Below are 225,691 nucleotides of genomic sequence, written 5' to 3'. Positions count from 1 at the left end.
GCCGCGACGGCCCGGTTCCACGCCGCCGTCGAGTGGCTGCTGGAGCGCTGGCGCACCGTCGCTGCCGAGCGCGGCGAACGCTGAGCCGCGTCCGGACACGGTCACGGGTGCAGCCCCTGACCGACCAGTGACATCCGCCACACGTACTCGGAGTGGTCCGGACGGCGCCAGCGGACGATCACGACGCCGGTGTCCTGCGGATCCGCGCCGAACACGGCGACGGACAGACGTCGACCCGGTTCGAGCCGGTGCACCGCCAGCGGCGGGCTGTAGCCGTTGCCGAGGTGGGTGAGGGTCAGGCCGTCGACCGGTTCGTCCCCGGTGTTGACGAGGTCGTACCGGCGCGGGGCCTGCGAGCGGTCGATGGTGAACGGGACGGCGTACGCGGGTGCTGGGTGGTGCATGGGGGGAACGCTAGGGGGAGGGTCCGACGGTGGGCTCCCGGCGCAGCCCCAGGGAGCCCGTCGCTGTGGAGGGGGCACCGTGGCGCCGTGGTTGTGGAGGGGGAGTACCCGACCGGTCAGACGCCGTAGTCGGCGGAGTACTGCGCCAGCGCTTCCTCGATGGTGCCGTCGAGCTGCAGCCGGCCCTTGTCGAGGTACAGACCGCGGTCGCAGAAGCGGCGCAGGTCCTTGTCGCTGTGGGACACGAAGAAGAGCGTCCGACCGCCGGCCAGGAGCTCCTCGATCCGCTTGTAGCACTTCTCGCGGAAGGCCTTGTCGCCGACGGCGAGGACCTCGTCCACCAGGATGACGGGCTCGTCGAGCCGCGAGATCACCGCGAACGCGATGCGGACCTTCATGCCGCTCGACAGGTGCTTGTACGGGGTGTCGACGAAGTCCGCGATCTCGGCGAAGTCGATGATCTCGTCGAAGGCGGCACGGATCTCGGCGCGCGACATGCCGTGCAGGCCCGCGGTGAGGTAGACGTTGTCGCGGACGGACAGGTCGCCGACGAACCCGCCGGTGATCTCGATGAGCGGCGCGACACCGGCCCCGACGTCGATCCGGCCCTCGTCCGGCAGCATCACCTGCGCCACGAGCTTCAGGAGCGTGGACTTGCCCTGACCGTTGCGACCGACGACGCCGATCGCCTCGCCCGGACGGACGTCGAACGACACGTTGCGGAGCGCCCAGAACTCGTCGGCACGCTTGCGGCGGCCGCGTCCGGCGAAGAGGTCCTTGAAGTTGCGGCTCGCCCGCCGGTTGCGCTTGAAGCAGATGCCGGCGTCGCGCACGGAGATCACCGGTGCGACGGTCTCGGTGCGTCGGGTCTGGTCGGTGGCGGTCATCACAGCTCCTTCAGCACGCGGTGCTCGCTGCGTCGGAACACCGCGAAGCCGATCGCCAGGACGATGCCCGTGATGACCACCGAGGCCCCGACCTCGAACCAGTCGAGTTGGCTCGGGAAGAACGCGGCGCGGTACATCCCGAAGATGCCGGTGAGCGGGTTGACCGCGGCGATCGGGCGCAGGGCGTCGGGCAGCGCGTGCGTGCCGTAGATGATCGGCGATGCGTAGAACAGGAAGCGCAGGACGAGCTTGGTCGCACGCTCGAGGTCGCGGAAGAAGACGACGAGCGGCGCCACGATCAGGCCGAGGCCGTACACCAGCGCGCACTGCAGCACGATCGCCAGCGGGAAGAAGACGACCTGCCAGTGCAGGTGCGCACCCGTCGCGATCGCGAAGGCCGCCAGCACCGGCAGGCTCAGCAGGAACTCGATGCCCTTCGACGCGTCGATCCGCGCGACCCAGATGGTGCGGGGGATCGTCGTCGAGCGGATGAGCTTCGACTCCTTGATGAACGCCCGGGTGGAGTCCGAGACGCCTCCGGTGAACCACATCCACGGCAGCAGCGCGGAGAGCAGGAAGACGATGTACGGGTCTTCACCGACCGAGCCGCGGTGGAACACCTGGGTGAAGACGAACCAGTAGATCGCCGACATCACGAGCGGGTCGAGGATCGACCAGACGTACCCGAGCGCCGACGTTGAGTACCGGACCCGGAGGTCGCGGACGGTCAGCAGCCAGAGGGCATGACGATAGCGCCGACCGGCGCTCCGGGTCGCCGCTGGTGCGGCAGCCGCGGGCACGGTCGGCGCGCTCGCTGTGGTCACGGTTTCCCTTCGGGCGGAACCGCCGAAGGGGTCCTGACGGAGGTTCAGGCGAACAGGTTGTTCGCGCGCTCGAGGTCCTCGGCGAAGTCGATCTCGACCGCGTACAGGTCGGAGATGTCGATCGGGGACCAGCGTAGCCCGTCCTCGGCGATGGCAGCCTCGATGCCGCCCTCGAAGTACTCCTGGTCGTCGACGCGACCGAGCTGGCGGATGAGGGCCTGCTTGTCGTTCGCCGACACGTAGTTGATGCCGACGGCTTCGCCGAGCCCGCCGACGACCTGCTTCGAGAGCTTGTGGATGAAGCCCTCGGCGTCGACGGTGTACTTGACCTCTTCGTCGGAGACCTTGTCGGTGTTGACGCTGACGAACGAGTGGTCCTCGTCGATCATGTCGGCCGCACGGACGAGCGCCATCGGGTCGAAGACCACGTCGCCGTTCATCCAGAGGACACCGCTCTTGCCGGTCGCCTTGAGGGCGCGCAGCAGGCTCTTCGAGGTGTTGGTGGAGTCGTAGGACTCGTTGTAGACGAAGGACGCGTCGGGGAAGGCCTCGACGATGTGCTCCGACTTGTAGCCGACGACGATCGTCACGCGGGCGCTCGAACCGAACGCGGCGCGGATGTTGTCGAACTGCTGCTGCATGATGGTGCGGCCGTCACTGAGCTCCGTGAGCGGCTTCGGCAGGCTGCGGCCGAGCCGGCTGCCCATCCCCGCTGCGAGGATCACGATCTGCGTGGTCATGCTGGTCCCTTCTGGTGTCCGCCCGCGCGCCCTGGGGCACGGGCGGGCCTCGTCGAGTCTGCTCGCGGAACGTCCGAGTTCGCCGAGAACCGGACGCCGCTGGCCACGGGGGCCGGCTGCTGCGCGGTGTCGGAGAGCCCGCCGGAGCAGGTTTCCAAGTGGTGAACACTCCTTCGTGCCCTGGTGAATGATACGGAAACACCCGCTCAAGGGGTAGGTCTGCCGCGCTTCGTACTCATTTCGTGACACTGGAGCGGGCGGTTCCCCGCTGTCCGGAGACCGTTGGTACGGTTGGGCGATGGCCGCCAGAGCAGAGAACGAGGACGTGTACGCCACGACCGACGCTGCCTGGATGACCGAAGCGAGTGACACCGACGAGCAGGACGCCGACGAGCGTGCCGCCGACCGGGTGGACGCCGCGGCGGGGGACGACGCCGACGACGACGACATGGGGGAACCGGATGCGCGCGACGCCTCCGTTGATGACGAGATGACCGACGACACCACGGCCCCCGACACCACGGCCGCCGACACCGATCCGGTCACCGAGCCGCAGTCGGACGCAGCGCCCGGTACCGCAGCGCCCGGTCCCGCGGCACGTGCCGCGGCAGCGGCCCCGACGACGACCACCGGCGCCCGACCCGCCAAGGCGCGCACCACGAAGCAACGCACCAAGCGACCGGCGAAGGCTGCCGGCACGTCCGGCACCGTGCCTCCCGGCCCCACGGCGAGCGACGCGACGTCCGCGACGGACGCGACCGAGCACACGGCCCAGGGCGCACCGGAGGCGGACGCACCGGAGACCGACACCGCGTCGAGCCCCGCCGCGAAGAAGCGTGCCCCCCGGGCCACGGCACCCAAGGCCCCGCAGAAGCTGCAGCCCGTCGTGCTCGCCGCCGACGGCCTCGTCAAGCGGTACGGGCAGACCCTCGCCGTCGACGAGGTCGACCTCGAGATCCGCCAGGGCTCGATCTTCGGCGTGGTCGGCCCCAACGGCGCCGGCAAGACGACCACCCTGTCGATGATCACCGGTCTGCTGCGTCCCGACGCCGGATCCGTGACGGTCCTCGACCACGACGTCTGGGCCGACCCCACGGCCGCCAAGCGCAGCCTCGGCGTGCTGCCGGACCGCCTGCGGCTGTTCGACCGCCTCACCGGTGCGCAGCTGCTCTACTACTCGGCCACCCTGCGCGGCCTCGACGGTGCCACGGCCCGTGAACGCAGCACCGACCTGGCCGAGGCGTTCGGGCTCGGCGAGGCACTCGGCCGCCAGGTCGCCGACTACTCGGTGGGCATGGCGAAGAAGATCGCCCTGGCCGCCACGCTCATCCACTCGCCGCGGGTCCTCGTGCTCGACGAACCGTTCGAGTCGGTCGACCCCGTGAGCGCTGCGACCATCACCGACATCCTGCGCCGCTACACGCGCGGGGGTGGCACCGTCGTGCTCTCCAGCCACTCCATGGAGCTCGTGCAGCGCACCTGCGACTCCGTCGCCATCATCGTCGGCGGCAAGGTCCTCGCCTCGGGGACCATGGCCCAGGTGCGCGGTCGCAAGAGCCTCGAGGACAAGTTCGTCGAACTCGCGGGCGGCCGCGTCGTGGCAGAGAGCATGGAATGGTTGCACAGCTTCTCCGGCTGAGGGCCGACCTGCTCGCGGGCGAGGTCCGCGGCAGCGCCCGCCGGTCCGTGTTCGTCGTGCTCGGCAGCCTCGTCGGGCTCCTCGCCGCCGTGTTCGTCGCGACGCAGACGGTCGCGCTGCGCTCCGCCGACCCCGACACGGCCCGCGCGGTCACCGTGCCGGTCGGCACGCTCATCGCGTTCGCGTTCACCGTCGTGCCGCTGGTCGTCGGACGGAGTGACCAGCTCGACCCGCGGCGGTTCGCGGTGTTCGGCATCGGCCGTCGCGGGCTCGCGATCGGTCTCGTCGTCGCCGGCCTGATCGGCGTCCCGGTGATCGGGGTCGTCGTCGTTGCCGTCGCCCAGTCGATCGCCTGGGCGCGTGACGCGGGCACCGGTGTGCTCGCGGTCATCGGCGGCTTGCTCGCGATCGCCACCTGCGCCCTCCTGGTCCGCGTGTGCTGCACCGTCGGCTCGCGGCTGATCGGTCCGCACCGGTCCCGCGATGCCGGGTGGCTCGTCGCGCTCGTGATCATCGTGCTCGCGATCCCGGCGGTCTCGCTGCTGCTCCGCGTCGACTGGCTCGACCCCGAAGGCACCGAGATGCAACGCGTCGCGGACGTCGCGGGGTGGACGCCGTGGGGCGCCGCCTGGGCCGTGCCCGCCGAGGTCGCCAGCGGCCACGTCGGCACCGGGTTCCTCAAGCTGCTCGTCGCGATCGCCGTCGTCGCCCTGCTGACCTGGGCGTGGTGGGCACTCGTCGGTCGGGCGCTCGACACCGTCGACGGTCGCACCCGGACCCGGCGCTACCAGGGGCTCGGCTGGTTCGACCGGCTCGGCTCGACGCCGGTCGCCGCCGTCGCCGCCCGCGCCCTGACCTACTGGGTGCGCGACCCGCGGTACCGCACCTCGTACCTGATCATCCTGTTCGTCCCGCTCGTCGTCATCCCGCTCGGGGTCGCCGGGGTGCCGTGGCACTGGACCGCGCTCGTGCCGTTGCCGCTCATGGCGCTGATCGCCGGGTTCCTGCCGCACAACGACGTCTCGTACGACAACACCGCGGTGTGGCTGCACGTCGCCTCCGGGGCTCCCGGGTGGAGCGACCGTCTCGGCCGTGTCGTCCCGGTGCTCGTCGTCGGTGTGCCGGCGATCGTGGCCGGCTCGGCGGTGTCCGCCTGGTTGTTCGACGACTGGACGGTGTTCCCGCTGCTGATCGGCGTGAGCGCCAGTGCCCTGCTGTCCGGACTCGGGCTGTCGAGCATCGTGTCCGTGCTGCTGCCCTACCCGACCGTGCGGCCGGGGGACCACCCGTTCCAGCAGCCGCAGGCCGCGGGTGTGACGGCGACGGTCGCGCAGTCGATGATGGTGATCGGCATCGTGCTCTGCACCGTCCCGGCGGCGTGGCTCGCGGTGCTGGCCTTCGTCCGCGGCGCCGAGCCGTGGTCGATGCTGACGCTCGCGGTGGGCATCGGGGTCGGCGTGGTCGTGCTCGTCATCGGGATCTTCGCGGGCGGGCGGCTGTTCGACCGGCGCGGCCCGGACCTGCTGGCCGCGGCGCAGCGCAACTAGCATTCCGGAACGACGACACCGTGCGCAGACCGTCGTACCCTGGACCCATGAGCATGACGGAACCAGGCGGCGGCCTTGACGTAATGGACCGGGAGCTCGAGAAGCTCCTCGAAGACGAAGCGATCGAACCCGGCGACCACGAGCGGTTCTCGCACTACGTCAAGAAGGACAAGATCCTGCAGTCCGCCCTGTCCGGCAAACCGGTCAAGGCGCTGTGCGGCAAGAAGTGGATCCCGGGCCGCGACCCGGAGAAGTTCCCGGTGTGCCCGGACTGCAAGGCCATCTACGAGAAGATGAAGTCCGAGTAGACGCAGCCCGCGCATCGTGAGCAGAAATGGTCGGGTCGCCTTCGGGGACCCGACCATTTCTGCTCACCAAGCGATGCGCAGCGGCGCGCTAGACCACCAGGGTGGGGATCGCGGGGTCGCCGCGACCGATGCGCGCGGCGTCCGCCGGCAGCTCGGCCTTCGCCCGCTTGTGGTGCGCCCGCGCGGCCTCGACGCCCTGTGCTCCGAGGAACGCCGGATCGACCTCGCCGCCGGTGACCACGGGCACGAGCAGCGGGCGCTCGTCGGGGCCGACCTGTCCGGCGGTGAGCACGACCTCGGCCGTGGCGACACCGTTGCGCAGGCGTCGGCCGGCTTCCTTGCGCCCGCCGATCGAGGCCTTGTCCGCCGACTTCTTGGCGACGGCGACCCAGTCGTCGCCGTCGGCGGACTGGTGCGCCACGAGCTTGAAGACCATGCCGGCCGCGGGGTGTCCGGAGCCGGAGACGACCGAGGTGCCGACGCCGTACGAGTCGACCGGGGCCGCACGGAGGGCCGCGATCGTGTACTCGTCCAGGTCGTTCGTGACCGTGATCTTCGTGTCGGTCGCGCCGAGCCGGTCGAGCTGCGCCCGGACGGCCGCGACGACCGAGGGCAGGTCGCCGCTGTCGATGCGCACACCGCCGAGCTTGCCGTCGGTCAGCCGGACAGCGGTCTCGACGGCCTGCTCGATGTCGTAGGTGTCGACGAGCAGCGTCGTGCCGTTGCCGAGGGCGTCGAGCTGCGACCGGAACGCCGCTTCCTCGGAGTCGTGCAGCAGGGTGAAGGCGTGCGCCGCGGTGCCCATCGTCGGGATGCCCCAGGTGCGGCCGGCCTCGAGGTTGCTCGTCGCGCCGAACCCGGCGATGTACGCGGCCCGTGCTGCGGCGACGGCGTTCCACTCGCCGGTGCGGCGCGAGCCCATCTCGGCGAGCGGACGCCCGTCGGCGGCGGAGACCATGCGGGCGGCGGCCGAGGCGATGGCGGAGTCGGCGTTGAAGACCGACAGTGCGAGCGTCTCGAGCACGACGGCCTCGGCGAACGTGCCCTCGATCTGCAGGATCGGGGAGTTGGGGAAGTAGACCTCGCCCTCGCGGTACGCCCGGACGTCCCCGGTGAACCGGTAGTCGGCGAGGAAGGCCGCGGTGCCCTCGTCGATGACCCCGCGGTCGCGCAGGAACCCGATCTCGTCGTCGCCGAAGCGGAAGTCGCCGAGGGCGGTCAGGAACCGGCCGAGTCCGGCCGCGACGCCGTAGCGACGACCGTCGGGCAGCCGCCGGGCGAACACCTCGAAGACGCAGCGCCGGTGGGCGGTGCCGTCCTTCAGGGCCGCGTCGACCATGGTGAGTTCGTACTGGTCCGTCAGGAGCGCGCTGGTCACCTCCCCGACACTACTGCGAGCGTCGGTACGCTGGTCACCGTGACGGATGCACCGATCGGAGTCTTCGACAGCGGGGTCGGCGGGCTCACGGTGGCCCGCGCGATCATCGACCAACTGCCGCGCGAGAGCATCCGGTACGTCGGCGACACCGTGCACTCGCCGTACGGCCCGAAGCCCATCGCCGACGTCCGCCGCTACGCGCTCGAGGTCATGGACGACCTGGTGGAACTCGGCGTCAAGGCACTCGTCATCGCCTGCAACACCGCGTCGTCGGCCGTGCTCCGCGATGCCCGCGAACGGTACGAGCAGGCGTACGGCATCCCGGTGGTCGAGGTCATCCAGCCCGCCGCCCGCGCCGCCGTGAAGCAGACCAGGACCGGGCGCATCGGCGTCATCGGCACGGTCGGCACCATCACCTCGCGCGCCTACGAGGACGCCTTCGCCGTGGCCTCGGACGTCAGCCTGACCCTGGCGGCGTGCCCGCGCTTCGTCGAGTTCGTCGAGGCGGGGGACACCTCGTCGCCGGAGCTGCGCGAGGTCGCAGCCGGGTACCTCGACCCGATCCGCGCCGCCGACGTCGACACCCTCGTGCTCGGCTGCACCCACTACCCGCTGATGTCCGCCGCCATCCAGTACGTGATGGGCCCGGACGTCACCCTGGTGTCGAGTGCCGAGGAGACCGCCAGCGACGTGTACCGCCGGCTCGTCGAGCACGGCCTCGAACGCACCTCCACCACCGCCCCGACGTACTCGTTCGAGTCGACCGGCGACGACGAGGACGGGTTCCTGCGGCTCGCCCGCCGGTTCCTCGGCCCCGAGATCGTCCGCGTCGGCCACCTCGAGACCGGCGCCATCACGCTGCCCCGTGGGCGGGCCTGAGCGGCGACCAGCCGCCAGCCGCCGCCCGCCCCGATGACCCGCACCGCGCCTCCAGGCCGGACCGAAAGGACACCATGACCACCCGCATCGACGGCCGCCAGGCCGAGGAACACCGTCCCGTCACCATCGAGCGGGGGTGGAGCACGCAGGCCGAGGGCAGCGCGCTCATCTCGTTCGGCAACACCAAGGTGCTCTGCACCGCCTCGTTCACGAACGGCGTGCCCCGTTGGCTCGCCGGCAAGGGCACCGGCTGGGTCACCGCCGAGTACTCGATGCTGCCGCGGTCGACGAACGAGCGCATGCAGCGCGAGTCGATCAAGGGCAAGGTCGGCGGCCGCACCCACGAGATCTCCCGGCTGATCGGGCGTTCGCTCCGCGCCGTGGTCGACACGAAGGCCCTCGGGGAGAACACCCTGGTCATCGACTGCGACGTGCTGCAGGCCGACGGCGGCACCCGCACGGCGTCGATCACCGGCGCCTACGTGGCGATGGTCGACGCGATCGAGTGGGGCCGCGGCAAGGGCTTCATCGGCAAGAAGGCCACCCCGCTCACCGACAGCGTGCAGGCGATCTCGGTCGGCATCGTCAAGGGCGAGCCGATGCTCGACCTGGCGTACACCGAGGACTCCGCCGCCGACACCGACATGAACATCGTCACGACCGGGTCGGGTAAGTTCATCGAGGTGCAGGGGACCGCCGAGCACGCGCCGTTCGACCGCGACGAGCTGAACGTCCTGCTCGACCTGGGCCTGGCCGGCAACCAGTCGCTCGCGGCGATCCAGAAGACCGTGCTGGGGCTGGCGTGACCGGCACCGTCGTCCTGGCCACCCACAACCAGGGCAAGGTCGTGGAACTGCGCGAGATCCTCGGGTCAGCGCTGGGCGAGGGTGTCGAGCTCGTCGGGTACGACGGCCCCGAGCCGGTCGAGGACGGCGACACCTACGCCGCGAACGCCCTGATCAAGGCCCGTGCCGCGGTCGCGCACACCGGGCTGCCGGCGCTCGCCGACGACTCCGGCATCGCGGTCGACGCGCTCGACGGCGCCCCGGGCATCCACTCGGCGCGGTACGCGGGCACACGGTCGGACGCCGACAACATCGCGCTGCTGCTGCAGAACCTCGACGGCGTCGTGGAGCGGACCGCCGCCTTCGTGTGCGCGGCCGCGTTCGTCACGCCCGACGGGTTCGAGCACGTGGTCGAGGCGGTGTGGAACGGCGAGGTGCTGACCGCGCCGGTCGGCGACGGCGGACACGGCTACGACCCGGTGTTCCGGCCGGACGACGCCGATCGCTCGTCGGCCGAGCTCACCCGCGACGAGAAGAACGCGCTGTCGCACCGCAGCAAGGCGTTCCGGGGCATCGCGCCGGTCGTGCGGGAGCACTTCGGGTTCTGAACTGCCCACCTGCGACGACGACAGGCCCACACCGAACGGTGTGGGCCTGTCGTGTTCGGTCCGGCTACAGCTGCGGGTCGACGGCGGTCGACTCGGCCTGGTGCTCGTGCTTCTTCGCCTTGCGGGCGTTCCGGATGTAGGTCAGCGCCATCGGCACGACGGTGACCAGGACTGCGGCGAGCAGGATGATGTCGATGTACTCGCGCACGATGTGGGCGACGAACGGGATGTGCCCGATGAAGTACCCGAGGAACGTCACGCCGACGCCCCAGACGACGGCGCCGATCGCGTTGTAGAGCGAGTACTTCTTGTAGTCCATGCGGCCGACGCCGGCGGCGATCGGCGCGAAGGTGCGGACGACCGGCACGAAGCGCGCCAGGATCACCGCGAGCGGGCCGAAGCGGTGGAAGAACGCGTTGGTCCGCTCGACGTTCGCCTTGGAGAACAGACCGCTCTCCTTGCGCTCGAAGATCGGCGGACCGGCCTTCTTGCCGATGTAGTAGCCGAGCTCCCCACCGAGGAACGCCGCCGCACCAATCATCAGGGCCGCGACCCAGATCGGGATGCCGCCGATCTCGCCGCCGCGGTCGAACGCGAACAGGCCGGTGATGACGAGCAGGCTGTCGCCCGGGAAGATGAAGCCGATCAGCAGACCGGTCTCGGCGAAGACGATCGCACAGACGACGAGCACGGCGACCGCCCCGAAGTGGTCGAGGATGTACTGCGGATCCAGCCATGGGATCAGGGCGAGTGCGACGGAGTGCATGTCTCTTCCGGTCGTGCAGATGCGGTGACGGGAGGGTCACCCGCACGACGAGGGTACCGTCCGCGCGTGACCGGAACGTCCCTCGGTGGTATGAGATGCGCGAGCACGCAACGGTCGGTGCGGAAGGAGGGACTCGAACCCTCACGCCTGGGGCACAGGAACCTAAATCCTGCGTGTCTACCGATTCCACCACTCCCGCGAGCAGCGGCAGTCTACCGAGCGGTGCCTGGTCGGCGGACGTCGGCCGGCGTCGGCGGACGTCGGTGCGTGCGCACGGTGCGCCGGACGTCACGTGGTGCGGGTTTGGCCGCTTCGTGCGCCGCAGCAGGTGCGCACAGAGCGGCCAGCGGCGTTGTGGGTGACCGTGTCGACATGGTGCGGTGTTCGTGGCGGGGGTGCGCCGTGCCTCCCGGGCGGTGGTGGTGCGCACGTGCGCACGGTGCGCCGGACGTCACGTGGTGCGGGTTTGGCCGCTTCGTGCGCCGCAGCAGGTACGCACGGAGCGGGGAACCTCGCACGGAGCGGCGGGACGCGCACCGTGCGCCGCCCGCGCAGCGCGCAGCGCGCAGCGCGCAGCACGCAGCGCGCGCGTCAGCGGAGCTGCCGCGGCAGGTACCGCGGCACGTACCGCAGCAGCACACCGGCACCGATCAGGCCCAGCACGCCCATCACGCCGCTCGCCACCGCGATCGTCGCGACGGCCGTCACCCCGGAGATCACGAGCGGTGCCGCTGCCGACCCGAAGTCGCCGGTGAACCGCCAGGCTCCGAGGAACGGCGCCGGGTCGTCGCGCGGGGCGAGGTCGGCGCCGAGCGTCATGAGGATGCCGGAGCCGACGCCGTTCGCGAGCGACATCCCCATCGCGATCCCGACGAACCAGCCGACCCGCGCGTCGAGGTGCCCGCTCCAGGCGAGCAGGAAGTAGCTGATGCTCAGCCCGAGCATGCAGGGGAGTGCGCTCGCCAACCGCCCCCAGCGGTCCATGATCTGGCCGCTCGTGTAGAACAGCGCGAAGTCGACGGCACCGGCGATGCCGATGATCAACGCAGCCGTCGAGTCGTTCAACCCGACACTGACCGCCCACAGCGGCAGGATCACCTGGCGTCCGGCGCGCATCGCGCCGATGAGCGCGGCGCCGCTGCCGAGTCGCAGCAGCACGGCCCGGTTCGTGCGCAGGGTCCGGAAGAGGCCGTGCGCCTCCTTGCCGACGAAGACCGCTCCGGTGTCGGTGGACGGCTCCGTCACGCCGGTCGCGTCCGACCCCGACCGGGAGGCCCGTGGCGGCATCCGCAGACCGCGTGCGCCCGTCGCCGGGTCGCGCAGCACCAGGAGCACGGCCGCCGCCGCCAGGCAGCACACGACGTGGATCCAGAAGGCGCTGGCGGTGGTGCCGGTCAGGTGGATCACACCGGCGGCGAGGAACGGCCCGACGAAGTACCCGAAGCGGAAGACCCCGCCCAGGCTCGACAGCGCCCGGGCACGGATGCGGACCGGGATCGCCGTGGTCATGTACGCGTGCCGCGCCAGGGCGAACACCGCGGTCGAGACGCCGACCAGGAACACCCCGAGGGCCAGCACCCACGCGTTCGCCGCGGTCGTGCAGACGACGAGGCCGCCGACCGACACCAGGGCGGCGCCGATCATCGCGTTCCGCTCGCCGATCCGCGCGACGACGATGCCCGACGGCACGTCGCCGATGAGTTCGCCGACCAGGATGAGCGACGCGACGAAGCCCGCGAACGCCAGGGTCGCGCCGAGGGAGTCCGCGGCGATCGGGATGATCGGGATGATCGCGCCCTCGCCGATGGCGAACAGCGCCGCGGGCAGGAACCCGGACAACAGGACGGACCGGAAGTCGAATGAGTCGTTCCCCGTCGTGGCCATCGCAGGGACAACGGTACGCCAGCGGTACGGCTTCGTCGGCGGGTTACCCTGGAGGCATGCGTGTTCTGGCGGCGATGAGCGGTGGGGTCGACTCGGCGGTGGCTGCTGCCCGGGCGGTCGACGCCGGGCACGACGTGGTCGGTGTGCACCTGGCGTTGAGCCGGATGCCGGGCACGCTCCGGACCGGCAGCCGCGGGTGCTGCACGATCGAGGACTCGATGGACGCCCAGCGCGCCGCGTCCGCCCTCGGCATCCCCTACTACGTGTGGGACTTCTCGGCCCGGTTCAAGGAGGACGTCGTCGACGACTTCGTCGCCGAGTACCAGGCCGGCCGCACCCCGAACCCCTGCATGCGGTGCAACGAGCGGATCAAGTTCGCGGCGCTGCTCGAGAAGGCGCTGGCGCTGGGCTTCGACGCCGTCGCGACCGGGCACTACGCCTCGATCGTCACCGGCCCGGACGGCTCCCGCGAACTCCACCGGTCGGCCGCGTGGGCGAAGGACCAGTCCTACGTGCTCGGGGTCCTGACCGCCGAGCAGCTGCAGCACGCGATGTTCCCGCTCGGGGCGACCCCGTCGAAGGACGAGGTCCGGGCCGAGGCCGCCGAGCGTGGGCTGACGGTCGCGCAGAAGCCCGACTCCTACGACATCTGCTTCATCCCGGACGGCGACACCCGTGGCTGGCTCGCCGACCGTGTCGGCAGCGAGACCGGTGACGTCGTCGAGCGCGACGGCACCGTCGTCGGTTCCCACGACGGCGCGCACGGCTACACGGTCGGGCAGCGCCGCGGACTGTCGCTCGGGCGCCCCGCCGCCGACGGCAAGCCCCGGTTCGTGCTCGAGATCCGCCCGAAGGACAACACCGTCGTGGTCGGTCCGAAGGAGGCCCTGGCCGTGTCGTCGATGTCGGGCTCCCGCTTCACCTGGGCCGGCACCGCACCGGCCGACCCGCAGACGCCGTTCGCGTGCGACGTGCAGATCCGGGCGCACGCCGACCCGGTGCCGGCGACCGCGCGGGTGCAGGACGACGTGCTCGTGATCGACGTCGACGAGCCGCTCCACGGGGTCGCCCCAGGCCAGACGGCCGTGGTCTACGTCGGCACCCGGGTGCTCGGACAGTGCACGATCGACAACACCGTCAGCGCCGTCCCCATCGACGCCTGAGACCGCCGCTCCCGGGCGGTGGGTCCGCTGCACGCGCCGTCGGTGGCACACGGTAGAACTGATGACATGAGCGAGACCGACGCCACGTTCGAGACCATCGACCCCGACGGGCTCGACGCCGCCCAGGCCGGGCGCGAGGTCGACCGGCTGCGGGCCCGCATCAACGAGCTGCGACAGGCGTACTACCAGGGCGACAACGGATCACCGGAAGCCGATGCCGACTACGACGTGCTGGTCCGCCGGCTCGACGCGATCGAGCAGCGGTTCCCGGAGCTCCTGACCGAGGACAGCCCGACCCAGACCGTCGGCGGCCAGGCGCAGACGACGCAGTTCGCGCCGGTCGAGCACGCCGAGCGGATGCTGTCGCTCGACAACGTGTTCAGCCCGGACGAGCTCACCGAGTGGGCCGTCAAGGTACAGCGCGACGCCGGTGCCGAGCGGGTCCGGTTCCTGACCGAGCTGAAGATCGACGGCCTCGCGATCAACCTGCGCTACGAGCACGGCCGGTTGGTGTCGGCGGCGACCCGTGGTGACGGCGTCGTGGGCGAGGACGTCACCGGCAACGTCCGGACCATGGGCACGATCCCGGACCGGCTGTCGGGCACCGGCCACCCGCCCCTGGTCGAGGTCCGCGGCGAGATCTTCTTCCCGGTCGCCGAGTTCGACGAGCTCAACGCGAACCAGCGCGAGGCGGGGGAGCGGGTCTTCGCCAACCCGCGCAACGCCGCCGCCGGGTCCCTCCGCCAGAAGGAAGAGGGCAAGTCCGAGGCGAAGCGCGCGCTCATGGTCGACCGGCTCCGGCGCTTGCGGATGCTGGTGCACGGCATCGGCGCGTGGCCCGTGCGCGAGCTCGAGCAGGAGACCGACGTCCGCTCGCAGTCCGAGGTGTACGAGCTGCTCGAGACCTGGGGCCTGCCGACGAGCAGCCACTACCGGGTCTTCGACACCATCGACGAGGTGAACGCCTTCGTCCGCTCCACGGGCGACCGCCGTGCGTCGGTCGAGCACCAGATCGACGGCGTCGTCATCAAGGTCGACGACCTCGCCCTGCACGAGGAACTCGGCTCGACGTCTCGTGCGCCCCGGTGGGCGATCGCGTACAAGTACCCGCCGGAAGAAGTCCACACGAAGCTCGTCGACATCGTCGTCAGCGTCGGTCGGACGGGGCGTGCGACCCCGTTCGCGGTGATGGCCCCGGCCGAGGTCGCCGGGTCGGTCGTCCGCCAGGCCACCCTGCACAACCAGCAGGTGGTCAAGGCGAAGGGCGTCCTGATCGGCGACACCGTCGTGCTGCGGAAGGCCGGCGACGTCATCCCCGAGGTCCTGGGGCCGGTCGTCGACCTGCGCGACGGCACGGAGCGCGAGTTCGTGATGCCGACGCACTGCCCGGAGTGCGGCACCGAGCTCGCCCCCGCGAAGGAAGGCGACATCGACCTCCGCTGCCCGAACGCGAAGAGCTGCCCCGCGCAGGTCCGCGGTCGGATCGAGCACATCGCATCGCGCGGCTCCCTCGACATCGAGGGCCTCGGCGAGGTCGCAGCCGCAGCGCTCACGCAGCCGCTGCACCCGGAGACCCCGCCGCTCGTGACCGAGGCTGGGCTGTTCGACCTGACGATGCAGGACATCGTCCCGATCGAGGTGATCGTCCGCGACGCCGAGACCGGCATGGAGAAGGTCGACGACGCCGGTGCCCCGAAGCGCGTGACCCCGTTCAGCCGCGCGCGCAAGAAGACCGACCCGCCGTTCGACCCCGAAGCACGCGGTGCGGACTACACCGGCGAGCCGAGCCGCTTCCCGTCGAAGAACGCGTTCGAGATGCTCGCGAACATCGACGCGGCGAAGACGAAACCACTCTGGCGCATCATGGTGGGGCTGAGCATCCGCCACGTCGGACCGGTCGCGGCGCGGGCACTCGCGAACCACTTCGGGTCGCTCGACCGGATCCGCAGTGCCTCGCGTGAGGAACTCGCGGCGGTCGACGGGGTCGGCGGGATCATCGCCGACGCCCTGCTCGCGTGGTTCGAGGTCGACTGGCACCGCGAGATCATCGACCGCTGGACGACGGCGGGCGTGCAGTTCACCACGCCGGACCACCCCGGCCCCGGGGGCGCGACGGCTTCGGGCGGTGTCCTGAGCGGCGTCACGGTCGTGGCGACCGGATCGCTCGAGGGGTACACACGCGAGGGTGCGCTGGAGGCGATCATCACCGCCGGCGGCAAGGCGGCGTCGAGCGTCAGCAAGAAGACCGACTTCGTCGCCGCGGGTCCCGGGGCCGGGTCGAAGCTCACGAAGGCCGAGCAGCTGGGGCTCCGGATCATCGACGCCGAGCAGTTCCACCTGCTCGTGACCGAGGGGCCGAGCGCGCTCCCCGAGCCGGAGGTCCCCGCGCCCGAGGGCTGAGCCGGGGCGACGAGCACGACCGCGATGCGGCCGCACGCTGCGGCGCGCCGTGCAACGCACCCAGTTCGGGGGACAAGTTGCATCGCGCATGACCGATCCTCGGGCATTCTCCTTACACTCGACAGAGCATCACCCGTCGTCTGCAGGGAGACGGCGGGACGGCCTTCCAGGGGGAGACCCGATTGCTGCTCATCGCCGCGGCTCTGCTCACCGCCTCGATGCACTCGCTCGGAGTGGTCGAGGCCCCCGTCGCGCCTCCGACCCATGCCGCCACGGCCACCGTGACGGTCGCGCTCGTCTCCGAGCGCCACACGGTGCCGCAGCCGGTCATGACCGGGGGACAGATCGACGTCGACACCGTGGCCGACGCGCACGGTCGGGCGTTCCTCGACGACCTCGGGGTCCTCGGCGCGGGTGACCTGCGCCGCGCCGCCGACGACCGCCGTGTCGTGGCGACCGCCCAGGACGACCCGCCCGCGGCGGCCGTCGTCGCGCAGTGGTGGGCGGGACTGGGCGCCGACGAACAGGGCACGCTCCTGGTCCACGCGCCGTCGATCATCGGCAACCTCGAGGGCGTGCCGTACGCCGTCCGCGACCGCGCGAACCGGGCAACCCTGACCACCGGACTCGCCGACCCCGACACCGGCGCCGCGCACGCCGCGATGCTCGGCCAGGTGCGGGACTCGTTGCGGCGCGAACCCGGTGACCCGCAGCGGTTCCTCATCACGCTCGACAGCCGGGCGGCGGGCCGAGCGGCGATCAGCATCGGTGACCTCGACACCGCGGCGGACGTCACCGTCATCGTCCCCGGGATGTTCTTCACCGTGACCGGGCAGATGGCCGACTTCACGAACACCGCCAACGACCTGGCGAGCGAGCAGGCGACCCTCGCGCCGCTGGCCGCCGGTGGCTCCGGCGACGGGACGGGCGTCGCCGTCGTGGCGTGGATGGGTTACCGCACGCCGGACCTGTCGAACATCATGTCGCTCAGCCTCGCCGACTCCGGGGCGCACCGACTCGAGCGCACCGTCGACGGCCTGCGGCAGATCCGCGGCGGCGACCAGCCCCGGCTGAACATCGTGGCGCACTCGTACGGGTCGACGATGGCACTCATGGCGCTCGCCTCCGGACGGATGAGCGCCGACACCCTCACCGTGCTCGGGTCACCGGGCAGTGACGTCCGGTCGGCGGCGGACCTTGACGTCGCCTCGGACGAGGTGTTCGTGGGGGTCGCGCACAGCGACCCGATCGCGGGGTCCGGGTACTACGGCACGGACCCGGGCGGTTCGTCGTTCGGCGCCACCGTGATGAACCTGGCCGGCGGTGCCGACGCACTGGCCGCCGGGGAGCTGTTCCGCCGTCCAGTCGGGCACAACGACTACCTCAAGCCGGGCACCGCATCGCTGCACGACGTCGCCCTGATCGGGATCGGCCGTGGTGACCTCGTCCGTGAGCAGGTCCGACGCGGCAGCACCGGTGACGACGGCGTCGTCGGAGCGTCGGTCGACATGTACCTGGTCCGTCCGCAGGACCTGCAGCCGCGCGACTGACGGGGTGCGGCCCTGGGCGTGACCGGATCGTGACCGGCGGCCGACGTGCCGGGGCCGCACCGGGCCTCCCGGCCGGATCCGCGACCCCGCGCGGATCGCGACCCGCGACAGGTGTTGCCTGAGCGGCAACCTGAGCGACGGCGCAGCCTCAGTCGGTTCCACGGCAGAACCAGTACAGCCCGCCTCCCTACGGTTCGGGGCATGCGTGTGGTGCGATGGCCTGGTGCTCTCCTGATGTTCGTGGTGATGTCCGTGCTCGCCGGCATGCTCGTCGCCGTCGCGGTGACGCCCGCGGTCGCCGTGGCGGGTGAGGGCACCTCGGGTGCGGTCGCGTTCTTCGAGGACCTGCCGAGCTACCTCGACGTGCAGACGCCGCAGCAGGTGTCGTCGGTGTACGCGACGAAGGGCGGCAAGCAGGTCAAGATCGCGTCGTTCTACGCCGAGAACCGGACGAACGTCACGGCGGACCAGATGGCGGACACGCTCAAGGAGGCCGCCATCGACACCGAGGACCCCCGCTACCAGGACGAGGGCGGTATCGACGTCCTCGGCACGCTGCGCGGAGTCGCCGCGACCGTCGTCGGTGGCGACGTCCAGGGCGGATCGAGCATCACGCAGCAGTACGTCAAGAACGTCCTCGTGCAGCAGTGCGAGGAACTCACCGGCAAGGACCAGGCCGCCACGGCGAAGAAGGTGGAGGCCTGCTACGAGGACGCGGCCGGCGTCACCCCGCAGCGGAAGCTGCAGGAGATGCGGTACGCGATCGCCGTGAACAAGAAGTACTCGAAGGACGACATCCTGACCGGGTACCTGAACATCGTCGGGCTCGGCGGTCGGGTGTACGGCGCCGAGGCCGGTGCGGAGTACTACTTCGGGGTGCACGCGAAGGACCTGTCGCTCGTGCAGTCGGCCACGCTCGTGGCGATCCTCAACAACCCCTCGAACCTGCGCATCGACGTGCCCGGTGACAAGGCGAACGGGCAGGCGAACGGCTACGCGCTCACCAAGGAGCGACGCGACTACGTGCTCCGCCGCATGCAGGCGCACGGGTCGATCACGAAGGCCGAGATGACGAAGGCCATCGCGACCCCGGTCACGCCGAAGATCACCGAGACCGCGAACGGCTGCTCGACCGCGGCGACGAACCACGACGCCGGCTACTTCTGCGACTACGTCCGCGACCAGGTGCTGCAGGACCCGGCGTTCGGCAAGACCGCCGCGGCGCGCATCGCGACGCTCGACACCAAGGGCCTGCAGATCCACACCTCGCTCGACCTCGACCTGCAGGACCAGGCGCAGACCGCACTGTCGACCTACGTGCCGGCCACGATGGCGGGCGTCGACGTCGGCGGCTCCAACGTCACCGTCGAGCCCGGCACCGGACGCATCATGTCGATGGTGCAGAACACGTCGTACACACAGGGCGACAACGCCGCAGCGGGGTCGACCGCGGTGGACTACAGCGCGGACTCCGGCTACGGCAACTCCGGCGGGTTCCAGACCGGGTCCACCTACAAGGTGTTCACCCTGGCCGAGTGGCTCGCGACCGGCCACACGCTCTCCGAATCGATCTCGACCACCGAGCACACGTTCCAGAACTCGGAGTTCACGAACTCGTGCCAGAACGTCAGCGGTGGGACGTGGCCGGTCGCGAACGCCGAGTCCGTGCCGGCGTCGATGACCGTGCAGGCCGCCACCGTCGAGTCGATCAACACCGCGTTCGGCGCGATGGGGAAGCAGCTCGACCTCTGCAAGATCGCGCAGCTCGCGCAGTCGATGGGCATCCACCGCGCCGACGGCGGTGCCCTCGGGCAGACCCCCTCGTCGATCCTCGGCGTCAACGAACTGTCGCCGATCGACCTGGCCGAGGCGTACGCCGGCTTCGCGAACGGCGGCGTCGTCTGCACGCCGACCGCGATCGACTCGGTCACCGAGGCGGACGGCACGAAGATCACCCCGACGCCGTCGTCCTGCACGCAGGGGGTCTCGGCGGACGTCGCCGGCACCGTCGACTACGCGCTGCAGGGCGTGCTGTCCGGCTCCGGCACCGCCGCCAGTGCGAACCCCGGCGACAGCGTGCCGAAGTTCGCGAAGACCGGCACCACCGACGGCGACGTGCAGAACTGGCTCGTCGCGTCGTCGACGAAGTACACGAACGCCACCTGGATCGGGAACGTGCAGGGGAGCGTGAGCCTGGCGAACTGGCCGTTCCTGCAGGGCACCACCGGGTACAGCGCGAAGTTCGGGGTCGGGAAGTCGATGATGGCGTACCTGGACCAGACGGTCGGCGGGGACGCCCTGCCCACGCCGAGCCAGGCGATGATCGGGCAGGCGAGCCACTCGTCGCAGTCGTCGCAGTCGCAGTCCTCGGCGTCGTCGGGATCCGGCGCGTCGCAGGCCGACCAGTCGACGCCGACCACGCCGACGCAGACGGCGGCTCCCGCTGCTCCGGATGCACCTGCGGCGCCGGCGGCACCCGCCGCCACGGCGGCTCCGGCAGCGGGCGACCAGAACGGGAAGTGACCGCTCGGGTCCACGCCGCCTGGAGGCCCGTCACCGGTCCGCCGGACCGGTGACGGGCCTCCGTGCGGCCGTGCACAGCCGCGCCTGCGCGATCGACCGCAGCCAATAGACTGTCGGACGTCCACGAACCGATCGACGGAGCACCATGCCTGACATCACGAGCGAGCAGGTCGCGCACCTGGCGAACCTCGCGCGTATCGCACTCACGCCCGACGAGATCGAGAAGCTGACCGGGGAGCTGTCGCACATCGTCGAGAGCGTCGCCAAGGTCGCCGAGGTCGCGACCGACGACGTCCCGCTGACGAGCCACCCCGTGCCGCTCGGCAACGTCACCCGACCCGACGTCGTCGGCCAGACGCTGACGCAGGAGCAGGCGCTCTCCGGAGCGCCGGACTCCGACGGCGAACGGTTCCGAGTGACCGCCATCCTGGGAGAAGAACAGTGACCGACATCACGCGGATGAGCGCCGCGGCGCTCGCCGACGCCCTCGTGGCGCGCGACGTCTCGAGCGTCGAGGCCACGCAGGCCCACCTCGACCGCATCGCCGCCGTCGACGGCGACGTGCACGCCTTCCTGCACGTCAACCAGAACGCCATCGCCGTCGCGAAGTCGATCGACTCGCGTCGCTCGGCCGGCGACGACCTCGGGCCCCTCGCCGGTGTCCCGATCGCGATCAAGGACGTCCTGTGCACGCAGGACATGCCGACCACCTCGGGCTCGAAGATCCTCGAAGGGTGGATGCCGCCGTACGACGCCACCCCGGTCGCGAAGCTCCGCGCCGCCGGCCTCGTGCCGCTCGGCAAGACCAACATGGACGAGTTCGCGATGGGCTCGACCACCGAGTTCTCCGCGTACGGGCCGACCCACAACCCGTGGGACCTCGACCGCATCCCCGGCGGCTCCGGCGGTGGCTCGGCCGCTGCCGTCGCCGCGCACGAGGCACCCATCGCCCTCGGCTCCGACACCGGTGGCTCGATCCGTCAGCCCGGCGCCGTCACCGGCACCGTCGGTGTGAAGCCGACCTACGGCGGGGTCAGCCGCTACGGCGCGATCGCCCTGGCGTCCAGCCTCGACCAGATCGGCCCGGTCGCCCGCACCGTCCTCGACGCCGCGCTCCTGCACGACGTCATCGGCGGGCACGACCCGCGCGACTCCACCTCGATCCCCGACGCCTGGCCCTCGATGGCCGCCGCCGCCCGCGAAGGACTGCAGGCGGACACGCTGCGCGGTCTGCGCGTCGGCGTGGTGAAGGAACTCGCCGGGGGCGACGGCTTCCAGGCCGGCGTCACGCAGCGCTTCCAGGAGACCGTCGCCCTGCTCGAGTCGGCCGGTGCGGTCGTCGTCGAGATCGACGCCCCGTCGTTCGCCTACGCGATCAGCGCCTACTACCTGATCCTGCCGGCCGAGGCCTCGTCGAACCTGGCGAAGTTCGACTCGGTGCGCTTCGGCCTGCGCGTCACGCCGGAGAACGGCGCGACGGTTGAGGACGTCATGGCCGCCACGCGCGAAGCCGGGTTCGGTCCCGAGGTGAAGCGTCGCATCATCCTCGGCACCTACGCCCTGAGCGCCGGGTACTACGACGCCTACTACGGCTCGGCGCAGAAGGTCCGCACGCTCGTGCAGCGCGACTTCCAGGCCGCGTTCGACCAGGTCGACCTGCTCATCAGCCCGTCGGCCCCGACGACCGCGTTCCCGATCGGTGAGCGCATCGACGACCCGCTCGCGATGTACCTCAACGACCTCACCACGATCCCGGCGAACCTGGCGGGCGTGCCCGGCATGAGCATCCCGAACGGCCTCGCACCCGAGGACGGTCTGCCCGTCGGCGTCCAGCTGATGGCCCCGCAGCGCGAGGACGCCCGCCTGTACCGCTACGGTGCGGCGCTCGAGCGTCTGCTCGAACAGCAGTGGGGAGCCCCGCTCATCGACCGGATCCCGGACCTCGACCAGAGTCAGCAGTCGGCTGCGCAGGAAGGTGTGATCTGATGGCGCAGAAGGACGCGCTCATGGACTTCGACGAGGCACTGGAGCGCTACGAGCCGGTGCTCGGCTTCGAGGTGCACGTCGAACTCGCGACGAAGACCAAGATGTTCTCGGACGCGCCGAACTTCTTCGGTGGCGAGCCGAACACGAACGTGACGCCGGTCGACCTCGGGCTGCCCGGGTCGCTGCCCGTCGTCAACGCGCAGGCCGTCCGGTACTCGATCCAGCTCGGGCTCGCGCTCGGCTGCTCGATCGCCGAGTCGTCGCGGTTCGCCCGGAAGAACTACTTCTACCCGGACAACCCCAAGAACTACCAGGTCTCGCAGTTCGACGAGCCCATCGCGTTCGAGGGCGAGGTCGAGGTCGAACTGGCCGACGGCACGATCTTCAACGTCCCGATCGAGCGCGCCCACATGGAAGAGGACGCCGGCAAGCTGACGCACGTCGGTGGTGCCACCGGCCGCATCCAGGGTGCCGAGTACTCGCTCGTCGACTACAACCGCGCCGGTGTGCCGCTCGTCGAGATCGTCACGAAGCCGATCTTCGGTGCCGAGCACCGTGCCCCCGAGCTCGGTGCCGCGTACGTGCAGGTCATCCGCGACCTCGTGCGTGCACTCGGTGTCTCCGAGGCCCGCATGGAGCGCGGCAACCTGCGCTGCGACGCCAACATCTCGCTGCGCCCCCGCGGCCAGGAGAAGCTCGGCACCCGCACCGAGACGAAGAACGTCAACTCGTTCCGTGCAGTCGAGCGTGCGATCCGCTACGAGATCCAGCGCCAGGCCGCGATCCTGGCCGACGGCGGCTCGATCACGCAGGAGACCCGCCACTGGCACGAGGACACCGGCCGCACCTCGGCCGGCCGTCCGAAGTCGGACGCCGACGACTACCGCTACTTCCCCGAGCCCGACCTGCTGCCGGTCGTGCCGGACCCCGCGGTCGTCGAGGAGCTCCGTGCGTCCCTGCCCGAGGCCCCGGTGGCTCGCCGTCGTCGCCTCAAGGGTGACTGGGGCTTCGCCGACCTGGAGTTCCAGGACGTCGTGAACGGTGGGCTGCTCGACCAGGTCGAGGGCACCGTCGCCGCCGGAGCCGCGCCGCAGGCCGCCCGCAAGTGGTGGACCGGCGAGATCAGCCGGGTCGCGAACGCGCAGGACGCCGAGCCCGGCGACCTCGTGTCGCCGCAGCACGTCGCCGAGGTCATCGCCCTCGTCGAGTCCGGTGACCTGACCGACCGCCTGGCCCGCCAGGTGCTCGAGGGCGTCATCGCCGGCGAGGGCTCGCCGGCCCAGGTCGTCGAGGCCCGTGGGCTCAAGGTCGTGTCCGACGACTCGGCGCTGACCGCCGCGGTCGACGAGGCGCTCGCCGGCCAGCCGGACGTGCTGGCGAAGATCAAGGACGGCAAGGTCCAGGCCGCCGGCGCCATCATCGGTGCCGTCATGAAGGCCATGAAGGGCCAGGCGGACGCCGCCCGCGTCCGCGAGCTGGTGCTGGAGCGCGCGCAGCAGGCGTAGACGAGTTCCGGCGACGGACGGGAGGCGCGGTGCCAGCTGGCGCCGCGCCTCCCGTCTGTCCGTGGTCGCGTTCGAGATCGTCGAATCTGGGGACGCGTCAGCGACCCGGTGACAGGATGAGTCGTGTCCGCAACGATCCGCGCCATCGGAACCGCCGTCCCGGAGACGACGCTCGAGCAGGCTGCCGTGCGAGACCTCTTCGCTGCGCAGCCCGAGCTCGGTCGTCTCGGCCGGCGGCTCGTCCCCGCAGCCTTCGACGCCTCGGCGGTCGAGCACCGGCACACCGTGCTGGCCGAACTCGACCGGAGCCGTCCAGCGGGCGCGTTCCGCGACGCGGACGGCGCGCTGCACTCGCCCTCGACGGGCACCCGCAACGACCGCTACCGCGAGCTCGCACCGACGCTCTTCGTCGAGGCTGCTCGTGACGCCCTGAACCGCGCGGCCGTCGACGCGGCGTCCGTCACCCACGTCGTCACGGTGTCGTGCACCGGCTTCACGCAGCCCGGCCCGGACCTGGACATCGTGACCGAGCTCCGCCTGCGCCGTGACGTCTTCCGCCACCACATCGGGTTCATGGGGTGCTGCGCGGCGTTCCCGGCGCTCCGGATCGCGGCCGCGTTCGCCGAGGCCGACCCGGACGCCGTCGTGTTGGTCGTCTGCGCCGAGCTCTGCACCCTGCACGTCCGCGCGAGCGACGACCCCGACCAGATCGTCGCGAACAGCGTCTTCGGGGACGGTGCCGCCGCTGTCGTGGTCACCGCCGACGGCCCCGGCCTGCGCCTCGACGCGTTCGCCACCGCCGTCGTGCCCGAGAGCGCCGGCGAGATGGCCTGGAACATCGGCGACGAGGGCTTCGAGATGGTCCTGAGCACCGCGGTCCCCAAGCTCGTCGGCAGCAGCGTCGCCGAGGCCGTCGCGTCGCTGCTCGACGGACCGGCCGCCGACGTGCCGGTGTGGGCCGTGCACCCCGGGGGGCGTGCGATCCTCGACCGCACGCAGCAGGCGCTCGACCTGCCGGACACGGCGATCGCGGCGAGCCGGACGGTGCTGCGCGACCACGGGAACATGTCGAGCGCGACCGTGCTGTTCGTGCTCCGCGAGGCCCTCGACGCCGGGATCCCGGACGGTGCTGCCGTCGTGGCGCTCGCCTTCGGCCCCGGTCTCACGGTCGAGAGTGCGCGACTGACCACGGTGCGCACGTGAGCCGTCCTGACGGCGGCTCCACGGGCCTCCCGGTCCTCGACCTGCGCACGCGCGCGGTGGACCTGACCGAACTCATGGACGACCCGGACTGTGACCCGCGCGCGCTCGCGCGGACCTTCCGGCGCTTCGCCCTCGTCAACGCCCTGGTGAGCGGCTGGCGATCGGCGTGGCGGACCCACGTCGTTCCGGCCCTGCCGGTGAACGGCCGCGCCCGGGTCCTCGATCTCGGGTGCGGCGGCGGCGACCTGGCCCGGGCCGTCGTGCGGTGGGCGGCGAGCGACGGGTTCGACGTCGAGGTCGTCGGGGTCGACCCGGACCCGCGGGCGATCGACGCGGCGAACCGGCGGGCACCGCGGGGTGTCACCTTCCGGCAGCAGTCGAGCGGTGACCTGGTCACGGCGGGCGAGCGGTTCGACGTCGTGGTGTCGAACCACGTCCTGCACCACCTGGGCGACGACGAGCGGAACGGGTTCCTGGCGGACTCGGCGGCGCTCGCGTCGGGTCGCTGTGTGCACTCGGACATCCGTCGGTCACGCGAGGCCTACCGGGCGTACGCGCTGGCATCGCCGCTGGTGTCCGCGGGGACCTTCGTCCGGGTCGACGGCCTGCGGTCGATCCGCCGGTCCTTCACCCTGGCGGAGCTGCGGGACACGCTGCCGACCGGGTGGCGAGCGGAACGGGCATCGCCGCACCGGGTGCTGGCCGTCCGCGACGCCTGACGGTCAGGGCACTCCGCGAGCCGGGCGGCCACGTCCGCTAGCGTCGCCGGTATGGCTGCGTTCCCACTGCACCGCGTCGCGGTCCTGGTGCTCGACGGCGCGAAACCGCTCGACGTCGGGATCCCCGCGCAGGTGTTCTCGAACCGGCCGAGCATGCCCTACGAGGTGCGGGTGTGCGGCCCCCGGGTCGGTCGGATCACCGGCGGCGACGGGTTGGCCTACGCGGTCGACCACGGGCTGGAGGCACTGGACTGGGCCGAGACCGTCTTCGTGCCCGGCTACCGCCGCCCGTCGGACTCGGCGCCGCCGACCGACGTCGTCGGGGCACTCGCGCGGGCCCACGAGCGCGGCGTCCGCATCGCGGCGATCTCCACGGGGGCGTTCGCGCTCGCGGCAGCCGGGCTGCTCGACGGCCGCCGGGCGACGACGCACTGGCACTACACGCGGGTGCTCCGTGAGCGGTACCCCGAGGTGGACGTCGACGAGGACGTGCTATTCGTCGACGCGGGCTCGGTGCTGACGAGTGCCGGCGCCGCGAGCGGGATCGACCTGTGCCTGCACATCGTCCGACAGGACCACGGTGTGGCGCTGTCGAACCACGTCGCCCGACGGCTCGTCAGCGCCCCGTACCGCAGCGGCGGCCAGGCGCAGTACGTGCCGCGGAGCGTTCCCGAACCGCTCGGCGACGTGTTCGCCGACACCCGGGAGTGGGCGCTCCGGCACCTCGCCGAGCCGCTCACGCTCGAAGCGCTCGCGCGGAACGCCACGGTGTCGACCCGGACGTTCTCACGCCGGTTCGTGGAGGACACCGGGTACACGCCGATGCAGTGGGTGCTGCGGGCGCGCGTCGACCTCGCGCGGGAGCTCCTGGAGCAGTCGGACCTCGGCGTCGACCAGGTGGCCGAGCGAGCGGGCCTCGGCTCCGACGCGAACCTGCGGACGCACTTCCGGCGGATCCTCGGGACCTCGCCCACCGAGTACCGACGGACGTTCCAGGACTGACCGCGCCGTCGCGGCGGTGGTGGCGACATCCTTTCGGACGCTGGCGTCCCTGCCACTGGAGCCGTGCCTCCCGGCCCGTGAGCATGGACCACGGAACGAAAGGAACTCCACATGACCCGCATCGCCATCAACGGCTTCGGCCGCATCGGCCGCAACACGCTCCGCGCCCTGCTCGCACGGGGCGGTGACGACCTCGAGGTCGTCGCCGTGAACGACCTGACCGCCCCCGACACGCTCGCGCACCTGTTCCGCTACGACTCCGCCCTCGGGCCGTTCGACGGCACCGTCGAGGTCGACGGCGACACACTCGTCATCGACGGCCGCCGCGTCCGCGTGCTCGCATCGACCTCGCCGGCGGACCTGCCCTGGGCCGAACTCGGCGTCGAGGTCGTCCTCGAGTCCACCGGACGCTTCACCGCACGCGACGCGGCAGCCGGCCACCTGTCCGCCGGCGCCCGACGGGTCCTGATCAGTGCGCCGGCCACCGGAGCGGACGCCACCATCGCGTACGGCGTGAACTCGGACACGTTCGACCCGGCCGTGCACACGGTGATCTCGAACGCGTCGTGCACGACCAACGCGCTCGCACCCCTGGCATCGGTGCTCGACGACCTGGCGGGGATCGAGCACGGGTTCATGACCACCGTGCACGCGTACACGCAGGAGCAGAACCTGCAGGACGGGCCGCACCGCGACCTGCGTCGGGCCCGCGCTGCCGGTGTGAACATCGTGCCGACGACGACCGGGGCGGCCAAGGCCATCGGGCTGGTGCTGCCCCGCCTGGAGGGCAAGCTGTCCGGTGACGCCATCCGCGTGCCGGTGCCCGTCGGGTCGATCGTCGAGCTGAACACCGTCGTCTCGCGGGACGTGACCGTGGACGAGGTGAACGAGGCCTACCGTGCCGCGGCTTCCGGTCCGCTCGCCGGGGTCCTGGCGTTCACGGCGGACCCGCTCGTGTCGACGGACATCACCGGGCGGCCGGAGTCGAGCATCTTCGACTCGCTGCTCACCCGCGTCGACGGGGGCCGGCACGTGAAGGTCGTCGCCTGGTACGACAACGAGTGGGGCTTCTCGAACCGCGTGGTCGACACGCTCGGGATGCTGGCGCGCGCGTAGGCCGCGGGCCGAGGGCCGCGGGCCGCGAGACTCGGCCTGAGCGACAGTTCTCGCGCTCTGGAGCGCGAACCGTGTCGCTCAGACCGAGTCTCGGGTGACGTCGGCAGCGCGTCAGCGGATCAGCGCGGTCGTGCTCGCGAAGGCACGGAAGCGCACGGCCTCGCGGTACCGCTCGAGTGCGGCGTCGTCGGCACCGACCGACTCCAGCGCCGCGAGCCCTGCGCCGAGCACCGGGGGATCGGTCACCCAGGTCGGCACCGCTCCGGGGACCCGGGCAGCGAGCCCGTCGACGACACCGTCCACGAGCAACGGGTGCCGAGCAGCGAGCACGCCGCCGCCGAGCACGACGGGCACCGGCTCGGCCGCCGAACCACCGAGGCCCAACCGCTCGAGCGCGACCGCGGCGAGCAGGACGATCTCCTCGGCCTGCCGTTCGACGACGCTCGTCGCGACGGCGTCTCCTGCTCCTGCGACCTCGAACAGCACCGGGCAGAGCCGGTTGAACACCCGCTGGTCCAAGCGGCCGAAGTGGATTGCCTCGGTGACCTCGCGGACGCTGCGCAGGCCCACCGCCGCCGGCACCGCGTCGACCAGTGCCGTCTCCGGACCGCGCCCGTCGTCGGCCCGCGCCGCGTGCCAGAGGGCCCGGTTGCCGAGCCATGCGCCGCCACCCCAGTCGCCGGAGACGTCCCCGATGGCCGGGAATCGTGCGGTCGTGCCGTCGGCCCGCACCGCGAGGGCGTTGATCCCGGTGCCGCACACCACGGCCGCGGCGTCGGGGGACAGGGTGCCGGCCCGCAGCAGCGCGAACAGGTCGTTGTCCAGGACGTGCGGTTCGCCGCCGTCCTCGGCCCAGTGCGCGAGGGCCGCGGTCGCCGCGACGAGCTCGTCGTGCAGGTCGAGCCCGGCCAGGTACACGTGCGTCGTCCGGATGCGCCGGTCGCCCAGCTCGCTGACGACCCGCGCGCGGACGTCGTCGAGGATCGGGCCGGCGAGGTCCCATCCCCGCGTCTGCGGGTTCGACCCGGGACCGCGTGCGTGCCCGACGATGGTCCCGTCGAGCGCGATCGCGACGACGTCGGTCTTGCTGCCGCCGCCGTCGACGGCGAGCACGACGTCGGTGGCGTCCGGCGGGACCGGCGCGGGCGGACGGGAGGCTCGGGCCGGGCCCGCCTCGCCGGTCCGGCTCAGCCCGCCCACGTCACCTGCTCCGATCGCGCCCACGGGATGTGTTCCGCGTTCGCGGCCAGGAGCAGGTCGGTGAGCTGCTCCGCCTTGTCCACCTGCCCCACGAGCGGGTGCGCCCACATCGCGCGGAGCACCCGGTCGCGGCCGCCGTGCACCGCGGCGTCGAGCGCGAGCCGCTCGTACCCGGCGACGTGCGACACGAGACCGACCATGTCCGGGTCGAGCGGGGAGACCGGCAACGGCGTGATCGCCTGGCGGGTGACGCGCGACGGCACCTCGATGACGTGGTCGTCCGGCAGGAACGGGAACGTGCCGTCGTTCCGCACGTTCAGGACCTGCACGTCGCCGCGGTCGCCGAGGATCGAGGACAGCACGTCGATCGCCGCCTCGGAGTAGTAGGCGCCGCCGCGCTGCTCGAGTTCGGCGGGCTTCGTCACGACGGACTCGTCGGCGTACTTCGCGAGCAGGGCCCGCTCGGTCTCCATGACGGCCTCGGCACGGGTGGGTTCGTGCAGCTGCTCCTGCAGCACGATGTCGTGCGAGTAGAAGTACCGCAGGTAGTACGAGGGGATCGCGTGCTGCAGGCGGAGGAGATCCGGGTGCATGTGCACGCTCTCCGCCGTCCGGCCGAGGGCACCGTCCGACTCGGCGAGCAGGTCCGCCATCACGTCGCGCTCGACGCCGTCCGCGCCCGTGACGTGCACGCCGCGCTCCCACGTCAGGTGGTTCAGGCCGACGTGGTCGAGCCGGACGTGGTCGGGGGCGACGCCGAACTCCTTCGCGAAGCGGCGCTGGAACCCGATCGCGACGTTGCACAGGCCGACGGCGCGGTGCCCGGCTTCGAGCAGGGCGCGGGTGACGATGCCGACGGGGTTCGTGAAGTCGACGATCCAGGCGTCCGGCTTGGCGTGCTTCCGGACGAGTTCGGCGTACTCCAGGACGACGGGCACGGTGCGGAGCGCCTTCGCGAACCCGCCCGGACCGGTGGTCTCCTGCCCGATGCAGCACGCTTCGTGCGGCCACGTCTCGTCCTGCTGCCGTGCGGCCTGCCCGCCGATGCGGAGCTGGAACATGACGGCATCGGCGTCGGTGACCCCGGCGACGACGTCGTCGGTGACGTGGATCGTGCCGGGGTGGCCAGCGTGCGCGAACATCCGCTTGGCGACGCCGCCGACGAGTTCTCGGCGCACCGGGTCGGGGTCGACGAGCCAGAGCTCGTCGATGGGGAGCTGGTCGCGGAGCCGGGCGAAGCCGTCCACGAGTTCGGGGGTGTAGGTGGATCCGCCACCGACGACTGTGAGTTTCACTGGAGCTGCTATCCCTTCACGCCGGTGAGCGCGATGCCCTCGACGAATGCCTTCTGTGCGAAGAAGAAGATGATGACGACGGGGACCATGACGACGACGGTCATCGCCATCGTCATCGACCAGTCGGTGCCGTGCTGTCCGCGGAACGTGGCGAGCCCGTACGCCACCGGCCAGGCGGCCTGGTTCTCGGACGCGTACAGGAGCGGGCCGTAGTAGTCGTTCCACGAGTGGAAGAACATGAAGATCGCCGCCGACGCGATGCCCGGGCGGGCCATCGGGACGACCACCCGCCAGAGCACGCCCCACTCGCTGCAGCCGTCCATGCGGGCGGCGTCGCCGTACTCCTTCGGGATGGTCATGAAGAACTGGCGGAGCAGGAAGATGCTGAAGGCGTCGCCGAGCAGGTTCGGCAGGATGAGCGGCCACAGGGTGCCGGTCAGGTGCAGGTGCGACCACATCACGTAGACCGGCACCGCGGTGACCTGCGGGGGCAGGAGCATCGCGACGATGATCACCGTGAAGATCAGGTTCGCGCCCTTGAACCTGATCTGGGCGAGCGCGTAGGCCGCCGGCACCGAGCTGATGAGCATGAACGCGGTGGCGAGGACGGCGTACATCGACGAGTTGCCGAACCACTGCGTGAGCGGCAGCTCGGTGAACACCCGCGCGTAGTTCGAGAAGTCGAACGGCCGGGGCACGATCGACGCCGTGAGGGCCTGGTTGCTCGACATCAGCGAGGTCAGGACCACGAACACGATCGGCGCGATGGTCAGGACGCCGAGGGCCACCAGGGCGGCGTGCTCGGCGATCCACACGAGCGTGCGACCGCGCGGCCTGCCGGTGCGGGGAGCGGAACCCCGGGGCGCCCGGGTGAGCGGGGACTGGGACACAGCGGTCATCAGGACTCCTCCGGCCGGAACACACTGATCCGGCGCATCGTGAAGACGAGCACCACGGCGGTGATCACGAACAGGACCACGGCCATGGCGGACGCGTAGCCGAACTGGAAGTTCGCGAACCCGTGCTGGTAGAGCAGCTCGGTGTACGTGAGCAGCGAGGTGCCCGGGTAGCCGAGCTGGGCGGCGGTCCCGCCACCGATCGTCGCCTTGCCGCTCGCGACGCCCGAGGCGACGGCCGCTTCGGTGAAGTACTGCAGCGCGGCGATCACCCCCGTCACGGCGGCGAACCCGATCACCGGGGCGATCGTCGGCAGGGTGATGTGCCGGACCTGCTGGACGCCGTTCGCACCGTCGAGCGACGCGGCTTCGTACAGGTCGCGCGGCACGTCGAGCAGCGACGCCAGGAAGATGATCATGATGTCGCCCATCACCCAGACGCCCAGGATCACGAGCGACGGCTTCGACCACGCCGGGTCGTTGAACCACAGCGGGCCGTCGATGCCGAAGACCCGGAGGATCTGGTTCACCGGCCCGGTGCCCGGGTTGAAGAGGAAGACGAACGCCACGACGCTCGCGACCGGCGGGACGAGGGCGGGCAGGTAGAACAGCGTCCGCCAGAACCCGGTCGCCGTCTTGGCCCGGCTGAGCAGCCCGGCGACCAGGAGTCCGCACACGATCCGGACCGGTACCAGGATGACGACGAACCACAGCGTGTTCACGACCGCCGGCCCGATCTGCGGGTCCTGGGTGAACAGGAACTTGTAGTTCAGCAGCCCGACGAACTCGGGCTCCTGCAGCTGGTTGTAGCGCGTGAACGAGTAGAAGATCGACGCGACGAGCGGGTAGGCGAAGAAGATCACCAGGCCCGCCAGGGCCGGCGCGAGCATCGTCAGGGCGACGAGGCGGCGCCGGGACTCTGCGGAGCGGGGCCGACGTCGCGGAGCCGCCGGGGGCACCGGACCGGACCCCGTCGGGTCCGTGGGCCGGGCGGCGCGGGCGAGCCGCGCCTCCCGGCCGGTCGTCTTGGTGGTGAGGCTCATCACGGACCAGCCAGCTGGTTCGCGTTGTCGATGTCGGAGTCCAGCTTCTCGAGCTTCGCGTCGAGGTCGCCGCCGTTCTGCTGGTAGGCCTGCCAGAACTTCGTGAAGGTGCCGATGTAGGCGGCGCCGTCCGCGGTGCCGGGCGAGGTCATCGTGTCCTTGTTGCCCGCGACGTCGACGAAGGTCTTGTAGTTCTCGTCGACCTCGAGGTCGGGGGACTCCAGCGCCGAGGTGAGCGTCGGGATGTTCTTCAGACCGTTGCCCATCGTGACCTGCGCGTCGGTGTTGGTGGACAGGTACTTCAGGAGCGCCCAGGACAGCTCGGGGTTCTTGGACCCCTTCGCGATGCCTGCGACGTTGCCCGCGATGTACGTCGAGCCGTAGTTGCCGAGGCCGTCCATCACCGGGGTCGGGGACGTGCCGTAGTCCAGGTCCGGCTTCTGGTCCTTGAGGAACGCCGTGCGGTACTCGCCGTCGATCTGCATCGCGACCTGACCGGTCTGGAACGCGTTGTCGGCCGCGAACTCCTGCCCGAGGCCGGAGGTGAAGGCCTTGAGCTTGTCGTAGCCGATCTCGTCGACGAAGCCCTTCTGCCAGGTGATCAGCTTCTTCCACGCGTCGGACGTGCCGATCACGCTGTTGCCGTCCTTGTCGAGCCATGAACCGTCGACCATCGGCGCCCAGTGCTCGGGGGAGTTCTCGTAGAAGTCGATGAGCGGGTTGAAGCCGAGCTGCTTGATGGAGCCGTCGGCGTTGTACGTCGTCAGCTTCAGCGCGTCGGTCTTGAGCTCGTCGAGCGTCTTCGGCGGGGCCGTGATGCCCGCCTTCTCGAGCAGCGGCTTGTTGTACATGAGCGCGCTGACGTCGGCGAGGGCCGGCAGGGTGCAGCGCGTGCCCTTGTACTGCGTGTACGACTGCACGGCCTTCGGGATGTCGGACAGGTCGACCTTGTCGCGCTTGATGTACGGCGACAGGTCGCGGAACGCCCCCGAGGAGCAGAAGCTGCCGACGATGGCGGTCGAGTACGACAGACCCACGTCGATGTTCTGGCCGGACGAGATCGCCTTCTGCAGCTTCTCGTCGTCCTGTCCGGCGTGGATGTCGACGGTGACGTCGGGGTTGGCCTTCTCGAAGCCCTCGACGGCGGTCTTCACGACGCCGGCTTCACGGCCGGTGAAGAAGTGCCACAGGGACACGGTGCCCTTGAGCTCCTTCGGGGCGCTCTTCTCGATCGAGTCGGCGCTGCTGCCGGAGCTGCAGCCGGCGACGACGAGGGCGCCGACGGCGGCGACGGCCGTGGCGGTGGCGATGCGGCGGAACACCCGGCGGCGCGGGACGTTCGGTTCGGGGAGGGACAAGGCGGTACTCGCTCTCTGGTCTCGCTCCGTCGCCGTCCGTTTCCGGGCGCTGCCCGTTTCCGGGCGCGACGAAGAGCCCTGTGACAGGGCTGGGTGATGGTGCCTCGAGTGGTGCGGGTGGAACGTTCAGGGGCGCTCGACGGGGTCCGGCGTCGGGGCATCGTCACTGATGCGCTCGAGCCGGTCCGCGAGCGCGGTGCGGACGACGTCGATGAGGACGTGCCGCGCACCGTGCAGGACGGGGGTGTCGGGGACGCCGGGCGCGACCACGGCGGTGGACCAGCGCGAGCGGGTCCGGAGCCAGGCGGTCACGGCGGCGGCCAGGGCGGGGCCACCGGCGATCCCGGTCGGGCCGTGCAGGACGACCGTCTCGGGATCGGCCACGGCGAGGGCGGGGAGCACGTTGTGCCCGACGCGCTCGCCGAGGGCGACGGTGAAGGGGTGCTGCTCGGGCAGGCCGGGCAGTTGCGGGAGCACCTGGCGCCAGTCGGCTGCGGTGCCGTCCGGTGCCGTGATCCCGTGCTCGGCGGCCAGGGCGATGATCGCGGACTCGGAGATGAGGTCCGCGACGATCGTGGCCGTCGGGTCGATGGAGCGTGCGTCTGCGGGCACGCTGAGGTAGCCGATCTCACCCGCGGCACCGGAGGCACCGGTGTGCAGGTGACCGTGCAGGTCGAGGGCCATGCCGAGGCCCTCGGCCATCCAGAAGAGCGCGAACGACCCGGGAGCCCGCCCGGCGCCCATGTTGCGTTCGGCGATGGCGGCGAGGTTGGCGTCGTTCTCGACGACGACGTGGACGCCGAGCTCGGCGGAGAGGGTCGTGCTGACCTGCTCACGAGGCCAGCCGGGCAGTCCATCGGTGAAGATGAGGGTGTCGGTGGCGTGGTCGACACTCGCCTGCACACCCACGGCGACGGCGGTGACGAGCTCGGGGTCCACGCCGGCCGCGGCGGCTGCACGGGAGATCGCGGCGGCGACGATGTCGGCGCCGGGGGAGCGCACCTCGGCCTCGGACATCCGGTGCGTGGCGACCGGGAACGTGCGACCGGCGGCGTCCACCACGGTCGACCGGACGTCGACGAGCTGGACGTCCACCGCGACACCGAGGTCGCGGTCGGTGATCGCTTCGTACACGACGGCGCTCGGCCCGCGGCGCCCGGCCTGCGTGTCCGTGCCGGCCTGGCGGATGAGCGCAGCCGACTCGAGCCGGCGGATGATCTCGGCAGCGGTGGGCTTGCTGAGCCCGGTCCGCTGCGCGATCTCGTTGCGGGTGAGCGGGCCGTCGTCGAGCAGCAGCTCGAGGGCCGCACGGTCGTTCAGGACGCGCAGCAGACCGGGCTGGCCGGGGGTGCGTCCTCGTGTGGTCATGTCGAGGACTGTAACGGACAACCTTCTTTACTGAAAGGTTTGTTTACCGATTCGAAACACGCGTTCTGCTGCGCGAAACGTGCCGCCCCGACGGAGGCGCGCCGGACGCCGGCCGGGCGCCGGTGAGCGACCGGCGCCTACGGCCGCAGCAGCACCTTGATCGCCCGGCGCTCGTCCATCGCCCGGTACGCCTCGGCGGCCTCGTCGAGCGGCAGCTCCAGGTCGAAGACGCGCCCCGGGTCGATCGCTCCGGACAGCACGTCGGGCAGCAGCTCCGGGATGTACTTCCGTGCCGGCGCCATGCCACCCGCGACGGCGATGTTCGTGTCGAAGAGGTAGCGCGTACCGATCGTCGGCACGCCGTGCGGGACCCCGACGAAGCCGAGGTTGCCGCCCGCGCGCACCGAGTGCAGCGCCTGGTCCATGCTCTCCTCGGTGCCCACGGCCTCCACCGCGCAGTCGGCCAGGTCGCCGCCGAGCAGCTCGCGGATCGCCGCGACGCCCTCTTCGCCACGGGAAGACACGATGTCCGTCGCGCCGAACTCACGTGCCAGCGCCTGGCGATCGGCGTGCCGGCTCATGGCGATGATGCGCTCGGCACCGAGCCGCTTCGAGGCCAGGACGGCGGACAGGCCGACCGCGCCGTCGCCGACCACCACGACCGTCTTGCCCGGACCGACCGCCGCCGACACCGCAGCGTGGTGCCCGGTGGAGAAGACGTCGGACAGGGTCAGCAGCGACGGCACGAGCGCCGGGTCGACGGGGCCGGGCACCGCGACGAGCGTCGCGGACGCGTCCGGGATGCGGACGTACTCCGCCTGGGCGCCGCCGACCGGGTCGCCGTACGCGTCCTTCCCGCCGAAGCCGGACAGGTGGTCGCAGCCGCTGGTCATCCCGTGGCGGCAGGCCTGGCAGGTGCCGTCGTTCATGGTGAAGGGGGAGATGACGAAGTCGCCCTCGTGCAGGTCGGTGACCGCGTCGCCGACGGCGACGACCTCGCCGACGAGTTCGTGCCCGATCGGCCGGGGCTCCTTCGTCTTCGTGACGCCGCGGTACGGCCACAGGTCCGAGCCGCACACGCAGGCGGCGACGACCTTGACGACGACGTCCGTCGGGGTGAGGACCGAGGGGCGGTCGCGCTCCTCGACGCGGATGTCGTTCGGGGCGTGGATGATGGCTGCGCGCACGGGAGGCCTTCCGTCGAGATGGTGGGTGTCGGCGCGGTCGACGTCGTCCGGGCCGACGTCGACAGTACCCTCGTGCGGGTGGACGACGACCGGTACGGCGGGGACGTGCTCTCGGGAGACTGGCGCTCCCGCGGGGTGAAGAAGGTGCGGCAGGTGCCGCTCGAACGAGACATGGTGCTCGAGGACCCGGACTCCGGGTGGGCCGGCGCCGTCGTCGGACTCGAGGCGGGCAACATCGCGCTCGAGGACTGGAAGGGCCGCACCCGTTCCTTCCCCTTCACCGGGCAGTTCCTGCTCGAGGGCGAGCTCGTGACGCTGGGCCGCCCGCAGGCGCCGGTCGGCCGGTCTGCCGCAGCCGCTGCCGGCTCGCCGGGTTCGCTGGGTTCCGTTCACTCGGACTGGAGGCCCGGGGCCGCGCCCGCCGTGCGGCAGACGTCCGACGGTGGTCGCCTCCGCACCGCGTCCGGATCGTTCGCGGTGGAGTCGCAGCGTGCTCGGGTGGCCCTGCCCTCGCGCATCATGGTCGAGGGCAAGCACGACGCCGAACTGGTCGAGAAGGTCTGGGGAACCGACCTTCGCGTCGAGGGCGTCGTCGTCGAGGAGCTCTCCGGCGTCGACAACCTCGCGTCGGTGCTCGATGCGTTCCAGCCCTCGCGAGACCGTCGCGTCGGCGTGCTCGTCGACCACCTGGTGCCCGGGTCGAAGGAATCCCGGTTCGCCGACGCCGTGATGCGTGGCAAGTGGGGAGCGCACGTGCTCGTCGTCGGGCACCCGTTCGTCGATGTCTGGCAGTCCGTGAAGCCCGCACGCGTCGGACTGCAGGCCTGGCCGACGATCCCGCGGTCGATCGAGTGGAAGAAGGGCATCTGCCAGGCGCTCGGGTGGCCGAACGCCGAGCAGGCCGACATCGCCCGGGCGTGGCAGCGGATCCTCGGGCAGGTGCGCACCTTCGCCGACCTCGAGCCGCAGCTGCTCGGCCGCGTCGAGGAGCTCATCGACTTCGTGACGGAACCCAAGGCCTGAGAACCCGGCCGTTCTGGGTCGGCGAGCGGAATGAGCGGGTGATCCGCGCCTCCGCTCCGTATCGTTGGGGCATGGACGGCATCGACGGACGCGTGCGCAGCGCTGTCGACGTCTGGCTGCGCTGGCTGCCACGCTGGCAGATCGGGACCGCGCGCCCGCGCACCCGCATCTGCCGGAAGTGCACCGGGTCCCCGATCGCGAGTGCCGCCGGCTTCGGGCAGGACGTCCCGCACGCCGTCCAGCACGCGCTGATCGGCCGGATCTCGACCATCGTCGAGGACGCCGTCGACGACTACACCGCCAAGAACCTGCCGCTGCTGCAGCGCGAGCTCGAGCGGGCCGCGGCGCGGAAGCGGCACGCCGGGTACCAGCCGGCGGAGGGGTTGTCGCCCGAGTTCCAGGGCCTCGACGTCGATCCGGAGCCCTCGCCGGGTTCGCCGTTCCTCTTCACGCTCGGGGAGCTGGCGGGGACGGGCGCGGGCGAGCAGGCACCGAGGGAGCCGCTGTCCGACGAGGCCAAGGCGGCGCTCCGGCACGAGATCGAGCTGTCCGACGAGTGCGCTCGCTCGACCGGGACGGCGGTGTGCCTGGCGCTCATCGACCACCGGCCCCGCATCGCCGAGGCGGTCGAGCGCCTGGTCGAACCGCAGATCGAGGCACTCGTGTCCGACATGTTCCGCGGGTTCGACGGTCCGGACGAGGGGCCGCGCAGCGGGCTGTTCTAGCCGTGGCGCGCGCGGCGCGGCGCGCGGCGGTGCGGTGCGCGCGGCGCGCGGCGGCGGCGGTGGCGGTGGTGGCGGTGGCGGCGAAGCCCGCACCGTGCGGAGTCCCGCGATCCGTGCGGGGTTGCCCGCTCCGTGCGCCCTTGTGGCACCGCACCGAGCCATCACTGCTGCACAGGCCGGCGAAGCTCGCACCGTGCAGCACTCGGGAACCTCGCACGTGCCCATGAAGCTCACACCGTCCACCCTGGGCCGCACCGTGCACGTCACGCTGAACCTGCACCGGCCGGCGAAGTTCGCACCGAGCGTGGTCCGTCAGTCAGCGGGGAAGCAGCGTGCGGCCGGGGACGACCGTGCCCCGGAGCGAGCGGTGCTCGACAGCACGCGTCGGGTCGTCGATCCGGCCGATGACGAGGTCGATCGCCTCGCGGCCGATGCGTTCGATCGGCTGCTCGAGCGTCGTGAACCCGATCCAGTCGCTCGCGAGGGGGTACACGCCGTCGAACCCGGTGACCGACAGATCGTGCGGGACCCGGACACCGCGGCGAGCGAGCGCCTCGCACACGTCGAGCATGAGCCGGTCCGTCGGGCACATCACCGCGGTCACGTCCGACTCGTGCATCGCGTCGACCAGGTCAGCGGCGAGGTCGTCGGGCGGCCGCACGAAGCTGGCGTCGATGTCGATGACCCGGACACCACGCGCGCGGAGCCGTTCGACCATCGCCGTCGAGCGGGCGTGCTGCGTGATCGCGTTGTCGAGTGGGACGGTGAGTACGGCGACCGTGCCGTGGCCGGCGTCGGCGACGGCGTCGGCGATGGTCGCGCCACCGTCCACCTCGTCGCAGTACACGCTGGACAGTGCCGGGTGGAGTTCGGGCCGACCGGCGACCACGGTGGCGATCCGCGGTGCGAACTCGGCGATGTCGGTCGACGGCATCAGGCCGCTGCAGACCACGAGGCCGTCCACCCGCATCGACACGAGTGCGGCGAGTGCGGACTTCTCGTCCTCGACACGGCCGACACCCGTGGTGGTGACGACGCGGTAGCCCAGCTCGGACGCGCGGCGCTCCATCACGGCGTGCAGTGCGGTGTAGACCATCGACGACGCGTCGCGGACGAGCATGCCGATGGTGTGCGTCCGACCGCTGACGAGCCCGCGTGCCATGGCGTTGGCGACGTACCCGAGCTCGGCTGCGGCGCGCTCGACCCGCTCACGGGTCTCGTCGGAGAACCGTCCGGTGCCGGACAGGACACGGCTCACCGCGGACTTCGAGACGCCTGCTCGTGCGGCGACGTCGAGGATGGTCGGCTGGGACCCGCGGCCACCGTTCACGCGTCGGACACTGCGGCGTCTCGTCCGGACCGCGACGCGGTGAAGCGCAGCACCCCGCGGGCGATCGCGCGCCATCCGAGCAGGAACACCCCGAGCACGATCGTCGCGACGATGACGAAGGAGATCGGCAGCGGGTTGCCGTCGACGTCGCCCTGACCCGTGGCGACGCGGATCGCCATGCCGACGAACACCGTGAGGATCCAGACGACGACGCCGGTCGGCCAGAAGCGCAGTGGGCGCGCCCAGGCTCCGCTCGTCACGTACCCGATCGCCCAGCCCGCCAGGAACGGGTAGGCGGTGGTCCAGATGCCCAGTGCGGTGTTGCCCTCGCCGTGGGAGGAGCGGCCGATGAGCGCGAAGACGACGATGAGGACGACGTCGATGACGGCTGCGAGCCAACCCCAGGTGCGTGTGTTCACCCGGACAGTCTCGCAGCCTCCGGTGGTGGGACTCATTCCTCCACACGGCATGCGGGCGGTGATCCGTCCACAGGGCTCGTGTCCGGCGCTGCATTCGTCCACCGGGTTCCCGACCATCGGGGCATGTCGATGAACCTCAAGCTCGCACCAGTCCCCGAAGTCCTCACCTACCGAACATCAGCGCAGCGGCCGGACGAGTCCGACGTCATCAGACGACGGGCGGCGGCAGGAGAGCTCATCCGGGTCGCACGCGGTCTGTACGCGGAGGCCGCTGGATGGGCAGCACTCCGAACCACCGAGCAGCACCACGTCCGCGTGCGCTCGTTCGCCGACCGCATCCGGCCAGGAGACCTGGTGTCCCACGTGTCCGCGGCGGTGGTCTTCGGCGTGCCGCTCCTGACCCCGCCACCGACGCGGATCCACGTGACCTCGAGCGGCGGCGACCGGCGGACCACCAACGCGACCTTCATCGTGCACGCGGACCTCGACCCCGAGCGGAACCGACGAGCAGTGACGACACCGGATGGGCTGGTGCTGTGCGGGCTGGAGCGGCTGGCGACGGATCTGGCGCTCACGCTGCCCTTCACCGATGCGATCGTCGCCCTTGACTCGCTCCTCCGCCGTGCGGTGGAGCGAGACCTGGTCCGGTCGGCCATCGAGCGGCGGGGACAGAAGGGCCGGTGGCGAGCACTGCGGGCCGTCGACTTCGCCGACGCCGCGTCGGACTCACCCGGGGAGTCCTACGCACGCGCCCGGTTCGACCAGTTCGGTACGCCGACCCCCGTCCTCCAACACCGGTTCCGGACGGCGGGCGAGCCGGACATCGTCGTGGACTTCTGGTTCCCGGAGTCCGGGGTGGTGGTGGAGTTCGACGGTGCCGTGAAGTACCAGCGCAGTGAGTACCTGCGCGGGCGTACCCCTGAGGAAGCGCTACTCGACGAGAAGATCCGAGAGGACCGTCTCCGCGCGTTCCCCGAGGTCCGAATCGTGCTCCGGCTGACCTGGTCCGACCTGCGGAACGAGTGGACCCTGCGGGCGAAGCTCCGTCAGGCTGGCGTGCGGATGTCGCGCTGAGACCGCTCGACCGCTCACCGTGCGACTTTGTTCCGGCCCTCAAGGCGGCGCACGGTGCGAAGTCGCGCGGTCAGCGGCAGGAAGTCAGCTCGGTGCGAGGTCATCGGTGGGTCCGACCGACTTCGCACCGTGCGACATTCGCCGCTCGGGGATGAGCTGCCCGCTCGGTGCGAAGTTGTAGGCGGGCACGGAGCGGTCAACCTCGCACCTGGTGGCGAGGCCGGCACGGTGCGGGCGCGCCGTCGCCGACCCCGCGCCACCGACCCCGACTCCGACCCGCCCCCGCGCCGCCGCCGCCCGCGCGGCCCCCGGAGTTCACTCGGCGGCGACGCCCGCGGCACCCGGCGTTCACCCGGTAGCGCCACACTCGACCTCGGCGCGGGAACGTTCCCACACGGCCCGCCCGCACAGCCCCGCACACCCCACCCCGCACGACCCCACCGCACCACCACGGAACAGGGAGAACCCACGTGAAGACCCGAGTCCTCGCCGGCCTCGCCATCGCGGCGGCCGCGATCGTCGCACTGTCCGGCTGCGTCCAGAGCGCCAACGTCTCGAACGCCGCGGACACGAGCGGCGGCACCACGAACCTCACCGTGTTCATCAGCGGCGACACGAACGTCCAGGACCTCTGGGACAAGTCGCTCATCCCCGCCTTCGAGAAGGCGAACCCGAAGATCCACGTCAGCACGAGCATCGACCTGCACGGCGAGCACGACGCGCAGACCCAGGCGAACCTGTCCACGGCGGTCAAGGCCGGCAAGTCCGTCGCGTACGACCTCGTCGACGCCGGCTTCGTCTCCACCGCCGGCAAGGCCGGCCTGATGGCGAAGGTCAGCGACAGCACGATCCCGAACCTGAAGGACGTCCCCGAGGCCACGAAGCAGCAGGGCGGCGACAGCGCGATCCCGTACCGCGCCTCGAGCGTCCTGCTCGCGTACGACTCGAGCAAGGTGACGGACCCGCCGGAGACCCTCGACGACCTCCTCGCCTGGATCAAGGCCAACCCCGGTCAGTTCGCGTACAACTCCCCGTCGTCCGGCGGCTCCGGCGGCTCGTTCGTCGCCACGGTGCTCGCGAAGTACCTGACCGCGGATGAGCAGGCGACGATGCAGACGACGTACGACAAGTCGCTCGAGTCGAAGTGGGACAAGGGCTTCGCAGCGCTCGAGGACCTCGGCCCCTCGACGTACCAGAAGGGGGTCTACCCGAACGGCAACGACCAGGTCGTGCAGCTGCTCGGCAGCGGCCAGATCGCGATGGCCCCGGTCTGGAGCGACCAGTTCATCACCTCGCAGAAGACCGGCATCATCCCGAAGACCGTCAAGGCCGTGCAGATCGACGATCCGTCGTTCACCGGCAGCGCGAGCTTCCTCGGCATCCCCAAGACCGAGCCGAAGGCCAAGAAGGCGGCAGCCGAGAAGCTCGCCGACTTCGTCCTCAGTTCGAAGGGGCAGCAGCTCGTCGCGAGCGCCGTCTCCGGCTACCCGGTCATCCCGCTCGACAGCCTGCCGGCGTCGGTCGCGGAGCAGTTCGCCGACGCGAACCCCTCGCAGCTGCGCCTCGGGTTCCAGAGCGACTTCGCCGCCGACATGAACGCGGCGTGGGACGCGAAGGTCCCGCAGTGACCCAGACCGTCCAGGACGGCCCGGCGACCGACCGGGAGGCCCGTGGCGACTCCGCCAAGGGCCTCCCGCCCGTCCCGTCGCCCGCCCACGGCACCGCGGACACCGCAGGTCGGCTGTCCGTCCAGGAACGGCTCGACCGCCGTCGGCGGTGGCAGGGCCTCGCCCTCGTCGCGGCGCCCGTCCTCGTCGTGGTCCTGTTCGTCGGCGTCCCCGTCGTGAACGCCGCCCTGTTCAGCCTCGGGTTCACCGGCGGCCTGAACCAGGCACTCGCGGACATCGGCGGCGACACCGTTCGTGGGTTCTCGTTCGCGGTGTACGGCACCCTGCTCGGCAACGCCACGTTCCTGCGCGACCTCGTCGCGACGCTCGGGGTCACCGCGCTGTCGACCGGCCTGACCGTGGCGCTCGCCGTGGCGGTGGCGGTGATCCTCCGGCTCCGCGGTGGTCTCCTCGGCAAGAGCCTCAGCGTCCTGGCAGTCGTCCCACTCTTCGTGCCGGTGGTCATCGCGAGCTGGTCGGTCCTGACGTTCACCGACGCGCAGGGCTTCCTCCGCAGCCTCGGTGCCCAGTTCGGCCTCGACGTCCCGGTGTGGGGCTACACCCTCGTCGCCGTGGTGTTCGGCAGCGTCTGGACGAGCCTGCCGTTCGCCGTGCTGATGATCGCCGGCGCGCTGCAGGGCACCCCGGACGCCCTGGTCGAGGCCGCGAAGGACGCCGGCGCGAGCACGTGGCGGGTGGTCTGGCAGGTGCTCCTGCCGATGGCGGCGACCCCGCTCGTCATCGCGACGACGTTCACCGTCATCGGGGTCCTCGGGTCGTTCACGGTGCCGTACTTCACCGGTCCGAACGCCCCGACGATGCTCGGCGTCGACATCTCGAAGTACTTCCAGGCCTACAACCGCCCGCAGCAGTCGACGGCGATGGCGTTCATCGTGTTCGCCTTCGCAGCGGCCGCGAGCGTGTTCTACCTCCGCTCGACGGTCCGGGCGAACGCCGGCGAGCTGCGGAAGCAGCAGCAGAAGCAGGAGCAGCCGTGATCAAGCGACTCACCGGGAACACCCTCGTCTGGGCCACCGCCGTCGTGCTGGCCGTCTTCGTGCTCGGCCCGCTCCTCTGGCTGGCGGCTCGTGCCTTCGCCACGACGTGGACCTACCCGAACCTGTTGCCCGACGGCTGGACGCTGCAGTGGTGGGGCACCGTGTTCGAGGACCGGAGCCTGGCGGTCGCCGTCCAGAACTCGCTCGTCCTCGCCCCGCTGACGGTCCTCATCGCCGCGGTGGTCTGCCTGCCGGCCGCGTGGGCGATCAGCCGCATCGAGTTCCCCGGGCGCCGGCTCGTCCTGGTCGGGCTGTTCGCCACGAACGCGTTCCCGAAGATGGGCCTCTTCGTCACGATGTCGGCCATGTTCACCGCGCTGAACCTCATGAACACGGTCACCGGCATCCTCATCGTGCACGTCCTCGGGTGCGTGGTGTTCATGACCTGGCTGCCCGCCGCCGCGTTCTCGGCCGTCCCGCGGTCCCTCGAGGAAGCAGCACGCGACGCCGGAGCGAGCCGCTGGCGGACCTTCTGGCGGGTGACGTTCCCGATCGCGTGGCCGGGGATCCTCGTCGCGATGGTGATGTCGTTCCTCGCGTCGTTCGACGAGGCGCAGGGCACGTACCTGGTCGGCGCGCCGACCTACATGACGATGCCGACGGCGATGTACTCGCTCGTCCTCAACTCCCCACGCCAGGTCTCCGCGGTGTTCGCGATCGCGCTCAGCATCCCGTCCGTGGTCCTGCTGCTGCTCGCCCGGAAGCACATCATGGGCGGCCGCCTGGCGGACGGCTTCCAGATCCGATGAAGCGACAGACACCGATGACCACCACCAGCACGAAAGGCGACCAGATGACGGACACGACCCTCGTCGCGGAACGCACCACGGGCCTCCCGGCCGACGGCAGCACGACCGACCGGGCCCGCACCGGCGGACTCACCATCCGCGGACTGCGCAAGACGCTCGGCGGACGCGACGTGGTCGCGGGCATCGACCTCGACGTCGCGAAGGGCGAGCTCGTCTCGCTGCTCGGCCCGTCCGGGTGCGGCAAGACGACCACGCTCCGGATGGTGGCGGGGTTCCTTCCCGCCGACGGCGGCGTCGTGACGATGGGGGACCGTGACGTCACGTCGATCGGTCCGGAGCGTCGGCCGAGCGCGATGGTGTTCCAGAACTACGCGCTGTGGCCGCACATGACGGTGACGCAGAACGTGGCGTTCCCGCTGCGGACCCGACGCGTGCCGAAGCAGCGGGTGGCGGAGCGGGTGCGCGAGGCGCTCGAACTCGTCGGGCTGAGCCACCACGCCGGGTCGAAGCCGACGGCGATCTCGGGCGGCGAGCAGCAGCGGGTCGCCCTGGCGCGGGCGATCGTGCAGGAGCCCGACGTGCTGCTCCTCGACGAGCCGCTGTCGAACCTCGACGCGAAGCTCCGGGTGAGCGTCCGCGACGAGATCCGGCGCATCCAGCAGCGCCTCGGCATCACGACCGTCATCGTGACGCACGACCAGGACGAAGCGCTCAGCATCTCGGACCGGATCGCCGTCATGCACGACGGCCGCATCGAGCAGATCGCGACGCCCACCGAGCTGTACGCCCGCCCCGCCACCGGGTTCGTCGCGTCGTTCATCGGGTCGACGAGCCCCGTCGCCGGTCGGTTCCTGGCCGGCACGTCGGTCAGCCCCACCGTCGCGGACACGGTCCTGATCCGACCCGAGCAGGTCGTGCTCACCGACGACTCGCCGATCCGTGCGACCGTCGCCCGCGTGCTGATGCGCGGGCACTTCGCCGAGGTGGTGCTGGCCGCCGACGGCGCCGAGCTCCGCGCGTTCGTCACCGGAGCACCCCCGGCGGTCGGCACCGAGACCGGGGTCCGCCTCGGTGAGGTGCTCGTGTACCGCGACGGCGCGCTGCTCGAGGGCACCCGATGAGCGCCCCGGTGTCGGCGCCCGCCGACCAGGTGGTCGCCACCAGCCCGACCGGGAGGCCCGGCGTGCGTCCGCCACGGCTCGTCGCCCACCGCGGTGCGCCGCGCGTCCGGCGCGAGAACACCCTGCCCGCCATCGCGGTCGCCGAGGCGCTCGGCGCCGAGGTCATCGAGGTCGACGTCCGTCGCACGGCCGACGACGTCGCCGTCCTGCTGCACGACGAGACCCTCGGCCGGATGTGGGGTGACGCCCGACGGGTGTCCGACGTCGCCTGGTGCGACGTCGCCCGGCTCGGCAACGGCCTCGACCGGATCCCGCGGCTCGACGCCGCCCTCGAACGGCTCGACGGCTGCCACTCGGTGCTGCTCGTCGACCTGACGGACGCGGCCGACGGACTCGTCGCTGCCCGGACCGTCGCGGGGTCCACCGCGTCCACCACCGTGGCGTGGTGCGGAGCGCCGGCGGCGATGGCGGCGGTCCGCTCGGTGCTGCCCGACGCCGACGTCTGGCTCGCGTGGGAGTCGCTCGACCCGCCCGCTCCGGCAGACCTCGAGGCGTTGACCCCGTCCACCTTGAACCTCGACATCGCGTTCCTCACCCCGCGCACGATCGAGGCTGCGCACGCCCTGGGGCTGCGGGTCGCCGTCTGGACCGTGGACGAGGCCGAACCGGCGCTCTGGGCGGCACGGCTCGGCGTCGACTCGATCACCACGAACGACGTCGGCGCGATCGGCGCCGCACTGTCGTCCGCAGAGCGGGACGGTTGGCCGGAACGGGACCGCGAGCCGACCGAGACCGAGGTCGCCTCGCGCGCCCAGGCCCTGGCACACCGCATCGCGCACGAGGTCATCGCCTTCACCCGCGAGCACCCCGTCAGCGAGGTGCGGACCAAGGCGAACCCCGCAGACCTCGTCACCGACGTGGACCGACTGGTCGAACAGCACGTTCGGTCCCGCGTCCGGATGGCGTTCCCGACCCACGGCTTCACCGGCGAGGAGTACGGCGACGCCCCCGGCGACCGGCACCGCTGGTACCTGGACCCCGTCGACGGCACCACGAACCTGGCGAACGGGGTGCCCTGGACGTCGATGTCGCTCTGCCTGACCCGCGGTGGCCGCCCGCTCGTCGGGGTCGTCGCCGACCCGTGGCGGGGCGAGGTCCTCGAGGCGCGGCGCGGACGCGGTGCCACCCTGCGCGACCGTGCGCTCCAGCTGGACGACACCCCGCGACCGCTCGCCGGTGCGGTCGTCGGCACCGAGCTCGACGGGCACCGGCCGTGGCCCGGGTTCGGTGCGTTCCTCGACGCCCTGGCCGACCGGTCGTGCACGCTGCGGGTGCAGGGCTCCGGCACCCTGACCATCGCGCAGGTCGCGGCCGGCCGGGGGATCGGCGGGTGCGTGTCGGCGTTCAACCCGGTCGACCACGGGGCCGCCGTGCTGCTCGTGCACGAGGCCGGCGGGATCGTGCTGACCCGCTCCGGTCCGGTCGAGGGCTTCCCGCCCGTGGGCGAACCGTTCCTGGTGGCGCACCCCGGGGCGGCCGACGAGCTGCACGCGGTGTGGACTGCCGCGCTCGCCGCGGGCGTGGCCGCGGGCGCGGCGGCGGGCTGAGTCGGCGCGTGCGCGCGGCAGGTGTGGCCGGCGCACGGTGCGGAGCCTGCGTTCTGGTGCGGGGTTGGCCGCTGAGTGCGGTGCTGTAGGCGCGCACGGTGCTGCCAACCCGGCACGGGTCGTGCAGGTGCGCACGGTGCGGACTGGAGGCGCGGGGCGGGTCGGGTACGGGCCTCCCGTCGGGTGGGGGGTGCGCACGGTGCGGTGCCTGCGTTCTGGTGCGGGGTTGGCCGCTGAGTGCGGTGCTGTAGGCGCGCACGGTGCTGCCAACCCGGCACGGGTCGTGCAGGTGCGCACGGTGCGCCTGCGGGCGCGGCGGCGCACGGCTGACTCTGAGCGGGCGCTCAGTCAGCGGCCGACCGCGCTCCATAGGGTGGCAGGCCACGGGCGGTCCGACCGGATCACCCGTGCACCCGAAGGAGCATCGACCATGGGATTCCTCGACCGCCTGCTCGGACGTCCGGACCGCGACCGCACCGGTGACGCGCAGCAGTACGACGCGCAGCAGAACCAGTGGGGGCAGCCGCAGCAACCGCAGCAGCAGGGCTACCGGTACGGCCAGCAGTCGTACCACCAGCCCGCGCCGACGGGGGTGCCGGCCGGGCAGCAGCAGGGCGGCCAGTACGGCGTGCCGCAGTGGGGCGGTGCACCCGCGCAGCAGCAGGGCGCGACGACCGACGACGAGCGCGCGGTGGAGCGGTACCGCTACCTGCTCCGCACGGCGCCGCCCGAGCGCATCGAAGAGGTGCACGCCGAGGCGTTCGCGAAGCTGACCGACGAGCAGCGCCGCATGGTCTACGACGAGTTCACCCGAACGGCGCCTCCCGGCGAGGCCCCTCGCGGCGACGACCCCCGCTCGCTCGCGCAGTCGGCGACGCGGTCCGAGATCCGCCAACCGGGCTTCATGGAGCGCTCGCTCGGTGGCGTCGGCGGCGGTGGCCGCTTCGGCGGGCAGCGCGGCGGACCGTCGTTCGGCAGCATGATCGGTGCCTCAATCCTCGGCACCGTGGCCGGCTACGTCATCGGTTCGGCGATCATGAGCGCCTTCCTGCCGGACCCCGGATCGTTCGATGGCGGTACTGACGCTGCGGGTGACGGTGGTTCGGAGGACACTGGAGCCGACTCCGGTGACGGCGGTGCGTCCGACGGTGGCGCGTCCGACGGCGGCGGGTTCGAGAGTGCGGGCTGGGGCGACAGCGGATCCGACTTCGGCGGTGGCTCCAGTGACTTCGGTGGTGACTTCGGCATCTGAGTGACCGGTCACGAGTTCCCACCGACCCACTGATATTCTACGTGGTCGACAAGGGAGCGACATGGCCATCATCGAAGCCTCCGGGCTGACCAAGACCTACCGGTCGAAGTCCGGGCCGGTGCACGCACTGGCCGGACTCGACCTGTCCGTGCCGCAGGGCACCGTGAAGGCGTTGCTCGGGCCGAACGGGGCGGGCAAGACCACGACCGTGAAGGTGCTGACCACCCTCATCACCCCGGACTCCGGGACGGCCACGATCGACGGCATCGACGTGATCGCCGACCCGCAGGCCACCCGGCGGTCCATCGGGGTGTCCGGGCAGTACGCCGCGGTCGACGAGAACCTGACCGGCTTCGAGAACCTCGAGATGATCGGGCGGCTCTACCACCTGGGCCGGAAGACGTCGCGGGAGCGTGCCCGGGAGCTCATCGACGTGTTCGACCTGGCCGAGGCCGGAGACCGCCCGGTGAAGGGCTTCTCCGGTGGCATGCGGCGACGGATCGACCTCGCCGGAGCCCTCGTGATGAACCCGCGCGTGCTGTTCCTCGACGAACCGACCACGGGCCTCGACCCCCGCAGCCGGCTGGCGCTCTGGGGCATCATCGAAGACCTGGTGGCCCAGGGCGCCACGGTCCTGCTCACCACGCAGTACCTCGAAGAAGCCGACCGGCTCGCCGACGACATCGCGGTCATCGACGACGGCCGGGTCATCGCCGAGGGCACCGCCGACCACCTCAAGGCGCAGGTCGGCGGCCACCGGGTCGTCGTGACCCTGGTGGACGAGACCGACGGTGACGCCGTGACGACCGTCCTGCGGCGCTACGGCGTCGGCGACGTCGAGGCCTCTGGTGACGGCCGCACCCACGCCATCGCGGTCGAGGCCGGCCCCACCGCGCTGCAACGGGTGCTCGCCGACCTCGGCGACGCCGGCATCGAGCTGCACGACGCGGGCATGCGCCGACCGACCCTCGACGACGTGTTCCTGCGGCTCACCGGCCACGCCGCGACCGAGGACGAGGCCGACGAAGCCGCCGCCACCAAGCAGAAGGAGACGGCCCGATGACCGCCACCACCATCGCGCCGGGTCGGCAACTGCCCGTCGTCGTCACCTCGCCGGTCGCCATCTGGTTCGAGGACGGCTGGACCGTCACCAAGCGGAACCTCATCAAGATCAAGCGGTCGCCGGACATGCTCGTGTTCGCGGTGCTGCAGCCCATCATGTTCGTCCTGCTCTTCAGCCAGGTCTACGGCGGCGCGATCGCGGTCGAGGGCACCGACTACACGCATTTCCTGATGGCGGGGATCTTCGCGCAGACCGTCGTCTTCGGGGCCACGTTCTCGGGCTCGGCGATGGCGCAGGACCTGAAGGAAGGCCTGATCGACCGGTTCCGCACGCTGCCGATGTCGGCGTCCGCGGTGCTCGTCGGCCGAACCAACTCCGACCTCGTGCTCAACTCGATCTCGATGGCGATCATGATGCTCACCGGGCTGGCCGTCGGGTGGCGGGTGAACTCGTCGCCGCTCGAGTTCCTGGCCGGCATCGCCCTGCTGCTGCTGTTCAGCTACGCGTTCAGCTGGGTGATGGCGCTGCTCGGGATGAGCGTCAAGACGCCGGAGGTCATCAACAACGCCTCGTTCATGATCCTGTTCCCGCTGACGTTCATCTCGAATGCCTTCGTGCCGAGCGACACGCTGCCCCTGGTGCTGCGGGTGTTCGCGGAGTGGAACCCGGTGTCGTCGCTCGTGCAGGCGGCCCGCGAGCTGTTCGGCAACGTCGGGTCGGCGCCGGTGCCGGACATCTGGACGATGCAGCACCCGATCGTGACGGTGCTGATCGGGATCGCCGTGATGCTCGTCGTGTTCGTGCCGTGGGCCGTGAACAAGTACACCAGGATCAGCGCGAAGTGAGACCGTCGGGGCGGTGAACAAGACTGCACCATCCACAGCCAGGATCAGCGCGAAGTGAGACCGTCGGGGCGGTGAACAAGACTGCACCATCCACAGCCAGGATCAGCGCGAAGTGACCGCGTGGGCGCTCAGAGCAGCTTGCGCTGCAGCGCCCACGCCGTCAGCTCGTGCCGGTTCGACAGCTGCAGCTTCCGCAGCACGCTCGACACGTGGGTCTCGACGGTCTTCACCGAGATGAAGAGCTCCGTCGCGACCTCCTTGTAGGCGTACCCGCGCGCGATGAGGCGCATCACCTCCTGCTCGCGCGCCGACAACCGGTCGAGTTCCGCGTCGTGCTGCGCGGTCTCGCCGCTCACCGCGCCGAAGGCGTCGAGCACGAAGCCGGCCAGGCGGGGCGAGAACACCGCGTCGCCCTCCGCCACCCGTCGGACGGCCTCGGCCACCTCGGCGCTCGAAGAGCTCTTCGTGATGTACCCGCGGGCCCCGGCCCGGATCACCCGCACGACGTCGTCGGCCGCGTCGGACACGCTCAGCGCGAGGAACAGCGTGCCCGGGTGCTCGGCAGCGGACCGTGTGATCACCTCGGCGCCGCCACCGCCGGCTCCGCCGGGCAGGTGGACGTCGAGCAGGACGACGCGGGGTGCGGTGGTCGCCACGAGCGTCACGGCTTCGTCGACGGTGGCAGCCTCACCCACGACCTGGAGGCCCGGTGGCAGTCCGGCGCGCACGCCGGCTCGGAAGATGGAGTGGTCGTCGACGACGGCGACGGTGAGCAGGTCGGGCTCGGTCATGCGTCCTCCTCGGGGTGGGGGTCGGTGGGTGCGAGCGGCAGCCGGAGCCGGACCTCGGTCCCGGTGCGACCGGGCCCCGGGGCGATGGTCGCCCGGCCGCCGAGTCGGTGCAGCCGCCCGGTGATCGACTCGCGCACGCCGTACCGTCCCTCGGGCACGGCGTCGGGGTCGAAGCCCGGCCCACGGTCGCGGATGCTGACCTCGACGACGTCCTGCGCGGTCTCGGCGTACACGCTGATCGTGCCGCCGGCGTGCCGGGCCGCGTTGAGCATCGCCTCGCGGGCAGCGGCGACGACACCGTCCGGCAGGTCGGTGCGCGATGGGCCGACCGCGATGACGTCGATGCGGACCGGGTACTCGGCCTCGATGTCGGCGGCCGCGTCGCGCAGTTCGGCGCCGAGGTCACGGGCCGGCTCGGTCTGCTCGGCGAACAACCACGACCGCAGTTCGCGTTCCTGCGCCCGGGCGAGCCGTGCGGCGTCGGATCCGGGCTCGGCCTTCTGCTGGATGAGCGCGAGCGTCTGCAGCACCGAGTCGTGCAGGTGCGCGGCGAGTTCGGCGCGCTCGAGGTCGCGGACCCGTGCCGCGCGCTCGTCGGCGAGGTCCCGGACGAGCCGCACGACCCAGGGGGTGACGACCACGGCGACGCCGAGCAGCACGGCGACCGCTGCGCTGAGCACCGTCCACACGTTCGGCCGGTCGCTCGTGGTGAAGAACAACAGGATGCCGAGCACGACGAGCACCAGTGCACCGAGGGCCCGGACGACCAGGGTCGACGACGCCGCGGCCCGGACGGTGCGGAGGGCGTCGAACTGCCGCCAGGCCAGTGCAGCACCGGTGACGACCACGACGCCGGGCACGACGACCTCGAGCGGGACCTGGGCGCCGAGCCGTACGGCGACGATCGCGCCCCCGGCGGCGAGCAGCGCGAGTCCGAGCAGGATCTCCACGACGGGCGCGCGACGGCTCACGGTCACGGTCGCGTCCGCGTCGCCGTCCGGACGGGGCGCCGTGAGCACGGCCTTGAGCGGTGACGTCGCGGCCGCCGTCGCGCTCGGGGTGGTGGCCCACAACCACGCGTAGAGCAGGACACCGGCCCCGCCGCACACGGCGAGGACCGCCGTCGCCGCGCGGACTGCCCCCAGGGGCAGACCGGTGTGCGTCGCGAACCCGCTGCAGACACCGCCGAGGACCCTGGGGGTCGGGCGGGTCATCCGAGCGGTGGCCATGGGCCAATCCTGGCACTCGGGCGCCCGCACCAGCAGGGGTCGGGGCAGGGATCAGGGACCGGTCAGGGGGAACCCCGATGGTGTCGGCCACCGCGGGCCGCGATGCTGGTGGCCATGACCGATCACCAGCACGACACGGCTCCCGGCCCGGCTGCCGGGACCGCCGACTCGACGGCCCGGTTCTTCGACTGGATCCGCGGACTCGACGTCCCCCGCACCGACGACCGCTGGCTCGCCGGCGTCTGCGGTGCCGTGGCCCGACGCACCGGACTCGACCCGCTCGTCGTCCGCGGCGTCGCGATCGTCGTCGCCCTGCTCGGCGGCCCGGTCTTCCTGGCGTACGCCGTCGGGTGGGCGCTGCTGCCGGACACCACGGGTCGGATCCACGTCGAGCGGATGATCCGCGGCGTGCTCGACCCGGCGCTCATCGGGATCGGCGTCTTCGTGGTGCTGACCTTCGTGCCCGCGGTCCAGGGGATCTGGTGGCAGGGCGTGCCGTCGGCGTGGGGGATGCCCGGCTGGCTCGAGGCGACCCTGCGCACGGCGTGGAGCATCGCGCTCGTCGGTGGGATCGTCTGGCTGGCTGTGGTGGTCGCGCGTCGTCGCACCGACGGGCCGGCGCCCGACGCGGACGGTGCCACGGGCACGGGCACGGGCGCGAGCGCGAGCGCACGGCGCGACTTCTGGACGAGCCCCGACGACCCGCGCCCGGCCGGTGGAGCCACGTGGACGGCGGACGCAGGGGAGACGTCGGACGCGGGCCGGGCCTCCTGGCAGTGGAACGCCCCCGGCACCCCGCAGGACCGACAGCGGCGACACGACGAGCGGATGCGCTCCGAACGGGAGCGGGCGGCCGCGTGGCGCGCGACCCGTGCCGAGCGACGGTCGAGCGCGGCGTACGTCGCCGTGTCGCTCGGGCTGGCGCTCGTCGCCGGTGCCGGCGTCGCGGTCTGGGCGCAGGCGCAGGCCTGGCCGGTGGCCGTGCTCGGCATCGCCGCGGCCGTCGCCGTGCTGGCGATCGCGACCATCGTCGCCGGGATCCGGGGACGCGACGACGGCGCCCTCGGACTGTTCTCGACGATCGGGGTCGTCGCCCTGGTCGTCACCGGGGTACTCCCCGCCGGCACGCAGGTCTCGCTGATCGGCGGGACCACCTGGCGGGTCGACAGCGTCGCCGCCGGATCGGAACGGAACTACGCGATGCTCGTCGGCGGACCGACCCTCGACCTGCGCGGCCTCGACGAGACCGACGCCGGCGGGGACGTGAACCTGTGGCTCGGCGCCGGCGGGGCCGAGGTGCTGCTGCCGACCGACGTGCCGGTCCGGGTCGAGGTGAGCGGCGTCGGGTACGGCGTCGACACCGACGGCGACGATGGCGACGACGGCAGCGGTGGGCTGTTCAGCACGACCACCGTCGAGAACCGGGCGGCACGGTCCGCCGGTGCCGACGCGGGCGGGACGACGACCGTGCACGTGTGGATCCTCGGGGGCGCCGCCGACGTGCCCCGTGCGCTGACCGTCAACGAGTGAAGGACGAGACGATGACGAACGACGACGAGACGACGCAGACGTTCCCACCTGCGGCGCCGGTACCGGCATCTGCGCGGGCGCGCCGTGGTGCACGCTTCGGCACGATCTTCTGGGGTGTGGTGCTGCTCGTGTTCGCGGTCGCGATGGCCGTGAGTGCGATACCGGTGTTCTCGGTCGACCCGACCACCCTGTTGCTGGCGGCCTGCCTGGCTGCCGGGGCCCTGCTGGTGGTGGCGGGGCTGGTGGCGGTGTTCACCCGGCCCCCGCGGTAGCCGGACCGGGTTGTCCACAGGGGCCGTCCGGGTGCGCGCGTGCGTCACCCGGACGGCTTAGCATCGTCCACGTGACCGCGACAGACGCCGAGCGGGCCGCCCAGCGCGACGCCACGGAGCCACCCCTCGACCGCAGCACCCGACTGCGTCGGTGGATGCTGCAGGGCGCCCACCAAGGGGCATCCCACCAGGGTCCGCACCAGGTCGAGGTCGAGAAGACCCACCCGTGGTGGCGGGTCATGTGCCTGACCGGCGTCGACTACTTCTCGACCCTCGGGTACCAGCCGGCGATCGCGGCGCTCGCCGCCGGCCTGCTGTCGCCGATCGCCACGATCGTGCTCGTGCTCGTCACGCTGTTCGGCGCGCTGCCGGTGTACCGCCGGGTCGCGAGCGACAGCTTCCGCGGTGCCGGGTCGATCATGATGCTCGAGAAGCTCCTGCCGTGGTGGGCCGGCAAGCTCCTGGTGCTCGTGCTGCTCGGGTTCGCCGTCACCGACTTCATGATCACGATGACGCTGTCGGCGGCGGACGCCACGGCACACATCGCCGAGAACCCGTACACGCCGCACTGGTTCACCGAGATCCCCGTCCCGCTCACCCTCGCGCTGCTGCTGTTGCTCGGCGTGGTGTTCCTCCGCGGCTTCAAGGAGGCGATCGGCATCGCCGTCGGCCTCGTCGCGGTGTTCCTCGCGCTGAACGCCGTCGTCGTGGTGGTCGCGCTCTGGCACGTCTTCGAGCACCCGATGGTCGCCAGCGACTGGTGGTCGGGGCTCACCGCGCAGCACAGCAACCCCCTCGTCATGGTCGGCATCGCGCTCGTCGTGTTCCCGAAGCTCGCGCTCGGCCTGTCCGGGTTCGAGACCGGCGTGGCGGTGATGCCGCAGGTGCGCGGTGACGCGTCGGACGACACGAGTGCTCGGCCCGAGGGTCGGATCCGCGGCACCAAGCGGCTCCTGACCGTCGCGGCCGTGATCATGAGCTCGTTCCTGATCACCTCGTCGATCGCGACGACGTTCCTCATCCCGCAGCACGAGTTCCAGCCGGGCGGCGGTGCGAACGGGCGGGCCCTGGCCTTCCTGGCACACCAGTACCTCGGCGGGGTGTTCGGATCGATCTACGACTTCTCGACCGTCGCGATCCTGTGGTTCGCCGGCGCGAGCGCGATGGCCGGCCTGCTCAACCTGGTGCCGCGGTTCCTGCCCCGCTACGGCATGGCTCCGCAGTGGGCGCGGGCGACCCGGCCGCTCGTCATCATCTTCACGCTCATCGCCTTCCTGATCACGATCGTGTTCCGCGCGAACGTCGACGCCCAGGGCGGGGCCTACGCCACCGGTGTGCTCGTCCTGATCACGAGCGCCGCGGTCGCGGTCACCCTGTCGGCCCGTCGCAAGCAGCAGAAGAAGCGCACCATCGCGTTCGGCGTCATCTCGGTCGTGTTCGTCTACACCACCGTCGCGAACGTCATCGAGCGGCCCGACGGCGTCCGGATCGCGGCGATCTTCATCATCGCCATCGTCGTGGTGTCGCTCGTCTCGCGTGTTCGCCGGTCGTTCGAGCTCCGCGCGTCCTCGATCGAGCTGGACGCAACGGCCCGGCAGTTCGTCGAGGCCGACGCCGACCAGTTCAGCGCGGTCTGCATCATCGCGAACGAGCCGGGTGCCGGCACCGCCGAGGCGTACCGGGCGAAGGGGCGCGAGGAACGGCGCGACTCCGGCATCCCCGCGCGCGTCCCGACGATGTTCCTCGAGGTGCTGCCCGCCGACTCGTCCGACTTCGAAGAGGACCTGCTGGTCGAGGGGCACGTCGTGCACGGACACCGTGTGCTCCGGGTGCGGTCCGGCAACGTGCCGAACACCATCGCCTCGACCCTGCTCGCGATCCGCGACACCGCCGGGGTCGTCCCGAGCATCTACTTCGAGTGGAACGAGGGCAGCCCGATCCGGAACGCCCTGCGGTTCGTGTTCACCGGTGCCGGTGACGTCGCGCCCGTCACGCGCGAGGTCCTGCGCGAAGCCGAACCGGACGTCCACCGCCGGCCGTCCATCCACGTCTCGTGACCGGTCCCGCCAGCGCGCGCCGGGTCCCGACGCCCGCTGGTGGGCTCGCGGCGGTGGTCGTCGCCGCCGCGGTCTGGGGGACCACCGGCACCGCGACGCACTTCGCCCCGGGCGTCCCCGCCTTCGTCTTCGGCGCCGTCACGTTCGGGATCGGTGGACTCGTGCTCGCCGCCGTCGCCGGACGCGGCACGCTCCGCGCCGTCGCCGAGCGTCGCACGCGGGGGTGGGCGCTGCTCGGCGCGGGGGCGCTGGTCGTCTACGCGGTCGCCTTCTACGCAGCCCTCGCCGACGCGGGCGTCGCCCTCGGCACCACCATCGCCATCGGGTCGTCACCCGTGTTCGCGGGGCTCGTGGAGTGGGTGTCGGACAGGAGGCCCGTCACCGGCAGGTGGATCATCGCCACCCTGGTGAGCGTGGCCGGCATGGTCGTCGTGACCCTGGCGCGGTCGGAACACGACGGCGGTGGTGGTGCGCTCGCGCTCGGGATCGCCAGTGCCCTGCTCGCCGGACTCACCTACGCGCTGTACTCGTGGGCGGTGGCGCGGGGGCTGCACGCGGCGGCCGGGGCGGTGTCGGTGCCCGGCGGGCCCGGGGTCGAAGCCGTCGCGGCGGGGCTGCCGAACGGCCGGGGGCTCGTCGGCGCCGTGTTCGGCATCGCTGCCGTGCCGCTCGTCGTGCTCGTGGTCGTCGCCGGCGCACCGTCCCTCGGCGAGGGCGGCAACTGGCCGGTGTTCCTGTACCTGGCCCTGGTGCCGACGGTCCTCGGGCACTCGCTGTACGCCGTGGGGTTGCGGTCCGTCGGTGCCTCGGTCGCGACCCTGGTGTCGTTGCTCGAGCCCGTGGTCGCGGCGGTGCTCGCCGTGCTCGTCGTCGGGGAGCACCTCGGCACGACGGGGTGGGTCGGCATCGCGCTCGTGGTGGCCGGGCTCGCCGTGCTCGCGGGGCCGGGGCGACGCCTGCGCTGACGCGCGTCGTCGGCCGCCGCGGGCGCTGACGCGCGTCAGTCGTCGGCGAGGATCTGGTCCCGCACCTTCCGCCGCAGCACCTTGCCGATCATCGAGCGCGGCAGGTCCTCGACCACGACGACCCGACGCGGCACCTTGTACGCCGCCAGCTGGTCACGCGCCCACGCCCGCAGCGCCGCGGCGTCGAACGAGGACGGGTCCTTCGGCACGACGGCGGCGACGACCTGCTCGTTGCCGCCCTGCGTGATGCCGACGACCGCGACCTCCTTGACGCTCGGGTGCTTGAGCAGGGCGTCCTCGACCTCGGACGGCGACACGTTGAAGCCGCCCGTGATGATGAGCTCCTTCAGGCGGTCGACGATCCGGACGTAGCCGTCGGCGCCGATGGCCACGATGTCGCCGGTGCGGAACCAGCCGTCGGGGGTGAAGACCTCGTCCGTGGCCTCGGCCTTGCCCCAGTAGCCGCGGAACACCTGCGGCCCGCGGACCTGCAGCTCACCGGGCTCGTCGACGCCGAGCACCTTCGTGCTGTCGTCGGGGTCGACCACGCGGGCTTCGGTGGAGGACAACGGCAGACCGATGGAGCCGAGGCGACGTGCCGGGGACACCGGGTTCGCCATCAGCACGGGGGAGCACTCGGACAGCCCGTAGCCCTCGACCAGGTACCCGCCGGTCCGGGCTTCCCACGGCTCGACGATGTCCTGCGACAGCGGCATGGCGCCCGAGATGCCGATCTCGATGCCCTCGAGCGAGACCTTCGCCGAGTCGGCGGCGTGCTGCAGTCGGGCGTAGATCGGCGGGACGGCGGGCAGGAACGTCGGCGGGTGCTTCTTGATCGCGGTGAGCACGAGCGCCGGGTCGAACGTCGGGAACAGCACGAGCCGCGAAGCCATGCTCATCGCGAAGGTCAGGCACAGCGTGAGGCCGTAGGCGTGGAACATCGGCAGCACCGCGTACACGACGTTGTCGCCCCGACGGATCTGCGGCACCCAGGCGCGGGCCTGTGCGGCGTTGGCCAGCAGGTTCCGGTGCGTGAGGACCGCGCCCTTCGGCGTGCCGGTGGTGCCCGAGGTGTACTGGATCAGGGCGATGTCGTCCGTCGACGGCCGCGGGTGGCGCTTCGACAGCTTGCGGGTGTGGACCAGGTCGTCCCACTTCGTCGTGCCGCGCACCGAGGTGGTGAGCTTCGCGCGGGACTCGCGGGCCTTCGCCACCGGCAGGGCCAGGGCGAGCCGGGTGCTGCGGGGCATCGCTCGGGTCAGGTCGACCGACACGATCGCGTCGAGCTTCACGTCGGCGGGGAAGTCCTGCAGCGTCGCGACGGACTTGTCCCAGGCGATCGCGACCTTGGCGCCGTGGTCCTCGAACTGGTGGCGGAGCTCGCGCGGCGTGTACAGCGGGTTGTGCTCGACCACGATCGCGCCGAGGCGCAGGACCGCGTAGAACGCCACGATGTGCTGCGGGCAGTTCGGCAGCACGATCGCCACCCGGTCGCCGGCACCGACGCCGAGCTTGCGGAGGCCGTTCGCCGCGCGGAGGATCTGCTCCTGCAGGTCGGCGTAGCTGGTCGTCCGCTTGAAGAACTCGAGCGCGACCCTGCCCGGGAACCGTCGCGCCGATTCCTCGACCAGGTCGATCAGGGAACCGTGCTGTTCCTCGATGTCGTGCGGGACCCCCGGGGCGTACGAGGCAAGCCAGGGACGAGGCGTGTCGATGCTCACGCGTCCCAACCTAGCGGGCCACCCCCGCGCCCGCTGGGAGGCATCGGGGTGCACGAAGCCGAGCGCGCTCCCAGGGGGCGGACGGACGATGACGCCATGCCCTCCGTCTCCGATGCCTTCCGCTCCCGCCTCAACGACACGTTCACCGGTGGGGCGACGAGCAAGCCGGAGTGGATCGACGAACTCGAGGACGGCACCGACGCCGGCTTCTTCGGCCCCGGTTCCGCGACGTGGGCGGTGCACGGCGGCAAGCAGACGATCGTCGCCGGCGTCCGCGCACTCCTCGTGCAGGCCCTGCACCCGGGAGCCCTCGCCGGCGTCGCCGACCACTCCCGCTACCGCGAGGACCCGTTCGGCCGCCTCGCCGGCACCATCCGCTGGATCTACACGGTCTCGCACGGCGACACCGCGACCGCCCGCGGTGCGAGCGAGTGGGTGCTGCGCCTGCACGAGCGGGTTCGCGGCCAGTACGTCGACGGCCACGGCATCGCACGCGACTACGCGGCGAACGACCCCGACCTGGCGCGCTGGGTGCACCTCGCCTTCACCGACGCGTTCCTCCGCGCTGCGCAGCGCTGGGGCGGCCCGATCCCCGGTGGTGCCGACGCCTACGTCCGCGAGTGGGCCACCGCCGGCCGGCTCATGCGCGTCGAGGACGCCCCGGAGTCCGAGGCCGAGCTCCGCGCACAGATGGACGGGTACCTCGACCGCGGCGAACTGGCCGTCACGGCCCGCACCCGCGACGTCGTCAAGTTCATCAAGAACCCGCCGCTCGCGCTGATGCTGCGGCCCGGCTACCAGGCGCTGTTCCAGGGGGCCGTCTCGACCCTCGACCCCCGCCACCGCTCGATGCTCGGCCTGCGGGCCCCCGCGATCGGCCCCGTCGAACTGCCCGTCGGCCGGGCGACCGGACTCGTGCTCGACGGGATCGGTGGGGTGCTCGGCAACCAGACGGGCACCGAGCGCGCTGCGCTCGTGCGCATCGCGCGCCTCGAACGCGAACGCGGCGCCGTCGCCTGAAACGACGGTGCGTGTGCGGTGGAAGACGCAGTCGTCACGTCGAGACGCCGCCGGATCCGGCGGCGTCTCGACGACGGAGCGGCGTCGCGCGGACACGACGGCGTGTGCTGACCCGACGGCGTGTCACGTGCAGGAGACGCGTCCGAACGGCGGCCGGGAGGCGCGGTGCCACCTGGCACCGCGCCTCCCGGCCGCTCGTGGGCGCGTCAGAAACCGGACGGCACCCGGGGCGTGTACGCGGACTCGAGTCGCGTCACCTCGTCGTCGGTCAGCGTGATCGCGGCGGCCGCGACCGCGTCGTCGATGTGGTGCTCCTTCGTCGCACCGACGATCGGCGCGCTCACCGCGGGCTTGCCCGCGACCCACGCGAGGGCGATCTGCGCCATGCTCACGCCGCGGTCGCTCGCGATCGACTCGACGGTTCCCACGATCGCGCGGTTCGCGTCCTCGTCCTGGCGGTAGAGCGTCTTGCCGAACTCGTCGGTGCTCGCGCGCGAACCGGAGCCGTCGGCGTCCCACGGCCGGGTGACCTTGCCGCGGGCGAGGGGGCTCCACGGGATCACACCGACGCCGGTCGCGTGCGCGAAGGGGTGCATCTCGCGTTCTTCCTCGCGTTCGAGCAGGTTGTACTGGTCCTGCATGCTGACGAAGCGGGTCCAACCGTGCAGGTCGGCGACGTGCTGCATCTGCGCGAACTGCCACGTCCACATGCTGCTCGCGCCGAGGTAGCGGGCCTTGCCGGCCTTGACGACGTCGTGCAGGGCCTCCATCGTCTCCTCGATCGGGGTGACCGGGTCGAAGCGGTGGATCTGGTACAGGTCGACGTAGTCGGTGCCGAGACGGGTCAGCGAGGCGTCGATCTCGTGCATGATCGCGGCGCGGGAGAGCCCTGCGCCGTTCCGACCGGGCCGCATCCGGTTGAAGACCTTGGTGAGGACCTGGACGTCCTCGCGCGGGGCGAGCTCCTTGAGGAGCGTGCCGGTGATCTCCTCGCTGGAGCCGTCGGAGTACACGTTCGCCGTGTCGAAGGTGGTGATGCCGGCGTCGAACGCGCGACGGACGAAGGGGCGGGCCTCGTCGATGCCGACGCTCCACGCGTGCGAGCCGCGGTCGGGGGCGCCGTAGGACATCATGCCGAGGATCACGGTGCTGATCTCGAGGCCGGAGGCGCCGAGGCGGGTGGTGGTGACTGCGTTGCTCGGCGCTGCGTTGGTCATGCGCTCACCTTGGCATCGCGGCCTGTGACGGCGAGCAGGCGGACCTGCAGCGGGGCGTCCTCGTCGACGTCGACCGGGGCGGCGTACAAGCCGGTGGCCGCGAGGTCCTCGATCTGCGGCTCGAAGTACTCCCACACCGCTTGCACGAGCTCGTCCGGCAGGGACTCGTCCGTGCCTGTCGCCCGCGCCAGGTCCCACGTGTGGATGGTGATGTCGCTGGTCTGCTCGGTCAGGTACTGGCCAGCCGGCACGACGTCGGTGCTGAGGTGCACGGGAGTGTCCTGCGGGGCGTTCCGCCAGGCATCGGTCGCCGCGGTCGCGAAGCGCTGCCACTCGGACACGAGGTCGTCGCCGATGGACTCGAGGTCGGCCTCGGCCTGGGCGTAGTCGCACCCGGTGAGGAGCTTCGGGATCCAGCGCTGCTCGTCCACCACGTGGGTGACGAGGTCGCGGGTGGTCCACTCGGAGTCGGGGGTGGCGGCGTCCCAGTCCGTCACAGCGGCGACGCGGCGGCCGAACTCGGCTGCCGCGAGGGCCTGCATCGCGATCCAGTCGGTGGCCATGGTGGTGCTCCTGTTCGTCGGGCTGGCGTGCGGTGCTCGGTGCGGGTGGTGCGGGTGGTGCGGGTGGTGCGGTTGGTGCGGGTGGGTCGTGCGTGTGTCGTTGTAACTCGAGGGCGGGTGTGCGGATTCCCGTGCTTCGCGGGCGTGCCCCCGTCCGCTGCCCAACGCTACGCCGAGGAGCCCGGCCGAGCGGGCGAAATGCCGCGGCCGTGAGCGTATCCACCGGACGTTTCCGCCCGTTCACGCCCGCGCGGGGTTCGGTTCGCACTGCACTCGCTGACACCGGAGGGGCGTGCCAGGGCGTGGTCCCTGAGCGAGCGGGCGGAATGCCGGGGTCGAGTACGAGATGAGCCTGGTATTTCGCCCGTTCGCCCGGGTGCGCTCGCGATGGCGCACCCGCTCGGGTTACAGCGGCGGGCAGTGGGCACGCGCGCACCCCCGAAGCCCGGCGGGGACGACGAACGCCCCGGCTCCGTGGGGAGCCGGGGCGAGTGTCTCGGGTTCGGGTGGTGCTGTTCGGTGCCCTTAGTCAGGCAGCGAGACCGAAGGGACTCAGGCCGCCTGGAGGACGAACTGGACGTCGAGGTTGATCGTCACATCGTTGCCGAGGGTGAAGCCACCGGCCTCGAGCGCTGCGTTCCAGTTCACGCCGAACTCGGTGCGGTCGATCTTCGTGGACGCCTCGGCGCCGAACTTGACCTGGCCGTAGCCGTCGGTCGTGAAGCCACCGAGCTCGGCCTTGAGGACGACGGGCTTGGTGACGCCGCGCAGCGTCAGGTCGCCAGCGATGTGCAGGTCGTCGCCCTTGGCCTCGATGCTCGTCGAGCGGAAGGTGAGCTGCGGGTGCTCCTCGGTGAGGAAGAAGTCGCTCGTCTTCAAGTGCTGGTCGCGCTGCTCCTGGCCGGTGTTGATCGACGCGACGTCGATGTTCGCCTCGACGGTCGACTCGAGGGGGTTCTCGGCGGTGACGACGGTTGCGTCGAACGTCTCGAACTTGCCCTTGACCTTGCTGATCGCGAGGTGGCGGACCGAGAAGGTGACCTCGGAGTGGGTGGGGTCGATCTTCCAGGTGCCGGTCTGGTAGCCGGGGATGGTGGTGGCGGTGAGCGTCATGGTGGTCCTTCTTCCGAACGAGAGTCTGTGGTGCGACGCGATCCATGCGCCTGCATCAACCTGATACTACGCCAGTGTGCACCCTTTTGGTTGAAGCGTCAACCATTGTTCACTGAAGCGTCGCGAAGCGGTGGTCGTGCGGTGCGCGGAACCCGGCATGCAGGAGGCGTCTCACACGCTGTACGAACCGATCGACACCTCGGCCCACGTCGTCCGCAGTGGCCCGGACCAACCACCAGTCCACGTCCTTCAAGTGTTCACCGCGGGTGAGGTCCTTCCGGAAGGTGGCGGGGTCGGTGCGGTGGAGATCACTCTCGTACTCGATCGCCACGCGCGCTGCGGGGTAGGCGAGGTCCACGCATGCGATCCACCTGCCGTCCACGATCACGTCGTGGTTCAGGGCGGGTTCCGGGAGTCCACGGCGGACGAGGGCCAGCCGTGCCCTGGTCTCACCTGGGGAGCGTGAGCCCGGTCTGATCTCCGCGAGAGCGTTGCGCAGCTTCACGACGCCCCGGAGCCCGCGCCGCCGGCCGAAGGCCTGGATGAGCTCGTCGAGCGTCGCCCATCCGAGCCACCCGACGAGGGCGTCACCCGCGATGATCAGTTCGTCGAGCGTCAACATCGTGCTCAGGGCGACGAACGTGTCCGCCGGGGCCGTCAGACGCACACCTCGGCTGTTGGTCGCGCTGACCCTGCCGTGGTGGGCGCGGTGTCCGACGGCGCCGCGGACACGGAGCGCCTGATCGACCCCGATCGTCGTGACGTGGAGCCGCGGTGTGCCCTCGAACCGGCGGGGGAGTGGGATGCCGAGGATCGCGGCGGCCGTGACGTGGCTGAACACCTGGTCGGGGCGCAGTCGAGGAGCCAGTGACCGGGCGCGTTCGTCGACGGTTCGTGGCAGAACCGCGGATCGGATGCCGTGGAACGGGCGGACGAGGTCACGTGCCTCGAGGCGGCCACGGGACACCCCTCGATGCAGTGCGTCACGGACGCGGAACGAGGCGTCCCGCAGCGTCAACGGGAGTCGGCGTCTGGCGGTCATCTCCACATCGTGGAGCCGAGCGGGCGCGACGGTGGTGCGTCGTGCCTCCTGTGTGGACGGCCTGCGATTCCGGCGCCTCTGTGGAGGAGTCGGCCAGCGGCCGAGCGGGCGAAACACCGGGGTCCGGCTGCGTGGCGACCGCGGCATTTCGCCCGCTCGCGGGGGCGCCCGCCGGCGCGGACCGCAGCGCTGCCCGCCGCCTTTCAATGCAGCGGTCGGGACCGTGAGGGCGGCGTCAGCTCGTCTGGTTCGGCGAGCCTGCCGCGGTCGCGACCTCGGCGACGACGCGAGCGGGCGTATTGCCCGGGTGCCGCCGTCGGGCACGCCGTCATTTCGCCCGTTCGCGGGACCCCCGCTCGCGGGACTGACGTTCGCGGGACCCCGCTCGCGGCGGCCGACCGCACCGCACGCCCACCCACCCCCACCCGCCACCCGACCCACCCCCACCCGCCACCCCACCCACCGCGCGGCGGGCGGCAGGCACTCGCGGGGCCCCTCACGTGTCGGCGGGCTCCAGTAGCGTCGGGACCATGGAATTCAGGTACCTGGGCAACTCCGGACTCAAGATCTCCGAGATCACCTACGGCAACTGGCTGACGCACGGCTCGCAGGTCGAGAACGACGTCGCCTCCCAGTGCGTTCGGGCAGCGCTCGACGCCGGCATCACCACGTTCGACACCGCGGACACGTACGCCAACACCGCCGCCGAGACCGTCCTCGGCGAAGCACTCAAGGGCGAGCGACGTGCTGGGCTCGAGGTCTTCACGAAGGTCTACTGGCCCACCGGCCCCAAGCAGCACAACGACGTCGGCCTCAGCCGCAAACACATCACGGAGTCGATCAACGGCTCGCTGACCCGCCTGCAGACCGACTACGTCGACCTCTACCAGGCGCACCGCTACGACCACGAGACCCCCCTCGAAGAGACCATGCAGGCCTTCGCGGACGTCGTCCGCCAGGGCAAGGCGCTCTACATCGGCGTCAGCGAGTGGAACGCCGAGCAGATCCGTGCCGGCGCAGCGCTCGCGAAGGAGCTCGGCTTCCAGCTCATCTCGAACCAGCCGCAGTACTCGATGCTGTGGCGGGTCATCGAGGGCGAGGTCGTCCCCGCCTCGAAGCAGCTCGGCCTGTCGCAGATCGTCTGGTCGCCCATCGCGCAGGGCGTGCTGACCGGCAAGTACAAGCCGGGTCAGCCGCTGCCCGAGGGCTCACGTGCCACGGATGAGAAGGGCGGCGCCGACATGATCAAACGGTTCATGCGCGACGAGGTCCTCGAGGCCGTGCAGCGCCTGCAGCCCGTCGCCGACCAGGCCGGCCTCACCCTCGCGCAGCTCGCGATCGCGTGGACCCTGCAGAACGACAACGTCGCCAGCGCCATCGTCGGTGCCTCGCGTCCGGAGCAGGTCACGGACAACGTCAAGGCAGCGGGCGTCACGCTCGACGCCGACGCGCTCGCTGCGATCGACGCGGCCCTGGGTGACCTGCCGGAGCGCGACGCGGCCAAGACCGTGTCGCCGGCGCAGCGTCCCGCCTGAGACGCGACCCACCATCGGACGGGAGGCCCGTGGCGACGCCGCCACGGGCCTCCCGTCCGCTTTGCTGTCCGCCTGCACAGACCGGTCCGGTCTGCACAGACCGGCCGTCCGTACCCCGGATGAACGGCACGTGTCGTGGAACTGGCAGATGCCTGGGTAAGCCCGTACCCCACCCAAACGGCAATCCGGTCACCCCCGAATCGGGGGCATGACCCGAACTGATACCCCCGTTCTGGTGTCACCCGACACCGGTACGGTGCCGACCGTGCGACCCGGCACGGTCTCGCGCCTGCTCGCCACCGCGAGGCAACTCGCGTCGTTCGGCACGATCGGTGCCGTCTGCTTCGTCATCGACCTGGGCATCTACAACCTGCTGCGCGCCACCGTCATGCCCGACGGTCCCATCGCCGCGAAGATCGTGTCGGCCGTCGTGTCGACCGCCGTGGCGTGGATCGGCAACCGCTTCATCACGTTCCGCGCCGAGCGCCAGACCGGCCGCCGCGAGACCGTGCGCGAGGGGCTGCTCTTCGCTGCAACGAACCTGATCGGGCTCGGCATCGCCGCGGCCTGCCTGTTCGTCTCGCACTACGTCCTCGGGTTCACCTCGACCCTCGCCGACAACGTCGCCGGCAACGGCGTCGGCCTCGTGCTCGGAACCGCCTTCCGGTTCGCCGCGTACAAGGCCCTCGTCTTCCGTTCCACCGATGCTCGTCGCACGAAGGGGCTCGCCGCATGACCATCTCCGCCACGCTGCTGACGGCCGCAGGGCCGCTGCTCCAGCCGAACGAGGGGACCGCTCCGTCGAGCGTCCCGAACCGAGGGACCACCGACGTCCCGACCGGAGGATCCGGTGCCGTCCAGCAGGCCGCGTGGTCGCTGGGTGAGTGGATCGGCTACTCCGCCCTCATCGCGATCTCCGTGCTGCTCACGATCGTCGCGCTGACGACCCTCTGGTGGATGCTGCACGCCTGGCGCTCGCGGGACGCGCTGAAGTCGACGAGCTTCAGCCAGACCCCGCGCCCGGCCGCGCACCGCTTCACCCTGCTGGTGCCCGGACGACACGAGCAGGAGGTCATGGGCCAGACGCTCGACATGCTCGCGAAGCAGGACCACCCCGACTTCGAGATCATCGCGATCGTCGGCGAGGACGACCCGGAGACGGACGCCGTCGTGCGCGCCGCCGCAGCCCGCCACCCCGAGCTGATCCGGGTGGTCGTCGACGACACCCTGCCGAAGAACAAGCCGAAGGCGATGAACCTGGCGCTGCAGTACGCGACCGGTGACGTCGTGGGCGTGTTCGACGCCGAGGACGAGGTCTACCCGCACCTGCTCACCCTGGTGGACTCGCGGTTCCAGGAGACCGGCGCCGACGTCGTGCAGGGCGGCGTGCAGCTGATGAACTTCAAGTCCAGCTGGTGGTCGCTCCGGAACGTCCTGGAGTACTACTTCTGGTTCCGCTCGCGCCTGCACTTCCACGCCGGCTCGAAGTTCATCCCGCTCGGCGGCAACACCGTCTTCGTGACGAAGGAGCGCCTCGACTGGTCGAACGGTTGGGATGCGCACTGCCTCGCCGAGGACTGCGAGCTCGGCGTCCGGCTGTCCGCCGACGGCGCGAAGGTCGTCGTCGCCTACAGCCCCGAGGCCGTCACCCGCGAGGAGACCCCGCCGACCTTCGCCTCGCTGCTCAAGCAGCGGACGCGCTGGAACCAGGGCTTCCTGCAGGTGCTCGGCAAGGGGGAGTGGAAGAAGCTGCCGTCGTTCCGTCAGCGCTTCTTCGCCCGGTACATGCTGACCATGCCGTTCATCCAGGCGGCCACCGGTCTGCTCATCCCGCTCAGCGTCCTGATGATCCTGTTCGTCAAGGTGCCGACGGCGATCGCCCTGGTGTCGTTCATCCCGGTGGCACCGACGCTCATGCTGCTGGCCGTCGAGGTCGTCGGCCTCAACGAGTTCGGTCGCATCTACAAGGAGAAGGTCCGGTTCCGCGACTACGTGAAGCTCGTGCTCGGTCTCGTGCCGTACCAGATCTTCCTCGCCGCAGCAGCCGTCCGAGCCGTCGTCCGCCACGCCAAGGGGCAGAACGGCTGGGAGAAGACGGAGCACACGGGCCAGCACCGGAACACCGAGCAGCCCGCCGAGGTCGTCGGCTTCGCGTCGGAGTTGACCGGGTCCGCGGGCGCGACGTCGTCTTCGTCTTCGTCTTCGTCTTCGTCTTCCGAGCGTGAGCTCGCCGGCACGACCACAGGAGGGACCCGATGACCGCCAGCATCACCAACACCACCGGCATCCCGATCCGCGGTGCCGTCGCCGGTGAGCACACCGGCATCGGCGCCTGGTTCCGCCGGCACGCCGCGAGCCTGACGTGGCTGCTGCCGGTCGTCGCCGTCACCGTCATCGTGCAGGCCTGGAACATGTCCGGCACCCCACAGCGGATCGACGACGAGGGCACGTACACGGCGCAGGCCTGGGCGATCATGCACCTCGGCGAGATCACGCACTACACGTACTGGTACGATCACCCGCCACTCGGCTGGATCCAGATCGCCGGCTACACCGGTCTGACCGGGGCGTTCGCGCGCTACCCGTTCGCCGTCGAGGCCGGCCGCGAGGCGATGGTCTTCTTCTCCGCCGTCTCGAGCATCCTGCTGTTCGTCCTGGCCCGCCGCCTCGGTGCCGGCCGGATCACCGCTGCCGCAGCCGGACTCGTCTTCGCGCTGTCGCCGCTCGCCCTGCAGTACCACCGCACGGTCTACATCGACAACGTCGCGACGCCGTGGTTGCTCGCCGCGTTCGTCCTCGTGCTGAGCCGTCGTCAGCAGCTCGCCGGGTTCGCCGGCGCCGCTGCGTGCCTCGGCATCGCGGTGCTCTCCAAGGAGACGTACCTGCTCGCGCTGCCGTTCCTCATCTGGATGGCGATCCGCCGCGCCGACAAGAGCACGCGCCGGTACACGCTGAGCGTCGCCGGCGCCGTCCTCGTCATCATCGGCGGCGGGTACCTGCTGCTCGCCGCGGTCAAGGGCGAGCTGCTGCCGAGCAGCGGTCGGGTCAGCCTGTTCGAGGGCATCACCTACCAGCTCGGCTCGCGCTCGGCATCGGGTTCGCTGTTCGACCCGGGCAGCCTGGCCAACGCCGCCGCGTCGCAGTGGTGGGCGCTCGACCCGGTGTTCATCGTGCTCGGCTCGGCCGCCGCGGTCGTCGGGCTCTTCATGCGCCGGGTCCGTCCGATCGCCGCGATGCTCGTCTTCCTGCTCGCGATGATGTTCCGCCCGAACGGGTACCTGCCGGTGCCGTACGTCATCATGCTCATCCCCTTCGCCGCCCTGCTGGTCGCCTACACGGCCGAGCGTGCCGTCCTGGCGATCGCCGGTCGGGTCCGCACCCGTACCCGCCTCGGCGCCGGGACCCGTCGTGGTCTCGGGATCACCTGGGCCGTCACCACCGCGGTCGCACTCGTCGTGGCGGTGCCGCTCTGGGGAACACAGCTGCGCGGCTTCGTCCTGGGCAACCTCGACCTGCCGATGCAGCAGGCCGAGCAGTGGGTCGGGGACAACGTCTCGAAGTCCTCCCGACTGCTGGTGGACGACGCCATGTGGGTCGACCTCGTCGAGGACGGCTTCGCCCGGAACAACGTGGTCTGGTACTACAAGCTCGACACCGACGGAGCCGTGGAGCGCCAGTCGCCCAACGGGTGGAAGGACTCGGACTACGTCATCACGACGGACTCCATGCGGACCGGCGGCAACTCGTCGTCCGACATCCGCCAGGCGATCGAGAACTCGACGGCCGTCGCGACCTTCGGGTCCGGCGACCAGCAGGTCGAGGTCCGACGCATCCACGCCGAGGGATCGACGGCCGCACAGACCGCGATCACCCGGGCCAGCGACCTCCGGAAGACCATGGGCACCGAGCTGGCGTCGAACCCAGCACTCCGGGCCGACGACGGCACGAAGTCGCAGTTCCGCGCGGGTCAGGTCGACTCGCGAGCGATGATCGCGCTCGGCCAGGTGCTCGCCGACCAGGACGTCCGCGTCGACCGGTTCACCCCGCTCACGGGCGAGACCGGCCAGCCGTTCCGCACCGCCGTCCTGCACACGAGCGACGCTGCCTCGGCGGAGCGCGTGGCCGCCACCTTCGAGGCGATGCCCGATTCGTTCCGGCCGGCGTCGGTCGAGCGTGAGGGCGAACGCCTCACAGTCACCTACACCCCGGCGGACCCGACCACGACCGCGACGAGCGCCTCGTGACCCGCCGCCCTGCCGCCCCGTCCGCCGAGCGGTTCGCCGAGCAGTTCGCCGAGCGGGCGAAATGCCCGGGTGCTCCGGACGGCGACCCCGGTATTTCGCCCGCTCGCGGGGCGGCGCGCGCGGCGACGCTCGCGGGGCGGCTCGCACCACCCGCACACGCGGGATCGCCGAGCGGGCGAAACACCCGGGTGCTCCGGACGGCGACCCCGGCATTTCGCCCGCTCGCGGAGCGACGCGCGGGCCCGCTCGGGGCGGTCCGCGGGAACACCCGCAGCGACGCCCGCGGGAACACCCGCAGCGACGCCCCCGGGAACGCCCGCAGCACCACCGCACAGAACTCGACCAGCACCACGACCCGAAGGAGCACGACCATGACCGCACACACCCAGCGACGCCGCACCGTCGTCGTCGGCGCACTCGCAGCGACCCTCGTCGCCGCGACCGTCGGACTCGCAGCGCCCCAGACCGCCTCCGCCGCGACCGCCGACGAGGGCTGGCTCCGCGTCGGCCACCTCTCGCCCGACACCAAGGGCGTCGACGTCGAGCTGTCGAGCCTGTCCGGCGGCAAGACGATCTTCGAGCTCGACGACGTCACGTACGGCCAGGTCAGCAAGTACCAGGAGCTCCCGGTCGGTACCTACGTGCTGTCGATGCGGGCCTCGGACGCCCCGGACTCGACGCCGGTGATCTCCACCGACGTCAAGGTCGACAAGGGCGACGCGAGCACGGTCGTCGCGTACGGCAAGAACACCGACCTCAAGACGACGGCGTTCACCGACGACCTGCAGCAGCCCGGCGACGGCAAGGCGAAGCTCCGGCTGGTCCAGGCCGCCACCACGGCGAAGCAGGTCGACGTGAGCACCTCCGAGGGCACCGCCATCGCCGAGGGTGCGAAGTTCGGCACCGCCACCAAGTACGCCACCGTCGACTCCGGCAAGTGGACGCTCGACGTCTCCGGCAGCGGCCAGCAGGGCACCGCCAGCGTCGACCTCGCGGGCAACACGGTCTCCACCCTGTTCGTCCTCGACGACAGCAAGGGCGACCTGACGGTCGTGCCGGTCACGGACGCCGCAGCCACCGCCGCGACCCCGACCGGCGGCGTGCAGACGGGTGGCGGCGGCGCAGCCGCCGACCGCCCGATGACGGAGGCCGTCCACGCGGCCGTCGCGGCGCTCCGCTCGCTGTACCGCTGACGCCCTGGCCGGGAGGCACGGATCACGTGCGCCGACACGCTCACGTGATCCGCCCCCCGTCCAGATCCTTCGTCACCATCCACGGAAAGGCAGGCCAGCATGACCCGCAGGACCTGGATACCCGTCACCGCCGCAGCGGCGGTGGTCGTCGCCGTCGGCGTCGCGCTCATCGCGGTTCGCCCGTGGGGGCAGGACACCGAGGCCTCGAGCGGCTCGGTCGCCACCCCGACCTCGACCAGCGCGCCCGACGCGGCACGCTCCCCGAAGGAGCTCCGCACGGAGTTCCTCGACCGGTACGTGCAGGACGGCCGTGTCGTCCGCACCGACCAGGGCGACGACACCGTCAGCGAGGGACAGGCCTACGGGCTGCTCATCGCCTTCGCGAACGGTGACCGCGACCGGTTCGACGACATCTGGAAGTGGACGAAGGCGCACATGCTGACCGACGACGACCTGCTCGCCTGGCGTTGGACGCCCGACGACGGTGTCGCCGACGAGCAGCCGGCGAGCGACGCCGACCTCGACGCCGCGCGGGCCCTGGTGCTCGCCGGCGACGCGTGGGGCGAGGACCGCTACACGGCAGCCGGCAAGCGCATCGCCTCGGCGATCCTGGAACACGAGACCGCGACCACGGAGCTCGGCACGATCCTGCTGCCCGGGCCGTGGGCGGACTCCGAGCCGTACCGGTACAACGCCTCGTACGCGTCGCCGGCAGCCTTCGCGGTGCTGGCGAAGGCCACGGGCGACGACCGCTGGACCGCGCTGAACCGTGGGTCCCGCGCGGCGACCGCGGCGGTGCTCGACGAGTCGCAGCTGCCGAGCGACTGGTCGCAGGTGCACGCCGACGGCACCGTCGACCCGATGCCCGCCACCGGTGGAGACCAGCGCGTGCTGTACGGCTACGACGCGATGCGGACGCCCGTCCGCTACGCCGAGGCCTGCTCCGCCGACGACCGCGCCCTGGCCGGGTCGCTCGCCCCGACCCTGCGTCGGACGACGCAGCTCGCGGCGCAGCTCGACCTGGGCGGCACCGCCGTGACCGGGGACACGAACGCCCTGGCGTACACCGCCCGGGCCGCCGCGGAGTACGCGGCCGGTTCCTCCGGTGCGGCTGCCGACGACCTCGAGCGTGCAGACCGGACGGCCGCCACCACGCCGACCTACTACGGGGACGCCTGGGCGGCACTCGGTTCGACCATGCTCACCTCGGACGTGCTCGGCGGCTGCGCGACGGCGGCCGGAGGCGCATCGTGACCGGCCGACGGTCCGCCGGGCGCGGTTCGGTGTTCGGACGTCGTGGCGTGGTGATCGGGGCCGTGCTGGCCGCGGTCGTCGTGGGCGGCGGCGTCACCGGTGTGGCGCTCGCGTCGACCGTCGGCAGCGACGGGTCGGACGGGCGGGCCGGTTCGGCGCCGTCTGCTTCTGCGTCTGCTTCTGCGTCTGCCGGGTCGGGTTCTGCGGGGTCGGGCATCGAGGGGTTCCAGGACCCGGCGGCACCCGCTGCCCGATCCGTGGCGACCCCCGTCAGCGTCTCGATCCCCGCGATCGGCGTGCAGTCGAACCTCGAGGACCTGCACCGCGGCACGGCCGGCGAACTCGACCCGCCCGTCGACTGGGACAGCGCCGGGTGGTTCAGCGACGGCATCGTCCCCGGTGAGGTCGGCCCGGCCGTCATCGCCGGCCACGTCGACAGCCCGACGAGCGCCGCGGTGTTCTTCCGGCTCGACGAACTGGTCGCCGGCGACGAGATCCACGTCGCGATGTCCGACGGCACCACCCGTACCTTCACCGTCGACCGCTCGGAACGCGCCGCCAAGTCGGCGTTCCCGACGAGCGACGTCTACGGCACCACCCCGACCCCCCAGCTCCGACTGATCACCTGCGACGGCGTGTTCGACACCGCCACCGGGCACTACACGGACAACCTGATCGTGTTCGCAGACCTCTCGTCGGACTGACCCACCACCGACCGATACATTCGATGTGGAGCACGAGGAGCACCATGAGCGAGACCCTGGTCATCATCCCGACCTACGACGAGGCGGAGAACGTCCGTCCCATCGTCGAGCGCACGCTCGCCGCCACGGACGACACCGTGCACGTGCTCGTCGTCGACGACAACTCGCCCGACGGCACCGGTGACATCGCCGACGCCATCGCCCGCGAGACCGACCGCGTGCACGTCATGCACCGGACGGTGAAGGACGGCCTCGGCGGCGCGTACCTGTCCGGGTTCGCGTGGGGCCTCGAGCACGGCTACGCCAAGCTCGTCGAGATGGACGCCGACGGCTCGCACCACCCCGAGTACCTGCCGTGGATGCTCGAGCTCGCGGACACGAACGACCTCGTGCTCGGGTCCCGCTGGATCAAGGGCGGCAAGGTCGAGAATTGGCCTTGGTACCGCGAACTGCTCTCCCGTGGCGGGAACCTCTACACGCGCCTGGCCCTCGGCATCGCCGTCCGCGACGCCACCGGCGGGTTCCGGGTCTTCACCTCGCGGGCGTTCGAGCGGATCGACCTGGCCGGCGTCGCGTCGAAGGGGTACTGCTTCCAGGTGGACCTGTGCTGGCGTGCCCTCGAGGCTGGCCTGCGCGTCGTCGAGACCCCGATCACGTTCACCGAGCGGGAGTTCGGTGTCTCGAAGATGAGCGGCAACATCGTGCGCGAGAGCCTGGCCCTCGTGACGAAGTGGGGCATCGACCGCCGCATCCGCGAGACCCGTTCCCTGGTCAAGGACCACCGGAAGCTGCCGTCCGTGCGCACGAACGCGCACGCCGTGGCCGACCACGCCGCCTGACCCGCTGACCCACCGTTCGACGAGACTCGGGGTGGGCGACAGGACTCGTGCTGTGCAGCACGAAGACCGTCGCCCACCCCGAGTTTCTGTTCGGTGACAGCGCAGCGACTAGCGCAGCACGACCACGCCCCGTCCGCGGAACCGCACGCAGTCCGTCGCGACGTCGGCCGCTCCGAACCGGTAGAGCTCTTCGCCGGTGGCACCGGGGACCGGCACCTCGGCAGCGTCGTCGAGGAAGTTCACCACGACGTGCACGGGTGCCACGTCCGGTCCGAGCAGCCCACGCGTGAGCACCAGCCACCGCCGGTCCTCGCTGAACCGCACGGCGTTCGCCTCGTACCGGTGGTCGACGAAGGCCTGGTCGGTCCGGCGCAGGGCGACGAGCACCCGGTAGGCGCGCAGGATCACTGCACCCCGCTCGGAATTGACGTCGGCCCAGTCGAGCTTCGAGTTCGTGAACGTCGTCGGGTCCTGCGGGTCCGGTACGGCCGACTCGTCCCAGCCGTGCTCCGCGAACTCGCGGATGCGGCCCTCGGCCGTCGCCTTGCCGAGCTCGGGCTCCGGGTGCGACGTGAAGAACTGCCACGGTGTCGTCGCGGCGAACTCCTCGCCCATGAACAGCATGGGCGTGAACGGACCCAGCAGCGTCAGTGCCGCGGCGATGACGAGGCCTTCGTCGTCGAGCGTCGCCGCCAGACGGTCGCCCGCCGCGCGGTTGCCGATCTGGTCGTGGTTCTGGTTCGTGACCACCAGGGCCGTCGCCGGGGAGGTCCCACGGTCGATCGGCTGCCCGTGGCGTCGGCCACGGAACGACGACCACGTGCCGTCGTGGAAGAACCCGTGGTCGAGCACCTTCGCGAGCGCCGACAGCGGTGCGAAGTCGGCGTAGTAGCCGTTCGTCTCGCCCGTCAGCGCCACGTGCACGGCGTGGTGGAAGTCGTCGGACCACTGTCCGGCCAGTCCGTACCCGGCGGCTTCCCGCGGGCGGAACATCACCGGGTCGTTGAGGTCCGATTCGGCGATCAGCGACAGTGGACGACCGACGAAGGAACCGTAGGCGTCCGTCTCGTCGGCCATCTCGGCCAGCACGTGCGGTCGGGTGGTGTCGCGGATCGCGTGCACGGCGTCGAGTCGGAGCCCGTCGACGTGGTGGTCGCGGAACCACATGCGCACGTTGTCGAGGACGTACCGACGCACCTCGGGGTGCTCGACGTTCACCGAGTCGCCCCACGTGTTCGCGAGCCCCTGCACCAGGTACGGCCCGAACAGCGGCAGGTAGTTGCCGCTCGGCCCGAGGTGGTTGTAGACGACGTCCTGGATGACGCCCAGGCCGAGTGCGTGCGCCGTGTCGACGAAGCGGTCGTAGGCGTCGGGGCCGCCGTACGGGGCGTGCACCGCGTACCAGGCGACCCCGTCGTAGCCCCAGTTCCACTCGCCGTTCACACCGTTCACGGGCAGCAGTTCGACGAACTCGACGCCGAGCTCGACCAGGTGGTCGAGCTTCTGCGCCGCCGCGTCGAGGGTGCCCTCCGGCGTGTACGTGCCGACGTGCATCTCGTAGATCACGGCACCGCGGGCTGGACGTCCGGTCCACGACTCGTCGGTCCACGCGAAGCGCGCAGGGTCGACGACGGCGGACGTGCCGTGCACTCCGTCCGGCTGGAAGCGACTGCGGGGGTCGGGTCGCACCGCGTCGTCGTCGCCGAGGCGGAACCCGTAGCGGGCACCGACGACCGGCATGATCGCGTCGGTCGACCACCAGTCGTCGTCGCCCCGGGTCAGCGGGTACTCGACGTCGTCGACGACGAGCCGGACGCGGTCCGGCTCGGGCGCCCAGACGGCGTAACGGTCGGGTGCGGTCATGCGTGACCCTCCAGGATGTCGATCTCCGCTTGCGCGTCGGATTCGGTCGCCGGGGTGGTCCGGGCGGTCGACCGGGAGGCCCGTTCCGAGCCGGACGCGTCGGTCACCGTGTCGGCGTGGCCGGGTTCCCCGACCGTGGCGGCCGGCATGAGCAGCGCGACCGGGTAGGTGGTGAGCAGGTCCGCGAGGGCGATGCCCCGGCTGGCCGGGAAGGACCTGCCGGTGAGCAGGTCGACCCGGTCGACGGGGACGGCGTGCACGAGGGTGTCACCCCAGCCACCGACCCGTTCGAGGCCGATCGGCAGTCGCGTGGCGATCGTCACGGCACCGCCGCGGTCGAACGCGACGACGTGGTCCGCCGCGCTGCCCGTCGCCTCGAGCGCGAGGTACCGCGTGAAGAGCTCCGGGTGGTCGCGGCGGAGACGGAGTGCACGGGCGGTCACGAGGAGCTTCGCGGCGCCGTCGAGCCCGATCGCCGGAAGGTCCTCGGGGCCGTCGTCGTCCGGGCCGTCGATCTCGGCGAGGACGTGGCGCCGTTCGGCGTAGTCCACGGCTCGGCGGTTGTCGGGGTCGACGAGGGACCGGTCCCAGAACTCGGTGCCCTGGTAGACGTCGGGGACGCCGGGTGCCGTGAGCTGCACGAGCTTCTGCGCGAGCCCGTTCGACCACCCCGCCGCGTCGATCCGTTCGTCGAGGGCATCGAGCACGGCCACCACGGCGGGCTCGTCGAACGCTGCGTCGACGAGGGCGTGCATGCGCTCCTCGAACGCCGCGTCCGGCGCGGTCCAGGTGGTGCTGTCGCCGGCTTCGCGTGATGCCTTCTCGGCGTAGGCGTGCAGCCGCTCACGACTCGCGGGCCGGGCGCCGACGATCGCCTGCCAGAGGAGGTCCGCGAACACGCGGTCCTCGAGCGGGACGAGGGACTGCAACCGGTCGAGCGCGTCGGCCCACTCGCTGCCGAGCTCGGCCAGGACCGCGATGCGTGCGCGGGTGTCCTCGCTGCGCTTCGTGTCGTGGGTGGTGAGCGTCGTCATGGTGTGCGGCCAGCTGCCGAGGCGGTCGCGCTGCGCCTGGTGGAAGTCGGCCACGGACACCGCGAAGACGCTCGGGTCACCCCCGACCTCGCTCAGGGACGTCAGGCGCGATGTGCGGTAGAACGCGGTGTCCTCGACGCCCTTGGCCATCACCATGCCGCTCGTCTGCTGCAGGCGGATCGCGGCGGCGTTCTCCGGGTCGACGAGCGCCGGGGCGATCCGGTCGATGACGTCGTCGAGGTCGGGACGGGCCTCTGCCGCGCGTTCGAGCGACGCGATGAGGTGGTGCGCGCCCTCGGGCAGGTAGGTGCGGTACACGTCGAACGACGCCACGACCTCGGCGAGGGCGTCGACGAGCCGTTCGTGCGTGATCGCGTCCGCTCCGGCGGTGACCGGCGCGAGCAGTCGGGCGAGTCGCTCGACCTCGCTGCCGAGGATCCCGTCGGCGATGCCGCGGCGGGTGTCGTGCGTGAGCTGCTGCCAGTCGGCGGGCTCCGCGCCCGATGCCGCGGTCAGCGAGGGTTCGCCCGCGGGGTCGACGAGCACACGGTCCAGGACGCCGAGCGCGTCGTACCCGGTCGTGCCGTCGACCGGCCAGGAGCTCGGGAGCTCCTCGCCGGGTTCGAGGATCTTCTCGACGAGGGTGTACGCACCGCCGGTCAGCTCGGCGAGGTCCTGCAGGTAGCCGGCGGGGTCGTACAGTCCGTCCGGGTGGTCGATGCGCAGTCCGTCGACGAGGCCGTCGCGGAACCAGCCGCCGATGACGCCGTGCGACGCCGCGAACACCTCGGGTTCCTCGACCCGGATGGCCGCGAGCGTGTTCACCGCGAAGAACCGGCGGTAGTTCAGCTCGTGGTCCGCACGCTTCCAGTGCACGAACGCGTAGTGCTGCAGCGCGTGCACGGCCTCGACCGAGTCGCCCGGGTGGGCGGTGCCCGGCGCGGTCGGGTAGGCGGTGTCGCCGACCCGGAGCACCGGGTGCTCGGCGTCGGACGTGTCGAGCGTCACCGCGTCGAGCAGCCGGTCGTCGAGGACCGGCACCCGGACCTTGCCGTCGCCGGCGTCCCAGTCGACGTCGAACGCCCAGGCGACGGGGGAGCCCTGGCCGAGTTCGAGCAGGGACCACCACCACGGGTTGACCGCCGGGGTGGCGACCCCGACGTGGTTCGGGACGACGTCGACCAGCACGCCGAGCCCGACCGCGTGCGCGGCCTCGGCGAGGACCCGGAGCGCCTCGTCGCCGCCGCGGTCGGTGTCGACGTGCGTGTGGTCGACGACGTCGTAGCCGTGGTTCGAGCCGGGCTCCGACTGCAGGACCGGCGACAGGTACAGCCAGTCGGCCCCGAGGTCGTGCACGTAGTCGACGAGGTCGCGTGCGGCGGCCAGGTCGAAGTCCGCCGACACCTGCAGCCGGTACGTCGAGACGGGCACGCGACGCCCGGCCCCCGTCGTGCCGGTCGTCATCGCGCGGTGCCGCTCGGTGCGGTGGAACCGGCCGGGTTGGCCGGGGTGACGGCGTCCTGCGGGGACCGGGGCTCGGGGGCGCCGTCGTGGTGCTGCACCTCGACCGGGGTGACCGAGACCTCGTGGTTCGGCTCGGCACGCAGGACGATCATCGACCGCGCGGGTACGTCGAGCGGTGTGCCCGCCTCGACGATCTCGTCGCGGGCACCGGGCTCGGCGGTGTCGATGCGGACCGTCCAGCCGGGTGCGTACTCCTCGGGCGGCAGCGTGAAGGTCACGACGTCGTCGTGGGCGTTGAAGTACGTGATGAACGCCACGTCGGTGACGCGCTCGCCGCGGGAGTCACGCCCGCGGATGCCGTCGCCGTTCAGGTACATGCCGACGCTCTTGCCGAAACCGGAGTCCCAGTCCTCCGGCGACATGGCGTCGCCCTCGGGCGTGAGCCAGACCACGTCGGGCAGCGGCTCGTCCTGACCACGGCGCACCGGGCGCCCGTTGAAGTACCGGGTGCGGCGGAACGTCGGGTGGTCGTGGCGCAGCTTGACGACGTCGGCCGTGAACTGGACGAGGTCGTCGTCCGCGGTGTCCCAGTCGATCCAGCTGAGCTCGGAGTCCTGTGCGTAGACGTTGTTGTTGCCGGACTGCGAACGGCCGAGCTCGTCACCGTGGGCGATCATCGGCACGCCCTGGCTGAGGAGCAGCGTCGCCAGGAAGTTCCGGCGTCGCTGGAGCCGCAGGGCGTTCACGGACTCGTCGTCCGTCGGGCCCTCGGCGCCGGAGTTCCAGGACCGGTTGTGGCTCTCGCCGTCGTTGTTGTCCTCGCCGTTGGCGTCGTTGTGCTTCTCGTTGTAGGCGACGAGGTCGTAGAGCGTGAAGCCGTCGTGCGCGGTGATGAAGTTGATGCTCGCCTTGGGCGTCCGGCCGTCGTGCTCGTACAGGTCGGCCGAGCCGGAGATGCGCGAGGCGAACTCACCGAGGGTCGACGACTCGCCGCGCCAGAAGTCGCGCACGGTGTCGCGGTACTTGCCGTTCCACTCGGACCACTGGGGCGGGAAGTTGCCGACCTGGTAGCCGCCGGGGCCGACGTCCCACGGCTCGGCGATGAGCTTGACCTGCGACACGATCGGGTCCTGCTGCACGAGCTCGAAGAACGCGGACAGCCGGTCCACCTCGTAGAACTCGCGGGCGAGCGCCGAGGCGAGGTCGAAGCGGAAGCCGTCGACGTGCATCTCGGTCACCCAGTAGCGCAGGGAGTCGAGGATGAGCTGCAGCGAGTGCGGGTGCCCGACGTTGAGCGAGTTCCCGGTGCCCGTGTAGTCCATGTAGAACTTCTTGTCGTCGTCCACCAGGCGGTAGTACGCCGCGTTGTCGATGCCGCGGAACGACAGCGTCGGCCCGAGGTGGTTGCCCTCGGCGGTGTGGTTGTAGACGACGTCGAGCACGACCTCGATGCCGGCGCGGTGGAGCTCCCGCACCATCGTCTTGAACTCCTGCACCTGCTGCCCCTGGTCGCCCGAGGACGAGTACGAGGAGTGCGGCGCGAAGAAGCCGATGGTGTTGTAGCCCCAGTAGTTCGACAGCCCCTTGTCCTGCAGGGTCGAGTCGTTCACGAACTGGTGCACCGGCATGAGCTCGAGCGTCGTGATGCCGAGTCGCTTCAGGTGCTCGATGACCGCGGGGTGCGAGACGCCGGCGTAGGTGCCGCGCTGCTCTTCGGGCACGTCTGGGTGGGTCTCGGTGAGGCCCTTGACGTGCGCTTCGTAGATGACCGTCTCGCCGTAGGGCGTGCGCGGTGCGCGGTCGCCCTGCCAGTCGAAGAACGGGTTGATCACGACGCCCTTCATCATGTGCGCCGCGGAGTCGTCGTCGTTCGTCGAGTCCGGGTCGCCGAACGTGTAGGCGAAGAGCGACTGGTCCCAGTCGATCTCGCCGCTCGTCGCCTTGGCGTAGGGGTCGAGCAGGAGCTTCGACGGATTGCAGCGTGCACCGTTGTCGGGGTCGTACGGGCCGTGGACACGGAAGCCGTACTCCTGGCCGGGGCCGACGTTCGGCAGGTAGGCGTGCCAGACGTAGGCGTCGACCTCGACGAGGGGGATGCACTCTTCGTTGCCGTCGGTGTCGAACAGACAGAGTTCGACGCGCTCGGCGACCTCACTGAAGAGCGCGAAGTTCGTGCCGCTTCCGTCGTAGGTCGCCCCGAGCGGGTACGGGTTGCCGGGCCAGGTGTGCAAACGGTCCTCCAGGTGATGGTCGCGCCAACATATCGGTGACACCCGTCCGCGTCCGCAGACAAGCACCAGCTGTGTACCCGTGCGCGCGTGGCCCGGCCTGTGGAGGAACGGGCGAGTAGCGTCGCGCGCATGGCCAACATCGTCACGCAGATCGCAGACAAGGTACGCCCGATCGGCGTCTCCACGAACTACGGAGACCCCGTCGAGGTCGGCGACCAGACCCTCATCCCCGTGTCCCTCGGCTGGTTCGGCTTCGGGGGCGGCGGGGACGACGAGAACGGCGGCGGCGGTGGCGGCGGCGCGTCGATCCCGGTCGGCGCGTACATCCGTCGCCCCGGCAAGGACCTCGAGTTCGAGCCGAACCTCATCTCGCTCGTCGCGGTGAGCATCCCGCTCGTCTGGGTGACCGGCACCGTGCTCCGCAAACTGGTGCGCGTCCTGAAGAAGTAGCGACACATCGGACGGGAGGCCCGTGGCGGACCCGCCACGGGCCTCCCGTCCGATGTGTGGTCGCGACCCGTCACGCGGTCGCGACCACGTCTAGACTGCTGGGACACACACGGGAGTCCGGGACCGCCGGGCTGAGAGGGAGCGAGTGGCGCTCCGACCGTCGAACCTGATCCGGATCATGCCGGCGCAGGGAGGAGTCCAGCACCATGTCTTCTGGCACGTCATCAACCGTCCACACCGCCCCGCGGCGATCGCTGCGCTGGCGGGTCGTCGACATCGTCGTCGCGAGCGTGCTCGCGGTGGCGCTCGGCGTCGTCTTCCGGCTGTGGGAGTTCGGCTACGAACCCATCAGCGCCGTCATGGACCTCGTCCTCCCGGGGACGAAGGCCCTGTTCGGCGGGGTGTGGTTGCTCGCCGGGCCGCTCGTCGCGATCGTCGTCCGCAAGCCCGGCGCTGCGCTCTACGGCGAGATGGTCGCCGCGTCCGTCGAGGCACTGTTCGGCACGCAGTGGGGGTGGCTGACGCTCGAGGCCGGACTGGTCCAGGGACTCGGTGCCGAGATCGTCCTCGCACTCTTCCTGTACCGCGTGTACCGGCTGCCGGTCGTCGTCCTGGCGGGCGCCGCAGCCGGTCTCGCGCTCGGCATCAACGACACCGTGCTGTGGTACCCGGGTCTCGACGCCGCGTTCAAGGTCGTCTACGTCGTGTGCGCGATCGTGTCCGGTGCGGTGATCGCGGGCGCCGGCTCGTGGTTGGTCGTCCGCGCGCTCGCCCGCACCGGTGTGCTGTCCTCGTTCGCTGCCGGCCGGGAGCACAGCCGGCGTCGGCCGCGCGAACTGGTGTGACGGTGTCCGCTCCGTCGTCGACGTCCCCGGACGTCGTCGGCGTGCGCGCCGCGCGCATCGCGTTCCGCGACTGGGGGTGGCGCTACCCCGAACGCGCCGAGTGGGCCGTCCGTGGCGTCGACCTGACCGTCGAGCCGGGGGAGCGGGTCGCGATCGTCGGGCCGTCCGGCTCCGGCAAGTCGACGCTGCTCCGGGCAGTGGCCGCCGTGCTGCCCGACGAACCCGACCCCACCGACGACACCGCTGCTTCCGTGCAGGGCTCGGTCCTGGTCGACGGTGCCGACCCCCGCGCGGTCCGCGGGCGTGTCGGCCTCGTCATGCAGGACCCCGAGGCGCACACCGTGATGTCACGGATCGGCGACGACGTGGCCTTCGGGTGCGAGAACCTCGGCGTCCCGCGCGACGAGACCTGGGCACGGGTGCGGTCGGCGCTCGCGGTCGTCGGGCTCGACCTGCCGCTCGACCGGTCGACCGCGATGCTCTCCGGCGGCCAGCGGCAACGACTCGCGCTCGCCGGGGTGCTCGCGATGCGTCCGGGAGCCCTCGTGCTCGACGAACCCTGCGCGAACCTCGACCCGGTCGGCGTGGCCCAGGTGCACGACGCCGTCCGCGCACTGCTCGACGAGTCGGGGGCGACCCTGCTCGTGGTGGAGCACCGGATCGGCACTTGGCTCGACCTGGTCGACCGACTCGTGCTGCTCGAACCCGGCGGCGGGGTCGTCGCGGACGGCGCGCCTGCCGAGGTGCTCGCGCGTCACGGCGCAGCGCTCACCGCGGCCGGGGTGTGGGTGCCCGGCGCCGAGCCCGAGCGTGGCGCGGCCCGCGGGCGGATCCGTGCGGCTGCGCGAACGGGCGAAATGCCCGCGTCGGCTGCCGGGGGGACCGCGGCATTTCGCCCGCTCGGCGAGGGGGCGGGCGAGGTGGCGGGCGACGAGTTCCGTGCGGCTGCGCGAACGGGCGAAATGCCCGGGTCGGCTGCCGGGGGGACCGCGGCATTTCGCCCGCTCGGCGAGGGGGCGGGCGCGGGCGTCGGGGCGGGGGCGGGCACTGGGGCGGGCGCGCTGCTCGAAGCGCGGGACCTCGGGACCGCACGGGGCAAGCGACAGCGGGTGGGCAGCGGGATCGACCTCGAACTCCGAGCCGGACAGGTCCTGGCGATCACGGGGCCGAACGGCATCGGCAAGTCGACGCTCGGCCTCACGCTCGCGGGGCTCCTGCCTCCGGCCGCGGGAGAGCTCGCCGCCACGACGGACCTCGCCGCTGGCGTCCCGCCGGCGCCGCACACGTGGTCGAGCCGCGAACTCGCCGCCCGCATCGGCACCGTCTTCCAGGACCCCGAGCACCAGTTCGTCGCCGGCTCCGTCCGCGAGGAGGTCGAGGCCGGCCCCCGCGCGATCGGCGTTCCGGACGTCGCTGGCTGGGCGGACGTGCTCCTCGGCGAGTTCGGCCTCGGCCACCTCGCCGACGCCAACCCGTTCACGCTGTCCGGCGGCGAGCAGCGACGGCTCGCCATCGCCGCGGTCGTCGCTGCGCGGCCGCCGGTCGTCGTGCTCGACGAACCGACCTCCGGGCAGGACCGGTCCACCTGGGACGCGGTCGTCCGGCACCTCGGAGCGCTCGCCGACGCCGGCACCACCATCGTCGCCGTCACGCACGACCGCGACCTCATCCGGGCGCTCGACGCCGACGAGGTCGTGCTCGCGGCGGACGGCGCCCGGCGTGTGGACGGCGACCAGGGGGGTGCTACGGCGACCACCCCGGAGACGGGGCCGACGTCGACGGGCCGAACCGCGCCTCCAGGCCGAGCCGACGCGACGACCGCCACCGACCCGACAGACCACCACCGCGGTGTCCGCGCTGTCCAACCGGTGGCCTCGCTCGTCGGCGTCCTCGCGCTCGGCGTGTGCCTCGTGCTCAGCCTGGACGTCGTGTCCGCAGCCGTCGCCCTCGCGCTCGAGCTCGCCCTGCTGCCCCTCCTGCGGCTGCCGGCGCGGACCCTGCTGCTGCGGGTGTCACCGATCCTGGTGGCCATGCCGCTCACGGCGGTGAGCATCGCGCTGTACGGGCGGCCCTCCGGACGGGAGTGGTTCGACTTCGGGTTCGCCCACGTCACGGACGGGTCGCTCACGCTCGCGTTGGCGACGGCGCTCCGCGTGCTCGCGGTGGGGCTGCCCGCGGTCGCGTTGTTCATCCGCGTCGACCCGACCGACCTGGCCGACGGGCTCGCGCAGGTGCTGCGGCTGCCGGCACGGTTCGTGCTCGGGGCACTCGCGGCCATCCGGATGATGACGCTGCTGGTGGACGACTGGCGGCAGCTCGCGATGGCGCGGCGTGCGCGGGGTCTTGCTGACACCGGGCGGCTGCGGCGCGGGGCGTCGATGGCGTTCGCGCTGCTGGTCCTGGCGCTGCGACGGGCGACGACGTTGGCGGTGGCGATGGAGTCGCGCGGGTTCGGGGCTCCCGGGCGACGCACGTGGGCGCGGGCTGCCCGGTTCGCGTGGCCGGAGTGGGCGATGGTCGCGGTGCTCGTCGGGATCGGTGTCGCGTCGATCGCGGTCGCCGTGGCAGCGGGGGCCTGGCGTGCGTGAGTCGACGGACCCGGTGGACCCGGCGGACCCGGTGGACCCGGCGGACCCGGCGGACCCGGCGGACCCGACGGGGCTGGCGGACCCGGCGCACCCGGCGAACGGAGAGGGCCTCGCCGCAGGTCTCGCTGCGGCCGCGGCCGGTGCTGCGGCGGCATCGGGCGGGCGCCTCGTGGTGCTCGTCGACGGCCGCTCCGGCACCGGCAAGACGACCCTCGGCAACCAGCTCGCGCAGGCGCTGGGGGCGCAGGTCGTGCACCTCGACGACGTCTACCCGGGGTGGGACGGGCTCCGCGCGGCGGCCGACGCCGTGGTCCGCGACGTGCTCGGGCCTCCCAGCGGGTACCGCCGGTGGGACTGGGTTGCCGACGGCCCGGCGGAGTGGACCGCGGTCGACCCCGACCTGCCGATCGTGATCGAGGGCTGCGGGGCGGTTTCCCGGGCGTCGGCGCCGCTGGCCGCGTTGGCGGTGTGGCTCGAGGCCGACGATGCGGTCCGCTGGGACCGGGCGATCGGCCGCGACGGCGACACCTTCGCTCGCGAGTGGGACCGGTGGGCGGCGCAGGAGCAGGACTTCATCGCCGCCGAGGACCCGGCGTCCCTGGCCGACGTGGTGCTGCGGACGTAGCGGGGCGCGCCGAGTCTCGGGCTGGCCGCGCCGAGTCTCGGGCTGAGCGACAGTTCACGGACGCCCGAGCGCGAGAACTGTCGCTCACCGCGAAACTCGGCCCCGCGCAGCACCGCCCCGCGCAGCAGCACGGCCCCGCGCGACCGGATCCACCGCGAACACCGCCGCCACGATGGTCAGCACCGCGTACATCCCGAGGTACCCGCACAGGATCCACGGCGAGCCCCCACCGAGCTCCACGAACACCGCGGCGAGCAACGGCGTCAGCCCGACGGAGAAGATCGACCCGATCTGGTACCCGAGCGACATCCCCGAGTACCGCCGACCGGTCGGGAACTGCTCCGCGAACCAGGCTGCCTGCGGCCCGTAGATGCTGTCGTGGAAGACGCACATCCCGATCAGCGCCACGAGCGGCAGCAGCACGAGCGGCCCGGCGTCGAGGAACGCGAAGAACGGCCAGATGAGCACGGCGATGCCGGCGGCCGACCAGATCGTGAGCACGCGGCGTCCCACCCGGTCGGACAGCCACCCCCAGAACGGCGTCGACACGAGCGACACCGCCGAGATGACGAGCACCGCCTGCAGCCCGGCGTCCGAGCCCGACGGTCCCCGTACGGCCGCGAGGTAGGTCAGTGAGTACGTCGTCAGGATCGAGTACAGCGCCGGCTGCACCAGGCGCAGTCCGGCGGTCACCAGGATCGCGCGCGGGTGGTGCCGGATCGCCTGCCAGACCGGGAACCGTTCGACCCCGCCGGAGGCCCGCAGCTCCTGGAACACCGGCGCGTCCTGCACGCCGAGCCGGATCACCAGGCCGACGGCCACGATCACCGCGGAGAACAGGAACGGCAGCCGCCACCCCCAGGCCAGGAACGCCTCGTTGCCGAGCATGGACCGCACCAGGGTGAACACGCCGGTCGCGAGCAGCATCCCACCCGCCGACCCCATCTGCGTGAACGCCCCGAACAGCCCGCGGTGCCGTTCGGGTGCGTGCTCGACGGACAGCAGCGCGGACCCGCCCCACTCCGCGCCGGCGGCGACACCCTGCAGCAGCCGCAGGAACACCAGCGCGACGACGGCACCGACCCCGATGGTCGCCGCCGACGGCACGACCCCGATCAGGGTCGACGCGATGCCCATCAGCACCAGGGACGCGACGAGCAGCTTCTTGCGTCCGATGCGGTCGCCCAGGTGTCCGGCGATCACCCCGCCGAGCGGCCGTGCGACGAAGCCGACCCCGTAGGTCGCGAACGACGCGATCACCCCGACCGCGGGCGTCACCGACGGGAAGAACGTGGGCGCGAACACCAGGGCGGACGCCGTCGCGTACAGGTAGAAGTCGTAGTACTCGACCGTCGTGCCGACGAACGAGGCGAGGGCGACGCGACGGCGGGTCGCGGTGGACGACGGTGCGGCGGGACGGCCGGGAGGCGCGGTGACGGTGCTCGGGGTCGGCATGCCTCAGGAGCATGGTCGCCTCCAGGGCCGGGGGGAACACCGCGCGTAACGGAAGGTCACGTCGCTGTCGTCGGGCGGTGCCCGCCGACCACGATGGGGTGCATGAGCGATGCACCGAACCGACCGCTGCGCTTCGCGGCCTTCGTCATGAACACGACGTCGCACATCCAGCACGGCCTCTGGCGGCACCCGGACGCCCGCCAGGCCGACTTCGACGACGTCACGCTCTGGACCGACCTGGCGAAGACCCTCGAGCGCGGCAAGTTCGACGCGATGTTCTTCGCCGACGTCGTCGGGACCTACGGGCCGGGGCGCGGCGACTACTCGACCAACCTGCGCGAGGGGCTGCAGATCCCCTCGAACGACCCCTCGGTGTTGCTCTCCGCGCTCGCCGTGTCGACCGAGCACCTCGGCCTGGCGTTCACGTCGAGCGTCATCCAGTCGCACCCGTTCGACTTCGCCCGCAAGGTCTCCACCCTCGACCACATCACCCGGGGCCGGATCGGCTGGAACGTCGTCACGAGCGCGCTCGACAGCGCCGCCCGGAACTTCGGCGCCGACCGGCTCGAGGAGCACGACGAGCGCTACGTCTGGGCCGAGGAGTACCTCGAGGTCTGCGCGAAGCTCTGGGAGGGCTCGTGGGAGGACGGCGCCGTGCTGAAGGACCCGGTGCGTGGCTACGCCGACCCCGACAAGGTGCACCGCATCGACCACCACGGGAAGCGCTACGACGTGCAAGGGCCGCACCTGAGCGCGCCGAGCCCGCAGCGGACGCCGGTGCTGTTCCAGGCCGGCTCCTCGCCCGCCGGTCGGGCCTTCGCCGCACGGAACGCCGAGGCCCAGTTCATCCTGACCTCGAACCGCGACGCCACCGAGCAGCTCATCCGCGAGACCCGCGACCTCGCCCGGGCAGCCGGGCGTCGGCGGGAGGACATCGCGTTCTTCCTCGGGCTGACCTTCGTCACCGGGTCCACCGAGGCCGAGGCGAAGGCGAAGGAAGCGGAGATCGACGAGTACCTGGCGGCCGACGGCTTCCTGGTGCATTCGAACCTCGGCTTCGACCCGGACACCGGCGAGGCCCTCGACCCGGACACCCCGCTGTCCGAGGTCCGCACCCACGCCGGGCAGTCGCACCTGCAGTGGCTCCGCGAGGCCGCCGGCGACCGCGAACCCACGATCGCCGACCTCGCCCGCCTGTCCGCCAAGCTCCGTGCCCGGGTCGTCGGCACGCCCGACCAGATCGCCGACGAACTCGCCGACTGGCAGCGCGTCGGCGTCGACGGGGTGAACGTCATCAACTGGATCCTGCCCGGCTCGTACGAGGAGTTCGTCGACCACATCGCGCCCACCCTGCAGGAGCGTGGGTTGATGCAGTCCGAGTACCGCGAGGGCACTTTGCGCGAGAAGCTCTTCGGGCACCCGCAGCTGCCGGACTCGCACCCCGCCCGGCAGTGGCGCGGCGCGTTCACGGGCGGCGCGAGCGCGACCGTGGCGGCGCCTGCGGACGCCGCACGTGCCGTGGAGGTGACCGCATGACGGACGCGACGACGACCGACGGACGGGTGACGGGCCTCCCGGCCGATCGTCTGGCGACCCTGCGCGAACGCTTCGCACCCGTGTTCGCGACCATCCGCGAGGGAGCGGTCGAGCGCGAGCTCGCCTCCGGCACCCCCGGCGACCGGCCGTTGCCGCACGCCGAGGTCCGCGCACTCGCCGACGCCGGGTTCGGGCGGCTGCGCGTGCCCGAGGACCGCGGCGGGTTCGGCGTGAGCCTGGTCGAACTCCTGCACCTGGTGGCGGACCTGGCGGCCGCGGACTCGAACATCGCGCACCTGTGGCGGGGGCACTTCGGGTACACCGAACTCGTGCTGCTCCGGCCATCGTCGGCCGGACGGGATGAGTGGCTCCAACGCATCGTCGACGGGGCGATCGTGGGGAACGCGACCTCGGAGCGGACCGGGACGACCCTGGCCGACATCTCGACGACGGTGACGCCGGCTGGCGATTCCCTCCGTCTCGACGGGCGGAAGTTCTACTCGACCGGCACGCTCTACGCCGACTGGATCTACCTGGCGGCGGACCGCTCGGGCGACCGCGTGACGTTCGCCGTGCCGGTCGACGCGCCGGGCGTGACGAGCGTCGACGACTGGGACGGGTTCGGCCAGCGACTGACCGCGTCCGGCACCACGGTCTTCGAGGGTGTGCCGGTCGACCCCGCCGTGGTGTCGGCGTACAAGGACGCACCGCTGTCGCACATCCAGGCCTTCTTCCAGCTGTACCTGCTGGCAGTCCTGGCCGGCATCGGACAGGCGGTGTCCGACGATGCGGTCGCCTTCGTGCGGCCGCGGACCCGGACGTACATCCACGCGAACGCGGCGACGCCGGGGGAGGACCCGCAGGTGCTGGCGGTCCTCGGTCGGTTGTCCGCCGGGGCGTTCACCGCCCGGTCGCTCGTCGTCGCGGCCGCGGGGCTGCTCGACCAGGTCGTCGCGACGAACGAGCCCGGGGTCGGGGTCGACCACGTGCTGCTGAACGCCGCCGAGAACGCGGTCTACCAGGCGCAGGTCGAGATCGGGCCGCGGGTGCTGCGGTCGGCGTCTGAACTGTTCGAGGTCGGCGGGGCGTCCGCTGCCGACCGCACCCGGGCGCTCGACCGGCACTGGCGGAACGCCCGCGTGGTCGCGTCGCACAACCCGGCCGTCTACAAGGAGCGGCTCGTGGGGGAGTACGCGCTGCACGGGCGGGGGCCGGTGGACGCGTGGGAGAAGTACCACGAGGTGGGGCCGACGCGGTTCTGAGGGGGCGGGGGCTGCCCGGGGGCGGCGGCGGCGAGACTCGGCGTGGGCGACACTTCTCGCGTCCCGAGCGCCGAGCAGTGTCGCTCAGCCCGAGTCTCGGCCCTCGCGCGACGAGTCTCGGGGCGCCTACGCCCAGCCGAGCTCGTGCAGCCGCTCGTCGTCGATGCCGTAGAAGTGCCCGATCTCGTGCACGAGGGTGGTGTGCACCTCGTCCTTGAGCTCCTCGACGGTGTCGCACTCGGCCAGGTGCTGCTTGCGGAACACCACGATGCGGTCGGGCAGCTCACCGAAGCCGTACTGCCCGCGCTCGGTCGCCGCGATGCCGTCGTACACGCCGAAGAGCTCTTCGCCGTTCTCCGGCTCGTCCTCGACCACGAACACCACGTTGTCGAGCCCGTCGACCATCTCGTCGGGGAGCAGGTCGAGTTCGTCGGTCACGAGTTGCTCGAAGTCGTCGGCGGACATCTCCATCACGCAGGGATCGTCCCACACCGCGCTGACCACTCGCGGCGAAGCCGCACGGCGCCGGAGGCGCCCAGACAAACACTGAGGGAGAGCCCCGGTTGCGTCACACGCAACAGGACTCTCCCTCGACTGGGGTGAATAACGGGTCTCGAACCCGCGACCTCCTAGACCACAACCAGGCGCTCTACCAACTGAGCTATATCCACCATGCACACACCGGCGGACCGGCGCGACCACTCAATAGTAGTACATGCTGCGGGCGGTGCCGACCACCCGTGTCGTCACTCGGCCGCAGGCTGGGCCAAGCGCGGTTCCCACTTCTCGACGACCTCGGCCTGGACGGCACGCACCTCGTCGGTGGTCGGCCCCGGCTCGGCGACGAAGCCGGCGCGGCGGTAGTACTCGAGCTCCCGGATCGACTCGAGGATGTCCGCGAGGGCCCGGTGCCCACCGTGCTTCTCCGGCGAGTTGAAGTACACGCGCGGGAACCAGCGGCGGCAGAGCTCCTTGATGCTCGACACGTCGACGCTGCGGTAGTGCAAGTGGCCGTCGACGCGGGGCATGTACTTGGACAGGAACGCGCGGTCGGTGCCGATGGTGTTGCCGGCCAGGGGGGCGGTGCCCTCGGCCGGGACGTGCTCGAGGATGTACTCGAGCACCTGGTACTCGGCGTCCGCCAGGCTGACGCCGTTCGGGATCTCCTCGATGAGTCCCGACGTGACGTGCATGTTCGTCACGAACTCGTTCATGTTGTCGAGCGCGGACTGGTCCGGCTTGATCACGATGTCGAATCCGGGGTGCACGGGCTCGAGGTCGAAGTCGGTGATGACCACGGCCACCTCGACGAGTTCGTCGACCTCGAGGTCGAGGCCGGTCATCTCGCAGTCGATCCAGACGAGGCGGTCATTCGCGGTTGCCATGTGCACGATCCTATTCCCGGCGTGCGCACGCCCCGTGCGCAGGTGGTGCGCGGCCGGTGTGGGGCTCGCGTCCGCCGCTGGTGCGCGGTCGCGTCCCCCCGAACCCGCGAGCGGGCGAAATGCCCGGGTCGCGTCGCGAGGCACACGGGTGTTTCGCCCGCTCGCGGGCGCGGCGGTGCCGGAGGCGCGTGGGGCCGTGGTGGTGACGGCCTGGAGGCCCGGTGCCGGTCCGCCGGGCTGGCGCCGGGCCTCCCGGCTGGTCGCGTCCAGTGCGCGCACCGCGAGCGGGCGAAATGCCGCGGTTGCGCGGCGGGGTGACGCGGACATTTCGCCCGCTCGGCGAGACGCTCGGCGAGACCCTGGGGAGGGCCTGCGCTCTGGCCACTCCGCGCCAGCGCGAGCGGGCGAATTGCCTGGGCCGCGTCGGGCGGCACCCGGGTGTTTCGCCCGCTCGCGGAAGACGGGGCGGGGCGGGAGGGTGAGGGGGCCGTGGTGGTGACCGCCTGGAGGCCCCGTGGCGGTCCGTCGGACTGGCGCCGCGCCTCCAGGCTGGTCGCGCCCAGTGCGCAGGGCGCGAGCGGGCGGAATACCCGGGCTACGTTGCAGGGAACCCAGACATTCCGCCCGCTCGCGGCCAGCCAGCCAGCCAGCCAGCCGGACGACGGCAGGCGGACGTGCGTGCGTGCAGTGCGCAGTGCGCAGAGCGCGAGCGGGCGAAATACCCGGGCCGCGTCGGGAGGCACCCGGGTGTTTCGCCCGCTCGCGGAAGCGGAAGCGGAAGCGGAAGCGGCAGCGGGGCGGGGCGGGGCGGGTGAGCTGTGCGGCTAGGACATCTCGCCGGCGCCGATCGCCTCGGCCTCGACGCGCTCCGGCTCGGCACCGTCGTCCACGCGGCGCAGGACCTTCGTGGTGCAGAGGATGACGACGAACGCGACGGCAACGGACGCTCCGGCGAAGACGTACGCGGCCGAGGGGGCGTACGCGTCGGCGAGCAGGGTCGCGACGGGCGGGGCGATGGCGCCGCCGATGAAGCGGACGGCCGAGTAGGCGCTCGAGGCGACCGAGCGGGGCAGGTCCGTGGCCTCCATGACGCACTCGGTGAGCACCGTGTTCAGCACACCGAGCACGAGTCCACCGATGATGACGCAGATGATGAGGCCGACCTGCGAGTCCACGACGACGGCCGCGGCGAAGAGGTCGAGTGCCAGCAGGGGCAGCGCGATCTTCAGCACCGTCGTCCTGCGGAGACGGGCGGTGAGCATCGGGGCGACCCAGACGGAGGTGATCGCGAGACCGAGGCCCCAGCCGAAGAACGTGAAGCCGATGCCGAGCGCACCGAAACCGAGCGGGAACGGCGTGTAGGCGAGCAGGACGAAGAAGCCGATGTTGTAGAAGAGCGCGGTCGCGGCGAGTGCGGCGAGTGCGGGACGGCCGAGGGCGCGGAACGGCGCCGAGAGCTTCGTGGGCGTGGGCTTCTCGAGGCTGCCGGTCTTGAGGAGCGCCACGATGGCGATGAACGCGACGGCCATCAGGGTGGTGACCCCGAAGAACGGGCCGCGCCAGCTGACCGACCCGAGCAGCCCGCCGACGAGCGGGCCGACGGCGATGCCGAGGCCGAGCGCTGCCTCGTACAGGATGATCGCCGAGGCGGTCCCGCCCGACGCCGCACCGACGATGGTCGCCAGGGCGGTGGAGATGAAGAGCGCGTTGCCGAGGCCCCAACCGGCACGGAAGTCGATGATGCTCCACACGCTGTTCGACGTCGCGGCGAGGACCGAGAACACGACGATGAGCGCCAGGCCGATGAGCAGCGTGCGCTTCGCGCCGATGCGGCTCGAGACCCAGCTCGTGAAGAACATCGCGACGCCGGTGACGGCCAGGTAGCTCGTGAAGAGCAGTTCGGTCTGCGCCGGGGTCGCCTTCAGCGATCCAGCGATCGCGGGGAGGATCGGGTCGACGAGGCCGATGCCCATGAAGGCGACGACGCAGGCGAAGGCGATCGCCCAGACCGCTGAGGACTGCTTGAGGATGGAGCCGGACTGGCCGGCAGGTGCGTGGGCGTTCACGCGGTGGTCTCCGTTCTGGTGGTGGTGCGCTGGGCGATCAGGACGGACGCGTGGTGCAGCACATCCCAGTCGTCGTCGGTGAGGTCGGCGAACAACGGGCCGACCGTGTCGGTGAGCGTGGCGCGCCAGGCGGTGAGCCGGGCACGGCCCGCGTCGGTGATCTCGATGAGCTGGCCGCGGGAGTCGTCGGGGTCGACGCTCCGCGTGACCAGGCCGTCGGCGAGCATGCCCGTGACGAGCCGGGTCATCGTGGGTTGCGCCACGCGCGAGGCCGCCGCGAGTTCACCGAGCCGGAGCGGCTCGTCGGACTCGAGGATGCCGAGCGTGCGCCAGACCGCTGCCGACGTGGTGTTGCCCGTCGACTGCGCGGCGCTGCGGATCAGGCGGTTGACGGAGACGAGGAGCGTCTCGATCGTCTGCGCGCGCGTTGTTTCCATAGCTGAACTATATAGCGATGCTATGCATTGCGCAACAGACCGCATCAGGGGCCGCCTGGTAGAAGGGATGCATGAGCGACATCACCATCCACGAAGGCGACGAGTACACCGCGATCTTCCACGGCGGACCCTTCGACGGCACGACCGAAACCCGCACCGCGACGAGCGACGCGCTGGACGACGAGGTCACGGTGTTCGCCGACGTCGAGGGCCTGCAGACGGCCTTCACCTACCGCGCCACCAAGTCCCGTCAGGTCCTCGACCAGACCTCGGTCGAGTTCACCTACGAGCCGGGGGAGTCCGACCCGGTGGACGACCTCGCCGACCGCGGCGACCGCAGCGGCGAGTTCGACCGGGAGTAGAACCCCGCGCCGCCGCGTTGCACGGTCACATGCAGCTCGACCTCTGGACGTCCGCCTTCTGTGCGCCGTGCGCCGCCGCCCGCCGGGTGTCGGCCGAGGCCTCGGAGCTCGTCCCGGGGCTCGCCGTGACCGAACGCGACGTGGCGTCGTACCCCGACGACGCAGAGGACCTCGGCATCCGTTCCACGCCCACGATCATCGTGCGGCGGGAGGACGGGGCCGAGGTCTTCCGTTCACCCGGGGTCCCCACCCGCGACCAGCTCCTGCTGGCGATCGCCAAGGCCCTCTGACGCGGCTGCGCCCGCCTCGCCATCGCCGCCCGCTGCCCGCTGCGACGTCGGCGCCGCCACCACGACCGGCTCCGGCGGGTCGACCAGCGCCCTGGCCTTCCGCGCGAGCCGCTTCGTCGTTCGGATCGGCGCCCCGATCACGAGCGCGAGCCAGCCCAGCGCCGAGCGGTCCGCTCCGCCCAGGGCGTTCTTCCGCTCCCAGGCCCGGCGCAGTACCCCGCCCCGGCTGCGGCGTGCGGGTTCCCGGTCGACGAGCGTCCCGGCGTCCCGCTGCACCATGAGCTCGGTGAGCCGGCGCTGCCAGTCGTCGTCCGAGGCCGGGTGGAAGTAGTTGTCCTGCATCCAGCTCGGGCGGACCGTCCCGAACCGGCCGTCCACCAGGTCGACCGAGTCGCCCTCGAGGCCGCTCGACACGAACACCTCGTTGATGAGGTGGCGGCCGATGCCGAAGTCCGTCAGCGTCAGCGCGGGCACACCACGTGCGGCCGCTTCGAGCACCGCCGTCGAGCTGATCGTCACGAGGGCCACCGCACGGTCGAGGTGTTCGGCCATCGGCCCGCTCTCGACCACCAGGTTGGGCGGCGCGTCGGCCGGTACGAGGTCGGGGTAGGGGTGTTCCTCGCGGTGCGTCTGGTGTTCGCCGGCGGCCGCGCGGGTCTTGATCACGACGCGCCACTCCGGGTGCTGTCGTGCGGTCGCGACGAGCCACTCCACGACGAGGGCCCGGTCGACGCGCTCCAGCGGGACGCTCGGCTGGGCCGCGAAGACGACGGCGTCACGGACGGGTGCACCGTTCGTGTTCGTGCCCGTGCTGGCGGTCGCAGTCGCGCCCGTGCTGGCGCTCGCAGTCGCGCCCGTGCTGGCGGTCGAGCTCCGGGCGAAGGGCAGCGTGGCGAGCGCGAAGTGCGGCTCCACACCGCCCTCGGTCGCCATCTCCTCGTACGCCCGTACCTCGCGGTGGCTGTGCAGCACGAACAGGTCGGCACGCGCACGGAAGAAGATGCCCTTCCACTTCGCCGGGAACGAGATGCCCGGCAGGCCGGACACCAGCACCGGCCGGTCCGGGATCCGGCGGTGCACCTCGTCGATGACGAGTTCGGCGACCGGGCCGATCAGGGACACGAGGACGGCGTCGGGCGGATCGACGCGGAGCTCCTCGACGACGGCGTCGACGTCCTTCGGCGTCGGCGGAGTCGCCCGCAGGTGCGCGAGTCGTGCGTCGAGCCCGCGGAACGCCGAGCGCAGCTGCTTCGCGCTGGCCGAACGCGGCGTCGCGACGGTCCGCAGGTCGAGGTCCCAGCCGGCCGGTGCCGCCGCGAGCAGGTGGGCGCCCCACTTGGCGAACGAGTCGGTGTCGACCAGGGCGACCACACGTCGGCCGCGGGATGACGGGCCGGACGGGAGGCGCGCCGCCCGTCCGGCGGTCGACGCACCCCCGTCAGCCGGCACGTCCAGGGCGCCGGTCTCGTCGACCGGGCCGCTCACGCGGTCTCCGCTCACGCGGTCTCTGCTCACGCGCCGACGCGGCGCAGCTTGGCGAGCGGCGCCCGCTCGCCCGGGAAGATGCGCTTCACCCCGTCACCGAGCGCGGTCTCGATGATCCGGATGTCCCGCGCCAGGGTCTTCAGGCCGTGCGGCTCGAGCGAGGCCGCGTGGTCCGAGCCCCACATCGTGCGGTCGAGCGTGATGTGCCGTTCGACCGCGGTGGCGCCGAGGGCCACGGCGGCGATCGAGATCTGCAGCCCCGGCTCGTGGCCGGAGTACCCGACCGGAACGCCCGAGTAGCGGTGCGCGAGGGTGTCGATCATGCGCAGGTTCGCCTCCTCGGCGGGGAGCGGGTACGTCGACGTGGCGTGCATGAGCACGAGGCGGTCGGTGCCGAGGGCGTCGACGGCGGCGTCGATCTGCTCGAGCGTCGACATGCCCGTCGACAGGATGACGGGCTTGCCGGTCGCGGCGACGGCCGCGAGCATCCCGAGGTCGGTCACCGACGCCGAGGCGATCTTGTACGCGACGACGTTGAGGTCCTCGAGGAAGTCCACCGACGGCTCGTCCCAGGGGGAGGCGAACCAGTCGAGGCCACGCAGCGTCGCGTGGTCGCCGATCTCGATGTACTGGTCGCGGTCGAACTCGACGCGGTAGCGGTACTCCAGGTAGGTCATCTCGCCCCACGGGGTGCTGCGGGGCGTGTTCTTCATGTGCTCGGGCGTGGAGATCGCCGGGGTGCGCTTCTGGAACTTGACGGCCTGCAGCCCGGCGTCGGCGGCGACGTCGATGAGCTGCTTGGCGATGTCGACGTCACCGTTGTGGTTGAGGCCGATCTCGCCGATGAGGTACGCGGGGTGGCCCGCGCCGATCGTGGACGTGCCGATGGTGACGGTCATGGTGCTCCGTTCAGTGCGGGGGCTGCCCGCGTCGGGGATGGGTCGTGGTCGGGGATCTGGGGAGCGACGACATCGGCCGTGGCTTCGGCCGCGGCTTCGGCCGCGATCAGGTCGGTCTCGTCGTCGATGTCGATTGCGCCGGCGGGGTCGACGGCGATGAGCTCGACGCGGCCGTGGAAGCGGTGCCGGTGCTGCCGGAAGCCGTCGGTCCGCATGACGTACGAGGCGCCGGTCTCGCGGTACTCGGCCGCGCGGTCCTGGCGACGCGGACGGGTGGCCGCGTCGTGGTTCACGGCGACGGCGGAACCGTCGTCGGCGACCCGCCACAGGAACGCGTGCGACGGCGCTGCGGCGAACACGACGTCGGCGTGCCCCTCCGAGACGCGCCGGATCGCCGTGTCGAGGTCGTCCGGGTCGATGAACGGCGAGGTCGCCTGCAGGAACACCAGGACCTCGGGCAGCGCGCCGCCGGCGGCCTCGAGTTCGTCGAGCACGTGGAGCAGCGCGGACTCCGATGACGCCTGGTCGCCCGCGAGGTCGGCCGGCCGTCGGACCACGTCGGCACCGGCTGCGCGGGCCTCGGCGGCGATGGCGTCACCGTCGGTCGTGACGACCACGGCGTCGATCAGTGCTGCGCTGCGTGCCGACTCCACCGCCCGGCGGACGAGCGTCCGACCGCCGACCGTCCGGAGGTTCTTGCCCGGGATGCCCTTCGAGCCGGCGCGTGCGGGGACGACGGCGAGGACGGTGGCAGAGGAGTGCATCTCCCGGACGGTACGAAGCGCGGGTGTCCCGGAGGCGAACTGTGGGCAGACGACGGCCGAACCGTTCCGGAACCGCTCGACCGGCGGGTCCCGGTTAGAATCGACGTCGCTCGCCTCCGTAGCTCAGTGGATAGAGCAGGTGGTTTCTACCCACCGTGCCGCGGGTTCGATTCCTGCCGGGGGCACGACGCGAACGGGCCGCCATCCGATCGGATGGCGGCCCGTTGCTCGTTCGTGGGGGTGTCGGACGCGGGGTGCTGGGTGCTGGGTGCTGCTTGTCCGTGCCCGCTACTCGTCGTCGTCCGCGGCGCGGCGGCGGAGTTCGGAGGCGCTGATCGGCTGCGTGTGCGTCGCCTCGGACGTCTCGTCCGCGTCGGTGGGCTCCGCCGGCGCCTGGGTGATGCGGGTCGGGATCGACGTCGTGTTCGTCGTGCCCGGGGTCTCGACCCTCGGAGCAGGAGCGGATGCCGGGGCCGTCGGTGCGCCCGGGGTCGTCGGGACGTCGTTGGCGGGCGTCCGGTTGACGTGGGCGTCGGCCGAGGTGGGCGCCGGCGTCGCGACGGTGGACGACGCGGGACGGTCGGTGCCGCGGGCCGGGGTCACCCGGTCGGTGTCACCGAAGGCCTTGGTGACGGCGTCGTCGTCCACCACCTCGGTGTCGTCGGTGCCGCGGCTCGGGGTGGAGCGTGCGGGGGACGTGGGTGTGCCGAGCGCCGGGCGCACGGGCGGTGCGGCGTCGTCACCGTAGACGCGGGTGGTGTTCTCGCCGTAGGAGCGGGTGGCGTTGGCGTCCGACCCACCGCGGTTCACCGAGAACCCGGGTCCTGCAGCGGGAGCGGACGCCGACCCGGCTGCGGCAGCGGGGGTGCCACCGGCGGGGGCCGACCCGGCGTTGGCCGGGGCCGACGGCGCGGAGGCGGGCGTGCCTCCCGGACGCTGTGCCGGACGCAGGGAAGTCGTCGTCGGCGTCGGGCGCTCGACGGGAGCGGCCTGAGCGGGCGCTGCCGGGGTCTGCGGGCGGGCGGTGCTGTTCTGGTCGGCGTTCCAGTCCTGCTGGCGCTTGATCAGGTCGGCATCCGGGTCGGGGGACTCGAACTTCCAGCGCTCGAGGTCGGCCTTGAAGAGCTTGCGTGCGCGGCCCGGACGGGCCTGCCACTCGAGCAGGCGGTCGCGGAACTCCGCGAGCGACTGGTCGGCCTGGAAGCTGAAGGTCGACGAGTTCTTCTTGATGTCGGCGATCTCGTGCTGTGCCCAGTTGGCGGCGAGGGGCGCACCCTGCACGGGGAGCAGCCGGAGCCGGATGTCGGCATCCTCTGCCAGGTGGTCCGCGTAGCCGCGTTCGTCGTGCCCGAGCGAACCCCAAGCAGCGGCCTTGCGCGCCGCGGAGATGATCGCCGCGACGGCGGCGTTCTTCGACTCGCGCTCCTGCAGGGCGACGACCCGTTTGGTCGCACCCCGTCCGATGAGCGCCGCGATCACGCCGGCGACGACGATGGCGACGAAGGGGATCACGGCACCCGAGATCACCCGCCACCCGTCGTCGGACGAAGTCCAGTCGGTCAGGTCGTTCCACCAGTCCATGCGCGCACCATACTCACGAAACGGTCAGGCCCCGGGGAGGACGGACGGCGTTCCGCGCATCCGACCCGAGATGATTCCAATCTGGAACATCATGACCAGCGGAGGCAGTCCACGGCGTCGTCGGCGGACCACACGTTCGGCAGCTCGACGAACCGACGCTCGGTCGCGACGTAGCGACGGGCGCGGTAGGCGGTGTCACCGGCGACGTCGATGCGGTCGACGTAGCCGACGATCTCGCCGTTGGCGCGGGTCACGCGGCTCAGGTCGTCGCGGACGTCGAGGATGCGGTAGTCGCCGCGCGACCGGGAGAGCGGGACGGTGCGGATCCGCAGTGCGGGTTCGGTCGTGGTCTGCATCGTGGCCTCCTGGTCGGTGTGGTCTCGACGTTACGGGCCACCACCGACACGCCGGGGCCGTGCTGACGCATCGTGGACGGCGGAGTGGGCGGTGCGTGCTGTGGAGGGCATGTCCCCGGTCCGGCCCCGCGCGGATGTCGGGGAGGTAGGTTGTGGCCATGACCACGTTCGTGCTCGCAGGTGGATGTTTCTGGTGTCTCGACGCCGTGTACCGCACGCTCCAGGGCGTGCAGGACGTGGAGTCCGGCTACATCGGCGGTCGGGTGGAGAACCCGTCGTACGAGCTGGTGTGCACGGGCTCGACCGGTCACGCCGAGGCGGTCGCGGTCACCTTCGACGAGACGGTGATCCCGGCCGAGGTCATCCTCGACGTGTTCTTCACGCTGCACGACCCGCGGCAGCTCAACCGGCAGGGTGCCGACGTCGGCACGCAGTACCGCTCGGCGATGTTCCCGGCCGACGACGCGCAGCGCGCACTGTTCGAGCAGGCGATCGAGCGCGCGTCCGACATCTGGGACGGCGGGATCGTCACCACGATCGAGCCGCTCTCGACGTTCTACTCGGCGGAGGAGTACCACCAGGACTTCTTCGCGAAGAACCCCGGTCAGGGCTACTGCCTCGCAGTCGCGCTGCCCAAGGTGAACAAGGTCCGCAAGGCCTACAGTCAGTACATCCTGGCGTCCTGATCCTCGGGCGTCGGGGCCACGAGGAGGTGGTCGAACGATGACGAACAACACCGGGACCTGGGTCGCGATCGGTCCGGCAGGTGCGGTGGGCAGCATCCACCGTGCCGCGGACGGCTTCCAGGTCGAGCTCTACGGACGAGGGCGCACCGGCGGGCTCTACCCGTCGCTCGAGTCGGCGAAGGGCGCGGTCCACGCGGCGCTCGGCCCGCTCGCGGCGCGGCCCGAGTTCCGAGCGCACTAGCGGTCCAGGGCCGGACAGGAGGCCCGGGGGACTCGTCCTCCACAGGTCGCCTGGTCGGGTCCACACGCCACAGATCGAGCCCGGGGCTGCTTCCGCAGCCCCGGGCTCGATGACGATCGACGCATGAACGACATCATCACCGTCTGCGGAATCGTCGCCACGGAACCCCGTCACCTCGTCACCGAGACCGGCATCGCCATCACGAGCCTGCGCCTCGCCTCACCGTCACGTCGATGGGACCGGGCCAGCGCGGCCTGGGTCAACGGTGCGACCAACTGGTACACCGTCACCGCGTTCCGCTCCCTCGCGTCGAACGTGTTCAAGTCCCTGAAGAAGGGCGACCGCATCGTCGTGTCCGGCCGCGTCCGGATCCGCACCTGGGAGCGCGACGGCCGGGGCGGCACGTCGGTCGAGATCGATGCCGACGGCATCGGGCACGACCTGGCGTGGGGCATCAGCAACTGGGTCCGGGTGCCGCGGCAGGTGAACGACACCGCGTCCGGGCACGGCGGCGTGCGGGGCGTCGATCCCCGAACCGGCGAGGTGCACGGCGGCGGCCTCGTCGCTGCTCCGGCGCTCGACGGTCAACGGCACGAGCACGGGCAGGACGCCGGCCACGAGCTCGGGGCGGACCCTCAGGCGGAGACCGACCACCGAGCCGAGGCCGACCACGGCGACGGGCCCGACCACGAGAACGAGGCCGGGACCGACCACGGGCTGGACGGCGCGGACGCGGTCGGGCCGTCCGAGCGGATGCTCGAGCAGGACGGAGCCGCATTCGACCCGCAGCCGTCGGATGACGACGGGCCGCTCACTCGGGCCGCCGCGTGACCCTGGTCAGACGCCCCGGACGGTCACCACTTCTGCGCGATCATCCCGATGCCGGACACCTGGTCGGTGTCCCAGTTGCCGCCGCGCGGCAGCCCGGAGACCCGACCGTTGATCCGGAACGTCGCTCCCTGGACCGCCGGCTTGTTGATCTGGGTCGCCTTGATGCCGTGGAACGAGAAGTTCGTGTTCCACGTGCCGTTCAGACCGGTCCGGCCCTTGACGTTGCCCACCGTGATGCGGGTGTCCTGGACAGTGGAGTGCACGACGTCGCCGTTGAGGCGGCCGTTCGCCTCGGCGTTGAAGAACAGCCGACCGTCCAGGTTGAGCTTGAGCGTGCCGATCGTCTTGTGGTTGACGATCATCGTCGCGACGTCGTTCTGGTACCAGCGCATACCGATCGGGGTGTTCTTGTTCGTCGCCGGACCGAGGTACCCGTAGGTGAACTTGCCGTTCTGCACCCGCTCCCAGATGAAGCGCGGCTTGCCCTTGCTCTCGGGCGAGCCCTTGTCCGACTGGATGCCGAACGCGTAGGCGTTGTTGTGGGCGTCGTGCACGTTGATGTACGACGAGTACCCCGTACCGGCCCCGTCGGCGCTGATGGTCGCCGTGTAGAGCAGGTAAGGGGAGCCCTTCGGCACTGCGCCGGCGGCCGTCGCCGGAGACGCAGGCGCGACGAGGGCAGCGGTGAGCGCGATCGCTCCGAGGAAGGGGAGCGCGAGTCGGCGCAGTCGTGTGGCGTGCCTGGTCATGGTTGTCATCCCGTCCGTGATCCTGAGCCGGTCCGCGTCGTGGTGAGTGACGGGCCCCGAGGTGGTTGGCGAGGACAACCTACGTCGTCGTCACGGATCCCGACAGCCCCCCGTTCCGCAGGGTGCGCGAAGCGGCGATCCGGTGCCGAGCGCGCGACGCACCGACGGGGTCACTACACTTGGGGCCGATATGGCTGAGTACATCTACCAGATGGTCCGCGCCCGCAAGGCGGTCGGCGACAAGCTGATCCTCGACGACGTCACGATGTCGTTCCTCCCCGGCGCCAAGATCGGCGTCGTGGGACCGAACGGTGCGGGCAAGTCGACGATCCTGAAGATCATGGCCGGTCTCGACCAGCCGTCGAACGGCGAGGCGAAGCTCACGCCGGGCTTCACCGTCGGCATCCTCATGCAGGAGCCGGAGCTCGACGAGACGAAGACCGTGCTCGAGAACGTCCAGGAAGGCGTCGGCGAGATCCACGCGAAGCTCGCCCGCTTCAACGAGATCTCCGCGCTGATGGCCGAGCCCGACGCCGACTTCGACGCGCTCCTCGCCGAGATGGGCACGCTGCAGGAGGAGATCGACGCCGCCGACGCGTGGGACCTCGACTCGCAGCTCGAGCAGGCCATGGCCGCGCTCCAGTGCCCCCCGGGGGACGAGCTCGTCACGCACCTGTCCGGCGGTGAGAAGCGTCGTGTCGCGCTCTGCAAGCTCCTGCTCCAGAAGCCCGACCTGCTCCTGCTCGACGAGCCCACCAACCACCTGGACGCCGAGAGTGTGCAGTGGCTCGAGCAGCACCTGCAGCAGTACCACGGTGCCGTCCTCGCCGTGACCCACGACCGGTACTTCCTGGACCACGTGGCCCAGTGGATCGCCGAGGTCGACCGTGGTCGCCTCTACCCGTACGAGGGCAACTACTCGACGTACCTCGAGAAGAAGCGTGCGCGCCTCGAGGTGCAGGGCAAGAAGGACGCGAAGCTCGCGAAGCGCCTGTCCTCCGAGCTCGACTGGGTCCGCAGCAACACCAAGGGCCGTCAGGCGAAGTCGAAGGCCCGTCTCGCCCGGTACGAAGAGATGGTCACCGAGGCCGAGCGCACCCGCAAGCTCGACTTCGAGGAGATCGTGATCCCCGTGGGCCCGCGTCTGGGGTCGCAGGTCATCGACGCCGAGAAGTTGCACAAGCAGTTCGGTGAGCGCGTCATCATCGGTGACCTGTCCTTCACGCTGCCCCGCAACGGCATCGTCGGTGTCATCGGCCCGAACGGTGTCGGCAAGACGACCCTGTTCAAGACGATCGTCGGGCTCGAGCCCCTCGACGGTGGCACGCTGAAGATCGGCGACACGGTCGACATCTCGTACGTCGACCAGAGCCGTGGCGGCATCGACCCGAACAAGAACCTGTGGGAGGTCGTGTCCGACGGGCTCGACTACATCCAGGTCGGCAAGACCGAGATCCCGTCCCGCGCGTACGTCTCGCAGTTCGGGTTCAAGGGCCCGGACCAGCAGAAGCGTGCTGGCATCCTGTCCGGTGGTGAGCGCAACCGTCTGAACCTCGCGCTGACCCTCAAGCAGGGCGGCAACCTGCTGCTCCTCGACGAGCCGACGAACGACCTGGACGTCGAGACCCTCGGCAGCCTCGAGAACGCCCTGCTCGAGTACCCCGGTTGCGCCGTGGTCATCACCCACGACCGGTGGTTCCTCGACCGCATCGCGACCCACATCCTGGCGTGGGAAGGCCTCAACGAGGACGGCACGCCGAACTGGTACTGGTTCGAGGGCAACTTCGAGGCGTACGAGGAGAACAAGATCGAGCGCCTCGGTGCCGACGCCGCGAAGCCCGGGCGCGCGACGTACCGCAAGCTCACCCGCGACTGACCCGCGTGGCGAGACTGCACGCTCCCATCCGCATGCGGTGGAGCGACATCGACGCCTACGGCCACGTCAACAACTCCGCGATGCTGCGCCTGCTCGAAGAGGCGCGCATCGTGGGGTTCTGGGGCCCGGACGCCGGTGAGCTGTCGGCTGACGGCAGCCTTCCCGAGCCGATCATCGACGGTCGGCCGGGCTCCGGCACGATGACGGTGATCGCCGGACAGCGCCTCGAGTACCTCGCGTCGATCCCGTACCTGCGCCAGCCGCTCGACATCCAGATGTGGATCGGGCGGCTCGGTGGGGCGAGCGTCGACGTGTCGTACGAGGTCTGGTCGCCGGTCGGGCAGCAGCCGGCCGAGCTCTACACCCGGGCGACGACCGCGCTCGTCATGGTGGACGCCGCGACGAACCGTCCTCGGCGGCTGACCGCGGCCGAGCGTGCGGCGTGCGAGCAGTACCTCGAGGCGCCGGTGGAGTTCAGCCGCCCGTAGGGACCCGCATCATCCCCTCCTGCGCCACGGTCGCCAGCAGGCGTCCGTCGCGGGAGAACATCCGGCCGAACGCGAGCCCCCGGCCGCCCTGCGCACTGGGGGACTCCTGCGTGTACAGGACCCACTCGTCGGCCCGACCGTCGCGGTGCCACCACATCGCGTGGTCGAGGCTGGCGCTCTTCACGCCGGGCGTGCCCCAGGCGACGCCGTGCCGCCGCATGATCGGTTCGAGGATCGACAGGTCGCTGGCGTACCCGAGGACCGCACGGTGCAGCGCGGGGTCGTCCGGCAGGTCGCCCTGCACACGGAACCAGACCGCCTGGTGCGGCACGTGCTCGCCCTGCACGTCGACGAACACCGGTCCCTCGACGTGCCGCAGGTCGATCGACCGTTCGGCCCAGGCCTTGGCGACGGGGTGGTCGATGGTGGACAGGATCGACGCGGCGGACGGCAGCGACTCCGGTGACGGCGTGTCCACCGGGTACGGGTCCTGGTGCTCGACCCCGGTGTCCGGCACCTGGAACGACGCGATCATCGAGAAGATCGGCACACCGCGCTGGTAGGCCTGCACGCGCCGCGTCGCGAAGGACCGACCGTCGTGGATGCGTTCGACGCCGAAGGTGATCGGCACGTCGATGTCGCCGGGGCGCAGGAAGTACCCGTGCATCGAGTGGATGTCACGCCCCTCGATGGTGGCCTGCGCAGCGACGATGCACTGGGCGAGCACCTGACCGCCGAACACCCGCCCACCGGGGGACCAGTGGTTCGCGCCGGTGAGGATCGTCTCACCCGTGCTCGCACCGGTATCCTCGAGTCGGAGTGTCCGCAGGAAGTCGGGTTCGCCGTTCACGTGGTGCAGTCTACGAACACAGGGTGCGCCGGTAGGATCGGTTCGACATGGGCACCTCGTTCACGCTTCCCGACGCCGCCTCCCTCGGTGACCTCCGCACGTACCTCGGACGTGCCGCTCGGATCGAGGACGGTTCGGTCCGGCTCATCGCCGACTCAGGTGTCCTCGCGGTCTACACGGCGATCCTGTACCCCCTCGGGCTCCTCGACGAGCTGCCGACGGTGCTCGGCCTCCGCACGTTCTCGCTCACCGAGCCCGCGACGATCGACGTCGTGGTGCCGCTGCAGTCCCTGCTCGAGCGCCTCCGGCTCCTCGCCGAGGCGCAGGACGCCGAGCACGCCGACGGTGCCGACCCGACGCGGGCCACCCCGATCGAGGTCGAGCTCCCACACGAGGTCCACACCGTGACGTGGGCGGCGATCTCCCCGCCCCGTGGCGGATGGGTGCCGCTGCCCGACGTCTCGCCGGAGCTGCTGCGCCGCGCCACCCGTGACGGCATCGCCGAGGTCGCCGACGCTGTCCCGACCAACGCGGGTGAGGCGATCATCCGCAAGGTGCGATCCGAGGTCTGGGGCCGTCCGGTGCCGGGCATCGAGCACCTGCCGGCTGGTGCAGGCTTCGCGGGGGAGAGCCTCGGCTTCCTCGGGCACGACCCGGTCCGCCTGTTCGAGACGGGCCCGTGGAGCCGTCTGACGACGTCGCGCGGGCACGTGCTCGTCAAACGCCGCGCCTGGACCCTGAACCTGTAGCGAACGTCACGTCCTGGCGAGGTGGTTGGCTGGCCGCATGCACGTCTTGCTCACCGGCGCGTCCGGGTACATCGGCTCCTCTGTCCTCCGCGCCCTCGTCGCCCACGGGCACGAGGTGACCGCCATCGTCCGCTCCGACGAGAAGGCGCAGAACGTGCATGACGCCGGTGGGCACGCCCTCGTCGGGGACGTCACCGACACCGAGGTCGTCGAACGACTGCTGCACGAGACCGACGGCGTCGTCCACACGGCGTCCGCGCCCGACGTCGACCCGGACTTCACGGCGACGGTCCTTCGCGCGTCAGCCGGAACACCGAAGCCGTTCGTGCACACCGGCGGCATCTTCACCTTCGGCAACTCGACGGACATCTCCGAGCAGTCGCCGATCGATCCGCCCGAGCTGACGTCGTGGCGCACGGCGAACGAGGCTGCCGTGCGGGCGAGCGACGTGCGGACCACGATCGTCGCCCCGGGCATCGTGTACGGGCGCGGTGCCGGCATCCCCGCGATGTTCGTCAGCGACGGCACCAAGCCGGTCACGCTGGTCGGTGACGGCTCGCAGCGCTGGACCACGGTGCACGTCGACGACCTCGGCGAGCTCTACGTCCTCGCGCTGGAGCGTGCCGAGCAGGACGGGTACATCGTCGCCGCGACCGGGGACAACCCGACGGTGCGCGAACTCGCCGAAGCGGGGGCGCACGGCGCACCGGTCGTCGCCGAGAGCGTCGATGCTTCGCGCGAGCGACTCGGTGAGGCCTTCGCCGACGCGCTGCTCCTGCACCAGGAGGCGTCCGGATCCCACGCCCGCTCCGCCTTCGGCTGGAACCCGACGCACCCGTCCCTGGTCCAGGACCTCGCCACCGGCTCGTACGTGCGCTGAGGACGACGAACGGCCCTCGACGACGGCGTCAGCGCCGCCGAGGTTCCACAACACGCCGCGCGCCGTTCGCCGAGGTTCCACGAACGGGACGAGACGGCGCCGAGATGTGCAGATTTCGGAACCTGGGCGGCAGACGGAACCTGGGCGGCGGGCGGAACCTGGGCGGCAGGCGGAACCTGGGCGGCTGAAGAGCTGGCGTCAGTCGAAGGTGTTCGTCATGGCGTGCGCGGCGCGGTCGAGGTACGCCCAGAGCTCGGCCTCGTCGAGGGGTGCGAGCTGCAGGGACTCGACGGCCTCGCGCATGTGGTGCAGCCAGCGCTCGCGGGCCTCGGACGTGATGCGGAACGGGTTGTGCCGCATCCGGAGCCGGGGGTGTCCGCGTTCCTCGCTGTAGGTGCCCGGCCCGCCCCAGTACTGCTGCAGGAAGGCCGACAGGCGCCAGATCGCGCCCTCGAGGTCGTCGGCCGGGTACATCGGCCAGATGACGTCGTCCTGCTGCACGCCCTCGTAGAAGCGGCGGACGAGCCGGTCGAAGGTCGGGGCGCCGCCGATGCGGTCGAACAACGAGCCGGTGGCCGAGACGCCGTGCTCGCCGACCCGAAGCGTGATGGGCTGCGCCGGAACACCGGGCACGCCGGGCACGCCGGGCATGCCGAGACCAGCCCCGCCGGGGCCACTGCTCGGAGGTGTGGGATCGGTCACTGGGAGTCCTTCCCACCGTCGTGGTGGTCGTCGGTGCGGATCGGCTGCCCGAGCACGTTGCGCTTGGTGCGGCGCGGCTTGGTCGGTGCCGGGGTGGGACGCGTCTGCACGGACCGCAGGCCGTTGATCGAGGTGGCGTTCTCCCAGCCCTCTGGCATGATCATCGCCATCGCCGGCAGGGTGATGCCGAGCTCGTCGACGGCGTGCTTCAGGCGGGCGCGGAGTTCGCGGCCGACGACGTCGAGCTCGGAGGCGCGGGTCTTCACGACGAGGCGGAACACCATGCCGTCGGGGGAGACCGACTGCAGCCCCCAGATCTCGGGCTTCTCGACGATGCGCTGGCGCCAGCGGGGCTCCTGCGACATGGTGACGGCGGCCGCGAGCAGGGCGTCCTGCACGGCGTCGATGTCGGTGTCGTAGGGGACGGTGATGTCGACGAGGACGCGCGACCAGCCCTGGGACAGGTTGCCGACGCGCAGGATCTGCCCGTTCGGCACGAACCACAGGATCCCGTTGACGTCGCGCACCTGCATGACTCGGAGTCCGACGTTCTCGACGACGCCCGTGGCCTGCCCGGTGTCGACGACGTCGCCGACGCCGGCCTGGTCCTCGAGGATCATGAAGATGCCGGACAGCAGGTCCTTCACGATCGACTGCGCGCCGACGGCGAGGCCCGCGGCGACGAGCGACGCGCCACCGACGATCCCGACGGCGGCGTTCGGGATCGCCACGGGGATGATGATCGCAAGGGCCACCACCACGACGATGACCGTCGCGAGGTTCTCGAGCACGCTGCCCAAGGTGCGGGTCCGCTGCACCACGCGCGCGGTCTGGACCGGCGACGCGATGAGTGCCTGCGTGTCCTCGGCGCCCTGACGCTTCTTCACGCCGTTCACGACACGGTCGACGATCTGCTTGATCATCCGGCGGAGGATCACGCGCAGGAGGATCGCCGCGATGATCGTGATCACGATCGTGATCGGGATGTGCCAGGCATCGACGAACTGGGTGAACGCGTTGGATGCCCACTTCGGGACGTCGGAGGTCTCTGCAGCCAAGGTCATATCCGGTCGATGCTAAGGGCGGGGCCTCGGCGTTCCATGAGGAACGCCGAGGCCCCGCAGATCAGCGACGCAGACTCAGGCGTCGGCGGCCTGCACCCGGAGCGCACGCTCCGTGCCCGCGACGCTCTCGGACACGATGCGACGCAGCGCCGGGGTCTCCGGGTGCGCCTCGAGCCACGCGTGGGCGGCGTCGCGGAGCTCGGCCGACGCGAGCGGCGCCGGGTAGAGGCCCGAGACGATGGTGTCGGCCATGTGGTAGCTGCGCTCGGCCCAGATGCGGGTGAGCACCTCGAAGTACTTCGGCACGAGGCCTTCGAGCACGACGGGGCTGTTCACGTGCTGGAACCCGACCGTGGTCTGGCGCACGATCGCGTTCGGCAGCTCGGCGGAGTCGACGAGCGACGCGAACGCGGCCAGCTTGCCCTCGGCGGTCGGGATCGTCGCACGGGCGCGGGCCGCGGCCTGCTCACCCGACGCGGTCTTGTCGGCCGCGAGTTCGGCGTCGACCTCGGCGTCGGAGGCGGCACCGGCGAGCACGAGGCCCTCGAGCAGCTCCCAGCGCAGGTCTGTGTCGATCTCGAGCCCGTTCAGCGTGACCGAACCGTCGCGGAGCCCCTGCAGGGTGGCGACGTGCTCGGGCGTCGACGCGATCTGCGCGAAGAACTTCACGAACTGGAACTGGGCGTCCGACCCGGCCTCGGCCGATGCTGCGAGCTGCCAGAGCGTCTCGCCCACCGTACGGACCGTGGCGTCGACCTTCGATGGCGCCACGTAGTTGCGCGTCGTCAGGAGCAGCTGCGACAGGGTCGTGCGGATGGTCGTCGACTCGGATTCGGTCGCGATGTTGCCGAGCGCGAGCCGGACGTAGTCGCTGGCGGGCGACTCGGCGTCGCGCGTGGCGTCCCACATCGCACCCCACACGATCGAGCGGGCGAGCGGGTTCGCGATGGCCGCGAGGTGCTCGATCGCCGTCGTGCGGGACTGCTCGTCGAGACGGATCTTGGCGTAGGCCAGGTCGTCGTCGTTGAGGAGCACGAGGTCGCCGCGCTGCACGCCGACGAGCTCGGGGACCTCGGTGCGTGCGCCGTCGACGTCGATCTCGACGCGGTGCACGCGCTCGAGCTTGCCGCCCGAGGACGCGGTGTCGGCACCGAACGGCGCGGAGTCGTCCGTCCCGAACACGTAGACGCCGATGGCGAGGCGGTGCGGGCGGAGCGTCGGGTAGTCGGCCGGCGCTTCCTGCAGGACGGCGAACGAGGTGATCGCGCCGGACGCGTCGACCTCGATCTCCGGGCGGAGCGTGTTGACGCCCGCGGTCTCGAGCCAGAGCTTCGACCACTCGGACAGGTCGCGGCCGCTGGTGGCCTCGAGCTCGACGAGCAGGTCACGCAGCTCGGTGTTCGAGTGGTGGTGCTTCTTGAAGTAGGCCGAGACACCGGCGAAGAACGCGTCGATGCCGACCCACGCCACGAGCTGCTTCAGGACGGAGCCGCCCTTGGCGTACGTGATGCCGTCGAAGTTGACCTGGACGTCCTCGAGGTCGTTGATCGTCGCGACGATCGGGTGGGTCGAGGGGAGCTGGTCCTGGCGGTAGGCCCAGGACTTCTCCATCGCCTGGAACGTGGTCCAGGCCTCGGTCCACTCGGTGGCCTCGGCGGTGGCGATCGTGGAGGCCCACTCGGCGAACGACTCGTTCAGCCACAGGTCGTTCCACCACTTCATCGTGACGAGGTCGCCGAACCACATGTGGGCGAGCTCGTGCAGGATCGTGACGACCCGGCGCTCCTTGATGGCGTCGGTCACCTTCGAGCGGAAGACGTAGGTCTCGGTGAACGTGACGGCGCCCGCGTTCTCCATCGCGCCGGCGTTGAACTCCGGCACGAAGAGCTGGTCGTACTTCTCGAACGGGTACGGGACGTCGAACTTCTCCTCGTAGTAGGCGAAGCCCTTCTTGGTGGTCTCGAACACGTACTCGGGGTCGAGGTACTCGGCCAGCGACTTGCGCGCGAAGACGCCGAGCGGGATGGTGCGGCCGTCGCTGCTCGTCAGTTCGTCGCGGACGACCTCGTACGGGCCGGCGATGAGCGCGGTGATGTAGCTCGAGATCGTCGCGGTGGGCGGGAAGGCCCAGGTCGCGTTCTCACCGTCGACGTGGGGCTCGGGCGTCGGGGAGTTCGACACGACCTGCCACCGTGACGGCGCCGTCACGGTGAAGGAGAACTGTGCCTTGAGGTCGGGCTGCTCGAACACCGCGAACATGCGGCGCGAGTCGGGGACCTCGAACTGGGAGTACAGGTACACCTCGTCGTCCACGGGGTCGACGAAGCGGTGCAGGCCCTCGCCGGTGTTCGTGTACAGCGCGTCGCTGACGACCACGAGCTCGTTCTGCTCCTGCAGGTCGTCGAGCTGGATGCGGACGCCGTCGTTCACCGCGGCGACGTCGAGCGCGGTGCCGTTCAGGGTGACGGAGTGCACGGTCTTCGTGATCGCGTCGATGAACGTGGACGCACCGGCGGTCGCGGTGAAGCGCACGCGGGTGGTGCTGCCGAACGTCTCGGCGCCGCGGGTCAGGTCGAGCTCGACGTCGTACGTCTGCACGCTGACGATGCCGGCACGTTCCTGGGCTTCGGTTCTGGTGAGGTTCTCTCCGGGCACGCAACGCTCCATCTTCGCTGAGGACGCGGACGATCGTGGTCCGCGAGGGGGAGTCCCGGCACGGCGTCGTGCACCGGCGGGACGGTCATCCCCAGCCTAGCGACGCCGCGTACGCTCGGAGCGTGAGCGAGACGACTGTGGACAAGACGACGGAACACACGACGGAACACCCGACCGAACGCACCACCGTGGAGTTCTGGTTCGATCCGAACTGCCCCTGGGCCTGGATGACGAGCCGCTGGGTGGGCGAGGTCGCCGAGCACCGCGACCTCGACGTCACGTGGAAGGTGATGAGCCTGTTCGTCCTGAACGAGGACCAGGACATCCCCGACGAGTACCGCGAGCGCATCCACAAGGGGCAGCTCTACCCGCGCATCGTCACGGCGGCGCGGCTCCGGCTCGGCCAGGACATCGTGAAGCCGCTCTACGACGCCCTCGGTGAGCACATCCACCACCGCCAGGAGCAGGACCCCGACCAGGTGGTCCCCGCTGTGCTCGCGGAACTCGGCCTCGACGCCGACCTGCTCGAGTACGCCTGGACGGACGAGGTCGACGCCGCCGTGCGCGTCAGCCACCAGGACGGCATCGACCGCGTCGGACAGGACGTCGGCACGCCCGTCATCGCCGTCGCCGGCACCGCGTTCTTCGGCCCGGTCATCTCCCCGGCACCCAAGGGCCAGGAAGCGCTCGACCTGTGGGACGGCGTCGTCGCGGTGGCGAAGTACCCCGGCTTCTTCGAGCTCAAGCGCTCGCGTACCGTCGGCCCGGTCTTCGACACCACCGCCTGACGCTCCGGCAAGCGGACGGGAGGCGCGGCTCGCCCCCGCCCCTCGGCTCGCGTCAGGCGAGCGGCAGGCGCATGAGCGTCAGGTCCAGCCAGCGGTCGAACTTGCGTCCGACCTCGGGCACGACCGCGACCGTGCTGAACCCGAGCTTCTCGTGCAGGGCGATCGACCCGGTGTTCGTGCTGCAGATCCCGGCCATCATGACGTGTCGGCCCTCGGCGGTCGCCCGCTCGACGAGCGACCGCATCAGGGTCGAGGCGATCCCCCGACCGCGGAACGACTCGACCACGTAGACGCTGTGCTCGACGGTCAGTCGGTACCCGTGGTGCGGTCGCCACTGCGAGTACGTGGCGTACCCGGCCACGGTGCCGTCGACCTCGGCGACGAGCACCGGGTACCCGTCGCCCTGCCGTTCGGCCAGCCAGCCGTCGAAGTACGCGCGGGGGTGCGGGGTCTCCTGCCAGATGGCGGTGGAGTGCAGCACGGCGTCGACGTGCAGGGCGTGCACGACGTCGAGGTCGCGGGGTCCGCAATCGCGCACCACGACCGGATCCGTCCCGTTCGTCGCATATGCTGTCGTCATGTCTCACATCGTAGACGACGAGCCGGGTCTCGCGGAACGTGCCCTCGGCGAGCGCCTCCAACGCCTGCGCACCGAACGCAAGTGGAGCCTCACCGAGCTCGCCGAGGAGTCCGGTGTCTCCCGCGCGATGATCAACCGCGTCGAACGCGGGGTGTCGAGCCCCACCGCGACGATCCTCGGCCGGCTCTCCGGCGCCTTCGGCCTGACGATCTCGCAGCTCCTCGATGAAGCCCTCGAGCACGAGGTGCCCAGGGCGACCGACCCCGACGAAGCACGTGGCATTCAACGCGGCGTGACCGCGGAGTCCTGGACCGATCCCGACACCGGGTACCGCCGCCGTCCGGTCTCGAGTGCGGCGTTCCCCGCGGACGTCACCGAGGTGCGCCTCCCGGCCGGCCGCGAAGTGGCCTACCCGGCGTCCGCCTACGCGTTCCTGCGGCACTGCATCTGGGTGGTCGATGGCGTGCTCGAGCTCGTCGTCGGCGGCGAGCCGACGCGGCTCGCCGCGGGCGACCGGATCGAGCTCGGTGACCCCGCCGACGTGGTCTACCGGAACCCGGGCGAGGGGCCCACGCGGTACGTCGTCGTGGTGGTCCGGGGGCAGTAGCCGCAGGAATAGGATCGGTTCCATGCGCATCCACCTCGGAACGGACCACGCCGGCCTCGAGTTCAACCAGACCCTCGCAACGCACCTGACCGAAGCCGGGCACGAGGTCGTGGACCACGGACCGACCGAGTACGACGCGCTCGACGACTACCCCTCGTTCTGCATCAACGCCGCGCACGCCGTGGTGCAGGACCAGCGGGCCGGCGTCCAGGCGCTCGGCGTCGTGTTCGGCGGCTCCGGCAACGGTGAGCAGATCGCCGCGAACAAGGTCGAGGGCGTCCGCGCAGCGCTCGTCTGGAACGAGTCGACCGCACTCCTCGCACGCCAGCACAACGACGCCAACGTCATCTCGATCGGTGCGCGCCAGCACACCGAGGACGAAGCGATCCGCTTCGTCGACCTGTTCATCGCCGAGCCGTTCTCGGGCGAGGAGCGTCACGCGCGCCGCATCGCGCAGCTGGCCGAGTACGAGCAGACGGGGCACATCGCCGGCAGGCAGATCGACGGCTCGGCCGAGTAGACAGGTCCCATGCCCGAGGGTCACTCCGTCCACCGAATCGCCAACCAGTTCACCCGGCACTTCGTCGGCAAGCGCTGCGAGGTGTCCAGTCCGCAGGGGCGGTTCGCCGCCGGGGCCGCCCAGCTCGACGGCAAGCGGATGATCGCTGCCCGGGCGGTGGCGAAGCAGATGTTCCTCGAGTTCGAGGGCGACCTGTTCCTGCGCGTCCACCTCGGGCTCTACGGTGCGTGGGACTTCGCCGGCGACCTGTCGACCGCCACGGCGCTGTCGGCCGACGACGACGGCGAGGAGTCCCTCACCTCCATCGGTGCTCCACGACTGGCGCGGTACCGGATGGCCGAGCAGGAGAAGGTCGAGGACCCGATCGAGTCGTTCCCGCCGGACCCCGTCGGCCAGGTGCGCGTCCGGATCCTGACCGAGGACACCGTTGCCGACCTGCGCGGCCCGACGGCCTGCGTGGTGGAGACCCCGGCCGAGGTGCAGCGTGCCCTCGACAAGCTCGGCCCCGACCCGATGAACGACGACGGTCCCGAGGCCGAGAAGACCTTCGTGGACAACGTCCGGAAGCGGAACGTCGCCATCGGCCAGCTGCTCATGGACCAGTCCGTGGTGAGCGGCATCGGCAACATCTACCGCGCCGAGCTGCTGTTCCGGCAGCGCATCGACCCGTACAAGGTCGGCAAGAAGATCACCGTCAAGCAGGCGAAGGCGCTGTGGGCGGACTGGTCGAAGCTGTTGCACGACGGCGTCCGCGACGGCCTGATGATGACGATGGACGGCCTGTCCGACGCCGAGTACAAGAAGGCGCAGCGGTCGCGCAAGGACCGGCACTGGGTCTACCACCGCCAGGGTGAGCCCTGCCGGGTGTGCGGCACCGAGATCCGGGTGGCCGACATGGCCGGCCGGAAGCTCTACTGGTGCCCGAAGGACCAGAAGTAGCGCGCTTCAGAGCTCTGAGTACGTGAACCGTCCGGCGATCGCGGTCGCGAGCACGCGCATCGACCGCAACGAGGACGACGACGCTGCCAGCGGGTCCGACCCGACGAGCACCAGGTCCGCGACGTCGCCGACGGCCACGCTGACCCGACCGTCCGTCGAGCCCTGCCACGCGGCGAGCGCGGAGAGCCGTTCGGCGGGGTGCCACGGGTCGCGGCCGTCCCGGTCGCGTCCGACGGCCGCGGCCATCGAGATCCACGGGTCGAGCGGCGCGACGGGGGCGTCCGACCCGAGCAGCAGCCGGGCACCGGCTCGGGCGAGCGACGCGAACGCGAAGGCGCGGTCGGTGCGGCCCGCCCAGTGCCGGTCGGCGATGTCCCGGTCGTCCATGGCGTGCTCGGGCTGCACCGAGGCGGCCACTCCGAGCCTGGCGAACCGGTCGACGTCGGTGTCGACGAGCAGTTGCGCGTGCTCGATGGTGCCGCGGGCGCCGACGGCTTCGAAGACGTCGAGCGCGAGGGTGTTCGCGCGGTCGCCGATGGCGTGGATGGCGGGGACGAGTCCGGCGTCGACGGCTCGGCGGGTGATCGCGACGAGGTCGTCGAACTCCCACGCCAGCACACCGGAGCCGTCGGTCATGGCCGCGGTCCGGGTGCCGAGCGAGCCGTCGGTGACGACCTTGAACGGCCCCATCGTGAGCAGGCCGCGTGTCCGGTCCACGACGTCGCCGGTGCGGAGTCCGCGGTCGATCGCCGCGTCGAGTTCGGCCGGGTAGACGCCGGACGCCACCCGGAGTGCGTCGGTGCCGGCGTGGATCCGGCGCGCCCAGCGGTCGAGGCCGAAGCGCATCTCGAGGTCGACGATGCCCGTCACACCGCGCGCGGCAGCGGCCTCCACGGCGTCGGCGACGTACCCGTCGAGCAGGTCGTCCGGCACCTGCGAGAGCGCACCGGTCACGTCGAAGGCGTCCTGCTCGCGCAGGATCCCGTCGTCACCCGCCTCGAGCGAGCGGCCGACCAGTGCGGAGAAGTGCGCGAGCGCGAGGGCGTTGCACCAGACCGCGTGCAGGTCGCCGCTGATGACGACGGTCGGGAGGCCCGGTGCGGCCTGGTCGAGCAGCTCGCGTCGTGCGGGGGTCGGCCACAACCCGTCGCGGTAGCCGTGGCCGATCAGCACGCGGTCCGGCACCCCGGTCCGCGCGACCGCGGCGAGGAGGTCGGCGGTCGACTCCGCGGAGTCGCAGCCGGAGACGTCGACGCGGCGGCGCACCAGGGCCCACTGGTCGAAGTGCGTGTGGTGGTCGCGGAGGCCGGGGCCGAGCCAGGCGCCGGCGGCCTCGACGACCTCGGTGTCGGGGCCGGCGGGGTCGAGCGTGCCGGCCGGCGCGATCTCGGTGACCAGGCCGTCGGCGATGCGGACGTCGGCAGGGGCCCCGGAGGTGCCCACCCTGCGGACGGTGCGGAGCAGGATCTCGCTCATCGCGCCTCCCGGCTGTCCGTCGTGGAGCCGACGGACCGGACCCGCTCCATCTCGTCGGCGAGCGCCGGCGACGCGTAGGGGCCGTCGCCGCGCAGCCCCGCGATGATGCGGTCGACGACCTCGGGCGCCTTGTTCTGGGAGAGCTTCGCGCGGGCGTCGAACCGGGTGATGCGGATCCGGATGCCCACGGTGCCCTTCGCCATCCGGCGTGCGGTCTCCTCGTCGATCTCGAGGGACACCGGCTCCGGCATGACCTGCTCGAAGTGGTCGACGAGCTCGCCGAGCACCCGGAAGTTCTCGTCGTCGGACAGCAGCTCGGGCGTGCCCCACAGGTGGGCGGTGACGTGGTTCCAGGTCGGGACGAACTGCTCGGGCGGGTACCAGGCGGGGGAGACGTAGCCGTGCGGACCCTGCACCACGACCAGGACCTCGTGGCGGCCGAGTTCGTGCGCGAGTTCGTCGGGGCGGCCGACGTGCGAGACGAGGACGACCTCGTCGGGGTCGTCGTCCGGCCCGGGTGTCTCGAGCAGGAACGGGTAGTGCGACGCGACGATCCCGGCGTCGGTGTGCGACACGATCGTGGCCCACGGGTTGCCGGCGACGAGGCGCTTGACCTCGTCGACGTCCGTCATCAGGAAGTGGGGTGTGTGCCGCATGGTCCGAGCGTGGCACACGGCCCCCGTCGAGCGCGACACCTGTCGTTTCGCGAGTGTTTCAGAACGGTAAAAGTTTCAGAGTTCATTGAAAGAAGCATTGTGCCGGGTACTCGAACGGGCCTAGCTTCACTCATCAACGACGACCCGAGGAGACCCCCATGCGACGCAGGACCATCGCCGCCCTGGCCACGGCAGCCACACTGGCGCTCGTGGTGACCGGCTGTTCGGCGAGCGGCACGGCCGACTCCGCCGGCGGATCGAGCCTGGTGTACGCCACCGGCGAGCCCGACCACCTGACGCCCGGACGACAGACCGTCGCGTTCGACCAGGTGCAGAGCCTGTTCGCGCCGCTGACGCAGACCGACGCGAAGGGCGAGCTCCACGACGTCGCCGCGAAGAGCGTCGAGAGCGACGACGCCACCACGTGGACCATCACCCTCCGGGACGGCTGGACGTTCCAGAACGGCGAGGCCGTCACCCCGGAGAGCTACGTGAAGGCCTGGAACCACGTCGCCTACGGCCCCAACGCGTGGGAGAACAGCGGGCAGCTCGCCGCGATCGTCGGGTACACCGACCTCAACCCGGCGAAGGGCACCCCGAAGACCAAGGAGATGTCGGGGCTGCAGGTCACCGGCAAGGACACCTTCACGGTCACGCTCACCCACGCCGACAGCCAGTTCCCGCTGCAGCTCAGCCAGGCCCAGACGGCGTTCTACCCGATGCCCGAGGCCGCCTACGACGACCTGAAGGCGTACGACGAGAAGCCGATCGGGAACGGCCCCTACGAGATGCAGTCGGCGTGGAAGGCGGACAAGGAGTTCACCGTCACCGCGTGGAAGGACTACGAGGGCACGAAGCCGGTCACGAAGGACGTCACGTTCCGGAGCTACTCGGACATGAACACCGCCTACACCGACGTCCTCGCGGGCAACGCCGACGTGCTGTTCCTGCCGACCGACAAGATGACGAGCGCGAAGGCCGACTTCGGTGACCGCCTGCACTCCTTCGACGCCCCGGGCATCGACTACCTCGGCTTCCCGCTCTGGGACGACCGCTACTCCGACCCCGACGTCCGGCGTGCCATCTCGATGTCGATCGACCGCGACGAGGTGAACACCGCCATCTACGGCGGCCTGTACGAACCCGCCACCGCACTCACGCCCCCGTCGATGTCCGGCACGGAGGAGGGCATCTGCGGCGACGCGTGCGAGTTCGACCCCGCGGCGGCGAAGCAGCTCCTGGCGAAGTCCGGTGGCTTCGACGGCACGATCACGCTCGTCTACCCCGGTGGCAGCGGCCTCGACTCGCTGTACGAGGCGTACGCCAACCAGATCCGGCAGAACCTGGGCGTCGACACCGTCGCGAAGGCCACCACCGACTGGGCCTCGTACTACTCCGAGCTGACGGACAAGAAGGTCGCCGGTCCGCACTTCGGTCACTGGGGTGCGCTGTACATCAGCCAGCAGAACACCCTCCGCGCCCTGTTCACCCTGGCCGGCGGCTGCTCGCCCTGCACCGGGTACTACCAGTCCGACACCGTCGACGCGTTGCTGGCGAAGGCCGACTCGGCCGGCTCGCAGGACGAGGCGAACGAGTACTACACGAAGACGCAGGAGGCCGTGCTCGAGGACTTCCCCGTCGTGCCGACCTTCTTCGACAAGTACTCGTACGTCACGAGCGACAAGGTCACCAAGCTCCCCGCGGTCGCCGGCAGCCCGGTCGTCGCGCAGATCGCCGTGAAGTAGGGCACCACCACATGGACCAGCGCACCATCCTCCGCCTGGCGGCCGAGGTCCCCGACCACGACGGCTTCCCGCTCGTCGACGACCTGCACGCCCGGTTCGACGCGCTCGCAGCGTCCCACCCGGACCAGGTCACGGTCACCCGGATCGGCACCAGCCGGCTCGGCGAACCGCTGCACTCCTACCGGATCGGCACCGGGGCGCACGCCGCCGTCGTGGTCGGCGGCGTGCACCCGAACGAACCGATCGGCTCGTGGACGGCCCTGCACCTCGCCGAGACGGTGCTCACCGACGACGACGCCCGTGCGCTCGACGTCACCTGGCACATCGTCCCGACGATCGACCCGGACGGCATGCGGCTCAACGAGGCGTGGTTCCACGACCCGCACGACCGGGTGTTCTACTCGCGGCACTTCTACCGCCCGGCACCCGACAGCCAGGTGGAGTGGACGTTCCCGAACAGCCACAAGTCGGTGTACTTCGACCAGGTGCTGCCGGAGACGCTCGCGTTCATGCGGCTCATCGACGACACCGAGCCGGACCTGCTGGTGTCGCTGCACAACGGCGAGATGGGCGGGGTCTACTACTACCTGTCCGAGGACCTGCCCGACGTCGTCGACACCCTGCACGCGGTCCCCGCCGCGCTCGGGCTGCCGCTCGACACCGGGGAGCCCGAGTCACCGTTCCTGCGCGAACTCGCCCCCGCGGTGTTCGCGATGGACGGGATCGAGACCGCGTACGACTACCTCGAAGCACTCGGGGTCGACCCGGGCGAGCACATCCACGGTGCGTCGAGCGCGGCGTGGGCGATGCGGCACGGAGCACTGTGCATGGTGGCCGAACTGCCGTACTGGAGCCACCCGGACGCCGACGACCAGACCCCGACCGACGAGTCGTACGCCGACCTGCTGCGGCGCTGCTCCGCCGAGCTCGGTGCCTCGGGCGAGGAACTCCAGCAGCTGCTCGACGAGGCGTCGCCGATGCTGTCGATCGCGTCGCCGTTCCTCGAGGCGTCGCGGGCCTTCGTGCCGATGCTCGCCGGCACGGCGGACACCGACCGCCGCCGGGCCGACCGCGAGCCGGCCGACCGGCGGGCCACCGTCGCGGAGCGCTTCGGCTGCGAGGACCTGGTCCGCTGCTTCCGACTGCGCTACGGCGGCATGCTGCTCCGGGCGTTCGAGGCGGAGACCACCGCCGGTGCGGCGTCCGCGCCGCTCCGGCGCCTGCGCGACCGCCTGGCGGAGCGCTACGCGCACTGGCAGGCGGACGCCGCCACGGGCGCCGAACCGATCCCAATCCGCAAACTGGTGGGGGTGCAGTTCGGGGCGATCCTCGCCTGCGCGAGCCACGTCGCCGAAGGCGACGACGGAAGGCACAGTGCGGACCCGACCCGCGCCTCCCGTCCGCCCCTGGTCACCACGAGCGGGTCTGGGCCCACGCCGCCGGTTCCGGACCGACGCGCCAGCGGCGGGACGGCCGTGCCGGTGGGGAGAGGCGCGTGATGCGTCCGACGCTCGCCGTCGGTCGCCGGCTCGGCGGCCTGGCCATCGTGTTCCTCGGGGTGACGTTCCTCATCTACGCGATGACGTTCGCGCTGCCCGGTGACCCGATCCGGGCGCTCGGCGGCGACCGGCCGCTCAGCGACGCGGTCGTCCGCACGCTCCGGGCCGAGTACCACCTGGACCAGCCGCTCTGGCTGCAGTACGTGCAGTACCTCGGCGGGCTGTTCCGCGGCGACTTCGGCACCGACTTCAACGGGCAGTCCGTCGGCGAGCAGATGGCCTCGCGGTGGCCCGTCACGATCACCCTGGCGCTCACCGCGTGGGCCCTCGAGATCGTCCTGGGCATCGGCCTCGGGGTGCTCTCCGCCCTGAAGCGCGGGACCGCCCTCGACAAGACGGTCCTGGTCGGCACGATCGTCGTCGGTGCGATCCCCGTCTTCGTCCTCGGCGTCGCCCTGCAGCTCGTGTTCTCGGTGCGGCTGCACTGGTTCCCGGTCGCCGGCGTCACCGCGGGCTGGCCGACGGCGTACATCCTGCCGGCGTTCGTCATCGCGCTGTTCGGGCTCGCGGCGGTGTCCCGGCTCACCCGCACCTCGATGATCGAGACCCTCGACGCCGACTACGTCCGGACCGCACGGGCGAAGGGGCTCGCGCCCGGTCGGATCGTCGGCGTGCACGTGATGCGGAACTCGCTCATCCCCACCGCCACCTACCTGGCGACCGACCTCGGGTACCTGATGGGCGGCACCGTGATCATCGAGGGCATCTTCAACCTGCCCGGCGTCGGGAACCTGCTGTTCCAGGGCATCCGGTCGCACGAAGGTGCCGTCGTGGTCGGCATCTCGACCGCGCTCATCCTGGTGTTCCTCGTCACGAGCGTGCTCGTCGACCTGCTGCACGCCGCCCTCGACCCCCGCGTCCGGACCGGAGCAGCCGCATGACCACCTCAGCACTCAGCGCCACCGTCGAACCCGTCGTCGGCGGACGACGACGACCCCTGCTGGCCGTGGCCCGCACCCCGGGCTTCTGGGTCCCCGCCTCGGTCCTGGTCGTCGTGCTGCTCGTCGCGTCGTTCCCGCAGCTGTTCGCCGGGCTGTTCGGCCACGGCGACCCCCGGGTGTGCGACCTCGGGCAGAGCGGCGCCTCGCCGACCAGCGGCCACCCGTTCGGCTTCGACCTGCAGGGCTGCGACGTGTACGCCAACGTCGTGTACGGCACCCGGTCCTCGATCGCCGTCGCGGTGCTCACCACCGTGCTCGCCGGCATGGTCGCCGTCGTCGTCGGGACGATCGCCGGCATGGTCGGCGGCTGGGTCGATGCCGTGCTCGCCCGCCTGACCGACGTGTTCCTCGGCTTCCCGTTCCTGCTCGGCGCCGTCGTGGTGCTCAACAGCGTGGGGGAGCGGTCCGTGCTGACGGTGTCGCTCGTGCTCGCGCTGTTCGGGTGGCCGACGATGGCCCGGCTCGTGCGGTCGAGCGTCCGCAGCGTGCGGAACGCCGAGTTCGTGCTCGCCGCCCGCACGATGGGGCTGTCCACCTGGCGGATCACCACCCGGTACGTGCTGCCGTCGTCGATCTCGCCGCTGCTCGTGCTCGCGACCATCACCGTGGGCGGCGTCATCGTGTCCGAGTCGTCGCTGACCTACCTCGGCATCGGGCTCGAGAGCCCGGCGATCTCGTGGGGACTGCAGCTCTCCGCCGCGACGTCGCAGTTCCTCCGCGCCCCGCACATGCTCATCGCACCCGCGGCGTTCCTCGCCGTCACGGTGCTCTCCGTCATCGCGCTCGGCGACACGCTGCGCGCCGCGCTCGACCCGCGTCGGCGCTGACCTGCACGGTGCACGCCGCGTCGCGGTGGGCACCGTCGCGACCGACGCGCCAGACTCGAACCACCGCCCTTCGAAAGGACCACCGTGACCGACACCCTCTCCGCGTACCGGAAGACCCTGCCCTACATCCACGAGTGGGTGTCGTACAAGGTCTGGCAGCTGCGGGTGCCGGGCGTGCAGGTCGCCATCGGGTTCGGCGGCGAGGTGCTGTTCGACGAGGCGTGGGGCTACGCCGACGTCGAGGCCGGGCGTCGCCTGACCACCACCGACCTGTTCCGCATCGCCTCGCACTCGAAGACCTTCACCGCGACGGCACTGCTCCAGCTCGCCGAGCGCGGGTCGCTCCGGCTCGACGACACCGTCGGCACGTACGTCCCGGCGCTCGTCGACGGCGGCTCCCCGCTCGCCGACGCCACGATCCGTGAGCTCATGGAGATGGGCGCCGGGGTCATCCGCGACGGCCACGACGGCGACTACTGGTCGCTCCTGCGCCCGTTCCCCGACGAGCAGGAGCTGCTGGCGCTCGTGCTCGACCGCGGGCAGAAGGTCCCCACCGGGTCGTCGTTCAACTACTCGAACCTCGGCTACTCGCTGCTCGGGCTCGTCATCGCCGCGGTCTCCGGCCGGTCCTACAACGACTTCGTCCGCGAGTCGATCACCGAGCCGCTGGGCCTGCGGAACACCGGCCCGGACTGGGACCCCACGCGCGCCGACGACTTCGTGGTCGGGTACACCGGCTTCCACACCGCGCGGCAGCGGCAGCGCATCGACCACGTGGACACCCACGCGATGGCCGCCGCCACCGGGTTCCACGGCACCGCCTCCGACCTGGTCAAGTACTTCTCGCAGCACGTCATCGGGGCCGGCAGCCTGCTCGACGACCACTCGAAGCGACTCGCGCAGCGCAAGGCCTGGAGCGCCACCGACGACCCGGCCGCCCGCGGCTACGGCGCCGGGTTCATCGTCGACCGCATCGGCGGCCGCGACGTCCGCGGCCACTCGGGCGGGTTCCCCGGGCACATCACGCAGTCGCTGTTCGACCCGGCGTCCGGACTCGTCGTGTCCGTGATGACGAGCGCCGCCGCCGGGCCCGCCACCCTCATCGCCACCGCCATCGTGCAGATGCTCGACGCCGCGGCGGACACGTCCGCGCCGGGTACTCCCGTGCCCGACGACGTCGACACCGCCGCCTACACCGGACGCTTCGCCAACCCGTGGGGCGTCACCGACATCGCCCGGATCGGCGACCGGCTCGTCGAGGTCGACCCGTCCGGACCCGAACCGCTCGACACCCCGACCCGGCTCGAGGTCGTCGACGCGGACACGCTCCGGATGACGCACGGCAACCGCTTCGGCTCGGTCGACGAGGACATCACCTTCACGCGCGACGCCGACGGTACCGTCCGGTCGATCCGCGCCGGTGGGGGCATGACCGAGGAACCGTGGACGATCCCGACCGAGTCCCCCGAGGTCGCGGCAGGGCTGGCACCGTGAGCGACGTCGATGGTCGGGGCGACGGTGTCGGGCACGACGACGTCGTGCTCGAACCCGAGCGTCAGGCGTTCGTCGAGGAGTTCGCCCTCATGCTCAACGACGGTGCGGGCATGGCGCTCACCGACGCCCGCGTGCTCGGCTACCTCATGATGACGCGCGCGCCGCACTCGTCCTCGTCCGATCTCCAACGCGCCCTCGGCGCCAGCTCGGGTTCGGTCTCGATGGCGACGCGCCGGCTCGTCGACTCCGGGTTCGTGAAGCGGCAGATCGTCGCGGGCGAGCGCAGCCACTACTTCCGTGCCGAGGCCGACGTCTGGGGCTCCTGGCTCGCCGGCGAACGGAAGTACCTCGACCGGCAGCGCGACATCATCGGACACGGCCTGGCGGTGGTCGAGCACGCCGGCCGCACCGGGGCGGGCGACGTCGACGCCGAGGTCCGCGAGCGCCTGCTCAACGGCCGCGACTACATGCAGTGGCTGCAGGGCCACCACCACAAGATGCTCGAGGACTGGGAGGCGTTCAAGGCCGCCCGCGACCGCACCGACCGCTCGGAGACCCCATGACCGACGTCCTGACCGTCGACCACCTGTCCGTGACCTTCGACGTCGACGGCGCCGAGGTCCGCGCGGTCGACGACGCCTCGTTCACCGTCGGCCGCGGTGAGGTCGTCGCCGTCGTCGGGGAGTCCGGATCCGGCAAGAGCATGACCGCGATGACGGCGATGGGGATCGCGCCGGACGGGGCACGGTCCTCCGGCAGCATCCGGCTCGGCGACCTCGAGGTGCTCGGCACCGACGAGCGCACCCTGCGCGGGGTCCGCGGCCGCAGCGTGTCGATGATCTTCCAGGACCCGTCGGCCGCCCTCAACCCGGTGTTCACGATCGGGTTCCAGCTGGCCGAGGCCGTCCGCCGCGCCGATGCCTCGCACGACCGCGCCGCCGTCCGTGCTCGGTCGCTCGAACTCCTGCGTGCCGTCGAGGTGCCGGAACCCGAACGCCGGCTCGGCCAGTACCCGCACGAGCTCTCCGGCGGACAGGCGCAGCGGGTGATGATCGCGATGGCGCTCGCCGCCGACCCCGACCTGCTCATCGCCGACGAGCCGACGACCGCACTCGACGTCACGGTGCAGGCCGAGGTGCTCGACGTCCTGCGTGCGCTGCGGGAACGCACCGGCACCGCGATCCTCCTCATCACCCACGACATGGGCGTCGTCGCTGACATCGCCGACCGCGTGGTCGTCATGCGCCGCGGTCGCGTCGTCGAGACGGGCACCGTCGCCGCGGTCTTCGCCGCACCGTCCGCCGACTACACCCGTGACCTGCTCGCTGCGGTCCCACGCATGGGCACCGAGGTCGGCCGGGAGGCGCGGGTCGACCCCGTCACGGAGGCCCCGTCGGTCGTCCTCGACGTCCGGCACCTCGTGGTCGAGTACGGCGGTGCACTGCGCGGGCGGTTCCGCGCGGTCGACGACGTGTCGTTCACGGTCGGTCGCGGCGAGATCGTCGGACTCGTGGGCGAGTCCGGCAGCGGCAAGACCACCATCGGCCGCGCCGCCGTGGGGCTGGCACCGATCACGTCCGGTTCGGTCGTCGTCGAGGGCACCGACGTGGCGGTCGCCCGGCGAGCCGCTCGTCGCGAGATGCGGCGACACGTCGGCGTGGTCTTCCAGAACCCGCTCCGGTCGCTCAACCCGCGCTACACGGTCGGACAGACCGTCGCCGAGCCGCTCCGGCAGATCCTGCGCCTGCCGTCGGCACAGATCGACGAACGGGTGGACCGGCTGCTCGCCGACGTCGGCCTGGACGGCGGGTACCGCGAGCGCTTCCCGCACGAGCTCTCCGGCGGACAACGGCAGCGCGTCGCGATCGCCCGCGCCGTCGCGCTCGACCCCGCACTGCTCATCGCCGACGAGCCGACGAGCGCCCTCGACGTCTCGGTACAGGCCCGGGTGCTCGACGTCTTCCGGGAGCTGCAGGAACGCCTCGGCTTCGCGTGCCTGTTCGTCACCCACGACCTCGCCGTGGTCGACACGCTGTGCGACCGGGTCGTCGTGCTGCACGGCGGGAAGGTCGCCGAGCAGGGGACCCGCGACGCCATCCTCCGGTCGCCGCAGGACCCCTACACGCGTCGACTCATCCAGGCCGCGCCGGTGCCCGACCCGGACGAGCAGGCAGTGCGCCGATCCGAGCGCCTGGCGGCACGGGCCGGCTGAGGGGCGCTCGTCGGCTCAGCGTCGTTGCGGGCTCAGCGCACCTCGGCCGAGGCCCAGAGCGCGTTCACGCCCCGACCCACCGGACGCAGGAGCGGGACGGCGACGAGCACCGTCGCCGCCAGGTACGCCAGGGTCTGCAGCAGCCCCGGGACGGAGAAGGTGACGCCGAGTGCCTCCTGCGGCAGCGCCGTGAGGAGGACCGTGTTCGACAGCAGCGCCGCGACGAACCACAGTGACGCCGCCACGGTGACGGTCCACCCGAACGCCCGCTGCGCGCCGTCCTCGTGCCGGACGGTCAGCACCCCGAACGCCACGAGCGCACCCTGCGCGACGACGACGAGCACCGCGGTGGCCCAACCCGGCGCCGGCCACAGGAGCGCGAACGCCAGGACCGACACCGCGAACGCGAGCGCCCGTCGGTCCTTCGCCCGCACCGCCGCGACGAGCACGACCGCACCCGCCAGCCCGGCCACTACCGTGGCGACGAGGAGCAGTCCGTTCGGCAGGTCCCACGGCGCGAGCCAGATCGTCCCCACCAGTCCACGCGCCCCGAACACGACCGCTGCGACGACGGCCGCGGCCGAGACCACCCGAACCCCCGTGATGTTCTGCATACCCGCACCTTACTCCCGCACCCGTCACGCCGCGATGGAGCCCCGGTGGCCGGTGGAACGGGGGGATAACCCCACCCGGGGTGGGGAGGGGGCAGGATGGGGGAACGGCCCCGCGATCGCGAGGCTGGAGTCATGACCGACACCGACCGCCTCGACCAGGCGCGAACCGTCCCGCTGGACGACGTCACGCCCTCGCCCGACCAGGCCCAGACCGTCCCGCTGGGCGACTCCGTCCCACCTGGAGCCACCAAGCCGATGCCGCAGTACCCGCGACAGCACGACCAGCAGACGCCGCCAGCGTCGTGGGGAGCGACCCCGCCGAACGGATCGGCACCGGGTGGCGGCCGGGGCGGCAGTGCGGGCTCCGGCATGACGGCCGGCGCGTTCTACCGCGAGTCGTGGAAGCGCCTGCCGCGCGACTTCGGCTACATGGCCCTGACCGGGGTGCTGCTCTGCACGCTCTACTTCGCGTTCCCCGCGGCGATCTTCGGCGGAGGCTTCCGCGACCTGTTCAACCCGTTCGTGCTGCTGATGTTCTTCATCGCGCTGTTCGTGGCGCGGTGGCTCGGACAGTTCGAGAAGCTCCGCATCGGATGGGCCGATCGGCGTCCGATCCGCCCGGTGGACTGGACGCCCCGCTGGCAGCAGAACTGGTGGACGCGCACCGGTTCCGCCGTCGCCAACCCGCACTACTGGCTCTACCTGCTGCACGCAGCGGTCGTGTACCCACTCGTCGCCCTGGTGACCGTCGGTGCCGGCGCGATCCTGCTCGCCGGGTTCCTCTGGCCGATCGCCGTCGGCGGGGTGTTCCTGCTCAACAACGTCCGGACCGGGTACTTCCCGGACGGCCTCGGGTTCGCCACGGGCATCGGGTTCCTCGGACTGCTGTCGATGGCCGCCTCGGTCGTGCTGTTCCCGCTCTGGGCCCGTGGCTCGGTCATCGCGCACTACTGGGTGGACTTCGGTCTGCTCGGTGGGTTCCGTGCCGAGCAGCTCGAGCAGCGCGTCGCCGGACTCCAGGCCTCCCGTGCCGGTGCCGTGACCGCCGAGGGCCAGGCCCTGCGCCAGATCGAGCGCGACCTGCACGACGGCCCCCAGCAACGCCTGGTGCGCCTCCGGATGGACCTGTCGGCAGCGGAACGCGCGTTCGAGAAGGACCCGCAGAAGGCGAAGCAGCTGATCGGCGAGGCCTCCGAGCACGCGCAGGACGCCCTCGACGAACTGCGTGCGCTGTCCCGCGGGTTCGCCCCGCCGATCCTGCTCGACCGTGGGCTCGTGGCGGCCCTCGAAGCGCTCGTCGCCCGCACCCCGATCCCGGTCGGCCTCGACGTCCGCCTGCCCGAGGGCCTCGAACTCGCGACGGAGATCCAGCGCAACGTGTACTTCACGGTGAGCGAGCTCCTGACGAACACCATGAAGCACGCCGGTGCCACGACCGCCGGGGTGTACCTCGGCCTCGTGGTCGACGCCTCCGGGCTCTGGTACCTGACCGTCAGCGTGACCGACGACGGCCGCGGCGGAGCACGACCCCAGCAGGGCCACGGCATCGAGGGTCTGATCGGCCGGATGCGCGCACTCGACGGCGACCTGGTCGTCGCGAGCCCCGAGGGCGGCCCCACCGAGGCCACGGCGCGGATCCCGCTCGGTGCCCTGAACGGCGTCCCCACGACGGCGAACCCGCGGTCGTGACCCCACGGGAGCGCCCGTGCTCCCACTAGGCTGGTCGGCATGACAGACGGCCCGGATGCAGCACGCATCCGGGCCGTCGTCGTCGACGACGCCGTCCTGCTGCGCGAGGGCCTGGCCCGCGTGCTCGACGAAGCCGGCATCGACGTCATCGGCCAGTACGCGGACGCCCGTGCGTTCCTCGCGACGCTGCCGGACGGCGCTCCCGACGTCGTCGTCATGGACGTCCGGATGCCGCCGACCTTCACCGACGAAGGCGTCCGCGCCGCCGTCGAGACCCGCCGGATCGCCCCGCGCACCGGGGTCCTGCTCCTCTCGCAGTACGTCGAGGCCACCTACGCCGAAGACGTCCTCGCCGCCGGTGCGACGGGCATCGGCTACCTGCTCAAGGACCGCGTCACCCGGCTCGAGGAGATCGACGACGCCGTTCGTCGGATCGCGGCCGGCGGCACCGTGCTCGACCCCGAGGTCGTCACTCAGCTGATGAGCCGGCGGCGCGACCCGCTCGCCGCGCTCACCCCGCGCGAACGCGACGTGCTCGGCCTGATGGCCGAGGGCCGCACGAACGCGGCCATCGCCCGCGCCCTCGTCATCGGCACCGGCGCCGTCGAGAAGCACGTGTCGAGCATCTTCGGCAAGCTCGCGCTCGAGGACACCGGCGAGGACCACCGCCGCGTCCTCGCCGTGCTCGCCTACCTCGGATGAGCCGGTCCCGCGGATGAACCAGGCCCGCGGTACCGACCGGATCCCGGCTCCGCTGCTCGCCCTCACCGCGATGGTGTCCGTCCAGCTCGGTGCCGCGATCGCGAAGACCCACTTCGACGACGTCGGCGCGGTCGGGGCCGCGACGCTCCGGCTCGTCATCGGCGCGGTGGTGCTCGCGCTGGTCGTCCGTCCCCGCGTCGGGCACTGGACCCGCGCGCAGTGGCTCGGCGCGGTCGGCCTCGGACTGGCGCTCGGCGGGATGAACGTCTTCATCTACCTGGCCTTCGCGACCATCCCGATCGGGGTCGCGGTGACGATCGAGTTCCTCGGTCCGCTCGCCCTGTCCCTCGTGCACACCCGGCGGTGGCGGGACGCGCTCTGGGCCGCCCTGGCGCTCGCCGGCGTCGTGCTGCTCGGGGTCGGCCCGAGCGCCGTGACCGAGGTCGGCGGCGTGGTCTGGGCCGTGCTCGCGGCGGCGTGCTGGGCGGGCTACATCGTGATGAACCGGCACGTCGGCGCCGCGATCCCCGGTGTCGACGGCCTGGTGGTGTCGATGGTGGTCGCGATGCTCGTGTCGCTGCCGTTCGGGCTCCCGTCCGCGATCGACGGCGTGGTCCGCGAACCCGTGCTCCTGCTCGTCTTCGGCGCCGTCGCCGTCCTGTCGAGCGTGCTGCCCTACGCCCTCGAGATGCTGGCGTTGCGGCGGATGCCGACGCGGGTGTTCGGCGTGCTGCAGAGTCTCGGCCCGGCGATCGCCGCGCTGGCCGGCCTCGTGGTGCTCAGCGAGGGGCTGTCCGTGCTGGAGACGGTGGCGTTGGTGTGCGTCACTGCTGCGAGCGTCGGCGTCACGCTGTCCGCGCGCCGCCGACGCCGCTGAACCACCGTCTACTCGTCGCCGAGGAAGTCGGCGTACGTGGGTTCCGTGTGCTCGCCCGACAGCAGGGCCGGATCGTTGACCCGGGCCTCGACGTAGGCGCTGATGACCTCGGGTGGGGTGAGCACGTGGGCGACCCAGGACGGCACCGCTGTGTTCTTCATGGTGCCTCCTCGTCCCGGAGCGGCACTCGAACGAATGCCTCGATCAGTGAGTTACTTGCCGAACCGGTGTTCGCTAAACCATCCTCGGGGTACGACCGGAAGTCAACGCGCTGCGTTCTGCGGACTCCGCATCGCGCGTTCCGCCTGGTCGGCACGCAGGGTGCGGTGCTTCACGGCCGACCGCCACACCCACGCGTCCGCCTGCTGTCCGAACTGCGCCCACTCGACCATGACGGCATCACGGGTCCAGCTCTTCGCGAAGGCCTTCACCCGGACGTGGAAGGTCGGGAACTGGATCCACGCCCAGACCGGCACGGGGGTGACGGCGTGGCAGACGTCGGGCCCGCGGGCGTCCTCGGACAGCGAGTAGGCGCGCGGACGTTCGACCTCCGGGTGTTCCGGGGGCTGCCACCGGTTCTCGCGACGCCGTCCCACGACGGTATTCGAACGTGTGTTCGAACGGGAGTCAAGTCCGCCGCGTGCCGTGGACCTCGGTCGGACGCCCGCTGGGCGTGTCGTCACGACCGATCCGCCAGGTGCGAGGTTGCGTGCGAGGTGCGCCGCCGTACGATCACGGCATGGAGCTCCAGTTCCGCGGCGAGGTCATCGAATGGCGCGGCCCTTCGCCGTTCTTCTTCGCCGTCGTGCCACCGGACGCCGCCGAGGTCATCGCCGACCTCGCACCGATGCTCACCTACGGGTGGGGTGTGATCCCCGCCCGGGTGACGATCGGCCCGGTGACCTGGACGACCTCGTTGTTCCCGAAGGACGGCGGGTACCTCGTGCCGCTCCGGGCGGCCGAGCGCAAGCGTGCGCACGTGGACCTCGGGGACGCCCCGCAGATCGCCCTCGAGCTCGGCGGCCCCTGACATTCCTCCACAGCGCTGTCGATCGCGGAGCGTCTCCACAACGCTCACTGCCAGCCCCGCTGTCGCTCCCGCCTTCCCTAGCGTCGAGGGTGTGGAGGGGAGGTGGCGATGGTCGAACGACCACGACATCCCAAGAAGGACATCGAGCAGGTCATGCGTACGGCCGAAGCGCGCGGATGGCGTTTCGCGAGGGGGGGGGAGTACTACAAGGCGTACTGCCCGTGTGGGGAGCACCTCCACACGGTCCCTCTGACGCCGTCGGACCCCTGGTACGTTGTGCATCTGAAGTATCGGCTCGCGAGAACGGGCTGCTGGGACAGGAGAACCTCATGACGAACTACCTCGTGCGCGTCGAATGCGCAGCGCAGCTCGAGGCAGCGGACGACCTCCGCGCCGAGCTCACGGCGGACTTCGACGTCATAGCGGACGCGCTCTTCGATCTCGACGACCTCCACGATCAGGACCTGAACGCCGACCTCGCGACCGGCATCCTCACGTTCTCGATCGGGGTCGTCTCGGACGACGAGTTCGGTGCGCTCGACCGTGCGCTCGGGGCAGTCCGGACTGCGCTGCACGCCGCGGGGCGTGGCACCCCTGGTTGGGAGCGGCAGTACCGGATGCTGCGACAGGAAGTCGAAGAAGAGCCGATCAGAGCGTCCTGACGACGGTGCGATGGGGTGCCCGCTCCTCGCCGGCGAGGGTCAGAGCCAGATGGCGACACCACCGTGTGAGGAGCACGTGCCTCGCCGGGACTGGCTGAAGCTGTACGTGCCGTCACCGCACTTCGCAGTGGCGCCAGCTGGCGAGCTCGACGCGACCTCTGGACGGCACACGGTGGCACCCGCGGTGTTGACGTAGGTGCCGTTCGTGCACGAGGGAGCAGCGGGCGCAGCGGGTGCGACGTACGTTCCGACGGTGGTGACCTGCGTCACTGGCGGCGTCGTCACGCGCTCGCTCTGCAGGACCCGCCGGGTCTCGACGCCGTCCGTGGAGGTGACCGAGTACGTCTTCGTGATGACGCCGTCCGTGCCCGGGGTGGTCACGGATGAGGTGCCCTGCGCGACGGTGGAGCTCTGTACCGTCGTCACGCCGAACGGGATCCGAGCGGTCTCGACGACTTCCTCTGTGGTGATCACCGGCGTCGGCGTCGGCGTCGGAGTCGCGGTGCGCGTCGGGCGCGGGGTGCGAGTCGGAGTCGAGGTCGGTTTCGCACTCGATGTCGTCACCCCGGCGGCCGCGACGGGGACAGGTCGCTCGGGCAACGGGTGTGTTGCTCCGTAGGCGGAGCTCGAGCCGATCAGCGCCGCCAACGCGATTCCGGCGCCGATCGCAGCAGTGCCACGCTTCCGGGGGATGCGGAGCCAGGTCGACCGACGGAACGCGACGCCGTAGAGCATCGTGGGCAGGACGACGAGCGCGATCATCAGCAGCATCCCCCAGGGCCCCGTCGATGCGAAGCCGGCGAGTGCGAGGACGGCGGTGCCCACGATGCCGACCCAGGTGATGATCGGTACTCGACGACGGGCACGTGGGGTGCGCGGGCTTGTGGAATTGCGGGGGTTCGGCACGGAGCTCCTTGGTATGGCGAGGACCGCTCAAGTGTCCCGGAAGCAGCTCCGCCGCCCCATCCCCACTTTTGGGCGGTGTCGCGCGCACGGTGCGCGCGCGTTCGCTCCGTGCGTGGTTGATGGCTCGGTGCGCCGGAACAACCTCGCACCGAGCGTGCAACCGGGCACCAGTCGACGAAGCCGACACCGGGCAGAAGCAAGAAGCAAGAGAGGGGATGACGGGAATCGAACCCGCGTGGCCAGTTTGGAAGAACGTCCCTTACCCATTACCAGCGCACACCGACGTGAACCGCTTCGGCCTTCGCGGAGCTGTCCCAGCCCGCGTTTCCGGGCGTTCAAGAGATCCACAGTGGCTCACGTCGGTGCGGCTTGGTTCGGGGTGGTGGAGCGCGGCTGGAGGGGCTCCGGAGGGGGCTAGAGGTACTGCATCCGCAGATAGGGCCTCAGGTGTGGGTCTTCGAGGCGATATTCGTACTGTCGACGCGCTCCAGTTCTAGTGAGCATTTGCCCATGATCCGCGGTGATTAGCTCGCCCAGTGCGACGTAGAGGAACGTGTAGTTCGCCCGCGCACCAAATTTAGCCTCCCAGAGGTTCTGAATATCTACACTGCTCCACTCCTGCTTGTCGGAGTCGGCAAGTAGCAGCATTACGTTTTTCCTCGGCTGAGTATCTCCCGCCGCTTCGAAGGCGGCTTTGCATCGTGAGGCGAACTGAGCAGAAACTGACTTTGAGGCGCGCGTCAAGGCTGATCCCACCATCGCAGGCTCGACGAGCGACGTCCCGGCTCTCCGTGCCTCGCGAGCGATGTAGAGACCCATCAGGTGAGCGAAGTACGGGAAGCCGTCGCTGTGGTGAACGAGCTGGTTGATAATCGACGCCGGGATTTGGATCGAGAGGAAATTGAACCCCTGGACAAGAATTTCCCGAATCTCTTCGTTCGGCATGCGAGGCACGCCCACTTCAGTTGTGCGACGCGCGAAAGAGCGTGATGCTCCAAGTAAGCCTTGTGCATCAGTTGCAATACCGATGACTACACAAGACACCTGCGGTGCGTCATCTCGGCCAGCTCGATCAGAAAGCAATTCTAAAAGCTGTGCAACTGCGAGGCGGGTATCTGTATCCTGGATATTCTGGAAGTTGTCGAATACTATGAGCTGTTTGCCTGTGCGATCCATCGCATCAATCAGGACGTCGATTGCGGGCTTTTCAAGAACCTCCCATTCGGAGGAATTGCTGAGATCCCCTTTGATCGAAGCAGTCATTTTGGCAATCCAGGGGAGCTTGCCCTCACCGGAAGCTTCTGCTCCTATCGATCGCGAACGACCACGTTTCATCTCTCGCACGTCTACGAGCTGTCGGAGGGCGTTCTCAACCAGCTGGTCAGCGTCCATCCCAGTCATACACTCCACAGAAACGAAGTGCATATCCTCGTCTTCGGCCGCATACTTGAGTAGGGAAGTCTTTCCGACTCCAGTGTCCCCGTAGATCAGGACTTGACCGCCGCGTTCCGTCAACGCGTCTCGTAGGTTCTGCTGCAGACCGGGTGTGCCGTCGAGTTCGGGCTCATTCCGGCGTTGGAACATCTCCCGAGTCACGATCGTCTTAGGTGTAAATACGTCTTCCGGTTTCCGTATGGCCACGAAGTGGAGCCTAGTGCACGTCGACCGCGTTCCCGCAAGACTGCGAAGCATCTGCGCGCCCGCCGTCGAGTATGGGCCTGTCGGCGCTCCCTTGAATCCCCGCACGCCGCATGGCGCGTGCCTGCTCCTGCACGGTGAGCGGGCGCTTCGCGCCCTCCTTGTCGTTGCCGGTGTACTCGGTGCCACGGTCGCTGTTGTTGCTCATGAGAATTGCCTTCCGTAATTGTCGATAGTTGCAAAAACAAAAACGCACCTATTGCCCCACGGTAGTTCCGCAGCAATGTACCGTTAATGCTAACGCAAACGGAAGGTTCGCCACATGGGAACACGTCAATCGGAAGCCGAACTTCGCACGACGGTGCCGCCGGAAGTAATTGAAGCACTCGACCTCATGGTGCGCGTGGGTGGCATTTCCAAGGCGACGCTCGTGCGTGTTGCCCTGGTAGATCATCTGACGACTCTCGGCGTGCTGTACCCGGAAGTTGCCGAGACGTTGCGCCCCACCAAGACTCGCGGACGTCTCCGCGACCGCTCGATAGAAAAGGAAGACCGATGACCGTCGAGACCACCCCGTATCCCGCCTACGGCGGACCGCGTGCGGCCAAGCGCCTGCGTCAGAAGGCCTGCGACTACCGCGGCGCAGCTGAAGAGCTGCGCGCAGAAGTGGAAGCCGCCGAGCGCGCCTTCGGTGCTGCGTTCGAGCGGGCGGACGAGCTCAGCACCACCCGCGACCGCATCCGTGACCTGATCAAGCGGCCCGCGCGCCGGATTGGAGCCTGACATGCCCGTCTTCGACTACTCGCCAGCTATCGCCGCTGATCCCGAGATCTTCCGCATCCACGCACGGGAAGAGGCGTACCCCAATCAGACCGCCGAGAAGGCCGAGGTCAAGCGCGTAGATGACGCCGTGTTCGACCGCGTGCGCATGCTCGAAAACGCCCTCGTTAAGAGCTCCGAGAGCCTGATTGAGCGCGGCAAGGAGCTGACGGAGGGCTCGGCTGATGTGGAGCAGCAACTCCGCGAGCAGGTGAAGTACCAGCTCGACTACAGCTCAGTCGACTTGAAGCTGGCCGCCGAACAGTACTCGAAGCTGCAGAGCCAGGCCCAGCAGCGCATCGACGCTCTGGAGCGGCTCGCTCGGGAAGCTGAGTGGTTGGCCGACCGTGCAGAAGACCCGTACATGGCCTATCGGAAGCTCGTAATCGCCTACCCGGCGTTGTCCAAGAAGTACTGACCACATGGAACCGCCCCGGCCCTGTTGAAGGAGGCCGGGGCGGCGGAGGGGCTTACCGTGACATCAAATATTCTACCACCGAAGCCGCTGGACGCGCTGCACGCGCTGTGGGGCTGGGATCGCGCGTGGCCAACGCTCGGTTCGGGTCCGACCGCACCGAACGACAGCCCGTTGCGCCACCTGAGCCGCGTAGAGCTGGCTACCATGCGCTTCCACGTGGACCCAACCGTGGAGCGCACGCCGCGTCGTGGCGTCGTGCTCGACGCAGCCCTGCGTGTCGCCGTGTGGGACGACCGCGGGGTCCTGCCGTACATGTCCGGGTGGACCATCGCTCGCTCGCTGCAGTCGCTCTACTACCCGCGCTCATGGAACGCGCTCGTGCCCGTGCGCGGCCTGGACTTGCTCGTCGCCATCGACTGCACCAGCGACCTCCACGGCATCAGCGTCACCCTCGACGCAGAACCGACCGACGGCCGACACCACAGGTCCATGCGGCTGCGTGATAGGTTCGTCGAACTCGACAGGTGACGAGTTCCCTTCACCTCTGACTGAACATACGAAACTAGTTAGTAGCCCAGCAGGGCATATTCGAGGTCTGACCGGCGCGAAAGCGACCGGCGGGTTGGCATATACGAAAGTCTCCGCAGAGAGCTACAGGTTCGCCAAGGTCCGCATGCCTCGTGCGGCACGCAACGATTCGTTGTGGGCTGCGCGGGGCTATTTCTATGTCTACGCGTAGCCCCACTCTCTGTGGAGCTTCCGATGACAATGACACACACCTGGCTGCGCTACGCCGCCGCCGCCTCCTACCTCGGCACGAGCGAGCGCCAGCTTCGCAGGCTGGTAGCTGACAAGAAGATCGGGCACACGAAGCTCGGCCTGCACACACTATTCAGCACCGATCAGCTCGACGCCTACATCCGGGCGCACACGTTCACTCCGGGGCAGCCCTCGTGAGCGCCTCGTGGGCTCCCTTTGGCTACGAGTTCGTCACGGCGTACGACTACACCGACGAGCACGGCCGCTACCTCTTCGAAAAACGGCGCTACCGCAGCACGCTGCCGGGTACGCGAAACAAGACGTTCTTGTACTTCGATCGGACCAATCGGTCGAGCCCCTACTCCAAGCCTTCCGACGCGGACCGGTGGCTTTACCGGCTGCCCGCCGTGCTGGAAGCCGTGCAGGCCGGCGAGACCATCCACTGGGCCGAAGGCGAGAAGGACGCGGACGCACTGTGGGCTGCTGGCGTCCCGGCGACGTCGATCCACCAGGGCGCGGCGAAGTGCACACCCGAGCAGGCTGCCTGGCTTCGCGATGCGCGGCGGGTGGTGATCTGGGTCGACAAGGACGAGGGGCACTGGGAGGTCGGCGCGTACGACGCAGCCTTGCGCCACGATCTACTCGCTGATGCAGGTGTGCGGCCCACTCACATCAGGCTCGTGAAGGCCCGTGGGCGGGGCAAGGACGCGTACGACCACTTGCAGCTGTATCCGCCGGAGCGAGCGATTCGCGTTGACAAGGCGAGGCTCGCGGCGGTGGCTGCCCTCTACACGCCGCTGACAGGTCGGAAGCTCGGGTACCGAAATGTCTGAGGTCCGACTGCTCCGCGCCCGTGAGGAAGCGCCCATTCGGAAGAGGGTCGCTACCGAGGCAGAGCTCATGGCGCGTGCCGACGCTCACATGTTTGAGAAGCTCCGAGAGGAAGACGATGACGCTGGTCTGCTCGACGAGGTGAAGCGCAAGTTCATGCAGTCGGCTGGCGACGCCGAGCACGATCACTTGCAGTACGCCATGACCGACGGTGACCTCATGGCCCTGGAGCCTCCGTCTTGGGTGGTGCAGGACTGGATACCGCGCGGCTTCTACTCGGACCTCTTTGGTGAGCCTGGCGCGAAGAAGACCTTCGCGATCCTCGACCTGGTTCGTTGTGTTCGTGCTGGCCTCGACTGGCACGGGCACTCCGTTGAACCTGGCGCGACGCTGTTCTACCAAGGCGAAGGTGCCGAGCAGCTTGTGGACCGCACCCGCGCGTGGAATTCCTGGCACTCGGACCCCTCCGTGGCGTCCGGCTGGACGTTCGCACACACGGCGGACGTCGGTACGCCTGAGGGAGTCGCCGCCATAGTCCGTACCGCTCGGGGACTCCCTCTCGCGGAGGACGAGCGCCTGCAAATGATCGCATTCGACCCGGCGGTCGAGTACATGTCAGGCGAAGAGAACGGCGAAGGCATGGAGCGGTTGACCCGCGGCCTGCGCATCATCGCTCAGATGCTTGACGTAGGAGTCGCGGTTGGTCACCACACCAACGCGACCGGCGAACGCGCTCGTGGTAGCGACCACATGCGGATGCGCTCCGGGGCACACATACGCGTCGAGCAGGTCGAGCTCGGCTACGTGGGCCTCGTGCAGCAGAAGCAGAAGAACGGCGAGATGCGGGCGCTCATCCTGCAGCCGGTCGAGTCCGCAGGCTCTCTCGCCCTGCACACCATTGCGTCGCTCACGGCGGCTGAGTACGCGGCACGGAAGAAGTCGAAAGACAACGCAGCGAACGCTGAGCGGCGACTTGAGATGTCATCGTCGGCAGCCCAGAAGAAGGACCAACTCGCGCGGGAGCTGCTCCTCCGCGTGGTGACGACGAGGCCTGGGCTCGGCAAGGGTGCGCTGACCAAGGCCTGCCTCTCGCAAGGGGCTGGCAAGGACGTACTGGAGCGCGTGCTCGAAGTACTCGTGGAGGAGGGGGCCATTCGCCGCGATGCAAAGGGCTCGGGAGCGAATTCTCCGCAGCGCCACTACCCCAGAGAGCCGAGCGACCCGTGACCCCGGGTCGTCGATGCGGGTCACGGGTCGCGGGGTCAGCAGTAGTACCGACCCGCGAACCCCTTTAGGGGGTCGCAGCGGGTCGCATACCACTGCCCGCCCATCAGCCAGCCAAAGGAGAAGAAAACATGTCAAAGAAGAACAGCTCGGACCTCATGCACGCCGACACCCGTTGCACCGCACGCCGCCGTAACGGGGAGCCTTGCCGCAACTGGGCGATGTTGGGCACGAACGTCTGCAGGATGCACGGTGGCGCGGCCCCGCAGGTACGGCGGCGTGCGCAGCAGCGCATCCTCGAAGCCAGCGACAAGGCCGCTGCCCGGCTGGTCGAGATCATGCAAGACCCGAAGGTGCCGTACGCCGTGCAGCTAGCCGCCGCCCGCGACCTGCTGGACCGCGCCCAGCTGGCCGGGAAGCAGGAGATCGAGATGGGCGTGACCGTCAGCCTGCTGGAGCGCAACATCGAGGCGGCGTTCGTCTACGACCTGGACGACGACGCGGTGACCGAGCTGTCGGACGAACCGGACGGCACCCCCGACTACTCCGCCGAGGAAGCCGCCGCCGACGCCGCCATGGAGGAGCGTCAGGCTGCCCGCGCCCGCCGCCAGCGGAAGACCGGCAACCCGGCACCGCGCACCGCGGCCGAACGCGGTGCACAACAGCCCAAGCCGGTGCAAGCCGGGCCGCAGGTCCGCAAGGGGCGGAGGACCCGGTGAACCGGCGGCGGTCCAGGCGTCCTTTCAATCGGACTGTGTCGGCCGAACGCCTCCGATCAGGTACCCCGGTGACCCCTCGCACACGTTCGGGCCGCAGGCTCGGATATCCGGCAGGTGCTAGTGAAATCTCAGATGCCGCGGTTCGATTCAGCTCGAGGCGGAAGGCGCAACCGGACGTTTCCGCCGCAGACCGAGAGGACAGAACCATGACCGTACAAGAGCTGATTGATCTGCTGGGCGCGCACAACCCGACGAGCCAGGTGCAGTTCCAGATCGTCGCGGACCAGGAGTCGGCGGGGTTGCTCACCGACGAGGACGGCGCGCCCGTCATCGGGCTGACGCGAGAGGGCGCGGTCTGATGCACGTCATCGGGTACGTGCGCGTGAGCACAGAAGAACAGGAGCGCTCCGGCCTCGGCGTCGAGGCGCAGGTCGAGGCCATCCACGCTGAGGCCAGCCGCCGCGGGTGGACTGTCGAGGTCGTGGCCGACCTCGGCCGCAGCGGCAAGGCCGTGAACCCGGAGCTGCGCCGCGCGCTGGACCTGCTGCGTACAGGGCAAGCGGAAGCGCTCGTCGTCGCGAAGATCGACCGGTTAGCGCGGTCGGTGCTGCACGCGAGCGAGATCTTGGTCGCGGCGCAGCAGCAGCACTGGAACCTCGTCATCCTCGACCTAGCGGTGGACCTGGCGACACCACAGGGCCGAGCGATGGCGCAGATGCTGGCGACGTTCGCAGAGCTGGAGCGCGAGATGATCTCTGTCCGGACGAAAGACGCCCTCGCTGCTCGTGCCCGCCGTGGCGAGCGCAATGGTCGACCGTCCGCCATCCCAGCCGGGCTAATGCGCCGCATCGTGCTGTCGCGGGATGCCGGAGCAAGCTTCCGGTCCATCGCCGCGGAGCTCACCGACGAGCGATACCTGACGCCCACCGGGCTGACCACCTGGAGCGAGTCTGTTGTGCGGCGCGCGTACAACTCCATCGCTCGAGTCGGGGCGGTGGCGTAGTGGCACACGTAAGAGAGGTAGAGCGCAAGACCGGCCGAGCGTACGAGGTTCGCTGGCGCGACGGCGGCAAGTTCCGGCAGCGGTCGTTCACGGTCAAGCGCGAGGCTGAGCGGTTCGCCCTGACGGTGGAGAACCAGAAGGCGCACGGCCAGACGACCGAGCCGCTGGCCGGACGCAGCAAGAGCTTCGAGGAAGTCGTGCAGGCGTCCCTCGCGGCGTCCCGCGCGAAGCTGAAGCCGAGCACCTACGCCGGGTACGTGCAGCTGTACGACGCCCGCGTGCTGCCCACCTTCGGCAAGCGGCGTATCTCGACCATCACTTCGGAACAGGTGGAGGCCTGGGTGGCTGAGCTCATCGCGTCCGGCCGCGCGTCCTCCACAGTCCGAAACCACTTCATTGCACTGAACAAGGTGTTCCGGTACGCCCTGCGGCACCGGCTGATTGCCCACAACCCGTGCGACGCGGTGGACATCCCTCGCGCCACCAACTCGGAGGGGTTCGCTCCGGTATTCCTCACGGCGGCGCAGGTAGAGCAGGTCGCCAAGGAACTGGACGAGTACGCGCCGTACGGGCTGCTGATCCGCTTCGCCGCGGGCACAGGGCTGCGCGCCGCCGAGCTGCAAGGGCTACGCATCCGCGACCTCAACCTCGCGGCCGGGCACGTGGAGGTTCGGCAGTCCATCCGGCGCGTGAACGGCGAGTGGCAGGTCGGTACCCCCAAGAGCGCCCGCTCCACCCGGAACGTACCGCTGCTCTCGCGCTCGCTCATCGCTGACCTGCGCGAGTACCTGCTGGCGCACCCGCACAGCGGCGACCCCGATGCGCTGTTCTGGCCAGCCCGCAGCAACGGCTCTCGCCGGCTCGACTGGTCACGCAACATCGACTGTGGGGGAGTGCGCGCCTACTACCTCGTGCCTGCCGCCCAGCGGGCAGGAGTCGTGCAGCACATGCGCTTCCACGACCTGCGCCACACGTACGCCTCGCTGATGCTCGCCGCAGGCTTCAAGCCGTACGAGGTCAGTCGCTGGATGGGGCACGCGTCTGTCTCCACCACGGACACCATTTACGGGCACCTGTACCCGACGGACTACAACGACCAAATCGCTCGGTTCGAGGCGTTCGTAGAGGCTCGATAGTCCGACCTAGAACGTCGGCAGGTTCACGAGGTTGTTCGTCCACTTGCCGTCGGCGTAGGTACGGAGGTACGGAGCTCCAGAATCCGGGCGAACTACCCCGACAGGCACCCTCGTCGTGCCAGCACCGACGTGGGCTGCTCCGTCCTTCCCCTCAAGGAATGCAACCATCGAGGGCTTGTCGTTGTCGCCGGTCTTGCCGTTTGTTGGATTAACCCAGCGGTACATCACGATGCTCGACTCGGTCCTGGTGGTTCCGCCGAAGCGGACATGCGTGATCTGAACAGCCATGGTGTACCCGATCTCTCCCGGACGCCTATCTGGCGCCTCGTTGAGAGACTGTCAGGTACCGCCGACATTGTCTGTCAGTAGGTCGGTTCTTCCCAGACCGTGATGGACCGAACGTCCTCAACCTCTTCCGGCTCGGCCGACTCGAAGGGGTCTCCTCTGCCCACGACAGAATCCTTCGGATCGATCTTCCGGGGTGAGTTCTTATCGAGAGTGAGCTTCTCGACCTTGTCGACGTACTCAGGCTCCTGCATAGCCGCCACGATGTTTCGCATGCCGAGGGCCCCGGTGCCACCAACGTTGACCCTGCGTGTGCGGAAAGTGCGAGCGAGGGTGATCCTCGGGGCAACCTCTATGGCGCGCACGACGATCTTCACGACCTTGATGTCGCCAAGCGGCTCGTTCGTGTCTGGGTCGGTGATGCCAACGGCACCGGGATCGAGGATGGCGAAGTACATGCCTGCCCTCACCCCGTGTTCAGCGCCTCGGTTGAGGATTACCTCGCGGTCACTCACAACTTCGGCGACCTTGCCGCGAATGCGCGACTCACCGTCTGGATCGCGAGCGAGTTCGACGACTCCGTCACTCATGCTGTGCTCCTTCTTGTCGTTCAGCTTCCTTCGCCAGCATCTCGAATGCGCGCCGGCCCTCGTCTTGCAAGCGGCTCACCTCGTCCAGCGAGCCTGGCGCTACGGTGTCCCACTCCGCCATCGCCCCGTACATCGCGGCCAGCACCGCCTCAAGGCGGTCCTGGGCGTCGGCCAGGCCAACGGTCAGCCGGACGTTCTTGGGAGCAGCCTCCGACAGCTGCCGTACAAGCACCTTTGTGTTCTCAACGTCCTGAGCGATGTGTACAAGGCCTCGGACTGCGCTCGTGCCGTTGGGCGTTAGGTCACGTTCTCGCGGGGCCGGTTGGAACAGGGTGCCCAGCGTCGCACCAAGGATGCCCGCTACGCCGATACCTGCACCAGCCCATCCGTTCGATGGGGTGACCAGGACACCGAGAATGATGAGAACAGCTCCCACCACGCAGCCCCACCAGAACTTCGGTCCGATGACGAGGTCACTACGACGAAAGCGCACGACCGGGCGTCGGTCCTGCGGCCTGTCGGTCATGGCGAGAGCATACAGAGACCGAGGGGTTTCGGAGGGGTTCTGCCTGAGCGTCCGTCACGTGGACGGGCTTACTTCCCAGTAGCCACAAGAGAGGGGATGACGGGAATCGAACCCGCGTGGCCAGTTTGGAAGACTGGGGCTCTACCATTGAGCTACATCCCCGCGCCTGCGCACCAGGCGCAGCCCGACCATCGTAGCGGACGAACGAGTACCGACATGCCACCCCGTGTGATGCTCCCGCCGACCGACGCCGATGCACGGCGGATCAAGCGGTCGCGGGTGGTCTCGTACGCGCTGGTGGTCCTCGCCGCGATCGTCTTCTCGATGCGCCCGGAGCTGTTCGGCGATCCGCAGTCGCAGCCCGCGCACGCCCTGCTGCACGTGTGGCGGATCATCGTCGGGGTCGTGCTCGGGGTGACGGCGCTCGGGGTCCAGGTGGTGGTCGGCGTGCGGTGGCGCAACGGCCTGCGCCGTGCCGCGGCGGACGAGTGACGCCCCTCCCGGGAACCGCGCACCGGGGGACCGCTAGACTCATCGGCGTCGCATGCGCCCTTCGGCGCGCGCGGACACCCTGGCCCAGTCAAACGGGGCGTAGCTCAGCTTGGTAGAGCGCCCGCTTTGGGAGCGGGAGGTCGCAGGTTCAACTCCTGTCGCCCCGACCAGGTCCTCGAGAACCATCGACCACACGAACGTCAACCAACAGGAGAACATCCCGTGGCCACCAGCACCGTCGACAAGGTGAGCGACACCCGCGTCAAGCTCACCGTGAACGTGACGCCGGAAGATCTCAAGCCGAGCATCGACCACGCGTACAAGCACATCGCCGAGCAGATCAACATCCCCGGCTTCCGCAAGGGCAAGGTCCCGCCGGCGATCGTCGACCAGCGCGTCGGCCGTGGCGAGGTCCTGAACCACGCCGTCGGTGACGCCATCGACAACTTCTACCGCCAGGCGGTCGAAGAGCAGGAGCTGCGCATCCTCGGCCGTGCCGAGGCCGACGTCGCCGAGCTGCCGAACCTCGCCGACTTCGCGGGCGACCTCGTCCTCACCTTCGAGGTCGACGTCCGCCCCGAGTTCGACCTGCCGGACTACTCCGCGTACGAGCTCACCGTCGACGCCGTCGAGGTGTCGGACGACGAGATCGAAGAGGAGCTGCAGAACCTGCGCACCCGCTTCGGCACGCTCGTGACCGTCGACCGTCCGGCGAAGACCGGCGACTTCGCGCAGATCGACCTGACCGCCAGCATCGGCGACGACGAGGTCGACTCGGCCACCGGCGTCTCCTACGAGATCGGCTCCGGCGACCTGCTCGAGGGCATCGATGAGGCGCTCGAGTCCCTGACCGCCGGTGAGTCGACGAACTTCGAGTCGAAGCTCGTCGGTGGTGACCGCGAGGGCGAGACCGCCCAGATCGCCGTCACCGTCACCGCCGTCAAGGAGCGCGAGCTTCCCGAGGCCGACGACGAGTTCGCCCAGATCGCCAGCCAGTTCGACACGATCGACGAGCTCAAGGCAGACCTGAAGGAGCAGATCGCGAAGTCCAAGACCTTCGGTCAGGGCGCCGCGGCTCGCGACAAGCTCGTCGAGAAGCTCATCGAGGACGTCGACATCCCGATCTCGGAGCAGCTCATCGAGGACGAGGTGCACCGTCACCTCGAGCAGGAGAACCGCCTCGAGGACGACGAGCACCGCAAGGAGGTCTCCGAGTCCAGCGAGAAGGCCTTCCGCTCGCAGATCCTCCTCGACTCCATCGCCGAGAAGGAAGAGATCCAGGTCTCCCAGGAGGAACTGACCCAGTACCTCATCCAGGCTGCTGCGCAGTACGGCATGGAGCCGGCCGAGTTCATCAAGGTCATCGACCAGAACGGCCAGATCCCCGGCATGGTCGGCGAGGTCGCCCGCTCGAAGGCGGTCGCGACCGTCCTGTCGAAGGTGACCGTCAAGGACACCAACGGCGACGCAGTCGACCTGTCCGCCTTCACGGCGGGCGTCGCGCAGGCCCCCGCTGAGGACGCCGAGTAACGAACTCGACGCCACCAGCAAGACGGACGGGAGGCACGGTGCCAGCTGGCACCGTGCCTCCCGTCTCGTGTTTTCCGCACCACCGCATTGCTGTCGGCGAACACACGCGAAGTGGTGCGTTGCAACCGATAAGTTCGACAACAAGCGACAACTGAACGGGAGCTTTTCCATGGCCGAAGCAACACTGAACCCCAGTGTTTTTGACCGCCTTCTGAGAGACCGGATCGTGTGGCTCGGCTCCGAGGTCCGCGACGACAACTCGAACGAGATCGCAGCCAAGCTGCTGCTGCTCGCCGCCGAGGACCCTGAGAAGGACATCTACCTCTACATCAACTCGCCCGGTGGCTCGATCACCGCCGGCATGGCGATCTACGACACGATGCAGTTCGTCCCGAACGACATCGTCACCGTGGGCATCGGCCTGGCCGCGTCGATGGGACAGTTCCTGCTGTCCTCCGGCACGCCGGGCAAGCGCTACATCACGCCGAACGCCCGCGTCCTCCTGCACCAGCCGTCCGGCGGGTTCGGCGGCACCGCTGCCGACATCCAGACGCAGGCCAAGGTCATCCTCGACATGAAGCAGCGCATGGCGGAGCTCACGGCCGAGCAGACCGGCAAGTCGATCGAGCAGGTCCTCAAGGACAACGACCGCGACAACTGGTTCAGCGCGCAGGAAGCCCTCGAGTACGGCTTCGTCGACCACCTGCGTGCCTCGTCGGCCGAGGTCGTCGGCGGCGGTGGCACCGTCGGTGACGGCGCGACGCCGACCGCGGCTGCCGACCCCGACGCCCAGTCCTGACCCCCACCGAAGAAAAGGAAACGAGAATGCATCTCCCAATGCTCGGTGGCGCGCAGAACGTCCCGGCTCCCTCCGATCGGTACATCCTGCCGAGCTTCGAGGAGCGCACGGCCTACGGCTACAAGCGCCAGGACCCGTACGCGAAGCTCTTCGAGGACCGCATCGTGTTCCTCGGCGTCCAGGTCGACGACGCGTCGGCTGACGACGTCATGGCCCAGCTGCTCGTGCTCGAGTCGATGGACCCCGACCGCGACATCGTCATGTACATCAACTCGCCCGGTGGCTCGTTCACCGCGATGACGGCGATCTACGACACGATGCAGTACATCCGTCCGCAGATCCAGACGGTCTGCCTCGGTCAGGCCGCCTCGGCCGCGTCGGTGCTCCTCGCCGGTGGGACGCCGGGCAAGCGTCTGGCCCTGCCGAACGCCCGCGTGCTCATTCACCAGCCCGCTGTCCAGCAGGGTGGCGGTCAGGCGTCGGACATCGAGATCCAGGCGGCGGAGATCCTCCGCATGCGCACCTGGCTCGAGGAGACGCTGTCGAAGCACTCCAACAAGACGCCGGAGGAGATCAACCACGACATCGAGCGCGACAAGATCATGTCCGCGCAGGAAGCCGTGGAGTACGGCCTGATCGACCAGGTCCTCACCAGCCGCAAGAACCTGCCGGCGCTCGTCAAGTAGCACCGCAGGCCGCTTCGGCGCCGACGAAGGGCGGTCGAGGTTCCAAGATCTTGGAATCTCGACCGCCCTTTCGTCGTGCTGTGGAACCTCGGCGGACCTGAGCGGCGAGTCGTGGAACCTGGGTGCGCCGGCTCGCCAGCACACCGGCCTGGAGGCACGGCGCGGGTCCGCCCCGTCGGCTCAGTCCTCGGTGTCGTCCGTCTCGGGCGCGGGGCGGCGCCGCAGGAGCAGCAGGACCGAGACGACCGCGGCGACGAGGACGACGCCTCCAGCGCCGATCCAGAGCGCGTCGGTCGTGGCCGAGTCGGTGTCACCCGAGGCGGTGCCGGTGGTGGCGGCCGCGGTGGAGTCGTCTCCCGCGGTGGCGCAGGTCGGCGGCGTGGTCGATCCCGAGGCCGCGGAGAAGCCGGACGGGGCCTTCCACGTGAAGGCGTACTCGTCGGAGACGGTGTGGCCGTCGGCGGAGACGATCTGCCACTCGACGGTGTACTTCCCCGAGTCGCCGAGTGCGGCGGGCGTGGTCATCGAGGGGCCGTCGATGTCGACGCAGCCGTCCTCGTAGTACTTCCCGTCCGGACCCACGACCCGGAAGGCGAAGCCCGAACCGGAGTCGCCGATGTCGAGCAGCTTGTCGTTCGTGGTGATCTCGAACGCCTTCGGCAGCGCGGTGAGCGTGCCGCCGACCTCCGGGGTGGACGCGATCAGGTAGTTGTGCGCGCTGGCGGGACCCGCGAGCCCGAGGACCGCACCGCCTGCGATCGCGACGGCCGCGGCGGACCCGGCCACGAGCCTCCAGGCAGAGGACCGCAGTCGAGCCCGACGCGAGCCGCGCTGCGTCACTTGGCGGAGCTCCGACGACGCGTGCCGGCGACGGCGACGACCAGGGCGACGGCGCCGAGCACCAGACCGCCCAGGCCGAGGAAGCGGCCGACCAGGTCGGGGTCCGCGGGGGCCGTCGAGCCGGCTGCGGCCTCGGCGGTCGGGGTGGTGGCGACCGGGTCACCGTCGTCGTCCGTGGCCTCGGCCGCGGTCAGCGTGATCGAGGGGGCCGGGTGCTCGGGCTCGGCCTCGCCGGCCTGCTGCTCCTGGTTCCACTCGACCGAGCCCTTCTCGCAGGTCTGGATCGCGGGGAACTCGACGAGGTCGCCGGCCTTGCCGTCCGGCAGCGAGAAGGAGAGGGCGAAGGTGTCGCGCTCGTCGGCGGGGAGCGGGGTCTTCGCGGTGTAGGTGATGCTCGTGACGCGCTCGGCGGCGTCCTCGGCGTGCTCTCCGTCGGCCGCGGCGGAGGGGCTCGTGTACGGCTCGGTCGCCTTCGTGATCTTCCAGTTCGGGTTCACGGTGGGGGTGACCTCGATGACGGACTCCGGCACCTGGAACTCGATCTTCGTGGTGGGGGAGCCGTCGCAGCCGTGCGGGACCGAGAAGGTCGCCGTGGTGTACGAGTTCGCGGCGGTCGAGGTGGCCGTCGCGGACACGTGCGCGCTGGCTGCGCCGGCGGTGCCGAGGACGATGACGGCCACGGCGCCGAGGGTGACGGCGCCGCCGGCGGCGAGACGCTTCTGCATGGGGATCCTTCGATGGTCGGGACGGTGTTTCTACAACTTGTAGAGAAGACTGGATCACGGTAGCAGGCCCGAACGCCCTGGGCGAACGCGCGCGCGAAATCCCGCGGCGCCGCACGGTCGGTGTCACCGGTTGCGGTTAGGCTCGTGTCCACGACGAGGTGCCCACCAGCAGCGGTGCACCAGCGGCCGGTGCGAGTGCGCGGGCCGGCACGTCCAACCAGGGAGGCACGGCAATGGCACGCATCGGAGAGAGCGGGGACCTCCTCAAGTGCTCCTTCTGCGGCAAGAGCCAGAAGCAGGTCCAGCAGTTGATCGCCGGTCCGGGTGTCTACATCTGTGACGAGTGCGTCGAGCTGTGCAACGAGATCATCGAGGAGCGTCTGGCAGAAGCCGGCGAGGACACCTCGAGCGGTGACTTCGAACTGCCGAAGCCGCGCGAGATCTTCGACTTCCTGCAGGAGTACGTCATCGGGCAGGACCCGGCGAAGCGCGCCCTCGCCGTGGCCGTCTACAACCACTACAAGCGCATCCGTGCGCAGGGGCAGATCACCGCTGCTGAAGACCGCGACGACATCGAGATCGCGAAGTCGAACATCCTGCTCATCGGCCCGACCGGCTGCGGCAAGACCTACCTGGCGCAGACCCTGGCGAAGCGCCTCAACGTGCCGTTCGCCGTCGCCGACGCCACCGCCCTGACCGAGGCGGGCTACGTCGGCGAAGACGTCGAGAACATCCTGCTCAAGCTGATCCAGGCCGCCGACTACGACGTCAAGCGCGCCGAGACCGGCATCATCTACATCGACGAGGTCGACAAGATCGCCCGCAAGGCCGAGAACCCCTCGATCACGCGCGACGTCTCCGGCGAAGGCGTGCAGCAGGCACTGCTCAAGATCCTCGAGGGCACGGTCGCGTCGGTCCCGCCGCAGGGTGGTCGCAAGCACCCGCACCAGGAGTTCATCCAGATCGACACGACGAACGTCCTGTTCATCGTGGCCGGTGCGTTCGCCGGACTCGAGGACATCGTGTCCTCGCGCGTCGGCAAGCGGGGGATCGGCTTCGGGGCGCCACTGCACAGTGCGACCGACCACCAGGACCTGTACTCCGAGGTCCTGCCGGAAGACCTGCACAAGTTCGGCCTGATCCCCGAGTTCATCGGTCGTCTGCCCGTCGTCACCACGGTGTCGCAGCTCGACCAGGCCGCCCTCATGCAGATCCTGACCGAGCCCAAGAACGCGCTGATCAAGCAGTACCAGCGGATGTTCCAGATCGACGGCGTCGAGCTCGAGTTCGACCAGGGTGCGCTCGAGGCGATCGCCGACCTGGCCGTGCTGCGCCAGACCGGTGCCCGTGGCCTGCGCGCCATCCTCGAAGAGGTCCTCGGCCCGGTGATGTTCGACGTCCCGTCCGACGACGACGTCGCCCGCGTGGTGATCACCCGCGAGTCCGTGCTCGAGAACGCGGCGCCGACCATCGTGCCCCGGCCGCGGGCGAAGCGCGTCGAGAAGTCGGCGTAGCGCTCCGCTCGCTCCGAAGCCCCGCACCGGATCGGTGCGGGGCTTCGTCGTGGTGGGGCGGTCGGCGCGGCGGGTCGACGTCTGGTTCTTCCCATGACGGCTGCGATGGAAGGTGAGATCGGGCGTACCTGGTCGGAAGTTCCGACCAGGTATGCCCGTTTTGACGCGGTACGCCCGGAAGCGCGCGGTCCCCGCGCGCCCTACTCGAGCCCGCGGCGACGCAGCAGCGGCCCGACCTCGGCGTCACGGCCGCGGAAGTCGCGGTAGGCCTCGAGCGGGTCCTTCGAGCCCCCGACGCCCAGCAGTCGTTCCGCGAAACGCCGACCGGCTGCGCGGTCCAGCCCGCCGTTGTCACGGAACCACTCGACCGTGTCGGCGTCGAGCACCTCGGACCAGATGTAGCCGTAGTACCCGGCGTCGTACCCGCCCGAGAACGTGTGCGCGAAGTACGTCGACGAGTACCGCGGGGGCACGGCCTCGACCGCGATGCCGGCGGCCTCCAACGCCGAGCGCTCGAAGTCCTCGACGGACGTCACCGCGGCGGCCTCTGCTGCGGAGAGCCGGTGCCAGGCCTGGTCGAGGAGCGCCGCGGCCAGGTACTCGGTCGTGCCGAAGCCCTCGTTGAAGCCCTCGGACTCGCTCAGGCCCAGGACGAGCTCCGGTGGCAGCGGGGCACCGGTCTCGTGGTGCTTCGCGTAGTTCGCCAGGACCGACGGCCACGACACCCACATCTCGTTCACCTGGCTCGGGAACTCGACGAAGTCGCGCTCGACGTTCGTGCCGGAGAACCGGGGGTAGGTGGTGCGGGCGATCAGGCCGTGCAGTGCGTGGCCGAACTCGTGGAAGAGCGTCTCGACCTCGTCCTGGATGAGCAGCGTCGGCGACCCGGGCGCCGGCTTCGCGACGTTGAGGTTGTTCACCACGACGGGCAGCGTGCCGAGCAGCTCGGACTGCTCGACCACGGGGTTCATCCACGCGCCGCCGCGCTTGCCGTCGCGCGTGTACAGGTCGAGCAGGTAGAGCCCGACCGGTTCGTCGTCGTCGCCGGTGACCTCGAAGACACGGACCTCGTCGTTGTAGCCGTGCAGGTCCGGGCGCTCGGTGAAGGTCAGGCCGTAGAGGGCACCCGCGGCGTGGAAGACACCGTCGTGCAGGACCCGGTCGGCCTCGAAGTACGGTCGGAGTGCCGAGCTGTCCGCTGCGAACTGCTCGCCACGCAGGATCTCGGTGGCGTAGGCCCAGTCCCACGACTCGATGTCGAAACCGACCGTGCGGGACCGGACGGCCCGCTCGTCGTCGGCGTTCCGTGCCGCAGCGCCGACGAGCGACGACAGGAGCCCGTCGACGGCTTCCGGCGTCTTCGCGGTCTCATCGGCGGTGACGACGGCGGCGTGGTTCGGGAACCCGAGCAGTTCGGCGCGCTCGGCACGGAGCCGGACGATGCGCAGCAGGACCTCGCGGTTGTCGTACTGGTTGCCGCGGCGGCCGCGGGCGAGCGAGGCGCGCATGATCCGCTCGCGCAGGTCGCGGTTCGCGAGCGACGGCAGCCACGGGTGGCCGGTGTAGAGCGGCAGGGTGATGAGCCAGCCCTCGAGGCCGCGGTCCGCAGCGGAACCGGCAGCGGCGGACTTCGCGCCGTCGTCGAGTCCCTCGAGCTCGGCTTCGTCGGTCACGTGCACGGCGGAGTCGTTGGTGTCCTCGAGCAGGTTGCGCTCGAAGGTGGTCGTGAGCGTCGACAGCTCCTGGTTGATCGCGGTCAGGCGCTCCTTGCCCGCGTCGTCGAGCCCGGCGCCCGCCAGGGTCATCTCGGCGTGGGTGCGCTCGACCAGGCGGAGCGCTTCGCCCTCGAGCCCGGCTGCTGCGGCGCCGTCGAGCACGGACTGCACGCGGGCGTAGAGCCGGGAGTCCAGCGTGATCGCGTCGCGGTGGGCGGCGAGGAGCGGCGAGACCTCGGCCTCGAGGTCGTGCAGCTCCGGCGTCGAGTCCGCCGACGACAGCGTGAAGAACACGTGGCTGACGCGGGTCAGCAGCTGCCCGGAGCGCTCGAGGGCGATGAGGGTGTTCTCGACTGTCGGGGCGTGCGGATCGGTGGCGATGGCCTCGACCTCGGCGCGCTGCTCGGCCATGCCGGCCTCGAAGGCCGGTCGGTAGTGCTCGAGTCGCACGTCGCCGAAGGGCGGCAGGGCGTAGGGGAGGGTGCTCGGGACGTCGAACGGGGTTGCCATCTCCCCACCCTATTCACGGGAGGCCCGTGGCGGCCCCGCCCCGCGCCTCCCGTCCGCCCTGTGGGTGCGTTCCTTCCCATCGCGACCGAACTGGAAAGCGGAATCGGGCGTACCTGGTCGGAAGAATCGACCAGCTACACCCGGATCGACCAGGTACGCCCGGGACGACCAGGTCAGCGAGACGGCCCCGTCGCGGCGTCGATCAGCGTCGACGCGGCACGGCGGGCGTGCGCTGCAGGCTCCGTGGTGCCGGCGATGGCTGCAGTCGTCTGCGCGCCCTCGGCGAGCAGGGCGAGCTGTGCGGCCAGTTCCTCGGCACGGTCGGGATCGGTGACGACCTCGGCGGTGAGCTCCTGCACGAACCGTTGGAACGAGTCCTTGTGGTCGCGGGCGATCTCGGCGACCGCGGGCGAGGTCGCACCGAGCTCCCCGAAGGCGTTGATGAACCCGCAGCCGCGGAACGTGTCGTCGCCGAACCACGACTCGAGGAAGTCGTACACGGCGAGCAGCTTGTCGCGCGGGGTCGTGGCCGCCTCGACCGCGCCGTGCACGCCGCGCTCCCACAGGTCGTGCCGCCCGGACAGGACGGCCGCGATGAGCTGCTCCTTGCCGGGGAACGCCGCGTAGAGCTTCTTCAGGGAGACGCCTGCGCCGGTGCGGATCTCGTCCATGCCGACGGTCTGGATGCCGCGCGCGTAGAACAGCTGGTCGGCGACGTCCACGATGTGTGCGCGGACGTCGGCGTCGACCGTGCTGATGGTGCTGGTTGCCATGACGTACCCCGTTCGCTGCGTGTTCACCGTTCCCGAGTTGCGCCGGGAACGATCGTTCTCTAGTGTAAGGCACATCGACGGAGAACGGACGTTCTCCGCGAGGCTCAGGGAAGGAAACGATCATGGGTGCCATCACCGTCGGAACCGAGAACAGCGTCGACATCGAACTCCACTACGAGGACAAGGGAACCGGACAGCCGATCGTGCTGATCCACGGCTTCCCCCTCGACGGCAACTCGTGGGAGGGCCAGACCCCGGCCCTGCTCGAGGCCGGCTACCGCGTGATCACGTACGACCGCCGCGGCTTCGGGCAGTCCTCGCAGCCGAGCACCGGCTACGACTACGACACCTTCGCCGACGACCTGCACACCGTCCTCGAGACCCTCGACCTGCGTGACGTGATCCTGGTCGGCTTCTCGATGGGCACCGGCGAGATCGCCCGCTACATCGGCCGCCACGGACAGGACCGGATCGCCAAGGTCGCGTTCCTCGCCTCGCTCGAGCCCTTCCTGGCCATCACCGACGACAACCCCGACGGCGCCGGCCCGATGTCGTTCTTCGAGGGCATCGCCGCCGACGTCGAGAAGGACCGGTACGCGTACTTCACGAACTTCTACCAGGACTTCTTCAACCTGTCGGAGAACCTCGGCTCGCGCATCTCGGAAGAGGCCGTCCGCAACGCCTGGAACATCGCCGCCGGCTCGGGTGCGATCGCGTCCGCCGCAGCACCGCTGACCTGGCCGACCGACTTCCGTCAGGACATCCCGAAGGTGACCGTCCCGGCGCTCATCGTGCACGGCACGGCGGACAACATCCTGCCGATCGACGCCACCGGTCGCCGCTTCACCAAGGCGCTGCCGGCCGCGAAGTACGTCGAGATCGAGGGTGCCCCGCACGGTCTGCTCACCACGCACACCGCCGAGGTGAACGAGGTCCTGCTCACCTGGCTCGCCGAGTAGGCGCTCGCATCGTGAGCAGAAATGGTCGGGTTCCCACCGGGGACCCGACCATTTCTGCTCACCAAGCAACCTCGCCCCGCGTCAGTCCTCTTCCGCGGCGTCGTCGGGGTTCGTGACCTGCGCGTGCCCGGCATCGTCGAGGTGGATCGAGGTGCCGTCGTCGAGCTCGACGATCGGCTTGCCCTCCAAGAACGTGAGGGTCCAGCCCCACGCACCGGTGTCGACCGACTCGGCCGCCAGTTCGTCCTCGACCCCGCGCACGGCGACGACCATCGCCTCGGGCAGTCGCGCAGGCGGCTCCCCACCCACGCTCCATCGTGTGCCCAACTGCATCCGTGCCTCCTGTCCGGTGGTGGACGGGCCGGGTCGCCGACGCGACCGGCCCGGACGACCGACGTTACGCCTGCTGTTCCGCCAGCTCGATCTCGGTGACGGCGAGCTCGTCGCCGTCGACGAACGACAGGTTCTCGATGCGGCCGACGGCCGCCAGGTCGACCGCTGCGCGCTCGATGAGCGCCCGCGTCTCGGCCGGTGCCGCGACGACGGCACGCGTGACGGGCGTCTTCTGGGACGCCTTCGCCGACGTCTTCGCCCCGCGGATCCCGATGAGCGCCTGCCCGACGGCCGCGAGCAGCCCGGTGGGGGCCGCGTCGGTGGGCAGGTCGGCAGCGGTCGGCCAGGAGGCCCGGTGCACGCTGGTCTCGTGGGTCCAGGCCCACACCTCTTCCGTCGCGTACGGGAGGAACGGCGCCAGCAGTCGGAGCAGCACGTCGATCGCGCCGCGCAGCGCCAGGACCGCGCTCGCCTGGGTCTCGTGCGTCGCGTCGGCCGCCGTGCCGTAGGCACGTTCCTTCACGAGCTCGAGGTAGTCGTCGCAGAAGGTCCAGAAGAACCGCTCCGTGATCTCGAGCGCGCGGGCGTGGTCGAAGCCGTCGAACGCGGCGGTGGCCTGCTCGACGACCGCACCGAGCTCGGCGAGCATGTCGACGTCGAGTGCCTCGGTCACGCTCGTGGCGCCCTCTGGAAGCGGGAAGCCGTAGACGAACTTGGCGGCGTTCAGGACCTTGATCGCCAGACGGCGACCGACCTTGATCTGCTTCGGGTTCTGCGGGTCGAACGCCGCGTCGGTGCCGAGCTTCGACGAGGCCGCCCAGTAGCGGACCGCGTCGGCACCGTGCTGCTCGAGGATCGACAGCGGCGTGACGACGTTGCCCTTCGACTTCGACATCTTCTTGCGGTCGGGGTCGACGATGAAGCCGGAGATGCTCGCGTGCTTCCACGGCACGGTGTCCGCTTCGAGCTGGCTGCGGAGCACCGTCGTGAAGAGCCACGTGCGGATGATGTCCTGCGCCTGCGGGCGGACGTCGTACGGGTACACCAGGTCGTACAGCGCCGGGTCGGTCTCCCACTTGCCCGCGAGCTGCGGGGTGAGCGACGAGGTGGCCCAGGTGTCCATCACGTCGAGCTCGCCCTGGAACCCGCCGGCCACGCCGCGCTGGTCCTCGGAGTAGCCGGGTGCCGGGTCGGACGACGGGTCGACGGGCAGCTGCGCCTCGGTCGGGACGATCGGCTGGTCGAACACCGGGTTGCCGTCGGCGTCGAGCGGGTACCAGACCGGGATCGGCACACCGAAGAACCGCTGGCGCGAGATGAGCCAGTCGCCGGACAGGCCACCCACCCAGTTGTCGTAGCGGACGCGCATGAAGTCGGGGTGGAACGCGATCTCCTCGCCGCGGGCGCGGAGCGTCGTCTTCAGGGCGTCGTCGCGGGCACCGTTGACGATGTACCACTGGCGGGTCGAGACGATCTCGAGGGGCTTGTCGCCCTTCTCGAAGAACTTCACCGGGTGGTTGATCGTCTTGACGTCGCCGACGAGCTCGCCGGACTCGGTCAGGGCGTCCACGACGACCTTCTTCGCCGAGAACACGGTCTTGCCGGCCATCTCGGCGTAGAGCGCCTTGCCCGTCGCCGACTCGATCCACGCGGGCTCGTCGGAACGGACACGGCCGTCGAAGCCGAGGATCGCGCGGTTCGGCAGCTGCAGCTCGCGCCACCACACGACGTCGGTGGTGTCGCCGAAGGTGCAGACCATCGCGATGCCGGCGCCCTTGTCCTTCTGCGCCAGGTGGTGCGCGAGCACCGGGACCTCGACGTCGAACAGGGGGGAGCGGACCGTGGTGCCGAACAGGTCCTGGAACCGCTCGTCGTCCGGGTGTGCGACGAGGGCGACGCAGGCCGGCAGCAGCTCGGGACGGGTCGTCTGGATCACGACGTCGTCGCCACCGTCGGCGCGGTGGAAGGCGATGCCGTGGTACGCGCCGGGCATCTCCTTGTCCTCGAGCTCGGCCTGCGCGACCGCGGTGCGGAACGTGACGTCCCACAGGGTCGGGGCGTCGGCCTGGTAGGCCTCGCCGCGCTCGAGGTTGCGGAGGAAGGCACGCTGCGCGCTCGCCCGCGAGGTGTCGTCGATGGTGCGGTACGACTGCGTCCAGTCCACCGACAGCCCGAGGGTGCGGAAGAGCTCCTCGAACTGCTGCTCGTCCTGCACCGTGAGCTGGTCGCACAGCGCGATGAAGTTGCGGCGCGAGATCGGCAGCTGGTCGGCGGCCTTCGACGACTTGCCGTCGCCGCCCTCGAACGGCGGCGTGAAGTCGGGGTCGTAGGGGAGCGTCGGGTCGCAGCGGACGCCGTAGTAGTTCTGCACGCGGCGCTCGGTCGGCAGGCCGTTGTCGTCCCAGCCCATCGGGTAGAAGACGTGCTTGCCCCGCATGCGCTCGAACCGCGCCTTGAGGTCGGTGTGCGTGTACGAGAAGACGTGCCCGATGTGCAGCGACCCGGAGGCGGTCGGCGGCGGGGTGTCGATCGAGTAGACGGCGTCGCGGTGGCCGGCGGCGTCACGGTCGAAGCGGTAGGTGCCGTCCTGCTCCCAGACCGGCCCCCAGACCTGCTCGAGTCCGTCGACGCTGGGCTTCTCGGGCATGGGTTTGGTCATGGCTGCGCCTTCCGTGCGTGTGTGCGGCACCGAGTCCGTGATGAGGTGCCTGAGTGTCCCCGCTCGATGCGAGGTGCCCCAATCGTAGCGGGCAGGACCGACGCGGCTCACGAGTGCCGGGAGCGGCGATTACCACACCGACCTGTCGGACACGCCGGAGACCTGGTAGTCTGTCGGAGTTTGTCCGGCGAGCGCGGGTTCGCAGGAACTGCACCGTTGCCGTCCGCCGGACGCCCGAAGGACGCACCGCACACCGGAGGAACGACTTGGCACCGAACGACGCACCCCACCCGCACGGCGATCGGCCGTTGCCGCACGGCGACCGACCGCTGCGCTCGAAGGGCGCTGCGAAGCGCGCTCGGCGCAAGCTGACGAAGGACGACGTCACCGTCGTCGAGGAGTCGCTGCTCAAGCGCGCCGTGGCAGCTGCCGCCCTCGGCAACGCGATGGAGTGGTTCGACTTCGGCATCTTCGCGTACCTGACCGTCACGATCTCGCAGGTCTTCCTGCCGCAGGGCGACCCGGCCGCGAACATCGTCGCGACCTTCGGGTTCTTCGCCGCGGCGTTCATCGTCCGACCGATCGGTGGCGCCGTCTTCGGTCCGATCGGCGACCGGATCGGCCGGCAGAAGGTCCTCGCGCTGACGATGATCCTGATGGCCGCCGGCACGCTGATGATCGGCCTGATCCCGTCGTACGACTCGATCGGCTTCTGGGCTCCGGTCCTGCTGCTCGTGGCCCGCTTCGTGCAGGGCTTCTCGACCGGCGGTGAGTACGGCGGCGCCGCGACCTTCATCGCCGAGTACTCGCCCGACAAGCGCCGTGGGTTCATGGGCTCGTGGCTCGAGTTCGGCACCCTGGCCGGCTACGTGCTCGGCGCGTCGATCGTCACCGGCCTGCAGTTCGGCCTGTCCGAGGACGCCCTGCTCAGCTGGGGCTGGCGCATCCCGTTCATCATCGCGGGCCCGCTCGGCCTGATCGGGCTGTACCTGCGCCTCAAGCTCGAGGAGACCCCGGCCTTCCAGAAGCAGCAGGAGCAGGCCGCCGAGCGCGAGGGGCAGAAGACCCCGTTCCTCAAGCTCTTCGCCGAGAACTGGCGCGCGCTCATCATCTGCATCGGCCTGGTCCTGGTCTTCAACGTGACCGACTACATGCTGCTGTCGTACATGCCGACCTACCTCGAGCAGAACCTCGGCCAGAACGCCACGTTCGGCCTCATCCTGATCGTCGTCGTGATGCTGCTCATGATGGTCGTCATCACGTTCGGTGGCCGGCTGTCCGACAAGTTCGGTCGTCGCCCGGTCCTCGCCGCCGGCTGCATCGGCTTCATCCTGCTGTCCTGGCCGGCCCTCAAGCTCGTCCAGACCGGCACGGGCGTCGGGGTCTTCTCCGGCCTGCTGATCCTCGGTGTCGTGCTCGTCACGTTCACCTCGACCATGCCGTCGACGCTGCCCGCGCTGTTCCCGACGATCATCCGCTACGGCGCCCTCGCGATCGCGTTCAACGTCTCGGTGTCGCTGTTCGGTGGGACCACCCCGCTCGCGACCTCGGCGCTCATCAACGCTGCGAAGGACGCCGGCTACGGCTGGGCCGAGGACATCCCGGCCTTCTACCTGATGCTGGCCGCCGTCATCGGGCTGGTCGCGGTGTACTTCACCAAGGAGACCGCATCCACTCCGCTCATGGGCTCCGGCCCGACGGTCGGTTCCGAGGACGAGGTCGCCGGCGTGATCGACGACTACAACGACCCGACGTCCGAGTTCGCGCAGTCCGACTGGGCGAAGGAGTTCGCGACGAGTGAGATCCCGATCATCTCGGGTGACACGCCGAAGAAGGAGTCCGCCGACTCCTGACGCAGGTCAGACCCGGCCAGGAGGCCCGGTGCACGTCCGCCACGGACGCGCGCCGGGCCTCCGGTCACGTTCAGGGCACGTGGCCCCCGGCCACGGGACTCGGCGTCAGCGACCGGCCTCGCGGCCTGCGGCCTGAGGCTGGTCGCCCTGCGCGAGACTCGGGCCGGCGGCCAGCCGCTCGGCGGCCTGCAGCAGGTGCGCGGTCACAGGGTGCGCCGGGCGCGCGAACACCGTCGCGGCGGGGCCGTGCTCGACGACCGCGCCCCGGTGCACGACGAGCACGTCGTCGGCCATCCGGCGCACGGCCCGCAGGTCGTGCGAGACGAACACCATCGCCACGCCGGTGTCGTCGCGGAGCCGCTCGAGCAGGGTCAGCACGGCGTCCTGCACGGTGGCGTCGAGGGCGGTGACCGGTTCGTCGAGGACGATCACCTCGGGGTCGGTGGCCAACGCCCGGGCGATCGCCAGGCGTTGTCGTTGCCCGCCGGAGAGGGTCAGCGGCGACCGCGGCCGGAGCGCCGGGTCGAGGTCCACCTGGCGCAGGGCTGCGTCCACCCGGGCGGCGAGGGAGCCATGGGCGCGGCGGTCGTCGCCCCGCGAGAACGCGTCGGCGAGGACCCGTTCGACCGACCACCGCTCGTCGAACGTGGCGCCGGGGTCCTGCACGACGGCCGCGACCCGGTGGCGTCGGGGTCGTCGGTCGTGTTCGGGGAGTGGTACCCACGGCGCTCCGTCGAGGGACACCGTGCCGGCGTCGGGCACCTCGAGCCCGAGCAGCACCCGCGCCAGGGTGGTCTTGCCCGACCCCGAGGCGCCGATCACCCCGAGCACCCGCCCGCGGTCGAGCCCGAACGACACATCGTCGACGGCGCGGACGCCCTCGTAGTCGCGCGCGAGCCCCTCGGCGACGAGCACCTCCCTCGCACCGTGCGAGGTTGCGCGCTGGGTGCCGCGGTCGCCGATCGGCGCACGGTGCGTGGACGTGCGCTCGGTGCGAGGTTGCCCGCTCGGTGCGTCGTCAGAGGCCTGCACGGAGCGGGCAACCTCGCACCGGCCGACCAGATCGGCACCGTGCGCCGTGCGCACCAGGGCCTGCGTCGCGGCGTGCTGCGGATCCTGCAACACCGAGGCGACCGGGCCCTGCTCGACGATCCGTCCCTCGTGCATGACGGCCACCCGGTCGGCCCACCCCGCGACGAGCCCGAGGTCGTGCGTGATCACGAGCAGCCCCGCCCCGCGCTGCTGTGCCGCCCGCAGCTGCTCCATCACGGTGACCGCGACCCCGGCGTCCAGTGCGGTCGTGGGCTCGTCGGCGACCACGAGCGCCGGCGACCCGATGGTGGCCGCGGCGATGAGGGCCCTCTGCCGCATCCCGCCCGACAGCGTGCCGGCGAGTCGGCCGTCGGTCGCGATGTCCGGGTCGAGGCCCACCGCGCGCAGGGCATCGCGCACGGCGTCCACGCGCTCGGCCGCACCCATCTCGGTGTGCAGGCGGAGGCTGTCGGCGACCTCGCGTCCGACGGGACGCAGCGGGTCCAACGCGCCCAGGGCCTCCTGGCCGACGTAGCCGACCCGCGACCCGCGTACCTGGCGCCACCGACGATCGGAGAACGCGCGGACGTCGAGGCCGGCGACGGTGAAGGCGTCGGCGCGGACGGCGGAGCCGGGTGCGGACAGGCCGAGCGCTGCGCGGGCGGTGACGGTCTTGCCGGAGCCGGACGCGCCGACCAGGGCGACGCACTCACCGGCGTCGACCCGCAGGGCGACGTCGTGCACGATCGACGTGCCCGCGATGGCGACGTGCAGCGCCTGGACCTCGAGGACGGTGGTCATCGGACGACTCCTGTTCGGCGGATCGCGCGACCGAGCACGGTGACGGCGGTCGCGAGCACCACGATGGCGAGCCCGGGGAAGGTGCTCATCCACGGTGCGGTCTGCAGGTAGGTCCGGCCGTCGGCGAGCATCGCGCCCCACTCCGGAGCCGGAGGTGGTGTGCCGACGCCGAGGTAGCTCAGCGCCGAGGCCCAGACGATCGCCTGACCGACGCCGAGCGTCGCGACCGCGACGACGGGCCAGAGCGCGGTGGGCAGGACGTGCCGGACCACGATGCGGACGGGGGAGCGGCCGAGCAGCACGGCGGTCTCGACGACCTGCGACGACCGGGCGGCACGCACCAGACCACGGACGATGCGGGCGTAGCCGGGGGCGGTGGCGAAGCCGACGGCGAGCACGGCGGGGACCGGGCCGGGGCCGGTGACGGCGATGACCACCAGGGCGACGAGCAGCAGCGGCAGGGCGAACGCGACCTCGGTGACGCGGCCGATCACGGCGTCGAGCAGTCGGCCGATGCGTCCGGCGCCGGCGCCCAGTCCGGCGACGACCCCGAGCACGACGCCGGTCCCGCCGCCGATCAGGGTCGCGGCGACACCGACGACGAGCGAGGCCCGCGTGCCGGCGACGACCCGGGACAGGACGTCGCGTCCGGATTCGTCGGTGCCGAAGGGGTGCGCGCCGCTCGGTGTGAGGAGCGCCTCGGACGGGTGCACGGCGAGCGGGTCCGCGCCGCCGAGCAGCGCCGGCCACGCGGCCGCCACGACGGCGAGCAGGACCACGGCACCCGCGACGGCTCCGGGGACGCCGAGGCCCCGTCGCCGGCGACGTGCTGCTGCCGGTCGTCCGTCGACCGGTTCACCGGCCAGGAGGCTCGGCTCGGCGATGCCGCTCACCGCGCCGCCGCCTCGGGGCCGGGTCCACGGCGTCGCGCGGCTCGCGGGGTGCGGGGGCGCGGGGCGCCGGTGCGCGGGTCGACGACACGTTCGACGAGGTCGGCGATCGCGAGCACGACGACGTAGGCGGCAGCGGACACCAGCGCGATGCCGGCGACGAGCGGCATGTCCCGCTGCGTCACCGCGGTCACCAGGGCGCGACCGATGCCGGGCAGCGCGAACACGGACTCGACGACGACGGCGCCGGACACGAGGGACCCGAAGGCCCAGGCGGACAGGGCGATCCCGGGCAGCGCCGCGTGGCGGAGCAGGTGCCGGGCGAACAGCCCGAGGCGGGTCTCACCACGGCCCCGCGCGGCGAGGGCGAAGGCGGACCGTTGCGCGTCGACGACCCCGTCGCGCACGGTCTCGGCCAGGTACCCAGCGACCGGGACGGCCACCGTCAGCACCGGGAGCACCCAGCCGCGCACGGTTCCGTCGCTGACGGCGGGCACCCAACCGAGGGCGCTCGCGAACACCACGATGAGCACGCTGCCGAGCCAGAAGTGCGGCATCACGCTCGCGGTGACGCTCAGCGCGCTCGTCAGCCCGGCTGCGAACCGACCGCGCTGCGTCGACCACCAGGCCGCGACGATCGCCAGGACCCAGGCGACGACGAGCCCGGCCACCGCCAGGGTGAGTGTGACGGGCAGCTGCTGGCCGAGCAGCGTCGCGACCGGGGTGCGGAAGGCGTACGAGTCACCGAGCTGCAGGGTGGCGAGGCGTCCGAGGAACACCGCGTACTGCACGAGCACCGGCTGGTCGAGGCCGTACTCGTGCCGGACCTGGGCGACGGCCTCGGCGGAGGCCTGCGAGCCCGGACCACCGAGGATCGCGAGTGCGGGGTCGCCGGGGATGAGCCGGATCGCGACGAACACGATCGTCGCGACGGCCCAGAGCACGCCGATCCCGCCCGCGAGCCGTCGGACGGCCCACCACACCCAGGGCATCCGCGTCAGCGGTCGATCCAGGCCGTGCCGAACCAGGGCGTGGACACCGAGGTCGTCTGGATGCCGTGCACGGCCGAGCCCACCAGGAAGTGGTTCTGCTGGTCGTAGAGGGGCAGCACGGTGTCGCTCGCCAGGATCGTCTTCTGCGCCTGCTGGTACAGGTCGGCGCGCTCGTCGGCGTCCGAGGTGCGGGCCGCCTGCTCGAGCAGGGTGTCGAGCGCGGGGTCGTCGAGCTGCGCGAGGTTCGCGAAGTACCCGGACGGCGCCGGCTCGATGCTCGCGCTGTCGTACAGGATCCGCAGGACGTCGGGGCCGACCTTCGTGTACGGGGCGCTGACGACGTCGTACTCGTTCGCCGCGAGGGCCGCGTACCAGCTGGACAGGTCGAGTTCGTCGAGCACGACCTTGAACCCGACGGCCTTCTCGGACGCCTGGATCTGCTGGAACAGGCTGCGCTCGGCCGGCACCGACTGGTTCGTCGACACCGGGAACGTCACGGTGAGCTGCTGGCCGTCCTTCTGCCGGATGCCGTCCGACCCGACCTTCCAGCCGGCGTCGTCGAGCAGCTGCTCCGCCTTCGTCGGTGAGTAGTCGAACCGGCTCTTCTCCGAGTACGCCAGCGGTTCGGCACTCGAGAGCACGGAGTACGAGCGCTTCGCGGTGCCGAGGAACAGCGACTGCAGGCCGGGGTCGATCTCGGCACCCGCGATGAACGCCTGCCGCACGGCCTCGTCACGGAACACGCCGTGGCCGGAGTTCAGCTCGAGGCGGTTCGAGGCACCGGGGCGCGGGGCGTCGAGGTCGCGGATGGCGCCCTTCGCCGACGCTGCCTTGAGCTGGTCGGGCTGCGCGTTGTCGATGACGTCGACCTGGCCGGACTGCAGCGCCGCGTAGCGCGACGTCGAGTCGGGCAGGAACCGCCACGTGATGCCGGACAGGCGCGGCTTCGTCTTGCCCCAGTGGTCGCTGTTCTTCGTCAAGGTGACGCGGTCGCCGTGCTTCCATCCGGTGACCTCGAACGGGCCGGTGCCGACGGGGGACTCGCAGTTCGTCGCCTGCTCGCGTTCGAGCGCCTTCGGGGACTCCATGCCGACCCACGGTTGCGAGAAGGACTCGAGCAGCGCGCTGTCCGGACGGCTCAGGGTGAGCGTCACGGTGTGGTCGTCGGTGGCCGTCGCCTTCGTGATGGACTGCAGCGCGAGGTAGCCGGTGCTCGACGCGGTGGCCGGGTCCTGCACGTGCTCGATGTTCGCCACGACGGCGGCGGCGTCGAACGGGGTGCCGTCGGTGAAGGTGACGTCGTCGCGCAGTGTGAAGGTGAGGGTCTTGCCGTCGTCGCTCGTGGTCCACTTCGTCGCGAGCTCGGGCGTCGGCTCGCCGTCCTCGAGCCCGACGAGCTCCTCGATGTACTGCGTCGCCAGGAGCGCCTGCGGGTAGTTGCCGCCGACGTGCGGGTCGAGGCAGGTGGGCTCGGCGTCGCCGGAGGCGTACGTCAGGGTCCCGCCGCTCACCGGCTTGCTGCTCGTGGTGCTCGTCCCGGCGCCGCTGCACCCCGCGAGGACGAGGACGACGGCTGTGGCGCTCGCGACGGCGGCGACGGTTTTCTGTACTGAGTCCAAGATCATGGCTGGACGAGTCTAGCGGTTTACTGGGGCCCATGGACGAACCGATCCGCCGCGGTGGCCGGCCCCGACGCTCGAGCGCCGAGGTCCTCGCGGACGCCGCTGCCGAGCTGTTCCTCGAGCAGGGGTACGCACGCACCACGGTCGACCAGATCGCCGTGCGTGCGGGGGTCAGCCGCGCGACGTTCTTCAACTACTTCACGGCGAAGTCCGACGTGATGTGGCTCGAGCTCGACGCCGCGGTCGCGGGGCTGCCCGGGTACCTGGCGGCCTCGACCGAACCCAGTGCGGTGCGTGCGGTGGAGCAGGCCCTGCTCGCCGCGGCCCGGGCCCACGACCCCGAGCGGGTGCCGTGGGCGGTCGCGCAGGCCGAGGTGATGGGCATCGGCTCCGAGCTCGTCGCCGGGGTCGCCGTCCGGGTGATGGCGCAGCACGGGGCCGTCGCGGCCTTCGTGGCCGGGCGCACGGGGGACCAGCCGGGGTCGCTCTGGCCGCAGACGGTCTCTGGCGCTGTGCTCGGGGCGGCGGCGGCGGCGTTCGGGGTGTGGGTCGCCGACGGGGTGGCTCGTCGGCCGCTCGTCGAGTACGTCGCGGCGGCGCTGACCCCGGTGGTCGCCGGCCTCGACGCCCGCTGACGGGGAGGGGTCGTCAGGCGACGACTTCGGTCCCCACCGCCGGGCCGCTGTCCTGACCCGACGCGGCGACCCGGAGCGATCGACGGACGAGGGCCGACGGTTCCACGTACCCGTCGAAGTACCGCCGGGCCTCCGTCCGGAGGCGGGAGCGCCCTGCGGTGTCCGCATCCAGGCGGTGCACGGCGTCCAGTGCCTCGTCGACGGAGGAGAACCCGAGGTACTCGTGTCCTTCTCGGAGGCCGGGGGCCTCGTGCGTCGGTCGTTCGCAGACGACCGCACAGCCCTGCGCGAGGTACTCGGCGAGCTTCCAGCCGTTCGAGTTCCACAGCCCCCTCGTGGTGATGCAGACCCGGGCCGCCCTCGAGGCGCGGAGGAACGTGGCAGGGTTCGACCGGCTGGCTGGGAGCACGAGCTCCGGGGCGACCGCAAGCGCGTGGTCCGTCGGACTGAGTCCTCCCTGGAACCGGTCACCGAACTCGGCTTTCAGGGCGCGGATCAACTCGATGCGCTCCAGGTTGATCGCGTTGCGATCGTCCGCGCGCCACCGTTCCTTGGCGGTGAGACCCGTCGTCCTCGTCTCGGGCTCCCACAGTCTGGTCTGGAACAGGATCTGCCCGTTGTCGGACTGCTGGTCGCCGACGCGGAGCCGAGCGGATCGGCTCCACTCGGCCACGGCGAGCGCGCCGAAGCGGCGTGGTCCGACGTTGCTCCGGAACGCGGCGTTCCAGAAGTACGGGTGCCGCGACGTCGCGTGGTAGTTGAGGCCCAGCGCTCGGTGCTCGGCGCCGGTGCGGTAGGTGTCGTTCGGGGTGATCGGCCGGCTCCGGCGGAACAGCACGTCCACGTCGTCCGCGAACGCATCGACGACGACGGGGTCGAGGATGTCTCCGTCGTCCAGGTCGTAGCCGATCCTGAGGCCGTCGACCTCGGCGAGGAGCCAGGCGTTGGACGGCAGCGCCGGGTCGCGGCGGGACCACGTGATGCGGAGGTCCAACTCGCGGTTGCGCGCGAGTGCGATGTACCCGGCGATGACCTGGTGGGAGTGGTGTGAGTTGCCCGAGGCGTGGAGGACGACGGACGGGAGATCGGGAGTCGGCATGGTCCTGTTCGGGAGGAGAGGGGCGGAACTGCGAGGAAATGCAATATTAACATATGCAATGTTGTCGATCTCTCCCGCGATGCCGTCCCCGCCGGATCTCAGTCGGTGCGCAGCGTCCCCGCTCCGCCGGCGGCCACGTCCGAGGCCGTCCCGTCACGCACGACCTCGGGCACCTCGTCGCTCGTCGGCCGCAGCGAGGCGTCGCCCGGGTAGCTCAGCGTCAGCACGGCCTCCTCGATGTACGGGCTGTCCTCGAGCGACTTCTCGACGTCGCGCAACCGCACCGCGACGTGCTCCTCGTTCTCGTTGCCCGTCAGGTCGACGGCCGCGACGAGGTACACCCGCGACGGTCCGACGAACTCCAGGTGCAGGTAGGTGACGCGCTCGATCTGCGAGCGGCCGAGCAGCTCGACGAGCACGGCGTTCTCGAGCTCGGGCGACGTGCTCTCGCCGAGCAGGAAGCGGCGGTTGCGGTCGATGAGGATGATCGCCACGACCCCGAGCAGCACGCCGATCGCGATGGAACCGATCGCGTCGAAGATCGCCAGGCCGGTGATCTGGTGCAGGAACACCCCGAGGAAGGCGACGACGAGGCCGATGAGCGCAGCGGCGTCCTCGGCGAACACGGCCCGCAGTGTCGGGTTCGAGGACTGCAGCACGTGGCGCAGCACCGGCACCTTGCGCTTCGTCGCCGCTCCGTGCGCCTGGCGGTAGGCCTGCAGGAAGCTCGTGCCCTCGAGGCAGAACGACAGCGCGAGCACGATGTAGTTGAGCAGGACGTCCTCGGCCGGACCCGTCTCGCCGAGCTCGGAGATGCCGTGGTAGATCGACACGATGGCGCCGGCGGTGAACAGCCCGAACGCGGCGAACATCGACCAGATGTACGTCTCGCGGCCGTACCCGAGCGGGTGCGCGGTGTCACGCTTCCGCGCGCCCCGTCGTTCGGCGACGAGCAGGAAGACCTCGTTGCCGGTGTCCGCCCACGAGTGCGCCGCCTCGGCCACCATCGAGGCCGAACCCGAGATGAGCGACGCGACGGTCTTCGCGATCGCGACGAGCAGGTTCGCGCCGAAGGCGATGATGACGGTGAGGGAGGACTCCGGGCGTTCGCCGGAGGCAGAGTCGTCGGGCATCCCTCCAGCATGCTCCCGTCCGCTAAACTCGTGTCACACGAGCGTCGATCCGGCCATCACCGGGGAGCTCCCGGAAGAACGCGGTCCGCGCGAGCGGCTCGTCAGTAGAACCGGGCGGACCGGGCCGCACCGAACCCGAACACGAGCGGTCGTGACGTGCGGACAGCACGGCGTGGCAAGCGAGGTGGTACCGCGGAGCGTGCTCCGTCCTCGTGGAGATCGAGCGAACCCACAAGGAGTCCCGGTGCCGTACCCGTTGAACGCCGATGCCGATGGCGTCGTCCCCTCGCCGTCCTTCCCCGCCGTCGAGCGGGGGATCCTCGCCTTCTGGAAGGGCGACGGCACGTTCCAGGCGTCCATCGACCAGCGCCAGGGCTGCGACGAGTGGACCTTCTACGACGGCCCGCCCTTCGCGAACGGCCTGCCGCACTACGGTCACCTGCTGACCGGGTACGCGAAGGACGTCTTCCCGCGCTACCAGACCATGCGCGGCAAGCAGGTGCACCGCCGCTTCGGCTGGGACACCCACGGGCTGCCCGCCGAGCTCGAGGCGATGCGCCAGCTCGGCATCACCGAGAAGCACGAGATCGACGAGATGGGCGTCGACGTGTTCAACGCCGCCGCCAAGAAGTCCGTGCTGCAGTACACCGACGAGTGGCAGCAGTACGTCACCCGCCAGGCGCGCTGGGTCGACTTCGAGGACGACTACAAGACGCTCGACACCACGTTCATGGAGAGCGTGCTGTGGGCGTGGAAGCAGCTCTGGGACAAGGGCCTGGCGTACGAGGGCTTCCGGGTCCTGCCGTACTGCTGGAACGACCAGACGCCGCTGTCGAACCACGAGCTGCGCATGGACGACGACGTCTACAAGATGCGCCAGGACCAGTCCGTCACGGTGTCGTTCCCGCTGCAGGGTGCGCGCGCCGAGTCGCTCGGGCTGGCCGGCGTGCGTGCGCTCGCCTGGACGACGACCCCCTGGACCCTGCCCACGAACGCCGCGTTGGCCGTCGGGCCTGCGGTCTCGTACGTGGTGCTCCCTGCGGGGCCGGGAGGCGCGGCTGACGGTGCCGACGCCGGTTCCGTCTCCTACCTGTTGGCTTCGGACACCGTGGCCGCCTACGCGAAGGACCTCGGCTACGAGACGGCCGAGGACGCCGCTGCCGCGGTCGTCCGCACCCTGGCGGGTGCGGAGCTCGACGGCGTCGAGTACGAGCGCCTGTTCGACTTCCTCGCCGAGACCGAGGGCATGGAGCACGCCTGGCGCATCCTGGTCGCCGACTACGTCGAGACCGGCGAGGGCACCGGCATCGTGCACCAGGCCCCGGCCTACGGTGCCGACGACCAGGTGGTCTGCGCCGCCGCCGGCATCCCCGTGGTGCTCTCGCTCGACGAGGGCGGGGTCTTCACCTCGCAGTTCGGCGAGGTCGCCGGCATGCTCTGGTCCGACGCGAACAAGCCGCTGACCAAGGCTGTCCGCGACGCCGGTCGCCTGCTCCGCCAGGCGTCCTACGAGCACAGCTACCCGCACTGCTGGCGGTGCCGGAAGCCCCTCATCTACAAGGCCGTGTCGTCGTGGTTCGTGCGGGTCACCGACTTCCGCGACCGCATGGGCGAGCTCAACCAGGACATCAACTGGGTGCCGGAGAACGTCAAGGACGGCCAGTTCGGCAAGTGGGTCGGCAACGCCATCGACTGGTCGGTGTCGCGCAACCGCTACTTCGGCACGCCGATCCCGGTGTGGCAGTCCGACGACCCCGAGTACCCGCGCACCGACGTGTACGGCTCGCTCGAGGACATCGAGCGCGACTTCGGCCGCCTGCCGCTGAACGCCGACGGCGAGGTCGACCTGCACCGCCCGTTCATCGACGACCTGACCCGCCCGAACCCCGACGACCCCACGGGGAACTCGACGATGCGCCGGATCACCGACGTGTTCGACGTCTGGTTCGACTCCGGGTCGATGCCGTACGCCCAGGTGCACTACCCGTTCGAGAACCGGGAGTGGTTCGAGTCGCACAACCCGGCCGACTTCATCGTCGAGTACATCGGGCAGACCCGCGGCTGGTTCTACGTCATGCACGTGCTGTCCACCGCGCTGTTCGACCGACCGGCCTTCAAGAACGTCATCAGCCACGGCATCGTCCTCGGCTCGGACGGTCAGAAGATGTCGAAGTCGCTGCGGAACTACCCGGACGTCTCCGAGGTGTTCGACCGCGACGGCGCCGACGCCATGCGCTGGTTCCTGATGTCCTCGTCGGTGATCCGCGGCGGCAACCTCGTCGTCACCGAAGAGGGCATCCGCCAGGGCGTCCGCGAGTTCATGCTCCCGCTGTGGTCGACGTACTACTTCTTCACCCTCTACGCGAACGCCTCCGGGCCGGACGGGTACCAGGCCACCCGTCGGACGGACAGCACCGACGTCCTCGACCGGTACCTGCTCGCGAAGACCCGGGTGCTCGTGTCCGACGTGCAGCAGCACCTCGACGCGCTCGACACCCCGCTCGCGGCCCAGGCGGTCCGCGACTTCGCCGACGTGCTGACGAACTGGTACGTCCGCCGGTCGCGCGACAAGTTCTGGACCGGGGCCGACGGCGCGGCAGGGGACGGCGCCCGTGCGGCGTTCGACACCCTGTACACGGTGCTCGAGACCCTGACCCGCGTGGCGGCCCCGCTCGCCCCGCTCGTCACCGAGGAGATCTGGAAGGGCCTGACCGGTGGTCGGAGCGTGCACCTGACGGACTTCCCCGACGCGGCCGAGTTCCCCGCCGACGACGCCCTCGTCGCGGCGATGGACCGCGTGCGCGACGTCGCCTCGAAGGGCCTCGCGCTCCGCAAGGCGACCGGCAAGCGCGTCCGGCTGCCGCTCGCCACGCTCACCCTCGTGGTGCCGGACCCGGCGGCGGTCGAACCGTTCGCCGACATCCTGCGCGACGAGCTGAACGTCAAGCGGGTCGTGCTCGAGGCCCAGGCCGAGGAGTCCCTGGCGCAGTACGGCATCGAGCGGAAGCTCACCGTCAACGCCCGCGTCGCCGGCCCGCGCATCGGCAAGGCCGTGCAGCAGGTGATCCCGGCCGCGAAGAAGGGCGACTGGACCGCGACCGAGTCCGGCGTGACCGTCGGCGGTGTCGACCTGGTCGAGGGCGAGTACACGCTCGACCTCACCGTCGCCGACCCGTCGGTCGCCGTGGCGTTCCTCGACGAGGGCGGCTTCGTGGTGCTCGACACCGTGACCACGCCCGAGCTCGAGGCCGAGGGGCTCGCCCGCGACGTCGTCCGCGCCGTCCAGCAGGCCCGACGCGACGCCGACCTGGACGTCAGCGACCGCATCGTCCTGACCCTCGGGGTCGACGATGCCGCCGACGCGTCGGTGCGCACCCACCAGCAGCTCATCGCGGGGGAGACCCTGGCGACGAGCGTCGAGATCGTGCCCCTCGGGGCAGGCGCCACCACCGATGTCGGTGACGGCGCGAAGGTGACCGTGGAGGTGTCACGCGCATGAGCGACGACGACCAGTACGACGAGCACGACCAGCACGACGACGACGGCATCCGGATCCCGGTGGGGCCGTCCGGTGACGCTCCGGTCGAAGCCGTGCCCTACGGCGGTGACGACGACGAGGTCAAGCGCGTCGAGGCCGCCCTGTACGCCCGGATCGGTGAGCAGTCGCCCGAGCACCGCCTGACCGCGACCCGTCGCGCCGTCGAGCTGCTCGGCGACCCGCACCTGGCGTACCCGGTGATCCACATCACCGGCACGAACGGCAAGACGTCCACCGCGCGCACGACCGAGAGCATCGTCCGCGCCCACGGTCTGCGCACCGGCCTGATGACGAGCCCGCACCTGGTGTCGATCCGGGAGCGCATCGTCATCGACGGGCAGCCGATCGAGCCGAGCCGGCTCGTCGAGAACTGGGACGACATCGCCCCGGTCCTCGAACTGACCGACCAGGAGCTCACCGCCAAGGGCGAGCTCCCGCTCACCTTCTTCGAGGCACTGACCGTCCTGGCCCTGGCGTGCTTCGCCGAGGCGCCGGTCGACGTCGCCGTGATCGAGGTCGGCATGGGCGGCGAGTGGGACTCCACCAACGTCGTGCAGAGCCAGGTCGCGGTGTTCACGCCGATCGCCATCGACCACACGAAGCAGCTCGGCAGCACCGTGGCGGAGATCGCGCGGACCAAGTCCGGGATCATCAAGCCGTCGTCCGCCGTGGTGTCGAGCGAGCAGGTCCCGGAGGCACTCGTCGAACTCGAGCGTGCCGCCGAGCTCACCGAGTCGACCCTCACGGTCGAGGGCACCGGTTTCAGCGTCGTCGACGTGACGCCGGCGGTGGGCGGTCAGCTCATCACCGTGCAGGGCATCGCCGGCCGCTACGACGACCTGTTCCTGCCGCTGTTCGGGCGGCACCAGGCGCACAACGCGGCCGTCGCGATCGCCGCGGTCGAGTCGTTCCTCGGTCGGGGTACCCAGGCGCTCGACGAGGACGTCCTGTCCGAGGGCCTCGCCGGTGCCACCAGCCCCGGCCGACTCCAGCCGATCGCCACCGACCCGACCGTCGTGGTCGACGCGGCGCACAACCCGCACGGCGCCAAGGCCCTGGCCGAGGCGCTGCCCGTGGCGTTCCCGTCCGAGCACGTCGTCGGCGTCGTCGGGATCCTCGGCGACAAGGACGCCCGCGGGTTCGTCCGCGCGCTGAAGGGCACCGTCGAGACCTTCGTCGTCACGCAGCCCCCGGGGGAGCGTGCCCTCGACGCGGACGCCTTCGCGAAGGTCGTCGTGGACGAGGTCGGCGCGGACCGCGTCGTCGTCGAGCCGTCGCTCGCCGCCGCCCTCCAGCAGGCACGCGACCTGGCGGACGAGGCGGACGCCGAGGACGCCCTCGTGCTCGTCGCGGGCTCCATCGTGATGGTGGGTGCGGTCATGGACCTGGTCCACCGGGAAGGCGAGACGAAGTGACGAACGCACCCAGTCCCCACGAGCACGGCCAGCCGACCTCTCCGCAAGCTCCGCGGTCGTCTGGAACCGGCTCGCGTGGGCCCACCTCCCGGCCGGGGCGTGCACCGCGCACCCGCAAGCCGCGACGCGACCGCGGGGCGCAGGAGAGCCTGTTGTCGATCGCGCTCGTGCTCGAGGCGATCATGTTCTTCTTCCCGATGCTCGTCGTGTTCGGCAAGGGGACCCTGCCGCCGGCCCTGGCGTTCGGCGGTGGCATCGGCGCGATGATCGTGCTGGCGCTGGCCGCACGCCTGACCGGCAACCCCGCCGGTGTAGGGTTCGGTTGGCTGCTGCAGGCGGCCATCCTCGCCACCGGGTTCATCGAACCGTTCATGTTCGCGGTCGCCGTAGTGTTCCTGGCGCTGTGGGTCTTCTGCTTCGTCAAGGGCGGTCAACTCGACCGTCAGAACGCCGCGCGCCGGGCCGCCATGGGCGAGGACTGATCACCCCTCCGATCCCGCGAACACACTAGGAGTACTGCGTGTCCGACCTCGAAGAGACCCTCGTCCTCGTCAAGCCCGACGGCGTCGCCCGCCAGCTCACCGGTGAGATCCTCCGCCGCATCGAGTCGAAGGGCTACGAGATCGTCGACCTGAAGATGCTCACCGCGCCGCGCGACCTGTTGGACGCGCACTACGAGGAGCACCAGGGCAAGCCGTTCTTCGAGCCGCTCGTCGAGTTCATGCAGTCCGGTCCGGTCGTCGCCGTGCGCGTCGCCGGCAACGGCGTGATCGCCGGCTTCCGGTCGCTCGCCGGCACCACCGACCCCACCAGCGCCGCGCCCGGCACCATCCGTGGCGACCTCGGTCGTGACTGGGGCCTCAAGGTGCAGCAGAACCTGGTGCACGGGTCGGACAGCACCGAGTCGTCGGCGCGCGAGCTCGCGCTCTGGTTCGCCTGAGACGCCGGGGGAACGACTCGTGACGAACAACGACCGACCCACCAAGAACGAGCGTCGCCAGCACGCGCGTGAGGTCTCCCGCCAGCGCGCTGATGCCGAGAAGCGTCGCAAGCGCCGCAACAAGTGGTTCCTGCAGGGCGGCATCGGCCTGGGCATCATCGCGATCGCCGCGATCATCACGCTCGTCGTGGTGAACGTGAACAACGCACCCGCCGTGTCCGCTGCCGGGCCGAAGAACATGGCCACGGGTGCGATCCAGTTCACCGGCGAGGGCGGCGAGGTCACCCCGGTGACCACGAAGGCCGTCACCGCGAAGGGCACCCCGTCGGCCGTTCCGACGTCGAACACCGACGGTGCGGTCGCGGTCACCGAGTACGTCGACTGGGCCTGCCCGGTCTGCAAGCAGTTCGAGGCCGCCTACGCCGACCAGATCCTGGACAAGGTGAAGTCGGGCGACGCGACGCTGGCCATCCAGCCGGTGTCGATCCTCGACCGCAGCTACCAGAGCTCGCGGTACGCCAGCCGCGCCGCGAACGCCGCGATGTGCGTCGCGAACTACGCGCCGGACAAGTTCCTGGACGTCCAGACGCAGTTCTTCGACAACCAGCCCGCCGAGGGCACGTCGGGCCTGACGAACGCCGAGATCGCGAAGCTCGTGAAAGCCGGCGGCGCGACCGGGTCGAACGTCTCCGAGTGCCTGTCGACCGAGCAGTTCAAGGGCTGGGTGACCAAGTCCACCAAGCTCGTCACCGCGGACGAGGCACTGCAGGGCACGCTGGGCTTCGGCACGCCAACCGTGGTCGTGAACGGCAAGCGCCTCGACAATCTCAGCACGGTCATCACCGCGATCGACGCCGCGGCGAAGTAGCACACGCACGAGCGAAGGCCCCCGCTTCCATCCGGAAGCGGGGGCCTTCGTCGTCGCGCTGCCTCGTGCCTACGCGGCGCCGCCGTTCTGCTCGACGAAGGACGCGAAGGCGTCGGTGTCGGTCAGGGAACCGGTGAACTGCTTGCCGTTCACGATGATCGTCGGGGTGCTCGTCACCTTGTCGAGTGACGAGTTCGGGATCGGGTCGTTCATCACCCGGTTCGTGGCGTCGGCGACCCACCCGGCGAAGTGCTGCCCGGTGATGCACGAGGCGACCTTGCCGTTCGTCGCGCCGGCGTCCTTCGCCAGGGACGCCAGCTCGTCGTTCGTCAGGCCCTTGGTGCTCTCGGATGGTTGGTTCTCGTAGAGCGACGTGTTGTACGCCAGGAACGCGTCCGGGTTGTAGTTCGCCACACAGGCGGCCGCGGCGGCGGAGCGGGTGGAGTACTTCGACCCGAGCGACACCCGGTCGAGCAGGTTGAACGGGTGCAGTTCGAGCGTCGCAGAGCCAGCCTTCACCCACTGCTCGATCTGGTCCATCTGCGCCGTCTCGAACTGGTTGCAGTACGGACACATGTAGTCCGAGTACACGGTGATGTTCGCCACCGAGTCGTCCTGCTTCGTCGCCGTCGGGGTCCCACCGTCGGGCGTGGCCTTCGTCTCGACGGGCACGATCTCGCCGCCCTGGCCGGTGAACAGGATGCCGTCGCTCGCCATGTTGCGCGGCCCCGGCCCAGCGGGTTGCACCGAGTTCGCGATCACCAGGACGACCACGGCGACGACCGCCAGGCTGCCGACGATGATGCCGCTGATCCCGAGCGTCTTGTTGCGGCGACGTCGCGCCTGTTCCTGCACCCGGGCTTCGCGAGCGCGCTCTCGGGCGGCGTCACGACGGACCTTCTTGCTCTCGTTCTCGCTCATCGAGATCGAGCGTAGGTGCTGCACGGAGGTCGATCGGGCGTCCCGCCTGGGAAGCCCCCAGGAATTCGGTGACGCGTCATCGATGCGTCATGGGCGCCGCATCGGGGACGCCCAGCAGTAGATCAGAAGACCGTCAGGATGGTCGGGAACTTGATGATGATCGTCACGATGATGAACAGGTAGTTCGCCAGCGGGAACGCCCAGCAGAACGGGAGCAGTGCCCGGCCGACCCGCTGCGTGCGGGCACCGAAGCGGCCCTGCGCGGCGTTCCAGATCGTGAACACCCAGAACATCGGGATCGTCATCGACCACACGAGCATGCACCACGGGCACAGCGCGCCGATGAACCAGACGGTCTGGGTGAAGAGCCACGTCACGAAGACCCACGCCAGGAACACGCCCGCGTTGAACGCGATCCAGAACCACCGTGAACCGTTGCGGAAGCCCGCGAGCATCATCACCGCGACGGCGATCGGCGCGACGAAGCCCATCACGCCGAGCAGTGGGTTCGGGAACCCGAACAGGTGACCCTGCCAGCTCGCCATCACGTCCGAGCAGCTGATGAACGGGTTCACGTCGCACGAGAGCACCGTGTCGGGGTCGGCGTACTTCTTGAACTCGTCGAGCACCAGGGAGAAGGACCCGTACAGGCCGACGAACCCGGTGATCAAGAGGAAGACGGCCATCGCGATCGGACGACGGGGGGCAGGCGCTGACGTGCTCACGCCGTCATCATCGCATGCGGCTTCCGGTCCTTTCCGGGAGCGGCGTGCGATACTGGCCGGAGGTCGTGCGGGCAACCGCAGACCGAAGAGAGCTTTCCGGGCAGTGCCCCACGGGGCAGTGTCCGGACGATCAGGTGCGGTGAGAGCGCACCGTGGTCGGGACAGCGTCACTCCGACGCCGAGCCGACCCGGGCCGGGTGCCCGGACCGGAACGGCAGCGGACGCAACGAGAAGTTGACGCAGACCGATCACGAAGACAGCGAGCGCGGGGCGTCGACGCCACCGCCACAACCAAAGAATTCCCGCCGCCTGACAAGGGTGCGAGTGGGGCCGAGGAGTGCGCCAGTCCATGGTGGAGCAGAACAACGACAACACGACCAACGACGAGAACGCCCCGAAGCGTCGGACCCGCCTGTTCGGCGGACGCCGCGCCCGGTCGTCCGGCCAGCAGGGCCAGGCCGACGCCGTGCAGGTGCCTGCCGTCGACGAGCCCCTCGCACTGACGGACGGGGCACCGGCGGACGGGGCACCAGCAGAAGCCGTGTCCGTCGCGGTCGAGGCCGTCTCCGCGCAGAGCGCCGAGCCGGACGACGTGAGCACGCTGACCGGCGACCTGCCGGTGGTCGAGGCCGAGCCGACCGAGCCCGCAGCCGACGTGGCGGAGCCGAGTGGTGCCTCCCGTCCGACCGAGACCGAGCCGACGGCCGAGGCGAGCGAACCCGCCGCCCCCGCCGAGCCGTTCGTCCCGAAGGCGACGAGCACGCTCAGCCTGATCTTCCACGCCCCCGTCCTGCCGGAGCTGCCGCGTCGTGCCGCGCGGTACGAGCGCGACGAGGACGACCGAGACGACCGCTCCGAGCGCTCGGAGCGCTCGGAGCGCGAGGACCGGTTCGACCGCGATGACCGGTACGACTCCGAGGACCGCGAGGAGCAGGGCGGATCCCGCCGGCGCTCGCGTCGTCGGGGGAGCAGCGCCGACCGCGAGGCCCGTGCGCCCCGCGAGCCGCGCGACCACCAGGAGCCCCGCCGCCGCGAGCCCGAGCTCATCACCGAGCCGCAGCGCATCAAGGGGTCGACCCGGCTCGAGGCGAAGAAGCAGCGCCGCCGCGACGGCCGTGACGCCGGACGCCGACGCCAGGTCGTGAGCGAGGACGAGTTCCTCGCCCGCCGCGAGAGCGTCGACCGCCAGATGATCGTCCGCTCCAGTTCGTCGACCATCGAGATCGGCGTGCTCGAGGACGGCATCCTCGCCGAGCACTACATCACCAAGTCGGAGAACGTGTCGCTGATCGGCAACGTGTACCTCGGCAAGGTGCAGAACGTCCTGCCCTCGATGGAGGCCGCCTTCGTCGACATCGGTCGCGGCCGCAACGCCGTGCTGTACGCCGGCGAGGTCGACTGGAACTCGGTCGACACCAGCCACGGGCGTCGCATCGAGGCCGCGCTCAAGCCGGGCGACAAGGTCCTCGTGCAGGTCACGAAGGACCCGGTCGGCCACAAGGGCGCCCGCCTGACCAGCCAGGTCTCGCTGCCCGGTCGCTACCTGGTCTACGTGCCGAACGGCTCGATGAACGGGATCTCGCGCAAGCTGCCCGACACCGAGCGTGCGCGCCTGAAGAAGATCCTCAAGGAGGTCCTGCCGGAGCACGCGGGCGTCATCGTGCGCACCGCTGCCGAAGGTGCGACCGAGGAGCAGCTCACCCGCGACGTGCAGCGCCTGACCAGCCAGTGGGAGGCCATCCAGAAGAAGGTCGCCGGTGGCCAGGCCCCGGTGATGCTGCACTCGGAGCCGGACCTGCTCGTCAAGATCGTGCGTGACGTCTTCAACGAGGACTTCACGAAGCTCATCATCGACGGCGAGGCTGCCGGCGGCACCATCGACGAGTACCTGTCGGCCGTCGCGCCCGACCTGAAGGACCGCGTCGTCCGCTACGAGGGCCCGGACTCCTTCGAGGAGTACCGCCTGAACGAGCAGATCGACAAGGCGCTCGACCGCAAGGTCTGGCTGCCCTCCGGTGGTTCGCTCGTCATCGACCGCACCGAGGCCATGACGGTCGTCGACGTCAACACGGGCAAGTTCGTCGGCTCCGGGGGCAACCTCGAGGAGACCGTCACGAAGAACAACCTCGAGGCCGCCGAGGAACTCGTCCGCCAGCTCCGCCTGCGCGACATCGGCGGCATCATCGTCGTCGACTTCATCGACATGGTGCTCGAGGAGAACCGCGACCTCGTGCTCCGTCGCCTGATCGAGTGCCTGAGCCGCGACCGCACGAAGCACCAGGTCGCCGAGGTCACCTCGCTCGGCCTGGTGCAGATGACCCGCAAGAAGATCGGCGTCGGCCTGCGCGAGTCGCTCGACGAGGTCAACGCGAAGGTCAACGACAACAACGCCGACCCGGGCCCGAGCAAGGGGCGTCGCAAGGGGCGCAGCGGTGCCGGCAGCAACGGCAACGGTGGCAACGGGAACGCCGGCAACGGCAACGGTGGCAACGGCGGGGGCAACTCCGGCGGTGGCTCGGGTTCCGGTTCGTCGAACGGACAGTCGAGCCAGGCGCACCAGATCACCGACGACGTGAAGAACGCGCTGTCGCGGATCGCCGCCTCGACGATCCCGCACGAGGACTCGCCGGCTTCGCCGACCTCGGCGGAGGCACCGGCCTCGGCCGACGTCCCCGCCGCGACGTCCGCGTCCGACGACTCCGGTGCTGGCGAGCAGCCCACCGGGTCGAAGCGTCGGCGCCGTGGCGGCCGGGGTGGACGGAGCGGCGAGCAGTCGAACGCTGCCGCGACCGAGGCCACCGAGGTCACTGAGTCGGCGCCCGTCGCAGTCGAGGCGGCTGTCGAGCCGAAGCAGGTTGCGCCGAAGCAGGCGGTCGCCGACGCTGCTGCTGTTCCTGCTGCCGAGCCGAAGGCCAAGGCCCCGGCCCGCCGTCGGGTCAGCTCCAGCGCGACGGTGACCCCGACCGACAACACGGTCGCGATCCTGGACATCCCGCTCAACGCCGCCCCGAAGCGCGAGCCGCGCCAGGTCGCCCCGGACGCCGAGTCGCTGTTGGACTCCGTGCTCCAGGCGCTGCCCGAGCCGAAGCAGCCGGGTCAGGGCCGTTCGAGGTCCCGCCGGGTGTCGTCGCCGAGCATCAGCGCCCCGGCCACGACCGAGAGTGCCTCCGGCGAGGACACCGACGGCTCCGTCATCCTGGGGAACTGAGCGTGACGAACCCCGGTGACCCGCAGCAGGATCGTGGGTACTACGGTGCGGGCTGGCAGCAGCCCGCACCGCCCGGGCCCGGGGGAGCCGGTGGTTCCGTGCCGCCGTTCGGTGGGCAGCCGCCGCACGGCGTCCAGCCCGCTGCCGGGGTGCCCTACGCCCCGCCACGACCGCCTCGTGCACCGGCCGACCCACGTCGGGCCTTCGCGCCCGGCGCCTCGGTGAACAACACCGCCGGGGCGCTCATCGCCGTGGTGTCCCTCGTGCTGGTCGAGTTCGTGTCCGGCATCGTCGGGCTCATCGGGACGTCGCTCGTCGTCAGTCCGTTCGCGCACTACGGCGCAGGTGCCAGCCTGGTCGGCAGCTTCATCGCCTCGGTGTTCCTGGCGCCGTTCCCGTTCTACGCGGGGGCGTTCCTGGCGCTGGCGTTCCTGACCCCGATCGCCCGCCGCAGTCCGCTGCCGACCGTGCTGCTCCGCGCCGTGCTCGCCGGGGCTGCCGGGACGATCGCCCTCGCGCTCGTCGGTGTCTTCACGGGCGCGTTCGGGGCGATCACCTCGGGCGGTTCCCGACTGGTGATCGACGTCGTCACGAACCCGCTCCGCAACGGCGTGCCGTTCACGGTGATGCTCCTGGCGAGCGCGACCGCGGCGTGGCTGTGGCTCGGGCGGCCGCGACGGAACCGTGGCCCCGCGCCGACGTCCGGCCTGCCGGGGACGGTGCGGCCCGCCGACGCCGTCCCGCCCGCGACCGTGCAGCCGGGGCCGCAGCAGCCGCAGCAGGGCCCGTACGGACAGGGTCTGGTCCGGCCGGACCCCCACGGGCAGTACGGCGGCCAGTACGGCGCTCAGCCCCGTCCGGACCAGCAGCAGCCGCCGGCAGCCCCCTGGGGCGGTCCAGCGCCCCGCTGACCTCGGGTCGTGAGGTCGGTCGTGCGGTGGTGCGGTCGGTCGTGCGGTCGTGCGGTCGCTGCACGGTGCGAGGTTCACCACATGGTGGGACCTTCGTTCCTCGCACCTTGCGGTCAACCTCGCACGGTGCGCACGTGCCCGAGACGCGACGGCGGCCCGGCGAGGTCATGCGCGGTGCGGCGCACGCCTGTCGCCGCACCGTGCGAGGTTCTCCGGGCGGTGCAGCGGCCGCGGCACGGTGCGAGCCTCTGGCGACGCACCGTGCTGCCGACCTCGCACGCTGTGAGCAACCTCGCACCGTGCGCACATGCCCGGGACGCGGCCGCGCACTGTGCTGGGGGACGGACGTGGCGGGGGTGCGCCGGGCCTCCCGTCCGCACTGTGCGGGGTTGGAGACACCGTGCGAGCCGGCGTGCCCCGCACCGAGTCGGGAGAACCCCGCACCGAGTCGGGAACCTCGCACCGTGCGCGCGCGGCGCGTCAGTGGGCGCGCTTGTCGCGCTGCGCCACGCGCAGGCCGCTGCGGATGAGCCGCAGCACCAGCTCCCGGCCGGACACCGCAGAGGCCCCCGCGGCGACCAGTTCGTCGTACTTCGCGAGCGGCACGTCGTAGTGGTCGTGGTCGAACGCACGACGCGGCACACCGGCGCGTGCAGCGAACGCGTGGAGTTCCGCGTAGGATTCATCACTGACGAGGTGCGACCACAGAGTGTCGTGAGCGGGCCACGTCGGTGGGTCGATCAACACGGTCACCGTGCAATCGTACGTGTGTCGCCGTTTGACCGGACCCATGGGGATCGAGTATTCTCGATCCCTGGTGTCAGCGGGCCGTTCTGCCTGCGTCGCCGATCGGGCCCGGCCTTCCGGGAGCCGCTCGTGCAGAAGTGGGCACCCGAGACTTCCCTCAAGCAGAGTTACGTAAGGATTTCCACGTGGTTTACGCAGTAGTGCGCGCCGGCGGCCGTCAGGAAAAGGTCGAGGTCGGCACCATCCTGACCGTCGACCGTGTCAAGGCGGACGACAAGGGCAACATCGACCTCGCCCCCGTGCTCCTCGTGGACGGTGACAAGATCACGTCGGCGGCTTCCGAGCTCGTCAACGTGACCGTCACCGCCGAGGTGCTCGACGACCTGCGCGGTCCGAAGGTCATCATCCAGAAGTTCAAGAACAAGACCGGGTACAAGAAGCGCCAGGGTTTCCGCGCTGAACTGACCCGCGTCAAGATCACCAAGATCGCGTAAGGGAGTCAGCTCATGGCACACAAGAAGGGTGCGAGTTCCACTCGCAACGGTCGTGACTCGAACGCTCAGCGCCTCGGCGTGAAGCGCTTCGGTGGCGAGGTCGTCAACGCCGGTGAGATCATCATCCGCCAGCGTGGCACCCACTTCCACCCGGGCGCCAACGTCGGCCGCGGTGGCGACGACACGCTGTTCGCCCTCTCGGCCGGTTCGGTCGAGTTCGGCACCAAGGGTGGCCGCAAGGTCATCAACATCGTCAACGCGTAGTCGCGACGATCAGCTTCAGCGGGAGGGGCGGGCCGAGTGCCCGCCCCTCCTTCGCTTTTCCCGCCGACGGATCACGTCGGCACGACGCGCCGACGGATCACGTCGGCACAACGCGCTGACGCACCGCGTCGGCGCAACGATCTTCCAGGAGTGGAACCATGGCGACCTTCGTCGACCGCGTGACCCTGCACCTCAGCGCGGGGAAGGGCGGCAACGGTTGCGTCTCGGTCCGCCGTGAGAAGTTCAAGCCCCTCGCCGGGCCCGACGGCGGCAACGGCGGTGACGGCGGCGACATCGTGCTCGTGGCCGACCCGCAGGTCACCACGCTGCTCGGCTACCACCGCTCCCCGCACCGTTCGTCCAAGAACGGGCAGCCGGGCATGGGCGACCACCGCAGCGGCGTCAGCGGCGAGGTCCAGGAGCTCCCGCTCCCGATCGGCACCGTCGTGTACGACGAGGCCGGCGAGGTCATCGCCGACCTGACCGAGCCCGGCATGCGCGTCGTCGTGGCCCCCGGTGGACAGGGCGGCCTCGGCAACGCGGCGCTCTCCACCACCAAGCGCAAGGCCCCCGGCTTCGCGCTCCTCGGCACCGAGGGCTGGGCGGGTGACATCAGCCTCGAGCTGAAGACCATCGCCGACGTCGCCCTCGTCGGGTTCCCGAGCGCCGGCAAGTCCTCGCTCATCGCCGCGATCTCGGCCGCGAAGCCGAAGATCGCCGACTACCCCTTCACCACGCTCACCCCGAACCTCGGTGTCGTCGAGTCGGGCGAGAGCCGCTTCACGGTCGCGGACGTCCCCGGGCTGATCGAGGGTGCGTCCGAGGGCAAGGGCCTCGGCCTCGAGTTCCTGCGGCACGTCGAGCGCTGCGAAGCCCTGCTGCACGTCATCGACTGCGCGACGATGGACCCGGGCCGCGACCCGATCAGCGACCTCGACGTCATCCTCGGCGAGCTCGAGCGCTACCCGGTCCCCGAGGGCCAGGTGCCGCTGCTCGAGCGTCCGCAGCTCATCGCGCTCAACAAGATCGACGTGCCGGACGCCGCCGAGCTCGCCGAGTTCGTCACCGCCGAGCTCGAGGGCCGCGGCTACCGCGTGTTCCCGATCTCCACGGCGTCGCACAAGGGTCTGCGTGAGCTGACCTTCGCGTTGGCCGAGGTCGTCGAGCAGGGTCGTGCCAAGCGCGCGGCCGAGCCCGTCGTCGAGCGCATCGTCATCCGCCCCCGGGCCGTCAACGACCAGGGCTTCACGGTCCGTGCCGAGGGCGGCGAGGAGCACCGCTTCTTCCGCGTCCGCGGCGCGAAGCCGGAGCGCTGGATCCAGCAGACCGACTTCACCAACGAAGAGGCGATCGGCTTCCTGGCCGACCGGCTCGCGAAGCTCGGCGTCGAGGACGGCCTGTTCAAGGCCGGCGCGGTCGCCGGTTCGACGGTCGTGATCGGTGGCGACGGCGGCATGGTCTTCGACTGGGAGCCGACGCTCACGTCCACCGCGGAGCTCATCACGAGCGCGCGCGGGACCGACGCCCGCATCGGTGCGACCTCGCGTCCGACCCGCAACGAGCGTCGCGAGGAGTACTTCGAGCGGATGGACGCCAAGGCCGCCGCCCGTGCCGAGCTCGAACAGGAGCGTGTCTCCGGCCTCTGGGTGAACGACGAGGTCGTCACCAGCGACGACCTCGAGACCGGCGACGCCGAGACCGGCGTCGAGGCCGGCGACGCCGAGACCGGCGTCGAGGCCGGCGACGCCGAGACCGACGCCGAGACCGGCGTCGAGGCCGGCGACGCCGAGACCGGCGTCGAGGCCGGCGGCTTCGAGACCAGCGACCAGAAGGACTGACCGCGGCATGACCGACACGACCGCCCGCACCGACCTCGGACCCGTCACCCGGCGAGAGGACATCCCGCGTGCGCGGCGGATCGTGGTCAAGGTCGGCTCGTCGTCGGTCAGCGGTGACGCCGCCGGCCAGATCGGTCCGCTGGTGGACGCCCTGGCCAGCGCCTACGGCCGCGGCACCGAGGTCGTGCTCGTGTCGTCCGGTGCGATCGCGACCGGGTTCCCGTTCCTCGGGCTCGACGGCCGTCCCGACGACCTCGCCACGCAGCAGGCCGCCGCGGCCACCGGCCAGAACGTCCTGATGTTCCGGTACCAGAAGGAACTCGACCGGCACCGGGTCGTCGCGGCGCAGATCCTGCTGACCGCCGGCGACCTGCAGAACCCGACGCACCGGGTCAACGCACAGCGCGCCATCGACCGGCTGCTCGCCCTGCGGGTGCTGCCGATCGTGAACGAGAACGACACGGTCGCCACGCACGAGATCCGCTTCGGTGACAACGACCGGCTCGCCGCCCTGGTGGCTCGGCTGCTCGGTGCCGACGCCCTGGTGCTGCTGTCGGACGTCGAGGCCCTGTACACGAGGCCGCCCGAGCAGCCCGGTGCCGAGCGCATCGACGAGGTACCGTTCGGCGACGAGCTCGCCGGCGTCACCTTCGGCTCCGTCGGCAAGTCCGGCGTGGGGACCGGGGGAGCAGGCACCAAGGTCGCGGCTGCACGGCTCGCGGCCGAGGCGGGCACGTCGGTCCTGGTGACCGCCACGGCCCTCGTCGACCGCGCCCTGTCGGGCGAGCACGTCGGCACCTGGTTCCACGCCGCGCCGCGTCCCTGACACGGGTCGTCGACGGCTGCCGGGAGGCCCGGACCCCGTCCGTCACACGGGCTCGCGTCGGACCTAGAATCGGTCCATGTCGTCGATCGCGCCCGCCCCGACCCTGACCGACACGCTCGTGGCTGCTCGGACCGCCTCGTCGGCGCTGGCGACCGCGACGACGGCGGTCAAGGACGCCGCCCTCGTGGCGATCGCTGCCGGGGTCCGCGCCGCCACCGACGAGATCGTCGCCGCGAACCACGGTGACCTGGTCGCGGGCGAGGAGAGCGGTCTGTCCTCCGGCCTCGTCGACCGTCTCCGGCTCGACCCCGCACGCATCGAGGCGCTGGCCGCCGCGGTCGAGGACGTCGTCGGCCTGCAGGACCCGGTGGGGGAGCACCTGCGGGGCTCGCTCCTGCCGAACGGCCTGCAGCTCACCCAGGTGCGGGTGCCGTTCGGGGTCGTCGGCGCCATCTACGAGGCACGACCGAACGTCACGGTCGACATCGCCTCGCTCGCGCTGAAGTCCGGCAACGCGGTCGTGCTCCGCGGGGGTTCGGCGGCCCAGCGGACGAACGCCGTGCTCGTGGCCCGCATCCAGGACGCCGTCGAGTCGGTCGGCCTGCCGCGCGAGCTCGTGCAGACCATCGACGAGTTCGGCCGTGCCGGTGCCACCGAGCTCATGCGCGCCCGCGGCCTGGTCGACGTGCTCATCCCACGCGGCAGCGCCTCGCTCATCCAGACCGTCGTCACCGAGTCGCAGGTCCCCGTGATCGAGACCGGTGCCGGCGTGGTGCACGTGTTCCTCGACGCATCGGCGCCCGAACAGCGCGCCGTCGACATCGTCCTGAACAGCAAGGTGCAGCGGCCGAGCGTCTGCAACGCCCTCGAGACGCTGCTGGTGCACGAGCAGGCTGCCGAGCGGCTGCTGCCCGTGCTCGCGGACCGGCTCCGCGCCTCCGGTGTCACGCTGCGCGGCGACGACGCCACGCGGACGATCGTGCCGGGCGTGCTGCGCGCCACCGACGAGGACTGGGCGACCGAGTCGATGGACCTCGACCTGTCGATCCGCGTCGTGCCGGACGTCGACGCCGCGATCGCGCACATCGCGCGCTGGTCCACCCACCACACCGAGTCGATCGTCACGAACGACGTCGACACGGCCGAGCGGTTCCTGGCGACGGTCGACTCGGCGGTCGTGATGGTGAACGCGTCGACGCGCTTCACCGACGGCGGGGAGTTCGGCTTCGGCGCCGAGGTGGGCATCTCGACCCAGAAGCTGCACGCGCGTGGCCCGATGGGGTTGCCGGAGCTCACGAGCACCAAGTGGATCGTGCGCGGGAACGGCCAGATCCGCGGCTAGACTGAACGGCGTCTTTCCCCGACCGAACGGAGCACCGAACGATGACCTTCCTCGCAGAAGCTGCGGAGCACGCCTCCGGGGCCCCGGCGTTCGTGTTCCCGCTCGTCGGCGCGCTGTTCTTCGTCTTCCTGGGCTTCGTCACCTGGAGCTTCCGCGACGTGGCCTACCGTCACTCGCAGAAGTTCGAGGCCACCCGCCACCACGAGACGGGTGTCGACGAGTTCGGTCACACCAAGAGCTGATCTGCACGCGATGCTCGAGAGCACCGGACGACCGCGCATCGGGGTGATGGGCGGCACGTTCGACCCCATCCACCACGGTCACCTCGTCGCGGCGTCCGAGGTCGCTCGGGCGTTCGACCTGGACGAGGTCGTGTTCGTCCCCACCGGTCAGCCGTACATGAAGTCCGGCGTCACGGATGCCGAGCACCGCTACCTGATGACGGTCATCGCGACCGCGTCCAACCCGATGTTCACGGTGAGTCGCGTCGACATCGACCGCCCCGGCCCGACGTACACGGTCGACACGCTCCGCGACCTGCACGAGCAGCGGCCCGACGCGCAGCTCGTCTTCATCTCGGGCGCAGACGCCGTTCAGCAGATTGTCGACTGGAAAGACCATGATGGTCTCTGGGACCTCGCGCACTTCGTCGCCGTGACGCGTCCGGGACACGACCTGAGCATCAGTGGACTCCCCGAGCGAGACGTAAGCTTGCTCGAAGTCCCCGCACTGGCCATCTCGTCGACCGACTGCCGCGACCGGGTGAGACGTGGTTCCCCCGTCTGGTACCTGGTCCCCGACGGGGTCGTCCAGTACATCTCCAAGCACCACCTGTATCGGAGCGTTGCATGAGTTCGTCCGACGCGCAGCCGCCCCTGTCGCGGCGCCAGGCGCGCGAGCGGGAGCGTGCCGCAGCAGCCGGTTCGCAGCCCGCGACGCCGCCGCCGACCGTCGCCGCCCCCGCCGAGTCCACGGACCCCCGTCCGCGACCCGGTTCGCACGTGGCACCCGCCCCCGGCGGTCCGACCCAGTCCTCTGCCCCGGCGTCCGCCGCGACGGGCTCGTCGGCACCGACGGGCACGCCGGCACCGACGGGCACGCCGGCCTCGGCGCCCTCCGTGCCGGTGACGTCGGTCCCCGCAGCCGGGGTGTCGCCGTTCCCGCCGGCCTCGGCGACCGAGATCGTGCCCGGCAGCGGTGGCCTCACCCGCCGCCAGATCCGCCAGCAGCGCGCCGCCCAGGACCAGGCGGTACTGCCGGTCCCGCTGCAGAACCCCACGCCGCAGTCCTCCGACCGCACCGTCGAGGACGTCCTCGGCTCGGTCGACACCATCGAGCCGGCCTCGGCCCCACGCGCCGCGGACGAGCCGTCCGGTTCCGAGACCCCCACCGTGCTCGACGAGGCAGCGGTCGCCCAGGCCACCGAGGCCGACGGTTCCCCCGACGCCCTCGAGCCGCTCGACGAAGCCGCTGCGCACGCCGAGGAGCCCCGGCGCCACCGGTCGACGTGGTCGCCGCCCGCCGATGACGGCGACGACGCATCCGACGCACAGCCCGGGGCCGGGTCCACCGACGCGGCTCCCGCCTCGACGTCCAGCGACCAGACGAGTACCGGCCAGACGAGCACCGGCCAGGCGAGCGCCGACCAGACCAGCACCGACGCGATCGCTCCAGACGCACCGGTCGACGTCGCTGCGCCCGAGCACCCCTCGGCCACGTCGCTCCCGGGGATCCCCGACGGTGCGCCGTCGACCCCGGCGGTGTTCCCGCTGTCGCTCGACCCTGAGGACGACGACACCGACGACGACACCAACGAGGTGCCGATCCCGGAGCCCGCACGGACCGACCCTCCGAAGGTCCCCGCGTCCTTCCAGCGGCCGGCCGAGCCGAAGCCGATGACGACGGCCTTCGAGCCGCCCGTCGGGCACTGGTCGCAGCAGGCGCACGGCTCGAACGACGCCGAGGTGCACGACGACTCGACCGGCACCCGCCGGATCGCGGTCACCGACACCAACGCGATCATCCTGCCGAACTCGGCCCTGGCCGACCCGACCGGAGCGCTGAACGCGACGGGCGAGGTGATCCTCACAGGGTCCATCGACCTGCCCGCGTCGCTGTCCTCGACGGGGTCGCACCGACCGATCGACGGTGCCGAGGTCGACCGCCTGCTCGAGCAGCACGACGAGCAGCCCGAGACCGACGCCAGCCCGGTGCGCGCCAGCCGCGCGGTGTCCAGCCACACCTCGACCCGCCAGGTCGTCCTCGCCGCCGCGAAGCCGAAGGAGTCGCGCACGCCGCTCATCCTCGGTGTCACGGTCGGCGCGGTCGGACTGGCAGCGGCAGGTGTCATCATCACCGCTCTGCTCACCACCCACATGGGCGGCTGACGCTGCCGTCCCTGACGTCCGTCCTGCACCACCCCGCCGCCCCCGGCCTGGCCGCTGTCGGCGGGGTGGCTTATGATCGTGACCCATCAAGCGATCCGGCTCCCTGCCGGGTCGACGACCGGAAGGAATCCGTGACCGCCTCCACTCGCGCACTGGAACTCGTGCAGGCCGCCGCTCTCGCGGCGGACGCCAAGCAGGCCGAGGACCTCGTCGCGCTCGATGTGACCGGGCCGTTGCAGCTCACGGACGTGTTCCTGCTCGCAACCGGTCGGAACGAGCGCAACGTGCAGTCCATCGCCGATGCGGTCGAGGAGCGCCTCCTCGAGCTCGGCGCCAAGACCCTCCGCCGCGAAGGCCGGAGCGAGGGCCGCTGGGTCCTCATCGACGTCGGCGACATCGTGGTGCACGTCTTCCACGACGAGGACCGTCAGTACTACTCGCTCGAGCGGCTCTGGGCAGACTGCCCGACCATCCCGCTCGAGCTCCCGGTGGACCACACCGCCTGATCAGCGACGCGCCCGGGTGACGGCTTCGATTTCGTTGCCCGGCGTTCGCATGGTGTAAGCTTCTATGGTGCCTCCGGGGAACCGGTCGGCACGGAAGCAACACAATCTGGGTCTGTGGCGCAGCTGGTAGCGCACCTGCATGGCATGCAGGGGGTCAGGGGTTCGAGTCCCCTCAGATCCACCGACAACCCCCGTCGTTCCCCGGAACGGCGGGGGTTTTCTCGTGGTGCGGGTGGCCGCACGTGCCCGATACGCTGAGCGCATGAGCAACGATGCGCCGCTGTCCGGAACCCCGCTGACGATCTCCGCCGCCGGGTACACGGCCGACATCGCCACGGTCGGTGCGACGCTCCGGACCCTGCGGCACGAGGGTCGCGACCTGATCGTGCCGTTCGACGTCGACGAGGTCCGTCCGGCGTTTCGCGGTGCCGTCCTCGCTCCGTGGCCGAACCGCGTCGTCGACGGCGAGTACTCGTTCGGCGGTGTCGACCACGAGCTCGCGCTCACCGAACCGGCACGGCACCACGCTCTGCACGGACTGGTCGCCTGGACCGACTTCCGGGTGGAGGCGCAGGAGCCCGACCGCGTGGTGCTCGCCACCACCGTGCAGGCCCAGGCAGGCTACCCGTACCGCGTCGAGATCCTGGTCGAGTACCGGCTGGACGACGCCGGGCTGCACACCACGATCACCGGCACGAACTCCGGCGCGGACGACGCCCCGTGGGGGACCGGCCCGCACCCGTACCTGGTCGCCGGCGCCGGCACGGTCGACGACTGGACCCTCACCCTGCCCGCGGCCGAGGTGCTCGAGGTCACGCCGGACCGGCTGATCCCGACCGACCTGGTCCCCGTGCACGACGAGTTCGACCTGCGCACCGCCACACGCATCGGCGACCGGTTCATCGACCACGCCTTCACGGGCTTCGACCGCGACGCCGACGGGGCCGCGACCATCGCCCTGACCGCGGCGGACGGCCGGGGTGTCCGCGCGACCTTCGGTCCGGAGTGCCCGTGGGTGCAGGTGCACACGGCCGACCACGTCGTCCCCGAGTACCACCGCGCCGGGCTGGCGGTCGAGCCGATGACGTGCGCCCCCGACGCCTTCAACGACGGTGTCGACCGTGGTCTCGTGGTGCTCGCCGCCGGTGCGTCCCACGCCGCCGCATGGACGATCTCCGCGATCTGACCGGTCCGTCGGCCGGCGCCCGCATCGAGGTCCGCCGGCTCGATCCGGTCCCCGATCTCGGCGCACTGGCCGCCGCGGCCGACGGCGACCTCGTGTGGCTCGACTCCGCGCTGCCGGACGGCGCACCGGAGGCCGCTCGACCACGGGCGCGATGGTCGGTGCTGACGTGGACGGACGGACCGTTCGTGGCCCGGTTCCGCCACCAGGACCGGCAGGCGTCCGTCGAGGTCGCCGCGCCCGCCGCCGACTGGTTCGGTCCGTCGTCCTCCGACGACCGCCCGGCCTTCGCCGTGCTGGCCGACCTCCTCGCGCGGACGCCGCAACTGCCCGAGCCGATCGTCGGCTGCGGCTTCGCGCTCGGCTGGGTCGGGTTCCTCGGGTACGAGCTCGGTCGCGAGTCCGGCGGCCCGGACCGGACCGCCGACGGGCACGCCGACGCCGACCTGCGGTTCGTGGACCGCGCCGTGGTCGTCGACCACACCGGCGGCGCCTGGGCGCTGACGCTCGTCGCCGACGCGGAGCCGGCGGCCAGCGCGCAGAACCGCGCGTGGCTCGAGACGGTGACCGGGTCGCCGTCGCCGGCCGACGTGGCGGACGCGGCCACGGGCCTCCCGGCCGGGGTGTCGTCAGCGGTCGGACGCACGTCGCGAGCCGACCACGAACGCGCCGTCGACGCGTGCCGCGCCGAGATCCGCGAGGGCAACGCGTTCCAGGTCTGTCTCACCACCTCCTTCTCCGTGCCGGGCGGGGACCGGGAGGCCCGGGTCGGCCCCGGCACGGACCCGCACCTGTCCGACCCGCACCTGTCCGACCCGCACCTGTCCGACCCGCACCTGTCCGACCCGCACCTGTACGACTACATGCGGATGCGGGCGTCGGACCCCGTCCCGTTCGGCGCGTACCTGCGGCTCGGCCCGCTGCGCGTGGCGAGCCGGTCGCCGGAGCGGTTCCTGCGGATCGCCGCGGACGGGACCGTGCTGGCGGAACCGATCAAGGGCACGCGGCGACGACTCGCCGACGCCGTCGCCGACGCGGCCGTGCGGGACGAACTCGCGGTGAGTGCCAAGGACCGTGCCGAGAACGTGATGATCGTGGACCTGCTGCGGAACGACCTGCTGCGGACGGCGATCCCCGGGTCGGTGCACGTCGAGCGGCTGTGCGCGGTCGAGACCTACGCGAGCGTGCACCAGATGGTCTCGACGATCGGTGCCGTGCTGCCGTCGGGGACGTCGCCGGCGGACGTGGTGCGGGCGGCGTTCCCACCGGGGTCGATGACCGGTGCGCCGAAGATCAGCGCGATGGCGATCGCCGCCCGGCTCGAGGGCGCGCCGCGCGGGGTGTACTCGGGGACGATCGGGTACTTCTCGGCGAGCGGGGCGGTCGACCTGTCGGTGGCCATCCGGACACTGGTGACGGTGGTGGACGCACCGGACGGGGTGGGCCCGGTCGAGATCCGGTCGCGGACGCTCGGGGCCGGGGGAGCGGTGACGTGGTCGTCGGTGGCGGCGGACGAGGCGGACGAGGTCGTGACGAAGACGCGGTCCGTGCTCGGCGCGGTCGGTGCGGTGGCGACGTGGTGAGCTGACCGAACACGCGTTCGACCCGATTGTCCACGGATGTCGGACGCGATTGACATCATCGAACACATGTTCGAATATGAGGGCATGCAGACGGCGGCGGCACTCCGGTCGCCCGGCCCGGACCGGGCCGGGCGGGGTGGTGCTGCGCGCGGGGGTTCGGGTGCTGCGCGCGGGGGCGCGGGTGCTGCCCGTGGGGGCGGCGCGGGCGCTGCGGACCACCTCGGTGACGCCCGGGCGGCGCTCGACCGCATCACGTCCCTGCGGTCCCGGGTCACCGACATGGAGTCCACCCGCGTCGACACCGCTGGGCTCCCGACCGCCTCCGCTCTCGAGCCGCTGCTGCCCGGCGGTGCGATCCGGGTCGGCGGCACCTACGCCGTCCCCGAGTCGGTGCTGCTCGCGATCACCATGCTGCAGGCGGCCTCGGCGGCCGGTGCGTGGTGCGCGGTCGTCGGGGTGCCGTCCTTCGGGATCGAGGCCGCGGCCGCCGCGGGGATCGACCTCGAGCGGCTCGTGCTCGTCCCCGATCCGGGCGACCAGTGGCTCGCGGTGACCGCGGCGATGGCGGACGTCGCCCAGATCGTCCTCACCCGACCGCTCGGCCGGGTCGTGCCGGGTGACGTCGCCCGGCTGTCTGCACGGCTCCGGCAACGCGGCGGTGCCCTCGTCGCGCTCGGGTCCTGGCCCGGTGCCGACGTCACGCTGCGGATCACGTCGTCGGTGTGGAGCGGCATCGGGCAGGGCCACGGGCACCTGACCGAGCGTCGCGCCACCGTGACGGCGACCGGCCGTGCGGGTGCGGTGCGCCCCACGAGCGCCGAGCTCCTCCTGCCCGCGGCCGACGGCACGGTCCGGACGGCGACCCTCGTGCCGTCGGTGGGGTCCGGCGACACCCGGGTGCTGCGGCCCGTGGCGGTGGCATCGTGACCGCCGCGGTGCTGCTGTGCGTGGCGGTGGCGTCGTGATCGCGCCGGGGCGTGTCCGGGCCGACGCGATCGCCCGCGGCGGGGCGCTGCCCGAGCCGCCACCGACCCGGACCATCGTGCTCTGGTGCCCGGACTGGCCCGTGATCGCGGCGGCCCGCGCGGCCGGGGCACCGCCGGAGCAGCCCTTCGCCGTGGTCGCGAAGGGCCTGGTGTTCGCGAGCTCCGCGTCCGCACGGCAGCACGGCGTCGTCCGGGGCCTCCGGGTGCGCGAGGCGCAGGCGCGCTGCCCGGAGCTCGTCGTGCACCCCTACGACGACGCGCTCGACCACCGCGCGTTCGAACCCGTCATCCGCGCGGTCGAGGCGGCCGTCCCCGGGGTCGAGGTACTGCGTCCCGGCACCCTCGCCCTGCGTGCCCGGGGACCGGCGCGGTACTACGGCGGCGAGCGGGCGGCCGCGGCGACCCTGGCGGGGATCGCGGCCGACCACGGTGCCCCGGCGGTGCGGGCCGGTGTGGCGGACACCCCGTTCGCGGCGGAGCAGGCAGCACGGGCCCGACCGGTGCGTCCCGGCGAACGGGTGCGGATCGTGCCGGTCTCCGGCTCGTCGGACTTCCTGGCGGCCCTGCCCCTCGGTGTGCTCGGCGATCCCGAGCTCGCGACGGTGCTCGACCGGCTCGGCATCACCACGCTGGGCGATTTCGCGTCGCTCAGCGACGAGCAGGTCCGCGACCGGTTCGGGGTCGCCGGAGCGTTCCTGCACCGGCTGGCCGGCGGACGCGACCCGCGGGAGATCTCGGCACGCGCGATCCCGCCCGAGCTCCGGATCGAGGCCGCCTTCGAGCCCCCGCTCGACCGCGCCGACCAGATCGCGTTCGCGTTCCGGCGCTCCGCCGACGACTTCGCCGCACGCCTCCGCGCCGCTGGGCTGGTCGCGACGACCATCCGGGTGGGGATCGTCGACGAGCGGGACATCCTGCTCGAACGCACGTGGGCACACCCCCGCTGGTTCGACGCCGCCGACGTCGTCGACCGGGTGCGGTGGCAGCTCGCCGGCGGGGTCGACCCGACCGGGCTCGAGGCCCCGGTCACCTCGGTCGTGCTCGAGCCGGTCGCCGTCGACGACATGGCGAACCACGAACGCGGACTCTGGGGCTCCGGGCCGGACGAGCGCGTGCACCACGGGCTGGCCCGGATCCAGGGCATGGTCGGGCACGACGGGGTGGTGAGCCCGCGAGTCGGTGGTGGTCGGACCCTGTCCGAGCGGGTGGTGCTCGTGCCGTGGGGCGACGCCCCGCCCGGCGGCGAGCGTGCCCTGGCCACCGTGCGCGACCGACCGTGGCCCGGCAAACTGCCCGGGCCGCCGCCCGCCACCGTCCTCGAGCGTCCCCGGCCGGTCGACGTCGTCTCACGCGACGGCGCGAGCGTCGACGTCGACGACCGCGGCGTGCTGTCCGGCGCGCCCGAACGTTTCCGCGCCGAGGGGGACCGGGGTGGCGGGTTCGCACCCGTCACGGCCTGGGCCGGCCCCTGGCCGCTCGTCGTGCGCTGGTGGGAGTCCGGCGGTCGACGACTGCACCGGCTGCAGCTCGTCGACGCCGAGGGTCGTGCCTGGTACCTGGTGCTGGCGGACCACCGGTGGTGGGCGGAGGCGATCGCCACGTGAACCGATCCAGGAGCAGGACCTGATGGGCTACAGCAACCCACCCGTGCCGTGGTCGCAGTTCGAACGCGCCCTGTCGGACAAGCGCAGCCCGGGGACGTCGAAGGCCGGCGACGGCGGGGACAGCCCGGCGTGGTCGCGCAAGCGCGAGCCGTACGTGCCCACGGACCAGCCGGCGGCTGCGGACGACGGCGCTCCGGTCGTGCCGTACGCCGAGCTGCACGCGCACTCGGCCTTCAGCTTCCTCGACGGCGCCAGCCAGCCCGAGCAGCTGTTCGAGGAAGCCGCACGGCTGCGCCTGCACGCCCTCGCCCTCACCGACCACGACGGCTTCTACGGTGCTGCCCGGATGGCCGAGGTCGCCGAGGCGTACCCGCAGGTCGGCACCGTCTACGGCACCGAGCTCTCGCTGGGCCTGACCGAACCGCAGAACGGCGTCCCCGATCCCGAGGGCTCCCACCTGCTCCTGCTCGCCGACGGGCAGGACGGCTACCACCGGCTCGCGGGCGCGGTGACGAGTGCGCACCTCGCGGCCGGGTCCGAGAAGGGCAGCCCGCGCTACGACCTCGACGAGCTCGCGGGGCGGGCCGACGGACACTGGCGGGTGCTCACCGGGTGCCGGAAGGGCACCGTGCGGCAGGCGCTCGAGCAGGGTGGGGAGTCCGCGGCGGAGACCGCGCTGCGCATGCTGCTCGACCGCTTCGGCGGCGGCAACGTCGTGGTGGAGCTCCTCGACCACGGCGACCCGCTCGACAGCGCCCGGAACGACGTGCTCGCGACCCTCGCCGAGCGGTACACGCTGCCCCTGGTCGCGACCGGCAACGTCCACTACGCAACCCCGGACCGGTTCCCGGTGGCGACGGCGCTGGCTGCGGTGCGGGCCCGGCGCAGCCTCGACGAGATCGACGGGTGGCTGCCGGCCGCCGACACCGCGCACCTGCGCTCCGGCGCCGAGATGACCCGGCGGTTCGGGCGGTACCCGGGGGCGATCGAGAACACCGTCACGCTGGCCGACGAGCTCGGGTTCCGGCTCCGCACGGTCAAGCCCGGGCTGCCCGACCTCGACGTGCCGGACGGCCACACCGCGATGTCCTGGTTGCGGGAACTCACCTGGACGGGTGCACGTCGGCTCTACCCCGGCAGCGCCGACGGGGTGGACCCGCAGAAGCGCGAGCGCATCGAACGCGAGCTCGCGGTGATCGAGGACAAGAACTTCCCCGGCTACTTCCTGATCGTGCGCGACATGGTGCAGTACGCCCGCGGCCGGGGGATCCTCTGCCAGGGGCGGGGCTCCGCCGCGAACTCCGCGGTCTGCTACCTGCTCGAGATCACCGCGGTGGACTCGATCCGCTACGGCCTGCCGTTCGAGCGGTTCCTGTCGGCGATGCGCGACGAAGAGCCCGACATCGACGTCGACTTCGACTCGGACCGCCGCGAAGAGGTGATCCAGTACGTCTACGAGAAGTACGGCCGGTACAACGCCGCCCAGGTCGCGAACGTCATCACGTACCGCCCGAAGGGTGCCGTCCGCGACATGGCGAAGGCCCTCGGCCACAGCCCGGGGCAGCAGGACGCCTGGTCGAAGCAGGTCGAGCGGTGGGGCTCGGTGACCGAGAGCCAGGACCACGACATCCCGCCGGCCGTCGTCGGGCTGGCGAGCGACGTCCTGGGCTTCCCGCGCCACCTCGGCATCCACTCGGGCGGCATGGTGCTCACCGACCGGCCGGTGGGCGAGGTCGTGCCGATCGAGCACGCGCGGATGGACGGCCGCACGGTGCTGCAGTGGGACAAGGACGACTGCGCCTTCATGGGGCTCGTGAAGTTCGACATGCTCGGCCTCGGCATGCTCGCGGCGCTGCAGTACTCGTTCGACCTCGCAGCGGAGCACTGCGGGGAGCGCTGGGAGATGCACTCCATGCCGAAGGAGGAACAGGGCGTCTACGACCAGCTCTGCCGAGCCGACACCATCGGGGTGTTCCAGGTGGAGTCCCGTGCGCAGATGGGCACCCTGCCCCGGCTGCTCCCACGGCGGTTCTACGACCTGGTGATCGAGGTCGCCCTCGTCCGCCCCGGCCCGATCCAGGGCGGTGCCGTGCACCCCTACATCCGGCGTCGGACCGGCGAGGAACCGATCACGTACATCCACCCGTCACTCGAACCGGTGCTCGAACGCACCCTCGGGGTGCCGCTGTTCCAGGAGCAGCTCATGCAGATGGCGATCGCGGTCGGCAACTGCTCGGGCGACGACGCCGACCTGCTGCGGCGCGCGATGGGGTCGAAGCGCGGCCACGAGAAGATCGACCGGCTGCGCGACAAGCTCTACGCGGGCATGTCGGACAACGGCATCCACGGCGAGGACGCCGACGCGATCTACGCGAAGATCCAGGCGTTCGCGAACTTCGGCTTCGCGGAGAGCCACTCGATCAGCTTCGCCCTGATCGTCTACGCGAGCGCCTGGATGCGCCTGCACTACCCGGGGGCGTTCCTGGCCGCGCTGCTCCGCGCGCAGCCGATGGGGTTCTACTCACCGCAGACCCTGGTCGCCGACGCCCGTCGGCACGGCGTCCAGGTGCTCCGACCGGACATCCTGCGCTCGGGTGTCGACGCGACGCTCGAACCGCTCGGCGACGACCAGGTGGTGCCCCCGTGCGGTGACGACGCCTGCCTGCACACCGAGCAGCCGCCGGTGCTGCCCTTCGACAAGGCACTGCCCGACGACACCGCACGGCACCGCCGCGACGGCGCGTTCGCGGTCCGGCTCGGACTCGCCGAGGTCGCCTCGCTCAGCCGGAGGAGCGCCGAGAAGATCGTTGCCGAGCGTGACGCGAACGGCCCCTTCGTCGACATGTCCGACCTGGCCCGCCGGGTGGGGCTGACGACGGCGCAGCTCGAGGCGCTCGCCGCTGCCGACGCCTTCGCCCCGTTCGACATCGACCGCCGCGGTGCGATGTGGTCGGCGGCGCAGGCCGCTGCGGAGCGCGCCGACCAGCTGCCGGACACGCAGGTCGTCGTCCAACCGCCGCTGTTCGGGCAGATGACGAGCGGCGACGTCCTGATCGCCGACATGTGGTCGACGGGCATGACGACCGACGACCACCCCGTCCGGCACGTGCGCGACCGGCTCGCCGCCCGCCGGGTGCTCAGTGTGCAGGACACCGCGACCGCCGAGACCGGGCGGCGGGTCGAGATCGGCGGGATCGTCACGCATCGGCAGCGTCCGGCGACGGCGTCGGGGATCACGTTCATGAACGTCGAGGACGAGACCGGGCTGGTCAACGTCATCTGCAGCGTCGGGGTGTGGGGACGCTACCGCCGGGTCGCCCGGGAGTCCCCGGCCGTGATCGTCCGCGGCATCCTCGAGCGGTCACCCGACGGTGTGGTCAACCTCGTGGCGGACCGGATCGAGCACCTGTCGCTGTCCGTGCGCACGCGGTCGCGGGACTTCCAGTGAGTGGTCGCGGGCGAAGGGCGCGGAGCGGGTGCGCGGCTACTCGACCTCGGGCAGTCGCACCGTGACCTCGAGTCCGCCGGAGCGCACGTTCCGCAGCGACGCCGTCCCGCCGGCGCGCTCGGCCACCGCGCGGACGATCGCGAGCCCCAGGCCGGATCCACCCGGCAGGGCGATCGCGCCGGTGGCCGGGTCGGGGTTCGGGCGCGACTTCCGGGCCTCGTCCGGTCGGGTGAACCGGTCGAACGCCACCGGGATGAACGACTCGGGGACGCCGGGGCCGTCGTCGGTGACCTGCAGGACACCCTCGCCCCCGGTGCTGCGCCAGGACACGAAGATGCCGCCACCGCGGGGGAGCGCCGACACCGCGTTGCCCGCGATGTTCGTGACGAGCTGCGCCATGCCACCGGTGTCGAGCCGGTAGCGGGGCTCGTGGGTCCCACCGCCGATGCCGGGCCCGGAGCCACCGACGGCCACCGGGGCCTCGAGGTCGAAGTCGACGGTGACGTCCTTGGCCGACGCGATGAGCCGGACCCGGTCGACGGCCGCCATGACCTCGTCACCCAGGTCGGACCAGCCGGTCTCCGGGCGCTGGTCGCCGTCCTGTTCCCGCCGTTCGGACTCCTCGATCCGGGACAACGCGAGCAGGTCGTTCGCCAACCGGGAGAGCCGGGCGACGCTGTGCTTGGCGCGCTCGATGTGGGCGGCCAGGGCGGCGGCGTCGTCACCGTCGAGCGACGCCAGGTCGAGCTGGGTGGTGAGGATGGCGAGCGGTGTGCGGAGCTCGTGGCTGGCGTCGGACACCATCTGCCGTTCCCGCTCGGTGGCCTGGCGCGTGCGGGCGAGGAAGGCGTTGAGGGTCGTGGCGAGGGACGCGAGTTCGTCCTGCGCGGGGCCGACGGGCAGCTCGGCCCGTTCGGGCGCGACGGACAGCCGCTCGGCCTCACGGCGCATGCGGTTGACGGGACGGAGCGCGGCGGTCGCCAGGATCCACGAGGCGATGCCGAAGGCGAGCAGGATCGCGACGCCCGTGAGCGACAGGGTCGAGGTGAGGTCGTCGACCACGATCGCCTCGGCCTGCGAGTTCCGGGCGGCGACGACCGTCCACCGGCCGGCCTGGTTCACGGGGTGTTCGACCACCACGCGGTACTCGGACCCGGACACCCGGATGATCGAGGTGCCGGCCGCCGTGGAGGTCAGGCTGCCGAGCGCGCTCTCCACCCGGGTGGGCATCGTCGAGAGCACGATGTCGCCGGACGGTGAGACCACGGCGACCAGCTGCGCGTTGCCCGGCGGGGACAGGTCGGGATCGCTGTCCACCTCGAGCGTGGCGACGTACGGGTCGGCGTCGGCGTCCAGCAGGGTCCGGGTCGCACTCGCGACGACGCTGACCACCTGGAACCGCATCACCAGCACGAGCAGCACGATCACGACCGCGGCGATCGCCGTCGAGCCGATCGTGATCCGTGCCCGCAGCGACAGCAGGCGCAGGGGGCGGACCAGACCGCGTCGTGGGCGGTCCGGCCCCGGGCGAGCGGAGGCCCCGCTCACGCCCCGAGCAGATCCAGGCGGTACCCGCGGCCGCGCACGGTGGCGATCGCGACCGTGGCCTCGTGGGCGACGAGCTTCTTGCGGAGGTACGAGATGTACTGCTCGACGACGTTCGGGTCGACGTGCTGCGAGCCGTCCCAGACCTCTTCGAGGATCTTCGGCCGGTCGACCACGCTGCCGGCGGAGCGCGCGAGCAGGCGGAGCAGCGCGAACTCGGTCGGGCTGACGGCGACGCGCTGGCCCTTGATCGAGATGCGACGGGCCTCGGAGTCGATCGAGACGTCGCCGACCTCGATCGTTCGGGGTGCCCCGGCGGACTCGCGGCGACCGAGGGCGCGGAGCCTGGCGGTGAGCTCGGCGAACGCGAACGGCTTGGTGAGGTAGTCGTCCGCCCCGGCGTCGAGGCCGAACACGCGGTCGTCCACGGCGTCGCGCGCGGTGACGAGCAGGATCCGCACGGGGTCCTCGCGCTCGCGGATCCGTCGTGCGAGCTCGAACCCGGACATGCCGGGCATCATCACGTCCACGACGGCCAGGTCGAACGCCTGCTCGCCGAGGGCGATGAGCGCCTCGACCCCGTTCTCCACCGCCGTCACGCGGTACCCCTCGGCAGCGAGACCGCGCTCCATCAGGGCACGCATCTCGTCGTCGTCCTCGACCACCAACAGCCGCATAGTGGACCTCCTCGGACCCATCGTGGCATCGAACGGGCGCGGAGGGCCGATGCCCGGGCCGAACTCGCTGAATCTCGTCACAGGAGCAGGTACCGTGGCTGCCAGACCACCGGGCAGAACGGTCTGTCCCGCGTTCTAGGGACATGAGGACTTCTTGCTTCATTGGTAGGATCACCCGGCGGACAGCGCTTACCCGAAGGGCGGTCCGTTGCACCAGGGGGCACCATGAACGACCCGATCGACCACGCGTCCGTCGACCACCCGTCCGTCGACCACCCGGCCATCGTCCGTCTCCGCGCGGAGCTCGACGCCGCGTGGAAGGGCATCGGCGCACTCGGCCAGATGGAGGGCGTCCGCCGCGACCGCGTGGTCGCCGAACTGCGGACGGCCGTCCCCGACGTGGCGAGCCGCGCGGCGCGCGAGGTCGGCACCGAGGCCGTCGTCGCGGAGATCAGCCGGTTCGCCGACGCGGGTGTGCCCGGCACCGATCCTGCCGTGCCCGCCGCGGTGATCTGGGACGACGTCGTGCAGACGGCGGCCGAAGCCGCACGCGCCACGCGCTGACCGGCACTGGCGCGCCGCGCCCGACCGGCGCTGGCACGCCAGTGCCCGACCGGCGCCGGCGCCGGCGCTGGCACGCCGCGTCGACCGGCGTCAGTCGTCCTCGCCGAGCAGCTCCTCGCGCACGCGTCGGACGTCCTCGAGCAGAGCGCCGATGAGCACCCAGTGCCGGGAGTTCGGTCGGACGATCTCCATCGGTGCCGTCAGCGCGGGTTCCGCGGTCGCCACCCCGGCATCGTCCCCATCGGCACCCGCGGCGAACGACGGGTCCAGCCGTGTCGACTCGACCCGGGCGCTCAGCGCGCGGACGTCCGAGCCGATCCGGGCCACCTCGGTCGCGATGCCGCCGACCACCGGGTCGGCGCGCAGGTCTGGTGCGGTGTTGTCGTGGATCGCCCGGGTCATGCCGGTGACGCGCGTCACCAGGACGCGCAGGTGCTCGGTGATGGCGACGTCGCGGTCGAGGATCGTGCGGTGTCGGCCGCCTCGTGGGTTCATCGTCAGGGACTCGCGAGCCGCGTTGAGGGACGCCTCGGTCTTCGCGTGCTGCTGCCGGAGCGCGCGGGCCCGCACCAGGGCGTCCTGCCAGCGGTCGCGGTCCCATCCCTCGGTCAGGCCGATCGCGACGCGTTCGAAGGCCACGGCGGTGTCGCGGGCGAGTCGGGCGACGGCGAGGTGCGCGGGCTCGAGCAGGACCGGCGGGATGATCAGGGCGTTCACGACGAGGGCGACGACCGCACCGATCACGGTCTCGAGGATCCGGTCGGCCGAGTAGTTGGGCGTGACGACCCCCGCGGTGAGCACGAGCATCCCGCTGATGCTGACCTGGGTGGCCGAGGTCGGGGTCAGCCGGAGCACCCAGGCGATGAGGATGGCGAGCACGACCACGAGCAGGACGACCCACACCGAGTCGCCGAGCAGCAGGTGGAACCCGGTGGCGAGCAGCACGCCGAGCACGACACCGGCGCTCCGCTCGAGGCCCTTGACGAACGACTGGTTGATGCTCGGCTGCACGACGAGCAGTGCGGCGATCGCGGCGAAGGTCGGGAACGGTCCCTGGATCAGCAGCCGGCACAGCAGCACCGCCGCGACGACCGCGACCGCGGTCTTCACGACCTGCAGGAACGGCGTGCGACTGGAGCTGCGGAGACGCGCGACCGGGTTCACCTCGACCACGCTAGCCACCGCCCGCACGCCGAGCCGTGCACGAACGCGACGAAAACGTCCGGACACGGTTGACTGATGTCGTGTGGCCCAACCATGAGCGCGTCATCCCGCAGGCCTTCGCCGGCTCCGGGACCTCCGTCGTGGCCGCACGGGCGCACTCCGTCGAGCCCTCAGGCAACGGCTACCTGTACGGCTACGAGGTCGACACCGTCGACCGGAACGGCCAGCGCGCCACCGTCCTGACGTACGTCGACACCGGCGGCGCGCACGACCAGAACAGTGCGATCGTCACCGATCCCGCGACCGGCGAACCCGTCTCGGTGTGGGCGTACCCGAACGATCCGGGTCTGCCGGTGCTGCCGCAGGTGACCTACCGCGACGCGGTCGCCGAGCTCCTGACGACGCTCGGCATGCCCGTCACCGACCCGGTGCTCACGGTGGCCGCGTACCGACCGGGCAAGCGTGCGGTGGTGCGGGTGGACGCCCCCGAGCGCACCCTGTTCCTGAAGATCGTCCGTCCGCACCGGGTCGCGCCGATCGTGAAGTCGCACGAGCAGTTCGTGGCGGCGGGCCTGCCGGTGCCCCGAGTGCTGTCCAGCCGCGGCGACGGACTCCTCGTGCTCGAGCGGATCCGCGGCGTGCCGGCCGGCAGTCGCATCCTCGACATCGCCGACGACTCGCGGTTCGTCGCGTCGCTGGCCGCCCTGAGCGGGCGGGTCGCGACCGTCCCGATGACCCAGCAGGCCCGTGCCGACGCGATGGACCACGCCGACTGGCACCGCCGCACCCTCATCGCCGCGTTGCCGCAGGATGCCGACGAGATCGACCGCCTGTACGACGCCATCGGCCGCCGGTCGATCGGTTGGACGAGTGCGGCGAAACAGGTCGTGCACGGTGACCTGCACCTCGAGCAGGTCTTCGTCGACGAGGACGAGCCCTGGCGCATCTCCGGGCTCCTGGACATCGACACCGCTGGGTGGGGCTTCCCGGTCCGCGACATCGGGGCGGTCGTCGCCCACCTGGTCGTCACCGGCCTCTGGCACCGATCGCGCGGAGACGCCGACCGCGGAGCCGCGGCCGAGCGCCTCGCCGACGCGATCGCCCGCGACTGGGTCGCCCGCAACCCGCGCGAGACCGACCGCATCGGGCCCGCCATCGGTGCCCAGCTGCTGGCCCACGCCGGCGGCCAGGCGACCACCGGCTCCGCGAACGGCATCCAGACCGCCGAGCAGCTCCTCGCGGCGACGCGGGCCGCGTTGGCCGAGGCTGCTCCGGTCCTGCCGGCGGCCGGCCTGGTCCGCCCGCGGTCCGCGCCCCGCGTCTGACGGCTCGCGGCGCCCGTCGCGAAGGCGACAGATCTGCGGGGAACGTTGGCGGGGAACTGTCGCTTTCGCGGGGTGGTCGGCGTGGGGAACCGGGAACCGTCGCTTCGCGGGGTGGTCGGCGTGAGGACCCGGGATCTGTCGCGTCGGCGGGGTGGACGCGACCGGCATCGGACGGGAGGCGCGTGGCGGGCCCGCACTGTGCCTCCCGTCCGTCACGCGGGGCGTTCCAGGAGGCGCGACGCGCGCGGGCGACGCGGAGTCGCCTCTGTCGGGGGTCGGGGAGTAAACTGAGCGCGCACGCACCGCGTTCCCGCGTGCCGCGTCGATTCCGGACGCAGCCGTCGATCACTTGATCGACGCGGGAACCGGGCCGTGACCGCCCCGCGGGGGCGTCACGTGCGTGTGACGACGCCGGATCCCGGCGCGGACCGTCGCACCCGGCGCCGAGCAGGCGCTCGCGGTGGAACGGTCCGCGGGACTCCACCGGACGTCCCGAAGCGGGGACCGGCGATGCGGTGGGCCACGGTGGCCCGCAGCCGAACCGGAGCCGTGTCAGGCCCCGGTGCAGGACTTCCGCCCCACGGGCGGCTCGCCCCGATGCGTGGGCGGAACAGGAGGAGCGTTGGCTCGATCAGGCACCCGGCGAGCTGCCGGCGGGACGCGGACCGCGTCACGTCGGACGAGGCCGCTGGACAACGACGGCGTGATCCCCGTCCTCGCCCGCGCGGTGCGCGAGGTCGAGGCGGCGGCGCAGCGCGGACCGCTCAAAGCGACGAACCGGACGAAGTTCCAGGCCGTCGCGCTGCTCATGCGCGAAGAACGCGCACGGGTGAAGGGTGACACCGAGCTCACGGACTCGCAGCGCGCCGAGCAGCTCAAGCGGCTCGACGGCGTCGCGACGATCCTGGCGAAGACCGCGGCCCGCGACACCAGCGTCATCCAGCTGCTCGCGGAAGAGGTGCAGGTCTCCGAGGCGACCCGCGCCGTCAAGCGCGACATGATGATCGCCGGCGGCATGGAGCTGCAGCCGGAGGACCTCGTCATCGCGGCCGAGCCCACCCCGGTCGCCGAGACCCCGGTGCGCGCCGTCACCCCGCAGGCGGTCGTGCAGCGTCAGCTCGCCAACCCGTTCCTGCCGCCGGACTTCGCGCTCGCCGACCAACCGGTCGCGCACCCGCGTCGCCTGGCGAACTGGGAGCTCTTCGGTCCGCTGTTCAAGTCGTTCGAGTACGGCGCGGGCGGGGGAGCGGCGACGATGCCACTGCCCGAGCCGACCTCGCTGCACTCCCGCTCGGGTACCACGCTGATGAAGCACCAGGCCGAACTGGTCGCCGCCGCGTCGCAGGGGCACCGCACGTTCCTGCTCGCCGACGAGCCGGGCCTCGGCAAGACGGCGCAGTCGTTGCTCGCCGCCGACGCCGCCAACGCGTTCCCGCTGCTCGTCGTGGTGCCGAACGTCGTCAAGACGAACTGGGCGCGCGAAGCCGAGCGCTGGGTGCCGAATCACCGCGCCACCGTCATCCACGGGGACGGCAACGACCTCGACGGGTTCGCTGACATCATCATCGTGAACTACGAGATCCTCGACCGGCACGCCGGCTGGCTCGGGGGCTTCGGCTTCAAGGGCATGGTCGTCGACGAGGCGCACTTCATCAAGAACAAGGACTCGCAGCGCGCTCGCTTCGTGCTCCAGATCGCCGACCGCATCCGGCAGCGCACCGCGGCACCGCTGCTCATGGCGCTGACGGGCACCCCGCTGATCAACTCGGTCGAGGACTTCCGGACCATCTGGGAGTACCTCGGCTGGATCGACGACAAGAAGCCCCGCGCGAAGCTCATGAACGAGCTCGAGGAGATCGGCTTGACGCCGGCCGACCAGGGCTTCTTCGTCGAGGCGCGCCGTGCCGTGATCGACCAGGGCATCGTCCGACGCCGCAAGGTCGACGTCGCCGCGGACATCCCGGCCCGCCGGATCGCCGACATCCCCGTCGAGCTCGACGGCGACGAGGGCCGCTCCATCCGCGACGCCGAGCGCGAGCTCACCGCGAAGCTCGTCCGCCGGTACCACCAGGCGCTCGACGCCCGCACCGGGCAGGACCCGGTCGTCGGCATCGACCACAAGCTCGTCCGTCAGGTCGCGCGCTGGGAGCTCGAGGACCAGGACGCCTCGTCGACCGGTGAGAACGTGTTCTCGATGGTCCGGCGGATCGGTCGCGCCAAGGCCCAGCTCGCAGCCGATTACGCCGCGCAGCTCGCGTCGAACGTCGGCAAGGTCGTGTTCTTCGCGAAGCACCTCGACGTGATGGACCAGGCCGAAGAGGTCTTCGCTCGACGGGGCCTGCGCACCGCCACGATCCGTGGCGACCAGACGGCCACGCAGCGCACGGCGCAGATCGACTCGTTCGTGAACGACCCCGACGTCGCCGTGATCGTCTGCTCGCTCACCGCCGCCGGCGTGGGCCTGAACCTGCAGGTGGCGTCCAACGTCGTGCTCGCCGAGCTGTCGTGGACGAGCGCCGAGCAGACCCAGGCGATCGACCGGGTGCACCGCATCGGGCAGGAAGAGCCCGTCACCGCGTGGCGCATCATCGCCGCGCAGACGATCGACACCAAGATCGCCGAGCTCATCGACTCGAAGGCGTCGTTGGCCGCCCGCGCGCTCGACGGTTCGGACGAGGAACTCGTCGACTCCGGCGACATCCAGCTCGACGCCATGGCTGCGCTGCTGACCGAGGCACTCGGGGGCTAGTTCCGCGGCGGGCGGCGCGCATCCGTCCCGCACGACCGAAGTCCGTCCGAACCACGTGATCACGCGGTTCGGACGGACTTCGGTCGTGCGCAGCGCCGCCGCTCAGATGCATGTGTGCGGGACTTCGCCGCTCAGATGCGGGACTGCACCTCGGCCAGCGACGGGTTCGTCGCCGTGCTGCCGTCGGGGAACACCAGCGTCGGGACGGTCTGGTTGCCGCCGTTGACCTCGGCGACGAGTTCCGCCGTGCCCGGGGTCTGCTCGATGTCGACCTCGGTGAAGGGCACGCCGGCCTTCGTCATCTGGTTCTTCAGGCGGGCGCAGTAGCCGCACCAGGTGGTCGTGAACATCGTGACGCCGCCGGCTTCGGGGGTGAACTGCTCGCGGGTGATCGTGTCGCTCATGGCGCCAGGCTAACCCCGCTTTCTGGACGCCCTTGACGCGCTTATCCGATATAGCTAGGTTAAGCCGCATGGAACCGATCCAACGCGTCACCGCCCCGACGCTCGACGTGCTCGACGCACTGCTGGCCGCCGACGGCCCGGCGTGGGGGCTGCTCGTCATCAAGGCCACCGGGCGCCAGGCCGGCACCGTCTACCCGATCCTCGAGCGACTCGAGCGGCAGGGGTGGATCACGTCGTCGTGGGACGACGAGACCGACCGACCGGGCCCGCGTCGTCGGCTCTACGAGTTCACGCCCGACGGGGTCGACGCCGCACGCGACCTCGTCGCCGCGCGTCCGTCCGCCGCGACGCCCGTTCGTCCGGCGCGCTCGGCCCACCGGCCGGTGACCTCGTGAGCGCGCTCGACCGGGTGCTCGTGGGGGCCGCCGTCGCCGTCTCGCCCGCAGCACACCGCGCCGCCCGCCGCGAGCAGTGGCTCGCCGACGTCCGCGATGCCCACGAACTCGACCTCTCGCCGACCGCACTCGCGTTCGGCGCGTTCACCACGGCGCTGTTCCACCGACGCGCCGGCCACCGTTCCACCTGGGGGGACACCATGACCGCACTGCCGACACCCGTCCGTTCTGCACCGCACACCATCCGGACCGTGCCGGTGCTGGTCGCCCTCGCGGTCGTGTCGTTGCTCGTGGAAGGGGCGTGGCTCATCCTGCAGCCGAACTACGGCTACGAGAGTGCCTCGGACCGAGTCCTCGGCATCACTGGGACGTGGTCTCTGGTGTTCTTCGTGCCCGGTGCGGCCATCGCGCTGGCAGCGCTCACGCTCCGCACGAGTGCTCGACGCCGTCGCCTCGGCGCCAGCATGATCGTCGCGGCGGCCGTCGGCGGTGCGCTGCAGCCGATCCTCACGCCGCCGACGAGCCTGCCGATCGCCCTGGTGCCCGTCGTCCTCGCCCTTGCCGGGTGGCTGGTCGCGGCACGCGCTGCGCGGTGGACCTGGGTACTCCTGGTCCTCCCGGTCGCTGTCTTCGCCCTGCAGTGGGCCGGCGTGCTCTACCCGCTCGTCCCGGTGCGGTGGAGCCCGTTCCTCGTCACCCTGCCCCACCTGGCGATCGTCCTCGCCGGAGCGGTGGCGTCGCGGTTCTCCACCGATGCGCCCGCGGTGGTCGAGGCGCACGGTGAAGCCCTGGTAGACAAGACCTCGTGAGCGACACCCACCTCGAGATCGAGCGCACCTACGACCTGCCAGAGGGCGGTGCCCTGCCCGACCTCGTCGGCGCCGGTGGCATCCTCCGCACCGAGCACCAGGAGCCGTTCGAGCTCGATGCGACGTACTGGGACACCGAGCGGTACGACCTGGTGGCGGCGCGGGTCACGGTCCGTCGGCGTACCGGTGGCCCGGATGCCGGGTGGCACATCAAGCGGTCCGAGTCGGACACGGTCCGCCACGAGCAGCACTTCCCACTGACCGACGACGCCGCCACGGTGCCGACCGAGGTCCTCGCGGCGCTCTTCACCGAGCGTCGCGGCCGTGGCCTGCGCCCCGTGGTCCGCATCACGACCACCCGCACCGTGACCCGCCTGCTCGACGAGGACGGCGACCAGGTCGCCGAGCTCGCCGACGACCAGGTGACCGCGCAGCGCCTCGACGACGACGCTCCGGAGACGCCGCGCACCTGGCGCGAGGTCGAGGTCGAGGCCGTCGCCGACGTCGACCCGCAGGTCGCGCACGAGCTCTTCGCGGCCCTGGACGGGCGCTTCGCGGCCGTGGGCGCCGGCCCCGCCGCCGTCGCGTCCAAGCTGGCACGCGGGCTGGCAGGAGCGTCGGCACCGCGCCTCCAGACCGAGGAGAAGCCGGACAAGGGCACGACCGCACGCGTCCTCGCGAAGCGACTGCGGAAGCTGCGCGCTGCGCTGCTCGGCCAGGAATCGCGGCTCCGCTCCGGCGACGCGGCCGACCTCCGGCAGACGGCTGAGACCGCCCTCGAGATCGCCTCGATCCTCGGCGCCTACCGTCCGGCGTTCGCCGACGGTGACGCCGTCGACCGCGCCGCCGAGGCGGCCGACGGCCTGGCTGCCGTGACCGCGCGCGCAGCACTCAACGAGTACCTCATCGACCGGTTGCCGCGCGCGTCGACCCCGGCGCAGGACGACCTGGTCGACTCGATGACCCGCGAACGCATCCTGGCGTCGACCCGTGAGCGCCGCGACCAGTCGGTGCGGGACGTCGTCGCGTTCGTGCACGGCGAGCCGTTCCTCGAGCTGCTCGACGCGCTCGACGACGCCGTCGAACGTCCGACCCCGACCGAGTGGTCGCTCCGGTCGCCGAAGAAGGTCGCGCAGGACGTCGGCGCCGTCGTGAAGCCGCACATCCGCGAACTCGTCCGGGCCGCGGTCGCCGACGACACCTCGGACACCGCCGCCGAGCGCGAGGCCGCCGACCGTGCGACCACCGAAGCCGCCTGGCAGGGCACGATGCGGGCACGGATGGCGATGGACGTCCTCGGCGACGACGCGTTCCCGCACGCACTCTGGAAGCGGATCGGCAGCGCGGCCGACGTGCTGACCGAACGCGTCCGGTCGCTGCACGCCCTCGACGCGCTGCGGACCAACGCGGCGATCGCCGAACGCGGTGGCGAGGGCACGTTCGGGTACGGCGTGCTCGCGGGGGACCGGGTGCGCCTGGCCGAGGAGTCCTACGACGAGGCGGTGCACGCGCTCAACCGCGTGTGAGGCGCGAGCCGCGTGCCGCGGGCGCGGCGTGCCGCGGGCGCGGCCGTTCGCTTGGTGAGCAGAAATGGTCGGGTGCGCGCGCGCAACCCGACCATTTCTGCTCACCAAGTCATCAGGCGGCGGGCGCCTCGTCGGCCAGGCCGAGCACGTCGAGCAGCCAAGCGAGCTCGAAGGCCCGCTCCTTCCACGAGGCGTACCGACCGCTCACGCCGCCGTGGCCCGCGGACATCTCGGTCTTCAGCAGCACCGGCGCCCCGACCTCGCGCAGCTTCGCGGTCCACTTCGCCGGTTCGACGTAGAGCACACGGGTGTCGTTGATCGACGTCACGGCGAGGATCCGCGGGTACTGCACGTCGTCGCGGACGTTCTCGTACGGGGTGTACTCGCTCATGTAGCGGTAGACCTCGGCGTCGTGCAGCGGGTCGCCCCACTCGTCCCACTCGATGACGGTCAGGGGCAGGTCGGGGTCGAGGATGCTCGTGAGCGCGTCGACGAACGGCACCGCGGCGACGATCCCGGCGAACCGGTCCGGTGCGATGTTCGCCACCGCACCCATCAGGAGCCCGCCCGCGCTGCCGCCCTCGGCCACGAGCCGGTCCGCGGTGGTGCGGCCGGACTCGATCAGGTGGTCGGCGACCGCGACGAAGTCGGTGAACGTGTTCTTCTTCGTCAGCGTCTTGCCGTTCTCGTACCAGTGGCGACCCATCTCGCCGCCACCACGCACGTGGGCGACCGCGAAGACGACGCCGCGGTCGAGCATCGACAGACGCATGACGCTGAAGCCCGGGTCGATGGAGTGCTCGTACGAGCCGTAGCCGTACAGGTGGAGCGGCGAGGGGGTGTCCGCGTCGACGGCGTCGCGCCGCCAGACGAGCGAGATCGGCACGCGGGTGCCGTCCGCCGCCGTGGCCCAGTCGCGCTCCTGCGCGTAGTCGGCGGGGTCGTAGCCGCCGAGCACCGGCTGGCGCTTCAGGACCGTCACCTCGCCGGTCGCCAGGTCCAGGTCGCTGACCTCGGAAGGGGTGACGAAGGAGGTGAACCCGATGCGGAGCGTCGGCTGGTCCCACTCGGGGTTGCCGCCGAGGCCGGCCGAGAACAGTGCCTCGTCGAACGGGACCTCGTGCGCGTCGCCGTACCCGTCACCCTCGATGGGGATGATCGCGATGCGGGGGAGCGCCTCGGAGCGGTACTCGAGCGCGAGGTGCCCGGCGAAGGCGTCGACGGACTCGATGCGGCGCTCGGTGTGGTGCGCCACCACGACCCGGCGGTCCCGCTCGGACGTGGGGTCGTCGGCGGGGACGTCGACGAGCTCGAAGTTCTCGGCACCGTCGTTGTGCAGTACCAGGAACCGGTCGCTGCCGCCGACGATGGCGTGCTCGATCTCGTACTCGACGCCGTCGCGCCGCGGCCACACGACCTGGAACTCGCCGGTCGGGTCGGCGGCGTCGAGCACCAGAGCCTCGGACGTGATCTTCGACCCGAGCTCGATGACGATGTACTGCGACGACCGGGTGACGCCGACGCCGACCCAGTAGCGGTCGTCGGGTTCCTCGAAGACCAGGACGTCGTCCGACGCCGCGGTGCCGACCGCGTGCCGCCAGATCTTGTCCGGGCGCCACGACTCGTCGACCGTCGGGTAGAAGACGTAGCGACCGGCCGGGTCGAACGTCGCGCCGGCCCCGGTGTTCGGGATGGCGTCGCCGAGATCGGTGCCGGAGGCCAGGTCGCGCACGTGCAGGGTGTACCGCTCGTCGCCCTCGACGTCGATGCCGTAGACCAGGCGGGTGCCGTCGTCGCTGATGTCGTAGGTGCCGAGGGAGAAGAACTCGTGGCCGTCGGCCAGGGCGTTGCCGTCGAGGACGACCTGCTCGCCGGGGAGGGTCGACTCGCCCTCGACGACAGCCGGCGGGGTCCAGTCATCAGGACCGGCGATCGGCGCACGGCAGTGCACGCCGTACTGGCTGCCCTCGGCCGTGCGGGTGAAGTACCACCAGCCGCCCATGCGCACCGGCACCGAGAGGTCGGTCTCCTGGACGCGGTTCTTGACCTCGGCGAAGACGCGGTCGCGCAGCGGGGCGAGGTGGTCGGTGGCGGCGTCGGTGTAGGCGTTCTCGGCCTCGAGGTAGGCGAGGGTGTCCGGCGACTCCTTGTCACGCAGCCACTCGTAGTCGTCGACGAAGTCGATGCCGTGGTGGGTCCGCGTCACGGGCCGCTTGGCGGCGGTGGGCGGGGTGGCGTGGGAGTGCTCGGTGCTCACCATCCCACCCTATGCGCACGGCCCCGTGGCGAGCCGGGCGTCACGCCGCCCGGAACCGGTCGCACCGCGTCTGCCGGGCCGCCCCGTCCGGAAGCGGTCGGTCCGCGTCCGCCCGGCCACCCCCGCGCGGACCCGCTGCTCGAACGCCTCGAGCTCGTCCACGACTGCCGGAGCGACCCAGGCACGGTCACGCCGCCGCTCGGTGACCGGACGCAGCACCCCGGCGTGGACGAGGTCTGCGGCCACGGAGCCGGCCAGGTCGGCGTCGACCGGTCCGTCGTCGACGCCGGCGAGGAGGTCCTGCAGACGAGTCTCGGTCAGGACCGGGTCGTGGGCGAGCGCCTGCCCGACGACGGCGTGGACACCCGTGGCACACGGACCCGCCATCCGGTCGGCCGCGTGCTCGTCGAGCAGCAGGGCGGTCACGGTCGCCTCGTCGCACACGGTACCGATGGCGATCGCGATGTCTGCCACGAGGGCGTCCACGACCCCGTCGCGGTACCGCTCGAGGTGCCGGAAGTACCGGCCCCGATCCGCTGCGAGTGCGGTGGCGATCGGTGCGGTCACGGTCGTCGTGACGCCCCGCCGCCGCAACACGGCACTGATCACTGCCCGTCCGATCCGGCCGTTGCCGTCGGTGAACGGGTGGATCGACTCGAACTGGGCGTGCCCGATCGCAGCCTGGGCGATCGGGTGCAGGTCGGTCCGGTGCAGGAACGCGAACAGGTCGGCCATGAGCGGCGCGACGAGCTCCGGCGGCGGCGGGACGTACGTCGCCAGCCGCGGGGTGTCACCGCCACCGATCCAGTTCTGGACGCTGCGGTAGCGCCCGGCGTACCGGCCGTCGACCGGGTCGTCGCGCATGAGCAGCCGGTGCGCCTCGAGCAGCGCGGCCTCGGTGATCACGCCCGTGTCCGCTGCCGCGACCAACCCCTCGATCGCACCGGCGGCGCGGACGACGACGGTCGCACTCGGGTTCGCGCGGATGCCCACGAGCGCTCGGGCGCAGTCGTCGAGCGACGCGGACTCGTCCTCGATCCGCGACGAGGCGACGGCCTCGGTCCGACCGATCACCGATCCGAGGGGCGCGAGCCGGGAACCGTGGTGGACGTCGAGCGACCGGAGCGCCGCGGCTGCGCGGTCGAGCAGCGCCTCGGTCCGGGCATCGGGCTCCCACCGAGCACGAGCGATCCTCGGTGGGAGCGACACCCGGACGGACGTGGTCATCCGATCGGCGCGGGAACCCCGGCGGGCACTGCGCCACGGACGCTCCGCGCTGCCGTGCACGGGCCATCCGCGGTGCAGGAGCACGCCGCCGTGCGCGGTCTGGCCCCCGAGCGCGGTCGAGCCGTCGTGGACGTGCGGGGCCTCGCTCCGATGCACCATGCCGGGAGCGTAGGGACCCCCGGACGCCCGACGCCAGGAATTCGTATTTCGCCGGCCCGCGTAGCGTTGGTGGCATGAGCAACTCCTTCGCGATCACCGGTGCCCACGTCGTCCCCGTCTCCGCCCCCGCCTTCGACGGCGGCGCGGTCGTCGTCGAGGACGGCCGCATCACCGCGATCGGCCCGGACGTCACACCGCCCCCGGGGATCACCGTCGTGGACGCAGCCGGTGCGTGGCTCGTCCCCGGGTTCGTCGAGTCCCACGGCCACGTCGGCATCCACGAGGAGGCGAACGGCGAAGCCGGGAACGACACGAACGAGATGACCGGCCCGAACATGGCCGGCGTCCGTGCGATCGACGCGATCGACATCGACGACGAGGGCTTCCGCGACGCGCTCGCCGGGGGCATCACGAGCATCGTCGTGAAGCCGGGGTCCGGAAACCCGATCGGCGGCCAGACCGTCGCCATCAAGACCTGGGGCGGGCGCACCGTCGACGAGCAGCTCATCTCGGACTCGGTGAGCATCAAGAGCGCGCTCGGCGAGAACCCGAAGCGGGTGTACGGCGGCAAGGGTCAGACGCCGTCGACGCGCCTCGGCGTCGCGAAGATCATCCGTGACGCCTTCGTCGAGGCCCAGAACTACCGCGCCGCCCGTGACGCCGCCGCCGCGAAGGGTGAGCCGTTCGCGCGTGACCTGACGAAGGAGGCACTCGTCCGGGTCCTCGACGGCGAACTCGTCTGGGACCAGCACACCCACCGCCACGACGACATCGCGACCGCGATCCGGCTGTCCGAGGAGTTCGGCTACCGCCTGGTCGTGAACCACGGCACCGAGGCGCACAAGATCGCCAGCCTGCTCGCCGAGAAGGACATCCCGGTCATCTACGGCCCGCTGTTCACGAGCCGCTCGAAGGTCGAGCTCCGCGACCGCGGCATCCCGAACCTCGCCACCATCGCCGCCGCCGGCGTCCGGGTCGCGATCACCACGGACGCACCCGTCGTGCCGATCGGCATGCTCGTCGACCAGGCCACGGCCGCGGTGAAGGAGGGCCTGCCCGCCCAGACCGCGCTCGAAGCGCTCACGGTCAACCCGGCCGAGTTCCTGGGGTTCGGTGACCGCGTCGGCCGGCTGGCCGCGGGCTACGACGCCGACCTCGTGCTCTGGGACGGCGACCCGCTCGACGCGACCAGTCGCGCGACGCGCGTCTGGATCGACGGCCGCCAGGTCTTCGAGTGGGCGCACGGCGCGGGCGTCACCACCCCGCGCTGGTAGCGGGGGAGAGCCGGGAGGCCCGGATCGCGCCGTGCCCGCACGTCGCGATCCGGGCCTCCCGTCCGTGGCGCCGGGGGCGCTGGGTCGTGACGGCCGGCGGACCCGGCCGGCTCAGACCTCGCGCGCCAGCAGGAACTCGTTGATGCGGTCCGTCAGGTCCGCGTCGATCGCGCGGGCGTCGCCGTTCACGGCCCGGATCGGTGCCGCCTGCCGGACGCTCGACACGAGCCAGAGTGCGTCGGCAGCCTGCAGGTCGGCGAGCGTGACGAGTTCGTAGGCGGTCTCGATGCCCTGCTGCTCGGCGAAGCGGAAGACATCGGCCTGCGTGGTGCCGGCCAGGATCCCGATGTCGGTGCGCGTCGTGACGAGCCGGTCGCCGACCTTCAGGATCAGGTTCGCGCGCGTGCCCTCGAGCACGTAGCCGTCGCTCGACACGAACAGGGCGTCGTCGGCACCGCGCCGGGCGGCCTCGCGCAGGGCGGCCATGTTGACCGCGTACGACAGGGTCTTCGCGCCCTGCAGCAGCCACGGCGAGGTGCGCTCGACGTCGTGACGGTAGCCGCGGTCCAGCACGACGACGGAGATGCCCTCGGTGCGCGCGGCGGTCGAGTCGACGGACGGCGCGGCGTAGACCCAGCCGGTGGGTCGGTCGGTGCCCTCGACGCCACGGGTCAGGACGGTCTTCGCGAAGGCCTCGCGGACCGGGTCGAGCCGGGCGCAGACGGCCTCGATCGCCTGCCGCCAGGCGTCGGGGTCCGGCGCGGGCAGGTCGAGCATCGCGGCGGAGCGGCCGAACCGGTCGAGGTGCGCCTCGAGGGCCTGCGGACGACCGTCGACCACCGTGATCGTCTCGAAGACGCCGTCGCCTCGGGTGATGCCGAGGTCCTGCACCTGGAGGTGCTCCTCGAGCGGCTTCGCCCACGTGAAGGCGTCCGCTGCGGGGTCGTGCGCCGCGGCGTCGCGGGAGGGCTGGTTGAGGATCGCGAGCACGGTTTCGGTCATGCGCCCATCCAATCGCACACACGTCCGCGTGCGTTGTGCGTGGACCTCAGCTCGCGTCGGGCAGGGCGCCCATGAGCTTCCACACCGCCTGGGTGAGCTCGGGGTGCTGCAGCGCGATCCGGCGCAACCGGTGGTACTCCTCGCCGAGGACGGTGCCCTGACCGGACGCGGGGTGCATCGACCACTGGGCGTGCCGCTTGCCGATCGCGGCGTCGAGGTCGACCGCGTCGGCCCGGAGGATGAGCACGACCTGCTCGTCCACCGTGGGGAGCGTCGGCATGAACTCCCACGGGTCCTCGCCCTGGCGGCTCCGGTGCTCGACGAGCATCGAGATCTCCTCGGCGGCCTCGGCGCGCAGCACTTCGAGGCTGCGCCCGGTCCTGCGGGGCTCAGCCATGGTGCCCCCGCAGCACGCCTGCCATGGGAAGAGCGTACGACACATCTTCGGCCAGACTGGACGGGTGACCCCGCGCGACGAGAGCAAGTCCCAGCACCCCCGAGTGGTCGTCGTCTACCTGCTGCGCGACGGCGAGCGCGGGCCCGAGGTCCTGCTCGGGGAGAAGCGCCGCGGTCTCGGCACCGGTCGGTTGGTCGGCCCGGGCGGCAAGCGCGAGCCCGGTGAGACGGCGGTCGACACCGCCGTGCGCGAGGTCCGCGAAGAGGTCGACCTGCGTCTCGAGACGGTCGACCTGGAGGCCCGTGGCACGTTGGACTACCGGTTCCCGTACCGGCCGTCCTGGTCCCAGGTCTCGGACGTCTTCGTGTGCCGCCGCTGGCAGGGCAGCCCGTCGGGCTCCGACGAGCTCGAGCCGCGGTGGATCCCGGTCGCCGACGTCCCCTACGAGGCGATGTGGGACGACGCGAAGTACTGGCTCCCCGGGGTGCTCCGCGGGGGGTCGGTGCGTGCACGCTTCACGTTCGCCGACGACGACGCGACGGTCGCGGGCTTCACCGGGACGGGTGTCGAGACACCCGCGTAGAGCGGATCAGCGGATCAGCGGATCAGCGGATCAGCGGGTCTGCTGGGTGCGGGTGCTGCCGGTGCGTGCTTCCTCGGCGGCGGCGATGACCTCGGCGTCCCCGCTGCGACCACCGAGGGGCCGGACGAAGAAGTCGATGATCCCGAACACGATCGCGCCGACCATGGCGAACATCGCCCAGCCGACGAAGAGCCCGGCGGTGTTCCGGCCGTCGGCGGGCGCGAGCACGATGCTCGCGACGTAGAAGCCGACCGTCAGCACGAGGAGCACGACGACGACGGTGACGAGGACGCGGTGCCAGGTGATGCGGGGGTTCATGCCCCCCAGGATACGCGCCGCCGGCACCTCACCGGTCCGCGTGCCGGCCGTGCGGCGGCTCGTCCGACGTGTCGACGCGGGCCGACGTGTCGGACCGAGCCGGTGCCCTGGAGCCCCCGGTGCGTGGGACGGGACGCGTGCGCGGTCCGGTCCCCGCGCCTCCCGTGCGCTCTCCGGTCCGCACCACGGGGATGCGGCCGGTGGGGGTGGTCTCGGTCTCGAGGCCGTCGCGGCCGCCGGTGAAGACGTCGCCGCCGACGCGGGCGTCCTCCCAGTCGTCGTCGCTCAGGACGCTCAGGGTGCCCGTCTCGGTGGACTCGAGGCCGTGGCGCTCGAGCTCGGCGTCGCGCTCCTTGCCGAGGAACTCGCGGTTGGCGGTGTTGGCGTCCTGGAACATCGTGGTCCGGCCGGTGACGATGGCGCGGATGCGTCGGCGTTCCCACCACTTCTTGCCGAAGTACATGAGCACCAGGCCGACCGCCGCGTAGCAGCCCATCGTGATCAGGCCGCGGGCCGGGCCGGGGCCGACGCCGTAGATCTGGTGCTTGATCATGTCGACCATGCTGGAACCGACGACGACGTTGTTGAGCCAGGCGAACGGCTCCGGCATGAACCACTTCGGGTACGCCCCGCCGGACGACGGCATCGACAGGAACACGAAGCAGATCATGGCGGGGGCGGCGATGAACCGGCCGACGAAGTAGCTCAGCCCGTTGACGGCGAGACCGATCGCGACGATCCACCCCCAGGCGATGAGCACGAGCTGGATCCAGTGGCCGTGGATGGCGCCGACGACCGGACCGGCGAGCGTGTTCGTGATGAGGGAGATGACGAGGCCGCCGACGACGATGACGGTCATGCGGGTGCGGTGCCGGAGCGGGCCGCCCATGATCCCGATGAACATCGCGACCATGTAGCCGCCGATGCACCAGGCGAGCATGACGTACATCGGGACGGTGCCGTACTCGTCCCACGCGGGCAGGGGAGCGAGCTCGGTGACCGTCGGAGTCGCGACCCCGATCCCGGTCAGCACCGCGGTCAGCGTCGCCGGCACGAGGCTCGCGACCTGGAACTGGTGGGCGCTCGCCTTGAAGAACTCGTTCGTCGCGGGGTCGTACGCGACCGCCATCGAGCCGGCGAGCACGTCCCGCTTCGCCGCGGCGAGGGAGTCGTAGGTGTGGAACACGAACTCGCCCGGCAACGCCTTCTGCACGGCGGCGACGAGCGTCGGGTCGCTGCCGACGAGCGCGATCGGCACGTCGTGCGGGTGCGGTGCGTGGAACGCGAACACGTAGCAGAGGCAGAAACCGACGATGAAGAAGAGCGGCATCCAGAGCTGCAGCCCGATGAGCTGGAGCGACGGGTGCAGCGTCGAGTACCAGCGCCGGTACGCGCCGTGCTGCTGCGGTTCCGGCACGGGTGCCTGGCGGCGTGGTGCCGGTCGGGTGGAACCGGCGACCTTCGCGCCGCGACGGGGCTTGGTCCCACGGGCCGAGGGCCGTGTGCTGCGTGGCTTCGGGGGCGACGTCGGCCGGGACGCTCCGGGACGGTCCGGGGTGTCGTCGTTCTTCGGGACGTCGTTCCGCGGCGTGCTCACTCGGCGTTGTGCTCCTGTACTCGATCGGAGCGCCAGGATACGCCCGAGGCCCTCAGGAGCGGCTGCGTGACGCCTGCGCCGAGTCCATCGCGAGTTCTTCGGCGTCGAGGGTCACGAGCACGCGGCGCATGACCTCTTCGTCGAGGTTGCCCTTCTCGCGCTCCTCGAGCACGATCTCGCGTCGGCGGTCGAGCAGCTCGCGCCGGATGTCCTGGATCTGCGAGCCGCGCAGGCGCATCGGGGCGTTGCGCTCCTCGACCTCTTCTTCCTCGGCGTCCTGGCGGAAGGTCTCGACCTGTCGCTCGAGCCGTGCCTTCAGCCGGTTCACCACCGAGTCGACGGCGACGTCGCCGTACTGCTTCGACCAGTCCGGACGACGCTTCTCGAGCAGCTCGATCGCGGCCTCGGTCGTGCGCTGGTTCAGGCGCATCTCGCTCCGGACGTCCTCTTCGCCCTCGGCCGGGTCCTGCACCTTGAGTGCACGGATGACGAAGGGCAGGGTCAGGCCCTGCAGCAGCAGGGTGCCGACGGTGACGAAGAACGCGATGATGAAGATCGTGTCCTGTGCGGGGATCTGCGTCGGGCTCGCGACCACGGACACCGCGGCGGCGAGGGTGACCACGCCGCGCATGCCGGTCCACGAGATGACGGTGAGCTCGCGCCAGTTGAGCTTCGGCTCGGCCGTCCCGCGCATCCACCGCAGCGACGGGTGGCCCCGGGAGAGCTTGATGCGCAGCGGACGGAGCCATCGCCCGTTGACGCGGTTGCGCACGTACGACTCGAAGATGAAGAGCGGCCGCACCAGGATCACGACGCCGAGCACCACGGCCGCGGCGGTGAGTGTCTGGCCGAGACTCCGTTCGCTCTCGACCAGGTCCTGCACCACGGTGTTGAGCTGCAGGCCGATCAGGGCGAAGACGAAGCCCTCGAGGATGACGTCGATGCTGGTCCACAGCGGACGCTCCTGCAGTCGGGTGGCGTAGCCCTCCTTCGGCGAGTTGTAGCCGATGTACAGGCCGGCCGTGACGACCGCGATGACGCCGGAACCGGACAGGTCCTCGGCCAGGATGTAGGCGACGAAGGGCAGCAGGATGCTCATGATCGTCTCGACCACGGGGTCGTTGAGCCGCATCCGGATCCAGTGCACGACGACACCGAGCACGATGCCGACGGCCAGGCCGACGCCGATCGCCAAGCCGAAGATGCCGAGGTCCTGCCAGACGGTGAGCGACGTCCCCGCGATGATCAGGGTGAACACGCGCACCAGGGTCAGGGACGCGGCGTCGTTGATCAGGCTCTCGCCGGACAGCACCGTCATCACCCGGCGGGGGAGCCCGAGCTTGCGACCGATCGCGGCGGCGGAGACGGCGTCCGGCGGGGCGACGATCGCACCGAGCAGGATCGCCGCGGGCAGGGTCATGTCCGGGATCAGGAAGTACGCCACCGCGCCGACCACGAGTGCCGTCACGATGACCAGGAAGATGCCGAGACGCCGGATCTGCTTGATCGACGTCCGGAAGCTCTGCCACGACACGTCGAGCGCCGCCGAGTAGAGCAGCGGCGGCAGGATCACCGTCAGGATCACCTCGGAGTCGATCTCCATCGCGGGGAGCCCCGGCAGGAACGAGGCTGCGAGCGCGACCGCCGTCACGAGCAGCGGAGCGGGGAGTCCCTTGGCCCGTGCGAACCCGGTCACCGCGAGCGATCCGACCAACAGGATGAGGAGCTCGACGGTGTCCATGGGACTCATTCTCGCATCGGCATGGTTCCGAATCTGAACGAGTCTGAAGCTCCGGTGAACAGCAGGTTGCCGATCAGGTTTGCTCCGGAGGCCGTCGATGGGGAACACTGGCCCGCGGTGGACATCACACTCATAGTCGTCCTGGTCATCGCGTTGGCCCTCTTCTTCGACTTCACAAACGGTTTTCACGACACCGCCAACGCGATGGCGACTCCGATCGCGACCGGGGCCATGAAGCCCAAGGTCGCGGTCACGGTCGCCGCGGTGCTCAACCTCGTCGGTGCGTTCCTCAGCACCGCGGTGGCGACCTCGATCTCGCACGGCCTCATCAACGAGGGCCCGGGCGGCGTCGCGATCTCACCGGAGATGATCTTCGCGGGGCTCATCGGAGCGGTCGTGTGGAACATGATCACGTGGCTCCGCGGGCTGCCCTCGTCGTCGTCGCACGCGCTGTTCGGCGGACTGATCGGCGCCGCGATCGTCGGCGCCGGGTTCCAGTCCGTCAACTACGTCGCGCTGCTGACGGTCGTCATCATCCCGGCCTTCGCGTCGCCGGTGATCGCGTCGCTCGTGTCGTTCCTGTCGACCCGCATCGCGTACCGGATCACGAAGCGCCCGGTGTTCCCGAACGAGCGCGGCGGCTTCCGCGTCGGGCAGATCTTCACCTCGTCGATGGTGTCGCTCGCGCACGGCACGAACGACGCCCAGAAGACGATGGGTGTCATCACGCTGACGCTGATCGCCTCGGGGGCGCAGTCGTCGAACCAGGGCGTGCAGTTCTGGGTCGTCGTCGCCTGTGCCCTGGCGATCGCCCTCGGCACCTACACGGGCGGGTGGCGCATCATCCGCACGCTCGGGTCCGGCATCACCGAGATCCGGGCCACCCAGGGCTTCGCGGCCGAGGCCTCGACCGCCGCGACGATCCTGGCGTCCAGCCACCTCGGCTTCGCGCTCTCGACCACGCAGGTGTCCTCCGGCTCGATCATCGGCGCCGGGCTCGGCCGCCGCGGCTCGAAGATCCAGTGGTCCACCGCCGGCAAGATCGTCATCGCCTGGTTCATCACGCTGCCCGCCGCCGCAGCCGTCGGCGCGGTGGCTTCGGGCATCGCACGCCTGGGCGTCATCGGCCTCGTGATCGACGCCATCGTCGGCGCCGCCGTGATCCTCGGCCTGTACCTGTGGTCGCTCCGGAAGCCGCACGAGCAGGCCTCGGCCATCGAGGTCGACGTCGCCGCGAACGCCGTGTACACCCGCAAGGAACTGCGCGACCTGCAGCGCAAGAAGCGCGCCGACGCCGTCGCGGACCGCCGCGCAGCTCTGAGCCGCGAGCGCACGCTCCGTCGCATGGCCGCACGCAAGGGAGGCCGTCGCTGATGGGAATCGCGCTTGACGGACGCCGTTTCGCATTCCTCACGGTGGGAGATCGCTGATGGGTATCGACTGGTTCGCATTCCTCACCGTGGCGCTCGTCGCCGTGGTCTCGTCGTGCTTCGTCGTCGCCGTGTACTCCGTCGGTCTCCGGTTCTGGAGCGCCGCGGACACCCGCGCGGGCAAGTTCACCGTGAAGGACGACGGCACGATCGGTCCGGCGACCGCCGGGTTCCCGAACCCCGCAGGAGCGACGACCGCGGTGCGTGCCTTCCGGGCGCTCGCGATCCTCTGCTACGCGGTCTGCGGCGCCGTCGTGCTGTACGGCATCTACCTCATCGTCCCCCAGTTCCACTGACGCGGGGTGCGCGCGACGCGCGCTTCGTGAGCAGGAATGGTCGGGTGCGTTCCGGCGACCCGACCATTCCTGCTCACCATCCACGGGCACGCGCTGGCTCGCGTCCACCGGACGGGAGGCCCGTGGCGGCCTGGCACCGCGCCTCCCGTCCGGCTGGGTGTGGGCGGCGCTGACGCGACGCGCGCTTCGTGAGCAGAAATGGTCGGGTGCGTTCCGGCGACCCGACCATTCCTGCTCACCATGTGCGCGCTCCCGCCCGGCTCCCGGACCGGCCGGACGGACTGGGCTAGCCTCGACGTGTGACCGGCAACGAAGCAGCACAGGCCCCCACCGGGGCGCAGACCCGTACCGAGAGCGACTCGTTGGGGTCGCGTGAGGTCCCGATCGACGCGTACTGGGGCATCAACACCCTGCGGGCACTGGAGAACTTCCCGATCACGTCGGTGCCGATCTCGGTGTACCCGGACCTCATCGAGGCGCTCGCCACCGTGAAGCAGGCGGCTGCGCGGGCGAACCGGGCGATCGGGGTCCTCGACGACGAGCGCGCCGACGCCATCGACCGTGCTGCGCAGGAGGTGCGGGACGGCGCCCTGCGTGAGCAGTTCGTCGTCGACATCGTGCAGGGCGGTGCCGGCACGAGCACGAACATGAACACGAACGAGGTCCTGGCGAACCGGGCCCTCGAGCTCCTCGGTCGCGAGCGGGGCGACTACGGGTACCTGCACCCGATCGACCACGTGAACCGCAGCCAGTCGACGAACGACACGTACCCGACGAGCATCAAGATCGCGATGATCTTCTCCGCCCGGCGGCTCATCGAACAGCTCGAGCAGCTCTCCGCGGCGTTCGCCGAGCGGGGGAACGCCTTCGCCGACGTGCTCAAGGTCGGCCGCACGCAGCTGCAGGACGCCGTGCCGATGACCCTCGGGCAGGAGTTCACCGGCTTCTCGCACACGATCCAGGAGGACGCCGACCTGCTCCGCAAGGTCCTGCCGCTGCTGGCCGAGATGAACCTCGGTGCGACGGCGATCGGCACCGGGATCACCGCGGACCCGCTCTACCGCGACGAGGTCCGCCGGCAGCTGCAGGACGCCAGCGGCATCGACGTCGTGACGGCACCGGACCTGATCGAGGCGACGAGTGACGCCGGCGCCTTCATGACGCTGTCCGGCACGGTGAAGCGCAGTGCCGCGAAGCTCTCGAAGATCTGCAACGACCTGCGGCTGCTCGCGTCCGGGCCGCAGGCGGGACTCGGCGAGATCACCCTGCCGGCGCGCCAGGCGGGCTCGTCGATCATGCCGGGCAAGGTGAACCCGGTGATCCCCGAGGTCGTGAACCAGATCGCGTTCGCCGTGGTCGGCGCCGACACCACCGTGACGATGGCAGCCGAGGGCGGTCAGCTCCAGCTCAACGCGTTCGAGCCGATCATCGCGCACTCGATCCTGCAGTCGCTGCAGTGGATGTCACGGGGCTGTGCGACGTTGCGCGAGCACTGCGTGACGGGCATCGAGGCGAACGAGGCGAAGCTCGCGGCGCAGGTCGACACGAACGTCGGGGTGGTCACGGCCCTGACCCCGTACATCGGCTACGCGGCTGCGGCGTCGATCGCGCACACGGCGCTGACCACGTCGACGCCGATCTCGACGCTCGTCGTGGCTGCCGGTCTGATGGACGAGGACCAGGTGCAGCGAGTGCTGAGCCCGGCGCGGCTGTCCGGCATCGAGCTCGCGACCGGTGCGATCCCGGTGGTCACCGAGGAGATGCTGGACCAAGCGGCGCGCGAGCGCTGACGCGCAACCAGCGCAACCAGCGCGACCAGCGCAAGCAAGGGCGGCACGACCGCCTCAAGGCATCGGAGTCTCGCCGACGCGCACCTGCTGGGCCACGTCGCGCAGGTGTTCCTGCGCCGGGGTCGGCTCGACGTCCTCGTCGGCGGCGACCTGGGCCGCGGTGGTCCGGACGTTCCGCGCCGCGGCGATGTCGGCGTCCCGCCAGCGGGCGAGCGTGAAGTTGCGGGTGACGTCGCGCAGCGGCAACCGGATCGACTCGTCGGCCTCGATGCCGGCCAGGAGCTGCCGCATCCGGATCACCTCGGAGTCGAGCTCACCGCCGACCACGAGCACGAAGTTCGAGATGTACAGGTAGACGAGCAGCAGGATCCCGCCGCCGAGCCACCCGTACGCACGGTTCCCGCCGCCGATCGTCTCGACGTAGACGGCGAAGCCGAGGGTCGCGAGCGCCCAGGTGACGATGGCGAACGCGGCACCGGCGGACACCCACCGCAGCTGCGGCGTCTTCACGTTCGGGGTCGCGTAGTACAGGACCGCGACCATCACGACGAGGTCGGCGGCGAGCACGGGCCACTTCACGACGTTCCACACGTCGTCGATCCACGGTGCCCACCCGAACGACGCGACGATCGCCGCCGAGATCGTCGGGGTGCCGAGCAGGATCACGATCGCGATCGCGCCGCCCGCCATCACGAGCAGCGTCACGAGGAGCATCATGCTGCGGAACTTCCAGATCCGCCGACCCTCCTCGACCTCGTACGAGGTGTTCATCGCCCGCCCGAACGCCGTCGCGTACCCGGACAGCGACCACAGCGTCAGCACGACGCCGGTCGCGAAGCCGAGCCACGGGTTGTCGAGGGTCAGCAGTTGGCGCAGCGGGGTCTCGAGGTGCTCGGCCGTCTCCGGGCGCAGGATGAACCCGAGCACACCGATGATGTCGGCCAGGCTGTCGCCCTTGCGGTCGACGATCGACAGCGCGGACACCACGGTCAGCGCGGTGGGGAACACGGTCAGCAGCGCGAAGAACGTCAGCGACGCCGCCGCGTCGACGACGCGGTGCCGGATGACCGAGTGGTAGGTGCGCCGGACGACGGCGCGGACTCCCGTCCGCTGGAGGTCGCGCGATGCGCTGTCCGGCATGCGTTGTACGGTACCCGACACGTGACGGCCTGGAGGCCCGTGGCGGCGCCGCCACGCGCCTCCAGGCCGTCCCGTGGTCGCGTCCGGTGGCCGCTGCCGAGTCTCGGGCTGAGCGACAGATCGCGCGCTGCGCGCCCCGAGGACTGTCGCTGGGGCCGAGTCTCGGCGCAGCGGCCCCGAGTCTCGGGCGTCAGTTGGCGTGGGGGTGCAGGGCGTCGTAGCGGCGGAAGGAGGGGACGAGGCGGAGGAGCAGCGCGACGAGCGCCACGATGAGCACGCCGCCGATGATCGGCGGGTACGCGATGCCGGCCGCGACGACCAGACCCGCGTAGAGGTCGCCGAGCCGCGGGCCTCCTGTGACGACCACGATGAAGATGCCCTGCAGCCGGCCGCGCATGCCGTCCGGCGACGCTGCCTGCAGGATCGTGTTCCGGAACACCGAGCTGACGTTGTCCGCACCGCCGGCCGCCGCCAGGAACAGGGCCGCCAACCCGAGCGCGGGCAGGATCTCGACGGAGAACGACTCGCCCGATCGTCCGCCGAGCACGTGCGCGAGCGCGATGACGACGCCGAACGCCGCGATCGCGCCGCCGTACGCGGTGATGGCCCACCCGACCGCCTCACCCTGGCGGCGCACGTGTCCGAGCGGCCCGGAGAAGACGCTCGACAGCAGCGCGCCGATCGCGTAGGCGGCCGTGAGGGTGCCCACGGTGATCGATCCGCCGCCGATCACGAGCGCCCCGATCGCGGGGAACAGGACGCGGGGCTGGCCGAACGTCATCGCGACGATGTCGAGCACGAACGTCATGGTGATGTTGCGCGACCTCCGCAGGAACCGTGCGCCCTCGACGAGGGAGCTCAGGCCCGGGCGGAGGGCACCGTGTTCGGCCGCCATCCGCGGCAGCGTGAACACCCCGAGGAACGCGAAGGTGAACAGGACGACGTCGATCGTGTAGGTCGGGGCGAACCCGACGCTCGCGATCAGGACACCGGCGACGGCCGGTCCGACGGTGACCTGGAACCCCGAGGCGATCCCGCCCAGGGCGCTCGCGGCTGGCAGCAGGTCGGTGCCGACGAGTCGCGGCACGATCGCCGAACGCGAGGCGTTGCTCACGGTCGCGGCGACGGCGTTCACGGTCGCCAGGACGTAGAGCAGTGCGACGCTGTGCAGCCCGAGCCACGAGTGCGTGGCGATGAGGGCGACCGCGACCCAGGCGATGATCGACGACACGAGCGCGACCGTTCGGCGGTCGAAGGCGTCCGCGAGCATGCCGCCGTACAGGCCGGCGACCACCATCGGCAGCAGGGCGATGACCCCCACGAGCGCCACCGCGAAGGTGGAGTGCGTGATCTCGTACACCTCGAGCCCGACCGCCACCGTGGTCATCTGCGTGCCGATCCCGGCGATGGCGGTGCCCGCCCAGAGCCGGGCGAAGGCGGGGGATCGGCGGAGCGGGGTGAGGTCGGCGAGCAGGCGGCGGCGCGGCGGTGCGGGAGTGGGTCGTGTCACGGTGGAACCATTCTGCGGCCTGGGTGGCCGTTGCGTCTGCCGTTGCCGCGCTCTGGTTGACTGGATCGCATGACTGACCTCAACAGCAAGCCCGAGTTCGACGCGCCCGAGGGCCCGGCCCCCACCGACCTCGTCATCACCGACATCGTCGAGGGCTCCGGCGAGGAAGCGTCCGCTGGCTCGACCGTCAAGGTGCACTACGCCGGCGTCGAGTACGAGACCGGCGAGGAGTTCGACAGCTCGTGGAACCGCGGTGAGCCCATCGACTTCCCGCTCGCAGCGCTCGTGCGCGGCTGGCAGGAGGGCATCCCCGGCATGAAGGTCGGCGGTCGCCGCAAGCTCGTCGTCCCGCCGGAGCTCGCCTACGGTCCCGCCGGTGGCGGCCACTTCCTGTCCGGCAAGACCCTGATCTTCGTGATCGACCTGCTCGGGGTGCGCTGATGCAGGTCGGTGCCCCGACCATCGAGCTGAACGACGGCCACCGGTTCCCGGAGCTCGGCCTCGGCACCTACGGCCTGAACGGCGACGAGGGTGCGGCCGCGGTCGGCACCGCGATCGCCAGCGGCTACCGGCTGCTCGACACGGCGCTGAACTACGGCAACGAAGATGCCGTCGGCCGCGCCGTCCGCGAGTCCGACGTGGCACGCGAGGACCTCGTCGTCACGTCGAAGCTCCCCGGCCGCCACCACGGCTACGACGAGGCGCACCGCTCGATCGACGAGACCCTGGGCAACCTCGGGCTCGACCACGTCGACCTGTACCTGATCCACTGGCCGAACCCGTCGGTGGACCGGTTCGTCGACACCTGGAAGGCGTTCGTCGACCTGCGTGACAGCGGCAAGGTCCGCTCGATCGGCGTCTCGAACTTCACCCCGGAGCACCTGCGCCGCATCATCGACGCGACCGGTGTCGCCCCGGCCGTGAACCAGGTCGAGCTGCACCCGTACTTCCCGCAGGCAGAACTGCGGAAGGTGCACCAGGAGCTCGGCATCGTGACCGAGAGCTGGAGCCCGCTCGCGGTCCGGTCGGAGCTCCTCACCGAGCAGCCGATCACCGACGCCGCAGCGGCCCACGGCGTGACCCCCGGCCAGGTCGTGCTGCGGTGGCACGTCCAGCTCGGTGCCGTGCCGGTGCCGAAGTCGGCCGACGCTACCCGGCAGCGCGAGAACCTCGACGTGTTCGGCTTCGAGCTGACCGACGCCGAGGTGCAGGCCATCTCCGGCCTCGAGCGCGGTCGGCTGTGGGACGCAGACCCGGACACGCACGAAGAGATGTGACCGACGACCCTTCGGGAACTGCGGGCCTCCAGCGGGCAGTACACTGGATTCCCCTCTTCCCGAAGGGTTGCGTGTGTCCGAACCGACCGAGATCGACCGCGAGCGCGGCTACGTGGACGGCCTCTTCCGCCGTCTCGACGAGCTGACCGCCGAGGCCGAGCAGCGTCTCGCCGAGACCCGTCGTCAGGCGGTCGGCGGGAACCACCAGAGCCGCAGCGAGCGCGACGCGTACGCCCGACTCTACGAAGACACCGTGGCGACCCTGGAGCGCGTGGGGGACCGTCTGGTCTTCGGCCGGCTCGAGGTCTCCGAGCCCGACAGCTCCGAGGACGCCTTCCGGTACATCGGCCGGGTGGGGCTCCGCGACGCCGATCACCGTCCGCTGCTGCTCGACTGGCGTGTGCCCGGTGCCAGCGCGTTCTACCAGGCCACCGCGGCGCACCCGATGGGGATGCGCTCGCGTCGCCACCTGTCGCTCGAGGGCCGTCGCGTGGTCGGCGTCGAGGACGAGGTGTTCGACGCCTCGCTCTACGACGACGAGCGCACCCACCTGCAGGGCGAGGGGGCGCTGCTGGCCGCCGTGACCGCCGAGCGCACCGGCCGGATGACCGACATCGTCGCCACCATCCAGGGCGAGCAGGACCGCATCATCCGCTCACCGCTCGAGGGCGTCCTGATCGTGCAGGGCGGCCCCGGCACCGGCAAGACCGCCGTGGCGCTGCACCGTGCCGCGTACCTGCTGTACTCGTACCGCGAGCGGCTGCGGGGCTCCGGCGTCCTGATGGTCGGTCCGTCGCCCGCGTTCCTGACGTACATCGAACAGGTCCTGCCGTCGCTCGGTGAGACCGGCGTCGTGATGGCCTCGCTCGGTTCGCTCTACCCGGGGGTGCACGCGACGACCCACGACGCCCGTGACGTCGCCGCCGTGAAGGGCTCCGCGCAGACGGCTGCGCTCCTGCGCCGCGCCGTGCGGTCCCGCCAGGTGGTGCCGACCGAGTCGGTGACCCTCGACGTCGAGGGCGAGCGGCTCGTGGTGCCGCCGCAGCTCGTGGCCGATGCGATGAAGCGCGCCCAGGACCGCGGCAAGCCCCACAACGCCGCGCGCGTGACGTTCAACAAGCTGGCGCTCGACGCGATGACCCGGCTGCTCGCCGAACAGCTGCGCGAGCGTGGGACGACGGTGGACGAAGCCGACGAGAAGGTCCTGCGCGAGGACATCCGGAGCTCCTACGACGCCCGGGTGCTGCTCAACACCGCGTGGCTGCCGCTGCCCCCGGAGAAGTTCCTCGAGGACCTGTACGCCCGTCCGAACTGGCTCGCCTCGCTGACCCCGGACTGGACCCCGGAGCGCCGTGCCCTGCTGCAGCGCGCACGCGGTGGTGCCTGGACGGTCGAGGACGTCCCCCTGCTCGACGAGGCCGCCGAACTGCTCGGCCCGTTCGACCCGACCGGCGGCGCCGCCAAGCGCGCGGCGAAGGCCAGCCGGAACCGTGACATCGAGAACGCGCGGCAGGCGATCGAGAACATGGGCGTCGAGGGCATCGTCACCGCCGAACAGGTCGCCGGCTCGTTCGCCGAGGGCGGCGACCCCCGCTCGACCGCGGAGCGCGCCGCCGACGACCGCGAGTGGACCTACGGGCACATCGTGGTCGACGAGGCGCAGGAGCTCTCGCCGATGCAGTGGCGCGTGCTCGCCCGCCGCAACCCGCTGCGCTCCTTCACGATCGTCGGCGACATGGCGCAGGGCTCCTCGCCCGGGGCCGCGCGCACCTGGGACGACGTGCTCGGCGCGCTCGCCCGCCGACGCCGTGGCCGGGCACCGCTCGTGCCGCTCGACCACCGCATCGAGCAGCTCACCGTGAACTACCGCACCCCGCGGTCGATCGTCGAGGCCGCCGGTGTGTTCGCCGACGGTGCCGGCCTGACCGTCACCCGCAACGAGGCCGTGCGCGACGGCGACCCCGTCGAGCGCGTCCGCGTCGCCCGCGCCGACCTGCTCGACACGGTCGTGTCGGTCGCCGACGCCGAACGGTCGCGGATCGGTGCCGGCACCATCGGGGTGATCGTCCCGGAGTCCGAGGTCGACGCCGTCCGGCAGCGGCTCACACGCACCGAGGCCGACGTGCGCGGGCTCGCCTCGCCGCACGCCGGGTCGCTCACGGTGCTGACCGGCGCGGACGCCAAGGGCCTCGAGTTCGACGGCGTGCTGCTCGTCGACCCCGACCGTGTCGGTGCCGACGCTGCGCGCCCGGCGGCCGCGGTCTACGTCGCGATGACCCGTCCGACGCGGCGCCTGACGGTCA

The 225,691-nt window shown here is 71.0% G+C and carries 208 protein-coding genes, 6 tRNA genes and 1 riboswitch (2 of these 215 cut by a window edge); of the genes, 130 read left to right on the top strand and 84 right to left on the bottom strand.

Annotated elements, in window-relative coordinates:
* Window positions 1–84, top strand: the final stretch of a protein-coding gene (locus ITJ60_RS13155; RefSeq protein WP_194648224.1) for a CDP-glycerol glycerophosphotransferase family protein. 1,149 nt of this gene lie to the left of the window's left edge; only the last 84 of its 1,233 coding nucleotides appear in the window; the start codon falls outside the window, past its left edge; its stop codon occupies window positions 82–84.
* Window positions 85–101: 17 nt separating this feature from the next.
* Here the strand turns inward: ITJ60_RS13155 and ITJ60_RS13150 are convergent, their stop codons facing one another.
* From ITJ60_RS13150 to ITJ60_RS13135, 4 genes are all read right to left on the bottom strand, one after another.
* Complete coding sequence (locus ITJ60_RS13150) at window positions 102–404, bottom strand: hypothetical protein (RefSeq protein ID WP_194648223.1); 303 nt, start codon at window positions 402–404, stop codon at window positions 102–104.
* 116 nt (window positions 405–520) lie between these two features.
* On the bottom strand, window positions 521–1,291 hold the full coding sequence (locus ITJ60_RS13145) for an ABC transporter ATP-binding protein (protein ID WP_111085010.1): 771 nt from the start codon (window positions 1,289–1,291) through the stop codon (window positions 521–523).
* The gene (locus tag ITJ60_RS13140; protein WP_416371912.1) at window positions 1,291–2,115 is read right to left on the bottom strand and encodes an ABC transporter permease; all 825 of its coding nucleotides are present in this window, start codon (window positions 2,113–2,115) and stop codon (window positions 1,291–1,293) included. Before ITJ60_RS13140 ends, ITJ60_RS13145 begins: the two co-directional genes overlap by 1 nt.
* Window positions 2,116–2,159: 44 nt before the next feature.
* The gene (locus ITJ60_RS13135; protein ID WP_111085011.1) at window positions 2,160–2,855 is read right to left on the bottom strand and encodes an NTP transferase domain-containing protein; all 696 of its coding nucleotides are present in this window, start codon (window positions 2,853–2,855) and stop codon (window positions 2,160–2,162) included.
* Between the two features lie 298 nt (window positions 2,856–3,153).
* Here ITJ60_RS13135 and ITJ60_RS13130 point away from each other — a divergent pair, with 298 nt between their 5' ends.
* The 3 genes from ITJ60_RS13130 to ITJ60_RS13120 are packed head-to-tail and all read left to right on the top strand — an operon-like array spanning window position 3,154 to window position 6,349.
* The gene (locus tag ITJ60_RS13130; protein WP_228510212.1) at window positions 3,154–4,494 is read left to right on the top strand and encodes an ABC transporter ATP-binding protein; all 1,341 of its coding nucleotides are present in this window, start codon (window positions 3,154–3,156) and stop codon (window positions 4,492–4,494) included.
* Window positions 4,470–6,041: an ABC transporter permease gene (locus tag ITJ60_RS13125; RefSeq protein ID WP_194648222.1), complete on the top strand. Its 1,572-nt coding sequence runs from the start codon at window positions 4,470–4,472 to the stop codon at window positions 6,039–6,041. The genes ITJ60_RS13130 and ITJ60_RS13125 overlap by 25 nt, the downstream gene beginning before the upstream one ends.
* A 47-nt stretch (window positions 6,042–6,088) precedes the next feature.
* Window positions 6,089–6,349 (top strand): DUF3039 domain-containing protein, encoded by a 261-nt coding sequence (locus ITJ60_RS13120; RefSeq protein WP_111033217.1) that lies wholly within the window; start codon window positions 6,089–6,091, stop codon window positions 6,347–6,349.
* 88 nt (window positions 6,350–6,437) lie between these two features.
* On the opposite strand, the gene ITJ60_RS13115 is transcribed toward ITJ60_RS13120, so the two are convergent.
* Window positions 6,438–7,688 (bottom strand): nicotinate phosphoribosyltransferase, encoded by a 1,251-nt coding sequence (locus ITJ60_RS13115; protein WP_416371913.1) that lies wholly within the window; start codon window positions 7,686–7,688, stop codon window positions 6,438–6,440.
* A 78-nt stretch (window positions 7,689–7,766) separates the two neighbouring features.
* Between ITJ60_RS13115 and murI the strand changes: the two genes are divergently transcribed.
* The 3 genes from murI to rdgB all read left to right on the top strand — a co-directional run bounded on the left by murI (window position 7,767) and on the right by rdgB (window position 9,999).
* Window positions 7,767–8,606, top strand: a complete 840-nt coding sequence (gene murI / locus ITJ60_RS13110) for a glutamate racemase (RefSeq protein WP_123340801.1) — start codon at window positions 7,767–7,769, stop codon at window positions 8,604–8,606.
* 74 nt (window positions 8,607–8,680) lie between these two features.
* Complete coding sequence (gene rph / locus ITJ60_RS13105; protein WP_123340732.1) at window positions 8,681–9,412, top strand: ribonuclease PH; 732 nt, start codon at window positions 8,681–8,683, stop codon at window positions 9,410–9,412.
* Window positions 9,409–9,999, top strand: coding sequence for an RdgB/HAM1 family non-canonical purine NTP pyrophosphatase (rdgB, locus tag ITJ60_RS13100; RefSeq protein ID WP_194648221.1), 591 nt, complete (start codon window positions 9,409–9,411; stop codon window positions 9,997–9,999). The genes rph and rdgB overlap by 4 nt, the downstream gene beginning before the upstream one ends.
* Before the next feature lie 64 nt (window positions 10,000–10,063).
* Here the strand turns inward: rdgB and ITJ60_RS13095 are convergent, their stop codons facing one another.
* The 3 genes from ITJ60_RS13095 to ITJ60_RS13085 all read right to left on the bottom strand — a co-directional run bounded on the left by ITJ60_RS13095 (window position 10,064) and on the right by ITJ60_RS13085 (window position 12,649).
* Window positions 10,064–10,765 carry a DedA family protein gene (locus ITJ60_RS13095; RefSeq protein WP_131878388.1) on the bottom strand — a complete coding sequence of 234 codons (702 nt, stop codon included), beginning with the start codon at window positions 10,763–10,765 and terminating at the stop codon, window positions 10,064–10,066.
* 118 nt (window positions 10,766–10,883) lie between these two features.
* Window positions 10,884–10,964: transfer RNA gene (locus tag ITJ60_RS13090), tRNA-Leu, on the bottom strand.
* A 392-nt stretch (window positions 10,965–11,356) separates the two neighbouring features.
* Window positions 11,357–12,649 carry an MFS transporter gene (locus ITJ60_RS13085; protein WP_194648220.1) on the bottom strand — a complete coding sequence of 431 codons (1,293 nt, stop codon included), beginning with the start codon at window positions 12,647–12,649 and terminating at the stop codon, window positions 11,357–11,359.
* A gap of 56 nt (window positions 12,650–12,705) precedes the next feature.
* On the opposite strand from ITJ60_RS13085, the gene mnmA reads away from it, so the two are divergent.
* From mnmA to gap, 11 genes are all read left to right on the top strand, one after another.
* Window positions 12,706–13,812 carry a tRNA 2-thiouridine(34) synthase MnmA gene (mnmA, locus tag ITJ60_RS13080; RefSeq protein WP_194648219.1) on the top strand — a complete coding sequence of 369 codons (1,107 nt, stop codon included), beginning with the start codon at window positions 12,706–12,708 and terminating at the stop codon, window positions 13,810–13,812.
* A 66-nt stretch (window positions 13,813–13,878) separates the two neighbouring features.
* On the top strand, window positions 13,879–16,212 hold the full coding sequence (ligA, locus tag ITJ60_RS13075) for an NAD-dependent DNA ligase LigA (RefSeq protein WP_194648218.1): 2,334 nt from the start codon (window positions 13,879–13,881) through the stop codon (window positions 16,210–16,212).
* Between the two features lie 182 nt (window positions 16,213–16,394).
* Window positions 16,395–17,762, top strand: coding sequence for an alpha/beta hydrolase (locus ITJ60_RS13070; RefSeq protein WP_194648217.1), 1,368 nt, complete (start codon window positions 16,395–16,397; stop codon window positions 17,760–17,762).
* A 201-nt stretch (window positions 17,763–17,963) separates the two neighbouring features.
* The gene (locus ITJ60_RS13065) at window positions 17,964–20,285 is read left to right on the top strand and encodes a transglycosylase domain-containing protein (protein WP_194648216.1); all 2,322 of its coding nucleotides are present in this window, start codon (window positions 17,964–17,966) and stop codon (window positions 20,283–20,285) included.
* Window positions 20,286–20,430: 145 nt separating this feature from the next.
* Window positions 20,431–20,730, top strand: coding sequence for an Asp-tRNA(Asn)/Glu-tRNA(Gln) amidotransferase subunit GatC (gatC, locus tag ITJ60_RS13060; RefSeq protein ID WP_111085021.1), 300 nt, complete (start codon window positions 20,431–20,433; stop codon window positions 20,728–20,730).
* Window positions 20,727–22,271 (top strand): Asp-tRNA(Asn)/Glu-tRNA(Gln) amidotransferase subunit GatA, encoded by a 1,545-nt coding sequence (gatA, locus tag ITJ60_RS13055; protein WP_111085022.1) that lies wholly within the window; start codon window positions 20,727–20,729, stop codon window positions 22,269–22,271. The genes gatC and gatA overlap by 4 nt, the downstream gene beginning before the upstream one ends.
* The gene (gatB, locus tag ITJ60_RS13050; RefSeq protein WP_159573443.1) at window positions 22,271–23,776 is read left to right on the top strand and encodes an Asp-tRNA(Asn)/Glu-tRNA(Gln) amidotransferase subunit GatB; all 1,506 of its coding nucleotides are present in this window, start codon (window positions 22,271–22,273) and stop codon (window positions 23,774–23,776) included. The genes gatA and gatB overlap by 1 nt, the downstream gene beginning before the upstream one ends.
* Before the next feature lie 123 nt (window positions 23,777–23,899).
* Window positions 23,900–24,979: a type III polyketide synthase gene (locus ITJ60_RS13045; protein ID WP_194648215.1), complete on the top strand. Its 1,080-nt coding sequence runs from the start codon at window positions 23,900–23,902 to the stop codon at window positions 24,977–24,979.
* Window positions 24,976–25,698 carry a methyltransferase domain-containing protein gene (locus ITJ60_RS13040; protein ID WP_194648214.1) on the top strand — a complete coding sequence of 241 codons (723 nt, stop codon included), beginning with the start codon at window positions 24,976–24,978 and terminating at the stop codon, window positions 25,696–25,698. Before ITJ60_RS13045 ends, ITJ60_RS13040 begins: the two co-directional genes overlap by 4 nt.
* Window positions 25,699–25,749: 51 nt before the next feature.
* Window positions 25,750–26,700, top strand: a complete 951-nt coding sequence (locus ITJ60_RS13035) for a GlxA family transcriptional regulator (RefSeq protein ID WP_194648213.1) — start codon at window positions 25,750–25,752, stop codon at window positions 26,698–26,700.
* Window positions 26,701–26,811: 111 nt separating this feature from the next.
* Complete coding sequence (gap, locus tag ITJ60_RS13030) at window positions 26,812–27,816, top strand: type I glyceraldehyde-3-phosphate dehydrogenase (RefSeq protein ID WP_194648212.1); 1,005 nt, start codon at window positions 26,812–26,814, stop codon at window positions 27,814–27,816.
* Between the two features lie 111 nt (window positions 27,817–27,927).
* Here gap and ITJ60_RS13025 read toward each other — a convergent pair whose 3' ends face one another.
* From ITJ60_RS13025 to ITJ60_RS12995, 7 genes are all read right to left on the bottom strand, one after another.
* On the bottom strand, window positions 27,928–29,016 hold the full coding sequence (locus ITJ60_RS13025; protein ID WP_323749175.1) for an N-acetylglucosamine kinase: 1,089 nt from the start codon (window positions 29,014–29,016) through the stop codon (window positions 27,928–27,930).
* The gene (locus ITJ60_RS13020) at window positions 29,004–30,311 is read right to left on the bottom strand and encodes a 6-phospho-beta-glucosidase (protein ID WP_123340745.1); all 1,308 of its coding nucleotides are present in this window, start codon (window positions 30,309–30,311) and stop codon (window positions 29,004–29,006) included. The genes ITJ60_RS13025 and ITJ60_RS13020 overlap by 13 nt, the downstream gene beginning before the upstream one ends.
* Before the next feature lie 8 nt (window positions 30,312–30,319).
* Entirely contained in the window at window positions 30,320–31,210 is an 891-nt protein-coding gene (locus tag ITJ60_RS13015) for a carbohydrate ABC transporter permease (protein WP_123340746.1), read from the bottom strand.
* A complete protein-coding gene (locus tag ITJ60_RS13010; protein ID WP_228510209.1) occupies window positions 31,210–32,250 on the bottom strand; it encodes a carbohydrate ABC transporter permease in 1,041 nt (346 codons plus the stop codon). Before ITJ60_RS13010 ends, ITJ60_RS13015 begins: the two co-directional genes overlap by 1 nt.
* Window positions 32,250–33,608, bottom strand: a complete 1,359-nt coding sequence (locus ITJ60_RS13005; protein WP_228510207.1) for an extracellular solute-binding protein — start codon at window positions 33,606–33,608, stop codon at window positions 32,250–32,252. Before ITJ60_RS13005 ends, ITJ60_RS13010 begins: the two co-directional genes overlap by 1 nt.
* 126 nt (window positions 33,609–33,734) lie before the next feature.
* Window positions 33,735–34,976 (bottom strand): ROK family transcriptional regulator, encoded by a 1,242-nt coding sequence (locus tag ITJ60_RS13000; protein WP_123938924.1) that lies wholly within the window; start codon window positions 34,974–34,976, stop codon window positions 33,735–33,737.
* 137 nt (window positions 34,977–35,113) lie between these two features.
* A complete protein-coding gene (locus tag ITJ60_RS12995) occupies window positions 35,114–36,163 on the bottom strand; it encodes a zinc-binding dehydrogenase (RefSeq protein WP_194648211.1) in 1,050 nt (349 codons plus the stop codon).
* Window positions 36,164–36,241: 78 nt separating this feature from the next.
* Between ITJ60_RS12995 and ITJ60_RS12990 the strand changes: the two genes are divergently transcribed.
* Together ITJ60_RS12990 and ITJ60_RS12985 are read left to right on the top strand one after the other, a co-directional pair.
* The gene (locus tag ITJ60_RS12990; protein WP_194648210.1) at window positions 36,242–37,186 is read left to right on the top strand and encodes a DUF3097 domain-containing protein; all 945 of its coding nucleotides are present in this window, start codon (window positions 36,242–36,244) and stop codon (window positions 37,184–37,186) included.
* 71 nt (window positions 37,187–37,257) lie between these two features.
* Window positions 37,258–37,911 (top strand): spermidine/putrescine ABC transporter substrate-binding protein, encoded by a 654-nt coding sequence (locus ITJ60_RS12985; protein ID WP_131845375.1) that lies wholly within the window; start codon window positions 37,258–37,260, stop codon window positions 37,909–37,911.
* A 316-nt stretch (window positions 37,912–38,227) separates the two neighbouring features.
* On the opposite strand, the gene ITJ60_RS12980 is transcribed toward ITJ60_RS12985, so the two are convergent.
* Both ITJ60_RS12980 and ITJ60_RS12975 read right to left on the bottom strand, forming a co-directional pair.
* Window positions 38,228–39,241, bottom strand: a complete 1,014-nt coding sequence (locus ITJ60_RS12980; RefSeq protein ID WP_307861001.1) for a LacI family DNA-binding transcriptional regulator — start codon at window positions 39,239–39,241, stop codon at window positions 38,228–38,230.
* Entirely contained in the window at window positions 39,238–39,660 is a 423-nt protein-coding gene (locus tag ITJ60_RS12975) for a DUF3054 domain-containing protein (RefSeq protein ID WP_323749174.1), read from the bottom strand. The genes ITJ60_RS12980 and ITJ60_RS12975 overlap by 4 nt, the downstream gene beginning before the upstream one ends.
* Window positions 39,661–39,783: 123 nt before the next feature.
* Between ITJ60_RS12975 and ITJ60_RS12970 the strand changes: the two genes are divergently transcribed.
* The 9 genes from ITJ60_RS12970 to ITJ60_RS12930 all read left to right on the top strand — a co-directional run bounded on the left by ITJ60_RS12970 (window position 39,784) and on the right by ITJ60_RS12930 (window position 50,096).
* Window positions 39,784–40,734, top strand: coding sequence for a hypothetical protein (locus tag ITJ60_RS12970; RefSeq protein WP_194648207.1), 951 nt, complete (start codon window positions 39,784–39,786; stop codon window positions 40,732–40,734).
* Between the two features lie 470 nt (window positions 40,735–41,204).
* Window positions 41,205–42,362, top strand: coding sequence for an extracellular solute-binding protein (locus ITJ60_RS12965; protein ID WP_194648206.1), 1,158 nt, complete (start codon window positions 41,205–41,207; stop codon window positions 42,360–42,362).
* Entirely contained in the window at window positions 42,359–43,399 is a 1,041-nt protein-coding gene (locus ITJ60_RS12960) for an ABC transporter permease (protein ID WP_194648205.1), read from the top strand. The genes ITJ60_RS12965 and ITJ60_RS12960 overlap by 4 nt, the downstream gene beginning before the upstream one ends.
* Window positions 43,396–44,208 carry an ABC transporter permease gene (locus tag ITJ60_RS12955; protein ID WP_123340755.1) on the top strand — a complete coding sequence of 271 codons (813 nt, stop codon included), beginning with the start codon at window positions 43,396–43,398 and terminating at the stop codon, window positions 44,206–44,208. The genes ITJ60_RS12960 and ITJ60_RS12955 overlap by 4 nt, the downstream gene beginning before the upstream one ends.
* A 44-nt stretch (window positions 44,209–44,252) precedes the next feature.
* Window positions 44,253–45,329 (top strand): ABC transporter ATP-binding protein, encoded by a 1,077-nt coding sequence (locus ITJ60_RS12950; RefSeq protein WP_228510205.1) that lies wholly within the window; start codon window positions 44,253–44,255, stop codon window positions 45,327–45,329.
* Window positions 45,326–46,936, top strand: a complete 1,611-nt coding sequence (locus ITJ60_RS12945) for an inositol monophosphatase family protein (protein ID WP_194648203.1) — start codon at window positions 45,326–45,328, stop codon at window positions 46,934–46,936. Before ITJ60_RS12950 ends, ITJ60_RS12945 begins: the two co-directional genes overlap by 4 nt.
* Before the next feature lie 430 nt (window positions 46,937–47,366).
* Window positions 47,367–48,188 carry a hypothetical protein gene (locus tag ITJ60_RS12940; protein WP_228506082.1) on the top strand — a complete coding sequence of 274 codons (822 nt, stop codon included), beginning with the start codon at window positions 47,367–47,369 and terminating at the stop codon, window positions 48,186–48,188.
* A gap of 61 nt (window positions 48,189–48,249) precedes the next feature.
* On the top strand, window positions 48,250–49,251 hold the full coding sequence (locus tag ITJ60_RS12935; protein ID WP_123340758.1) for an ATP-binding cassette domain-containing protein: 1,002 nt from the start codon (window positions 48,250–48,252) through the stop codon (window positions 49,249–49,251).
* Window positions 49,248–50,096 (top strand): ABC transporter permease, encoded by an 849-nt coding sequence (locus ITJ60_RS12930; protein WP_194648202.1) that lies wholly within the window; start codon window positions 49,248–49,250, stop codon window positions 50,094–50,096. Before ITJ60_RS12935 ends, ITJ60_RS12930 begins: the two co-directional genes overlap by 4 nt.
* Before the next feature lie 128 nt (window positions 50,097–50,224).
* Here the strand turns inward: ITJ60_RS12930 and ITJ60_RS12925 are convergent, their stop codons facing one another.
* Together ITJ60_RS12925 and ITJ60_RS12920 are read right to left on the bottom strand one after the other, a co-directional pair.
* Entirely contained in the window at window positions 50,225–50,887 is a 663-nt protein-coding gene (locus tag ITJ60_RS12925) for a LuxR C-terminal-related transcriptional regulator (protein WP_194648201.1), read from the bottom strand.
* Window positions 50,884–52,116 (bottom strand): PspC domain-containing protein, encoded by a 1,233-nt coding sequence (locus tag ITJ60_RS12920; protein ID WP_194648200.1) that lies wholly within the window; start codon window positions 52,114–52,116, stop codon window positions 50,884–50,886. The genes ITJ60_RS12925 and ITJ60_RS12920 overlap by 4 nt, the downstream gene beginning before the upstream one ends.
* Window positions 52,117–52,230: 114 nt before the next feature.
* On the opposite strand from ITJ60_RS12920, the gene ITJ60_RS12915 reads away from it, so the two are divergent.
* The 4 genes from ITJ60_RS12915 (at window position 52,231) to ITJ60_RS19340 (ending at window position 56,940) form a co-directional block, all read left to right on the top strand.
* Window positions 52,231–53,646: a PspC domain-containing protein gene (locus tag ITJ60_RS12915; protein ID WP_194648199.1), complete on the top strand. Its 1,416-nt coding sequence runs from the start codon at window positions 52,231–52,233 to the stop codon at window positions 53,644–53,646.
* Window positions 53,647–53,657: 11 nt separating this feature from the next.
* The gene (locus tag ITJ60_RS12910; RefSeq protein WP_194648198.1) at window positions 53,658–53,918 is read left to right on the top strand and encodes a hypothetical protein; all 261 of its coding nucleotides are present in this window, start codon (window positions 53,658–53,660) and stop codon (window positions 53,916–53,918) included.
* A gap of 155 nt (window positions 53,919–54,073) precedes the next feature.
* A complete protein-coding gene (locus ITJ60_RS12905; protein ID WP_228510316.1) occupies window positions 54,074–55,975 on the top strand; it encodes an amino acid transporter in 1,902 nt (633 codons plus the stop codon).
* Window positions 55,972–56,940, top strand: coding sequence for a DMT family transporter (locus ITJ60_RS19340; RefSeq protein ID WP_194648196.1), 969 nt, complete (start codon window positions 55,972–55,974; stop codon window positions 56,938–56,940). Before ITJ60_RS12905 ends, ITJ60_RS19340 begins: the two co-directional genes overlap by 4 nt.
* Before the next feature lie 35 nt (window positions 56,941–56,975).
* Here ITJ60_RS19340 and ITJ60_RS12895 read toward each other — a convergent pair whose 3' ends face one another.
* Window positions 56,976–58,661 carry a long-chain-fatty-acid--CoA ligase gene (locus tag ITJ60_RS12895; RefSeq protein WP_194648195.1) on the bottom strand — a complete coding sequence of 562 codons (1,686 nt, stop codon included), beginning with the start codon at window positions 58,659–58,661 and terminating at the stop codon, window positions 56,976–56,978.
* Between the two features lie 96 nt (window positions 58,662–58,757).
* On the opposite strand from ITJ60_RS12895, the gene ITJ60_RS12890 reads away from it, so the two are divergent.
* A complete protein-coding gene (locus ITJ60_RS12890; RefSeq protein ID WP_123673206.1) occupies window positions 58,758–59,681 on the top strand; it encodes an oxygenase MpaB family protein in 924 nt (307 codons plus the stop codon).
* Window positions 59,682–59,887: 206 nt separating this feature from the next.
* Here ITJ60_RS12890 and ITJ60_RS12885 read toward each other — a convergent pair whose 3' ends face one another.
* The 4 genes from ITJ60_RS12885 to ITJ60_RS12870 all read right to left on the bottom strand — a co-directional run bounded on the left by ITJ60_RS12885 (window position 59,888) and on the right by ITJ60_RS12870 (window position 63,616).
* Window positions 59,888–60,898 (bottom strand): aldo/keto reductase, encoded by a 1,011-nt coding sequence (locus ITJ60_RS12885; RefSeq protein WP_194648194.1) that lies wholly within the window; start codon window positions 60,896–60,898, stop codon window positions 59,888–59,890.
* Window positions 60,895–61,461: a TIGR03086 family metal-binding protein gene (locus ITJ60_RS12880; RefSeq protein WP_111086825.1), complete on the bottom strand. Its 567-nt coding sequence runs from the start codon at window positions 61,459–61,461 to the stop codon at window positions 60,895–60,897. The genes ITJ60_RS12885 and ITJ60_RS12880 overlap by 4 nt, the downstream gene beginning before the upstream one ends.
* Window positions 61,462–62,013: 552 nt before the next feature.
* Window positions 62,014–62,574: a YceI family protein gene (locus ITJ60_RS12875; RefSeq protein WP_123340768.1), complete on the bottom strand. Its 561-nt coding sequence runs from the start codon at window positions 62,572–62,574 to the stop codon at window positions 62,014–62,016.
* A 109-nt stretch (window positions 62,575–62,683) separates the two neighbouring features.
* Window positions 62,684–63,616: a hypothetical protein gene (locus tag ITJ60_RS12870; RefSeq protein ID WP_194648193.1), complete on the bottom strand. Its 933-nt coding sequence runs from the start codon at window positions 63,614–63,616 to the stop codon at window positions 62,684–62,686.
* 530 nt (window positions 63,617–64,146) lie between these two features.
* On the opposite strand from ITJ60_RS12870, the gene ITJ60_RS12865 reads away from it, so the two are divergent.
* From ITJ60_RS12865 to ITJ60_RS12830, 8 genes are all read left to right on the top strand, one after another.
* A complete protein-coding gene (locus ITJ60_RS12865; protein ID WP_194648192.1) occupies window positions 64,147–65,151 on the top strand; it encodes an aldo/keto reductase family protein in 1,005 nt (334 codons plus the stop codon).
* A 265-nt stretch (window positions 65,152–65,416) separates the two neighbouring features.
* Window positions 65,417–65,887 carry a GtrA family protein gene (locus ITJ60_RS12860; protein WP_323749173.1) on the top strand — a complete coding sequence of 157 codons (471 nt, stop codon included), beginning with the start codon at window positions 65,417–65,419 and terminating at the stop codon, window positions 65,885–65,887.
* The gene (locus ITJ60_RS12855; RefSeq protein ID WP_194648190.1) at window positions 65,884–67,410 is read left to right on the top strand and encodes a glycosyltransferase; all 1,527 of its coding nucleotides are present in this window, start codon (window positions 65,884–65,886) and stop codon (window positions 67,408–67,410) included. The genes ITJ60_RS12860 and ITJ60_RS12855 overlap by 4 nt, the downstream gene beginning before the upstream one ends.
* Window positions 67,407–69,395: an ArnT family glycosyltransferase gene (locus tag ITJ60_RS12850; RefSeq protein ID WP_194648189.1), complete on the top strand. Its 1,989-nt coding sequence runs from the start codon at window positions 67,407–67,409 to the stop codon at window positions 69,393–69,395. Before ITJ60_RS12855 ends, ITJ60_RS12850 begins: the two co-directional genes overlap by 4 nt.
* A 371-nt stretch (window positions 69,396–69,766) precedes the next feature.
* Window positions 69,767–70,588: a DUF4397 domain-containing protein gene (locus ITJ60_RS12845; protein ID WP_194648188.1), complete on the top strand. Its 822-nt coding sequence runs from the start codon at window positions 69,767–69,769 to the stop codon at window positions 70,586–70,588.
* 99 nt (window positions 70,589–70,687) lie between these two features.
* Window positions 70,688–71,842 carry a glycosyl hydrolase family 8 gene (locus ITJ60_RS12840; protein ID WP_194648187.1) on the top strand — a complete coding sequence of 385 codons (1,155 nt, stop codon included), beginning with the start codon at window positions 70,688–70,690 and terminating at the stop codon, window positions 71,840–71,842.
* Window positions 71,839–72,546, top strand: coding sequence for a class F sortase (locus ITJ60_RS12835; RefSeq protein ID WP_194648186.1), 708 nt, complete (start codon window positions 71,839–71,841; stop codon window positions 72,544–72,546). Before ITJ60_RS12840 ends, ITJ60_RS12835 begins: the two co-directional genes overlap by 4 nt.
* A gap of 44 nt (window positions 72,547–72,590) precedes the next feature.
* Window positions 72,591–73,385, top strand: a complete 795-nt coding sequence (locus ITJ60_RS12830) for a polyprenol monophosphomannose synthase (protein ID WP_228510201.1) — start codon at window positions 72,591–72,593, stop codon at window positions 73,383–73,385.
* A gap of 108 nt (window positions 73,386–73,493) precedes the next feature.
* On the opposite strand, the gene treZ is transcribed toward ITJ60_RS12830, so the two are convergent.
* From treZ to glgX, 3 genes are read right to left on the bottom strand one after another with little or no spacing between them, the layout of a single operon-like run.
* Window positions 73,494–75,248, bottom strand: coding sequence for a malto-oligosyltrehalose trehalohydrolase (gene treZ, locus ITJ60_RS12825; protein WP_194648184.1), 1,755 nt, complete (start codon window positions 75,246–75,248; stop codon window positions 73,494–73,496).
* Window positions 75,245–77,746 (bottom strand): malto-oligosyltrehalose synthase, encoded by a 2,502-nt coding sequence (gene treY, locus ITJ60_RS12820; RefSeq protein WP_194648183.1) that lies wholly within the window; start codon window positions 77,744–77,746, stop codon window positions 75,245–75,247. The genes treZ and treY overlap by 4 nt, the downstream gene beginning before the upstream one ends.
* Entirely contained in the window at window positions 77,743–79,977 is a 2,235-nt protein-coding gene (gene glgX / locus ITJ60_RS12815; protein WP_123294024.1) for a glycogen debranching protein GlgX, read from the bottom strand. The genes treY and glgX overlap by 4 nt, the downstream gene beginning before the upstream one ends.
* A 129-nt stretch (window positions 79,978–80,106) precedes the next feature.
* Here glgX and ITJ60_RS12810 point away from each other — a divergent pair, with 129 nt between their 5' ends.
* The 4 genes from ITJ60_RS12810 (at window position 80,107) to ITJ60_RS12795 (ending at window position 84,485) form a co-directional block, all read left to right on the top strand.
* Window positions 80,107–80,427, top strand: coding sequence for a hypothetical protein (locus tag ITJ60_RS12810; RefSeq protein ID WP_111086838.1), 321 nt, complete (start codon window positions 80,107–80,109; stop codon window positions 80,425–80,427).
* Window positions 80,428–80,526: 99 nt separating this feature from the next.
* Window positions 80,527–80,638, top strand: a riboswitch (TPP riboswitch).
* Entirely contained in the window at window positions 80,634–81,272 is a 639-nt protein-coding gene (locus ITJ60_RS12805) for an ECF transporter S component (RefSeq protein WP_123294023.1), read from the top strand. (Overlaps the previous riboswitch by 5 nt.)
* A gap of 2 nt (window positions 81,273–81,274) precedes the next feature.
* On the top strand, window positions 81,275–83,860 hold the full coding sequence (locus tag ITJ60_RS19335) for an ATP-binding cassette domain-containing protein (RefSeq protein WP_194648182.1): 2,586 nt from the start codon (window positions 81,275–81,277) through the stop codon (window positions 83,858–83,860).
* Window positions 83,853–84,485 carry an ATP-binding protein gene (locus ITJ60_RS12795; RefSeq protein ID WP_323749172.1) on the top strand — a complete coding sequence of 211 codons (633 nt, stop codon included), beginning with the start codon at window positions 83,853–83,855 and terminating at the stop codon, window positions 84,483–84,485. The genes ITJ60_RS19335 and ITJ60_RS12795 overlap by 8 nt, the downstream gene beginning before the upstream one ends.
* 84 nt (window positions 84,486–84,569) lie before the next feature.
* Here ITJ60_RS12795 and ITJ60_RS12790 read toward each other — a convergent pair whose 3' ends face one another.
* A complete protein-coding gene (locus ITJ60_RS12790; protein ID WP_194648181.1) occupies window positions 84,570–85,940 on the bottom strand; it encodes an MFS transporter in 1,371 nt (456 codons plus the stop codon).
* 102 nt (window positions 85,941–86,042) lie between these two features.
* On the opposite strand from ITJ60_RS12790, the gene ITJ60_RS12785 reads away from it, so the two are divergent.
* Both ITJ60_RS12785 and ITJ60_RS12780 read left to right on the top strand, forming a co-directional pair.
* Complete coding sequence (locus tag ITJ60_RS12785) at window positions 86,043–87,476, top strand: LLM class flavin-dependent oxidoreductase (RefSeq protein WP_194648180.1); 1,434 nt, start codon at window positions 86,043–86,045, stop codon at window positions 87,474–87,476.
* Entirely contained in the window at window positions 87,473–88,738 is a 1,266-nt protein-coding gene (locus tag ITJ60_RS12780) for an acyl-CoA dehydrogenase family protein (RefSeq protein ID WP_194648179.1), read from the top strand. The genes ITJ60_RS12785 and ITJ60_RS12780 overlap by 4 nt, the downstream gene beginning before the upstream one ends.
* Before the next feature lie 126 nt (window positions 88,739–88,864).
* Here ITJ60_RS12780 and ITJ60_RS12775 read toward each other — a convergent pair whose 3' ends face one another.
* The 5 genes from ITJ60_RS12775 to ITJ60_RS12755 all read right to left on the bottom strand — a co-directional run bounded on the left by ITJ60_RS12775 (window position 88,865) and on the right by ITJ60_RS12755 (window position 92,626).
* Complete coding sequence (locus ITJ60_RS12775; RefSeq protein WP_123341128.1) at window positions 88,865–89,209, bottom strand: metallopeptidase family protein; 345 nt, start codon at window positions 89,207–89,209, stop codon at window positions 88,865–88,867.
* Window positions 89,210–89,333: 124 nt separating this feature from the next.
* A tRNA-His gene (locus tag ITJ60_RS12770) sits at window positions 89,334–89,409 on the bottom strand.
* A gap of 75 nt (window positions 89,410–89,484) precedes the next feature.
* Window positions 89,485–90,123 carry an oligoribonuclease gene (orn, locus tag ITJ60_RS12765; protein WP_123294017.1) on the bottom strand — a complete coding sequence of 213 codons (639 nt, stop codon included), beginning with the start codon at window positions 90,121–90,123 and terminating at the stop codon, window positions 89,485–89,487.
* An 824-nt stretch (window positions 90,124–90,947) separates the two neighbouring features.
* Window positions 90,948–92,189 carry an MFS transporter gene (locus tag ITJ60_RS12760; RefSeq protein ID WP_131878453.1) on the bottom strand — a complete coding sequence of 414 codons (1,242 nt, stop codon included), beginning with the start codon at window positions 92,187–92,189 and terminating at the stop codon, window positions 90,948–90,950.
* Window positions 92,186–92,626, bottom strand: a complete 441-nt coding sequence (locus ITJ60_RS12755) for a MarR family winged helix-turn-helix transcriptional regulator (protein ID WP_123294015.1) — start codon at window positions 92,624–92,626, stop codon at window positions 92,186–92,188. The genes ITJ60_RS12760 and ITJ60_RS12755 overlap by 4 nt, the downstream gene beginning before the upstream one ends.
* Window positions 92,627–92,697: 71 nt before the next feature.
* Here ITJ60_RS12755 and ITJ60_RS12750 point away from each other — a divergent pair, with 71 nt between their 5' ends.
* Both ITJ60_RS12750 and ITJ60_RS12745 read left to right on the top strand, forming a co-directional pair.
* Window positions 92,698–92,988: an oligoribonuclease gene (locus ITJ60_RS12750; RefSeq protein ID WP_194648178.1), complete on the top strand. Its 291-nt coding sequence runs from the start codon at window positions 92,698–92,700 to the stop codon at window positions 92,986–92,988.
* A 29-nt stretch (window positions 92,989–93,017) separates the two neighbouring features.
* Window positions 93,018–93,278 (top strand): thioredoxin family protein, encoded by a 261-nt coding sequence (locus ITJ60_RS12745; RefSeq protein WP_194648177.1) that lies wholly within the window; start codon window positions 93,018–93,020, stop codon window positions 93,276–93,278.
* Here the strand turns inward: ITJ60_RS12745 and ITJ60_RS12740 are convergent.
* The 3 genes from ITJ60_RS12740 to ITJ60_RS12730 are packed head-to-tail and all read right to left on the bottom strand — an operon-like array spanning window position 93,222 to window position 96,426.
* Window positions 93,222–94,778, bottom strand: coding sequence for a DUF6716 putative glycosyltransferase (locus ITJ60_RS12740; RefSeq protein ID WP_194648176.1), 1,557 nt, complete (start codon window positions 94,776–94,778; stop codon window positions 93,222–93,224). The two genes, ITJ60_RS12745 and ITJ60_RS12740, sit on opposite strands and share 57 nt — an antisense overlap.
* Window positions 94,779–94,789: 11 nt before the next feature.
* Complete coding sequence (locus ITJ60_RS12735; protein WP_123294011.1) at window positions 94,790–95,662, bottom strand: N-acetylneuraminate synthase family protein; 873 nt, start codon at window positions 95,660–95,662, stop codon at window positions 94,790–94,792.
* Window positions 95,659–96,426 (bottom strand): cytidylyltransferase domain-containing protein, encoded by a 768-nt coding sequence (locus ITJ60_RS12730; RefSeq protein ID WP_194648175.1) that lies wholly within the window; start codon window positions 96,424–96,426, stop codon window positions 95,659–95,661. Before ITJ60_RS12730 ends, ITJ60_RS12735 begins: the two co-directional genes overlap by 4 nt.
* Before the next feature lie 112 nt (window positions 96,427–96,538).
* On the opposite strand from ITJ60_RS12730, the gene ITJ60_RS12725 reads away from it, so the two are divergent.
* Window positions 96,539–96,611, top strand: a tRNA-Arg gene (locus tag ITJ60_RS12725).
* A gap of 103 nt (window positions 96,612–96,714) precedes the next feature.
* On the opposite strand, the gene ITJ60_RS12720 is transcribed toward ITJ60_RS12725, so the two are convergent.
* Window positions 96,715–98,007 carry a hypothetical protein gene (locus ITJ60_RS12720; RefSeq protein ID WP_194648174.1) on the bottom strand — a complete coding sequence of 431 codons (1,293 nt, stop codon included), beginning with the start codon at window positions 98,005–98,007 and terminating at the stop codon, window positions 96,715–96,717.
* Window positions 98,008–98,096: 89 nt separating this feature from the next.
* The gene (locus tag ITJ60_RS12715) at window positions 98,097–98,363 is read right to left on the bottom strand and encodes a hypothetical protein (protein WP_111086795.1); all 267 of its coding nucleotides are present in this window, start codon (window positions 98,361–98,363) and stop codon (window positions 98,097–98,099) included.
* A 158-nt stretch (window positions 98,364–98,521) separates the two neighbouring features.
* Here ITJ60_RS12715 and msrA point away from each other — a divergent pair, with 158 nt between their 5' ends.
* The 3 genes from msrA (at window position 98,522) to ITJ60_RS12700 (ending at window position 100,121) form a co-directional block, all read left to right on the top strand.
* Window positions 98,522–99,049 carry a peptide-methionine (S)-S-oxide reductase MsrA gene (gene msrA / locus ITJ60_RS12710; RefSeq protein ID WP_194648173.1) on the top strand — a complete coding sequence of 176 codons (528 nt, stop codon included), beginning with the start codon at window positions 98,522–98,524 and terminating at the stop codon, window positions 99,047–99,049.
* 37 nt (window positions 99,050–99,086) lie between these two features.
* Window positions 99,087–99,290: a methyltransferase gene (locus ITJ60_RS12705; RefSeq protein ID WP_111086793.1), complete on the top strand. Its 204-nt coding sequence runs from the start codon at window positions 99,087–99,089 to the stop codon at window positions 99,288–99,290.
* A 123-nt stretch (window positions 99,291–99,413) separates the two neighbouring features.
* Window positions 99,414–100,121, top strand: coding sequence for a single-stranded DNA-binding protein (locus ITJ60_RS12700; protein ID WP_194648172.1), 708 nt, complete (start codon window positions 99,414–99,416; stop codon window positions 100,119–100,121).
* Between the two features lie 23 nt (window positions 100,122–100,144).
* On the opposite strand, the gene ITJ60_RS12695 is transcribed toward ITJ60_RS12700, so the two are convergent.
* A complete protein-coding gene (locus tag ITJ60_RS12695; protein WP_159573927.1) occupies window positions 100,145–100,870 on the bottom strand; it encodes a hypothetical protein in 726 nt (241 codons plus the stop codon).
* Window positions 100,871–101,060: 190 nt separating this feature from the next.
* Here ITJ60_RS12695 and ettA point away from each other — a divergent pair, with 190 nt between their 5' ends.
* Window positions 101,061–102,746 (top strand): energy-dependent translational throttle protein EttA, encoded by a 1,686-nt coding sequence (ettA, locus tag ITJ60_RS12690; protein ID WP_111086790.1) that lies wholly within the window; start codon window positions 101,061–101,063, stop codon window positions 102,744–102,746.
* A gap of 32 nt (window positions 102,747–102,778) precedes the next feature.
* Window positions 102,779–103,234, top strand: coding sequence for an acyl-CoA thioesterase (locus ITJ60_RS12685; RefSeq protein ID WP_123673308.1), 456 nt, complete (start codon window positions 102,779–102,781; stop codon window positions 103,232–103,234).
* Here the strand turns inward: ITJ60_RS12685 and ITJ60_RS12680 are convergent.
* A complete protein-coding gene (locus ITJ60_RS12680; RefSeq protein ID WP_123673310.1) occupies window positions 103,221–104,084 on the bottom strand; it encodes an acyl-CoA thioesterase in 864 nt (287 codons plus the stop codon). The genes ITJ60_RS12685 and ITJ60_RS12680 overlap by 14 nt on opposite strands.
* Window positions 104,085–104,131: 47 nt before the next feature.
* Here ITJ60_RS12680 and ITJ60_RS12675 point away from each other — a divergent pair, with 47 nt between their 5' ends.
* Together ITJ60_RS12675 and ITJ60_RS12670 are read left to right on the top strand one after the other, a co-directional pair.
* Complete coding sequence (locus ITJ60_RS12675; protein WP_123341116.1) at window positions 104,132–104,833, top strand: hypothetical protein; 702 nt, start codon at window positions 104,132–104,134, stop codon at window positions 104,831–104,833.
* Between the two features lie 37 nt (window positions 104,834–104,870).
* Window positions 104,871–105,713 carry an NAD-dependent epimerase/dehydratase family protein gene (locus ITJ60_RS12670; RefSeq protein WP_194648171.1) on the top strand — a complete coding sequence of 281 codons (843 nt, stop codon included), beginning with the start codon at window positions 104,871–104,873 and terminating at the stop codon, window positions 105,711–105,713.
* A gap of 198 nt (window positions 105,714–105,911) precedes the next feature.
* On the opposite strand, the gene ITJ60_RS12665 is transcribed toward ITJ60_RS12670, so the two are convergent.
* The 3 genes from ITJ60_RS12665 to pepN form a co-directional block, all read right to left on the bottom strand.
* Window positions 105,912–106,415, bottom strand: a complete 504-nt coding sequence (locus ITJ60_RS12665; RefSeq protein ID WP_279388202.1) for a globin — start codon at window positions 106,413–106,415, stop codon at window positions 105,912–105,914.
* Entirely contained in the window at window positions 106,412–107,479 is a 1,068-nt protein-coding gene (locus ITJ60_RS12660) for a mechanosensitive ion channel family protein (protein WP_194648170.1), read from the bottom strand. The genes ITJ60_RS12665 and ITJ60_RS12660 overlap by 4 nt, the downstream gene beginning before the upstream one ends.
* Window positions 107,480–107,554: 75 nt before the next feature.
* The gene (pepN, locus tag ITJ60_RS12655) at window positions 107,555–110,134 is read right to left on the bottom strand and encodes an aminopeptidase N (protein ID WP_194648169.1); all 2,580 of its coding nucleotides are present in this window, start codon (window positions 110,132–110,134) and stop codon (window positions 107,555–107,557) included.
* 227 nt (window positions 110,135–110,361) lie between these two features.
* Here pepN and ITJ60_RS12650 point away from each other — a divergent pair, with 227 nt between their 5' ends.
* Window positions 110,362–110,922 carry a disulfide bond formation protein DsbA gene (locus tag ITJ60_RS12650; protein ID WP_235036050.1) on the top strand — a complete coding sequence of 187 codons (561 nt, stop codon included), beginning with the start codon at window positions 110,362–110,364 and terminating at the stop codon, window positions 110,920–110,922.
* Window positions 110,923–110,974: 52 nt separating this feature from the next.
* Here ITJ60_RS12650 and ITJ60_RS12645 read toward each other — a convergent pair whose 3' ends face one another.
* The gene (locus tag ITJ60_RS12645; RefSeq protein WP_194648168.1) at window positions 110,975–111,502 is read right to left on the bottom strand and encodes a GNAT family N-acetyltransferase; all 528 of its coding nucleotides are present in this window, start codon (window positions 111,500–111,502) and stop codon (window positions 110,975–110,977) included.
* On the opposite strand from ITJ60_RS12645, the gene ITJ60_RS12640 reads away from it, so the two are divergent.
* The 3 genes from ITJ60_RS12640 to ITJ60_RS12630 are packed head-to-tail and all read left to right on the top strand — an operon-like array spanning window position 111,501 to window position 113,568.
* Window positions 111,501–112,109 carry a helix-turn-helix domain-containing protein gene (locus tag ITJ60_RS12640; RefSeq protein ID WP_194648167.1) on the top strand — a complete coding sequence of 203 codons (609 nt, stop codon included), beginning with the start codon at window positions 111,501–111,503 and terminating at the stop codon, window positions 112,107–112,109. The genes ITJ60_RS12645 and ITJ60_RS12640 overlap by 2 nt on opposite strands.
* A 22-nt stretch (window positions 112,110–112,131) precedes the next feature.
* On the top strand, window positions 112,132–112,629 hold the full coding sequence (locus ITJ60_RS12635) for a ribose-5-phosphate isomerase (protein WP_194648166.1): 498 nt from the start codon (window positions 112,132–112,134) through the stop codon (window positions 112,627–112,629).
* Window positions 112,630–112,638: 9 nt separating this feature from the next.
* Window positions 112,639–113,568, top strand: coding sequence for an Fpg/Nei family DNA glycosylase (locus ITJ60_RS12630; protein WP_123293993.1), 930 nt, complete (start codon window positions 112,639–112,641; stop codon window positions 113,566–113,568).
* Window positions 113,569–113,574: 6 nt separating this feature from the next.
* Here the strand turns inward: ITJ60_RS12630 and ITJ60_RS12625 are convergent, their stop codons facing one another.
* Window positions 113,575–115,044 carry an amidohydrolase gene (locus tag ITJ60_RS12625; RefSeq protein ID WP_194648165.1) on the bottom strand — a complete coding sequence of 490 codons (1,470 nt, stop codon included), beginning with the start codon at window positions 115,042–115,044 and terminating at the stop codon, window positions 113,575–113,577.
* Window positions 115,041–115,700 (bottom strand): FMN-binding negative transcriptional regulator, encoded by a 660-nt coding sequence (locus tag ITJ60_RS12620; protein WP_123673563.1) that lies wholly within the window; start codon window positions 115,698–115,700, stop codon window positions 115,041–115,043. Before ITJ60_RS12620 ends, ITJ60_RS12625 begins: the two co-directional genes overlap by 4 nt.
* Window positions 115,701–115,858: 158 nt before the next feature.
* Between ITJ60_RS12620 and ITJ60_RS12615 the strand changes: the two genes are divergently transcribed.
* From ITJ60_RS12615 to ITJ60_RS12585, 7 genes are all read left to right on the top strand, one after another.
* The gene (locus ITJ60_RS12615) at window positions 115,859–117,445 is read left to right on the top strand and encodes a peptide ABC transporter substrate-binding protein (protein ID WP_228510196.1); all 1,587 of its coding nucleotides are present in this window, start codon (window positions 115,859–115,861) and stop codon (window positions 117,443–117,445) included.
* 11 nt (window positions 117,446–117,456) lie between these two features.
* On the top strand, window positions 117,457–118,944 hold the full coding sequence (locus ITJ60_RS12610) for a M14 family zinc carboxypeptidase (protein ID WP_228510194.1): 1,488 nt from the start codon (window positions 117,457–117,459) through the stop codon (window positions 118,942–118,944).
* Complete coding sequence (locus ITJ60_RS12605; protein WP_123341105.1) at window positions 118,944–119,885, top strand: ABC transporter permease; 942 nt, start codon at window positions 118,944–118,946, stop codon at window positions 119,883–119,885. Before ITJ60_RS12610 ends, ITJ60_RS12605 begins: the two co-directional genes overlap by 1 nt.
* Entirely contained in the window at window positions 119,882–120,772 is an 891-nt protein-coding gene (locus ITJ60_RS12600) for an ABC transporter permease (RefSeq protein ID WP_194648164.1), read from the top strand. Before ITJ60_RS12605 ends, ITJ60_RS12600 begins: the two co-directional genes overlap by 4 nt.
* An 84-nt stretch (window positions 120,773–120,856) precedes the next feature.
* Window positions 120,857–122,266, top strand: coding sequence for a serine hydrolase (locus ITJ60_RS12595; protein WP_323749171.1), 1,410 nt, complete (start codon window positions 120,857–120,859; stop codon window positions 122,264–122,266).
* A complete protein-coding gene (locus tag ITJ60_RS12590) occupies window positions 122,263–122,829 on the top strand; it encodes a GbsR/MarR family transcriptional regulator (RefSeq protein ID WP_194648163.1) in 567 nt (188 codons plus the stop codon). The genes ITJ60_RS12595 and ITJ60_RS12590 overlap by 4 nt, the downstream gene beginning before the upstream one ends.
* Window positions 122,826–124,478: a dipeptide ABC transporter ATP-binding protein gene (locus tag ITJ60_RS12585; protein WP_194648162.1), complete on the top strand. Its 1,653-nt coding sequence runs from the start codon at window positions 122,826–122,828 to the stop codon at window positions 124,476–124,478. Before ITJ60_RS12590 ends, ITJ60_RS12585 begins: the two co-directional genes overlap by 4 nt.
* A gap of 32 nt (window positions 124,479–124,510) precedes the next feature.
* Here the strand turns inward: ITJ60_RS12585 and ITJ60_RS12580 are convergent, their stop codons facing one another.
* Window positions 124,511–125,092 carry a hypothetical protein gene (locus ITJ60_RS12580; RefSeq protein ID WP_194648161.1) on the bottom strand — a complete coding sequence of 194 codons (582 nt, stop codon included), beginning with the start codon at window positions 125,090–125,092 and terminating at the stop codon, window positions 124,511–124,513.
* 132 nt (window positions 125,093–125,224) lie between these two features.
* On the opposite strand from ITJ60_RS12580, the gene ITJ60_RS12575 reads away from it, so the two are divergent.
* The 3 genes from ITJ60_RS12575 to ITJ60_RS12565 are packed head-to-tail and all read left to right on the top strand — an operon-like array spanning window position 125,225 to window position 128,360.
* The gene (locus ITJ60_RS12575; protein WP_194648160.1) at window positions 125,225–126,781 is read left to right on the top strand and encodes a sensor histidine kinase; all 1,557 of its coding nucleotides are present in this window, start codon (window positions 125,225–125,227) and stop codon (window positions 126,779–126,781) included.
* Window positions 126,782–126,820: 39 nt separating this feature from the next.
* Window positions 126,821–127,483 carry a response regulator transcription factor gene (locus ITJ60_RS12570; protein ID WP_111084503.1) on the top strand — a complete coding sequence of 221 codons (663 nt, stop codon included), beginning with the start codon at window positions 126,821–126,823 and terminating at the stop codon, window positions 127,481–127,483.
* 13 nt (window positions 127,484–127,496) lie between these two features.
* Window positions 127,497–128,360 carry an EamA family transporter gene (locus ITJ60_RS12565; RefSeq protein ID WP_194648159.1) on the top strand — a complete coding sequence of 288 codons (864 nt, stop codon included), beginning with the start codon at window positions 127,497–127,499 and terminating at the stop codon, window positions 128,358–128,360.
* A gap of 8 nt (window positions 128,361–128,368) precedes the next feature.
* Here ITJ60_RS12565 and ITJ60_RS12560 read toward each other — a convergent pair whose 3' ends face one another.
* Together ITJ60_RS12560 and ITJ60_RS12555 are read right to left on the bottom strand one after the other, a co-directional pair.
* Window positions 128,369–128,521 carry a hypothetical protein gene (locus ITJ60_RS12560; protein ID WP_159572741.1) on the bottom strand — a complete coding sequence of 51 codons (153 nt, stop codon included), beginning with the start codon at window positions 128,519–128,521 and terminating at the stop codon, window positions 128,369–128,371.
* A 102-nt stretch (window positions 128,522–128,623) separates the two neighbouring features.
* Window positions 128,624–128,956, bottom strand: coding sequence for a hypothetical protein (locus ITJ60_RS12555; protein WP_123293983.1), 333 nt, complete (start codon window positions 128,954–128,956; stop codon window positions 128,624–128,626).
* Between the two features lie 143 nt (window positions 128,957–129,099).
* On the opposite strand from ITJ60_RS12555, the gene ITJ60_RS12550 reads away from it, so the two are divergent.
* Together ITJ60_RS12550 and ITJ60_RS12545 are read left to right on the top strand one after the other, a co-directional pair.
* Window positions 129,100–129,390 carry a DUF1905 domain-containing protein gene (locus ITJ60_RS12550; protein ID WP_194648158.1) on the top strand — a complete coding sequence of 97 codons (291 nt, stop codon included), beginning with the start codon at window positions 129,100–129,102 and terminating at the stop codon, window positions 129,388–129,390.
* Window positions 129,391–129,719: 329 nt separating this feature from the next.
* On the top strand, window positions 129,720–130,052 hold the full coding sequence (locus tag ITJ60_RS12545; RefSeq protein WP_194648157.1) for a hypothetical protein: 333 nt from the start codon (window positions 129,720–129,722) through the stop codon (window positions 130,050–130,052).
* Between the two features lie 39 nt (window positions 130,053–130,091).
* Here the strand turns inward: ITJ60_RS12545 and ITJ60_RS12540 are convergent, their stop codons facing one another.
* The 3 genes from ITJ60_RS12540 to ITJ60_RS12530 all read right to left on the bottom strand — a co-directional run bounded on the left by ITJ60_RS12540 (window position 130,092) and on the right by ITJ60_RS12530 (window position 132,804).
* Complete coding sequence (locus ITJ60_RS12540; protein ID WP_323749170.1) at window positions 130,092–130,958, bottom strand: DUF3761 domain-containing protein; 867 nt, start codon at window positions 130,956–130,958, stop codon at window positions 130,092–130,094.
* Window positions 130,959–131,372: 414 nt separating this feature from the next.
* Window positions 131,373–132,599, bottom strand: a complete 1,227-nt coding sequence (locus tag ITJ60_RS12535; RefSeq protein ID WP_194648156.1) for an ATP-binding protein — start codon at window positions 132,597–132,599, stop codon at window positions 131,373–131,375.
* A gap of 10 nt (window positions 132,600–132,609) precedes the next feature.
* On the bottom strand, window positions 132,610–132,804 hold the full coding sequence (locus ITJ60_RS12530; RefSeq protein WP_194648155.1) for a hypothetical protein: 195 nt from the start codon (window positions 132,802–132,804) through the stop codon (window positions 132,610–132,612).
* Between the two features lie 114 nt (window positions 132,805–132,918).
* On the opposite strand from ITJ60_RS12530, the gene ITJ60_RS12525 reads away from it, so the two are divergent.
* From ITJ60_RS12525 to ITJ60_RS12475, 11 genes are all read left to right on the top strand, one after another.
* Window positions 132,919–133,155, top strand: coding sequence for a hypothetical protein (locus tag ITJ60_RS12525; RefSeq protein WP_194648154.1), 237 nt, complete (start codon window positions 132,919–132,921; stop codon window positions 133,153–133,155).
* Window positions 133,152–133,379: a hypothetical protein gene (locus tag ITJ60_RS12520; protein ID WP_194648153.1), complete on the top strand. Its 228-nt coding sequence runs from the start codon at window positions 133,152–133,154 to the stop codon at window positions 133,377–133,379. The genes ITJ60_RS12525 and ITJ60_RS12520 overlap by 4 nt, the downstream gene beginning before the upstream one ends.
* Window position 133,380: 1 nt before the next feature.
* Window positions 133,381–133,833: a hypothetical protein gene (locus ITJ60_RS12515; RefSeq protein ID WP_194648152.1), complete on the top strand. Its 453-nt coding sequence runs from the start codon at window positions 133,381–133,383 to the stop codon at window positions 133,831–133,833.
* A gap of 216 nt (window positions 133,834–134,049) precedes the next feature.
* Window positions 134,050–134,361 (top strand): hypothetical protein, encoded by a 312-nt coding sequence (locus ITJ60_RS12510; RefSeq protein ID WP_194648151.1) that lies wholly within the window; start codon window positions 134,050–134,052, stop codon window positions 134,359–134,361.
* Between the two features lie 234 nt (window positions 134,362–134,595).
* Window positions 134,596–134,790, top strand: a complete 195-nt coding sequence (locus ITJ60_RS12505) for a helix-turn-helix domain-containing protein (protein ID WP_194648150.1) — start codon at window positions 134,596–134,598, stop codon at window positions 134,788–134,790.
* Entirely contained in the window at window positions 134,787–135,425 is a 639-nt protein-coding gene (locus ITJ60_RS12500; protein WP_194648149.1) for a hypothetical protein, read from the top strand. Before ITJ60_RS12505 ends, ITJ60_RS12500 begins: the two co-directional genes overlap by 4 nt.
* Window positions 135,418–136,650: an AAA family ATPase gene (locus ITJ60_RS12495; protein WP_194648148.1), complete on the top strand. Its 1,233-nt coding sequence runs from the start codon at window positions 135,418–135,420 to the stop codon at window positions 136,648–136,650. The genes ITJ60_RS12500 and ITJ60_RS12495 overlap by 8 nt, the downstream gene beginning before the upstream one ends.
* A 128-nt stretch (window positions 136,651–136,778) precedes the next feature.
* Entirely contained in the window at window positions 136,779–137,366 is a 588-nt protein-coding gene (locus ITJ60_RS12490; RefSeq protein WP_194648147.1) for an HGGxSTG domain-containing protein, read from the top strand.
* 206 nt (window positions 137,367–137,572) lie between these two features.
* Window positions 137,573–137,725, top strand: a complete 153-nt coding sequence (locus tag ITJ60_RS12485; RefSeq protein ID WP_194648146.1) for a hypothetical protein — start codon at window positions 137,573–137,575, stop codon at window positions 137,723–137,725.
* On the top strand, window positions 137,725–138,369 hold the full coding sequence (locus tag ITJ60_RS12480) for a recombinase family protein (RefSeq protein ID WP_194648145.1): 645 nt from the start codon (window positions 137,725–137,727) through the stop codon (window positions 138,367–138,369). Before ITJ60_RS12485 ends, ITJ60_RS12480 begins: the two co-directional genes overlap by 1 nt.
* On the top strand, window positions 138,369–139,505 hold the full coding sequence (locus ITJ60_RS12475; RefSeq protein WP_194648144.1) for a tyrosine-type recombinase/integrase: 1,137 nt from the start codon (window positions 138,369–138,371) through the stop codon (window positions 139,503–139,505). Before ITJ60_RS12480 ends, ITJ60_RS12475 begins: the two co-directional genes overlap by 1 nt.
* A 6-nt stretch (window positions 139,506–139,511) precedes the next feature.
* Here the strand turns inward: ITJ60_RS12475 and ITJ60_RS12470 are convergent, their stop codons facing one another.
* From ITJ60_RS12470 to ITJ60_RS12455, 4 genes are all read right to left on the bottom strand, one after another.
* Complete coding sequence (locus ITJ60_RS12470) at window positions 139,512–139,793, bottom strand: DUF3892 domain-containing protein (protein WP_194648143.1); 282 nt, start codon at window positions 139,791–139,793, stop codon at window positions 139,512–139,514.
* Between the two features lie 74 nt (window positions 139,794–139,867).
* Window positions 139,868–140,380, bottom strand: a complete 513-nt coding sequence (locus ITJ60_RS12465) for a hypothetical protein (protein WP_194648142.1) — start codon at window positions 140,378–140,380, stop codon at window positions 139,868–139,870.
* Window positions 140,373–140,906 (bottom strand): hypothetical protein, encoded by a 534-nt coding sequence (locus ITJ60_RS12460; protein ID WP_194648141.1) that lies wholly within the window; start codon window positions 140,904–140,906, stop codon window positions 140,373–140,375. Before ITJ60_RS12460 ends, ITJ60_RS12465 begins: the two co-directional genes overlap by 8 nt.
* Window positions 140,907–140,997: 91 nt before the next feature.
* A tRNA-Gly gene (locus ITJ60_RS12455) sits at window positions 140,998–141,068 on the bottom strand.
* 54 nt (window positions 141,069–141,122) lie between these two features.
* Between ITJ60_RS12455 and ITJ60_RS12450 the strand changes: the two genes are divergently transcribed.
* The 5 genes from ITJ60_RS12450 (at window position 141,123) to ITJ60_RS12430 (ending at window position 144,413) form a co-directional block, all read left to right on the top strand.
* Window positions 141,123–141,398, top strand: coding sequence for a hypothetical protein (locus tag ITJ60_RS12450; protein WP_194648140.1), 276 nt, complete (start codon window positions 141,123–141,125; stop codon window positions 141,396–141,398).
* A 93-nt stretch (window positions 141,399–141,491) separates the two neighbouring features.
* Window positions 141,492–141,568: transfer RNA gene (locus tag ITJ60_RS12445), tRNA-Pro, on the top strand.
* Between the two features lie 52 nt (window positions 141,569–141,620).
* Window positions 141,621–142,928 (top strand): trigger factor, encoded by a 1,308-nt coding sequence (tig, locus tag ITJ60_RS12440; protein ID WP_185003198.1) that lies wholly within the window; start codon window positions 141,621–141,623, stop codon window positions 142,926–142,928.
* Between the two features lie 169 nt (window positions 142,929–143,097).
* Window positions 143,098–143,727: an ATP-dependent Clp protease proteolytic subunit gene (locus ITJ60_RS12435; RefSeq protein ID WP_111084515.1), complete on the top strand. Its 630-nt coding sequence runs from the start codon at window positions 143,098–143,100 to the stop codon at window positions 143,725–143,727.
* 26 nt (window positions 143,728–143,753) lie between these two features.
* Window positions 143,754–144,413 carry an ATP-dependent Clp protease proteolytic subunit gene (locus tag ITJ60_RS12430; RefSeq protein ID WP_111084516.1) on the top strand — a complete coding sequence of 220 codons (660 nt, stop codon included), beginning with the start codon at window positions 143,754–143,756 and terminating at the stop codon, window positions 144,411–144,413.
* Window positions 144,414–144,593: 180 nt separating this feature from the next.
* On the opposite strand, the gene ITJ60_RS12425 is transcribed toward ITJ60_RS12430, so the two are convergent.
* The gene (locus ITJ60_RS12425) at window positions 144,594–145,199 is read right to left on the bottom strand and encodes a copper resistance CopC family protein (RefSeq protein WP_194648139.1); all 606 of its coding nucleotides are present in this window, start codon (window positions 145,197–145,199) and stop codon (window positions 144,594–144,596) included.
* 50 nt (window positions 145,200–145,249) lie between these two features.
* The gene (locus ITJ60_RS12420; protein WP_131878528.1) at window positions 145,250–145,978 is read right to left on the bottom strand and encodes a YcnI family protein; all 729 of its coding nucleotides are present in this window, start codon (window positions 145,976–145,978) and stop codon (window positions 145,250–145,252) included.
* Between the two features lie 233 nt (window positions 145,979–146,211).
* Here ITJ60_RS12420 and clpX point away from each other — a divergent pair, with 233 nt between their 5' ends.
* Window positions 146,212–147,492 carry an ATP-dependent Clp protease ATP-binding subunit ClpX gene (gene clpX / locus ITJ60_RS12415; RefSeq protein WP_111084519.1) on the top strand — a complete coding sequence of 427 codons (1,281 nt, stop codon included), beginning with the start codon at window positions 146,212–146,214 and terminating at the stop codon, window positions 147,490–147,492.
* A gap of 200 nt (window positions 147,493–147,692) precedes the next feature.
* Here the strand turns inward: clpX and ITJ60_RS12410 are convergent, their stop codons facing one another.
* Together ITJ60_RS12410 and ITJ60_RS12405 are read right to left on the bottom strand one after the other, a co-directional pair.
* A complete protein-coding gene (locus ITJ60_RS12410) occupies window positions 147,693–149,717 on the bottom strand; it encodes a M3 family metallopeptidase (protein WP_194648138.1) in 2,025 nt (674 codons plus the stop codon).
* Window positions 149,718–149,890: 173 nt separating this feature from the next.
* On the bottom strand, window positions 149,891–150,490 hold the full coding sequence (locus tag ITJ60_RS12405; RefSeq protein WP_228510192.1) for a TetR/AcrR family transcriptional regulator: 600 nt from the start codon (window positions 150,488–150,490) through the stop codon (window positions 149,891–149,893).
* Between the two features lie 122 nt (window positions 150,491–150,612).
* Between ITJ60_RS12405 and ITJ60_RS12400 the strand changes: the two genes are divergently transcribed.
* A complete protein-coding gene (locus tag ITJ60_RS12400; protein WP_123341088.1) occupies window positions 150,613–151,449 on the top strand; it encodes an alpha/beta fold hydrolase in 837 nt (278 codons plus the stop codon).
* Window positions 151,450–151,530: 81 nt separating this feature from the next.
* Here the strand turns inward: ITJ60_RS12400 and ITJ60_RS12395 are convergent, their stop codons facing one another.
* Window positions 151,531–151,782, bottom strand: coding sequence for a hypothetical protein (locus ITJ60_RS12395; protein ID WP_123341087.1), 252 nt, complete (start codon window positions 151,780–151,782; stop codon window positions 151,531–151,533).
* A gap of 64 nt (window positions 151,783–151,846) precedes the next feature.
* Window positions 151,847–154,441: a valine--tRNA ligase gene (valS, locus tag ITJ60_RS12390; RefSeq protein WP_228510190.1), complete on the bottom strand. Its 2,595-nt coding sequence runs from the start codon at window positions 154,439–154,441 to the stop codon at window positions 151,847–151,849.
* A gap of 266 nt (window positions 154,442–154,707) precedes the next feature.
* On the opposite strand from valS, the gene proP reads away from it, so the two are divergent.
* Complete coding sequence (gene proP / locus ITJ60_RS12385; RefSeq protein ID WP_228510188.1) at window positions 154,708–156,294, top strand: glycine betaine/L-proline transporter ProP; 1,587 nt, start codon at window positions 154,708–154,710, stop codon at window positions 156,292–156,294.
* A gap of 105 nt (window positions 156,295–156,399) precedes the next feature.
* On the opposite strand, the gene ITJ60_RS12380 is transcribed toward proP, so the two are convergent.
* Genes ITJ60_RS12380 through ITJ60_RS12365 form a run of 4 tightly spaced genes read right to left on the bottom strand, consistent with a single transcriptional unit; the run spans window position 156,400 to window position 161,634 of the window.
* Window positions 156,400–158,127, bottom strand: a complete 1,728-nt coding sequence (locus ITJ60_RS12380) for an ATP-binding cassette domain-containing protein (RefSeq protein ID WP_194648136.1) — start codon at window positions 158,125–158,127, stop codon at window positions 156,400–156,402.
* On the bottom strand, window positions 158,124–159,020 hold the full coding sequence (locus ITJ60_RS12375) for an ABC transporter permease (protein WP_323749169.1): 897 nt from the start codon (window positions 159,018–159,020) through the stop codon (window positions 158,124–158,126). Before ITJ60_RS12375 ends, ITJ60_RS12380 begins: the two co-directional genes overlap by 4 nt.
* Complete coding sequence (locus ITJ60_RS12370) at window positions 159,017–160,009, bottom strand: ABC transporter permease (RefSeq protein ID WP_194648135.1); 993 nt, start codon at window positions 160,007–160,009, stop codon at window positions 159,017–159,019. The genes ITJ60_RS12375 and ITJ60_RS12370 overlap by 4 nt, the downstream gene beginning before the upstream one ends.
* 5 nt (window positions 160,010–160,014) lie before the next feature.
* Window positions 160,015–161,634, bottom strand: coding sequence for an ABC transporter substrate-binding protein (locus tag ITJ60_RS12365; RefSeq protein ID WP_194648134.1), 1,620 nt, complete (start codon window positions 161,632–161,634; stop codon window positions 160,015–160,017).
* 32 nt (window positions 161,635–161,666) lie between these two features.
* On the opposite strand from ITJ60_RS12365, the gene ITJ60_RS12360 reads away from it, so the two are divergent.
* Window positions 161,667–162,266, top strand: a complete 600-nt coding sequence (locus ITJ60_RS12360; protein WP_194648133.1) for a TetR/AcrR family transcriptional regulator — start codon at window positions 161,667–161,669, stop codon at window positions 162,264–162,266.
* 13 nt (window positions 162,267–162,279) lie between these two features.
* Here the strand turns inward: ITJ60_RS12360 and ITJ60_RS12355 are convergent, their stop codons facing one another.
* A complete protein-coding gene (locus tag ITJ60_RS12355) occupies window positions 162,280–163,365 on the bottom strand; it encodes a glycosyltransferase (protein WP_194648132.1) in 1,086 nt (361 codons plus the stop codon).
* 98 nt (window positions 163,366–163,463) lie between these two features.
* Window positions 163,464–164,498: a cation diffusion facilitator family transporter gene (locus tag ITJ60_RS12350; protein ID WP_194648131.1), complete on the bottom strand. Its 1,035-nt coding sequence runs from the start codon at window positions 164,496–164,498 to the stop codon at window positions 163,464–163,466.
* A gap of 244 nt (window positions 164,499–164,742) precedes the next feature.
* On the opposite strand from ITJ60_RS12350, the gene ileS reads away from it, so the two are divergent.
* The 5 genes from ileS (at window position 164,743) to ITJ60_RS12325 (ending at window position 171,259) form a co-directional block, all read left to right on the top strand.
* Entirely contained in the window at window positions 164,743–167,997 is a 3,255-nt protein-coding gene (gene ileS, locus ITJ60_RS12345) for an isoleucine--tRNA ligase (RefSeq protein ID WP_194648130.1), read from the top strand.
* Complete coding sequence (locus ITJ60_RS12340) at window positions 167,994–169,451, top strand: bifunctional folylpolyglutamate synthase/dihydrofolate synthase (protein WP_194648129.1); 1,458 nt, start codon at window positions 167,994–167,996, stop codon at window positions 169,449–169,451. Before ileS ends, ITJ60_RS12340 begins: the two co-directional genes overlap by 4 nt.
* 152 nt (window positions 169,452–169,603) lie before the next feature.
* A complete protein-coding gene (locus ITJ60_RS12335) occupies window positions 169,604–169,933 on the top strand; it encodes a DUF4233 domain-containing protein (RefSeq protein ID WP_194648128.1) in 330 nt (109 codons plus the stop codon).
* A 38-nt stretch (window positions 169,934–169,971) separates the two neighbouring features.
* Window positions 169,972–170,391 carry a nucleoside-diphosphate kinase gene (gene ndk / locus ITJ60_RS12330; RefSeq protein ID WP_111084529.1) on the top strand — a complete coding sequence of 140 codons (420 nt, stop codon included), beginning with the start codon at window positions 169,972–169,974 and terminating at the stop codon, window positions 170,389–170,391.
* A gap of 19 nt (window positions 170,392–170,410) precedes the next feature.
* A complete protein-coding gene (locus ITJ60_RS12325) occupies window positions 170,411–171,259 on the top strand; it encodes a DsbA family protein (RefSeq protein ID WP_194648127.1) in 849 nt (282 codons plus the stop codon).
* A gap of 69 nt (window positions 171,260–171,328) precedes the next feature.
* Here the strand turns inward: ITJ60_RS12325 and ITJ60_RS12320 are convergent, their stop codons facing one another.
* A complete protein-coding gene (locus ITJ60_RS12320) occupies window positions 171,329–172,180 on the bottom strand; it encodes a DsbA family protein (RefSeq protein ID WP_194648126.1) in 852 nt (283 codons plus the stop codon).
* Window positions 172,181–172,302: 122 nt separating this feature from the next.
* Window positions 172,303–172,905, bottom strand: coding sequence for a vitamin K epoxide reductase family protein (locus tag ITJ60_RS12315; RefSeq protein WP_243649877.1), 603 nt, complete (start codon window positions 172,903–172,905; stop codon window positions 172,303–172,305).
* Between the two features lie 349 nt (window positions 172,906–173,254).
* Between ITJ60_RS12315 and ITJ60_RS12310 the strand changes: the two genes are divergently transcribed.
* Both ITJ60_RS12310 and ITJ60_RS12305 read left to right on the top strand, forming a co-directional pair.
* The gene (locus tag ITJ60_RS12310; protein WP_194648125.1) at window positions 173,255–176,113 is read left to right on the top strand and encodes an Rne/Rng family ribonuclease; all 2,859 of its coding nucleotides are present in this window, start codon (window positions 173,255–173,257) and stop codon (window positions 176,111–176,113) included.
* 2 nt (window positions 176,114–176,115) lie between these two features.
* Window positions 176,116–177,024, top strand: coding sequence for a hypothetical protein (locus tag ITJ60_RS12305; RefSeq protein ID WP_194648124.1), 909 nt, complete (start codon window positions 176,116–176,118; stop codon window positions 177,022–177,024).
* A gap of 480 nt (window positions 177,025–177,504) precedes the next feature.
* Here ITJ60_RS12305 and ITJ60_RS12300 read toward each other — a convergent pair whose 3' ends face one another.
* Entirely contained in the window at window positions 177,505–177,777 is a 273-nt protein-coding gene (locus ITJ60_RS12300; RefSeq protein ID WP_123313478.1) for a DUF4031 domain-containing protein, read from the bottom strand.
* 179 nt (window positions 177,778–177,956) lie between these two features.
* On the opposite strand from ITJ60_RS12300, the gene rplU reads away from it, so the two are divergent.
* The 15 genes from rplU to ITJ60_RS12225 all read left to right on the top strand — a co-directional run bounded on the left by rplU (window position 177,957) and on the right by ITJ60_RS12225 (window position 194,232).
* Window positions 177,957–178,265, top strand: coding sequence for a 50S ribosomal protein L21 (rplU, locus tag ITJ60_RS12295; RefSeq protein WP_111084536.1), 309 nt, complete (start codon window positions 177,957–177,959; stop codon window positions 178,263–178,265).
* Between the two features lie 12 nt (window positions 178,266–178,277).
* Window positions 178,278–178,529: a 50S ribosomal protein L27 gene (rpmA, locus tag ITJ60_RS12290; protein ID WP_071257351.1), complete on the top strand. Its 252-nt coding sequence runs from the start codon at window positions 178,278–178,280 to the stop codon at window positions 178,527–178,529.
* A gap of 158 nt (window positions 178,530–178,687) precedes the next feature.
* Window positions 178,688–180,367, top strand: coding sequence for a GTPase ObgE (gene obgE, locus ITJ60_RS12285; RefSeq protein ID WP_228510187.1), 1,680 nt, complete (start codon window positions 178,688–178,690; stop codon window positions 180,365–180,367).
* A gap of 7 nt (window positions 180,368–180,374) precedes the next feature.
* Window positions 180,375–181,193, top strand: coding sequence for a glutamate 5-kinase (proB, locus tag ITJ60_RS12280; protein ID WP_228510185.1), 819 nt, complete (start codon window positions 180,375–180,377; stop codon window positions 181,191–181,193).
* Between the two features lie 76 nt (window positions 181,194–181,269).
* On the top strand, window positions 181,270–182,535 hold the full coding sequence (locus tag ITJ60_RS12275; protein WP_194648123.1) for a glutamate-5-semialdehyde dehydrogenase: 1,266 nt from the start codon (window positions 181,270–181,272) through the stop codon (window positions 182,533–182,535).
* Window positions 182,536–182,576: 41 nt separating this feature from the next.
* Window positions 182,577–182,777, top strand: a complete 201-nt coding sequence (locus ITJ60_RS12270) for a hypothetical protein (protein WP_194648122.1) — start codon at window positions 182,577–182,579, stop codon at window positions 182,775–182,777.
* A 10-nt stretch (window positions 182,778–182,787) separates the two neighbouring features.
* Window positions 182,788–183,387 carry a nicotinate-nucleotide adenylyltransferase gene (gene nadD, locus ITJ60_RS12265; RefSeq protein ID WP_111084540.1) on the top strand — a complete coding sequence of 200 codons (600 nt, stop codon included), beginning with the start codon at window positions 182,788–182,790 and terminating at the stop codon, window positions 183,385–183,387.
* Window positions 183,384–184,922 (top strand): hypothetical protein, encoded by a 1,539-nt coding sequence (locus tag ITJ60_RS12260; protein ID WP_194648121.1) that lies wholly within the window; start codon window positions 183,384–183,386, stop codon window positions 184,920–184,922. Before nadD ends, ITJ60_RS12260 begins: the two co-directional genes overlap by 4 nt.
* A 131-nt stretch (window positions 184,923–185,053) precedes the next feature.
* Window positions 185,054–185,428: a ribosome silencing factor gene (gene rsfS, locus ITJ60_RS12255; RefSeq protein ID WP_111084542.1), complete on the top strand. Its 375-nt coding sequence runs from the start codon at window positions 185,054–185,056 to the stop codon at window positions 185,426–185,428.
* 108 nt (window positions 185,429–185,536) lie between these two features.
* Window positions 185,537–185,609, top strand: a tRNA-Ala gene (locus ITJ60_RS12250).
* 81 nt (window positions 185,610–185,690) lie between these two features.
* The gene (locus tag ITJ60_RS12245) at window positions 185,691–186,614 is read left to right on the top strand and encodes an aldose 1-epimerase family protein (RefSeq protein ID WP_194648120.1); all 924 of its coding nucleotides are present in this window, start codon (window positions 185,691–185,693) and stop codon (window positions 186,612–186,614) included.
* A complete protein-coding gene (locus tag ITJ60_RS12240) occupies window positions 186,593–188,194 on the top strand; it encodes an anthranilate synthase component I family protein (protein ID WP_194648119.1) in 1,602 nt (533 codons plus the stop codon). Before ITJ60_RS12245 ends, ITJ60_RS12240 begins: the two co-directional genes overlap by 22 nt.
* A gap of 66 nt (window positions 188,195–188,260) precedes the next feature.
* Window positions 188,261–189,121 carry a hypothetical protein gene (locus tag ITJ60_RS12235; protein WP_194648118.1) on the top strand — a complete coding sequence of 287 codons (861 nt, stop codon included), beginning with the start codon at window positions 188,261–188,263 and terminating at the stop codon, window positions 189,119–189,121.
* Between the two features lie 34 nt (window positions 189,122–189,155).
* A complete protein-coding gene (locus ITJ60_RS12230; protein WP_194648117.1) occupies window positions 189,156–190,784 on the top strand; it encodes a DNA polymerase Y family protein in 1,629 nt (542 codons plus the stop codon).
* 22 nt (window positions 190,785–190,806) lie between these two features.
* Window positions 190,807–194,232, top strand: a complete 3,426-nt coding sequence (locus ITJ60_RS12225; protein WP_194648116.1) for an error-prone DNA polymerase — start codon at window positions 190,807–190,809, stop codon at window positions 194,230–194,232.
* A gap of 36 nt (window positions 194,233–194,268) precedes the next feature.
* Here ITJ60_RS12225 and ITJ60_RS12220 read toward each other — a convergent pair whose 3' ends face one another.
* Window positions 194,269–195,780: a HAMP domain-containing sensor histidine kinase gene (locus ITJ60_RS12220; RefSeq protein ID WP_323749168.1), complete on the bottom strand. Its 1,512-nt coding sequence runs from the start codon at window positions 195,778–195,780 to the stop codon at window positions 194,269–194,271.
* Window positions 195,777–196,454 (bottom strand): response regulator transcription factor, encoded by a 678-nt coding sequence (locus ITJ60_RS12215; protein ID WP_111084549.1) that lies wholly within the window; start codon window positions 196,452–196,454, stop codon window positions 195,777–195,779. The genes ITJ60_RS12220 and ITJ60_RS12215 overlap by 4 nt, the downstream gene beginning before the upstream one ends.
* A gap of 225 nt (window positions 196,455–196,679) precedes the next feature.
* Here ITJ60_RS12215 and ITJ60_RS12210 point away from each other — a divergent pair, with 225 nt between their 5' ends.
* A complete protein-coding gene (locus ITJ60_RS12210; RefSeq protein ID WP_194648115.1) occupies window positions 196,680–197,018 on the top strand; it encodes a hypothetical protein in 339 nt (112 codons plus the stop codon).
* A 90-nt stretch (window positions 197,019–197,108) separates the two neighbouring features.
* On the opposite strand, the gene ITJ60_RS12205 is transcribed toward ITJ60_RS12210, so the two are convergent.
* Window positions 197,109–198,182 (bottom strand): FUSC family protein, encoded by a 1,074-nt coding sequence (locus ITJ60_RS12205; protein WP_123341146.1) that lies wholly within the window; start codon window positions 198,180–198,182, stop codon window positions 197,109–197,111.
* A gap of 80 nt (window positions 198,183–198,262) precedes the next feature.
* Here ITJ60_RS12205 and ITJ60_RS12200 point away from each other — a divergent pair, with 80 nt between their 5' ends.
* Window positions 198,263–199,507: an aminoglycoside phosphotransferase family protein gene (locus ITJ60_RS12200; protein ID WP_194648114.1), complete on the top strand. Its 1,245-nt coding sequence runs from the start codon at window positions 198,263–198,265 to the stop codon at window positions 199,505–199,507.
* 622 nt (window positions 199,508–200,129) lie between these two features.
* Entirely contained in the window at window positions 200,130–202,256 is a 2,127-nt protein-coding gene (locus ITJ60_RS12195) for a DEAD/DEAH box helicase (RefSeq protein ID WP_194648113.1), read from the top strand.
* Between the two features lie 131 nt (window positions 202,257–202,387).
* Here ITJ60_RS12195 and ITJ60_RS12190 read toward each other — a convergent pair whose 3' ends face one another.
* Window positions 202,388–202,660 carry a mycoredoxin gene (locus ITJ60_RS12190; RefSeq protein WP_123293947.1) on the bottom strand — a complete coding sequence of 91 codons (273 nt, stop codon included), beginning with the start codon at window positions 202,658–202,660 and terminating at the stop codon, window positions 202,388–202,390.
* A gap of 68 nt (window positions 202,661–202,728) precedes the next feature.
* Between ITJ60_RS12190 and ITJ60_RS12185 the strand changes: the two genes are divergently transcribed.
* The 3 genes from ITJ60_RS12185 to ITJ60_RS12175 are packed head-to-tail and all read left to right on the top strand — an operon-like array spanning window position 202,729 to window position 205,390.
* The gene (locus tag ITJ60_RS12185) at window positions 202,729–203,055 is read left to right on the top strand and encodes a PadR family transcriptional regulator (RefSeq protein ID WP_194648112.1); all 327 of its coding nucleotides are present in this window, start codon (window positions 202,729–202,731) and stop codon (window positions 203,053–203,055) included.
* Window positions 203,052–203,864 (top strand): hypothetical protein, encoded by an 813-nt coding sequence (locus ITJ60_RS12180; protein ID WP_194648111.1) that lies wholly within the window; start codon window positions 203,052–203,054, stop codon window positions 203,862–203,864. Before ITJ60_RS12185 ends, ITJ60_RS12180 begins: the two co-directional genes overlap by 4 nt.
* Complete coding sequence (locus ITJ60_RS12175) at window positions 203,861–205,390, top strand: CYTH domain-containing protein (RefSeq protein ID WP_194648110.1); 1,530 nt, start codon at window positions 203,861–203,863, stop codon at window positions 205,388–205,390. Before ITJ60_RS12180 ends, ITJ60_RS12175 begins: the two co-directional genes overlap by 4 nt.
* A 112-nt stretch (window positions 205,391–205,502) precedes the next feature.
* On the opposite strand, the gene ITJ60_RS12170 is transcribed toward ITJ60_RS12175, so the two are convergent.
* Both ITJ60_RS12170 and ITJ60_RS12165 read right to left on the bottom strand, forming a co-directional pair.
* A complete protein-coding gene (locus tag ITJ60_RS12170; protein WP_416371911.1) occupies window positions 205,503–207,647 on the bottom strand; it encodes a S9 family peptidase in 2,145 nt (714 codons plus the stop codon).
* A gap of 9 nt (window positions 207,648–207,656) precedes the next feature.
* On the bottom strand, window positions 207,657–209,033 hold the full coding sequence (locus ITJ60_RS12165; RefSeq protein WP_194648108.1) for a Fic family protein: 1,377 nt from the start codon (window positions 209,031–209,033) through the stop codon (window positions 207,657–207,659).
* A gap of 74 nt (window positions 209,034–209,107) precedes the next feature.
* Here ITJ60_RS12165 and ITJ60_RS12160 point away from each other — a divergent pair, with 74 nt between their 5' ends.
* Complete coding sequence (locus ITJ60_RS12160; RefSeq protein ID WP_194648107.1) at window positions 209,108–210,307, top strand: amidohydrolase; 1,200 nt, start codon at window positions 209,108–209,110, stop codon at window positions 210,305–210,307.
* 111 nt (window positions 210,308–210,418) lie between these two features.
* Here ITJ60_RS12160 and ITJ60_RS12155 read toward each other — a convergent pair whose 3' ends face one another.
* A complete protein-coding gene (locus tag ITJ60_RS12155) occupies window positions 210,419–211,309 on the bottom strand; it encodes an aminodeoxychorismate lyase (RefSeq protein ID WP_194648106.1) in 891 nt (296 codons plus the stop codon).
* 46 nt (window positions 211,310–211,355) lie between these two features.
* Window positions 211,356–211,706, bottom strand: a complete 351-nt coding sequence (locus tag ITJ60_RS12150) for a tryptophan synthase subunit alpha (protein WP_123294181.1) — start codon at window positions 211,704–211,706, stop codon at window positions 211,356–211,358.
* Between the two features lie 64 nt (window positions 211,707–211,770).
* Between ITJ60_RS12150 and ITJ60_RS12145 the strand changes: the two genes are divergently transcribed.
* Window positions 211,771–212,289 carry an 8-oxo-dGTP diphosphatase gene (locus tag ITJ60_RS12145; RefSeq protein WP_194648105.1) on the top strand — a complete coding sequence of 173 codons (519 nt, stop codon included), beginning with the start codon at window positions 211,771–211,773 and terminating at the stop codon, window positions 212,287–212,289.
* Between the two features lie 30 nt (window positions 212,290–212,319).
* Here ITJ60_RS12145 and ITJ60_RS12140 read toward each other — a convergent pair whose 3' ends face one another.
* Genes ITJ60_RS12140 through ITJ60_RS12130 form a run of 3 tightly spaced genes read right to left on the bottom strand, consistent with a single transcriptional unit; the run spans window position 212,320 to window position 215,945 of the window.
* Entirely contained in the window at window positions 212,320–212,607 is a 288-nt protein-coding gene (locus ITJ60_RS12140) for a hypothetical protein (protein ID WP_111084562.1), read from the bottom strand.
* 28 nt (window positions 212,608–212,635) lie between these two features.
* The gene (locus tag ITJ60_RS12135; RefSeq protein ID WP_194648104.1) at window positions 212,636–214,204 is read right to left on the bottom strand and encodes an ABC transporter permease; all 1,569 of its coding nucleotides are present in this window, start codon (window positions 214,202–214,204) and stop codon (window positions 212,636–212,638) included.
* Between the two features lie 52 nt (window positions 214,205–214,256).
* Entirely contained in the window at window positions 214,257–215,945 is a 1,689-nt protein-coding gene (locus ITJ60_RS12130; protein ID WP_194648103.1) for a cation:proton antiporter, read from the bottom strand.
* 117 nt (window positions 215,946–216,062) lie between these two features.
* Here ITJ60_RS12130 and ITJ60_RS12125 point away from each other — a divergent pair, with 117 nt between their 5' ends.
* The 3 genes from ITJ60_RS12125 (at window position 216,063) to ITJ60_RS12115 (ending at window position 219,461) form a co-directional block, all read left to right on the top strand.
* Window positions 216,063–217,319, top strand: coding sequence for an inorganic phosphate transporter (locus ITJ60_RS12125; protein ID WP_123673409.1), 1,257 nt, complete (start codon window positions 216,063–216,065; stop codon window positions 217,317–217,319).
* Between the two features lie 55 nt (window positions 217,320–217,374).
* A complete protein-coding gene (locus ITJ60_RS12120; RefSeq protein WP_111084565.1) occupies window positions 217,375–217,671 on the top strand; it encodes a hypothetical protein in 297 nt (98 codons plus the stop codon).
* Between the two features lie 299 nt (window positions 217,672–217,970).
* On the top strand, window positions 217,971–219,461 hold the full coding sequence (locus tag ITJ60_RS12115; RefSeq protein ID WP_111084566.1) for an aspartate ammonia-lyase: 1,491 nt from the start codon (window positions 217,971–217,973) through the stop codon (window positions 219,459–219,461).
* Between the two features lie 54 nt (window positions 219,462–219,515).
* Here the strand turns inward: ITJ60_RS12115 and ITJ60_RS12110 are convergent, their stop codons facing one another.
* Together ITJ60_RS12110 and ITJ60_RS12105 are read right to left on the bottom strand one after the other, a co-directional pair.
* The gene (locus tag ITJ60_RS12110; RefSeq protein ID WP_194648102.1) at window positions 219,516–220,601 is read right to left on the bottom strand and encodes a YihY/virulence factor BrkB family protein; all 1,086 of its coding nucleotides are present in this window, start codon (window positions 220,599–220,601) and stop codon (window positions 219,516–219,518) included.
* Window positions 220,602–220,791: 190 nt separating this feature from the next.
* Window positions 220,792–222,111, bottom strand: a complete 1,320-nt coding sequence (locus tag ITJ60_RS12105; protein ID WP_194648101.1) for an MFS transporter — start codon at window positions 222,109–222,111, stop codon at window positions 220,792–220,794.
* A 69-nt stretch (window positions 222,112–222,180) separates the two neighbouring features.
* Between ITJ60_RS12105 and ITJ60_RS12100 the strand changes: the two genes are divergently transcribed.
* The 3 genes from ITJ60_RS12100 to ITJ60_RS12090 form a co-directional block, all read left to right on the top strand.
* Window positions 222,181–222,552, top strand: a complete 372-nt coding sequence (locus ITJ60_RS12100; RefSeq protein WP_123293932.1) for an FKBP-type peptidyl-prolyl cis-trans isomerase — start codon at window positions 222,181–222,183, stop codon at window positions 222,550–222,552.
* Window positions 222,552–223,388: an aldo/keto reductase gene (locus ITJ60_RS12095; RefSeq protein WP_111084570.1), complete on the top strand. Its 837-nt coding sequence runs from the start codon at window positions 222,552–222,554 to the stop codon at window positions 223,386–223,388. The genes ITJ60_RS12100 and ITJ60_RS12095 overlap by 1 nt, the downstream gene beginning before the upstream one ends.
* A gap of 73 nt (window positions 223,389–223,461) precedes the next feature.
* On the top strand, window positions 223,462–225,691 hold the 5' portion of the coding sequence (locus ITJ60_RS12090; protein WP_307860854.1) for an AAA family ATPase. Its footprint extends 14 nt past the window's final position; the window shows 2,230 of its 2,244 coding nt (coding positions 1–2,230); it begins with the start codon at window positions 223,462–223,464; its stop codon lies off the right edge, out of view.

It is taken from the genome of Curtobacterium sp. VKM Ac-2884, assembly GCF_015350945.1.
Lineage (GTDB): Bacteria > Actinomycetota > Actinomycetes > Actinomycetales > Microbacteriaceae > Curtobacterium.
This window is presented reverse-complemented; position numbering and strand designations above follow the sequence as displayed.

What these genes read in the sequence shown, in the direction of transcription:
- ITJ60_RS13150 (WP_194648223.1), bottom strand. Translation starts at nt 404, where the DNA reads ATGCACCACCCAGCACCCGCGTACGCCGTCCCGTTCACCATCGACCGC.
- ITJ60_RS13145 (WP_111085010.1), bottom strand. Translation starts at nt 1,291, where the DNA reads ATGACCGCCACCGACCAGACCCGACGCACCGAGACCGTCGCACCGGTG.
- ITJ60_RS13135 (WP_111085011.1), bottom strand. Translation starts at nt 2,855, where the DNA reads ATGACCACGCAGATCGTGATCCTCGCAGCGGGGATGGGCAGCCGGCTC.
- ITJ60_RS13130 (WP_228510212.1), top strand. Translation starts at nt 3,154, where the DNA reads ATGGCCGCCAGAGCAGAGAACGAGGACGTGTACGCCACGACCGACGCT.
- ITJ60_RS13125 (WP_194648222.1), top strand. Translation starts at nt 4,470, where the DNA reads ATGGTTGCACAGCTTCTCCGGCTGAGGGCCGACCTGCTCGCGGGCGAG.
- ITJ60_RS13120 (WP_111033217.1), top strand. Translation starts at nt 6,089, where the DNA reads ATGAGCATGACGGAACCAGGCGGCGGCCTTGACGTAATGGACCGGGAG.
- ITJ60_RS13115 (WP_416371913.1), bottom strand. Translation starts at nt 7,688, where the DNA reads ATGGTCGACGCGGCCCTGAAGGACGGCACCGCCCACCGGCGCTGCGTC.
- rph (WP_123340732.1), top strand. Translation starts at nt 8,681, where the DNA reads ATGACCACCCGCATCGACGGCCGCCAGGCCGAGGAACACCGTCCCGTC.
- ITJ60_RS13095 (WP_131878388.1), bottom strand. Translation starts at nt 10,765, where the DNA reads ATGCACTCCGTCGCACTCGCCCTGATCCCATGGCTGGATCCGCAGTAC.
- ITJ60_RS13085 (WP_194648220.1), bottom strand. Translation starts at nt 12,649, where the DNA reads ATGGCCACGACGGGGAACGACTCATTCGACTTCCGGTCCGTCCTGTTG.
- mnmA (WP_194648219.1), top strand. Translation starts at nt 12,706, where the DNA reads ATGCGTGTTCTGGCGGCGATGAGCGGTGGGGTCGACTCGGCGGTGGCT.
- ligA (WP_194648218.1), top strand. Translation starts at nt 13,879, where the DNA reads ATGAGCGAGACCGACGCCACGTTCGAGACCATCGACCCCGACGGGCTC.
- ITJ60_RS13065 (WP_194648216.1), top strand. Translation starts at nt 17,964, where the DNA reads ATGCGTGTGGTGCGATGGCCTGGTGCTCTCCTGATGTTCGTGGTGATG.
- gatC (WP_111085021.1), top strand. Translation starts at nt 20,431, where the DNA reads ATGCCTGACATCACGAGCGAGCAGGTCGCGCACCTGGCGAACCTCGCG.
- gatB (WP_159573443.1), top strand. Translation starts at nt 22,271, where the DNA reads ATGGCGCAGAAGGACGCGCTCATGGACTTCGACGAGGCACTGGAGCGC.
- ITJ60_RS13035 (WP_194648213.1), top strand. Translation starts at nt 25,750, where the DNA reads ATGGCTGCGTTCCCACTGCACCGCGTCGCGGTCCTGGTGCTCGACGGC.
- gap (WP_194648212.1), top strand. Translation starts at nt 26,812, where the DNA reads ATGACCCGCATCGCCATCAACGGCTTCGGCCGCATCGGCCGCAACACG.
- ITJ60_RS13015 (WP_123340746.1), bottom strand. Translation starts at nt 31,210, where the DNA reads ATGACCGCTGTGTCCCAGTCCCCGCTCACCCGGGCGCCCCGGGGTTCC.
- ITJ60_RS13010 (WP_228510209.1), bottom strand. Translation starts at nt 32,250, where the DNA reads ATGAGCCTCACCACCAAGACGACCGGCCGGGAGGCGCGGCTCGCCCGC.
- ITJ60_RS13000 (WP_123938924.1), bottom strand. Translation starts at nt 34,976, where the DNA reads ATGACCACACGAGGACGCACCCCCGGCCAGCCCGGTCTGCTGCGCGTC.
- ITJ60_RS12985 (WP_131845375.1), top strand. Translation starts at nt 37,258, where the DNA reads ATGGACGGCATCGACGGACGCGTGCGCAGCGCTGTCGACGTCTGGCTG.
- ITJ60_RS12970 (WP_194648207.1), top strand. Translation starts at nt 39,784, where the DNA reads ATGTCGATGAACCTCAAGCTCGCACCAGTCCCCGAAGTCCTCACCTAC.
- ITJ60_RS12950 (WP_228510205.1), top strand. Translation starts at nt 44,253, where the DNA reads ATGACGGACACGACCCTCGTCGCGGAACGCACCACGGGCCTCCCGGCC.
- ITJ60_RS12945 (WP_194648203.1), top strand. Translation starts at nt 45,326, where the DNA reads ATGAGCGCCCCGGTGTCGGCGCCCGCCGACCAGGTGGTCGCCACCAGC.
- ITJ60_RS12940 (WP_228506082.1), top strand. Translation starts at nt 47,367, where the DNA reads ATGGGATTCCTCGACCGCCTGCTCGGACGTCCGGACCGCGACCGCACC.
- ITJ60_RS12935 (WP_123340758.1), top strand. Translation starts at nt 48,250, where the DNA reads ATGGCCATCATCGAAGCCTCCGGGCTGACCAAGACCTACCGGTCGAAG.
- ITJ60_RS12930 (WP_194648202.1), top strand. Translation starts at nt 49,248, where the DNA reads ATGACCGCCACCACCATCGCGCCGGGTCGGCAACTGCCCGTCGTCGTC.
- ITJ60_RS12925 (WP_194648201.1), bottom strand. Translation starts at nt 50,887, where the DNA reads ATGACCGAGCCCGACCTGCTCACCGTCGCCGTCGTCGACGACCACTCC.
- ITJ60_RS12920 (WP_194648200.1), bottom strand. Translation starts at nt 52,116, where the DNA reads ATGGCCACCGCTCGGATGACCCGCCCGACCCCCAGGGTCCTCGGCGGT.
- ITJ60_RS12915 (WP_194648199.1), top strand. Translation starts at nt 52,231, where the DNA reads ATGACCGATCACCAGCACGACACGGCTCCCGGCCCGGCTGCCGGGACC.
- ITJ60_RS12910 (WP_194648198.1), top strand. Translation starts at nt 53,658, where the DNA reads ATGACGAACGACGACGAGACGACGCAGACGTTCCCACCTGCGGCGCCG.
- ITJ60_RS12905 (WP_228510316.1), top strand. Translation starts at nt 54,074, where the DNA reads ATGCTGCAGGGCGCCCACCAAGGGGCATCCCACCAGGGTCCGCACCAG.
- ITJ60_RS12890 (WP_123673206.1), top strand. Translation starts at nt 58,758, where the DNA reads ATGCCCTCCGTCTCCGATGCCTTCCGCTCCCGCCTCAACGACACGTTC.
- ITJ60_RS12885 (WP_194648194.1), bottom strand. Translation starts at nt 60,898, where the DNA reads ATGACCAACGCAGCGCCGAGCAACGCAGTCACCACCACCCGCCTCGGC.
- ITJ60_RS12880 (WP_111086825.1), bottom strand. Translation starts at nt 61,461, where the DNA reads ATGGCCACCGACTGGATCGCGATGCAGGCCCTCGCGGCAGCCGAGTTC.
- ITJ60_RS12875 (WP_123340768.1), bottom strand. Translation starts at nt 62,574, where the DNA reads ATGACGCTCACCGCCACCACCATCCCCGGCTACCAGACCGGCACCTGG.
- ITJ60_RS12870 (WP_194648193.1), bottom strand. Translation starts at nt 63,616, where the DNA reads ATGACCGCCAGACGCCGACTCCCGTTGACGCTGCGGGACGCCTCGTTC.
- ITJ60_RS12865 (WP_194648192.1), top strand. Translation starts at nt 64,147, where the DNA reads ATGGAATTCAGGTACCTGGGCAACTCCGGACTCAAGATCTCCGAGATC.
- ITJ60_RS12855 (WP_194648190.1), top strand. Translation starts at nt 65,884, where the DNA reads ATGACCATCTCCGCCACGCTGCTGACGGCCGCAGGGCCGCTGCTCCAG.
- ITJ60_RS12850 (WP_194648189.1), top strand. Translation starts at nt 67,407, where the DNA reads ATGACCGCCAGCATCACCAACACCACCGGCATCCCGATCCGCGGTGCC.
- ITJ60_RS12845 (WP_194648188.1), top strand. Translation starts at nt 69,767, where the DNA reads ATGACCGCACACACCCAGCGACGCCGCACCGTCGTCGTCGGCGCACTC.
- ITJ60_RS12840 (WP_194648187.1), top strand. Translation starts at nt 70,688, where the DNA reads ATGACCCGCAGGACCTGGATACCCGTCACCGCCGCAGCGGCGGTGGTC.
- ITJ60_RS12830 (WP_228510201.1), top strand. Translation starts at nt 72,591, where the DNA reads ATGAGCGAGACCCTGGTCATCATCCCGACCTACGACGAGGCGGAGAAC.
- treZ (WP_194648184.1), bottom strand. Translation starts at nt 75,248, where the DNA reads ATGACCGCACCCGACCGTTACGCCGTCTGGGCGCCCGAGCCGGACCGC.
- treY (WP_194648183.1), bottom strand. Translation starts at nt 77,746, where the DNA reads ATGACGACCGGCACGACGGGGGCCGGGCGTCGCGTGCCCGTCTCGACG.
- ITJ60_RS12810 (WP_111086838.1), top strand. Translation starts at nt 80,107, where the DNA reads ATGGCCAACATCGTCACGCAGATCGCAGACAAGGTACGCCCGATCGGC.
- ITJ60_RS12805 (WP_123294023.1), top strand. Translation starts at nt 80,634, where the DNA reads ATGTCTTCTGGCACGTCATCAACCGTCCACACCGCCCCGCGGCGATCG.
- ITJ60_RS12790 (WP_194648181.1), bottom strand. Translation starts at nt 85,940, where the DNA reads ATGCCGACCCCGAGCACCGTCACCGCGCCTCCCGGCCGTCCCGCCGCA.
- ITJ60_RS12785 (WP_194648180.1), top strand. Translation starts at nt 86,043, where the DNA reads ATGAGCGATGCACCGAACCGACCGCTGCGCTTCGCGGCCTTCGTCATG.
- ITJ60_RS12780 (WP_194648179.1), top strand. Translation starts at nt 87,473, where the DNA reads ATGACGGACGCGACGACGACCGACGGACGGGTGACGGGCCTCCCGGCC.
- ITJ60_RS12775 (WP_123341128.1), bottom strand. Translation starts at nt 89,209, where the DNA reads ATGGAGATGTCCGCCGACGACTTCGAGCAACTCGTGACCGACGAACTC.
- orn (WP_123294017.1), bottom strand. Translation starts at nt 90,123, where the DNA reads ATGGCAACCGCGAATGACCGCCTCGTCTGGATCGACTGCGAGATGACC.
- ITJ60_RS12755 (WP_123294015.1), bottom strand. Translation starts at nt 92,626, where the DNA reads ATGGAAACAACGCGCGCGCAGACGATCGAGACGCTCCTCGTCTCCGTC.
- ITJ60_RS12750 (WP_194648178.1), top strand. Translation starts at nt 92,698, where the DNA reads ATGAGCGACATCACCATCCACGAAGGCGACGAGTACACCGCGATCTTC.
- ITJ60_RS12745 (WP_194648177.1), top strand. Translation starts at nt 93,018, where the DNA reads ATGCAGCTCGACCTCTGGACGTCCGCCTTCTGTGCGCCGTGCGCCGCC.
- ITJ60_RS12735 (WP_123294011.1), bottom strand. Translation starts at nt 95,662, where the DNA reads ATGACCGTCACCATCGGCACGTCCACGATCGGCGCGGGCCACCCCGCG.
- ITJ60_RS12730 (WP_194648175.1), bottom strand. Translation starts at nt 96,426, where the DNA reads ATGCACTCCTCTGCCACCGTCCTCGCCGTCGTCCCCGCACGCGCCGGC.
- ITJ60_RS12720 (WP_194648174.1), bottom strand. Translation starts at nt 98,007, where the DNA reads ATGGACTGGTGGAACGACCTGACCGACTGGACTTCGTCCGACGACGGG.
- ITJ60_RS12715 (WP_111086795.1), bottom strand. Translation starts at nt 98,363, where the DNA reads ATGCAGACCACGACCGAACCCGCACTGCGGATCCGCACCGTCCCGCTC.
- msrA (WP_194648173.1), top strand. Translation starts at nt 98,522, where the DNA reads ATGACCACGTTCGTGCTCGCAGGTGGATGTTTCTGGTGTCTCGACGCC.
- ITJ60_RS12705 (WP_111086793.1), top strand. Translation starts at nt 99,087, where the DNA reads ATGACGAACAACACCGGGACCTGGGTCGCGATCGGTCCGGCAGGTGCG.
- ITJ60_RS12700 (WP_194648172.1), top strand. Translation starts at nt 99,414, where the DNA reads ATGAACGACATCATCACCGTCTGCGGAATCGTCGCCACGGAACCCCGT.
- ITJ60_RS12695 (WP_159573927.1), bottom strand. Translation starts at nt 100,870, where the DNA reads ATGACCAGGCACGCCACACGACTGCGCCGACTCGCGCTCCCCTTCCTC.
- ettA (WP_111086790.1), top strand. Translation starts at nt 101,061, where the DNA reads ATGGCTGAGTACATCTACCAGATGGTCCGCGCCCGCAAGGCGGTCGGC.
- ITJ60_RS12685 (WP_123673308.1), top strand. Translation starts at nt 102,779, where the DNA reads ATGCGGTGGAGCGACATCGACGCCTACGGCCACGTCAACAACTCCGCG.
- ITJ60_RS12675 (WP_123341116.1), top strand. Translation starts at nt 104,132, where the DNA reads ATGGGCACCTCGTTCACGCTTCCCGACGCCGCCTCCCTCGGTGACCTC.
- ITJ60_RS12670 (WP_194648171.1), top strand. Translation starts at nt 104,871, where the DNA reads ATGCACGTCTTGCTCACCGGCGCGTCCGGGTACATCGGCTCCTCTGTC.
- ITJ60_RS12660 (WP_194648170.1), bottom strand. Translation starts at nt 107,479, where the DNA reads ATGACCTTGGCTGCAGAGACCTCCGACGTCCCGAAGTGGGCATCCAAC.
- ITJ60_RS12650 (WP_235036050.1), top strand. Translation starts at nt 110,362, where the DNA reads ATGACGAGCCGCTGGGTGGGCGAGGTCGCCGAGCACCGCGACCTCGAC.
- ITJ60_RS12640 (WP_194648167.1), top strand. Translation starts at nt 111,501, where the DNA reads ATGTCTCACATCGTAGACGACGAGCCGGGTCTCGCGGAACGTGCCCTC.
- ITJ60_RS12645 (WP_194648168.1), bottom strand. Translation starts at nt 111,502, where the DNA reads ATGACGACAGCATATGCGACGAACGGGACGGATCCGGTCGTGGTGCGC.
- ITJ60_RS12635 (WP_194648166.1), top strand. Translation starts at nt 112,132, where the DNA reads ATGCGCATCCACCTCGGAACGGACCACGCCGGCCTCGAGTTCAACCAG.
- ITJ60_RS12630 (WP_123293993.1), top strand. Translation starts at nt 112,639, where the DNA reads ATGCCCGAGGGTCACTCCGTCCACCGAATCGCCAACCAGTTCACCCGG.
- ITJ60_RS12625 (WP_194648165.1), bottom strand. Translation starts at nt 115,044, where the DNA reads ATGAGCGAGATCCTGCTCCGCACCGTCCGCAGGGTGGGCACCTCCGGG.
- ITJ60_RS12620 (WP_123673563.1), bottom strand. Translation starts at nt 115,700, where the DNA reads ATGCGGCACACACCCCACTTCCTGATGACGGACGTCGACGAGGTCAAG.
- ITJ60_RS12615 (WP_228510196.1), top strand. Translation starts at nt 115,859, where the DNA reads ATGCGACGCAGGACCATCGCCGCCCTGGCCACGGCAGCCACACTGGCG.
- ITJ60_RS12610 (WP_228510194.1), top strand. Translation starts at nt 117,457, where the DNA reads ATGGACCAGCGCACCATCCTCCGCCTGGCGGCCGAGGTCCCCGACCAC.
- ITJ60_RS12605 (WP_123341105.1), top strand. Translation starts at nt 118,944, where the DNA reads ATGCGTCCGACGCTCGCCGTCGGTCGCCGGCTCGGCGGCCTGGCCATC.
- ITJ60_RS12600 (WP_194648164.1), top strand. Translation starts at nt 119,882, where the DNA reads ATGACCACCTCAGCACTCAGCGCCACCGTCGAACCCGTCGTCGGCGGA.
- ITJ60_RS12585 (WP_194648162.1), top strand. Translation starts at nt 122,826, where the DNA reads ATGACCGACGTCCTGACCGTCGACCACCTGTCCGTGACCTTCGACGTC.
- ITJ60_RS12580 (WP_194648161.1), bottom strand. Translation starts at nt 125,092, where the DNA reads ATGCAGAACATCACGGGGGTTCGGGTGGTCTCGGCCGCGGCCGTCGTC.
- ITJ60_RS12575 (WP_194648160.1), top strand. Translation starts at nt 125,225, where the DNA reads ATGACCGACACCGACCGCCTCGACCAGGCGCGAACCGTCCCGCTGGAC.
- ITJ60_RS12570 (WP_111084503.1), top strand. Translation starts at nt 126,821, where the DNA reads ATGACAGACGGCCCGGATGCAGCACGCATCCGGGCCGTCGTCGTCGAC.
- ITJ60_RS12565 (WP_194648159.1), top strand. Translation starts at nt 127,497, where the DNA reads ATGAACCAGGCCCGCGGTACCGACCGGATCCCGGCTCCGCTGCTCGCC.
- ITJ60_RS12560 (WP_159572741.1), bottom strand. Translation starts at nt 128,521, where the DNA reads ATGAAGAACACAGCGGTGCCGTCCTGGGTCGCCCACGTGCTCACCCCA.
- ITJ60_RS12550 (WP_194648158.1), top strand. Translation starts at nt 129,100, where the DNA reads ATGGAGCTCCAGTTCCGCGGCGAGGTCATCGAATGGCGCGGCCCTTCG.
- ITJ60_RS12545 (WP_194648157.1), top strand. Translation starts at nt 129,720, where the DNA reads ATGACGAACTACCTCGTGCGCGTCGAATGCGCAGCGCAGCTCGAGGCA.
- ITJ60_RS12530 (WP_194648155.1), bottom strand. Translation starts at nt 132,804, where the DNA reads ATGAGCAACAACAGCGACCGTGGCACCGAGTACACCGGCAACGACAAG.
- ITJ60_RS12525 (WP_194648154.1), top strand. Translation starts at nt 132,919, where the DNA reads ATGGGAACACGTCAATCGGAAGCCGAACTTCGCACGACGGTGCCGCCG.
- ITJ60_RS12520 (WP_194648153.1), top strand. Translation starts at nt 133,152, where the DNA reads ATGACCGTCGAGACCACCCCGTATCCCGCCTACGGCGGACCGCGTGCG.
- ITJ60_RS12515 (WP_194648152.1), top strand. Translation starts at nt 133,381, where the DNA reads ATGCCCGTCTTCGACTACTCGCCAGCTATCGCCGCTGATCCCGAGATC.
- ITJ60_RS12505 (WP_194648150.1), top strand. Translation starts at nt 134,596, where the DNA reads ATGACAATGACACACACCTGGCTGCGCTACGCCGCCGCCGCCTCCTAC.
- ITJ60_RS12495 (WP_194648148.1), top strand. Translation starts at nt 135,418, where the DNA reads ATGTCTGAGGTCCGACTGCTCCGCGCCCGTGAGGAAGCGCCCATTCGG.
- ITJ60_RS12490 (WP_194648147.1), top strand. Translation starts at nt 136,779, where the DNA reads ATGTCAAAGAAGAACAGCTCGGACCTCATGCACGCCGACACCCGTTGC.
- ITJ60_RS12485 (WP_194648146.1), top strand. Translation starts at nt 137,573, where the DNA reads ATGACCGTACAAGAGCTGATTGATCTGCTGGGCGCGCACAACCCGACG.
- ITJ60_RS12480 (WP_194648145.1), top strand. Translation starts at nt 137,725, where the DNA reads ATGCACGTCATCGGGTACGTGCGCGTGAGCACAGAAGAACAGGAGCGC.
- ITJ60_RS12470 (WP_194648143.1), bottom strand. Translation starts at nt 139,793, where the DNA reads ATGGCTGTTCAGATCACGCATGTCCGCTTCGGCGGAACCACCAGGACC.
- ITJ60_RS12465 (WP_194648142.1), bottom strand. Translation starts at nt 140,380, where the DNA reads ATGAGTGACGGAGTCGTCGAACTCGCTCGCGATCCAGACGGTGAGTCG.
- ITJ60_RS12460 (WP_194648141.1), bottom strand. Translation starts at nt 140,906, where the DNA reads ATGACCGACAGGCCGCAGGACCGACGCCCGGTCGTGCGCTTTCGTCGT.
- ITJ60_RS12450 (WP_194648140.1), top strand. Translation starts at nt 141,123, where the DNA reads ATGCCACCCCGTGTGATGCTCCCGCCGACCGACGCCGATGCACGGCGG.
- ITJ60_RS12435 (WP_111084515.1), top strand. Translation starts at nt 143,098, where the DNA reads ATGGCCGAAGCAACACTGAACCCCAGTGTTTTTGACCGCCTTCTGAGA.
- ITJ60_RS12430 (WP_111084516.1), top strand. Translation starts at nt 143,754, where the DNA reads ATGCATCTCCCAATGCTCGGTGGCGCGCAGAACGTCCCGGCTCCCTCC.
- ITJ60_RS12420 (WP_131878528.1), bottom strand. Translation starts at nt 145,978, where the DNA reads ATGCAGAAGCGTCTCGCCGCCGGCGGCGCCGTCACCCTCGGCGCCGTG.
- clpX (WP_111084519.1), top strand. Translation starts at nt 146,212, where the DNA reads ATGGCACGCATCGGAGAGAGCGGGGACCTCCTCAAGTGCTCCTTCTGC.
- ITJ60_RS12410 (WP_194648138.1), bottom strand. Translation starts at nt 149,717, where the DNA reads ATGGCAACCCCGTTCGACGTCCCGAGCACCCTCCCCTACGCCCTGCCG.
- ITJ60_RS12405 (WP_228510192.1), bottom strand. Translation starts at nt 150,490, where the DNA reads ATGGCAACCAGCACCATCAGCACGGTCGACGCCGACGTCCGCGCACAC.
- ITJ60_RS12400 (WP_123341088.1), top strand. Translation starts at nt 150,613, where the DNA reads ATGGGTGCCATCACCGTCGGAACCGAGAACAGCGTCGACATCGAACTC.
- ITJ60_RS12395 (WP_123341087.1), bottom strand. Translation starts at nt 151,782, where the DNA reads ATGCAGTTGGGCACACGATGGAGCGTGGGTGGGGAGCCGCCTGCGCGA.
- valS (WP_228510190.1), bottom strand. Translation starts at nt 154,441, where the DNA reads ATGACCAAACCCATGCCCGAGAAGCCCAGCGTCGACGGACTCGAGCAG.
- ITJ60_RS12380 (WP_194648136.1), bottom strand. Translation starts at nt 158,127, where the DNA reads ATGACCACCGTCCTCGAGGTCCAGGCGCTGCACGTCGCCATCGCGGGC.
- ITJ60_RS12370 (WP_194648135.1), bottom strand. Translation starts at nt 160,009, where the DNA reads ATGCCCTGGGTGTGGTGGGCCGTCCGACGGCTCGCGGGCGGGATCGGC.
- ITJ60_RS12365 (WP_194648134.1), bottom strand. Translation starts at nt 161,634, where the DNA reads ATGATCTTGGACTCAGTACAGAAAACCGTCGCCGCCGTCGCGAGCGCC.
- ITJ60_RS12360 (WP_194648133.1), top strand. Translation starts at nt 161,667, where the DNA reads ATGGACGAACCGATCCGCCGCGGTGGCCGGCCCCGACGCTCGAGCGCC.
- ITJ60_RS12355 (WP_194648132.1), bottom strand. Translation starts at nt 163,365, where the DNA reads ATGCCGACTCCCGATCTCCCGTCCGTCGTCCTCCACGCCTCGGGCAAC.
- ITJ60_RS12350 (WP_194648131.1), bottom strand. Translation starts at nt 164,498, where the DNA reads ATGCCCGACGACTCTGCCTCCGGCGAACGCCCGGAGTCCTCCCTCACC.
- ITJ60_RS12340 (WP_194648129.1), top strand. Translation starts at nt 167,994, where the DNA reads ATGAGCGACGACGACCAGTACGACGAGCACGACCAGCACGACGACGAC.
- ITJ60_RS12320 (WP_194648126.1), bottom strand. Translation starts at nt 172,180, where the DNA reads ATGAGCGAGAACGAGAGCAAGAAGGTCCGTCGTGACGCCGCCCGAGAG.
- ITJ60_RS12310 (WP_194648125.1), top strand. Translation starts at nt 173,255, where the DNA reads ATGGTGGAGCAGAACAACGACAACACGACCAACGACGAGAACGCCCCG.
- rpmA (WP_071257351.1), top strand. Translation starts at nt 178,278, where the DNA reads ATGGCACACAAGAAGGGTGCGAGTTCCACTCGCAACGGTCGTGACTCG.
- obgE (WP_228510187.1), top strand. Translation starts at nt 178,688, where the DNA reads ATGGCGACCTTCGTCGACCGCGTGACCCTGCACCTCAGCGCGGGGAAG.
- proB (WP_228510185.1), top strand. Translation starts at nt 180,375, where the DNA reads ATGACCGACACGACCGCCCGCACCGACCTCGGACCCGTCACCCGGCGA.
- ITJ60_RS12275 (WP_194648123.1), top strand. Translation starts at nt 181,270, where the DNA reads ATGTCGTCGATCGCGCCCGCCCCGACCCTGACCGACACGCTCGTGGCT.
- ITJ60_RS12270 (WP_194648122.1), top strand. Translation starts at nt 182,577, where the DNA reads ATGACCTTCCTCGCAGAAGCTGCGGAGCACGCCTCCGGGGCCCCGGCG.
- nadD (WP_111084540.1), top strand. Translation starts at nt 182,788, where the DNA reads ATGCTCGAGAGCACCGGACGACCGCGCATCGGGGTGATGGGCGGCACG.
- ITJ60_RS12260 (WP_194648121.1), top strand. Translation starts at nt 183,384, where the DNA reads ATGAGTTCGTCCGACGCGCAGCCGCCCCTGTCGCGGCGCCAGGCGCGC.
- ITJ60_RS12245 (WP_194648120.1), top strand. Translation starts at nt 185,691, where the DNA reads ATGAGCAACGATGCGCCGCTGTCCGGAACCCCGCTGACGATCTCCGCC.
- ITJ60_RS12240 (WP_194648119.1), top strand. Translation starts at nt 186,593, where the DNA reads ATGGACGATCTCCGCGATCTGACCGGTCCGTCGGCCGGCGCCCGCATC.
- ITJ60_RS12235 (WP_194648118.1), top strand. Translation starts at nt 188,261, where the DNA reads ATGTTCGAATATGAGGGCATGCAGACGGCGGCGGCACTCCGGTCGCCC.
- ITJ60_RS12225 (WP_194648116.1), top strand. Translation starts at nt 190,807, where the DNA reads ATGGGCTACAGCAACCCACCCGTGCCGTGGTCGCAGTTCGAACGCGCC.
- ITJ60_RS12215 (WP_111084549.1), bottom strand. Translation starts at nt 196,454, where the DNA reads ATGCGGCTGTTGGTGGTCGAGGACGACGACGAGATGCGTGCCCTGATG.
- ITJ60_RS12210 (WP_194648115.1), top strand. Translation starts at nt 196,680, where the DNA reads ATGAACGACCCGATCGACCACGCGTCCGTCGACCACCCGTCCGTCGAC.
- ITJ60_RS12190 (WP_123293947.1), bottom strand. Translation starts at nt 202,660, where the DNA reads ATGAGCGACACGATCACCCGCGAGCAGTTCACCCCCGAAGCCGGCGGC.
- ITJ60_RS12185 (WP_194648112.1), top strand. Translation starts at nt 202,729, where the DNA reads ATGGAACCGATCCAACGCGTCACCGCCCCGACGCTCGACGTGCTCGAC.
- ITJ60_RS12165 (WP_194648108.1), bottom strand. Translation starts at nt 209,033, where the DNA reads ATGGTGCATCGGAGCGAGGCCCCGCACGTCCACGACGGCTCGACCGCG.
- ITJ60_RS12160 (WP_194648107.1), top strand. Translation starts at nt 209,108, where the DNA reads ATGAGCAACTCCTTCGCGATCACCGGTGCCCACGTCGTCCCCGTCTCC.
- ITJ60_RS12155 (WP_194648106.1), bottom strand. Translation starts at nt 211,309, where the DNA reads ATGACCGAAACCGTGCTCGCGATCCTCAACCAGCCCTCCCGCGACGCC.
- ITJ60_RS12150 (WP_123294181.1), bottom strand. Translation starts at nt 211,706, where the DNA reads ATGGCTGAGCCCCGCAGGACCGGGCGCAGCCTCGAAGTGCTGCGCGCC.
- ITJ60_RS12140 (WP_111084562.1), bottom strand. Translation starts at nt 212,607, where the DNA reads ATGAACCCCCGCATCACCTGGCACCGCGTCCTCGTCACCGTCGTCGTC.
- ITJ60_RS12130 (WP_194648103.1), bottom strand. Translation starts at nt 215,945, where the DNA reads ATGGACACCGTCGAGCTCCTCATCCTGTTGGTCGGATCGCTCGCGGTG.
- ITJ60_RS12120 (WP_111084565.1), top strand. Translation starts at nt 217,375, where the DNA reads ATGGGTATCGACTGGTTCGCATTCCTCACCGTGGCGCTCGTCGCCGTG.
- ITJ60_RS12110 (WP_194648102.1), bottom strand. Translation starts at nt 220,601, where the DNA reads ATGCCGGACAGCGCATCGCGCGACCTCCAGCGGACGGGAGTCCGCGCC.
- ITJ60_RS12100 (WP_123293932.1), top strand. Translation starts at nt 222,181, where the DNA reads ATGACTGACCTCAACAGCAAGCCCGAGTTCGACGCGCCCGAGGGCCCG.
- ITJ60_RS12095 (WP_111084570.1), top strand. Translation starts at nt 222,552, where the DNA reads ATGCAGGTCGGTGCCCCGACCATCGAGCTGAACGACGGCCACCGGTTC.